Annotated in this window: 124 protein-coding genes and 1 tRNA gene (1 of these 125 cut by a window edge); 70 read left to right on the plus strand and 55 right to left on the minus strand. The window is 54.1% G+C overall.

Annotated elements, in window-relative coordinates; translation table 11 throughout:
• Positions 1 to 1,227, minus strand: partial view of a sulfatase family protein gene (locus RID21_RS24090; RefSeq protein WP_350193345.1) — the 5' portion only. 402 nt of this gene lie to the left of the window's left edge; only the first 1,227 of its 1,629 coding nucleotides appear in the window; its start codon is at positions 1,225 to 1,227; the stop codon falls past the left edge of the window.
• A gap of 413 nt (positions 1,228 to 1,640) precedes the next feature.
• Between RID21_RS24090 and RID21_RS24095 the strand changes: the two genes are divergently transcribed.
• The 5 genes from RID21_RS24095 (at position 1,641) to RID21_RS24115 (ending at position 7,088) form a co-directional block, all read left to right on the plus strand.
• Positions 1,641 to 2,102 (plus strand): tetratricopeptide repeat protein, encoded by a 462-nt coding sequence (locus RID21_RS24095; RefSeq protein ID WP_145181298.1) that lies wholly within the window; start codon positions 1,641 to 1,643, stop codon positions 2,100 to 2,102.
• A gap of 452 nt (positions 2,103 to 2,554) precedes the next feature.
• Positions 2,555 to 3,736: a DUF6655 family protein gene (locus RID21_RS24100; protein ID WP_350193347.1), complete on the plus strand. Its 1,182-nt coding sequence runs from the start codon at positions 2,555 to 2,557 to the stop codon at positions 3,734 to 3,736.
• A 420-nt stretch (positions 3,737 to 4,156) separates the two neighbouring features.
• Positions 4,157 to 4,675 (plus strand): hypothetical protein, encoded by a 519-nt coding sequence (locus RID21_RS24105; RefSeq protein WP_350193349.1) that lies wholly within the window; start codon positions 4,157 to 4,159, stop codon positions 4,673 to 4,675.
• Between the two features lie 171 nt (positions 4,676 to 4,846).
• Positions 4,847 to 6,313 (plus strand): sulfatase family protein, encoded by a 1,467-nt coding sequence (locus RID21_RS24110; protein ID WP_350193351.1) that lies wholly within the window; start codon positions 4,847 to 4,849, stop codon positions 6,311 to 6,313.
• A gap of 109 nt (positions 6,314 to 6,422) precedes the next feature.
• Positions 6,423 to 7,088, plus strand: coding sequence for a 3-keto-disaccharide hydrolase (locus RID21_RS24115; RefSeq protein WP_350193354.1), 666 nt, complete (start codon positions 6,423 to 6,425; stop codon positions 7,086 to 7,088).
• A gap of 88 nt (positions 7,089 to 7,176) precedes the next feature.
• Here the strand turns inward: RID21_RS24115 and RID21_RS24120 are convergent, their stop codons facing one another.
• Positions 7,177 to 8,931 carry a proline--tRNA ligase gene (locus RID21_RS24120; protein WP_350193356.1) on the minus strand — a complete coding sequence of 585 codons (1,755 nt, stop codon included), beginning with the start codon at positions 8,929 to 8,931 and terminating at the stop codon, positions 7,177 to 7,179.
• A 382-nt stretch (positions 8,932 to 9,313) separates the two neighbouring features.
• Between RID21_RS24120 and RID21_RS24125 the strand changes: the two genes are divergently transcribed.
• The 6 genes from RID21_RS24125 to gcvT all read left to right on the plus strand — a co-directional run bounded on the left by RID21_RS24125 (position 9,314) and on the right by gcvT (position 17,719).
• Positions 9,314 to 10,285, plus strand: coding sequence for a 3'-5' exoribonuclease YhaM family protein (locus tag RID21_RS24125; protein ID WP_145439397.1), 972 nt, complete (start codon positions 9,314 to 9,316; stop codon positions 10,283 to 10,285).
• A gap of 4 nt (positions 10,286 to 10,289) precedes the next feature.
• A complete protein-coding gene (gene rnr / locus RID21_RS24130) occupies positions 10,290 to 12,587 on the plus strand; it encodes a ribonuclease R (RefSeq protein ID WP_350193358.1) in 2,298 nt (765 codons plus the stop codon).
• Between the two features lie 310 nt (positions 12,588 to 12,897).
• Positions 12,898 to 13,641 carry a succinate dehydrogenase cytochrome b subunit gene (locus RID21_RS24135; RefSeq protein WP_350193360.1) on the plus strand — a complete coding sequence of 248 codons (744 nt, stop codon included), beginning with the start codon at positions 12,898 to 12,900 and terminating at the stop codon, positions 13,639 to 13,641.
• A gap of 77 nt (positions 13,642 to 13,718) precedes the next feature.
• Positions 13,719 to 15,650: a fumarate reductase/succinate dehydrogenase flavoprotein subunit gene (locus tag RID21_RS24140; protein ID WP_350193362.1), complete on the plus strand. Its 1,932-nt coding sequence runs from the start codon at positions 13,719 to 13,721 to the stop codon at positions 15,648 to 15,650.
• Positions 15,650 to 16,411 carry a succinate dehydrogenase/fumarate reductase iron-sulfur subunit gene (locus tag RID21_RS24145; protein WP_145037546.1) on the plus strand — a complete coding sequence of 254 codons (762 nt, stop codon included), beginning with the start codon at positions 15,650 to 15,652 and terminating at the stop codon, positions 16,409 to 16,411. Before RID21_RS24140 ends, RID21_RS24145 begins: the two co-directional genes overlap by 1 nt.
• 210 nt (positions 16,412 to 16,621) lie before the next feature.
• Entirely contained in the window at positions 16,622 to 17,719 is a 1,098-nt protein-coding gene (gcvT, locus tag RID21_RS24150; RefSeq protein ID WP_350193364.1) for a glycine cleavage system aminomethyltransferase GcvT, read from the plus strand.
• A gap of 138 nt (positions 17,720 to 17,857) precedes the next feature.
• On the opposite strand, the gene RID21_RS24155 is transcribed toward gcvT, so the two are convergent.
• Positions 17,858 to 18,922, minus strand: a complete 1,065-nt coding sequence (locus RID21_RS24155; protein WP_350193366.1) for a fatty acid desaturase family protein — start codon at positions 18,920 to 18,922, stop codon at positions 17,858 to 17,860.
• Positions 18,923 to 19,456: 534 nt separating this feature from the next.
• Here RID21_RS24155 and RID21_RS24160 point away from each other — a divergent pair.
• Entirely contained in the window at positions 19,457 to 19,723 is a 267-nt protein-coding gene (locus tag RID21_RS24160) for a hypothetical protein (protein ID WP_350193368.1), read from the plus strand.
• A gap of 19 nt (positions 19,724 to 19,742) precedes the next feature.
• Here RID21_RS24160 and RID21_RS24165 read toward each other — a convergent pair whose 3' ends face one another.
• The 6 genes from RID21_RS24165 to RID21_RS24190 form a co-directional block, all read right to left on the minus strand.
• The gene (locus RID21_RS24165) at positions 19,743 to 20,999 is read right to left on the minus strand and encodes an MFS transporter (protein WP_350193370.1); all 1,257 of its coding nucleotides are present in this window, start codon (positions 20,997 to 20,999) and stop codon (positions 19,743 to 19,745) included.
• Between the two features lie 409 nt (positions 21,000 to 21,408).
• On the minus strand, positions 21,409 to 22,233 hold the full coding sequence (locus RID21_RS24170; protein WP_350193372.1) for an ABC transporter permease: 825 nt from the start codon (positions 22,231 to 22,233) through the stop codon (positions 21,409 to 21,411).
• 48 nt (positions 22,234 to 22,281) lie between these two features.
• Positions 22,282 to 23,310: an ABC transporter ATP-binding protein gene (locus RID21_RS24175; RefSeq protein WP_350193378.1), complete on the minus strand. Its 1,029-nt coding sequence runs from the start codon at positions 23,308 to 23,310 to the stop codon at positions 22,282 to 22,284.
• Between the two features lie 98 nt (positions 23,311 to 23,408).
• On the minus strand, positions 23,409 to 24,476 hold the full coding sequence (locus RID21_RS24180) for a beta/alpha barrel domain-containing protein (RefSeq protein ID WP_350193380.1): 1,068 nt from the start codon (positions 24,474 to 24,476) through the stop codon (positions 23,409 to 23,411).
• 92 nt (positions 24,477 to 24,568) lie between these two features.
• Positions 24,569 to 26,617, minus strand: a complete 2,049-nt coding sequence (locus tag RID21_RS24185; protein ID WP_350193382.1) for a carboxy terminal-processing peptidase — start codon at positions 26,615 to 26,617, stop codon at positions 24,569 to 24,571.
• 390 nt (positions 26,618 to 27,007) lie between these two features.
• Positions 27,008 to 27,637, minus strand: coding sequence for a TetR/AcrR family transcriptional regulator (locus RID21_RS24190; RefSeq protein ID WP_350193384.1), 630 nt, complete (start codon positions 27,635 to 27,637; stop codon positions 27,008 to 27,010).
• 553 nt (positions 27,638 to 28,190) lie between these two features.
• On the opposite strand from RID21_RS24190, the gene RID21_RS24195 reads away from it, so the two are divergent.
• The 3 genes from RID21_RS24195 to RID21_RS24205 all read left to right on the plus strand — a co-directional run bounded on the left by RID21_RS24195 (position 28,191) and on the right by RID21_RS24205 (position 33,306).
• Positions 28,191 to 29,198, plus strand: a complete 1,008-nt coding sequence (locus RID21_RS24195; RefSeq protein WP_350193386.1) for a DUF1559 domain-containing protein — start codon at positions 28,191 to 28,193, stop codon at positions 29,196 to 29,198.
• Positions 29,199 to 29,262: 64 nt separating this feature from the next.
• Positions 29,263 to 30,939, plus strand: coding sequence for an aldehyde dehydrogenase family protein (locus RID21_RS24200; protein WP_350193388.1), 1,677 nt, complete (start codon positions 29,263 to 29,265; stop codon positions 30,937 to 30,939).
• Between the two features lie 33 nt (positions 30,940 to 30,972).
• Positions 30,973 to 33,306, plus strand: a complete 2,334-nt coding sequence (locus RID21_RS24205) for a parallel beta-helix domain-containing protein (RefSeq protein WP_350193390.1) — start codon at positions 30,973 to 30,975, stop codon at positions 33,304 to 33,306.
• Positions 33,307 to 33,315: 9 nt separating this feature from the next.
• Here the strand turns inward: RID21_RS24205 and RID21_RS24210 are convergent, their stop codons facing one another.
• The 5 genes from RID21_RS24210 to RID21_RS24230 form a co-directional block, all read right to left on the minus strand.
• Positions 33,316 to 34,251: a GGDEF domain-containing protein gene (locus tag RID21_RS24210; protein ID WP_350193392.1), complete on the minus strand. Its 936-nt coding sequence runs from the start codon at positions 34,249 to 34,251 to the stop codon at positions 33,316 to 33,318.
• Positions 34,252 to 34,495: 244 nt separating this feature from the next.
• Positions 34,496 to 35,902 carry a hypothetical protein gene (locus RID21_RS24215; RefSeq protein ID WP_350193394.1) on the minus strand — a complete coding sequence of 469 codons (1,407 nt, stop codon included), beginning with the start codon at positions 35,900 to 35,902 and terminating at the stop codon, positions 34,496 to 34,498.
• A gap of 57 nt (positions 35,903 to 35,959) precedes the next feature.
• A complete protein-coding gene (gene dxs / locus RID21_RS24220) occupies positions 35,960 to 37,873 on the minus strand; it encodes a 1-deoxy-D-xylulose-5-phosphate synthase (RefSeq protein WP_350193396.1) in 1,914 nt (637 codons plus the stop codon).
• The gene (locus tag RID21_RS24225) at positions 37,873 to 38,766 is read right to left on the minus strand and encodes a polyprenyl synthetase family protein (protein ID WP_350193398.1); all 894 of its coding nucleotides are present in this window, start codon (positions 38,764 to 38,766) and stop codon (positions 37,873 to 37,875) included. Before RID21_RS24225 ends, dxs begins: the two co-directional genes overlap by 1 nt.
• 46 nt (positions 38,767 to 38,812) lie before the next feature.
• Entirely contained in the window at positions 38,813 to 40,018 is a 1,206-nt protein-coding gene (locus RID21_RS24230; protein WP_350193400.1) for a M20/M25/M40 family metallo-hydrolase, read from the minus strand.
• A 264-nt stretch (positions 40,019 to 40,282) separates the two neighbouring features.
• Between RID21_RS24230 and RID21_RS24235 the strand changes: the two genes are divergently transcribed.
• The 8 genes from RID21_RS24235 to RID21_RS24270 all read left to right on the plus strand — a co-directional run bounded on the left by RID21_RS24235 (position 40,283) and on the right by RID21_RS24270 (position 48,076).
• Complete coding sequence (locus RID21_RS24235) at positions 40,283 to 41,500, plus strand: SGNH/GDSL hydrolase family protein (protein WP_350193402.1); 1,218 nt, start codon at positions 40,283 to 40,285, stop codon at positions 41,498 to 41,500.
• A 341-nt stretch (positions 41,501 to 41,841) separates the two neighbouring features.
• On the plus strand, positions 41,842 to 43,071 hold the full coding sequence (locus tag RID21_RS24240; RefSeq protein ID WP_350193404.1) for a Glu/Leu/Phe/Val family dehydrogenase: 1,230 nt from the start codon (positions 41,842 to 41,844) through the stop codon (positions 43,069 to 43,071).
• Positions 43,072 to 43,162: 91 nt separating this feature from the next.
• Complete coding sequence (locus RID21_RS24245) at positions 43,163 to 43,687, plus strand: Crp/Fnr family transcriptional regulator (RefSeq protein ID WP_145439411.1); 525 nt, start codon at positions 43,163 to 43,165, stop codon at positions 43,685 to 43,687.
• A gap of 289 nt (positions 43,688 to 43,976) precedes the next feature.
• Complete coding sequence (locus RID21_RS24250; protein WP_350193406.1) at positions 43,977 to 45,251, plus strand: glutamate-5-semialdehyde dehydrogenase; 1,275 nt, start codon at positions 43,977 to 43,979, stop codon at positions 45,249 to 45,251.
• Positions 45,252 to 45,326: 75 nt separating this feature from the next.
• Positions 45,327 to 46,376, plus strand: a complete 1,050-nt coding sequence (gene fliM, locus RID21_RS24255) for a flagellar motor switch protein FliM (RefSeq protein ID WP_350193408.1) — start codon at positions 45,327 to 45,329, stop codon at positions 46,374 to 46,376.
• Between the two features lie 410 nt (positions 46,377 to 46,786).
• The gene (rpmI, locus tag RID21_RS24260; protein WP_145037587.1) at positions 46,787 to 46,987 is read left to right on the plus strand and encodes a 50S ribosomal protein L35; all 201 of its coding nucleotides are present in this window, start codon (positions 46,787 to 46,789) and stop codon (positions 46,985 to 46,987) included.
• Positions 46,988 to 47,070: 83 nt separating this feature from the next.
• Positions 47,071 to 47,427, plus strand: coding sequence for a 50S ribosomal protein L20 (gene rplT, locus RID21_RS24265; RefSeq protein ID WP_350193410.1), 357 nt, complete (start codon positions 47,071 to 47,073; stop codon positions 47,425 to 47,427).
• A gap of 202 nt (positions 47,428 to 47,629) precedes the next feature.
• The gene (locus RID21_RS24270) at positions 47,630 to 48,076 is read left to right on the plus strand and encodes a hypothetical protein (RefSeq protein ID WP_350193412.1); all 447 of its coding nucleotides are present in this window, start codon (positions 47,630 to 47,632) and stop codon (positions 48,074 to 48,076) included.
• Positions 48,077 to 48,094: 18 nt separating this feature from the next.
• Here the strand turns inward: RID21_RS24270 and RID21_RS24275 are convergent, their stop codons facing one another.
• On the minus strand, positions 48,095 to 48,544 hold the full coding sequence (locus RID21_RS24275; protein ID WP_350193414.1) for a hypothetical protein: 450 nt from the start codon (positions 48,542 to 48,544) through the stop codon (positions 48,095 to 48,097).
• A gap of 213 nt (positions 48,545 to 48,757) precedes the next feature.
• Entirely contained in the window at positions 48,758 to 50,023 is a 1,266-nt protein-coding gene (locus RID21_RS24280) for an outer membrane protein assembly factor BamB family protein (RefSeq protein WP_350193416.1), read from the minus strand.
• A 238-nt stretch (positions 50,024 to 50,261) separates the two neighbouring features.
• On the opposite strand from RID21_RS24280, the gene RID21_RS24285 reads away from it, so the two are divergent.
• From RID21_RS24285 to RID21_RS24310, 6 genes are all read left to right on the plus strand, one after another.
• Positions 50,262 to 52,295, plus strand: a complete 2,034-nt coding sequence (locus RID21_RS24285; RefSeq protein ID WP_350193418.1) for a sigma 54-interacting transcriptional regulator — start codon at positions 50,262 to 50,264, stop codon at positions 52,293 to 52,295.
• 514 nt (positions 52,296 to 52,809) lie between these two features.
• The gene (locus RID21_RS24290; protein ID WP_145181331.1) at positions 52,810 to 53,139 is read left to right on the plus strand and encodes a hypothetical protein; all 330 of its coding nucleotides are present in this window, start codon (positions 52,810 to 52,812) and stop codon (positions 53,137 to 53,139) included.
• Positions 53,140 to 53,663: 524 nt separating this feature from the next.
• Entirely contained in the window at positions 53,664 to 54,611 is a 948-nt protein-coding gene (locus RID21_RS24295; protein ID WP_350193420.1) for a DUF1559 domain-containing protein, read from the plus strand.
• A gap of 108 nt (positions 54,612 to 54,719) precedes the next feature.
• Positions 54,720 to 55,166 (plus strand): hypothetical protein, encoded by a 447-nt coding sequence (locus RID21_RS24300; protein WP_145439416.1) that lies wholly within the window; start codon positions 54,720 to 54,722, stop codon positions 55,164 to 55,166.
• Between the two features lie 107 nt (positions 55,167 to 55,273).
• Positions 55,274 to 56,617 (plus strand): alpha/beta hydrolase, encoded by a 1,344-nt coding sequence (locus RID21_RS24305; RefSeq protein WP_350193422.1) that lies wholly within the window; start codon positions 55,274 to 55,276, stop codon positions 56,615 to 56,617.
• Between the two features lie 313 nt (positions 56,618 to 56,930).
• Positions 56,931 to 57,275 (plus strand): hypothetical protein, encoded by a 345-nt coding sequence (locus RID21_RS24310; RefSeq protein ID WP_145181335.1) that lies wholly within the window; start codon positions 56,931 to 56,933, stop codon positions 57,273 to 57,275.
• Positions 57,276 to 57,387: 112 nt separating this feature from the next.
• Here the strand turns inward: RID21_RS24310 and RID21_RS24315 are convergent, their stop codons facing one another.
• The 4 genes from RID21_RS24315 to RID21_RS24330 all read right to left on the minus strand — a co-directional run bounded on the left by RID21_RS24315 (position 57,388) and on the right by RID21_RS24330 (position 61,589).
• Positions 57,388 to 57,876: a GreA/GreB family elongation factor gene (locus tag RID21_RS24315; RefSeq protein ID WP_187782036.1), complete on the minus strand. Its 489-nt coding sequence runs from the start codon at positions 57,874 to 57,876 to the stop codon at positions 57,388 to 57,390.
• Between the two features lie 127 nt (positions 57,877 to 58,003).
• Entirely contained in the window at positions 58,004 to 59,161 is a 1,158-nt protein-coding gene (locus RID21_RS24320; RefSeq protein WP_350193424.1) for a Gfo/Idh/MocA family protein, read from the minus strand.
• A gap of 66 nt (positions 59,162 to 59,227) precedes the next feature.
• Entirely contained in the window at positions 59,228 to 60,280 is a 1,053-nt protein-coding gene (locus tag RID21_RS24325; protein ID WP_350193426.1) for a sugar phosphate isomerase/epimerase family protein, read from the minus strand.
• A gap of 85 nt (positions 60,281 to 60,365) precedes the next feature.
• Entirely contained in the window at positions 60,366 to 61,589 is a 1,224-nt protein-coding gene (locus RID21_RS24330) for a hypothetical protein (RefSeq protein WP_350193428.1), read from the minus strand.
• 498 nt (positions 61,590 to 62,087) lie between these two features.
• Between RID21_RS24330 and argC the strand changes: the two genes are divergently transcribed.
• Positions 62,088 to 63,101 carry an N-acetyl-gamma-glutamyl-phosphate reductase gene (argC, locus tag RID21_RS24335; RefSeq protein WP_350193430.1) on the plus strand — a complete coding sequence of 338 codons (1,014 nt, stop codon included), beginning with the start codon at positions 62,088 to 62,090 and terminating at the stop codon, positions 63,099 to 63,101.
• Between the two features lie 28 nt (positions 63,102 to 63,129).
• A complete protein-coding gene (argJ, locus tag RID21_RS24340) occupies positions 63,130 to 64,329 on the plus strand; it encodes a bifunctional glutamate N-acetyltransferase/amino-acid acetyltransferase ArgJ (protein ID WP_350193432.1) in 1,200 nt (399 codons plus the stop codon).
• A gap of 132 nt (positions 64,330 to 64,461) precedes the next feature.
• On the opposite strand, the gene RID21_RS24345 is transcribed toward argJ, so the two are convergent.
• From RID21_RS24345 to RID21_RS24355, 3 genes are all read right to left on the minus strand, one after another.
• Positions 64,462 to 64,896 (minus strand): hypothetical protein, encoded by a 435-nt coding sequence (locus tag RID21_RS24345; RefSeq protein ID WP_350193434.1) that lies wholly within the window; start codon positions 64,894 to 64,896, stop codon positions 64,462 to 64,464.
• 184 nt (positions 64,897 to 65,080) lie between these two features.
• Positions 65,081 to 65,542: a hypothetical protein gene (locus RID21_RS24350; protein WP_350193436.1), complete on the minus strand. Its 462-nt coding sequence runs from the start codon at positions 65,540 to 65,542 to the stop codon at positions 65,081 to 65,083.
• Positions 65,543 to 65,638: 96 nt separating this feature from the next.
• The gene (locus RID21_RS24355; RefSeq protein ID WP_350193438.1) at positions 65,639 to 70,396 is read right to left on the minus strand and encodes an outer membrane protein assembly factor BamB family protein; all 4,758 of its coding nucleotides are present in this window, start codon (positions 70,394 to 70,396) and stop codon (positions 65,639 to 65,641) included.
• Between the two features lie 630 nt (positions 70,397 to 71,026).
• Here RID21_RS24355 and RID21_RS24360 point away from each other — a divergent pair.
• From RID21_RS24360 to RID21_RS24390, 7 genes are all read left to right on the plus strand, one after another.
• Positions 71,027 to 71,674, plus strand: a complete 648-nt coding sequence (locus RID21_RS24360) for a 50S ribosomal protein L25 (RefSeq protein ID WP_350193440.1) — start codon at positions 71,027 to 71,029, stop codon at positions 71,672 to 71,674.
• 59 nt (positions 71,675 to 71,733) lie between these two features.
• Positions 71,734 to 72,300, plus strand: coding sequence for an aminoacyl-tRNA hydrolase (gene pth / locus RID21_RS24365; RefSeq protein WP_145037626.1), 567 nt, complete (start codon positions 71,734 to 71,736; stop codon positions 72,298 to 72,300).
• A 125-nt stretch (positions 72,301 to 72,425) separates the two neighbouring features.
• Positions 72,426 to 72,848 carry a 30S ribosomal protein S6 gene (rpsF, locus tag RID21_RS24370; protein ID WP_350193442.1) on the plus strand — a complete coding sequence of 141 codons (423 nt, stop codon included), beginning with the start codon at positions 72,426 to 72,428 and terminating at the stop codon, positions 72,846 to 72,848.
• An 84-nt stretch (positions 72,849 to 72,932) separates the two neighbouring features.
• On the plus strand, positions 72,933 to 73,430 hold the full coding sequence (gene ssb, locus RID21_RS24375) for a single-stranded DNA-binding protein (RefSeq protein WP_350193444.1): 498 nt from the start codon (positions 72,933 to 72,935) through the stop codon (positions 73,428 to 73,430).
• Positions 73,431 to 73,517: 87 nt separating this feature from the next.
• On the plus strand, positions 73,518 to 74,024 hold the full coding sequence (gene rplI, locus RID21_RS24380) for a 50S ribosomal protein L9 (protein ID WP_350193446.1): 507 nt from the start codon (positions 73,518 to 73,520) through the stop codon (positions 74,022 to 74,024).
• 180 nt (positions 74,025 to 74,204) lie between these two features.
• Positions 74,205 to 75,635 (plus strand): replicative DNA helicase, encoded by a 1,431-nt coding sequence (dnaB, locus tag RID21_RS24385; protein WP_350193448.1) that lies wholly within the window; start codon positions 74,205 to 74,207, stop codon positions 75,633 to 75,635.
• A gap of 48 nt (positions 75,636 to 75,683) precedes the next feature.
• Positions 75,684 to 77,660: a hypothetical protein gene (locus RID21_RS24390; RefSeq protein WP_350193450.1), complete on the plus strand. Its 1,977-nt coding sequence runs from the start codon at positions 75,684 to 75,686 to the stop codon at positions 77,658 to 77,660.
• Positions 77,661 to 77,671: 11 nt separating this feature from the next.
• Here RID21_RS24390 and pruA read toward each other — a convergent pair whose 3' ends face one another.
• The gene (gene pruA / locus RID21_RS24395; protein WP_350193452.1) at positions 77,672 to 80,680 is read right to left on the minus strand and encodes an L-glutamate gamma-semialdehyde dehydrogenase; all 3,009 of its coding nucleotides are present in this window, start codon (positions 80,678 to 80,680) and stop codon (positions 77,672 to 77,674) included.
• A gap of 460 nt (positions 80,681 to 81,140) precedes the next feature.
• Here pruA and RID21_RS24400 point away from each other — a divergent pair, with 460 nt between their 5' ends.
• The 4 genes from RID21_RS24400 to RID21_RS24415 all read left to right on the plus strand — a co-directional run bounded on the left by RID21_RS24400 (position 81,141) and on the right by RID21_RS24415 (position 85,162).
• On the plus strand, positions 81,141 to 82,010 hold the full coding sequence (locus RID21_RS24400) for an FAD binding domain-containing protein (RefSeq protein WP_350193454.1): 870 nt from the start codon (positions 81,141 to 81,143) through the stop codon (positions 82,008 to 82,010).
• A gap of 71 nt (positions 82,011 to 82,081) precedes the next feature.
• Positions 82,082 to 82,588 carry a (2Fe-2S)-binding protein gene (locus RID21_RS24405; RefSeq protein ID WP_350193456.1) on the plus strand — a complete coding sequence of 169 codons (507 nt, stop codon included), beginning with the start codon at positions 82,082 to 82,084 and terminating at the stop codon, positions 82,586 to 82,588.
• Entirely contained in the window at positions 82,588 to 84,882 is a 2,295-nt protein-coding gene (locus RID21_RS24410) for a xanthine dehydrogenase family protein molybdopterin-binding subunit (RefSeq protein WP_350193458.1), read from the plus strand. Before RID21_RS24405 ends, RID21_RS24410 begins: the two co-directional genes overlap by 1 nt.
• 16 nt (positions 84,883 to 84,898) lie before the next feature.
• Positions 84,899 to 85,162, plus strand: coding sequence for a MoaD/ThiS family protein (locus RID21_RS24415; protein WP_145037646.1), 264 nt, complete (start codon positions 84,899 to 84,901; stop codon positions 85,160 to 85,162).
• Between the two features lie 232 nt (positions 85,163 to 85,394).
• Here RID21_RS24415 and RID21_RS24420 read toward each other — a convergent pair whose 3' ends face one another.
• Positions 85,395 to 86,414: a glycoside hydrolase family 43 protein gene (locus tag RID21_RS24420; RefSeq protein WP_350193460.1), complete on the minus strand. Its 1,020-nt coding sequence runs from the start codon at positions 86,412 to 86,414 to the stop codon at positions 85,395 to 85,397.
• Positions 86,415 to 86,569: 155 nt separating this feature from the next.
• Between RID21_RS24420 and RID21_RS24425 the strand changes: the two genes are divergently transcribed.
• Positions 86,570 to 87,193: a hypothetical protein gene (locus tag RID21_RS24425; protein ID WP_350193462.1), complete on the plus strand. Its 624-nt coding sequence runs from the start codon at positions 86,570 to 86,572 to the stop codon at positions 87,191 to 87,193.
• 253 nt (positions 87,194 to 87,446) lie between these two features.
• Here RID21_RS24425 and RID21_RS24430 read toward each other — a convergent pair whose 3' ends face one another.
• Positions 87,447 to 87,827 (minus strand): response regulator transcription factor, encoded by a 381-nt coding sequence (locus RID21_RS24430; protein WP_350193464.1) that lies wholly within the window; start codon positions 87,825 to 87,827, stop codon positions 87,447 to 87,449.
• Positions 87,828 to 88,064: 237 nt separating this feature from the next.
• Between RID21_RS24430 and RID21_RS24435 the strand changes: the two genes are divergently transcribed.
• Positions 88,065 to 89,351 carry an adenylosuccinate synthase gene (locus RID21_RS24435; protein WP_350193466.1) on the plus strand — a complete coding sequence of 429 codons (1,287 nt, stop codon included), beginning with the start codon at positions 88,065 to 88,067 and terminating at the stop codon, positions 89,349 to 89,351.
• 838 nt (positions 89,352 to 90,189) lie between these two features.
• On the opposite strand, the gene RID21_RS24440 is transcribed toward RID21_RS24435, so the two are convergent.
• Positions 90,190 to 90,621: an RbsD/FucU family protein gene (locus RID21_RS24440; RefSeq protein WP_145037657.1), complete on the minus strand. Its 432-nt coding sequence runs from the start codon at positions 90,619 to 90,621 to the stop codon at positions 90,190 to 90,192.
• A gap of 259 nt (positions 90,622 to 90,880) precedes the next feature.
• On the opposite strand from RID21_RS24440, the gene sucC reads away from it, so the two are divergent.
• Complete coding sequence (sucC, locus tag RID21_RS24445) at positions 90,881 to 92,068, plus strand: ADP-forming succinate--CoA ligase subunit beta (protein ID WP_350193468.1); 1,188 nt, start codon at positions 90,881 to 90,883, stop codon at positions 92,066 to 92,068.
• Positions 92,069 to 92,180: 112 nt separating this feature from the next.
• Positions 92,181 to 93,059, plus strand: coding sequence for a succinate--CoA ligase subunit alpha (gene sucD / locus RID21_RS24450; RefSeq protein WP_350193470.1), 879 nt, complete (start codon positions 92,181 to 92,183; stop codon positions 93,057 to 93,059).
• A gap of 93 nt (positions 93,060 to 93,152) precedes the next feature.
• Here the strand turns inward: sucD and ndk are convergent, their stop codons facing one another.
• The 3 genes from ndk to RID21_RS24465 all read right to left on the minus strand — a co-directional run bounded on the left by ndk (position 93,153) and on the right by RID21_RS24465 (position 95,545).
• Positions 93,153 to 93,620: a nucleoside-diphosphate kinase gene (gene ndk / locus RID21_RS24455; protein ID WP_145037663.1), complete on the minus strand. Its 468-nt coding sequence runs from the start codon at positions 93,618 to 93,620 to the stop codon at positions 93,153 to 93,155.
• Between the two features lie 205 nt (positions 93,621 to 93,825).
• On the minus strand, positions 93,826 to 95,004 hold the full coding sequence (gene carA / locus RID21_RS24460) for a glutamine-hydrolyzing carbamoyl-phosphate synthase small subunit (protein WP_350193472.1): 1,179 nt from the start codon (positions 95,002 to 95,004) through the stop codon (positions 93,826 to 93,828).
• A gap of 145 nt (positions 95,005 to 95,149) precedes the next feature.
• Positions 95,150 to 95,545, minus strand: coding sequence for an ArsR/SmtB family transcription factor (locus RID21_RS24465; RefSeq protein ID WP_350193474.1), 396 nt, complete (start codon positions 95,543 to 95,545; stop codon positions 95,150 to 95,152).
• 438 nt (positions 95,546 to 95,983) lie between these two features.
• Here RID21_RS24465 and RID21_RS24470 point away from each other — a divergent pair, with 438 nt between their 5' ends.
• Positions 95,984 to 96,754 (plus strand): SDR family NAD(P)-dependent oxidoreductase, encoded by a 771-nt coding sequence (locus RID21_RS24470; protein WP_350193476.1) that lies wholly within the window; start codon positions 95,984 to 95,986, stop codon positions 96,752 to 96,754.
• A 7-nt stretch (positions 96,755 to 96,761) separates the two neighbouring features.
• Here RID21_RS24470 and RID21_RS24475 read toward each other — a convergent pair whose 3' ends face one another.
• Positions 96,762 to 99,725, minus strand: a complete 2,964-nt coding sequence (locus tag RID21_RS24475; protein ID WP_350193478.1) for a PVC-type heme-binding CxxCH protein — start codon at positions 99,723 to 99,725, stop codon at positions 96,762 to 96,764.
• A gap of 56 nt (positions 99,726 to 99,781) precedes the next feature.
• Positions 99,782 to 100,705 carry an alpha/beta hydrolase gene (locus RID21_RS24480; protein ID WP_350193480.1) on the minus strand — a complete coding sequence of 308 codons (924 nt, stop codon included), beginning with the start codon at positions 100,703 to 100,705 and terminating at the stop codon, positions 99,782 to 99,784.
• Positions 100,706 to 100,826: 121 nt separating this feature from the next.
• Between RID21_RS24480 and RID21_RS24485 the strand changes: the two genes are divergently transcribed.
• Positions 100,827 to 101,624, plus strand: coding sequence for a sialate O-acetylesterase (locus tag RID21_RS24485; protein ID WP_350193482.1), 798 nt, complete (start codon positions 100,827 to 100,829; stop codon positions 101,622 to 101,624).
• 77 nt (positions 101,625 to 101,701) lie between these two features.
• On the opposite strand, the gene RID21_RS24490 is transcribed toward RID21_RS24485, so the two are convergent.
• Together RID21_RS24490 and RID21_RS24495 are read right to left on the minus strand one after the other, a co-directional pair.
• Positions 101,702 to 103,177 carry a DUF1501 domain-containing protein gene (locus tag RID21_RS24490; protein WP_350193484.1) on the minus strand — a complete coding sequence of 492 codons (1,476 nt, stop codon included), beginning with the start codon at positions 103,175 to 103,177 and terminating at the stop codon, positions 101,702 to 101,704.
• A gap of 87 nt (positions 103,178 to 103,264) precedes the next feature.
• Positions 103,265 to 106,474, minus strand: a complete 3,210-nt coding sequence (locus tag RID21_RS24495) for a DUF1553 domain-containing protein (protein WP_350193486.1) — start codon at positions 106,472 to 106,474, stop codon at positions 103,265 to 103,267.
• 665 nt (positions 106,475 to 107,139) lie between these two features.
• On the opposite strand from RID21_RS24495, the gene RID21_RS24500 reads away from it, so the two are divergent.
• Entirely contained in the window at positions 107,140 to 108,531 is a 1,392-nt protein-coding gene (locus RID21_RS24500; RefSeq protein WP_350193488.1) for an RtcB family protein, read from the plus strand.
• 70 nt (positions 108,532 to 108,601) lie between these two features.
• Here the strand turns inward: RID21_RS24500 and RID21_RS24505 are convergent, their stop codons facing one another.
• Entirely contained in the window at positions 108,602 to 111,043 is a 2,442-nt protein-coding gene (locus RID21_RS24505; protein WP_350193490.1) for a glycoside hydrolase family 10-like protein, read from the minus strand.
• Positions 111,044 to 111,166: 123 nt separating this feature from the next.
• On the opposite strand from RID21_RS24505, the gene RID21_RS24510 reads away from it, so the two are divergent.
• Positions 111,167 to 112,831 carry an aspartate:alanine exchanger family transporter gene (locus tag RID21_RS24510; protein ID WP_350193492.1) on the plus strand — a complete coding sequence of 555 codons (1,665 nt, stop codon included), beginning with the start codon at positions 111,167 to 111,169 and terminating at the stop codon, positions 112,829 to 112,831.
• 90 nt (positions 112,832 to 112,921) lie between these two features.
• Here the strand turns inward: RID21_RS24510 and RID21_RS24515 are convergent, their stop codons facing one another.
• Genes RID21_RS24515 through RID21_RS24525 form a run of 3 tightly spaced genes read right to left on the minus strand, consistent with a single transcriptional unit; the run spans position 112,922 to position 116,832 of the window.
• A complete protein-coding gene (locus RID21_RS24515) occupies positions 112,922 to 113,923 on the minus strand; it encodes a sialidase family protein (RefSeq protein ID WP_350193494.1) in 1,002 nt (333 codons plus the stop codon).
• A 30-nt stretch (positions 113,924 to 113,953) separates the two neighbouring features.
• Entirely contained in the window at positions 113,954 to 115,636 is a 1,683-nt protein-coding gene (locus RID21_RS24520; RefSeq protein ID WP_350193496.1) for a M14 family zinc carboxypeptidase, read from the minus strand.
• A gap of 35 nt (positions 115,637 to 115,671) precedes the next feature.
• The gene (locus RID21_RS24525; protein ID WP_350193498.1) at positions 115,672 to 116,832 is read right to left on the minus strand and encodes a GntR family transcriptional regulator; all 1,161 of its coding nucleotides are present in this window, start codon (positions 116,830 to 116,832) and stop codon (positions 115,672 to 115,674) included.
• A 190-nt stretch (positions 116,833 to 117,022) separates the two neighbouring features.
• Between RID21_RS24525 and RID21_RS24530 the strand changes: the two genes are divergently transcribed.
• The 4 genes from RID21_RS24530 to RID21_RS24545 all read left to right on the plus strand — a co-directional run bounded on the left by RID21_RS24530 (position 117,023) and on the right by RID21_RS24545 (position 122,360).
• Complete coding sequence (locus RID21_RS24530; RefSeq protein ID WP_350193500.1) at positions 117,023 to 118,495, plus strand: glycoside hydrolase family protein; 1,473 nt, start codon at positions 117,023 to 117,025, stop codon at positions 118,493 to 118,495.
• Positions 118,496 to 118,686: 191 nt separating this feature from the next.
• On the plus strand, positions 118,687 to 119,700 hold the full coding sequence (locus RID21_RS24535; protein WP_145181371.1) for a Gfo/Idh/MocA family protein: 1,014 nt from the start codon (positions 118,687 to 118,689) through the stop codon (positions 119,698 to 119,700).
• A gap of 28 nt (positions 119,701 to 119,728) precedes the next feature.
• The gene (locus RID21_RS24540; protein WP_350193502.1) at positions 119,729 to 120,532 is read left to right on the plus strand and encodes an SDR family NAD(P)-dependent oxidoreductase; all 804 of its coding nucleotides are present in this window, start codon (positions 119,729 to 119,731) and stop codon (positions 120,530 to 120,532) included.
• A 112-nt stretch (positions 120,533 to 120,644) separates the two neighbouring features.
• The gene (locus RID21_RS24545; RefSeq protein ID WP_350193504.1) at positions 120,645 to 122,360 is read left to right on the plus strand and encodes a Na/Pi cotransporter family protein; all 1,716 of its coding nucleotides are present in this window, start codon (positions 120,645 to 120,647) and stop codon (positions 122,358 to 122,360) included.
• Positions 122,361 to 122,377: 17 nt separating this feature from the next.
• Here RID21_RS24545 and RID21_RS24550 read toward each other — a convergent pair whose 3' ends face one another.
• The 4 genes from RID21_RS24550 to RID21_RS24565 form a co-directional block, all read right to left on the minus strand.
• Complete coding sequence (locus tag RID21_RS24550) at positions 122,378 to 122,842, minus strand: Ig-like domain-containing protein (RefSeq protein ID WP_350193506.1); 465 nt, start codon at positions 122,840 to 122,842, stop codon at positions 122,378 to 122,380.
• Between the two features lie 98 nt (positions 122,843 to 122,940).
• Complete coding sequence (locus RID21_RS24555; protein WP_350193508.1) at positions 122,941 to 123,966, minus strand: DUF1559 domain-containing protein; 1,026 nt, start codon at positions 123,964 to 123,966, stop codon at positions 122,941 to 122,943.
• A gap of 57 nt (positions 123,967 to 124,023) precedes the next feature.
• Positions 124,024 to 125,652 carry a FecR domain-containing protein gene (locus RID21_RS24560; RefSeq protein ID WP_350193510.1) on the minus strand — a complete coding sequence of 543 codons (1,629 nt, stop codon included), beginning with the start codon at positions 125,650 to 125,652 and terminating at the stop codon, positions 124,024 to 124,026.
• Positions 125,652 to 126,182 (minus strand): sigma-70 family RNA polymerase sigma factor, encoded by a 531-nt coding sequence (locus tag RID21_RS24565; protein ID WP_350193512.1) that lies wholly within the window; start codon positions 126,180 to 126,182, stop codon positions 125,652 to 125,654. The genes RID21_RS24560 and RID21_RS24565 overlap by 1 nt, the downstream gene beginning before the upstream one ends.
• A 215-nt stretch (positions 126,183 to 126,397) precedes the next feature.
• Between RID21_RS24565 and RID21_RS24570 the strand changes: the two genes are divergently transcribed.
• Positions 126,398 to 126,835: a GNAT family N-acetyltransferase gene (locus RID21_RS24570; protein ID WP_350193514.1), complete on the plus strand. Its 438-nt coding sequence runs from the start codon at positions 126,398 to 126,400 to the stop codon at positions 126,833 to 126,835.
• A 9-nt stretch (positions 126,836 to 126,844) separates the two neighbouring features.
• Here the strand turns inward: RID21_RS24570 and RID21_RS24575 are convergent, their stop codons facing one another.
• Positions 126,845 to 128,266 carry a DUF1501 domain-containing protein gene (locus tag RID21_RS24575; protein ID WP_350193516.1) on the minus strand — a complete coding sequence of 474 codons (1,422 nt, stop codon included), beginning with the start codon at positions 128,264 to 128,266 and terminating at the stop codon, positions 126,845 to 126,847.
• A 7-nt stretch (positions 128,267 to 128,273) separates the two neighbouring features.
• Complete coding sequence (locus RID21_RS24580) at positions 128,274 to 131,087, minus strand: PSD1 and planctomycete cytochrome C domain-containing protein (RefSeq protein WP_350193518.1); 2,814 nt, start codon at positions 131,085 to 131,087, stop codon at positions 128,274 to 128,276.
• 269 nt (positions 131,088 to 131,356) lie between these two features.
• On the opposite strand from RID21_RS24580, the gene RID21_RS24585 reads away from it, so the two are divergent.
• The 3 genes from RID21_RS24585 to RID21_RS24595 all read left to right on the plus strand — a co-directional run bounded on the left by RID21_RS24585 (position 131,357) and on the right by RID21_RS24595 (position 137,961).
• Complete coding sequence (locus tag RID21_RS24585; protein ID WP_350193520.1) at positions 131,357 to 132,208, plus strand: 3-keto-disaccharide hydrolase; 852 nt, start codon at positions 131,357 to 131,359, stop codon at positions 132,206 to 132,208.
• Between the two features lie 110 nt (positions 132,209 to 132,318).
• Positions 132,319 to 135,834 (plus strand): PVC-type heme-binding CxxCH protein, encoded by a 3,516-nt coding sequence (locus RID21_RS24590; RefSeq protein ID WP_350193522.1) that lies wholly within the window; start codon positions 132,319 to 132,321, stop codon positions 135,832 to 135,834.
• Between the two features lie 57 nt (positions 135,835 to 135,891).
• On the plus strand, positions 135,892 to 137,961 hold the full coding sequence (locus RID21_RS24595; RefSeq protein ID WP_350193524.1) for a CehA/McbA family metallohydrolase: 2,070 nt from the start codon (positions 135,892 to 135,894) through the stop codon (positions 137,959 to 137,961).
• Here RID21_RS24595 and RID21_RS24600 read toward each other — a convergent pair.
• On the minus strand, positions 137,958 to 139,043 hold the full coding sequence (locus tag RID21_RS24600; RefSeq protein WP_350193526.1) for a sialidase family protein: 1,086 nt from the start codon (positions 139,041 to 139,043) through the stop codon (positions 137,958 to 137,960). The two genes, RID21_RS24595 and RID21_RS24600, sit on opposite strands and share 4 nt — an antisense overlap.
• A 272-nt stretch (positions 139,044 to 139,315) precedes the next feature.
• Between RID21_RS24600 and RID21_RS24605 the strand changes: the two genes are divergently transcribed.
• The 3 genes from RID21_RS24605 (at position 139,316) to RID21_RS24615 (ending at position 141,407) form a co-directional block, all read left to right on the plus strand.
• Positions 139,316 to 139,389 (plus strand) — tRNA-Ile (locus RID21_RS24605).
• A gap of 91 nt (positions 139,390 to 139,480) precedes the next feature.
• The gene (locus tag RID21_RS24610; protein WP_145181383.1) at positions 139,481 to 139,684 is read left to right on the plus strand and encodes a YqaE/Pmp3 family membrane protein; all 204 of its coding nucleotides are present in this window, start codon (positions 139,481 to 139,483) and stop codon (positions 139,682 to 139,684) included.
• Between the two features lie 496 nt (positions 139,685 to 140,180).
• Entirely contained in the window at positions 140,181 to 141,407 is a 1,227-nt protein-coding gene (locus tag RID21_RS24615) for a GNAT family N-acetyltransferase (RefSeq protein ID WP_350193528.1), read from the plus strand.
• Positions 141,408 to 141,437: 30 nt separating this feature from the next.
• Here the strand turns inward: RID21_RS24615 and msrA are convergent, their stop codons facing one another.
• Both msrA and RID21_RS24625 read right to left on the minus strand, forming a co-directional pair.
• Positions 141,438 to 142,169, minus strand: coding sequence for a peptide-methionine (S)-S-oxide reductase MsrA (gene msrA / locus RID21_RS24620; RefSeq protein WP_350193530.1), 732 nt, complete (start codon positions 142,167 to 142,169; stop codon positions 141,438 to 141,440).
• Positions 142,170 to 142,280: 111 nt separating this feature from the next.
• Positions 142,281 to 143,486 carry an acyltransferase family protein gene (locus RID21_RS24625; RefSeq protein WP_350193532.1) on the minus strand — a complete coding sequence of 402 codons (1,206 nt, stop codon included), beginning with the start codon at positions 143,484 to 143,486 and terminating at the stop codon, positions 142,281 to 142,283.
• A 451-nt stretch (positions 143,487 to 143,937) separates the two neighbouring features.
• On the opposite strand from RID21_RS24625, the gene RID21_RS24630 reads away from it, so the two are divergent.
• The gene (locus RID21_RS24630) at positions 143,938 to 144,960 is read left to right on the plus strand and encodes a ferrochelatase (protein ID WP_350193534.1); all 1,023 of its coding nucleotides are present in this window, start codon (positions 143,938 to 143,940) and stop codon (positions 144,958 to 144,960) included.
• A gap of 257 nt (positions 144,961 to 145,217) precedes the next feature.
• Positions 145,218 to 146,147 (plus strand): DUF1559 domain-containing protein, encoded by a 930-nt coding sequence (locus RID21_RS24635; protein WP_350193536.1) that lies wholly within the window; start codon positions 145,218 to 145,220, stop codon positions 146,145 to 146,147.
• 119 nt (positions 146,148 to 146,266) lie between these two features.
• Here RID21_RS24635 and RID21_RS24640 read toward each other — a convergent pair whose 3' ends face one another.
• The 4 genes from RID21_RS24640 to RID21_RS24655 all read right to left on the minus strand — a co-directional run bounded on the left by RID21_RS24640 (position 146,267) and on the right by RID21_RS24655 (position 151,564).
• The gene (locus RID21_RS24640; protein ID WP_145181389.1) at positions 146,267 to 146,464 is read right to left on the minus strand and encodes a cold-shock protein; all 198 of its coding nucleotides are present in this window, start codon (positions 146,462 to 146,464) and stop codon (positions 146,267 to 146,269) included.
• Between the two features lie 344 nt (positions 146,465 to 146,808).
• On the minus strand, positions 146,809 to 148,155 hold the full coding sequence (locus RID21_RS24645) for a DEAD/DEAH box helicase (protein ID WP_350193538.1): 1,347 nt from the start codon (positions 148,153 to 148,155) through the stop codon (positions 146,809 to 146,811).
• Positions 148,156 to 148,829: 674 nt separating this feature from the next.
• Positions 148,830 to 149,678, minus strand: coding sequence for a sterol desaturase family protein (locus RID21_RS24650; protein ID WP_350193540.1), 849 nt, complete (start codon positions 149,676 to 149,678; stop codon positions 148,830 to 148,832).
• Between the two features lie 119 nt (positions 149,679 to 149,797).
• The gene (locus tag RID21_RS24655) at positions 149,798 to 151,564 is read right to left on the minus strand and encodes a flagellar basal body P-ring protein FlgI (protein WP_350193542.1); all 1,767 of its coding nucleotides are present in this window, start codon (positions 151,562 to 151,564) and stop codon (positions 149,798 to 149,800) included.
• 443 nt (positions 151,565 to 152,007) lie between these two features.
• Here RID21_RS24655 and RID21_RS24660 point away from each other — a divergent pair, with 443 nt between their 5' ends.
• The gene (locus RID21_RS24660) at positions 152,008 to 153,144 is read left to right on the plus strand and encodes an ArnT family glycosyltransferase (RefSeq protein ID WP_350193544.1); all 1,137 of its coding nucleotides are present in this window, start codon (positions 152,008 to 152,010) and stop codon (positions 153,142 to 153,144) included.
• Positions 153,145 to 153,176: 32 nt separating this feature from the next.
• A complete protein-coding gene (locus RID21_RS24665) occupies positions 153,177 to 156,500 on the plus strand; it encodes a hypothetical protein (RefSeq protein ID WP_350193546.1) in 3,324 nt (1,107 codons plus the stop codon).
• A gap of 11 nt (positions 156,501 to 156,511) precedes the next feature.
• On the opposite strand, the gene RID21_RS24670 is transcribed toward RID21_RS24665, so the two are convergent.
• On the minus strand, positions 156,512 to 156,688 hold the full coding sequence (locus RID21_RS24670; protein WP_197993850.1) for a hypothetical protein: 177 nt from the start codon (positions 156,686 to 156,688) through the stop codon (positions 156,512 to 156,514).
• Positions 156,689 to 156,766: 78 nt separating this feature from the next.
• Positions 156,767 to 157,243, minus strand: a complete 477-nt coding sequence (locus tag RID21_RS24675; protein WP_197993851.1) for a TadE/TadG family type IV pilus assembly protein — start codon at positions 157,241 to 157,243, stop codon at positions 156,767 to 156,769.
• A gap of 360 nt (positions 157,244 to 157,603) precedes the next feature.
• Here RID21_RS24675 and RID21_RS24680 point away from each other — a divergent pair, with 360 nt between their 5' ends.
• Both RID21_RS24680 and RID21_RS24685 read left to right on the plus strand, forming a co-directional pair.
• Positions 157,604 to 158,158, plus strand: a complete 555-nt coding sequence (locus RID21_RS24680; protein WP_145037748.1) for a TadE/TadG family type IV pilus assembly protein — start codon at positions 157,604 to 157,606, stop codon at positions 158,156 to 158,158.
• A 52-nt stretch (positions 158,159 to 158,210) separates the two neighbouring features.
• A complete protein-coding gene (locus tag RID21_RS24685; RefSeq protein WP_350193548.1) occupies positions 158,211 to 159,392 on the plus strand; it encodes a pilus assembly protein TadG-related protein in 1,182 nt (393 codons plus the stop codon).
• Between the two features lie 357 nt (positions 159,393 to 159,749).
• Here RID21_RS24685 and RID21_RS24690 read toward each other — a convergent pair whose 3' ends face one another.
• Positions 159,750 to 161,231: an arylsulfatase gene (locus RID21_RS24690; protein WP_350193550.1), complete on the minus strand. Its 1,482-nt coding sequence runs from the start codon at positions 161,229 to 161,231 to the stop codon at positions 159,750 to 159,752.
• Between the two features lie 311 nt (positions 161,232 to 161,542).
• Here RID21_RS24690 and RID21_RS24695 point away from each other — a divergent pair, with 311 nt between their 5' ends.
• Positions 161,543 to 162,319: a M90 family metallopeptidase gene (locus tag RID21_RS24695; protein WP_350193552.1), complete on the plus strand. Its 777-nt coding sequence runs from the start codon at positions 161,543 to 161,545 to the stop codon at positions 162,317 to 162,319.
• A 514-nt stretch (positions 162,320 to 162,833) separates the two neighbouring features.
• A complete protein-coding gene (locus RID21_RS24700; protein WP_350193554.1) occupies positions 162,834 to 163,703 on the plus strand; it encodes a tetratricopeptide repeat protein in 870 nt (289 codons plus the stop codon).
• Positions 163,704 to 163,837: 134 nt separating this feature from the next.
• Here the strand turns inward: RID21_RS24700 and RID21_RS24705 are convergent, their stop codons facing one another.
• Positions 163,838 to 164,284, minus strand: a complete 447-nt coding sequence (locus RID21_RS24705; protein ID WP_350193556.1) for a hypothetical protein — start codon at positions 164,282 to 164,284, stop codon at positions 163,838 to 163,840.
• 536 nt (positions 164,285 to 164,820) lie between these two features.
• On the opposite strand from RID21_RS24705, the gene RID21_RS24710 reads away from it, so the two are divergent.
• Positions 164,821 to 174,555: LamG-like jellyroll fold domain-containing protein (locus tag RID21_RS24710; protein ID WP_350193558.1), on the plus strand; the 9,735-nt coding region annotated here is incomplete at its 3' end.

A 174,555-nucleotide genomic window follows, 5' to 3' on the forward strand; every position in this document is an offset into this window, starting at 1 on the left:
CTGCATGTCGGAGGGGATGGGGGCACCGGCAATGTTCAGGAAGGTTTCTGCAAAGTCGAGGTTGGAGACGAGGTCTGTGTTGACACTGCCCGGTTTGATGACGCCAGGCCAGCGGGCCAGCAGTGGCATACGGTAGGATTCTTCATACATGAACCGCTTGTCGAACCAGCCGTGATCGCCGAGATAAAACCCCTGGTCTGAGGAATACATGACGACGGTGTTTTCAGCCAGTCCGGACTGTTCCAGATAGTCGAGCATACGGCCCACGTTATCATCGACTGAGGCGACACAGCGTATATAGTCTTTCATATAACGCTGATATTTCCAGCGGACCAGATCTTTGCCTTTGAGATTGGCTTTGCGAAAGGCCTCGTTTTTCGGCTCGTAAGCGGCATTCCAGACCTTCAGCTGTTCCGGAGTCAGATTTTTGGGAGGCGTGAGTTTCAGGTCGAAATCGGTCATCGTCTTAGCGATGGTCATGTCCTGTTGTCTGGCTGCGGTGCCGCGACCTTCGTAGTTGTCAAACAGGTTTTCCGGTTCGGGGATGGTGACGTCGTCGTACATGTGCAGGTGTTTCGGGCCGGGCTGCCAGTTGCGGTGCGGGGCCTTGTGCTGGAACATCAGCATGAAAGGCTTGTTGGGATCTCGCTGGTTCTTGAGGTAGTCAAGTGCCAGGTCCGTGATGATGTCAGTGGTGTAGCCTTCGTGTTTAACACGTTCCCCATTGCGAATCATAGGAGGATTGTAGTAAGGCCCCTGGCCGATCAGGATCTCGGAGTAATCGAAGCCGGTGGGATCGGAGGCGAGGTGCCATTTCCCGACGATGGCGGTCTGGTAACCCTGCTTGCGGAGCAGTTTGGGGAAGGTCTGTTGCGAACCGTCGAATTTGTTGCCGTTCTGTTTGAAGCCGTTGAGATGGCTATGTTTTCCGGTAAGAATCACAGCACGGCTGGGGCCACAGATGCTGTTGGTGCAGAAGCAGTTATCAAACCGCATGCCTTCGCGGGCAATCCGGTCGAGGTTGGGAGTCTCGTTGACCTTGGAGCCGTAGCAGCTCATCGCGTGTGAGGCGTGATCGTCAGTAAAAATGAACAGGATGTTGGGGCGCTGTTTGGAAGCTGCAGCGAGTTTCTGCAGACCGTGGCCTGTGAGCAGCAACTGGCTCAAACAGAAAGCGGCGAGCAGAGTGAATGTGAAACGGAAAAGGTGTTCTAAGCGCGGCTGCATCGGGTTCGTCCTCAAGCTGGTGTAGAAATGAGTGTGCATGCAAATCGTATCTGAGTCTCTGGATTGATTTCTATCATGCAGTTTAGAGAGAGGAAGTGCAAGTTTTCGCATCTTCTGAGAGGTCTGCGAAAACGAGATATCAAATTCTGATGATGTATAAATTACAGTGTTTTTCAGAGTAGAAAGTGCAGAAACATCGGTCCTTCGTATACGAAGTGAAAAATCTTCAGCCTGAAAACTGTTGTCTGAGCGGGAGATAGGAGAATTGCAATACTGAAGGATCGCCTTTGGTATGCGGCTTGCATTTGAACTTTCTCATCGTGATTTGTGTCTCAGAGGATTGAGGCCTGTAAAGAAACTGACTGCAGCCGGGCAATGGATTGCTTGCCCCACCGGTTAAAAAGGAATTGATAATGTTAGAAAACGTTTCTCCCAAAGTTGTACACAAACTGATGGCCGCTGAAGGATACCTGGAACTGGGAATGCCGATTCAGGCTCTGGAAGCGCTCTCGACGGTTGAAGAAGCCGGCCCACTGGAAGCGATGCGGCTGTTTCTGATTGGCGAATCGTATCTGCGTCAGGAACGCTACCATGAAGCGATCGAGCCACTGCATCAGGCTGCCCGCCTGTTTCCCGTAATGGAAAGTCGTAAGGCCTGGAGTTCCCTGAGTGAATGCTTCCGACTGGGGGGCTATCACGAGCTGGCGGAAGTCGCACTGCTGACTGCTGAGGCGGTCGAGGAAATCGAATCGTCGTGCGAAGTTCTGCGGGCTCCGCGCGAAGAATTTCCGCGCTGGGAATGGATGCAGGTCTCTTCCCGGATGAGCGGATCGGTGGGGAGTAACTGGCGTGATCTGCCCCGAATTCCCCGCTGATTTGCTGAGAAAAACTCAGAAATTATTTCTGAGTGTCAGATTTAGAATTCTTGTAAGTGATTGTCTTAGAATGAATTATGTGATTTGAACGGATTGCAGAATCATATTTGAGTTTCGCGATGTGTCAGCTATACTGCCGCTCCTAGGCGGGTTTCTTAATCACTCTCAATTAAGGTCGCCCGCTGACTGATACCGGGTTTTGGTCGGTTCTACAACCGATGGGCTCTGTATCTCCTCCTGGTCTTGATTCCGTCCTGGAATTGGCCTGCATTTCCCACATTACAATTTAGTATACCTGCCTTTGTTTTTTCATGTGCGCATGAAGGAACAGAGATTGCGTACTGATGTGCCTTTCACACAGTCTTCCGGGCTACTGTCTCTCGGTGTTGACCGAATTGCCAGTGGAAACCGTGTGGATCTACTCTGTGCTGAACTCACGATCGCTGAAACTCATGTTTGATAAAATTCGGTTCTTCAACAACAGGATTTCGATCTGGTTGCTGGTGCTGCTGCTCCCGTGTTTATGTGGGTGCGGTAAGATGATCAGCAACAGCGCGACCGAACAGCTGCTGACATCTGATGCAGTTGATCAGACGATTTCACATCTCGACTTCAGCACGCTTTCGAATAAAAAAGTCTTCTTTGATACCTCTTATATCAAGAATATCAAAGGGGTCGGGTTCGTGAATGGCGACTATATCATCAGTTCCCTCAGGCAGCAGATCGTCGCTGCGAACTGTCTGATTCAGGAAAAGAAGGAAGACGCGGATTACATTATTGAAGCCCGCGTGGGAACCCTGGCCACGAACGGCCATGAAGTGAATTATGGGATCCCGGCCAGTAATATGCTTTCCTCAGCTGCTTCGCTGGTCCCCACTGCTCCCGCGATTCCGACGATTCCGGAAATCTCGCTGGCAAAAAAGAACAATCAGATCGCGGCTGCGAAAATCAGTGTGTTTGCCTATAACCAGAAGACGAAGGAGCGTGTCTGGCAGTCTGGTGTGCTGCAGGCGAAGAGCACGGCCCGTGATACCTGGATTCTGGGAGCAGGACCATTCCAACGAGGATCGATCTATAAAGATGGAGCTCAGTTTGCGGGGGCCAGGATTGAAATCCCCATTGGCTCAGGTGATGAGTTCAATAATGAGAGCACGGTGGATTATCTCGAGCCTGCGAAGTTCGTTGAGACTTCAGATGCCGCCAATGAAATTCCTGCTGAAATCAAGGACCGAAAAGTAAAGACGCTGGCCGAGTGGATCCAGGAAGAGTCGACGGCAAAAGACAAGCCGAAAGAAAAGCCACAGAGCAAACAGGACGCGACAGCCAAGCCGAAGCAAGAGGCCCCTGCAGAGGCAGAGAAACAGGGCGGGAAGCAGGTCACCAAGGCTGATAATGTACCAAAGGTCAGTGAGAAACAACAAGTCGCGCTGGAGCCGGAAAAGTTTAAAACCGTGCTCTTCCTGAAACCAGAAGAAGCGAACGGCCATAAAGACTGGTTGCAGGGCGACACCTCACGCCTCTCCACTGTCTGGCCGAACAGTCCTCAGGCAGAGTCCGATGCTGCCTCTCCGAAAACGGACACTGAAGAAAAACAGGATTTAGAACAGATGTTTCGGAAAATTCCTGCTGAATAGTTGTCCGTTTTTACGTAGTAGGTACACAGGCCTGGCAAAGGGCAGCAGAGGGTGCTGACTTCGATTTCCATCCCGGAAGTGAACCGGTTCCGTTTCTCGCTTGTCTTAAGAAAAGCCTTGTGGTTGTGCAGTTTTGATTCGATCTGCCACCAGATTGATACCTGAGCGACCGCCAAATTGGCACTGTCTATGCCGATTGCAAGGCTGCCATGATGTGTTAAGTGATAGTTATTTATGGGTTTAGGGATTGCTTTTGTTGCAGGGATGCAGATTTGGCACATTCTATGCAATAAAATTAAACCAGCAGACCCGTCGAGACGTTTCAAAATGATGGGAGACGGTAAGCGGGTCGAGAGGTTTTAATTTCCCCTGAAATTCAACCAGCGTCTTCACCTGCTGATGGTGATATGGGAGGTAATGATGATGATTCCTCGAATTCCTCAAAAAACAGTTCGCAGACTGATTGCTGCAGAGGGGTACCTGGAACTGGGCATGCCCCATCAGGCACTCAGAGAATTGGATAAAGTGACTGATCCAGGATCCCTGACGGCGTCCTTTTCTTTCCTGCGAGGGGAATCTTTAAAACGGATCGGTCGTTTCTCGGAGGCGATCAAACCGTTACAGTACGCGGCAGATTTGCTGCCGATCCCGCACAGTCAACTTCCCTGGAAATCACTGGGAGCCTGTTATCGGGAAAGTGGCCAGAGTGATCTGGCGGAAACAGCCGAGCAGACGGCGGATGAAATCGCCTCAGAAGCGAATATCCATCTGCGTTTTGAACCACTGGGCTCGCAATACAATCCCGTCGTCCACCATGAAGTGCATCTCACCATCAACTTTGAACCGATGCCTGAAGAAGAACAGGCCCAGTCAGACAAAGATATTCTGCTCGAAAATGAAGAGACTGAAGACTTCGGAATTGACCCTGAAATTGAATGAAGCTGATTTACTAACCTTTGTTTATGAAATGACTTGCTGAGAATCTTCTCCGTAGAATTACCACCTCAAGATTGTGAAGTCCGACCTGTTGTAGTACCGTAGAGTCTGCGGTCTGGTGACAGGTCGTTTTTTATTGATCCTGCAATCTTTCTCAACGAGGTGACGTGCCCGATGCATGTTCTGATACGTTCTCGAAACGGGCTGCTCTGCCTGTTTACATTCTGTCTGCTCTCCCTGCTGTGTGTCTCTGTTTCCTCGGCTGCCGAAACGCGCCCGAATATCGTGATGATCCTGGCAGACGATGTCTCCTGGAATGATCTGGGCTGTTATGGTCATCCCTCGATCCGTACTCCTAATCTGGATCGGCTGGCGAAAGAGGGTCTGCGTTTTGATAACGCTTATCTAACCATCAGCAGTTGCAGCCCCAGTCGCTGCAGTGTGATCACCAGTCGTTATCCACACAATACAGGAGCCCCGGAACTGCATACGCCGCTGCCGGAAGGACAGGTGTTGTTTCCCCAGTTACTGCGCGATGCTGGTTATTACACGGTCATCTCTGGTAAACAGCATATGGGCCCGTATGCATTGACCTCCTTCGACCATGTTTCGAAGGGAAAAGGACCGGGGCGCGAGGAAGACTGGGTACCGATTCTCAAAAAACGGCCTAAGGATCAGCCCTTCTTCTGCTGGTTCGCTTCCACCGATGCACACCGTGCCTGGCAGAAATCCAAACAGACTCAGCCGCATCAACCCGAAGATGTGGTTGTGCCTCCGTATCTGATTGACAGTCCGGAAACGCGGAAAGACCTCGCCCAGTATTACGATGAGATCAGCCGCCTGGATTACTTCACCGGTCAGATTCTGGATGAACTGGATGCCCAGGGAATCGCGGACAATACGCTGGTGCTGTTCTTCGCTGATAACGGGCGTCCCTTTCCCCGTTGTAAAACCAGACTCTACGATAGTGGTATCAAAACGCCGATGATGGTTCGCTGGCCCAAAGTGATTCCGTCGGGAACCGTGACGAACAGCCTGGTCAGCACAATTGACCTCGGGCCGACATTTCTGCAGGTTGCGGGAGTCAAAGCGGATCCACGAATGCAGGGTGTCAGCTTTGAGAAGCTGTTTACAGATCCGAAGGCGAAAGTCCGCGACTACGCATTTGCCGAACACAACTGGCACGTTTTCAAAGCCCACGAACGTATGGTTCGTACCGGCGACTGGCTCTATATCAGAAACGCGTTGCCGGGGCAGCGCAATCTGTGCGTGGAATCAATCGACTTCCCCTCGGGCGAAGCATTATGGGAACGTTTCGAAGCTGGCAAGTTGAATAAAAATCAGAAGGATGTGTTTCTCAAGCCCCGTCCACGGGAAGAGTTATACAAGGTCAGCAAAGACCCTCACCAGTTTGAGAATCTGGCGGAACAGCCTGAATATGCGAGTGAACTGGCTCGTCTTCGCACCGTGCTGGATCAGTGGGCTGAGCAGACCGGGGATACGATTCCCGACAATCCGACTCCAGACCGGAACCAGCGTCCCGGGGAGCCGAAACCGGGTGAGTTTGAACATCGTGAGATGCCCGGCGATGCCCGTGATGCGCAGAAGGTCAATCAGCCCGGCCCTGTATTGGCAGACTGATCTCGGGTGCGTTTAAGACTTCAAGCCTGTCGGCACGGTAGGTGCCGGCGATTCAATAACCCGCTATCAATCAATTGACAACTTTGAGACTTTATTTTGGAGAGAAAGTATGAAACGCAATCAAGTATGGGGCTTAACCCTGGCGTTCCTGGCAAGCCTCTGTCTGGCAGGTTCTGTGCAGGCTGGAGAATCTGGCTGGGTCGAGCTGTTCAACGGCAAAAATCTCGAAGGCTGGACACAGCATAACGGAACAGCGACCTACAAGGTTGAAGATGGGACGATCGTGGGAACGACCTCTGAAGGCAGCCCCAACTCGTTCATGTGCACCAAAAAGAACTACGGCGATTTCGAGCTGGAGTTCGAAGTTAAGGTGGCAGATGAACTGAACTCCGGTTGTCAGATTCGCAGCCAGCAGAAAGACGGCAATGGTCGCGTGAATGGTCCCCAGGTTGAGATCGAAGCCAGTGGTAAGAACGGAGCCGAAGCCGGTTATGTGTATGGCGAAGCTACCGGTCGGGGCTGGTTGACTCCCGAGGATCGTCTGAAGCCACATAAAAACATGAAAGATGGCGAGTGGAACAAGTTTCGGATCGTTGCCAAAGGTCCCCGGATCCAGACCTGGATCAATGGTAAGCAGATCGAAGATCTGACGGACGAAGCGATCTATAAGACGCATCCTACGGGCTTCATTGGCCTGCAGGTACACGGCATCAAGAAGGGGACCGGTCCTTATTCGGTTGCCTGGAAAAACATTCGGATCAAAGAACTCGACTAGTTCTGAAGACCGAAACTGAAATAAAAAAACAGGCCGGCAGGATAGATTTCCTGCCGGCCTGTTTTGTTTTGCGAGTACTGAATTCGTTCTATTCAGGTACGTTTGCGGCTTTATATTCTTCCGCTTTGCGGGCAGCGAGAGCATCCAGAATGGGGGTGATGCCAGCATCGAGGGCGATCATTTCTGCATCGTCTGCGGTCCGCCATTTGGTTTCGATTTCGCCGTTCTTGAGTCCCTTGCCGCCGATGACGACGCGATAGGGAATCCCAATCAGGTCGGCGTCATTGAATTTGACACCTGGCCGGGCGTTACGGTCATCAAAGAGGACGTCGACGCCGGCTGCTTTAAGCTCTTCATAGTAGCGTTCAGCAGTCTGCATGACTTCGTCATCCTTGGTATTCAGCGGAATGACAAGCACTTCGTAGGGGGCAATTGAAAGCGGCCAGATCAGGCCTTTGTCATCATGCTTTGTCTCAGCGAGGCCTGCGATGATGCGGTTTATCCCGATGCCGTAGCAACCCATGATAATCGGATGCCGTTTCTCTTTCTCATCCAGAAAGTCGGCGTCGAGGGCTTCCGTATATTTAGTGCCCAGTTTGAAGACGTGACCGACTTCGATGCCATGTACGATCGCCAGAGGTTCCCCACTTTTGGGGCAGGGATCGCCGGCAGCAGCGTTACGCAGGTCGTAGGTGGTTTCCAGTTCGTAATCCCGGCCCACGTTCACATTGACTAAATGGGCGTCGGCTTCGTTCGCACCAGTGATGGCATTGGTGATCAGGGGGATGTCATGATCGGCGATGATCTTACATTTGATGCCCACAGGACCGGCGAAACCGGTGGGGGCGGCTGTGACTTCCCGGATGGTCTTGTCATCGGCCAGTTCGACAGTGGTCGCACCCAGGGCACGGCGAATCTTGCCTTCGTTGGCTTCATGGTCGCCGCGAATCAGGACAGCCACCGGTTCGTCATCAGCCTGGTAGATCAGCGTTTTGATCATCTGTGAAGGTTCACAGCCCAGCATCTGGCTGACCTGCTCAATGCTGGTTGCCTCAGGAGTGGCTTGTTTTTCCATAGTCCCAGCATCAGCGGGGGTTTTGATTTCAGGGGTGGGACGACCGGTGTCGGCCCGTTCCATGTTGGCTGCGTATCCAGAGGCTTCGCAGTATACGATCGAGTCTTCGCCGTTTTCAGCGGGGATCATGAATTCGTGCGAGGCATCGCCGCCGATGGGGCCACTTTCTGCTTCCACGGGCAGGTACTTCAGGCCGCAGCGGGCAAAGATGCGGCAGTAAGCGCGGTACATGCGGTCGTAGATTTCATCCAGCTGTTCTACCGAAGAGCTGAAGCTGTAGGCGTCTTTCATCAGGAACTCACTGGTCCGCAGCACGCCGAAGCGGGGGCGTTCTTCGTTGCGGAACTTGGTCTGGATCTGATAGACGGTCAGCGGCAGCTGTTTGTAACTGCTGATGCAGTGACTGATGAGGTCGGTGACGACCTCTTCGTGTGTGGGACCGAGTGCCATGGGGATCTGACGATTTCCACGGGGGACGTTGAACTGAATCAGTACGGAGCCAAATGCGTCTTTCCGCTGAGTGCGTTCAAACAGACCCAGGGGTTGCAGAGCGGGCATGTGGAGTTCAGCGGCGCCGGCGGCGTCCATCTCTTCCCGCACAATCTGGGCTGCTTTCTGGATCGATTTCCAGCCCAGAGGGAGGTAGGTGTAAGCGCCTGCCATCAACTGTCGGATCAGTCCGGCGCGGAGCATCAGCTGATGGCTGGGAATTTCCGCATCGGAGGGGACTTCTTTAATCGTGGGGATCAGCGTATTTGACCAGCGCACTTGAATTCCTTAAGTGATTGAAGAGTAGGTGTTTATGTTACTAGTGAATCGGCCGGATGGAGTCTCGCTTTTTCAGCCGACTGATGGCCGCGTATTCTAGCAGAACGGGTTCAACTCCAAAAGGTTCGCCTGAGTGGGGGACAAAAATATTCGGATGAGATAAATGCCTGTCGGACAATAGCTTGTCGAGACAAGTAGCCCAGATTGGGCTGACCGGGGCTGTTCTTCACAATCGGAGAGCAAATAGGAGAGAGTTTCAGATCAGACAGGTGTCGGACTTGTTGAGCAGGATGGATCGGCTTAAGATCGTTCTATTGTGTTTCTTAGCGAAACTGTAGATCGACCGCTGCGTTTGAATTGAGATTCTGAAAGCCGATTCGAGATGTCTCGACAAAATATAAATCAACTGAAGGACGGGGATACTGTAAACGAGGTTTATCTGTTAGTTGACAAGCAGTTACGAGCGAATCGGAATGCAAGTCTGTTTCTGTCTGCTGATTTGAGAGATGCTTCGGGTGTCGTCAATGCGCGGATGTGGAATGTTGTTGAAGATCGGATGCAGCATTTTCAATCGGGCAACTACGTTCAGGTGAAAGGCAAAGTGCATCTCTTTCAGGGCGCATTGCAGATCATTCTGACCTACATCGAACCGGTCTCCGCGGAGAATCTGGACCCGGCTGAGTTTCAACCCCAGGCGTCACATGATGTGCAGGCACTGCTGGCGCGATTACGTGAGATGCTGCTGGGAATTGAAAATAACGAGGTCCGCACCCTGATGGAGTGCTTCCTGGTTGATGAATCACTGATGGAAGAGTTCTGTCGGGCACCGGCGGGTGTGAAGACGCATCATGCCTACCATGGCGGGCTGATCGAGCATGTGGTCAACCTGATGGAGACCGCGCATCGGATCGCGGATCTGTATCCCAAAGCGGATATGAGTCTACTGCTGGCAGGTGTGTTCCTGCACGATATCGGCAAGGTCCGCGAACTGGGCTACGAGAACGAATTTATCTATACCGACGAAGGCCAACTGCTGGGGCACCTGATTATTGGCGTAGAAATGCTGACCGAGAAGATTCGCGCTTACCAGGAAATGACGGGAGAATCCTTCCCCAAGGAAGCGGAATTACGGCTGAAACACATGATTGTAAGCCATCATGGCACGTATGAATTTGGCAGCCCCCGCCTGCCGATGACTCCGGAAGCAGTCGCCCTGCATCATCTGGATAACCTGGATGCGAAAGTCAATGAGTTCGCGCGGTTCATTGACGATGATCTCAATTCCACATCCAGCTGGACTCCCTATTCGCCTCGCCTGCAGCGAAAACTGTTTAAGGGAATGACTGAGGACTGAGTGAATGCCCGATTTTGAGAAGAAGATTCTCGAGTACGTAGCCCGCCCCGGTTACACACCGATTCGGGAAAAAGCGCTGCTGAAAAAAGTGGGAGGCTCCAAGTCAACTTCTTCTGAATTCGAGCAGGCCATGCAGAGCCTCCAGTCCCGCAAAGAGATTCTCGTCTCCGATTCGGGACTGATTCGGCCCGTGAAGAAAGAGGGTTGGATTGCCGGGATTATCAAGAAAATCAATTCCGGGGCCGGGTATCTGATTCCCCATCACAAGCCGGATGACATTGCCCACGACCAGCGTCATGCCGGCGATCTGTATATTTCCGAGCGGGATATAGGGGATGCCCAGACCGGCGATGAAGTTTATGCCACCGTGATCAATCGCCGCCGCAGCGGAGGCCAGATCTGCGGTCGTGTTGTGGAGATCATCGAGCGGGCATCGACGACATTTGTCGGCACTTACTTCGAAACACAGGGCGAAGGCTATGTGCACGTGGATGGCAAGATATTCAACTCGCCGATTCATGTGGGCGATCCCGGGGCGAAAGGTGTCGCACCCGAAGATAAGGTCGTCATCGACATTCTGCATTTCCCTTCAAAGAGCTACCTAGGGCAGGGAGTGATTTCCAAAGTTCTGGGGCCGCATGGGAAGCCGGGCGTCGATCTGCTGTCCATTGTCTACGAATTCGGCATCCCGATGGACTTTCCCGAAGAGGTCCTTGAGGCGGCCCGTGAGCAGGCAAGCCTGTTTGATGAGACAAAACTGGGGAATCGACGCGACCTGACCAAAGAGACAATCGTGACGATTGACCCTGCGGATGCCCGGGACTTCGATGATGCGATTTCGCTGACTCAGAACGAGCGCGGGCACTGGGTGCTGGGCGTGCATATTGCCGATGTAGCGCACTTTGTTAAAGAGGGATCCCTACTGGACCGTGAGGCCCGCCGGCGAGGGACCAGTGTGTATCTGCCCGGCCAGGTAATTCCGATGCTGCCCGAGATCATTTCAAATGGTCTGGCCAGTCTGCAACAGGACCAGGTGCGGTTTACCAAATCTGCGTTTATCGAATTTACCTCGGATGGCGTGCCGGTCCATACCGAGTTCGTCAATTCCGCGATTCGGGTCAAGAAGCGGTTCGCCTATGAGCAGGTACTGCCCATCATTCAGGAGTGCGACGAGGAAGGGGACCGGATTCCCCGGGACGTCCGCGAACTGCTGAAAAACATGCATCATCTGGCAATGATGCTGCGAAAACGCCGCTTTGCCGCCGGTGCACTGGAGTTGCACCTCTCCGAAGTGCGGCTCACCTTTGATGACAAACATCGTGTCAGTGGCGCCGTTGAGCGCGAGCATGACGAAAGCCACCAGATCATCGAAGAGTTCATGCTGGCGGCGAATATCGCTGTGGCAGAAGGACTCAATGACCGGGGACTGCGGTTTCTGCGCCGCGTCCATCCGTCGCCCGACTACCAGCGGCAGGTGGAATTCGCCGAGTTTGTGAGTGCACTGGGTTATACACTCAAAAAGGCCCAGAGTCGTAAGGACCTGCAACGTCTGATCGAGCAAGTGCATGGAACCGCCGTCGAGCAGGCGATCAATTATTCCATGTTGCGCAGTCTCAAGCAGGCGGAATATACCGATGAAGAGCTCGGGCACTATGCTCTGGCCGTCGAGCATTACTGTCACTTCACCAGCCCGATTCGACGATACCCGGACCTGACGATTCATCGCATGATTGATGAAATTCTGGAGCGTCCCGACAAAGGGAAAGGGCAGAGCCCCCAGGGGCTGCGCCAGTTGGGCCACGACCTCTCATTGCGTGAGCGTCGTGCCGAGTCGGCAGAACGGGAACTGACCAAGGTCAAACTGCTGACCTGGATGGTCGAGAATAAAATCACCACGCTGAAAACCATGATCACGGGAGTAGAGTCGTTCGGGCTGTTCTGTAGGGGTGTGGATGTGCCTGTCGAAGGGTTGTTGCACATCAGCCGACTGGGCAAAAATGATTACTTTCACCAGGATCCAGCCAAATTCAGTATCGTCGGGGAGCGGACAGGTCAGGAGTTCCGTATTGGCGATTTTCTGGAGGTGGAAGTCGAAAAGATCGATCTGGATCGTCGGGAGCTGGACTTTCGAATGCCCCGATCGGAAAAATCAGCCAAATCGAAGTCAAAATCAGATAAGGGCAGCTCGAAGCGATCAGGTACGAAGTCGTCTCGGGCCTCTTCCAAGGGGAAGGCCGCTGTGAAAAAGAATAAGAACCGTTCGGGAAAGTCCCAGCGGAGCAAAAAGAAGAAACGCAAGTAGGCCGGGTTCCTTTACGAAGTGTCTGCAGGGTACGGATGTTTTACTTGAAACCGGGCAAGCTGGAGCTAAAAACAAGCTAGAGTAACGGAAATTTGAAAAAGGACTCCAGTTTATAATTCTGTGAAGATTGATGTACGAAGGCGAAGAAATATAATAACTTAAGCTCTATAACGAATATGCATCGTTCGGCGCCGGCAGATTCAATCAGATCATACTGAGTGACCGCCACGCTGGTTGCTTTGTTTATAGATTTCACTATCACAATATTATTCACGGGATCTCAAGCAGATCACCGGGTGAGTGCTTGATTATGGTGACGAAATTGGCTGAGAAACAGCAATCCTCTCCGTCAGCAGGCGGAAAATCAGCGACGAAGTGGATTATGACCCTGCTTTCCTCTTCCATTGGCCAGAAGTTCGTGATGGGCATCACGGGTCTTCTCTTGTGCGGCTTCCTGGTCGTGCATCTGGCGGGGAACCTGCTCGTGTACGTCGGGGCAGACGCCTACAACAAGTACGCAAAAGAGCTGCACAGCATGATGCTGCTGCCGGTAGCGGAGACGGGACTGTTCCTGCTGCTGTTCGCCCACATTGCACTGGCATTCAAGCTGACCAGCGATAACCGCAAGGCACGCCAGATCACTTATCATGAGAAGCAGAGCAAGATTCAGGAGCCGCCTTCCATTTTCGGACGTACTCCGATGGGGCGGACCAGTTCCTGGATGTTCATTTCGGGATCCATCATTCTGATCTTCCTGATCATGCACATGATCGACATGAAACTGCATCTGAATCCGACGGTCGATTACAAAGACCAGTCACCCTATGGCATCATCGTGCAGGTTCTGGGCAGTGGTTTGAGTGCCCCGATTTATATTGTGGGAACGCTTGTCCTCGGATTTCACCTGTCCCACGGTTTCTGGAGTGCGTTCCAGTCGCTGGGACTGAATCATCCCAAATACACGCCCCTGATTAAGAAGCTGGCGATTCTATTTGCGATCGTCATTGCGGCTGGCTTTGTCAGTCTGCCACTCTGGGGCTTTTTTATCCGCTAACCCTCCGCCAGTCATTTGCGTCTGTTTAGCACCATCCAATAGATAGTTTCACACGTTCCGTTTTGAAGGTAGATATCATGGCCGAGTCGGCTACGACGGTTTTGAATTCTCGAGTTCCTGAAGGTCCCATGGCCGAAAAATGGGATCGTTGTAAACAGGAGATGAAGCTGGTTAACCCGGCGAATAAACGGAAGAAAAAGATTATTGTGGTGGGAACCGGTCTGGCAGGTGCTTCTGCTGCTGCCTCGCTGGCTGAACTGGGCTACCAGGTACAATCGTTCTGTTTTCAGGACTCTCCCCGTCGGGCTCACAGTATTGCTGCCCAGGGGGGGATTAACGCCGCCAAGAACTATCCCAATGACGGCGACAGCGTGTGGCGTCTGTTCTACGATACAGTGAAGGGGGGCGACTTCCGAAGTCGCGAGGCTAACGTTCACCGCCTGGCCCAGGTCAGTAACAATATTATCGACCAGTGTGCTGCCCAGGGTGTGCCTTTCGCCCGTGATTACGGCGGATTGCTGGCCAACCGGTCCTTTGGTGGGGCCCAGGTTTCCCGTACTTTTTATGCCCGTGGGCAGACCGGACAGCAGTTGCTGCTGGGGGCTTACAGCGCTTTGATGCGGCAGGTGGGCACCGGACGTATCAAACTGTTCCCGCGACGTGAAATGCTGGACCTGGTTGTGGTCGACGGCGTTGCCCGGGGGATTATCGTCCGCAATCTGATTACCGGTGAATTCGAAACCTATTCCGCGGACTGTGTGCTGCTGGCAACCGGTGGTTACGGAAACGCCTTCTATCTTTCAACCAACGCGAAGGGCTCGAATGTGACCGCCGCCTGGCGGTGCCATAAACGGGGGGCGTTCTTCGCGAATCCCTGTTACACACAAATCCACCCGACATGTATCCCCGTGAGTGGCGATTACCAGTCCAAGCTGACTTTGATGAGTGAAAGTTTGCGAAACGACGGCCGGGTCTGGGTTCCCAAATCAGCCGATGACAAACGTCGCGGTAATGAGATTCCAGATGCAGAACGGGACTATTACCTGGAACGACGTTACCCTGCATTCGGTAACCTGGTACCTCGTGACGTGGCATCTCGTGCTGCCAAGGAGCGCTGCGATGCCGGTTACGGTGTCGGTTCGACCGGACAGGCGGTCTTCCTGGATTTCCGGGATGCGATTATCCGCGACGGAAGACACGCCATCGAGACGAAGTACGGCAACCTGTTCCACATGTATCAGAAGATTACCGGCGAAAACCCTTACGAAGTACCGATGCGGATTTATCCTGCTGTGCACTATACGATGGGCGGGCTGTGGGTGGACTATCATCTGCAGAGTACGATTCCCGGTCTGTTCGTGCTGGGCGAAGCAAACTTCTCGGACCATGGTGCCAACCGGCTGGGGGCTTCCGCTTTGATGCAGGGACTCGCAGACGGTTACTTCGTCGCTCCTTACACAACCGGTCACTTCCTGGCTGCGAACAGTCTGCCTGAAGTATCAATTGAGGATGAGGCGTTCAAGGAAGCGATGGCCAATGCCCAGGACAGGAACTCTAAGATTCTGGGAGTCAACGGAACCCGTTCGTCTGACAGCATACATCGCGAGCTGGGACATATTCTCTGGGAATACTGTGGGATGTCCCGCGAACGCCAGGGGCTGGAAACCGCTATCGGCAAGATTCGCGAACTGCGGGATGAGTTCTGGTCGAGCGTCAAAGTGCTGGGTGAAGGCGAACAGTTGAACCAGAACCTGGAACATGCTGGTCGTCTGGCAGACTTCCTGGAATTCGGTGAATTGATGGTGCGAGATGCCCTCGTGCGTGAAGAATCCTGCGGTGGTCACTTCCGTGAAGAACATCAGACTCCGGAAAATGAAGCGTTGCGTGACGATGAGAATTTCTGTCACGTGGCTGCCTGGGAATTCACAGGGGTCGGCAATGAGCCGGTCGAACACCGAGAACAATTAGAATTTACTGAAGTACCTCTGGCTACGAGGAGTTATAAATAATGAGCGAGACTCTGGATCTGACGCTCAGAATCTGGCGCCAGCCTGGCCCCGATGCCGTCGGGCGTTACGTCGATTACAAACTTACCGACATCTCCACGCATATGTCCTTCCTGGAAATGCTGGACGTGTTGAACGAGCAACTGCTGCAGCAGGGCGAAGAGATGGTTGCCTTCGACCATGACTGTCGCGAAGGGATCTGCGGGATGTGCAGCCTGATGATCAACGGACAGGCACATGGTCCGGATTCAGGCACAACCACCTGTCAGCTGCATATGCGGCGGTTCAAGAATGGCGACACGATTGTGATTGAACCCTGGCGCTCGCAGGCGTTTCCTGTGGTTCGCGACCTGGTCGTTGATCGCAGTGCATTTGACCGGATCATCGAGAAGGGGGGCTTTATCTCGGTCAACACCGGGAATGCTCCCGATGCGAACAATATTCCCGTTCCTCTGCCGGTTCAGGAGACAGCCATGGATGCCGCAGCCTGTATTGGCTGTGGTGCCTGTGTGGCCGCCTGTAAGAATGCTTCGGCCATGCTGTTTGTTTCTGCGAAGGTGTCACATCTTTCGACACTGCCTCAGGGGGCTCCCGAGCGTGCGAGCCGTGTGCAGAACATGGTTGCCCAGATGGACGAAGAAGGCTTTGGAAACTGTACGAATACGGAAGAGTGTTCGGCTGCGTGTCCCGCTGAGATTTCGGTCTCCAACATTGCCCGTCTGAACCGCGAATACCTGCGTGCAAAGCTGTGTGCAAAAGACTAAGCACACTACGGAATGATCATCTACAGAGCGAGGGGACCTGCGGGGCCCTCGCTTTTTTTATTGGGATTCGGCGGTTGGTTTTGATTAAATTAGGATTTTTAAGATTCGCAGAGTCTGTTGATTGCGAGATAGTCCTGGAAGTTCCACAATAGTCGACAGCGCCTGAATTCCCCTTTATCAGTCCCCATTTTAAAGTCAGAAGAGAGAGCTGTGTCTGAATCTTTACTCACTACTGCCTGCCACCAGTGGCACGTTGATCATGGCGGCCGAATGGTCGATTTCGCGGGCTGGGAAATGCCTCTGCTGTATTCGAATATCACCGATGAGCATCATGCGGTACGCCAGGCGGCAGGTTTGTTTGACATCGCCCACATGGGGCGGCTCTTTTTCAGTGGTCCGGGTGCATGCCGCTTCCTCGATCATCTGCTGACGAATAACGTTGAATCACTGAAGCCGGGACAGATCCGCTATTCACTTGTAACCAATGAATCCGGGGGGATCCTGGATGACGTGCTGGTCTATCGATTTTCCGATTTCTATCTGCTGGTGGTGAATGCATCCAATCGACTGAAAATCGTTGACTGGATCGAACAGCAGCGGGAAGGCTTCGATGTGCAGATCGATGACAAGACCTGCGAGAAGTTCATGCTGGCCCTGCAGGGACCTGCTTCGTTGGGAATTTTGAATCCGCTGGCTGAGGCGGAGTTGAGCGAAATTAAATATTATTACGGCGTGGAAACCAAAGTGCTGGGCGTGGATGCTCTCGTGAGCCGGACTGGATATACGGGGGAAGACGGCTTCGAGGTCGTCGTTGATCAGGCTGAAGGTCTGGCGCTGTGGGAGCGACTGATGGCCGACGGTCAGAGTGCAGGACTGGTTCCTGCGGGGTTGGGATGTCGCGATACACTCCGTCTGGAGGCCGCAATGCCCCTGTATGGACATGAACTGGATGAAGAGACCGATCCCTTTACAGCGGGGCTCAACTTCGCTGTGAAGCTGCAGGCGGCTGATTTCGTCGGTAAAGAGGCATTGATCGCCGCCAAGGCTCGTGAAGATCGTAAAGTACGCATCGGTTTTAGCCTGGAAGGGAAACGGGCGGCACGCGAAGGTGCTGAGCTGTACGATGGCGATCAGCAGGTGGGCGTCGTGACGTCTGGGTCCTTCTCACCAACGTTGGATCTGCCGCTCGGCATGGCTTATGTCGAAGCCGCCTATGCAGAGCCGGGACAGGTGCTGGAAGCAGATATTCGCGGCAAGCGATTTCCGGTAAAAGTGACCGCACTGCCATTCTACAAACGCGACACTTAGAGAACCACAGGCGAGGCGTAGCCGGGAAGGTGTATCGGCTACGCTTAAGCTGAATTTCTTCCGGTCTGATTCCTTAACAGCGTGTCAAACCGACAATGCCACAGAATGAACGCAAGACTGTAAACGCTTCAGGCAAGCTTAAGAACCGGAAGCGTTCGTCTTCTGTTCTTTTTTGGAAACATAGTCGGTGTCTGCCAGAACTTCCTGGGCAACGTCGCCGACGAAGTTGTCGATCTGTTTCTTCTCTTTGCCAGGCTCTGGTGCGCCCGCATTCATGCCAACACCCGGTTGTTTTAAGAAGGAGGGGGCCATGTCGATGATGGCACTCCAGTAGGTCGTGAAGACCGGGTATTTGACATCGGGATTCTGTTCTTTGTAATCGTCCATTTTCTGCAGAAGCAGGTTGTGGGCGATTTTCGGATGGCGGTGATGCGGTCCGTGTACAAAGATGTCAAAGTTGAAGTAGGTGCAGAGCTTCGTGATGATATTATTTCCCACGACCGTACGGGTTCCCAGCATGGGATCGTAACTGCTCATTCCGAGATGTTCTGTGAACTTACGGGTGTTCTGGTAGATCCCTGCGAGATAGTGGGGCAGAACCCAGACACGCAGCAGACCGATGAGTGCACCGTAGTAGCCGCAGAGAGCGATTACGGAACCCCAGAAGATTACAATCGCCGCGTATTCGTAGCGAATGGTTCTGCGGAGTTTAGGGTCGGTCAGGGGGGAATCTTTGTGCCAGAAAATGCGACCGTAAATGAACGGAGCCATGAATAGCCCCAGGGCCAGGTCGAACCAGACAAACACTCTGCGAAAGCGGAGTGAAGTGTTCGGGTCTGAATAGGGCCAGAGTTCCCAGTCGCTGGGTTTATTCAGGTAAGCGTGGTGGCGAATATGACTCTCACGGTAAACCGTATAGGGGACAAACATCGCCGTTCCCAGGATTCGCCCCAGCCAGATGCTCGCATTCTTGGAGCCGGAGAGCGTATGGTGAGAACATTCGTGGAAGCAGCTGGTCCAGCAGAAAAGACAGTATGAAATAAACAGTGTCAGAAAGATCTGCCAGCTGATGGCATCAGTGGGCCAGTAAACGGCAAGACACCAGATTGCGACCAATCCGACAGGCAGGAACAAAAAACGAGGGATGGTCGTTTTTTCTTCTAGTGCTTTTAATTCCTGTTCGGTGAATTGTGTTACGGACACGTTGAGCTCCGGTCTAATAAACTACCAGCACGTTTCTAATATTTTATTTAACCAGTTGTGAGTAACGGCGCTGCGTTACAATGAAATCAAGTTAAACCAGTTAAAATGTTACTCACAGCAAAACTGTGAGTCAACTTATCAGAAATTTCGGCCATTCTCTTTATTTACTACATCATGTCTTGTGATCTCGCGCTCATGATGCAATTATTTTTTTTAAGTCGGACTATTCGGGAGTAATATTTATAATGGGAGTGTTAAGACAGTTAGGTTGATTTTGGGGAAATGCGGGTTCTACCGCAAATCTCTAGCCCCTAATGTCGGAAATTCATTATTATAACTGGTTTATGGAACTTGCACTTGAAAAAAGTGCGGAAATCCCAATTTTTCAAAACCTGCAGGCTGAGTAGAAATTGTAGTCAGACCTGCGATAATTCAAACCGATATAAGTCTTCAATCACCCTGCCCGGGACAGATTGTCTTCCCGTTTTGCGTTATATTTTTTGGGAAAAAGATCTCAGGAGTTAAGTCTTTCCGATGCCAGAATATTCAAATTATCAAAAGGATGTGATCAAACGTTACTATGACAATCGGGAATCGATTGATCAGCAACGATTGTCTGAGCTCTGCACCAATCTGTTTTTGACGGAAGGTAAAAAGAAACAGAAGCTGTGGGACAAAGCTCAGGAGATCATGGAACGCCTGAATGTTCCGCCGACCCGCATTGATCATGTTCTGAAATCCGCCGATCCGGCCATCCTGGCAGAAGTCGTCAAGGATCTGGAATCCGGGGCGATTCGCTAGCGAACTCTGGCAGGGGAACTCAATCGCCGGAATCGTCCATTACGGTGCAGAGTTCCTGCTTCTGTGCGGGGACCGCGCTATCCTTGCTGATGCTGTGATTCGTCGTCAGCGTATAGACCAGGGCCGTGCACGTCATGACTGAGGCAGACGTGTAGAACATGGGGTAGAAGCCCCAGTTATCGATGATGCCCCCCAGGATAGGAGCGAAGATAATCGCACCTGCGTCGAAGAAACCCAATACGATAGTCGTCCCCGTGCCGCGGTAATGAGGCGGAAAGGATTCGGTTCCCAGTGAGACTACCGCCGGAAAGAGCAGGGCGTGTCCGAAGCCACAGAGGATCGCGGGGCCAATCAACTGCCATTCCTGAGTGATGGATGGCAGGATTGTATGCCCGATCGCGTGCCCCATCAGGCCCATGGTGATCATTTTGGTCCGACCTACCGTCGTTCCCCAGCGGCGGGTGTAGATGCGAATGAAGAAGGCTGAAATCGCATAACCCAGGAAGAATGTCCCGATCCCGCCCAGGCCACGTTGAGAGACGAAGCGGGTTAAAAAGACGCTGATCACGGTAAAGCTGAGGCCCATCATGATCGCGACCACCATCACCTGCCCCGGCCAGTAGCGAAACAGGAGCTGGTGTGCAGCAGGGGTGACCTGTGGTCTGCGGTGAACATCGTTGTGGGTGACGTATAAGACGATCAGGAAGTAGCTGAAGCCCAGGAATGCAGGGATACCGAACAGGGCGTAAAACTGGGCATTGCCGGCGGGAAGCCAGCGCATCATCAGGTCACTGACCTGGGTTCCCAGGATCATACCGACGAATCCGCTGCTACCCAGGCTGCCAATGACTTCGGTCCGCCTGTGATGTGGGACTTTCTGCTGGATATGTACGACGGAGCAGGTAAACATGCCTGCGATACCGGTCGCAAAGCACATTCGCAAGGCGAAGATTTCCCAGCCCAGGCTACGACAAAGTGTCATGCCGCCGGTTCCGACGACGAAAATTGCGGCAGACAGAGCCCAGAGTTTTCTCACACCATAGCGATCGATACCCTGACCAAGGAAGAAGCGGCCGATTAAGGCGACGAAGACACCGCAACTGACAATATCACCGACGCGCTCTTCAGTCCCCCCCAGGTAGGTGACCAGATCCGCGAAGCGGAAGGTGATTGCATTTGCGGTTACCAGTAGCACATTAGCCAGGTAACAGAACCAGAACAGCCGGTTGTATATAGGTTCCTCTTCATCTGAGGGAATTACAGGAGTGATAGACATTCGTTTTTATTCAGGTTAGGACAGATTGCCGGACGTAGTACCAGTCTTTCGTTCGGAAACAGAAACGGTTTCCGCTCACAATTCAGGATCAGCATGTCTGATTCGGCGGGATCAGTCCGTGTCCTGCAAGCGTCTTGTGAGGCTCTCTGGCGGGTTCACAACGGGGAGACACAGCGGGGTGTCTTCGAGTTCGTGATTTCGAGGGATGTCGCGACTCACTTTCTGACGAGGTGTCGCAGATGTCGGAAGTACACCACATCCATGCCAGTATTCTAGCAGAGTGGGGCCGATCCGTCTAAGGGGGAAATGTTAAAGTTTCACTCAGACGGCGTGGAAACCGGTGATTCCATGCCGTTGAAAGGGCAGCGGGGCGGTTTCAAGGCGTGCCACGGGGCGGCGATTACTGCCTTTAACCACCGAAGGCACTATATCGACGGATGCCCCGCTGGAAAGCGATGCGATTTAGAGAAAACAGGACGACAATCCAGACAATTTCTATGGACAATTCGATGATCAGTTCCTGATGGGTATATTTCCCCAGAATGACAGTCCCGGGAAAGTAGGCCAGGTATTTGAATGGCAGCAGTTGCATCCACTGACTCAGCGGTTCCGGAAAGAGGTCCAATGGAATCATGTGGCCCGAAAGGAAGTAGTTGAGCATCATATAGATAAAGATTAACGAGCTGACTTCCAGGAACCAGAACGCGATCAGGCCGATGAGTGACTCAATCAGGAAACCGACGAGAAAGGCCATCAGCAGGGAGAGGATCCAGGCGAAAATCGTAAAGGCATCCGGCCAGCCCGAGAAGTAATCCCGACAGAGGTAGAAGAGCAGGATAAACGGACCGAGGGCGACCATGTAGTACACCAGCTTATGCGCCATGCGGGCCCAGAAGAGGTAGCCCAGCATATCGATCGGCTGAATCAGATACTTTTTAATGGTGCCATCCCGCACATCGTTGGCGATGCCATTGGCCAGACCGGGCATGCTGGAAAAGGCACGTGCGACCATTACCAGCAGGTAGTAAGCGACCATTTCCTTGTAGTTGTAACCTTTGATATTACTGATCGGCTTGGTTGTGTGGATGCCGTAAATGGCACCCCACAGAAAGATCTGAGTGACGATTGGCAGGAAGCGGACAAAGGTCGCGAAGACAAAATCTCCCCGGTACACCAGTCGTTCTTCGATTGATGTTTTGAGGATGATCCAGTTAGTCCGCAGGCAGGCGATCATGGTTCTCTATAGAAATGCTAAGAATACGTTTACTGGTGGCAGACAGAGTTACTCGGTTGTTGTCGGCTCCAGGCTCTGGGCCTGCTGGTAGTCCGACGTCTCTTTGTGTTCGGTAAAGACTTCCGCGATCACCTCTTCGAGGGGGCGTTCCTGGACGCCGACATCGAGGATCCGGTATTTCGCGAGCAGGCTGGAGAGGATCTCGGGAATTTTATTCCGAGGGACTTTGAGTTTCACGCGTGGCGCTTCATTTTCGAGGACCTCACCCCATTGAGAGAAGTCGCGGGGCATGTCATCGCCGTCAAACTGGACGTCCATAATTTTGTAATTGCTGAAGCGGTCGAGGATGTCGCTCAGAGGCCCGTCGTGTTTGATACTCCCCTGGTTGATGATGATGGCCCGTTTACAGAGGGCTTCCACATCTTTCATATAATGACTGGTGAGTACGACCGTCGTCTTCTGTTCGTTCTGGTAGTATTTCAGAAATTCCTGCACGCGGCGTTGTGAAACGACATCCAGGCCGATCGTGGGTTCGTCGAGCAGCAGAACATCAGGGCGGTGCAGCAGAGCGGCGATGAGTTCCATGCGCATCCGCTCCCCGAGCGAAAGTTCGCGGACCGGCTGGCCGATCAGATGTTTAACTTCGAGCAGGCTGGTGAGTTCATCGATCCGCCGATCATACTGCTGCGGGTCGATGCGGTAGATCTCTTTGTGCAGCCGGAAGGATTCCTGGGCCGGAAGGTCCCACCAGAGCTGGTTCTTCTGTCCCATGACCAGCGAAAAGCGACGACGGTATTCGTTCTCGCGTTTCCAGGGAACATGTCCTAAAACGGTGGCTTCGCCTGCAGAAGGGAAAATCAGGCCTGAAAGGAGTTTCAGGGTTGTGGTTTTGCCTGCGCCATTCGGGCCGAGGAAAGCGACGATTTCCCCCTGTTCGATGGTGAAACTGACATCGGTCACCGCGTGAACGGTTTTATGATCGCGCTTCCAGAGGCCTTTCAAAGAGGCAAAAACCCCTTCGTTTTTCTGGTAGACTTTGTACGTTTTCTCAAGATTTCGGACGACAATGGCATTCATGCCATCATCTTACGGTACCTGCTGCGATGGGTCGAGCGACAAAACCAGCGATTCAGAAAAAACAGACAGGCGGGGGACTTTGCTCTAACCCGGGGCTCTCAAGGCGCTTTTTGTGCGAGTTCTGTACGGATCTGCCGGGCAATCAGCGGGTCGATCATCGCCGCCGTCGCCAGATGAGTGGCCTGGGCGCCGGCGTTCAGGAACTCTCTGACATCCTCTGCTGTACTGATGCCGCCACAGGAGACCAACTCCGGCCGGTTTACATTTTGAGGTAAATCTGCGATCAGCCGGGCAAAGCATTTTAGCTGGTGCAGAGAGGCTTCACGGGTAGCGACACCGCAGATTCCCCGCTGCTCGCCGTTGAATAAGGGAGTGCCCCGGGCATCGGTGACTGTAGTGGCGACACTGTTGGTCATCACGATTGCTGTCGCGAAGGGAGCAACCGCCTGCAGGAACTCACGGGCGGTCTCTTCCTGAGTTAGATGTCCGATTTTGATCAGGTAAGGAGTGTCGCCGATCGCCTCTCGGACGCGACTGGCGACCAGGGTGGCGGCCTCTGGTTGCTGGTATAACTGTCCGTCGCGGGTGCAGACATTGGGGCAGGAGAAGTTCGTTTCAATACAGTCGGCACCGCTCTCACGGGCCCAGCGGGCACAGAGCGCGTAATCTTCGGCGAGGTCTTCCAGGGACCAGCCGGGCTGCAGACTGCCGACCACGGAGACCGACAGGATTTTTTCCGCAGGCAGTAACTCGCGGGTGCGGGTGATATCATCGCGCCAGATTTCCGGGGCGGCGGAAGGCATTCCGAAAGAGACGGCCCAGCTTCCCTGCATCTGATCGGTGAGGGTGACTTGTGATTCACGACCTGTCATGGAAGCTGCGGTTACCGGCTGCAGGTTGGGAAGCGGGTAGCATTCCCGTGCGGTCGAGCGAACTGTTTTGTAGGTTAAAACATCGAATCCCAGGCTGGCGTAGTACAGGACCCATTTCCCATTGAGCAGCGGGCCGGCGGGGATGCCCAGTGGGGAAGGGACCGGGAGGCCACAGAATGTCCAGTCGCCGGGGACGGCTGGAATATCGAGTTCCTGTGGTTCGGGCGCATGCGTGTAGTTCCACTGGTAAGTCTGCAGGCGATCGTAGCGGGGTAGGGAGGCAGGGTTCTGCATCTCGGATCCTGAAGAAATCAATCAGCGAATGAAAAAAGCTCCGGCCCTCAATTGAGAGCCGGAGCTACCGGGGGGAATCATATCCTTTGAGACTAGCGTTGGACTGTGTTCATGTTTTTGAGCACGTTCATGTAGTCGACAGTGATATTCAGGATCTCATCGTTGTAGTGATCCTTCTTGAAGATGTCTTTGTCGGCTGCTTCGTCCTTCTTCTCGTCTTCTTTTTTCTTATCCTCTTTGTCGTTCGACAGCTCTTTACGCCGTTCGGCTTCGACCAGAGAGATGGTTTTCTGATTTTTCTTTTTCAGATACTTGTTGATTTCATCCTGGGTTTCTTTGAAGTCTTTGTCAGCCACAATACGTTTGGTGCTGGCCTGCTTCAGGTAATCCAGGATTTTCGGACTGACCATTCCCAGTGATTCGTGTGGAGCGATTTCGGTTTTGTCGAACTCCATCGCATCATCCAGGAAGGATTCACCCAGGTCCATATTGTCGATCAGTGAAGGCAGAACGATGTCGGAACGGACGCCCCGGTTCTGAGTACTGTCGCCGTTGACGCGGTAGAACTGGTTGATGGTCAGTTTCAGAGCACCCAGGTCCTGGCCTTTGAGGAAGGAGAACATCTGGTTGCTGACCGGCATTACGTTCTGTACCGTTCCTTTACCGTGGGTGGTGGTATCACCGATGATGATGCCACGCTTGTAGTCTTTGATGACGCCGGCAAAGATCTCGGAAGCAGAAGCGGAGAGGCGGTTACAAACCACAACCAGCGGGCCGGTGTAAACTGCACCCGGTTCAACGTCGCTGTGGATTTTGCGTTCGCCGTCCATCTGCTTGACCTGTACAACAGGACCTTCGTCAACAAACAGACCGGAAACTTCGATGGCTTCGCTGAGTGCACCACCACCGTTGAAACGCAGATCGATAACAACACTATCGACGCCACCCTGATCACGGAAGTCGTAAAGTACCTGACGGACATCGCGAGCGGTACTCTTGAAGTTCTCATCACCCCGTTGTGCTCCACGGAAATCCCGATAGAACGAAGGGATGCTGATCACGCCGATGCGTCCGGTCTTACCGGGGAGACGTTCTCCGGTGTCGATGATTTTTCCTTTAACCTCGGAAGTGCTCAGTTCGATCTTCTTCCGGGTCAGTTTGTAAACTTCCATGGCATTGTTTTTCTCTTTTTTTACCCGCAGTTGAACTACGGTGCCTCGTTTGCCACGGATGTAACGTACAACTTTGCTGAGTTTCATTTCGACAACATCGACGAACTCGCCATCTTCCTGGGCGACGCCGACGATTTTGTCACCTGCTTTGAGGCGACCGTCTGCATCGGCTGCACCACCGGGGACGATTTCAGCAACAACGGTGTAACCTTCTTCGGAACGCAGAGCGGCACCGATCCCATCGAGACTGAGTTCCATGCTGATCCGGAAATCTTCCAGTGTCTGGGGAGACATATAGCTGGAGTGGGGATCGAAGCAGTGAGTCAGGGCGCTGAGGTACATCTCCAGTTTCTCAGGTTTTTCGGTCTGAGCCATGGTGCGGAGATTGTTGCGATATCGTTTGTGTAACTGCTCGCGGGCTTTTGCGAGTTCGGTGTCATCCAGAATCAGGTTGAGCAGATCGTATTTGACCCGTTTTCTCCAGCGTTCGTTCATCTCGTTCTGATCTTTGGCAAAATCGAGATCTTTGGCATCGACGATGATCGATTCATCGACGGTGAAGTCGTGATCGACATCGACGAGCTGCTGCGCGTAGTCCATCCGCTCCTGCAGACGCTGGAGGTAGAGGTCAAAGGCATTGTAAGCAAAGCTGACATCGCCGACGGCCAGTTTGTCGTCCAACTGGTCTTTTTCCGCCTCAAATTGCTCGATGTCGGATTTGTAGAAGTAGAGCTTCTGTGGATCGAGCTGCTTGATGAAACGTTTCATCAGTTTCGCCGAGATCTCGTCATTGATGGGTTTGCCGCTGATGTGGAACCGACTGACCATGGCACAGACGCGTTTGGCGGTGACAGAGTCATTAGGAGAGTCCGAGACAGAGGCCTGCTGAGCGAAGATTGCGGTTCCCAGCAAGAGGACCATGCAGAGACTGAGAGCAGAGGCTGCTTTTGAGGGAGGATTTAACTTCATAAGTTTCGTCCGTTATCTGAAATTCATGTGAAAGAGAAAGCATCAGTGAAGCCGACGTGACACCGGGAATTCACTTATGTAAGCCATTTGATATTATAGGATCTCGGAAAAGAGGACAAGATGACATTTTCCAGTACAGCGTCTCCGATCTGCCTGACAGCGGCGGATTTAATGAATTACTGCTGTCAGAACGAAGGTTCTTTTCAGACAGCAGTTCCGTAGGTCTTATTACGCATCTGGGTGTAGATCTGTTGGTCAAACCTGAGGAAATTCTATCGCTCTGTGTTCTCAGAAGGCGCAGCAGGTTTTGTCCGGTTCCGACCGGCTGGTTCCTGAGAGAATTTCAAGGGGGCAGGTTTGTTCTAAGTGTTTGTTAAGAAACAGATTGCGTTATTGTTTATCGTCTGATTGCTGTGGTTGAAACAGCTTTCCGAAGATTGACAGGCAGTTCTTCCAGTGTTCCTGAAATTCATCGGAATCGACCGGGTGTCCGGAAATCAGTTGCGCGAGTTGAGGCAGCGTGGCGGGAAAAAAGACCAGGGCGGTAAAAATCAGCATCAGGCAGACCGGATCGAACTCATCGGAGATGATCCCCGCTTCCTGCGATTTTTTTAGACGGTTAATGTGATTCTGATAGTATTCGCGCCGCCAGGGCTCATCGATGAGGGGAGCCCCTTCATTCTGCTGGGCTTCATTGAGCAGAACGCGAACATAGTTCTGGTCGCGCAGGTTCTCTTCAAAGTAGTACTGCAGAATTTCGGTGATATCGATGGGGATCTTTTCGACGGTGTCGCTGCGTTCCTGGAGTTTGTTTTGCAGGGCGGCTTCGAACAGGCCCCGTTTATCATTGAAATAGCGATAGATCAGTGATTTATTAAAGTTGGCCTGCCGGGCGATTGCTTCGATCCGGGCTCCTTCGACGCCCCGTTCGGCGAACTCTTCAATCGCCGCCTTCAGGATGGCTTCCTGGGAAGAGACTTCTTTTTTCGGGGAAATTGCACTGGTATCAGTTGACGACATTTTCGCTCCATTCCTGGCGGTTTGAAAGAGTATACCTGTCACACCTCTGGTTGTGAAGATTCCCAGAATGGGGGGAACGGATCAGCGGCTGATTCCGTAGAGAAATTCCTGAAGAATTATGTTGAAATCAAAAAACCGAGTCGCTAGCATAAGCATTGTAACGGTAACGTTACCGATGATCTATTGGTTTTTTAAACAAAATCGATCTAATTTTGGTTCACATTTTGGGTGAACAAGAGGTTAATCACTTTAGAGAACGACACGTCTAATACCTGATACAGGTCTGTATCAGACTAAATAGCTGAGATGCGCAGCGGCTTCCCGAATGGGGATATCTGCTGCAGCCACTACTTCAATTCTGTTTGAAAAGAATGTTCCGAGAGCACGCGACTTTGTAGCCCACAGTCTGTTTGAAAGACGGGAGCGTCAGCAAGGTATGCACTCTCATACTGTGTTCGCGTCATGATATTACCAGAACCGGTTCTGAGAATCGGTGTTCGATAATTTGATCAGGCACTTTTCATACTTTTACGGAACTACGAGGAGTAACGCTATGGTTTGTCGTCAACGTCTGAAGCGAGGCTTCACCCTCATTGAGTTGCTGGTCGTGATTGCCATCATTGCAATTCTGATCGCACTGTTACTCCCTGCAGTTCAGCAGGCGCGGGAAGCGGCCCGCCGCACGCAGTGTAAGAACAACATGAAACAGTTCGGTCTGGCGATGCACAACTATCACGAAGCGCACAGCACGTTTCCGCTGGGGACGAGCGTGAATTTCAGCACTTCTTCCGGGGGGGGTAACTTTATCTCCAACGGGATCGTGATGATGCTACCCTATTTCGATCAGACCAACCTTTCGAATCTTTATAATCAGACGATCGCCTGGGAAAACCAGTCCGCTGCTGCAGCCCGGACCGTGGTGCCTACGTTTGTCTGTCCTTCGAATGTCGGACAGAACCCGATTACCGACTCTGCTTTGGGAGCCTTGGGTCTGCCTGTGGGCAACACATTTGGTATCACCACCTATGCGCTCTGTCGCGGATCAAATATCGGCTGGTGCAGTTCCAGTAATCATCCCAGTACTGTCAGGGGGATGTTTGACCTGAACCGCGGTGCCAAGATGCGGGATATCATCGACGGTTCCAGTAATACCATCGCGATGGGAGAAGCCGGGACCGGCCCCCAGTTCAGGTTATGCGAAGGACAGGGGTGTACTACAGCAGCCTCACCGGTGGTTGAAGCTTCTCAAGCCTGGATTGTCGCACAGCCACCCAATACTGACTTCAAACCTGTACTCGGGGCCCGGGCCAGTATTTTCGGAAGTACGGCAGATCGAATTAATAAGAATGTTACTACAGAGACGCTGATTGATCTGGCAGGTTATTCCACCTGTTCCTTGAGTGGCGCGGACGCGACCAGTAACTTCCGCAGTCAGCACATTGGTGGCTGTCATTTCCTGTATGCCGACGGTTCCGTGCATTTCATCAGTGAAAACGTTGACCTGGGAACGTACCAGGCGCTGTCTACGATCGGCGGAGGCGAAGTCGTCGAGACTCCGTAAGTAACAGGAACCGTTTGAGTAAAATGAATCGGTCACTGATACTCAGCGCTCTGTCAGGGAGATTATGATTCAGCAACAACCTCACGTCTCTGAAGCAGCAGCGCCTGCGGTTGCGCAGGCACTGCTGGATCTGACGACAGACGATTCCCCACGCTCGCTCCCGCTGGAGGAGCGGATGCGGTTGACACGTGAATGCCTCTCCTGCCTGTCAACGGTAGCGCAGGAGTGGGTAGAACTCTCCTGCCAAGCCAAACGGATTCCTGAAGGGAGCCTGGTTCGTGCAGAGGAGGTGCTGGCGGGACCGGTCTCAGTAGCCCGTTACCTGCAGGTTCTGCTTTTGAGCTTCGAGTCCATCGCACAAAAGGGAGCACCCCCACTGCCGGGAACACCGGTAGAGTCGACGACGGGGCTGACACGCGTCCCCGTGTTTCCTGCGTCTGGCATTTATGATTCCCTGGTCTTTTACGGACTGAAAGCGGAGGCCTGGTTAAATCGTTCTGACGGTAAGCGTGGGCTGTTCGACCTGTCTGTTTTGGAGAATCATGCTCTGCCTTTGACCCTGGTGCTGGGGGCGGGAAATGTTTCCGCGATTCCTGCGACGGATGTGTTAACGAAGATCCTGCAGGATGGAGAACGGGTTCTACTGAAAATGAATCCGGTCAATGAATATTTACAGTCGGTGTTTGAGCAGGCCTTTCAACCGTTGATCGCTGCGGGGCTCTTGCGGATTGTCTGTGGTGACAGCAGCACCGGCGCATCACTGGTCGAGCAGCCGGTGTTCGAGCGAATCCATATTACCGGCTCGACGCAGACGCACGATGCGATCGTCTGGGGCGCGACTGCTGACGAACGCAGTACGCGAAAGGAAGAGAATCAGCCGCGTCTGCAGGTGCCGATTACCAGTGAACTGGGAAATGTCTCTCCGTGGATTGTGGTTCCTGGCGAGTATTCTGAAAAGCAGCTGCGATTCCAGGCGGAAAATGTGGTTGCCTCGATTGTGAATAATGCTTCGTTCAACTGCCTGGCCACCAAGCTGATTGTCACTGCGGCTCATTGGAAACAGCGCGACCGTTTTCTGGCACTAGTTGAAGAACGGCTGTCACGGATACCGCCCCGCTATGCTTATTATCCGGGAGCAGCAGATCGCTGGGCACGCTTTGCCGGTGAGTTGCCTCCTGATGAAGATTATCTGCCGTGGAAACTCATGCGCGATGCGGATCCCCGTGAATCGCCTCACCTGTTTCAGGAAGAGTCGTTTGTCTGCGTCTGTGCGGAGACGGCACTCGGGGGAGATTCAGCGGTTGAGTTTCTGGAACGCGCCGTTTCGTTTGTGAACGAGGAGGTCTGGGGGACACTCTGTGCCACAATCACGGTCCCGGACCGGTTTCGCAAGCAGCAGGCAGATCAACTGGAGCAGGCGATTGCCCGGTTGAATTATGGTGCGGTTGCGATCAACCACTGGCCGGCATTGAATTATGCGTTCATGACAACCCCCTGGGGTGGGGCTCCTGGGGCCGATCTGCGGGATGTCGCCAGCGGGATCGGAAATGTGCACAATACCTACTTCCTGGCCGATGTGGATAAAACGGTTCTGTTCGGGCCGCTGACTTTGATCCCGCATCCGGTCTGGTTTGCTTCGCATCCCCAGCCGGAAGCGGTGGGCTGGCGATTGTTTGATTTGTATACCCGACCTTCGCTGGGTAGTTTGATGAAGGTCGGGCTCTCTGTGGTGAAGCCTTAGTTCTATTTTTCTCTTCGATGCAGGTTGATTTCCATGAATATGCTTTCTCGCCCGGGCACTCGAGTTCACTTCGTTTTGTTGTTGTGTCTGTGGACCGGTCTGGTCTGCCTGACCACTGTCTCTTCCACATATGCGGCCGCGCCGAGAGAACTGAAGCCGGCCATATACACGTTCAGTCCGGGGCCTGAGTTTCAGTTTGAATTCCAGGAACGACTGATCGAAGCGGTGCCGGGAGATATCCTGGAACTGAAAGCGGGGACTTACCATCTACATTCGGGGCTGAACCTGGTGACGGATAATGTCACGATCCGGGGGGCGGGCCAGGATAAGACGATTCTCTCTTTTAAAAACCAGCGGGACGGGAGTTTTGGTTTACTGGCCAGTGGCGATAACCTGGTGCTGGAAAATTTTGCTGTCGAAGATACGAGCCATAATGCGATCAAAGTCCTGGGGGCGGAGAACGTAACCTTTCGCGGGGTGCGTACCGAGTGGACCGACGGACCGAAAACAACCAATGGCGCGTATGGCCTCTACCCGGTTCAGTGCAGGAACGTGTTAATTGAGAACTGTATCGCGATTGGAGCCGCGGATGCGGGGATCTATGTGGGGCAGTCGACTGATGTGGTCGTACGCGGTTCCCGCGCGGAAGCGAATGTGGCGGGGATTGAAATCGAGAATACGATTAACGCCGACGTATATGACAATGTCGTCACGAACAATACGGGTGGTCTGCTGGTGTTCGATCTGCCGGGACTGCCTCAGAAGAACGGACGTCATGTGCGGGCGTTTCGGAATCATATTTTCAAGAATAATCTGGCCAACTTCGCCCCGAAAGGGAACATGGTGGCTTCCGTGCCCGCGGGGTCGGGGGTGCTGATCATGGCGACCGACGAGGTCGAAGTGTTTGAGAATCGGATCGAGGACAATCGCTCCTTCAGCGTGTCAGTCGTCAGTTTTCTGATCTATGGCAAGAAGCTGAAAGATCCGCATTACGATCCATTTCCGGAGCAGGTTTACATTCACGACAACACGATCAAAGGGGGAGGCACCGATCCGGACGGCGAACTGGGACTGCTGCTGAAATCGATCGTGGGGACGCCTCTGCCCGCGATTGTCTATGACGGCGTGACAGCTCCCTCTCAACAGAAGGGGGAGCAGGCAGCGAAAACAAGAAGCCTCACACTGGCTAACAACGGAGAGGTTGGATTTCTGAATATCGATTTCAGTAATCTGACGCCTGCGAATATTGCGACAGGCAAATACCGTCCGAGTGGGGATCTGGCACCGTTTGAAGGCACGCAAGAGTCACTGAAGCCGGTCAAACTCAAGCCACATGGGGCTCCCGAGCTTTCGCAGAACACTACCTTGAACGTGTATTACGATGCACCCCGCAAACTCTCTGAATTGAAACTGTTCAAGGGAAACGGAGCTGATCAGCAGCCGGCTGCCGGTGTGATTCCTTATGACTTAATCACGACTTTGTTTACTGATTATACTTCCAAGCACCGGTTCATTCGACTCCCGCCGGGGAAGCAGATCAGTTATCAGAAGTCGGGTGTGCTTGAGTTTCCGGTGGGCACGATGCTGATCAAAACGTTTGCCTATCCCAAAGATATGCGCGACCCGCAGGCGGGGGAACGACTGCTGGAAACGCGAGTCGAATTTCTGGAATCGACCGGCTGGTATGGTTACTCCTATATCTGGAATGATGCGCAGACTGACGCCGAGTTAAGTCTGGGAGGGGGTGAAGTCGAAGTCGACTGGATTCATGCAGACGGCCAGCCACGTTCGACGCAGCATCTGGTGCCGAATGCAAATCAGTGTCTGAGTTGTCACAGTCATCACGATAAGTACGTCCCCATCGGACCAACGGCCGCGAATCTGAACCGGATGTTTGATTATGCTCACGGAACTGAGAATCAGCTGGCCTATCTAAAACGGAATGATCTGATCAAGGATTGCCCAGAGCCTGCTGCGATTGAGCGACTGCCGGCTTTTGCTGATGCCCGCTCGGGTAATGTCAACGAGCGGGTGCGGGCATATCTCTCGGTGAATTGCGGACACTGTCACAGTCCCGGTGGGAACGCACGAACCACGGGGCTTGATCTGCGGTACCTGCAACAGGATCCTGCGAAGATTGGTGTCTGGAAAACACCTGTGGCGGCAGGACGGGGTTCCGGTGGACGGAGCTACGACATCGTTCCCGGTGCGCCGGAGAAATCGATTCTGATGCATCGTCTGCAGTCAAACGATCTGGCTGCACGAATGCCCAACATTGGAAACCGGATTGTGCATCAGGAAGCGGTTAAGCTGATTCGGCAGTGGATCAGTGAAATGGAAGCGACGAACGACGAAGCTGCGCAGTAGCGAAGTGGGTCACATGGCCCGCTTGTGTTCGTACGAGTGACTGTCCTGAATGATCAGCTGGTTGCGCCCCTGTTTCTGAGATTGAGTCAGAGCATGGGCGCCCCGTTCGAGGGCCAGTTCTGCTGAATCGCCGGGTACGCAGGTGATGTAAGCCAGACTGGCAGTGACCACGACTTCCGGGCTGCTGGAATCCAGGCGGAAGTGGTGATGCCGGATGGCATCGCGGATGAGTTCGGAACAGGCCTGTCCTTCTGAGACTGTCAGTCCCGGAAAGAGGATCGCCAGGGTATCTGATTTCCAGACGCAGATCACATCCTCGTCCCGGATTTTATGCAGGACCAGTCGGGAGAGTGTCTTCATGAATTTGGCAGGAGCCATCAGGCCGAAACGGTCTTTGAGCTGTTCGTGTTGATTCATCTGTACCAGCAGCAGGCCGCTGTTTTGTTCGGTTTCCGTTCCCGCGAGCAGCATCATTTCCAGGTTCGCTTCGAAGGCGGACGCGTCCGGAAGCTTGATGTGAGTCTGTTCGGGCAGGAGTGACCATTGCATCGCAGGAAATTCCTGCAGCTTTTTCTTGTCTGTTTTGGGAGACGCTGATTCTGCTGCCGGATCGGGTGTTTTGCGTTCGACGAGGCGACCGATCAGGTCGAGCAGTCTGGAACGCTTCTGGTTCAGTTCGGCAGACTGTTCGCGAGTCAGGATGGGACCTGGATATTTCTCAAGCAGGGCACAGGCTGCGTAGGCGGTTTCCAAAGACTTTTGTACGTGCTGGTAGCAGTTCTGAAGATGTTTTTTCGCGCGACGGAAGTCGCGGTCGGTGCTGCCTTTGCCCAGCAGATAGCCGGCGACGAAACCCAGACTGACGGCAATCAATAGACCGACGCCGAAGCAAATCAGGATATCTGACGACAGAGAGAACAGGCTGGCTAAAGGGATTGCGGTCATGCTTCACTTCTTGATCAGGAAGGAAAACAGAGTTTCAAAGGATGAGAATCAACGTACTCACGCGTGCGGCGAACCGGCCCGGTTGATCGTCGTACATCTGAAGCTTACCGCGCAGAATGGAGGGATGTTGCCGACAAAGCTTACCCGATCCGAAATCCCGCGGTGGGGTGGCGCGGGTTGTGCCGGTTATCGGGCGATTCGTGCAGCGGGAGCTGGAATAACGACGCTCCCGTTCTCCGCGATACTATTTGATTTCGCTGTTTTCTTCAGCGGGGCCTGCCTGTCGGGGGGCCGCCTGGGGATCGAAGAACTGGAGGCTCAGGACGATATCCGCATCCCGGTCTTTGAGTTCTCCCAGCAGTTTCTGATCGACGGTGAAGACGAATGAAATCTGACGTCCCGAGGGATCTGCACAGAGGTAGTAGATCCAGTGCACAGGGACGTTATTGGCTTTACCGGCGACTGTGACACGATGAATGTAGCGACCATCGTCGGTCTTCAGGTTTTCTGCTTTGAGGATTTCGATCAGTTTATCGCCCAGCGAAGTGCGGATGTCCTGATGGAACTGTTGCTCCGAAGTATGTTCGCCTGCTTTGACGGACGGGATCTTGGAGATGTTGGCCTGTGCGATCAGGCTGCCTTTGTCGAGCAGTCGCAGAACGGCGACCTGTCCGGTCTGGTGAAACACGTACCAGTCGCGGGGGAGCAGCAGTCGTACGTTCCAGGGCGTTTCAAAACTCAGGTATTTGGATTCGGGACTGGTTTCCAGAGGAATCGAGGCCACGACTTCTTCGGTGAGTTCTCCCGGACTGGCCGCCAGGCTGCGGTCCCAGTTGACGTTCGCGGTGACTTTCATACCCGGGCTGACGGAACCAACCGAGCGTTTTTCCGTCTGTTCCAGTTCCAGATGGCTGATGAATTTTTCGTCAGTGCGGAACTGCAATTTTCCTTTCACGTCTATCTCAGTCTGGGCACCTACGGTCGCCCCTTCGATCTTGCCTTTGAAGGTGATCGTGGCGATATCGTCGGCGACGGAATCGAGCTGGCAGGTGAGTTCTGATTTCAAGACGGCTTCCAGCCCGGTCAGTGACTGCAGAACCCAGCGATCGGGAGTCCAGACTTCACCGACTTCCACTTCCGACTGAGGCAGCAGGGCGAGGACGGGCAGGGAGTCGCCGGGGGAATTGAGCAGTTCCACTTCTGAGGGGAGCAGGTTGCTGTTCGGTGAATGCAGGGAGAGGCCTTCGGTTTGTCCCTCAGCGACAATCAGGCGATGCCGATCGCTGCCGCGGGCGAAGGTTTTCTGTCCCTGAACGTCGATGGTGGCTGTCGCGGTTTCGTAGAAGCGAACCGAGCGGAAGGCTTCGGCATCCCGACCGGTGCCGGGTAGACGTTGTTCGAGGTATTCGAGCTTTCCATCCACATCCAGTTCGAGTGAACGGGCCTTGGCAGCGTTGACTGCGGTTTCCAGCTGACCTTTGACTTTGATCGTGGAGTTGACTTTGAAGGTCCGCGGAGTCTGGGCTGGCTCCTGGAGCTCATAGGTTTCCGCTGAGAGCATCTGGGCCGAGAACAGCAGGCAGGCTGTTGTCAGACCGAGGCAGAAGAACTTCACGATGGATGAGGGCAGGGCTGCATTCAATGACGACATGCGGAAGGCTCCGTAAATCAAGCGTCCATACTGATTGGAGAAGGAAAGCCGATTTGTTTACTCGTTGATCAATAATCTGGACTGCTGAGCCATCTCACGCGCTGCGGCAGAAATGCCTGCCACATCCAGTCCCAAATCGGCCAGGAGTTCCCCACGATGACCGTGTTCGATAAATCGATCGGGAATACCCATGCGTCTGAGGTGCTGCGTGTTGATGCCGGCTTCGTTAGCCGATTCCAGCACAGCGGATCCAAAACCGCCACAGAGTGTACCTTCTTCAACGGTAATCACAAAGCCCGATTCCTGCAGGGCCTGATGGATGACCTCGGTATCCAGGGGTTTGGCGAAGCGGGCGTTGATCACACCGACATCGAGCCCCTCTTCCCGCAGTTGTTCGGCGGCGCGAACACAGTCGGTAAACAGGGATCCGAAGGCAACAAGCATGCCATCTTTGCCCCAGACATAGACTTCGGACTTGCCCAGTTCGACAGAGGCAACCTGACGTTCCACCGCATCAGCGGCTGCTTTGGGGTAGCGAATGGCTGTCGGGCCATCAAAGGTCAGCGAGAATTCCAGCATATGTTCGACGTCCTGGGCATCCCCGGGGGACATCAGCACCATGTTGGGGAAGCACCGCATGTAGGAGTTGTCGAAGGCACCATGGTGGGTCGGACCATCTTCGCCGGCAATCCCGGCGCGGTCCAGACAGAAGGTGACGGGCAGATTCTGCAGGGCCACTTCCTGGAAGATGTGGTCGAAGCTCCGCTGCAGGAAGGTGCTGTAGATATCGACGATCGGTCGCAGACCGGCTTTGGCCATCCCGCCGGCGAATGCGACCGCGTGAGCTTCACAAATGCCGGTATCGAAGAAGCGATCGGGGAAGGCGTCACGAATTTTGCCCAGTTTATTACCGGCACACATGGCTGCGGTGAGCACAACAACGCGTTCGTTGTCGGTCATGGCCTGGAGGATCGAATTGCTGACGACGTCGGTATAAGCCTTGGATTTAGCAGCCCCCGGCTTTTCGATGGGAACGATTTCGTTGTCTTCATTCCGCTGAAACGGAGCTGGGGCGTGGAAGGAGACCGGATCGTTGGTGGCCGGTTCGAAGCCATGTCCTTTTTCCGTCAGTACGTGCAGCAGAACCGGGCCTTTGATGTTCTTGATCATCTGCAGGTAACCGGACAGTGATTCAATATCGTGTCCGTCTACCGGGCCGATGTAGCGGAAGCCCATTTCCTCGAAGAGCATCCCGCCGTGCAGGAAGCCTTTGACGGCTTCTTTGAAGCTGCCCAGTGTGTTTTCCATCGACTCGCCGACGACGGGCAGCTTATTCAGCAGCCAGGAGACATCGCGCTTCAGACCGTTGTAGAAGGGAGCGACACGTGCTTTATCCAGGTACTTTGCGAGTCCGCCGACACGGGGGCAGATTCCCATTTTATTGTCGTTCAGGATGACGAGGACATCCTGGTTGAGGCCGGCGGCGTTGTTCATCGCTTCGAAGACGACGCCCGAGGGGAGTGCGCCATCGCCGATGACGGCCACCGATTTGCGTCCCGGTTCTCCAGCGAGATCGTCGCCTGCTTTGAGGCCCATGACGGTCGAGACACTCGCGCCGGCATGCCCGGTCATGAAGAGGTCGTAGTCACTCTCTTCCGGGTTGGGGTAGCCCATCAGGCCCCCTTTGCGGCGGATGCTGGAGATCTCTTCGTAGCGGCCGGTGATCAGTTTGTGTGGGTAGATTTGATGCCCGGTGTCCCAGATGAGACGATCCTTGCGGAAGTCGTACGCAAGGTGCAGGGCAATACAGAGTTCAACAACTCCCAGGTTACTGGCAAAGTGAGCCGACCGGTCTTCCACCACGGTACACAAAACTTCACGTATTTCATCTGCCAGTGTTTCGAGTTCAGACCCGGAAAGCGTTCTCAAATCCACGGGGGATTTGATCCGGGGAAGAATTTCGATTTTCATCAGTGATCTCGTTCTAATATAAAGTGGGCCAGTTCTTCCAATCTTTGGCCGTGGCTCCCAAGTGGGGCGATCGAGAGGCACGCTTCCTCAACTAAATTTTGGGCGCGTTGGCGACTATCTTCAACGCCAATCAGCGAGGGGTAAGTTAATTTACCGTGATCGGCGTCTTTTCGCACGCCTTTTCCCATTTTTTCTTCATCACCTGTTAAATCAAGCAGGTCGTCAGTTATTTGGAATGCCAATCCTATGCAAGTCCCGTATCTCTCCAGGTTTCGCAGCAGTTCGGGGTCGGCGCCTCCGATGCGGGCCCCCATGGTGAGGGCACTGCAGATCAGTCGACCGGTTTTGCGACGATGGATGGCTTCCAGCTGTTCGAGTGTGGCTTCTGTCAGGTGTTCGGACTCGAGATCCGCGACCTGTCCACCGACCATGCCGACTGCACCGGCGGCATTGGCCAGGTCGACACAACAGTCTGCTGCAATTGACTTTACTTCGATTTCTCTGGCCAGCAGTTCAAACGCCCGCGTGAGCAGGGCATCGCCGGCGAGAATCGCGTTGGCTTCTCCGAACTTGATATGACTGGTGGGCATGCCCCGACGGAGTGCGTCATCATCCATGGCGGGGAGGTCGTCATGGATCAGCGAATAGGTGTGCACCATCTCGATCGCACAGGCAGCGGGTAGGGCGGATTCCGGATCTCCACCGCAGGCTTCACAGCTGAGCAGTACGAGGATGGGACGGAGCCGTTTTCCCCCGGCAGAGAGGCTGTAAGACATTGCCTCTTTGAGAATGGGTGGGCAGTCGGTTGAGGGATCCAGGGCCGCGTCCAGACGCTGGTTGACCTGTTCCTGCAGACTGCTCCACATGGCTTTGAAGGACGGGGGCTGACTCATAACGTTACGTTCTTTGAATTGGCTTTGTGTTGAAGAGAGGGCCTGTTTATGTATCTGATTCGGTTGCCGTCGCGAGGTCCAGGCCGATCTGGCAGGCTTTGAGATATTCATCGATCATCAGCGTCTCGCTGGTGGTATGAATATCCTGCTGGCCGCAACCGAGGGTGACGGTGGGGAAGCCGTGGGCGGTCATCCAGTTAGCATCCAGTCCGCCATTTCCGATGGAGAGGTCGGGAGTCCCGCCCCGTTTCCGGATCGCCTGGCTGGCGGTCTGGACGGCAGGTTCGTCTGCGGAGAGCCGGAAGGAGTCGTATTTTAAGTAGGACTCAAACGAAACACGGCCTTTTTGTCCGGCACTGTTTTTCGTGGATTTGGCTGCTTTTTCAAAGGCTTTTTTGAATTCCTTGAGGATGCGTTCGCGGAAGCGGGGGTTATGGCTGCGGGCTTCTGCTTTAATCGTGAGTTCCGGCATGACGACGTTGGTGGCTGCTCCGCCGGACAGGACGCCGATATTGCTGGAGCCTGAGTCTTTGCCTTTGACAACCAGTCCGTGCCAGCCGTTGGTAGCGAGATCGTCGATGGCTCTCCCCGCGATGACGGCGGCACTGACGCCGAGTTCGGGATGGGCACCCGCGTGGCTGGCGAGTCCATTGATGTGAATCAGCATACCCGAATCACCGGTGGCACCGATGCAGACCATGTCGGCCAGTTTGCCGTCCCAGTTGAAGCACATGGCAGGTTTGCCCAGCTTGCTTGTGGTCAAATGCCGCACGCCGACCAGGCCGATCTCTTCCTGCACCATCCAGACAAAGGTGAGAGGGGGGTGGGGGAGATCCTGTTCGAGGATGGTGATCAGGGTGTTGAGAATCACACTGCAGCCCCCGCGGTCGTCAGCTCCCAGAGCGGTGAGCGGGCTCTTTGAATGGATCAGCTTCCCTTTTTTGACCGGTTCCGCTCCGACACAGAGGGGGACTGTGTCCATGTGGGCCATCAGGAGCCGCCGCGGTCCTTTCACCGTACCGGGCAGTTTGACGATCATGTTCCCACATTCACCACCAATGCTGCTCTTCTTATGGGCGGTGTCGAAGGTGATCTGTTTCTCGGAGAGACCGGCGGCGATGAGTCTGCGCTGGATCTCGGCGGCGATCTGGCCTTCCTCTCCGCTTTTTCCGGGGATGGCCATCAGCTCGGTGACAAGTTGTAATGCCCTCTTGTCATTGACTTTAGGTGTGTTGTTTTTGGGTTGGCTCATGGGGCTCTCGTCCGGATCGAAGGTGAAATGGTCGTCTTCTGAAGCGTCAGAAACGAACCAAAGGATGATGCAAGGTACGTACTCGGCTCTGTTTTTTCAATGCGGAGCTGTAGCCGTTTTCACGTGCGAAGTGGCTCTGACAGACTCATATTGCTGTATTTACCGATGAAACTTAGAATCCCGCCTTCTTGATTCGCCGAAATTCCGTAACGGGGCACGGACGCCTCGGACAGAATCTTAGCAGCGGTATTCTGATAATTGAAAATGATTCGTTCACGCCTGCGCTGGCTCAAGCATTTAACGCTGGCACTGCTGACTCTCGTCCTCCTTGCGGTCGGGAGTGAGGTCGCGTTACGTATCGAGGAATACCGGCAGCAGGAGAGTGTCAGCAGCTATGACGCTGACGGATTTCTGATTCCCTCAGATGTCAGCTATCACCGCATCCGTCCCCTGCAGCAGGTCACGCGTAAGCACCCGGATACCGAAGAGGTCGTTCAGTTTTCGATTAACAGCATGGGGCTGCGGGGCAAAGAATATGCGATTCCCAAGCCGACAGGCGTGTACCGGATCCTCTGCCTGGGCGGGGAGACCGTCCTGGCCCCTGAAATGGCAGACGAGGATACGTTCTGCGTCAGGCTGGAACAACTGCTGCAGAAACAGACTCAGCTCAAGGTGGAAGTGATCAACGCGGGCGTGCCCGATGCCTGTCCGCTGATGTCTTATCTGCACCTGCGGCATTCGCTGTCAGGGCTGCAGCCGGATCTGATCCTGTTTAATTTTGATATGTCCGATGTTGCCAATGATCACGCTTTACGCCGCTTCACACAGATTGGAGATACGGGGGTGCCGCTGTGTGCGATGCATCCGCTGTTTGAAGAGATGAATGCTCCCGAGAAACTGGAGAGCCATTTCCTGGTCTACCGGTATCTGCTGAGATGGTTAGGAGATTACTGGGTTCAGAACCAGCCTGCGGGACTGGACCGTGATATCGATACTCCTCAGGGAACCTATCTCTGGCTGGAGGATCATCCCCCCGACTGGTCGGTGTATGTGCGTCAGACGCTGGAGCCGATACAGAATATTCAACAGATCTCACAGGGAACCTATGCACGGTTCATCCTGGCGACTTATCCGAAGCCCTGGCAGGTTTCCGAGTCCGCGATGAGTGGAAAAAACGCGCGGGCTGCGGTGGGGGTTCGCGAAGGGGTGAAGTACGGCAGCCGGTTTCCGTTCGAGCTGCTGGAGACATACTCCAAACAGTTGAATGTGCCCTATTGTGATACTTCGCCTGTGTTTCAGGCGATTCAGAACCCGGATCGTTATTTTCTGGAAAACGTTCCCCAGTTCTCGCGTGAAGGGCATGCGTTGTATGCCCGCGAGCTGGCACTTTATATTTTAAAGGAGGTCCCCGGCATCTGGTCTGATCCGGTTCCCTCGCCTTCCGAGCAGGCGCCACAACAGGCGCTGGCTCCGCTGCGCTGAGAAAACCGGTGAGAAAGATGAATAAACGGACTATAACAACTATCGTAAATGTAGAGGCAGTTCCGAGGCCGTCTGTTTCATCATCAGGTTGCCTGGGAACAAAGAAACAGCGTCTGGTTTGAGGGGCTTCCCTCAACCCGGTCTAGAATGGCAAATTCTTTGATTTTCAAAGGGTTTAAGACAAAACTACGACCTACCTTTTACTTATGTGGAGTCCGCTTCACAGGGCAGCTGGTAGCGAAAAATATTCATCGGTCGCTGCAATGCGGAAATTTGATCTGCAGAGGTCTCTGAGCCGTTACTGCGGGACCGGTTTTGAAATTGATTGAGGAAAGACTTTCATGAGTTCATACGAGACCGCATGCCGTTATTTCGACCAGGCTTCCCGTCAGGTGGGGCTTTCGCGGAACATGCAGGAGCTGCTCAGGACGCCGGAGCGCGAGGTCAAGGTAGAAGTTGCGATCGAACGCGACAACGGGGAAATTGCCACTTACATCGGTTACCGGGTGCAGCACGACAGCTCCCGCGGGCCCATGAAAGGGGGACTGCGTTTTCACCCCGAAGTGAACGGCGATGAAGTGCTGGCCCTGGCATCCCTGATGACCTGGAAAACCGCACTAGTCAACATTCCTTACGGAGGAGCGAAAGGGGGCATCTCGGTCGATGTGTCCAAGCTGTCCCAGGGAGAACTGGAACGAGTGACCCGCAAGTTTATCGATAAGATCTACGATGTGATTGGTCCCCTTAAGGATATTCCGGCTCCGGACATGGGAACAAACGCCCAGGTAATGGCCTGGATTATGAACCAGTATGAAAAGTATTGTGGCTTCAACCCGGCCTGTGTGACCGGTAAACCGCTGGAACTGCATGGCGCAGATGGACGTGAAGAAGCGACGGGTCGTGGCGTGGCGATGGTCACGCGGCAGACGCTGGATCATATGAAAATCGATCTGGCCGGTGCGACGGTGGCGATTCAGGGATTCGGCAACGTAGGGAGCTTTGCCGCACAATTTCTGGATGAGTTCGGAGCCAAGATTGTCGCGGTTTCCGATGCCAGCGGGGGCATTTACTGTGCGGACGGGATCAACATTCCCAAGCTGATGGAATACTGCAAAGATACCAAAGCCGTGCGCGGGTTTCCGGAGACGGAAGCGATTTCGAACGATGAAGTTCTGGCTTCCAATGTGACCGTGCTGATTCCGGCAGCCCTGGGGGGCGTGCTGACGAAAGAGAACGCCAAAGAGGTCCGGGCGCGGTGCATCATTGAAGCCGCTAACAACCCGACTGACCCGGATGCGGATGAAATTTTCTCGAAAAATGAGATCGTGGTGGTGCCCGATATTCTAGCGAATGCCGGCGGAGTAACCGTCAGTTACTTCGAATGGGTTCAGAACAGACAGCACTTCAGCTGGGAAAAAGCTCGCGTTCGTTCCGAGTTAGACCGTATTATGGATGACAGCTTTGAGCTTGTCTGGAAGATTGCCACTGATAAAAAAGTCTCGCTCCGCATTGCCGCCTATATTCTGGGCATAGGTCGTGTGGGGCGGGCCACCGTGATGGGAGGCATCTGATCGCGGTTTTTAAAGGGATCACAGCCATGATCTGGCAGTGATCAAAAGCTAACTTAATTTTACACCAGGCGCTATAGAAGAGGTGATATAAATGGTTTCCACAGAGCAGCTGATCAATGACTGCGTGTTGTTTCAGTCAGTTACGCCGGAGGAAATGGACGAATTGCTCGACCAGGCTGAGACAGAGGATTTTCCGGAAGGAGTCCGCATTCTGGATGAAGGCAATTCGACACGTTATCTCTGGATCATTCAGCGCGGTACCTGCGAGGTTCGCAAGCAGCTTTCCAACGGAGATGAACAGACATTGACCGAGTTGGGGCCCCTGTCCATTTTTGGTGAAATGTCCTTTTTCAAACCGGCTCCGCATTCGGCGAGCGTGGTGGCGACTTCCGATGTGTCCATCGTGCGGATTCCCTGGAAGAACTTCGATCAACTGCTGAAAGCGGGAGTCAGCGGGGCGCAGAAAGTCGTTTATAATACCGTGAGAATCATGTCTGACCGGTTAAGGACTATGGATAAATGGTCAGCAGAAATGGTTGAAAGCTGTGGAACCAAGACCAAGAATGCGGAATGGCACGAGTTTCGTTCCAAACTGTATTCCGACTGGCAATTCTGAGCACAGGTCTCTCCGGGAACTCAAATTCTTCTGGAGAGTGTTTAAAATAGATAAAATTAGAAGGTTATCAGCGCGAAAAGTGATCCCGCGTTGACACATTTCCGCTGATTGCTGATACTTCGGAATGCGGAACCCGGTTCGTCTGGACTGCGGTGGGCGATACAGAAGCGCACCGGCCGGGGAAAGTCTGTGTCAATATTTTAGAGAATCCACATTCCACAGCTGTTGTCTGTTTCAGATTAACCCGGTGGCAGGGGCCGGTGAATCCCTGCTTAGATCGCTTGAAGCTATGAGTAGTACGACCGAATTAGACCTGGCGCAATACACCGAACAACTGGCTCAGCAGGCCCGCGCAGCGTCGCGTAAACTGGTTTCCGCTAATGGGAATCAGAAGAATGCCTGGCTCCGCCGGATGACCGAACTGATTCGGGAACGGACTCCTGATTTACTGGCTGCGAACGAACGCGATATCGAGCAGGCTCCCGAATACGGTTTGTCGGAAGCGTCGATTGACCGTTTGCGATTGACCGCAGCGCGGCTCGAGGGCATCATCACGGCGCTGGAAGAGATCATGGCTTTGCCTAATCCGGTTGGCGAAGTGATTGACAGTAACATGCGTCCCAACGGTCTGCTGGTAACCCGCGTGCGGGTGCCTCTGGGCGTGGTGTTCTTCATTTATGAGTCGCGTCCGAACGTGACCATTGATGCGGCAGCATTATGCGTCAAGAGTGGCAATGCGGTGATTTTACGCGGCGGAAAAGAAGCCTTTCACAGCAATATGGCCTTTTATCAGCTGCTGCAGGAAGGGCTCCGCGACGTGGGGCTGCCTGAGCAGGCCGTCCAACTGGTAGAGACCACTGACCGCGAAGCGGTGGGGCATTTTCTGAAGTTGAACAAATACATTGATGTGACCATTCCCCGTGGCGGTAAGGGGCTGATCGAGCGTGTGGCCCGCGATGCCACGATGCCAGTGATCAAGCATTTCGATGGAATCTGCCACGTCTACCTCGATAAGACGGCGGATCCGGAACTGGCTAAGCGGATTACGGTCAACAGTAAGTGTCAGCGGCCCGGCGTGTGTAATGCCGCCGAGTGTCTGCTGGTGCATGCGGACGTCGCAGAGACGTTATTGCCCGAAGTTGCGAAAGCACTGCTGGATGCGGGAGTTGAGCTGCGGTGTTGTCCCCGGTCACTGGAACTGGTGGGAACCGGGGTGCCTGCGACCGAGGAAGATTATGGGACCGAATACGGGGCGAAGATCCTCTCGGTTAAGGTCGTTGAGGATATGGATGCTGCGATTCAGCACATTCATCAGTACGGTTCGGGGCATACCGAATCCATCATTACGACCGAACTGGCGGCAGCGGAGAAGTTCACGACCGAGGTCGATTCAGCGGCTGTGATTGTGAATGCCAGCACACGTTTCAATGACGGAGGCGAGTTCGGCCTGGGAGCGGAAATCGGTATCAGTACAGATAAATTTCATGCACGTGGGCCCTGCGGGCTCAACGAATTGACGAGCTATAAATACGTGGCCCATGGAGCTGGGCAGATCAGAGAATAGAGGGGATACAAGTTTTTGCGACCCGGCCGGTGAGCCTCATATCCCGGCGGGCTGTGAATTACAGGGAGGCCAGGGATGGCAGACGTACTCAGTCAAAATGAAGTGGAATCGTTATTATCGGCGTTGGATCCTTCTGCCGGCTCTACCGGGGGAGGAAGTCGACCAGCGGCCCGGAATACCGATTTCAATTCCCAGATCAGCATCTACGACTTCAAGCGTCCGGAACGCGTCAGTAAAGAGCAGATGCGGGCGTTTCGCGCTTTGCATGAAAGCTTCAGCCGGGAGTTCGGTGCGGCACTCAGCGGGATGCTGCGGTCGATTATTGAAGTCAAACTGATCAGTGTGGACCAGCTGACGTATTCTGAATTCGTCTTCAGTCTGGAGAACCCGACCTGTTTCAACCTGCTCGAATCCGAGACGCTGGACGGGCATATTATTCTGGATATCAGCCCTTCAATTATCTTCCCGATCATCGACCGGCTGCTGGGTGGGGATGGCCACACGCACGGTGCCTACCCCAACCGGGCTCTTACCGAGATCGAAATCCGCCTGGTGTCGCGTATTACCGGCCTGGCGATTGAGGGGATCGAATCTGCCTGGAGCAACCTCTGCGACTGGAAGCTGCGGGTTTCCCAGGTGGAAAGTAATCCCCAGCTGGTTCAGATCGTGCCGCCGAACGAAGTGATCGTGCTGATCTCTTTCGAAGTGACGATGGGGGAGACCCGGGGAATTATCAACCTCTGTATTCCCTTTAATACGATTGAGCCGCTGTCGAACAAGCTGACTTCAGATACCTGGTCGGCTTATAAGAAGAAAACGCCTGACATGCGTCAGCAGTTGAATCTGGAAGCGAGTGTCTCCAAGTCCAAGATCGAGATGAAGGTAGAGCTGGATCACAGTCGGCTGACTGCAGGTGAGGTAATGAATCTGGCGGTCGGTGATGTGATCATGTGTAACAAGGGGAGTGCCCAGAGCCTGACGGTGGAAATCGAAGGGGCGCCGGTCTTCACAGCTTATCCCGGAGTTTATAAGGGGCATAAGGCGATCAGCATTGAAAAAATGCTGGCGGTACCCAAGGATATCATCGAGCAGCGAATCAAGCAGGTGGAAGCAGGCCAGGCCTGAAGCGGGCGAGCGCGCAGATGGTGTGGTCGTATGTTTATTGTTTCCTGGTTAAGCCACTGCTGAATGACTTGCAGCGGGCGTCATCGCCTGCGAGAGTGATGGATTCCGAGCGTTCACCTCGACTGAAGAATGCGAGTTTTCGGGAAATCGGTTTTTTTCTCTGGAGGAATACGGAATTTACTCCCGTTTCGGTGGAAAACCAGAGGGGAGGCTGATTATACTGCCCGATCAATCTACAGCGCTACCGTTGTGGTTTCTGTTTTTATGAACAGTATTCTTTGCTGTTGACCGGGTGAAATCTGGTCCGGTAGAGAGATATATAGATAGTGTCATTCAGGACTTACGCCTTGAAACTCTGTTGTGTCAGAGGGCCGGCGAAGGCTGAAGTCATTTACGAAGATTGAAGAACAATGCCCAAGCAAAAGACTCACAAAGGATTGAAGAAGCGTTTTAAGATTACCGCTTCAGGAAAAGCCAAGCACCGCAAAGCATTTCGGGGCCACATTCTGAGCAAGAAGAGCCCCAAGCGGAAAATCGGTCTGCGTAGCGATGGCGTCGTGACCGGAACGGAAGCGAAGCTGATCGTGGAAGCCCTGCGTCCCGGTTCTTAAACCGTTCCCGATTCCCCAGACGACGGCACGCGGGGAAACGATCCTGACAGAATCCAGATTACACATTCAGTTGGAAAGTAATAATGCGAGTTAGCAAAGGTTCAGCTCGACGTCGAGCCAAGAAAAGACTGTTTAAAGAAGCCCGTGGTAATTACGGTGGCCGCAGCAAGTTGTTGCGTACCGTAAAAGAAACAATCATTCGGTCTCGTGCTTACGCCTACCGTGACCGTCGGGTTCGCAAACGTGAATTCCGTGCTCTGTGGATTACCCGTATCACCGCTGCCTGTCGTGCACGGGGTACGAACTATTCGCAGTTCATTAACGGTCTGTCCAAAGCGGGCATCACGCTGAACCGGAAGTCTCTCAGCGAACTGGCGATTTCTCAGCCTCAGGTCTTCGATGAGATCGTCAAAGCAGCACAGGCAGCTCTGGCAGCATAATCTGCCTTTCTGCTGAAATAAGCCAAATTCCAGCCGGATCTGTTTTTAACAGGTCCGGCTGTTTGCGTTGGTATCCGGCTGCGGGGAGAGCGAAAATTGCCATACGCAAAACGGGAAGGATCTGGTAAATTCAGTCATCGTTCCCGCCTGTGGGCTTAGGCAGGCCTGGGTTTCTCGTTTTATTGCAGGGAGGCAGGAGAGTATGACTCACTTAAAGCGAGTATCGTACCGACCGCAGCAGCTCCGAAAATTGCTGCTGGCGTGGGCGCTGGGCGTGTCGTTCGTCTGTCTCCTGGCTGGTTGTACCGGCGTGCGTCGCGTAGTGCCTGCCCCGCTGGTGTTTGAAGAGCAGTCTCAGAAGATCCTGGCGATTGCTCCTTTGGGCACGCCGAAAACCGAGGCGATTCAAAAGCTGACGGACGCCGGAATCAGCGGGGAATTTGCTTCCAGTCCGTCCATATATTACTGCGATCTGTGGGAGCAGGAGGACGGAAACCGCTGGCACATGAATGTCGCGTTGCTGTTTAATGAGCAGGGCGAGCTCTATAAGACGCGGCCCGCTCAGGCGGATGTCACCTGGCAGAGTGCGGAAGAGGCGGCTGACAGTCAGCAGGTGACCGGACAGGCGACCGAGCAGATGCTTCAGTGAGTTTGGGAGTCTGAGGCTTCAACTGTCGACGGGGTCGGCAGGTTTTTCCAGCAGCTGAATATGGCCCTTGCAGAACTTGCAGGCGGCGACAGAGCCCAGGTATTTGCGGGCGATACGCAGTTCTTCTTTGCAGTGGGGGCACCCGGTGTAGAACGCGGACGCGACATGGCTGCGGGATTCGTCCGGGAGCTGGATTGTGGACTGACAGAAGTTGCAGCTGACCTGTTTGCCCAGATACTTTTTGTGGACCCGGAGTTCTTTACGGCAGTCGGGGCACTGGAAGTAGAAACCGATTGGAAAGGCGTCTATGCGGACGGCGAGTTCCTTGAGCGGGTGAAAAGCCGGGATCTCGACGGTGTCGTGTTCGAGGTCTTCATTCAGCAACTCACGACAGGTCTGGCAGTGAACGAGGTTCGCAGGCATGTCCTCCCCACAGCGTGGACAGGGGCCGCCGGGCCAAGCGGGCATGGTCAGTCCTTCTTTTTCAAAAGTATAATCAGAGTCACTGACAGATTTGAGATGGCCCGGTATCTCGTCTGGAGAGTCTGTCAAAAGGAAATGGAACGGGCTTCCAGAGAACACGGAAGCCCGTCATACCGTTGTAACTGAATTATAACAGAACCCGTGATTGATATGAATCAGTTTTTTCTAATTCTAAATCCTTCACGGCTGTGTCTGTAATTACTTTTTGGCTTCGAGGCAGTAGAGATGCTTGAAGGTTCGCAGGAACATGCGTCCGTTGGCGACGACCACGGTAGCGTGGCTCTGGTCTCCAAGCTTGATTTTTTCGTAAGCTTTGAATTTGGGTGAGGCGTCGACCATGGCGACTTCGCCATTTTCGTCGATGCAGTACAGGACGCCGTTAATGCAGACGGGAGAGCTGCTGTAGTCACCAGCGATACGTTCGGTCCAGACGTTCTTCTGGGTGGCGAGATCAACACAGCTGATTACGCCGGCATCGCCCCAGAGGTAGAGGTGTCCTTCGTAGACAACGGGGGTCGGCACATAAGGCAGTTTGGTGGACCGTTCGTATTTGATATGGGTTTCCTTGATGTTGCCGGATCCGGTGGGATCGACGCCGTAGAGCAGCTTGCCGCGACCTCCGCCGCCACAGGTGGCGAAAATGAGTCCTTCGCCGTAGACGGGTGAGGAAACAGTTCGCATGGGAAATTCACCGGTGGTCCAGTTAACTTTTCCATTTTCCGGATCGAGGCTGCTGATGCCGGTTGCGCCACTGACGCAGATCAGCTGAGGTCCTGTGTTGGGGTGTTCGATGATAATCGGAGTCGCATAGGAGGTTCTCCGGACGGCCCGGTCGGCTTTCCAGACGATTTCTCCGTTGAGCTTGTTGAAGGCGGTGACCGAGCTGGGCCCCTGCTGATCGTTGGTGGCGATGACCAGGTTCTTGTAGATCATGGGAGAACTGCCGTGACCGTGCTGGCTGGTGAAAGAGCCCAGGTCGCGTTCCCAGATCTTATTGCCTTTGAAGTCGTAGCAGATGAGCATGTAAGATTCTTCGTCGGCGAATTCGACGTATACGTGCTCGCCGTCGGTGGCCGGCGTGCTGGAGGCCCAGCTGCCTTTGCGGTGCTTGTGGCTCTTTTTCAGTTTGGTTTCCCGTTTCCACTTTTCTTCCCCGGTTTTGGGATCGAGGCAAAACAGGTAGCGTGTTTCGCCTTCACCCAGGGCGGCGGTGACGAACAGGTTGTCTCCCCAGATGGAGGGAGACGAGTGTCCGAGGCCCGGGAGTTCCTTGTGCCAGGCGTAGTCCTTTTCGGTCCAGCTTTGGGGAAAGCCCTTCTCACTGGAGAGGCCGGAGCCGTCAATCCCCCGGAAACGAGGCCAGTTTTCGGCCTGAATGGTGGAAAACGCCAGCAGACAGAAACAGAAGGCTGCTGTGAACTTCAGGGCAGGAGAGAACGCACGGGAAGGCAGTAGATCTTTCATGGGAGATTCTCTAAATGCGGAATTACAGGCAGGATGTTATTGAGATTTCACAGGATTAGCTTGACGAATTTTATGTTCTGGTGCAAGTTAATTGAATATAATATTTGATAGGGCTATCGTAAGTAAACAGGGCGTACGGGTTTCGGCAATGTTTGCGAAACGCATGCCTGTCAGTTCTTTCATGAGGCATCAGGTGCACGGGCCGGAGGTCTGTGTGTTCTTTCCTGCGTAATTATCTATGCATAATTCTGAAAAACAAAATTCCAAGACCGCCTCAACGGTGGCCTACCTGATCGTGCAGGAAGTGGACGAACGGGGCAAGGTCTACCGTCTGGTGGACCGCCAGGTGACGACCATCGGGCGTGCTCCGACCAATCGAATCGTACTGGATGACGAAGTCTGCAGCCGCAGCCACTGTGAGATCTTCTACAGCGATGGTGGCTGGTACATTCGGGATCTGGGAAGCCGTAACGGCACATTGGTGCAGGGGCTCGCGATTGCGCAGGACCATCGACTGCAGGAAGGGGATGTGGTCGAGATTGGTGACAGCGAAGCGATCTTCACTTTCGATGTTTCGCGATTCTCTTCGCGTCCGACTTCGGACGGCTCGAGTGCGGTGATCGATAGTGAGACGATGGGAGTCGGGCAGCAGTCGAGCTGGGATGAGCTGAATATGCCCGAGATTATTCAGCGCAAAAGCCATACCCGTTTTCATACGCCGCCCCCCGCGTCGCAGATCGACCGTGATCGCGCCAGCCGGGAACTGGGGCGTCTGTATCGACTGGCCCTGGAGATGGGCAATGCCCAGTCCGAACAGGAGTTGTGTCAGATTGTGCTCAACGGTTTGTTTGAAGGGACGAGTGCCGACATCGGCGCGATTCTGAACCTCGATCCGAGTAAAAGCCTGCCCCGCAAGCCGGAAAATCTGAGGGTGATCGCATTTCAGTCCGTGGATGAGCTGCCTTATCGGAAGCCGTCCGACTACCTTTCCAAGATGGTCTTCGACGAGGGGGATGCGCTGCTGGCGCACAACATCGCCGATGACAGCAAGCTCTCGACACGCGACAGCCTGGGGAAGATTCATGCCCAGAGTGTGATCTGTGCTCCTCTACGTAACAAGAACGGAGTGTCGGGGCTGATTCACCTTTATTCGACCAACCCCGATAATCCGCTGGATTCAGAGGATCTGGAATTCACGCTGGCGCTCGCCGATCAACTGGCGGTATCACTGCAGAACCTGAGTGAGAAACTGCAGCTCTCAGACGGTCTGGCTCGGATGGAGGGGGAGAACAAGGCACTCCGCGAACAGCTGGAACTGGAGAGCGAGCTGGTGGGGCAGAGCCCGAGCATGGTGGCATTGAAGGAACAGATTCTCCGCATCGCCCCGACGGATGCGAGCGTATTGATCCGGGGGGAGAGTGGGGTCGGGAAAGAACTGGTGGCCCGGGCGATTCACTTCAACAGTCATCGGAAGAAGCAGCCGTTCGTCTGTATGAACTGTGCGGCGTTGAGTGAGGGGCTGCTGGAAAGCGAGCTGTTCGGCCACGAGAAGGGGGCCTTCACCGGCGCGACGAGTCAGAAACCCGGGAAATTCGAACAGGCGCACCGTGGGTCGCTGTTTCTGGATGAAGTCGGGGAGATGTCCCTGGCGGTCCAGGCGAAGTTTCTCCGCGTGCTGGAAGGACACTCCTTCGAGCGAGTCGGGGGGAGTGCCTCAATTGACGTCGATGTTCGCGTCGTGGCGGCGACGAACCGCGATATGGAGAAGGCGGTTGCCAAGGGGACGTTTCGGCAGGACCTCTATTTCCGGCTGCATGTGGTAGAGGTGAGTGTTGATCCGTTGCGGGTGCGTGCGGATGATATTCTGTTGCTGGCGAACTACTTCCTCAACCGGTTCGTGACGAAAACGGGGCGTCCGATACGCGGGTTCACTGACCAGGCCGAGGCTCTGCTGGAATCGTATCACTGGCCGGGCAATGTCCGCGAACTGCAGAATACGATCGAGCGGGCTTTTATCCTGTGTACGAGTGATGTGGTGGATGCGGAGGACATTCAGCTCTCCGCGGTGGGGATGGAGAGTGATCCTCAAAGTGTGCTGCCGGCTGTGCACAGAGGCTTCCGGGAGATCTCTCTGGAAGAGGTGGAGCAGGAACATATCCTGTCGGTGTTAAATAACACCAACTGGAACAAGTCCCGATCCGCTCAGATCCTCGGTATCGAGCGGTCGACTCTGGATCGTAAGTTGAAGCGATATGGGATCAGCCGGCCTTGAGCGGGCTCTGAGGGGCTCTCAGATGGGATCTGGTAAGCCAGGGCCCGGTTTTGAGTGGTCGAAAAAATCAACATCGATCGGCTGCTGATCGGCAGGAATTGCCAGCGTTGGGAGACTTGGGTCTATGGGCGATTCGATTTCAGAGTAGTTTGCAAAAATGTCAAAAATCTTGTTGACATTTTAGCATAAAAACTCAAGAATTGTCCTGTAAACAGGGGATATCAATTGGGTGTCCTCTCTTGCGGCGCCTAGCTGCAACCTTGAACTTTCGGGATGTTTTTTCAACACCAGAACTAGAAGAGTTTCCCGCCTGATAAAAACTTCCCACACCCTTGGAGGGTGTTGCTTTCAATCTCCCAAATAACGCAATGGAAGCGTACGCTACGAGCGATTGAATTTCTCGGTTTGGTAGAGATGACTGAATTTTATTGTTCCACGTAGAGGGTTTGTCTGCTCATATGGTATGGGCTGAAAGCCTGGGCTTATTAATTGTTGTTGGAGAAAGAAGAAGAGAATGTCGGCATTTTTGATGGGTACAGATGACGTTGAGAATCTTTCATACGAACTTGAAGATGATCAGTCACTGGTCAGCTACGAAGATGGTGATTACCAGGATGAGTTCTCGGAAGATGGCTACGAGCCTAATTTTGATGCTCTGTTTGGTGAAGAAGAGTACCGTCAAATGGGCATCAACCCGGACGAAGCTACTCAGGCCAAACCTGGATCAGAACAGAAAGTTCTGATGCTTGCCGCTCGCTATGCTGCTGGCCTGCCTCTCTGGAATCACAGTGATTGCTATGATCACGGACCAGGGGAAAACCTGCTGCAGGGTCTGCTTGCTTAAAGCGATCGATCTGTTCAGTCAACAGATCGTGATATTTACATAGAAAAGGGCCTTCAGAACTTTCTGAAGGCCCTTTCTCTGCGCCTGGGGGTCGCTCCTGAACCTCTGTGGCGGTCATTTCGTTCCGGAAACATCCGGTATAGATTGCCGGGTTTTTGCAGACAGACTGAGTTCCTGCTTGGAATTGGGTCTTTGGTCTGCTATCATCGACTACTGAACACTGCTTTCGGTATGGAAGTGTCGTGTTCGCATCCCGTGCTCTCCCTTCGCTACGAAATCCGTGGTGAACCTGCCTGAGAGTCTCAAGTTGAAATGATACCTGCCTGAGAAGACTTACCTGAAAACATCCAACCTGATTTTTCACACCGTAGCTGAACCCGGCTTACGTAACCCGCATTTAAATTTGTGCTGTTCACTCATCCAGAGAGGCTGCAGACCACGGTCTGCTCAGGGGCACATTCCCGCTTCTGCCCGGGTGATTGATGTTTGTATTTATTGATTTGAACCTGATTCTGGAGTTACCCATGAGCGCTCGCAAACGAGGATTCACTCTGATCGAACTACTGGTGGTGATTGCCATCATTGCCATTCTGATCGCTTTACTGCTACCCGCCGTCCAACAGGCGCGGGAAGCCGCCCGTCGCAGTACCTGTAAGAACAATCTGAAGCAGATTGGTGTGGCACTGCATAACTATCTGGAAACACATTCCACATTTCCCCCCGGGATTACCCGGGCACAGGGGCATCCTTATGGACCGGTCGAAGGCTGGAACACTGGTAAAGTGCTCTGGTCGGCATTTATTCTGCCCTTCATGGATCAGGGACCTTTGTATAACAAAATCAACTTTCAGGTTGCCGACCCGGGGCGGAATTCGGTGAACGCTGAAGCACGCAACGCGATTCTGCCCATTTATCGTTGCCCCAGTGATCCGGGCGGAAAGAATCTGACCAACTCCAGTGCCGGCCCGAGCAACTACACGGGATGTGTCGGAAACAGCCCCCTGGGAGCGGTTTCCGGCGGAGGCAGCTCTTACCAGAACAACGGGACCTCGGTGTTCTTCACCGACAGTAAAACGAAGATCCGGGATATCACCGACGGAACTTCGAACACAATGATGGTCTCCGAACTGCTGGTCGGGTCGGAATACCGGAACTACGGTAACGTGAGTGGTGGTGGCCTGCTGGATGACTGCAGCACCACTGCCAGCACCAACCGTTATCGGGGTGAATCCTGGTTCAAAGGGGATGCATCCATTCGCTGGGCATACCTGACGGTCTTCCCGCCGAATCATGATCTGGCCTGCCGAACCTTCCAGGAATATGCGAACGCACCCGCAGCCAGTAAGCATGTGGGCGGCGTACATATCCTGCTCTGCGATGGCTCTGTCCGTTTTGTCTCTGACAACATTCACCTGGGGACCTGGCAGAATCTGGGGAATAAGTCGGATGACAATGTGCTGGGCGAATTTTAATTCCAGCCGTCTCCGATCATTCTGATCGAATTGAGTTCAACTTCTGCAACCGGCTTTGTGTTTTCAAAGCCGGTTGCTTCATCTGATTACAGTTACAGGAAATCAAAAATGGATGGGATGCGCCCGACCAGTCTCTGTTTTTTTGCGTTGTTGTTGATGTTAGTGCCGGGATGTAGTGGGAGTTCCGAACTGCAGTTCTCCACTGCCTCGGTGGGAGGAAGCGTCAGCTTCCGGGGAAAACCCCTGGAGACGGGTAAAATCCGTTTCATTCCCGATGGGGAAGTCATTGATGGCAAAGTCGCGGGTAAGGCCGTGTTTGCTGACATCAAGGATGGGAAATACTCGGTTCCCGCTGAGAAGGGAGTGACGGTAGGCAAGAACCGTGTCGAGATTAAAAGCTATCGCGGGACCGGCAAGAAGATGGTCAGTTCCGCCGGTGATGGCGAAAAAATTGAGGTCGAAGAACAGTTCATTCCCGCGGACTACAATTCCAAATCCACACTTTCTGCCCAGATTCAGGAAGGGGAGAACACGGTTGACTTCGAGTTGAAATAACGGCTCTTTTGTTGCTGATGATTTGACCACGCCCTGTCGGCCTGAGAGAATTCAGGCTGGCAGGGCGTTTTTCATTTCCGGGTCACCACAAGCAACGGGCATTGTTGATGTCGCATTTCCTCAGAACGATCTATTTCCTGGCGATTTGTTGTCTGTTGATGCTGCCTGTCCAAGGGGCGGAGCAGGGAAGCGGGGGACGCGTTGTGCAGGCCCGGACATTCATCGAGCAATTAGACCGGGGGGAAGCATCCCAGGCCGTCCGGGAATTTGATGCGGTGATGGCCAAAGCACTCTCAGCCGAACGGTTGCAGGCCCTCTGGGTGTCTCTGGAGCAGCAGCAGGGACCGTTCCAGAAGATTCAAAGCACACGCGTTGAAATCAAAGCGCCTTACGAGATTGTGCTGGTGAGCTGCCAGTTTGAAAAAAAACGTGTGATGGCGCGGGTTGTCTATGCGAAAAACAACTTGATCAGCGGGCTCTTTTTTAAGCCGGATGGGGAGTATCAAAGACCGGGCTATGTGGATCCTCGGAAATTCACCGAAGAACCGCTGGTGATCGGCAAAGGGCTCTGGGAACTGCCGGGAACCTTGTCGCTGCCGGTCGGGGAGGGGCCCTTTCCCGCGGTGATCCTGGTGCATGGTTCCGGTCCCCAGGACCGCAATGAGACGGTTGGCCCTAATCAGCCGTTCAAGGATCTGGCGCAAGGGCTCGCTTCGCGGGGGCTTGCCGTGCTTCGCTACGACAAGCGGGCCTACCACCATCGCCTGAAAATGGCCCTGCTTTCACAGAGGATCACAGTCAGGGAAGAGACTGTGGAGGACGCGGCCCTTGCCGTCCAGCAGCTTGCCGGGGATCCGCGCATTGATGCGAAGCGAATTGTGGTGCTGGGACACAGCCTGGGCGGCTATCTGCTGCCCAGGATTGCAGCGGAGAGCAAGCAGGTTGCTGGTCTGATCAGCCTGGCTGGATCGGTCAGGCCGCTGGAGGATCTGATTCTTGATCAGACACAGTACCTGTCCCAGCTGGACGGGAAGGTGACGCGTGAGGAGCAGGCGCAGCTCGATGCCCTGGCGGTCCAGGTGGAGCGAGTCAGGTCGACGGAATTGAGCGAGTCGGTTTCGGCTGTGGATTTACCTCTGAGCGTGCCGGCCAGCTACTGGCTGGACCTGCAGGGGTATCAGCCCGCCCAGGCTGCCAGAACGCTCTCACAGCCCCTGTTGATCCTGCAGGGGGAACGGGACTATCAGGTCACTATGGAAGACTTCAGGCTCTGGAAAGAGGCACTGGCTGAACGGAAAGATGTCCGCCTGCTTTCGTATCCCGGACTGAACCATCTCCTGATGGCAGGGGAGGGAAAGAGCCTCCCTGCGGAGTACCTGGTTCCAGGGCATGTCTCTGAAAATGTGATCCAGGACATTGCGGATTGGGTAAAAGCGCTCAGGCCGTTGTGATAGCCAGGTTACAGGGACAGGTCCCGGTGCTCCTGCCTGAGTCTTGTGCAGTTTTTCGGCAGACGCGAATAAAGGTTGCACACGGAATCTTAATTGAGGGGTAGCGTAGATGTGGAGCGGGTTAAGATTGGGTTCAAAGTTGAATTAACTAAGTGTATGCCGTTGCTTTGGATATGGCTTTTTTATATTACAGTGGACATACCGTTTGATCAGTTTTTTTGAGACTGTTCCCGTTTCGGCACATGATTCGCCATTGCTGTTAAATCAGTATGAATCCCAGCCGACCCTCATTTATTTTAGTTGGATAATGGCTATGTCTTTGCAGATCTTACAAAAGCCCCGTCGTGCCTTTGCAGAAGAAACAACAATCCTGGACGGTCTCCGCAAAAGCCTGAAACCTGTCGTTGAACAGTCCGCATCTGTGTCGGCGGCTGCCAGCCAGTGGGAATCATGTCCGGAAGCAGAAGAACTGGAAACAGAGATCGTTTCCGGGACGCATCAGCAAGTTCGTAATATCAAAGTCCGCTGTGATCATGCGGGAATCACCGTTTATGGTGTCAGCTCCAGCTACTACCTGAAACAACTGGTGACCACAATCGTACAGACCTTCGCCCCTTCGGTTCCTCTGATGAACCGGGTGATGGTGAAAGTGAAATAAGCCCGGGTTCTCTGACGCTGCCTGACTGGACCCCCAGGCAGTCTCTGACCCAATAAAAAAGCGACGTGAAACAGGTTTCACGTCGCTTTTTTTATTTTCAGACGAGCGGTGCTCAGTCTTCCATATCTTCGATTTCCAGGACTTCAAAGTGGAGTTTTCCAGAGGGAACATCGACTTCCACCTTATCTCCGACTTTTTTGTTCAGCAGTCCCTGGGCCAGCGGGCTGGAGGTCAGGATCTTCATGACTTCGCCCATGTAGTCCTCTTCACCCGGGCCGACGAATTCGTACTTTTCGTCCAGTCCATCGTCGAGGTTTTTTACGGTGACGACAGAGCCATAGGTGACCTGCCCTTTAGGCATGGACGATTTATCAGCAATATAGCAGCTGGCAAGTTTTGATTTCAGCTTGCTGATTTTCAGGTTCGTCATCCCCTGTGCTTCTCGCTGGGCATGGTATTCTGCGTTTTCTTTCAAGTCCCCTTCGGCCCGGGCATCGGCGATTCTCTGAGCGATATCAGGCAGGACTTCGTTTTCGAGATGGCGGATCTCTTCACGCAGTTTATCATAACCTTCTTGTGAGATTGGATGACGGTCCACTATTTTGACTCCCAATTTTCTAACGTCTATTTTTGATTCTACCTATAACAAAAACGGGCGACGCGGAGTGCCACCCGTTTTTGTAAATTCTGATTGAGTAAGCATTATAGCAGAAAACCTGACTGCAATGCTATGCTATTTCGACCCATTGCTTTTCTTTTGCACTTTGCAGGACCGCGTCGCAGACTTTCTGGGTCTCGAGGGCGGAACGGAAGTCGGGCTGAGTCGGTTTGCCGGTATCCAGTCCCTGGAAGAAGTCGGCCAGGGCATTGGTGAAGGTGTGCTCGTAACCGATGGTACAGCCGGGAACCCACCATTTATCCATGTAGGGATGCTCGAAGTTGGTGACGTGAATCCGCCGCCAGCCGGTAACGTGGTCTTCGACCTTTTTGCCGGTGGTGGGGTTGGCGTATTCGAAGAACTGCAGAATCTGCGGATCTTCCAGATCGAAGTAGACCGAGCCGGCTTCACCGTTGAGTTCGAACGTATTGAAGTTCTTACGACCGCGGGCATAGCGGGAGCTTTCGAAGGTTCCCATGGAGCCGTTGGCGAAGCGGGCGAGGAACATGCAGGCATCGTCGATTTCGACCTTGGTCTTTTCGCCGGTTTCCTGGTGTACGCGTTCTTTGATGAACGTTTCGGTGGCTGCGGAGACCGAGGTGATCGGGCCGTTAAGCCAGATAGCCGAATCGATGGAGTGGGCCAGCAGGTCGCCGGTCACGCCGCTACCAGCGACTTTGGCATCCAGACGCCAGAGTGTCGCACCCCCCTGGGGAACGTCTTCGGCGATGGTCCAGTCCTGCAGGTACTGGGCGCGGTAGTGGAAAGGCCGTCCGATGCGGTTTTCGTCCACCAGCTGTTTAGCGAGGGTGATCGAAGGGACACGGCGGTAGTTGAACCAGACCATGTTGGCGACACCCGCTTTTTCGATCGCTTCGGTCATGGCGACGGCTTCAGCGACATTCATGGCCAGCGGTTTTTCGCAGAGGACCATTTTACCGGCTTCCGCAGCAGCGATAGCGATATCGTGGTGCGAATTGTTGGGGGTGGTGATGTCGATCAGGTCGATATCGTCCCGTTCAATCAGTTTTCGCCAGTCGGTTTCGTAGGACTCCCAGCCCCAGTTGTCTGCGAAGTCTTTGATTTTGTCTTCGCTACGGGCACAGCAGGCCTGCAGAACGGGGGTGTGATCGATATCGAAAAACTTGCCGACCTGACGATAAGCATTGGAGTGGGTACGTCCCATGAATCCGTAGCCGATGAGGCCGACGCGAACTGGTTTGGTCATTGGTGTGACTCCTTGTCGTTTAAAATTAAAAATGCAGGTTTAAGTCAGTTGATCAGCGGTGAGAAATCAGGACCATCCGTGAGCGTTTCTAACGCTGATCATGGCTGCCAGGATGTCGTTCCAGGTCTGTGGGTTCATCATGACTTCGTTGGAGAACATACAGCCGTCCCAGCAGATATGCTCGAATTTCTTTGTCAGCTCACCCTTGCCGTCACGCAGCCAGTAGCCGGCCCGTTTGGTGATGTCGAGCTTGCCGTTGGGATCGTTGGGCAGACAGTGCCGACCGGTTTTGTCGTGTGAACCGGTGCCGTGTACGGTGCCGTCGTTCTGGGCGACGTGGAAGTCGATGGTCCAGGGACGCAGGGCATCGGTCAGAGTGGTGTAAGCGGAATCGAAGGTGGCTTCGTCATTCCAGTCGAAGTCTTCGGGGAGCAGACGGTCTTCGGGGGCGTTGTAACCCATCAGGTAGAGCAGGGTGTGAGACATGTCTGCCTGGAAGCCGACCACGTCGGGACGATCGACCATTTCCAGCAACTGGACCATGCGTCTCCAGCTGTGCATGCCGCCCCAGCAGATTTCCCCTTCAGCGGCGAGTCGTTCGCCATGATCGGCGGCGATGTCTGCTGCCTGTTTGAAGGTGGCAGCGATTTTCGCCTGGTTGCCATCGGGGTCGGCGACCCAGTCGCCAGGTCCGGCAGCGGAGTCGATGCGCACGACGCCATAGGGACGCACGCCGAGTTCCCGCAGTTTCTTCGCGATACCACAGCCTTTACGAACCTGTTCCAGGAACTGACCGCGTTCTTCGTCGCTGCCCATCGCGGATCCACCACCGGTGGGAGGCCAGACGGGAGCCACGACCGAGCCAATGACCAGATTCCGTGACTGAACTTTTTCAGCCAGCTGTTTGAGGTCATCGTCGGTGGAGTCGATGCTGACATGGGGATCAAACAGGAACAGGTCTGTTCCGTCGAATTTGACGCCGTCCACTTCGGCAGCGGCGGTGAGGTCGAGCATGGTATCCAGATCGATGGGGGGCTCGGAATCAGGGCCTTTTCCGACGACACCCGGCCAGGAGGCATTGTGAAGTTTGGGGAGGGTGTTGGCTGCGTTATTACTCATGAGAGGGTCCTTCATGTCTGCAGGAGGTATCAGATCGAAATAAAAACTGCCCGAGAGGTCGGGCAGTTGCGTGTGACGGTTCAGTTTACTTGTGGTGGTCGCCGACGTTCGGAGCGTCGGGGCAGGCGTCGGGACCGAAGTAACGGAGCGAGACGAGAGGCTCACTGCCGGTGTTTTCGATGGTAACGCCTTCTTTCGCGGTTTTTTCTGTGACGAAGACTTCGTCTTCCGTCATTTCGCCGAAGCGGATCATGGCGGGCGTCTGCAGTCGCAGGTTGCCGATTTTGCCTTCACCCTGGACGGTGATCCAGCTATAGGCGCCGGTATCCTTGAGGGTGAGTTTTGCGCCCGGATCGACGGTCAGTTCCTTGGCGGTGAAGAGCTGCTCGCCATTGACTTTCCCGTAGACAACCCAGCGATCAACGTAACCTGCGGCGGCGGTATCGCCAATGGTGATCGGCTCGAGGTAATTGTTATCTTTGAAGTTCGGATCGACGTTGGCTTCCCAGTCGAGGGCTTCGACGAGGTAGGCATTGTCGTCGTGTTTGTCTTCGGGAAAGTCCTTGGTCAGCAGGGAGCGGTGTACGGCCCGACCTTCGACCATTGACTGGTACATGCCAAAGACATCGCTGCCCCACTGAGGTTCGTAGGTCAGGAGACTTCCAGGAGCGTGCAGGACGCAGGGAGGAATCAGCCAGCCGGTACCCGGTTTGAGGCGATAGGCTTTGGAGAGGTCCAGAATGCCGTTATCGCCGTTATTCCAGCGATCCAGGCAATCGATGACGTCCTGTTTGGTTGTTCCGGGTTCCAGCCCCATGAACGTGTAGGGAAAGTTATTCCCGATGGCATTCAGCTGGGGAGGAAAATAGTAGGATTCCGGTTTCCCTTCCTGACCGACTTTGGCAGCCTGTTCGGAATTCTGGTGCATGTGGTGCGGAATCGGACCCATGTTATCGAAGAATTTAGAGTAGACGGGCCAGCGGTTGTACTTGCCCCAGATGGCGTCGCCGATGATTTCGCCGCCCAGTTCGCTGATGGCGTCTTTCAGGGTGAATTTTTCACCGCCGAAGACACAGTAGCTGAGGCCTTCGTCATCCGGTGCTCCTTCGTTGGTAGCGACCGTTGTCGAACCAAACCAGCGTTCATCGATCCCGCCACGGTGTGTTCCCAGGGCATAGTAGTCATTGGGGTGCAGTTTGAGACGACGACCAGGCTGCAGGAACGCACGGGGAACCCAGGTAGGAGACAGTCGAAAAATTCCACCACCTTCAGACAGCGCATCGGCGGCTAGTTTGGCAACGTTAGACATTCTAATCTATTCTTTATCAGTATTGAGCTGGCATGCGAGTCGGCGCGACCCCTGACAAAGACCTACCGTCCTGGCCATTTGAGAAAGAAACGCCGAGCACCAGCGAATTGAATTGTCGTCGGTAGAAACTACCGGAATCGATCAATTTATTGTGATGTTTCAGGTACTTTTTGAAAAGGAAACAGAATTGATTTTGCCGCTTAATTTGAAAGAATCGGGGGCATTTGATGTGAGAGAGTTGACTTTGTTAATTCTAAAGAACCATTATAAATCAAGGGCTGCAGAGAACGCTGGTTCGCTTCCGACAGTGGTCGAGTTCGCTTGATCCTGTCTCGTGTGAAGCCCGCGTTACTGCAAAATCTGGAGAAAGCGGGCGATCCCCGGGGCAGGCAACCTTGTCGTCCCCATATAGCTGCTTAGAATGTACGTTTTGATTTTGTTCAGCGGGGCTCGCTCCGATCTGAACGTTTTTTGAGAACAGACCTGGAACGGGGAACAATGACCAAAGTTGCCATCATGGGAGCCACGGGGTACGCGGCTCTGGAACTGATCAAAATTCTGCTGCGAAATCCCGAAGTCGAGATCGTCGCGCTGACCACACGCTCAGATGAAGCACCGCATATCAGTGAGATTCACCACTCTCTCGAGGGGCGTCTGGATCTGCGTTGTGAGAATCTGTCCGCGGCAGAAATTGCAGAGCGGGCCGACTTTGTTTTCTGCGCTCTCCCACACGTGGCCAGTATGGAAGTGATCCCGGATCTGCTTGCCGACGGCTGTCGCGTGGTCGATTTGAGTGCCGACTACCGGTTGAGTGATCCTGCGGTGTACGAGCAGTGGTATCATCATGTGCACATCGATCCGACCCGACTGGGGAGCACGATTTATGGTCTGCCTGAGCTCGGTGCGGATAAAATTCCCAGTGCCGATCTGATCGCCAATCCCGGCTGTTATACCAGCGCCTCGATTCTGGGACTGGCTCCCCTGATTGCCAACTCCCTGATTGAACCGACGGGGATTATCATCGACGCGAAAAGTGGCGTCAGTGGTGCGGGGCGGAAACCGAAGCTGGGAACGCTTTACCCGGAATGCAACGAGAGCATCACCGCTTATGGTGTGGGAACGCATCGGCATACGCCGGAAATCGAAGAAGTCCTGACGACACTGGGCGGAACAGACGTGAAAGTGACTTTCACGCCGCACCTGACCCCGATGAACCGGGGTATTCTGGCGACCATGTATCCCCGCCTGAAAGAAGATACGAGCCTGGATCATCTGAAAGAAGTTTACCATACCTTCTATGCAGATAAGCCGTTCGTGCGCATCATCGACCGACTGCCCGCGACCCGGGAAGTGGCGGGGACCAATTATTGTGATATTTCGCTGCAGTCCGCGGGGAACCAGCTGATTGTCTTTTCGGCAATCGATAACCTGATTAAAGGGGCTGCAGGCGTGGCGGTGCAGAATTTCAATCTGATGGCCGGTTATCCGGAAACGACAGGCTTAATTGTCTGAACCATGATTTCTTTCCGAGGAGAAGCAGTTGACTGCTGACATGATTTTACCCCAGGGGTTCCGGTCTGCCGGTCTGGCCTGCGGGATTAAGGAAAACAAATCGACCTTCGATTTGTCGCTGTTTGTGTCTGATGAGCCTTGTGTGGGGGCAGGCGTTTATACCACGAACCAGGTCTGCGGGGCTCCCGTGAAGGTATCCCGCGAACGCGTGCCCGGCGATTCGGTGCGGGCGGTGATCATCAACTCGGGAAATGCGAACGCCTGCACGGGCGAACGCGGAATCGAAGATGCCCGCTGGATGACCAGCCAGGTCGCAGAAAGACTCGGACTGGAAAGCGAAGAAGTTCTGGTCTGCTCGACCGGAATCATCGGACACTTCCTGCCACGAACACCGATTGAGTCGGGAATTCCCAAGGTGATCTCTGAGCTGGGGGCGGACGCGGATTCCTTTCTGAATGCCGCCCGGGGCATGATGACCACGGATACCGTTCCCAAGCAGGCGACCCGTGAATTGTCGATTGGCGAGAGAACCGTCCGTGTCAGTGGCGTGGCGAAGGGGGCGGCGATGATTGCTCCCAACATGGCAACAATGCTGTCGGTGATTATGACTGATGCTCCGTTAGATGCCAGTCAGGCCGATGCACTGCTCAGGGAAGCAGTAGATTACAGTTTCAACTGCGTGTCGGTCGAAGGGCATACGAGTACCAGCGACTCGGTCATTCTGCTCGCCAATGGTGCCTCGGGAGCGGAAGCACTTTCAACAGACGACCTGACACATCTGCAGACGGCGATTATGGAAGTGGCGATGGAACTGGGGCAGGCGATCATCCGCGATGCAGAAGGCGCCGATCATTTCGTCACGATTGAAGTCTCCGGGACGAATACGCAGGCGGAAGCGAAAGAAATTGCCCGCACGATTGCCAACGATGCGCTGGTGAAGACGGCGATTGCCGGTTCGGATCCGAACTGGGGTCGAATTGTATCCGCGACTGGTCGGACGAGTGTGAAGCTGACCGAGCAGGACATCGAGCTGCACATCAACGGGATGCTGATCTACGAAAAGGGAATGCCGGCTGACTTCGATGAAGAGGTGGTCTCCCGCTCGATTCGTGAAAACCGGGACGTTTCGATTCAGCTGCAGCTGCCTTTCGGGGCGGAGTCGATTGTGTTCTGGACCAGTGACCTGACCCAGGAATACGTGCGGCTGAATTCTGAATACACGACCTGATTGACACTGTTCGATCAGATCCAGGCATGAAAAAAGAGCGGGTGTTTCTCGAAAGAAACGCCCGCTCTCTGTTTAAAATCTCAGCACGCTGGCCCGCGAATGCATGCTGAAAGATTTCGCTGACGAATCAGCTTATTTTTCAGTGACTTTGAAACCTTTTTCGAAGGCTTTGTCATTGAAGATCAGTTTGATCTGCTCATCGCCGGAAGCTTTAGCGGCTTTGCCTTTGCATCCACCACAGCAGAATTTGACTTCAGTTCCGGATACTTTCACGGACTGAGCAGGATTGACAGGCTTGCCAGCGAAGGGGCATTTGACCTGCTTGGCTTTGCCGGTAGCAACCAGCTGCAGGTTGGCTTTAGCGGCAAACTTCTTGGGGTTTGCTTCGAAAGCTTTTTTGCAGTTGCCACAGCAGAGAGCAACGGTGGTGCCTTTGTAGTCAGCGGTGACGCTGTCTTTGGCGGGCTTACCGGCGACGGGGCAGATAGCTTTAGCATCTGCGGCGAATGCCTGACCTGCAAAAGCGACAACAGCCAGTACGGCGGCGATTGATAATACTTGACGCATGGTTTTCTCCTTAAGGGTAAAAAACAGTTTTGGTTTTTCTTGCTTGAAACGTGACGTATCTTAAAGCGGTGTGCGTTCGGGACTCCTGCAGAAAGCCGTGGGGCCGGTCAGGAGCGCACATCATCAGCATTTACGATGAAATGCGGGGAACGGCACGGGTTGATCCGGCCGGAAACGGGGCGAACTAGATCAACCAGAGGCAGAAATGCGCGCAATGTTCCTCTGCGGAGCAGGGAACTTCGGTAGAGTACAGCTCACGAGATTGAGAAGCGGCCGGGCGTGTCGCCGGGCACAGGGGAGCTGTCAGGTCAATCAGGTCCCAGTTACAACGGAGTTGCTGTGCCAGCTCAACCGATTTGACCGAAGTCGTGGTTGCGGGCTGTGATAAGCTGTGCTGACACTGGCAGCCATTCTGCTGGCAGTTTAGCTGCTTCTGCTCCGCAGGGGCCTGTTTTTCATCGGTTTTCGCAGTTTTACAGCAACAGGATTTGGGCTGCGGCTGTTTTGACTGCTTGTCTGCCTGAGTGCAACAGCAGCAGGAACTGGATTGAGATGTCTGTTTTTCGCCACATTCGCAACCTGAGACTGGGACGGCTGGCAGAGCCAGGGAGCCAATCAAAATCAGAACAAACAGGCGGTGAAACATAGACATTCTCAAACGGTGTTAAATCAGGCAAGGTAATTTCAGGTGTGAAACTACTTCATTTTATTTTTATGAGTTTTATTTCGCAAGTAGAATTTTTCAATTCTTTTTTTCGCTCTTTTCCTGAGATGGCTTTTCAGCGGCTTTCGCGGGATCATTTTCCGGCGCAGCGGGGGCGGTGCGGCCTAAAGCGAGCACATCAGCGTCGTAGAGATGGATTTTGGCGTTGTACATTAATATTTCCATCATTTTCTGTTCGTAGTCGACGCGGATGTCCCGGATATTGGATTCCAGCGGTGCTTTCCAGTCGAGCAGCGTCTTGCCGGTCTGTTTGTCCAGTGCTTTGAGATGAATAATACTGGTGGATCGATTGCCAGTTCGCAGGTAATCGCGCGAGACGAGGAGCGTTATCGGCAGTAGATTCTGTTCGTCGAGGACCAGGTGTTTCTTCTCGAAGTCCTCAGTCCAGATTTGTTTTCCAGTCTGGCGATCAAAGACGGTCAGAGAACCATTCGTGGGAACTGAAGGCACGCTGACTGAGATTGTATTGCGTGCCTGGGAATTGCCGATCAGATAGACGCGGGCACGATCTGCAACAACGTAAAAGTCGTCGTGATTCCCTGTCTGATCCTTGTTGATGGTACCCAGGTCTCGCACCTGACCGTTTCTGAGGTCGACAATTTTCAGCTCCCCTGCGGGAGTGAGTGCTGCGAGGAAATGTTGGCTGCACATGGCGAATTTGGTTTCGCGGTCAAATTCCCGCGTCCAGGGCAGATGTGTTACACCCGGCTGGAAGGCGAAGATCGAAGTCAGGCGGGCATCGCGGATAGGATGCTTAATGTCGCCGGTAGGGATGATGCCGACGAAGTTGGAGCCCCCCTGGTAAATGGCGTGACTCATCAGGCGAATGTTGGCTGGTAGTTCGCGCTCCTGTCCGTCGCTGACGCGGAGGATCTTTTTCACTTCACGATTCCGCGAGACGAGATAGATCTGCCGGTCATCCCCGAGGACCCGGGTATCCTGATCCACGTTTTCATGGGTCCAGCGGATCTGGCCGGTGCGGGTGTCGACAAGAATGATGTTGCGACGACTGTAATAGCAGGTGTAATCGGCGTTCGCAGCGGCAATCATGCCGACGTTGCGAATCACGATTGATGGGTGATGGCGATGAATCAGCGACGATTCGGTTCCCAGCGGGGCGGGCGTCCGGTTGAACATGCTGTTGTAGTGGCGATTGGTCTGTTCCCGTTCGAGCTTCTGGCTCCAGATCAGCTTCCGGTCGACCAGATCGTAGAGGTGGAGCATATCGCGGTGCTGCAGTACCAGGTTGTGGCCCACCAGTTCGCTTTCATTGAAGCTGGAAGAACGGGCCTGCTGCATGGACCGGAGGGGCGTTGACCAGATCATTCGCTTGCTGAAGGTTTCGGTCATAGCCAGCCGATTCTCGCGGGGATCAACGGTCAGGCTATGTGTGCGGAAGAAGGGGAGTGGCGAGTCGAGTATGTCGAGCGTCTGCTCGCGGGTTGAGATATAGCGGCCTGAACCGCCGACAATCAGCTTGAGTTTTTCCGGACGCCAGTTGCTGGACTGCGGTCGCCGTTGTTCGTTGTCACGCAGCGTCTGTAAGGTGGCGACCATGAACTGTTCTACGCTCTGGCGATTGGGTAGACGGAGCTGGGAATCGAGGCCGGCAAGTTCTTCCAGGTAATGCTGTGCGTCGGCGTAGAGTTCGTGTTTCAGGCAGAGTCGAACCATGCCTGCCAGGCCTTCTGCGGTGAGTTCCGGCTGCTGTTGCTGGATCAGGCGAGAGAGCCAGAGTTCAGCGGTGAAGAATTCTTCCGAAGCCAGGGCGCCATCGATGAGCTGTCTCAAAACCGGAATCGAGGCGGCATGAAAACCGAACTGACGCAGGAAACGCTGCTGATCTTCGCTGTCGGCATTCGTGAGTTCCGCTGCACGCTGGCTTAAGTGTTGTGTGAACTGACCTTGTTCCAAATCACTGGCCTGGCTCCAGAGATCTTCCGCCTGCCCGGCGATCCAGCAGTCAATCTGGACTTCAGTATTTTCGTCCTGGAAGAAAGTCTCGGAGGGGGCCTGTCCCAGTTCCTTGAGTAGTGAGAGAGTGCGGGAGAATTCGTGCCGGGCCCGGGCCCGTTCGATGAGCAGACGCTGCAGTTCCAGTCGTTCGCTTTCGGAGCTGACCTGCTGCTGCAGTTCGGTGACCAGTTCATCGTGTTGCTGAAAGTCGGAGCGGATCTGTGCGGTCAGGCAGTGAACCAGCTGGCGATGGAATTTTTTCTGATCTGCGGCAGGGAGCTGGCTGCGGTCGATCTGCTGCAGACGGGACCAGGCGGCCTGGTAACGCTGATTCATGATCAGCGGTTCGGCTTCTTTGAAGAGTGCCAGCGGGCTGGTCGGGTTCTGCTGCTTGATTTTTTGGATCTGATTTTCAAAAGTCTGTTTCTGTTCGTAGCTGACCAGACCGCGGGGGCTCAGGGAAAGGAACTGACCACGATGCACGATCAGATTACCCAGAGGCTGGTGTGTGCTGGCGTTCGAGAGCCGGCTGACGACTTTGCCCGAAGCGACGTCGAAGGTCCAGACCTGTCCGCTCTGCAGGGGGACGTGCAGATGCTGGTCGGCAATCACGGCCTGTCCTGAAGGGGCACCCGCCTGTTTGTCGTAGAGTGTCTGCCAGGAGTTTTTACCTGTTTTGAGGTCGATGGCGGTCACACTGTTCATGCCCACCATCAGCACTTTGCCATCCGCGACGCCGGCCAGGGAGACCATCGCTTCTTTGGCCCGTTTGGTCCAGACCGGCAGGCCTGTGATCAGATCAAGGCAGATCACAGACTGATCATCGGGGGGCGTATAAACGACTTTGCTGTCGATGATAATCGGTGCAGAGGGGCTCCAGCGATGATTGAGGGGGTCGAAGCTGGTCTGTTCGAGGCGGTTGAAGTGCTGGCCGTTCTCATCCGAAGCGGATGAGGTGTAGCGGGTCGACCACAGAATGGAGTGGTTCAACTGTCCGATGGCGGTGACCAGGCCGATGGTGGTCGGGCAGATCAGGATTCCCTGGTCGACGGCAACCGGCGCGATCCACCAGCGGCGGACCATGTCCAGGGCAATGTCCTGTTCGGGGTTACCGATCTGCTGAGACCAGAGTTCTTCACCGGTCTGTGGATTAAGGGCGTAAACCCGAATCTCCCGATCGCGTTCGCCGATGATATAGAGTTCGTTGCCGGAAGGGGTGGGAGCACCGAAGAAGAAGGTTCCCGCGAGGGGCAGGTCGAACGGTTCATCGAATTTGACGCCTCCGACTTTCCAGAGAGGCTGACCGGTTTGCAGGTCGTAGGCGACCAGCTGATTGGACGACCAGAAGTCTTCCTCGAAATCGCCTCGCCGACGGCGGAAGCGGTTCAGATTCCGCGAAGTGCCGCTGGCGCTGAGGTTCAGACGCATGCTTTCCAGAATAAACAGCCGCTCGCCATCGCTGCTTTGGCTGCCCCAGTTGGCGTTGCGGTAGATCAGACTGGTCAGCGGGTGCGCATCGGGATCGGTCCCATTATAAATAGAGAACGGACGCACTTCCGGTGCGGGATCAAAGAGCCGCCGGGCCTCGGGTTCCTGTTGTCCCTTGAGCTGTGCCTTGATGAAGGACTCTTCCGGAGAGTTTTCCAGAGCCGTCTGCCAGAGCGGAGCCCCCGTCGCTGAGTCGAGGACCTGCACTCCTTTCAGGGTGCGAAAGACAATTTTCCCGTCGATGGCCAGGGGGGGCAGTGCTGGTACGGTGGCATGCTCGGAGCTGGCCAGGTCTTCCTGTATCAGATCGAGCTGAGACTGGATTGAATGATTGGAAGTCAGCGGGTAAGACCAGCGGGGAATCAGCAGCGGATCGGCCTGTTGAGCGCGGGCGGCATGACTGGGGGAGCCAAACAGCATGGGCCATTCGTCCAGGGGCTGATTTCCGGTCGAGCCGAGGATCTGTTGTTTTTCGAGCCAGGTCAGCGGTTTTTCGGTGCTGCCTCCGATTTGAATCGGCTGGCTGAGGTCGCTCGCACCGCTGGAAGATGCCATCAGTTGCCGGGCCAGTTCAGAATTGCCCGTCTGTTTCAGAATGTAAGCGGCCTTGGTCTTCCATTGGGGAGATCGGGTCAGGGGGGGCTGGTATTTCAGAAGTCGTTGAACGTATTGCTCAGCCAGTCCGAACTCTTTGCGTTCCATATGATAGGAGATCAGGTAGTTCATCGCCTGGGCCCCGGCAGCGGTGCTGGAGAAGCGGGTGGCGATTTCGGCGAGCTGTTCGGGGGGCGCATTGTTCTGCTGCGCGTCGTTGAACATTTTTTCCGCGAGGGCCGCATATTGGCGTTCGAATTTCGCTTGCTGTTCCTCGGGTAACAGCTCCAGGAGTTCGTAGATCAGTTCCCGGTCGGTGATCAGCCCCCGTTCCCCGGCAATGTGGACCGGCAGATTCAGGCTGTTTTCCAGCATCAGCTGCAGTTTTTCGCGTGCGGCCTCCCACTGCTCGTCCTGCAGTAACTGTTGTACACTTTTGAAGCGGCGTTCCTGTTCGAGGTCCTGCGGGTAACGGTAGTAGTCTGGAGTGCGTTTTTTGTCGGTTTCTTCCTCCTGCATATCTGCAGGCTGCATATCTGCAGGTTTTTTCTTACCAAAGATTCCCTGCAGGATCTGCTTGAGCTGATTCAGAGGTGGATTGGGTTTGGCCTGCTGCGGATCGTTGGGCTGGAAGGGCTGTTCTGCTTTGTCGTCTGCCTGGAGAGCAGGGGCCGATACCAGGAGGAGGCTGGTGATAATGGAAAAAACGATTGTCCGGGTGAGATGGATAAAATGCATGCAGACTGCCTTTGGGGATATCGAGCGAAAGCCCCCTGATTCTGAGATACAGAAGTTACGGGGCAGCTTGAGTTTTCACGCTAATTCCATTCTACAGTCAGATCAGGTTGAGCCAATACGGAATCTCTCCGATTCGAACATGAGTAGCTGAGTTTTTCTGGTGAATCAGGGGAATTCCGGGGTGGTCTGGTTGATCTTTTGTGGTGGTGTTGTGTATACTTTCGGGCAATCCTGAAGCAGGTCGTGATGTCAGGCCGGGCGTTTCCCGTCAATCAATTCCTGAAAATCAGGCTGTCTTGTGACTTTCAACCAAGATAGAGGGGGTGTTCGGTTGCAGATTTGTAAGCGGGAAGTTATTTTTGCACGCTTCAACTATAACGATCTGGTGAGAGACCAGCTGATGTAGTCGGCTGGACCCGCTGATTTTGTCTCCGGGGAGACCGGTTGGAATTGTCCTTTTCGGCCTGTTTTGAGGCCGATTTCGATCTCCGGTTCCACTGCGGAAGCCCTTTGAGACAACGATAATATTACTGTATTCACGATATCGTGTCGGATTTATCGATTCAAAGTCTTTAATGGACGAGTGGTTCGACGAGATGTGTCGAGTCACTCTTCGAGGAATGTTGGGAAATGTCAGACGATTTTGTATTGCAGCGAATCAGTGCCTCCAAACGGGAAAAACTGGGATCCATTGAAAGCCGTCGCATCCGTCGTGCAGGGCGTATTCCTGCTGTCGTGTACGGACATGAGCTGGAGCCTGCCCATATCAGTGTCGACGATCACGATCTGCGTGATCTGATCAAGAACCGGGAACGGGTTTTTGAAATCGACGTGGATGGTAAAGTCGAAGAGACGATTCTGCGTGATCTGCAGTGGGACACCTTTGGCACCTATATTCTGCATGTCGACCTGGTGCGGATCAACGCATCCGAGCGGGTGACTGTCGAAGTTCCTGTCACCCTGCGTGGTACTTCCCCTGGTGCCCTCGATGGTGGCGTGCTGGAACAGCCTCTGCACACACTGGAACTGGACTGCCTGGCTCACAGCATCCCGGACAGCATTCCTGTGCGAATCAACTCGCTGGAAATTGGCGATGCGATTCACGTCAGCGATATCGAAGTCCCTCGTGGAGCCAAGATCCACAACGAAGCAGAACAGGTTGTGGTTCACGTTCTGCCTCCGCAGGGCGTTCCTGAACCCGGGGCGCAAGAAGACGAAGGTCCTGACGCTCCTGAAGTTATTGGGGAATCCGAATCAGAAGAAGCAACCGAAGAATAGTTGTCCCTGGTTCAATCGCGATCAAGTAATCAGTTGTTAAGAACCTGACGGGTGGCGTTGTGAAAGTGGTCGTAGGACTGGGGAATCCCGGTAGACAATACGAGCGAACACGTCACAATATCGGGTTTGACGTTTTGTCTCAGCTGGCAGACTGGCACGGTGTTGCCGGGTTCAAAAGTCAGTTTGAGGCGCTCGTCGGTGAGTTTTCGCTGGGGGGTGACAAGGTGTTACTCGTTGCCCCGCAGACATTTATGAATTTAAGTGGTCGCAGCGTTGCTGCTGTGACGAAGTTTTACAAACTGCCTGCCAGTGATGTCATGGTGGTTTGTGATGATATGAACCTGCCTCTGGGGCGGCTCCGATTACGGGGATCCGGCTCGGCGGGAGGCCAAAAAGGTTTACAGGACATTCTCCAGAAACTGGGGACCCAGGATGTGCCACGCCTGAGAATGGGAGTGGGACGACCTCCGGCCGGGTTTGCGGTAGCGGATTATGTTTTAAGTCGATTTCGGGATCACGAATCCGATTCGGTTTCGCAGGCGGTACAAAACGCGGCCCGCGGGGTTGAATGCTGGGTCGAACAGGGCCTGGAAATCGCCATGAATCAGGTGAATGCACCTGAATGAATCACGGACCCTGGTTTTTGTGAAAACCGGTGGTCAAAACAAAATAGAGTCTGATCGTCAATCTGGCCTTGGGGCCAAATTATTCCGGGAGAACAGTCTTGTCTGTAGCAGAGAAAAAAGCGGTTATGGTTAATTACGAAGGTATGTTCCTGCTGGACAGCAGCAAATTTGCTGCAGATCACGAAGGAACCATTGCACACGTTCTGGAAATTCTGTCAAAAGCCGGTGCCGAAGTCGTAGCCCACCGTCCCTGGCAGGATGGTAAGCTGGCTTACGAAATCGACGGCCACATGAAAGGTCTGCACTACCTGGTGTATTTCACCATGCCTGGTAGCGGAATGGATGTGATTACCCGTTCCTGTCACCTGAGCGACATTGTGATTCGCCAGATGGTCATCAAGCAGCCTCAGACACTGTTTGATGCCATGGTATCAGCCATCGATCCATCGGCTGCACCAGATGCCGTTGGCGAAGGTAGTAGTGATGACAGTGTCGACTACGATGCACTCAACGACGACGATGACGACGATAGCGACAGCGACAGCTAAGACGTCTGCATCTGGAGCCTGGAGCTGAAGAGCGTTTCAGGAAAGTTACCCGAATTAAGTCATTCAAATTCACGGAGGCCGTTGATGGCCAGTTTCAACAAAGTCATCCTGGTAGGAAATCTGACTCGCGATCCGCAGGTGCGATACACGCCCGGAGGAAGTGCGGTTGCGGAAATTGGTCTGGCAGTGAACCGAAGCTGGTTTGATAAGAATTCCAATTCCCGGAAGGAAGAAACAACGTTTGTGGATGTGACCCTGTGGGGACGCACTGCAGAAGTTGCGAGCGAATATCTGACCAAGGGGCGTTCGGTACTGATCGAAGGGCGTTTACAGCTGGATCAGTGGGATGACAAAGAATCGGGCCAGAAACGCAGCAAGCTGAAAGTGGTTGGCGAAAACATGACCATGCTCGGCGGACGAGGCGATGGCCCCGGAGGCGGTGGCGGTCCCAGCGGTGGCGGCGGTGGCGGTGGCAGTTATGGCAGCCGTGGCGGTTCCTCGCAGGGTGGTGGTTCATCCAGCCCGGCAGATTCCTTTTACGATTCACCAGGTGGAATGCCCGATGACGACGTGCCTTTCTAGGTGAAGGCCGTTTCAACGGAGCAGCACAACGAGTCAATTTTTATTCAAAACGATAGTAAAAACTGAAAATTACGGAAGTGATTGATAATGGTTCGCAAACAACGTAGCACCTCTGTGGTCGGTAGTTCCAAGTCATCTATCGAGGTTTTGCTGGCAGAAAATGTCGATAACCTCGGTGTGCAGGGTGACATTGTGCGGGTCAAGCCCGGCTATGCCCGTAACTTCCTGCTGCCTTACGGCATGGCCACCATTGCCACTGAGCACAACAAGCGGATGGTGACACAGCACCAGAAGAAAGTGGCCGAGCTGGAAAAAGAGTATCTCAAATCGCTCAAGGGACTGGCAGACAAAGTCAGCAAGCACAGCGTCACCATGGAAGCCAACGCCAACGAAGAAGGTCACCTGTATGGTTCGATCGTGGCTGTTGACATCAGCAAGTCCCTCAAGGAGAGCGGCTTCGAAGTCGATGCCGAAGCGATTCGCCTGGAAGGTCCGCTGAAAGAGCTGGGTATGTATACCGTTAAGCTGCAGCTGCACGAAAAGGTGAAGACCGAAGTCAAAGTCTGGGTCGTACCGACTGCAGAAAAAGGCTAACCCGCTCTGGCAGCTGGGCTGTCGAACAGTGTCATAAAAAACGAAGAGGTCCGGTTATTGCCGGACCTCTTTTGTTGTTATATGATGACGCCTGCAACACGACGTGCATGCACCCGGAGCTGAGTGGGGGCTGCGTCGTGTGTTTTCATTTCATTGAGTCAAACGTTCCAGGGGATGGTCATGTCAGTTGCGGGCAAGGGAAATTTTCGCCGTCCAAAACAGGAGTCTGTGGAAGAGCTGTTCGGTAAAGTGCCGCCACAGAACCTGGATGCAGAGAAAGCCGTGCTGGGCAGTATTCTGCTCGACAACGTGGTCATCGATGACCTCGTGCAGATTGTCAAAACCAACCATTTCTATAGCGATAAAAACGCGCGGATCTTTGCTGCGATCCTGCGTTTGCACGATGCCGGCGTCCGCGGGATTGACGCGGTGACGGTAGCCGAAGAGCTCGACTCCAAGGGAGAACTGGACGAGGCCGGCAATGTGATGTACCTGCACGAGATCCTGGAGAGCGTCCCTCACGCGGCGCATGCGGAATACTATGCGAACATCGTGCGGGACAAGTCGGTCCAGCGGGAACTGATTCACTCGTGTACCGAAATCATTCGGGAAAGCTATTCGCCGCAGGGCGACACTCTGGAAGTGTTAAACAAGGCCGAGCAGAGTATCTTCAGTATTCTCGAATCGCAGGGAGAAGGGGATAAGATCGACATCAAGGACATCCTGATGGATGCCTTCGACCGGATCCATGAGCGAACCCAGAAAGAGGGATCGCTGACCGGAACCACGACCGGGTTCGTCGATCTGGACGAACAGATCAACGGTTTTCAGCCTTCCGAATTGATTGTCCTGGCGGCCCGTCCTTCGATGGGGAAGACCGCGCTGGTCTGTAACTTCGCGGAAGCCGCCGCCGACGAGGGGGGCGTGGCGACGATCATCTTCTCTCTGGAACAGTCAAAGCTGGAACTGGCAGAGCGTCTGTTGTGTATCCGCTCGGGCGTGAACGGTCACTCGCTGCGTGCCGGGGACCTGGAAGAAGACGAGCGGCACCGGTTGCTGGAGGCTTCTTCCCAGATCAGCGAGATGCCTCTGTTTATCGATGACAAGCCGGGGCGTACGATTCAGGAAATCAGTGCGATTTGCCGGCGTTTGAAGCGGTTGAGCAACCTGGGGCTGATCATCATCGATTACCTGCAGCTGATTGAACCGGAAGACAAGACGATGCCCCGTGAGCAGCAGATCGCGGGGATCACGCGACGACTGAAGGGGCTGTGTAAGGAATTGAATGTGCCGACGATCGCCCTGGCCCAGTTGAACCGCGGTGTGGAGTTGCGTGAAGACAAGCGTCCGCGTCTGGCTGACTTGCGAGAAAGTGGAGCGATCGAACAGGACGCCGACCTGATCATGTTCCTGCACCGTCCGGACGCTTATGATCCGGAAGACCATCCGGGGCTGGCAGAGGTGGTTGTGGCCAAGCACCGTAGTGGTCCGACCGGGATTGTAAACCTGACGTGGCTCCGTGAATCGATGCGGTTCGGCAACTACACGAACCTGGATATCCCTGAAGGGGGCTACATGGGAGATGATGGCGGAGGCGGCGGATTCGGTTAAACGCGCCTGGCTGCCACCGGTAATTCTGAAAACTGGGGAGGAGATGAAATGCGATCGACCTCTGAGTTGAAGTTGCGTGGCGTGGTGAAGTTTCTGGTGCTGTTGACGATCAGCGTTGCTGCTGTTTCCAGGATGCAGCCTGCTTTCCCGGCAGAAGAGTCTGATACGCAGGCGCTGCCCGGAAAGATTGAGCCGCCGTTTGCCTGGAACCGGACCGATAAGTATGTGCCTCCCGATTTCGAAGCGTTTTTCCCGGATGACAAGGCAGCGGGCGCGCAGCTGGATCAGCTGGTCGACGGCAAGTTGAAGATCAACAGTATCGATGAGCGTCTGGCTTTGATTCGGCGTGGGCTACGGAACTGTTCGCGACATCGGACCACACTGCTGGGGCAGGTGGGGAACCAGTATATCTGGAATCGGAAAGCGCAAGATCCCCGGGCGATCGAACTCATGTATCACGCGAGTGTCAGTGACCTTCCCGGTGTTGCGCACTCTGCACTCTATCACGGCCCAATGGTGGTGTCGGATCGTTCGGCAAATCTGGTACGGATGCTGATGGAGCAATATCCTCAGCTGCCCTGGCATGTGAAGCACCGCATTGCCTGGGGGATGCAGACCTATGGCGACAAGGAGCAGACGCGAAAGCTGCTGTCAGGGCTACTGGATGATCACAGTCAGTTGAACGATCTGACGGTGGGAGCGACACTGGAGACCTGGCAGGCGGTGTTTGAGACCGATCCGCCTGGGTTAGAGCGGTTTGATGATCTGGGCCTGTGGATCATTGCTTTTCATCGGCCTGATGTTTCCGCGACACATCCCCGGGCTGCGGAGATTTTGCGGAAAATGGTGATGAAACCATTCGGGGCTCGGCAGGATGCGGTACTGGCCTTTCTCACCCGGGTCGATGAGGGATACGAGACAGCCATCGTGCTGGTGAAGGGGTTGAAGAACCGTCGACTGCTGGAAAATATCATTTCGAAGCGAATGCACCTTGAGCTGGACTGCAATGAGCTGTTCACGGCGTTGGTGTTACAGACGCGACGGCTGAATGAACTGGCTCACTTCCTGCCTGAGGGAAGTCGCCGGAGTTATCTGCCTGACTACACGCGTCCGCCCGTGGATGCGAATTATGCGTATGCGGCGTCGGAATATGTGGCCCCTGATTATGAGGTCTATTTCGCGGATGATCCGGCAGCAGGCAAGCAGCTGGATGATGTCTATGCGAAACGGGATCAGTTGAAAATGACTGATGCGGAACTGCTGGAACTGTTTCGTCAGGGGCTGCGGCATTCGAAGCATTCACCCAATGTCATGATTGGCTGGTTTTCTCAGTCAATGGGTTGGCCGCGCGATCCTCGATTGACGGAGATCTTATATCAGACGCTCGATCCGAAAGGACCGCCGGGAGTGCGCAAAGCAGCACTCTATTATGGCTTTGGCCTGGGGACGAAGAAGACGAAGAATGTGCTGCGGGCGTTGTATCACGTCTATATGGCGCCCCCCTTTGATGCCACGACCAATCACAATATGCGCACGCGGATTCTATGGGGGGTGCGTGATCATGAGGATGATAAGTATTACCTGTCGACACTGTTCGCCGAGGCATTAAGAGAACACGAGCAGTTGACGGAAGTTGCATTGGAGCAGGCAGTCAGTGCTTACCGTCAGTTGACTGGTGGAGAGCCTCCGAATCTGGAGGAATATGCAAAGCGTGGGGTTTATGTTGTGATGTTCGGCAACGAGGCAGCGAGTACCATAGCTGCCTCTAAAGCATACGTGGCCGAGAGACTGGGGGATTCAGAGCGTATACTCGAGGCGAAACATCTGGATGAAGACAGTAACATCAGTGTGATCATGCTGGTGCGCGGGAGCGCAGGGATGGACTGGCTGATTAAAAAGCTGCAGGCTCCGCCAAAGCTGCCGATCTACTTTGCGGGGCTGTTAACGCCGCAACTCATTGAGCAGAGCAAGCCTCTTAAAGGCTTTGAAAAATATCTTCCCGCGGAGGGACCACGGGAAGAGTAGCCTGAAGGCGGTTATTCTTCTTCGTCTTCCGCTGCAGCATCGGGGGCGAAGCCGCGACGCATGGTGTTTTCGGTGACGTTGACCGGGACGAGGAACTGCAGCAGATAGTCGGGGCCGCCAGTCTTGCTGCCGATGCCGGACATCTTGAAGCCGCCGAACGGGTGGCGTTCGACCATGGCGCCGGTGATGTTCCGGTTGAGGTAGATGTTGCCGGCTACGATTTCCATGCGTGCCTTGTTCAAGTGGGCGGGGCTGCGACTGAAGACGCCTGCCGTGAGGGCATAGGGTGTATCGTTGGCGATGGTGATCGCTTCGTCAAAGTCGTCTGCCTTGATGACGGCGAGGACGGGGCCGAAGATTTCTTCCTGGGCGATCTGGCAGGTGGAATCGACGTCAGTGAAGATGTGCGGGCCTACATAGTAACCTTCGTCTTCCAGGTCGGAGGTGTCACAGGCCAGGGCCAGGGTGGCTTCTTCTTTGCCGATTTCGATGTATTCCAGAATCCGCTGATGGGCTTCTTCATCGATAACGGGACCAACGACGGTGCCGGGATCTTCGGCGGGGCCAATCTTGAGGGCCCTGGTGGCTTCGACCAGGCGGCTGACGAAGGTGTCGTGAATCGATTCGAGTACGATGACGCGGGAGCAGGCCGAGCATTTCTGGCCGGCGTAGTTGAAGGCGGAGTGGATTACACCCAGTACCGCTTCATCGAGGTCGGCATCGTCGTCGACGATGATGGCGTTCTTGCCGCCCATTTCCGCGATGACCCGTTTGACCATCTTCTGGCGGGTGTCGGTATCGGAGGCAGATTCGTTGATCGCCAGGCCGACATCGCGTGAGCCGGTGAAGGTAATCATTTCCACGTCGGGGCTGCCGACGAGTTCGGGGCCGACTTCTTCACCGATGCCGGGCAGGAAGTTGACAACGCCATCGGGGATGCCTGATTCGTGGATCACGTCCATCAGTTTGGCGGCGACGATCGACGATTGTTCGGCCGGTTTCATGACGACCGTGTTGCCTGTGACCAGCGAAGCGACAGTCATGCCGGTCAGAATCGCGAGTGGGAAGTTCCAGGGGGCGATGACAGCCACGGTGCCGCGGGGACGATAGAAGTAGACGTTCTCTTCACCGGGGACATCACAGTGCAGCGGATGAGCCAGGCGGCGCATCTGGTTGGCGTAGTACATGCAGAAGTCGATGGCTTCGACGACATCACCGTCGGCTTCTTCCCAGGGTTTACCGCATTCAAAGACGATCCAGGCGGCCAGCTCAAAACGGCGGCGACGCATGTTGGCGGCGATCAGTTCCAGGTATTCGGCGCGGTACTGGGGTTCGGTACGCGACCAGGCAGGGAAGGCACGCCGGGCGGCATCGATGGCGTCGATGGCGTCGTCCGCAGAGGCGGAGGAGACGGTTCCCAGTGAGTCGGATTTGTGAGAAGGGTTCCGCGAAGTGATCGTGGCTTTGGTGTCGATCGCGCGGCCGTTGATCAGCAGCGGGTATTCTTTACCGAACTGGTCTTCGACTTCTTCCAGGGCCGCCTGCATTTTCGTGCGGGATTCTTCGAGGCTGAAATCGGTGAGCGGTTCATTCTGGAAGCCGTCGTCTTCTGCCTGTTTCTGTTGGGTGGCGGTTTTCGCATGTTCGGACGGGTTCATCATCAGGGTCTCCAGGTTGACGTGCTCGGTAAAGCTTTGTCGAAGGAATGAATCGTTAGAGGTGTTTTCCAGCAGGCGGCGGACGAGGTAAGCCATGCCGGGAATCAGTTCGCCGAACGGCGTGTAAATGCGGACGCGATGCCCCATCTCCGCAAAGACCTGGGCCTGTTCCTTGCCCATGCCATACAGCATCTGAATTTCATAAGCGGAAGGGGGAATGTCCAGTTCGTGGGCCGCGGCGATGGCGTGCGCCAGGCTGCGGAGGTTATGACTGCCAAAGGCAGGTCGGAGCCACTGATGGTTTTCCAGCAGGACCTTGGTCAGTTTTTCGAAGTTGGCGTCCGATTCCCATTTCTGCTGGAACACGGGGATCGGCCAGTTGCGGTAGCCGGAAACAATGGTTTCGTAGTCCCAGTAGGCGCCTTTGACGAGGCGGATCCAGATCGGTGTTTTGCGTTTCTTAGTCCACTTGAGCAGGTCCTGCAGATCCTGTTCGGCGGCCGGCTGGTAAGCCTGAATCACGATGCCGACGTTGTCGAAATCGCGGAATTCTTTTTCCATCAGCGTCTGTTTGAAAATTTCCAGCGTCAGTGGTTTGTAGGAGTTCTGCTCCATGTCGACGTGCAGGTAGGCATCGTACTTCATCGCGTGTCGGAGTAGTTTCCGCAGGCGGGGCTGGACGACGGCCATCGTGCCGACCGGATCGGTGGGCTTGAACTGGCTGCACAGGGCAGAGAGCTTGATGGACACATTGGTGCGGGGCAGGTGTCCCTGGCTGTCCCAGTCGATCTGAACATTTTCGGACCATTTCCGCACGCGGGGGGCGAGTCCAGAGATCAGATCCAGGTAGGACTGCAGATATGCTTCGGCTTCGACTTCGCTGATGACCGCTTCGCCCAGCAGGTCGAGGGTGAAGGCGAAGTTCTCGCTGCGGAGGCGGTCGACGGTGTAGTGGATTTCTTCGACAGAGGAACCCGCGATGAAGCGGCTGGCCATGCGGCGGGCATTGGAGCGGGCGTTCAGGGCCAGGGCACGTCCGAGGACGGAATTCGGTTGCGAAAGTTCCAGACCGATGCGGGCTGCCCAGGGGAGATGCTTGCGGACATCTTCAAAATATTCCTGCAGGTGCCGGACGATAGACTCGTGCGAGCGGAGCATGGGAAGCACGTCGACAAAGCGGAACATCTGCACTTTGACGGATTCGTCGGCCATCGCCCAGGAGAGGATGCGATCGTCCCACCAGCGTTTTTCGAACATGGTCGGCTCGCGCCGTTCCAGGTGCCCCCAGATCTGCTCACCGAGATCCCGGGTGCGCTGTTCGATTTGTTGATTCAGATCGGAAGACGATTTTTTACGTGCCACTATAAATAACCTGCCTCTGAGTGCTCGAGGCACTATCTCTGGTAGATGGAATTTGTTTCAGAGACCATTGGCTGAGGGTGTTTTTCCGGATTGCGGGTCCAGATTGATGACATCCTGTCAGCAATACTCTTACGTCAACGGTGCCTGCGACGTTGGAGCCGCCGGAACTGTTCACTGCGAAGCAGGTTAACAAATCCGCAAAGGCGTGGTAAGTGTGTCGGGTCGCTCAATCGGAACTTTTCTCTGCTGGCGGACGGGAATCGGGCTTGTCAGACCGGCCTGAGACTTTATTCTAAAGGAAATTATAAAAATGGGAAATCGGGCGGCTGTTCGTCTTTGGTTGCATTGATGTTAAATGACCTGTGACTGATAATAGACGCTAAGACGAACTGACTCAGCGAGTCGAGTGCGGCTGCGAATTGAGCAAGATCAAGACAATTTGGAGAGGGACCAACCTGCGATGCGTGATTTTGAATACGAAGCACCTGTTTCCCTGGCTGATGCCGTCGGGTTATTAGCCAAAAGCAATGGAAATGCCCGCCCGCTGGCAGGAGGAACCGACCTGATCGACCATGTCCGCACCGGCCGGTTGACGACCGATCTGATTGTCGATTTGAAGAAGATTCCGGAACTGATGGCGCTGGAGCTCAACGACAACGGGCTCCGCCTGGGAGCCGCGGTTCCCTGTTATCAGATCTACGGCCACCAGGGGATCGTCGATAACTATTCCGCGATCACTGACAGCAGTCATATTATCGGCGGCATGCAGATTCAGAACCGGGCCAGCGTCGGGGGAAACTTGGCGAATGCCGGTGCAGCCGCGGATTCAACACCCGCGTTAATCGCTCTGGAAGCGACCGTCGTGATTGCCGGTCCCGATGGGACCCGCGAAGTCGCGGTTGAAGATTTCTGCACCGGGCCTGGTCAGAATGTGCTGGAACCGGGGGAGATCATTGTGGAACTCCACTTCCCGCCTCGTCCCGCTCACAGCGGTTCACATTACCGGCGATTCATTCCCCGGAATGAAATGGATATTGCCGTCGTGGGAGTCGGGGCCTCCGTGGTTCTGGATGAGAGTGGCGAAAACTTCGTTTCGGCCCGCATCGGACTGGGAGCTGTCGCTGCCAAACCGTTCCTGTGCCAGGAAGCGTGTGACGCACTGGCAGGTCAGCCGGTGAATGATGAGACCATCAAAAAAGCAGCGGACGCAGCGAAGTCGGTCGTGCATCCGATTACCGACATGCGGGGCACCGAAGAATTCCGTATTCATGTGACCGGCGTGTTGACCGAACGTGTCATCAAACAGGCGGTGGAACGTGCTCGGGGATGATTCGTTTCAGCGAAGCGAAAACTCTCTCTTACAACTGAATCCCAACTGAAATTTTTAATAAGGACACTTCGATGGCGAAGAAACGGATCGTAACCGCGACTATCAATGGCCGTGAAGAGGAGTTCCTCTGTCAGCCTCGACAGACCTTGCTCGAAGTCTTACGCAATACACTCAACCTGACCGGTGCCAAGGAAGGTTGCTCCAACGGCAACTGTGGTGCCTGCTCGGTCGTGATGGACGGGAAAGCCGTCAATACCTGTATGGTTCTGGCGGTCGAAGCCGAAGGGACCGAGATCGAAACCATTGAAGGGCTCGCTCCCGGCGATGGTCTGGATCCGCTGCAGGAAGCTTTTCTGGAAAATGCAGCGCTGCAGTGCGGCATCTGCACCCCGGGCTACATCATGTCTGCCAAAGCGTTCCTGGATAAGAATCCTAACCCGACCGAAGAGGAAATTCGCTTCTCGATGGCGGGTAATCTGTGTCGCTGCACCGGATACGACAAGATCGTGCGTGCGATTCAGCAGGCTGCGGAAGTACGATGTGGAAAAACTGCCTCATGTGAAAAGGAGACGGTCTAATGGCGACAATCGATGAAACCAAAACAGATGCAGGCAGTGGTGATGCTCCCAAGTACAAAGTGATCGGCACGCGTCCGATTCGTCACGACGGAGCCGACAAGGTTACCGGTCGTGCGTTGTACGGTGCGGACATCAAGGTCAAAGGGATGATCTACGGTGCGATTCATCGCAGCCCACACGCTCATGCCGTGATCAAGTCGATCGATATTTCCAAAGCGGAAGCACTGCCCGGCGTTCGCGCTGTGGCGACGAGTGCCGACATGCCCGAGCCCGGTGATAAAATTGCAGAACTCGGCGAAGGGGCCGTGAATCTGAATCACCTCAGCAGCAACAACCTGGCCCGCACCAAGGTGCTCTACAAGGGACACCCGATTGCCGCGGTCGCTGCCGACAATATTCACATCGCACAGGAAGCAGCCAGTCTGATTGAGGTCGAGTACGAAGTGCTGCCTCCGGTGATGGACGTGCTGAAGGCGATGGAAGACGATGCTCCGGTTCTCAACCCGGATGTGCATACCGAAGAAGCCGTTTCGGGAGAAATGGGCGACAAACCTTCAAACATCGCCAAGCATCTCGTCTATGAGAAAGGGGATATCGCCCAGGGTTTCGCAGATGCGAAATACGTCGTGGAAAAAGAATTCCGTACCGCGACCGTGCACCAGGGTTACATCGAACCGCACGTGGCGACCTCACTCTGGAACAATGACGGACAGATTACCGTCTGGACATCGACCCAGGGAACGTTCTCTGTTCGTCAACAAGTCGCTGAATTGCTGGATGTGCCGCTGGCCCGTGTGAAAGTCGTGCCGATGGAAATCGGTGGTGGCTTTGGTGGTAAGATTTCGGTCTACCTCGCACCGGTGGCCGCCGTGCTGTCCCGCAAGTCGGGAGCTCCGGTGCAACTGGTGATGGACCGGGCTGACGTACTGCAGGCAACCGGCCCGACACCCGGTTCCTACATTAAAGTCAAAATGGGAGCCGATGCTGACGGCCGCATTACCGCCGCTGAAGCTTGGATGGCTTACGAAGCGGGCGGTTATCCCGGTTCGCCGATCGGGGCCGGCTGTATGTGCGTCTTCTCCTGCTACGATGTGCCCAACGGCCGCGTGGAAGGCTACGACGTCTGCGTCAACAAGCCACGGACGAATGCCTACCGGGCTCCCGGGGCGACCAATGCTGCATTTGCGACAGAAACGGTTGTCGACGAACTGTGCGAACAACTGGGTATGGCACCGATTGATTTCCGTCTGCTGAATGCCTCGAAAGAGGGAACCCGGCGGATCGATGGCGTGACTTATCCCCGCATCGGTCTGGTGGAAACACTGGAAGCGATCAAAAACAGCGAGCACTTTAATTCAGCCCTGGAAGGGGATAACAAAGGCCGCGGCATTGCCTGTGGTTTCTGGTTCAACGCCGGACTGAAGTCAGCTGTGACTGCGACCGTGAACTCAGATGGTTCGGTTGGTCTACTCGAAGGTTCGACCGACATCGGCGGTTCGCGTACCGCGATCGCGATGCAGTTTGCCGAAACCCTGGGGATCGCCGCGGAAGACATCAAGCCGGCTGTGGTTGATACCGACAGCGTGGGTTACACCGACGTGACGGGCGGCAGCCGCGTGACTTATGCGACCGGTTGGGCCGCTTATGAAGCGGGAAAAGACCTGCAGCGTCAGATCGTGGCCCGCGCCGCTGAGCTGTGGGAAGTCGATCCGTCTGCTGTCTCTTATGATGATGGTTGTGTGGTCGGTCCCGACAAGCGAGTGCCGTTCAAAGAGATCGCCATCGAACTGAGTCTGACCGGCGAACCGCTGGTCGGGCGGGGCGTTTCGAATCACAACGAGCCCGGTGGTGCCTTTGGTGCCCACGTGGTCGATGTGGAAGTCGATCCGGATACGGGTAAAGTCGATATCCTGCGTTACACGGCTGCCCAGGACTGCGGAACGGCGATCCATCCCGCTTATGTCGAAGGACAGATTCAGGGTGGTGCTGTGCAGGGGATTGGCTGGGGGTTGAACGAAGAATACTGGTATGACACGGAAGGCAGCATGCGAAATGCGAACTTCCTCGATTACCGGATTCCCACCTGTTACGACCTGCCCATGATCGAAACGATCATCGTGGAAGTGCCGAACCCCGGTCATCCGTTTGGTGTGCGTGGCGTTGGGGAAGTTCCCATCGTACCGCCGCCGGCCGCGCTGGGAGCCGCGATTCACGAAGCAGTCGACGTGCGGATGTACGAGCTGCCGATGTCGCCGCCACGCGTACTGCACGAACTGTTGCAGAAACAGTCCTGAAGTAAAGGAGGCCCTGATGCCTCGCCTGTTTGTTCCTCCCCTGCTCAGACCGTTCTGTGAGGGGGAGGAAGAAGTGGTTGTCGACGGGAGCACCGTGCTGGAAGCGGTGCAGTCCCTCGATGCTCAATATCCGGGAACGCTGGAGCGGCTCTGTCCTGACGGGAAGCTGCGGCCCGGAATCGCGGTGACCGTCGATCAGAACGTAACTCCCCGGGGGCTGGCGCAGAAGGTGTCACCCGAGAGTGAGATTCATTTCCTGCCCGCGATTGGTGGCGGGTGAGATTGGCGTGCTTTCTGTAGGACTGCGTGGCCTCGGATGTAATCCGGGGTTGTCGGAGACAACAGGAGGTTGCGGGGGACGCGTTCTGTTGCGGGAGGGCGTGCCTCAAGTACTGAATGTTGAGGTGGGTGGCTTTGCTCTGAACTGATCGCATTCACTGAGACCTCCTGCTCGCTGCGCTCGGCTCGGATTGTATCCGAGCCCACCCATGCTTCAGTTCTTGCCAGGTGAATTACATATTCTTCAGCGGAAAGCCGATGGCGTTTTTCGGGGCGAGGAAGACGGTGCCGTGGCGCATCTGTCTGGCGGGGAGCTTCATTTCCGGCGTGCGGTTGGTCCAGGTCTGCAGGTCGGGGCTCGTGGCCAGGCAGTAAGAGAAGTGGCTGCCGGGGGCGTCCCAGTAGAGGTACCAGAGTCCGTCGTGTTTGAACAGAGACGGGCCTTCGCCCATCGTGTTGACTATTGAGGTACCTGCGCCGGCGATCGGCGGTCCGAGCGTGGTCTCGTAAGGTCCCTGCATGTGTTTGCTGAAGACGAGCCTTAAGTTTTTGCCTCCCTGGTCGGCTGGCATTTCGTTTTTGATGACCATGATCCAGCGGTCGTCTGTCGGTGTTTTCGTATTCTGATCATCGTGGGCGATAAAAGGATCGATGACGCTGAGTTCCGGCTGCGGGCTATAGAAGAGTTTGGGCTTCGTGAAGGTTTTGAAATCGCGGGTGCGGATGGCGTAGGGCCGGTGGTCGTGGCCGTGCTGGTCCCGGCTCTGGTCCTGATCGTTGAGTTCTGTTTCCAGCGTGGTGCTCCAGAGGATCAGGTATTCCTGCTGCTCCGGATCCCAGTGGATTTCGGGGGCCCAGGTGTTTTTCGCGCCGTCGCTTTCCTGCCAGACGACGATTTTGCGGGGCGTGCTCCAGTGCCGCAGGTCTTTCGAAGAGGCATAGCCGATGCTGCGCGACTTCCAGCTGGTGGTCCAGACCATGTGGAACTTACCGTCGTGGTAGACGATGGAGGGATCGCGGGTCAGGCTTTCTTCACCCCACTTCGGGGCGGGCATAACGACCTTGCCCTCGTTGAGCCAGTCGAAGTGCAGGCCATCGGTGCTAAAGGCGAGGTAGACGCCGGTTTCACCGTTTCCGAGGAAGTAGGGGAGCAGAAAGATCTGGTTGGTGTTTTCTGGTTTTTCTGCTGCGGGGAGCGGGGTGAGGAAAGAGCAAAGCAGGAGAAACAGGATGCAGGGCGCTTGCGGTTTCATTATAGTGCCATTCTGAGGGATGCGTTTGATGTCAGGGGCTCAATCCCATGTTAGCGGGGGACTGATCCTGGGGCTACCATCACAAGGGTGATGCGTTGTCCCGGATAGAATCCAGGATCAACTTCTACGAATTAAATGAGAAAAGGAATTAATAGATGGGATTGGATTTATGTTTACAGGCAATTCCTGAGAAGTGCAAATTATTAGATCTGGTCAGTACGGGTAAAATTAAAGTCTATCTATTAGGGTTTATCAATTACCACTATGAGCACGAAGGACACGGAAAAGGTGAGCTGACTCTCAATCCCAATAATGAATGGGAGAATAATGAAGGCAAGTGCTTTATTGAGTCGCTGTATGATCTGGAAAAAACATCGCCGGGTGTTTTAGATCGGAGTATGTATCTGGGGCGTGCCCATTCCTCGTTTTGCAGATTACTCGAGCTTCAGGCAAGAACTGAGGAAGAGGAAAAGATTGCACGAAAATCTGTTTATGGGAATGATTTTCTGCCTGCATATCTGGGGGAACAAGAGGAGCCCAAGCTCAGGTGGAACTCTGCAGAATATTCTGAATTGATCTATCTCTGGCTATCTGAGAGGTCTCCTGCAGAAATTGGAGATCAATATGAGCGGGCTGGATTTGGCAGAGAAACTGTTCGTCTGACGGATGAAGAGTACGAACAACAAAAAATACAAGTTTCACAGTTGTTCAAAGAATTTCAGGATCTTTACAAAGGGGCCGTTGAGAATCAGGAAGCGATGATTGTGAAACTGTCCTGAGTTGGCGGGGTTGTCGGTAGACAACAGGAAACTGTCAAGGTGATGGTTCGATTCAGAGCAAAGCTGAAAACCATAATGATCTGGTAGGAACCGGTTTTTTTAACTGTGAGATTTTACAGTCAGTCTCCTGCTCGCTACGCTCGGCCCGGATTACATCCGAGCCCACCCGGTTTTCTTGAGTTGGGACGGTTCCTCGATCACTGTCGGACAAGCCGACAGATGGCACCCAGTGCTGGTCTTTCTTTTAAACCGATTACTCTGTCGTGAGCAGTTCTTTGACTGTCTGTACGAGGTCTTCGATGTGGTAGGGTTTGGGGATGAAGCGGTCGACGCCGCGGTCGAGGGCGAGTTCGCGGTATTTGGGTTCGCTGTTGCCGGTGACCATGACGATTTTGGGGGCCCGCTGCTTGTTGTTGATGATGCTGTCGAGGACAGCAAATCCGCTGCGGCGGGGCATGACCAGGTCGAGGAGGACCAGGTCGGGGGCGTCGCGTTCGATTTTCATCAGGCCTTCGTTGCCATCGTGGGCGGTGAGCACCTCATACCCTTCTGCTTCGATGGCCAGCTGTAAAGGCTCTGTAAGACCCTCGTCATCGTCGATGATGAGGACACGTTTTTGAGGAGAAGTGTTCATTAGCCTGGCGTTTAAATCCTGGTGTGGCCCGCGCTGGGGAAGTGTGCAGAAAGTATTATATCACCCCTGCTGGCGAAAATCCAATTATTAAGATCCAACGGACGTGTGGCGCTCCCCAAACCGGTGCCGGTTCGATAAAATGGGCCGGTGCGCGCGTGGCGTGCGCCAGTTTCGGGACGGTCCGGGATCAATATGTCTTTATCTGTTTATTCTTAAATCACGCAATGGGATAGTTTTGTGTCAGCGACGTCGGTAATCGGGTTACAGTGGGGCGATGAAGCCAAGGGCAAAATTGTAGACTTACTCTCCGAGCAACACGAGATCGTGGTGCGTTACCTGGGGGGCAATAATGCAGGCCACACAGTCAAATTTGACGGCAAGACCTATAAACTCTCCCTGCTGCCGGCAGGGGTGCTGAATCCGAATGTCACCTCCGTCATTACCGGCGGGGTGGTGATCAATCCCAAGGCGTTTCTGCAGGAAGTCGCCTCTATCGTTGAACAGAACGGTCCGATTGATCCCAGCCGGCTGTTGATCAGTGACCGGGCCCACGTGATCTTCCCGTATCATATGCAGGAAGAGAGTATTTTCGAAAAGAGCCGCAAAGAGAACGCGATCGGCACGACCATGCGGGGCATCGGGACCTGCTATCGTGATAAAGCGAGTCGGACCCACGCCATTCGGATGGGCGATCTGATGCGTCCTGACTTTTTCCGGGCCCGTCTGGAAGAAATCGTGGCTTATAAAAGTAAGATTTTCCAGGCCCTCGATCCCGAAGCAGAACCGTTGAACGTCGATGCGATCTTTGAAGAGTATTGCGGTTACGCCGAGACGCTGAAACCGCATGTCGTTGATACCAGTGCTTATCTGCTGAAAGCGGTTGCCGAGCAGAAGAAGATTCTGTTCGAAGGGGCCCAGGGGAGCCTGCTGGATATTGACCACGGGACCTTTCCGTACGTGACTTCTTCCAACAGTTCCGGCTGCGGGATTCACAACGGCAGTGGCGTTTCCGAGCGTTACATCAGCAAGATGATCGGCGTGGTGAAAGCCTATACAACACGCGTGGGCGGTGGTCCGTTCGTGACGGAACTGCACGATGAGATCGGGCAGCGGATTCGCGACGTGGGAAATGAATACGGAACTGTCACCGGACGTCCGCGGCGGTGCGGGTGGTTTGACGCTGTCGCAACCCGTTACGGGGCGAATATCAGTGGCGTCGACTGCATTGCCGTCATGCTGCTGGACGTACTGAGTGGTCTGGATGAGCTCAAGGTCTGCGAAGCTTACGACGTGAACGGCACGCACGTCACCGACTTCCCGAGCCACATTCTGGATCTGGAGCAGGCCAAGCCCGTGTATCGCACGATTCCCGGCTGGAAAGAAGATATCACCGGCATCCGCAAGATGGAGGATCTGCCCGAGAATGCGATCGCGTACATCAAGGCGATCGAAGATATCATCGGCAAGCCGGTTGAGATTGTCTCTGTCGGACCCGACCGGGAACAGACGATTCTGCTGAAGTAGGCGGCTGGTTCGAGTTCTGTTGAGGAGGGGCAACTCACTTTCTGTATGGGAAGTAGGAATCTTTGCCCTGAATTGCAGGCTTAAACTGGGACCTCCTGCTCGCTGCGCTCGGCTCGGATAGCATCCGAGCCCACCCCTTTTCTTGGGGATTGGTTGTGAATGTTCACGGGTAAAGAAAGCGTTCTGACCAGGCTCATTGTATTCGTCAGAGTGATTCTCTGTCGTGAGATCCCACTGTCAGTTTCCTGTTGTCTATGACAACCCCGGATTGCATCCGGGGCTACCCGGTCTGTTCTGGTTGGGAAGTGGTGCAGGTCCTTGATGTTTACCTTTCCTCGGTTGTGCCTGCGCGTATCATTCCTGCTCCTGTCTTGTTTGTACCGGTGGCTACTGCCATTCCGCTCAGGGGTGGTGGCGGTCTGTGGTTCCCTTGGAAGGTGAAACGAATGGAAAATTTCCAGGCGGGCAGGCACGCAGGCTCTGCCCCTACATGGTCTGTTGAGTGCAGTTCGTATTTTCGAAAAGGGCGTGTGGGGGTCAAGACAGAATTTTGTCCCGATGTGGCCGGATTTTGTCCTGGTCTGTGCGGGATTTTGTCCCTGTGTGACCTGTGTTTGTCCCGATTGGACCGGCTGGAAAGGGGAGAACATTGAGAACTGATGCGCGATTGACAGGTGGAAAACGGGTGAAAATCAACGGGAATTCAGGTGTTGTTGTGTCAGTGGTGGGGGCTGTTCCGGTGCACGATCACCTGTCTCGCGCGCGAGCCAGAGGGGACCAGCATATGCAGCGGCGGGGGCGGTTCAAGTTCAGTTTGTGCAGTGAAAAACGGGAAGTGTTATTCGACGACGACGCCTTTTTTCAGAATCAGATTGGCGTACAGGGCGGTTTCGCTGGTGGCGATGATGGCATAGGCCTGGCGGGCGCGTTCGTAGAATTCGAAGCGTTCGATTTTTTCCAGCTCTGGAGCGCGGTCATCGTACTGATGAATCAGTTCGCGGTAGGTCTGCCAGATGGGAGGCTCGGCTGCCTGGTCGTCGACGGGGTTCATCAGGCCGGCGGGCTGATCGACGAACGTATCGAGGGGGAAGAACGGGAGCAGGGCGGAGAGGATTTCAGGGACGCCGTGACCATCGAGGCGGATGATACGCTGGGCGTGGGAGTCGGCGGGGAAGTTACCGTCAGCGAGGACGATGTCGTCGCCATGTCCCATTTTCATCAGAACGTACATCAGGTCGGGGGAGATGATGGGAGGAATTCCATTGAGCATGCGGTTCACCCTGGCTGTGGTTATGTGACTGGTGTTGTGTGTGCTGAAACTGATTTTGACAACTCAAAAAGCAGAATCAAAGGGGCTCGTGAGAGTGATTACCATTATGCAGAAATTTTACGTCGAAGGCGAGGATGGCTTGCTGGATATGCTGCTGTGATCCCGTTATGATGGCTTGAGTTCAAGCTGTGGGCTCGACAGAGTGAACACCGCTTTTTCTCACCGGTAGCAAGTTTTCAGGAGAAAGTCTGAAAAATCAATGAAAATTCACGAATATCAGGCCAAACAGTTGTTTCGCGAAGTCGGGATTCCCGTACCTGAGGGAATCGTAGCGAAGACCGTCGATGAAGCGGTGGCCGCATTTGAAAAACTGGATCGTCCGCTGGTGGTTGTGAAGTCACAAATCCACGCAGGGGGCCGCGGAAAAGGTCGTTTCAAGGAACATCCGGAGCAGGCTGGTGTGGTACTGGCTCGTTCTGCGGATGAAGTTCGCGAGAACGCGGAACGCATGCTGGGATCGACCCTCGTGACCGTGCAGACCGGGGAAGAAGGCAAACAGGTCAACACACTGTTCATCGAGCAGGGACTGGACATTGCCAAAGAGCTTTACCTGGGATGCGTGATTGACCGCGAAGCAGGCGGCCCGGTGATGATTCTCTCAACCGAAGGTGGTATGGAGATCGAAGTCGTCGCCGAAGAGTCTCCGGAAAAAATCCTGAGCGAGCCGTTCTCGATTCACACCGGACTGCTCGGTTTCCAGGCCCGCAAACTGGCATTCAAGCTGGGAATGGAAGGCAAAACGGTTCGTCATGCAGAGAAGTTCCTCTGCCAGATGAGCCGTTTTTTCATTGATAACGACTGCAGCATGACCGAAATCAACCCGCTGGTGATCACCGGCGAAGGTGAACTGGTTGCACTGGACGCGAAGGTGACGTTCGACGAGAACGCGATCTTCCGTCACAAACCATTCGACGAACTGCGGGACCTGACCGAAGAAGATCCTGCGGAAGTACAGGCGGGTGATGCCGGTCTGAGCTACGTCAAGCTGGACGGCAACATCGGCTGTCTGGTGAACGGGGCTGGTCTGGCGATGAGCACCATGGACCTGATTAAGCATCATGGTGGTGAGCCGGCTAACTTCCTGGACGTGGGCGGCGGAGCGAACGTCGACCAGGTCACCGAAGCCTTCCGGATCATTCTGGCTGATGACAATGTGAAAGCGGTTCTGGTGAATATTTTCGGCGGGATCATGAAGTGTGATACGATCGTGACCGCGTTACTGGAAGCTTATGAAAAGGTTGGTTTCACGGTACCCCTGGTGGTACGACTGGAAGGGACCAACGTGGATACCGCCCGGAAGATGCTGGCAGAGAGTGGTCGGGATATTATTTCCGCAAACGACCTGACCGACGCCGCTCAGAAGGTTGTGGCCACTTTGAGTTCTTAGGACAGGCGGGCGACCTGTCTGTCAGGTCGCCGCTCGTGTGACGTGGTTGTTTTGCAAAAAGCGATCTTAGCCATCTTTTAATAAAACACATTTCCCGCAAGGGTGACAGATTATGAGTATTTTAGTTACTGAAAAGACACGCGTCATTTGCCAGGGGATCACCGGTAAATCCGGGCTGTTCCACAGCCAGCAGTGCCGGGAATATGGCACACCTCTGCTGGGGGGCGTGACTCCCGGCAAAGGGGGAACCGAGGTTGATGGTTTCCCGGTATTCAACACCGTGGAAGAAGCGGTTGAAAAGACCGGTGCCAACACCAGCCTGATTTTCGTGCCGCCTCCGTTCTGTGGCGAAGCGATCATGGAAGCCGCTGATGCGGGTATCGAACTGATCATCGCGATCACCGAAGGTGTGCCTGTCACCGATATGGTACGGGTGATGGAATACCTGAAAGACAAGCCGAGCCGCCTGATTGGTCCCAACTGCCCGGGTGTGATTACTCCCGGGATCGCCAAGATCGGCATTATGCCCGGTTACATTCATACGCCCGGTTCTGTTGGCCTGATCAGCAAGAGTGGTACGCTGACTTACGAAGCGGCCTGGCAGCTGGGTAACATTGGTCTGGGACAGAGCACGGCGATCGGTATTGGTGGTGACCCGATTATCGGGACGACCTTCATCGATCTTTTGGAGATGTTCCAGAATGATCCTGCGACCGAGTCGATCATGCTGATCGGTGAGATCGGGGGAACCGCTGAAATCGAAGCAGCGGAATACATCAAAGAGCATGTGACCAAGCCGGTTGCCGGTTTCATCGCCGGTAAAACCGCTCCTCCCGGAAAACGGATGGGGCACGCTGGTGCGATTATCAGCGGCGGTAGCGGTACAGCGGATGAGAAGATTGCCGCTCTGGAAGCAGCCGGTGTTGTTGTGGCGGAAAGCCCGGCAGACATGGGTGCTGCGGTCAAGCGGGCGATTGAGAAAGCCTCTTAATCGTCTTTACCAGACAGCCAAAAACAACAGGGCCGCCGGATTTAACCGGTGGCCCTGTTGTCGTTATATCAACTTGAACGGAGCGGCGGACGACTATTTTTCGTCGTCAGCACAGACCCAGGCGCTCAGTGAGGATTCGTAATCGACCAGTTCTTCAGGTTTGAAGTAGATCGGAATTTCGCGGGCGGCGGCTTCGGGGCCGTCGCTACCGTGGACGAGGTTCATCTGGCGACTGACGCCAAAGTCACCCCGGATGGTGCCTGGAGCGGATTCGCGACCGTTGGTGGATCCCATCATGGAGCGGACGACGGAAATGGCTTCCGGTCCTTCAGCGGCGATGGCGATAACCGGGCCAGAGGTGATGAATTCTTCGAGCAGCGGGTAGAACGGCTTTTCCACATGTTCGGCGTAATGTTCGGCGGAGAGTTCTTTGGTGACCTGCATCAGTTTGAGGCCGACAATTTTGAGGCCTTTGTTTTCGAAGCGGGACAGGATGGTGCCGGCGAGCCGGCGTTGAACCGCATCGGGTTTAATCAGGATCAGGGTGCGTTCGAGAGCCATGTGGAGTTCTTTCTATCAAGTCGATGGTCTGTATGAAACGGAGGGATCGGAATTCCCTCGCTGTACTCACTGGAATTTTGTATTGGGAAACTTAACTTATTGGCGGGGGATGCCTGGCTGGTACGGAATTTCCACGCCAGCCGGTTGAATTGAAATGAAAAATGCGATTCATTTCAACCCTGATATAGAGGATAAAATGCGGCGATCAGGAAGAAACCCGTGTTTGACAGATGCTGTCAAAAAACTGTTTGAACAGGTAATGGCTGTCGTGGGGGCCGGCCGAGGCTTCAGGGTGGTATTGCACGCTGAAGGCAGCATGAGTTTTATGGCGGAGCCCGGCGACAGTGTCGTCGTTCATGTTGGTGTGGGTGACTTCAACATCGTCTGGCATGGTTTCAGGATCGATGGCAAAACCGTGGTTCTGCGAGGTGATTTCAACCTGTTTCGTGTCATGATTGAGAACCGGCTGATTCGCGCCCCGGTGTCCGAACTTGAGCTTGAAGGTCTTGCAACCGCAGGCGAGTCCGAGCAACTGGTGTCCGAGGCAGATCCCGAAGATGGGAACTTTGCCCAAGAGGTTACGAATCGTCTCAATGGCGTAAGTCAATGGTTCCGGGTCTCCAGGGCCGTTGGAGAGGAAGACGCCGTCCGGGTTGAGGGCGAGAACGTCTTCCGCGGTGCAGTTTCCGGGGAGAATCGTTACGCGGCAGCCGAGCTGTTTCAGGTGACGGGGGATGTTCCACTTCATGCCGTAATCGATGGCGACGATGTGGTAATTGCTTTCCGCCTGATCTTCCCCTTCGGCCATGTTGGTGATGGATTTTCCGGAGAGGGAGTGAGTCGAACTGCTGTGGGCCAGCGGATGCAGGCCTTCATCCCATTCGCGGGCTTCTGCAGGCAGAACTTTGCTGACCAGATCCTGGCCGACGAGTTGCGGGCTGCTCTGGGCTTTTTTGACCAGCGATTCATCATCCAGATCGACCGTGGAGAGGACGCCGGTCATGGCGCCGGAGGTTCGAATCTTCCGCACCAGGGCGCGGGTATCGATTCCCTGCAGGCCGATAACGCCTGCGGCTTTGAGGTATTCATCGAGAGTCTGTGTCGAGCGATAGTTGCTGGGAATTTCGCAGAGCTCACGAACGATGAAGCCCTGCAGAGCGATTCCGCCGGACTCAATATCTTCGGGGGCGATGCCGTAGTTCCCGATCTGCGGATAGGTCATGGTGACGATCTGTCCGCAGTAAGAAGGGTCGGTCAGGATTTCCTGGTACCCGGTCATGCTCGTGTTGAACACAACTTCACCGTGGACTTCTCCGTCCGCACCAAAAGCCGTCCCTGTGAATACGCTGCCATCGGCAAGGGCTAACTTCGCTGTTTTCTGCATTGTCTACACTGATCTCAAGGGATTGAAGAAATTCGGGTCAAATCTGATATGTTCTATCAAAGATTGGCGCAAATAAAAAGAGACCGGCGCTGATGGCCGGCCTCTTCGGTCGTTTTTTTCAAATTTGAATTGATTCGAAAGGGAATCAGCTCAGGTCCTGGGTGAGGACGAAATTATCGATGCGGATAATGTTCTCATTCGGATCATTAAAACTGTTGAACAGTTCAGCCATGATCGCGTGAAAATGGGTCCGGCAGATCGAATAGAAGTTGTGTTTGCCGTCGCGGCGTGCTTCAATTAAGCCTGCGTCGCGAAGGAGTGCGAGGTGGTGGCTCACAGCCGGCTGGCTCTGATTCAGCTTTTCACACAAGGCAGTTACGAATAATTCTTCTTCCTGGGCCAGATAAAGCATAATCCGCAGTCGCGTTTCGTCGGACAGCAGTTTGAAGACTTTAACGAGGTTTTTCTCCAGATGATCTGGCAGCGTCGGAAAACGCTGGGTCGTTCCTTCCTGGGGCGGATCCACAAGATTTGTGGCCATATCACTAGTTTCCTTTTTTAAATTCATGCAATAGAGCTCGTTTAAAACCGGTCACTTTATATACGTGACCAGCCTGTGGGGCAAATTTGTTCGTTCCACTCACGTCAGCGTGGGGAAGTTAAATCATGAAAAACAAGCAGCCAACCGCTGGCCATACCAATTGTTCAAAACATTGTGGCCCTAAATCGCCTGTATTACTTGGCGCGCAGATCTCAGCTGAAATATTCAACTACTACTTGTAATGTTGCCAGACAGGCGAAAGATGTGACGTAGGAGAGTCGCTTCAGTTCAGAAATTGAAGACCGCTCCCTTATTTCGTTGGCAATTATGGTAGTGCTCTGCCCAATCGTCAACTAGTATTTATCCAGTTTATCTAATTATTCGCGAAATAAGACTTGTTTTATGTGATTAAGTCTCTTGTTAGTAAGGGGTTATGTGGTGTCTGTCTCTGCGTTCTGCGATTTGACCGGTAAGAAAGCAATGGTGACCGGGTCCTCTTCCGGCATCGGAAAAGCGATTGCGCTGGAGCTGGCTGAGGCGGGGGCGGACGTGCTGATCCATTATCGGAATTCGTCCCAGGCAGCCGAGGCGGTGGTGGAAGAGATCCGGAGTCGCGGACGGGAGTCCGAGATGCTCTCCCTCGATCTGGCTCACCAGGAAAAGTATAAGGATTTTATTAATCATGCTTTTCAGAAATGGGGAACATTGGACATTTGGGTGAATAACGCGGGCGTCGATCTGCTGACGGGAGACCAGGCCAAACTGGGGTATGATGCGAAACTCGAAAAACTATTCGATATCGATGTGCGGGGAACCGTTCTGCTGTCGCGTGAAGTGGGACGTCGCATGAGCGAGCAGGGGTGTGGTTGTATACTGAATATCGGCTGGGATCAATCGGATCGGGGAATGGAAGGGGCCAGTGGTGAGCTGTTTGCGACCAGCAAGAATGCCATCATGGGTTTCAGTCGTTCGCTTGCGGTCTCGCTGGCACCGAAGGTTCGCGTGAACTGCATTGCCCCGGGTTGGATTCTGACGGCCTGGGGGGAATCGGCGAGTGAAGTCTGGCAGGAGCGGGTCAAACAGGAAACCCCGCTGGACTGCTGGGGAACTCCCCAGGACATCGCCAACATGGCGCGGTTTCTCTGCAGTCGGGAAGCGGCTTACATTACCGGTCAGGTCATCAATGTGAATGGGGGCGCCGTTCGCTGAGCTTCGATTACTCGGAGCCGGAATTCGGCTTCGAATTCGATTCCGGCAGCAGGTAGGCAAGCAGGTCACGAAATTCCTGGAGGGTCATCTGGTCCACCAGGCCGTTCGGCATGATCGAGGTTTTGGAAGGGACCATTTCTTCTATCTCGTCGATTTTGAACGAACGGATTTTCCCGTTGGAGTCGTAAATCGAACGTTCTTTGTTGTTGTGTTTATGATAAATGCCCGAGGCACTCTGACCATCGATGGTGACGATCGTCAGCGGGAGAAAGCCCGGGTCAATATCTTTACTGGGATTGATGATCGCCTCGACCAGGCGTTCCCGGTTCAAAGCGATACGACCGTTGGTGCGAATCAGGCCGGGGCCCACCTGTTGTCCGCGACCGTCGATCTGATGGCAACGGAAGCAACCGGGGCCCTGGGGATGAAAGAAGAGACGCTGACCGGCGCGGGGGTCTGCGGGACCGGCGAGGGTTTGCATCCACGCAGGTAGTTCGTCCCGGTTTGGTTTTGTTTCTGCAGGACTTTGATTCAGAACCCGCTGAACGAGAGCGTTGGTCGCGTTGTTCTCTGTAGCCAGCTGTTTCAGCGCTGTCTGTTGTGATGGGTTGAGTGAAGCGCCTCTCAGGGTTCGCAGGGCTTCGTTGGCGACGGTAGGGTTGGTGTCGGTGGCCAGCTTGAGCAGAGGTTTGACATTCTCAGGTTGAGTGGCAGAGAGGCCGATGATGGCTTCCGCGCGGAGGTTGGCGTCGACTTTTGCATTTGTGGCGAGCTGCAGCAGTTGCTGACGGGTCGTTTTCGTTTTGAGTTCACGAAGACTGCGGATCGCTTCGGTACGGACTCCCGCGTCAGCGGATTGTGCCAGAGTGGTCAGTTTGGCTTCACTTAACGCGGGATGATTCGCGGGTAGGAAGAGCAGAATCTGTTTTAACACTTCGGGAGACGTTTCGGGAAGATCCAGCAGGCGGGCGGCCAACTGCTGTGCCTGGGATTTGGTGACCCACCAGTCGCCTGTCGTGCCCCGCGTCCAGTCTTTCATCACGCCATCCAGCTGCGCGATGGAAGCCAGGTAGGCTTTGAGTAAATCGGGGGTCGTAGCCTGACTGGTGAGGTCAGCGACCAGTGTTTCGCGGAACTGTTTAAGCTGATCGCGGCCGATCCATTCGACGGCGACGAAACGCACATCAGGATTTTTATCTTTGAGGGCCTGTTTGAGCAGGCTTTCATCGGCTGATGTATTGCTCTCTTTGAGCAGGAAGATCGCTGCCAGGCGGACGGCGGGATCGTCGTTCTGGGAGAACAACTCAGCGAGCTCTGCGTTGGTTAGTGTCTGTCGGAGCCCTTCTCGGGCGGCCTGCTGCATGAACGGGGCACTATTGTGAAGACGCTCGCAGAGCAGGGGCAGGCTCTGTTTGTCTGTGATGCGTCTGAGGGCTGCAGCCTGGACGGCGAGGGACTGATCTTCCCGGGCGACCTGTGCGAAGTCGACCTGGTCGGCGGGAAGAATCGTAACCGCCTGTTCGCGGATGCCGGGTTCTTTGTCTTTGAGCAGGCCGGCGATGTAAGCGGGCGTTAGTTTGTTAACGCTGGCCAGGGCATTCAAGGCGACCGCCCGGACGCGAGGATCTGAATTGCCGAGGGCAGGCTGGAGTTTCTCGATACCAGACTTCTTCTGCGCGAGTAAGTTGCGCGCCGCGTTCTGGCGTTGCTGCCAGTCGGGGGAAGTCAGTTGGTTGTCGCGGGGGGAGAGTTCCGGTTTCACGGCACTGATTTTCCAGACGCGTCCTTTGCCGTGGAGCGGATAGGAACGATCGGCCCAGTCACCGATATACAAGCTGCCGTCAGGGCCAACGGCGATGCCCGCGGGACGGAAGTGTTCTTCGCCGGCGATGACCGGTTGCGTGGTGGTTTTGAACGAAGCACCGTCGGGTGTGAGGTGGTAGCGGTCGATGCGGTGTTCACCCCAACTGGCCACGAGCAGATCACCACGATAATCGGCGGGGAGCTGGTCGGATTCGTAGGAGATGACCCCCGTAGGAGATTCGCCGGTAGAAGAGGTCATGGGCAGAGTACCCGGGGTTTCGGCGTTGACTGCGATAAAGGGTTCGAGTGTGCGACGCCGGTAGCCGTAATCGCCCCCCTGAACGATGGTCAGCAGGCGACAGGGGGGACGATTACCGGGATCATTATCGCCAACAAACATGCGGCCGTAGACATCGAAGCAGAGATGGAAGGGGTTCCAGAAGCCGGTGGCAATGCGTTCGAGGCGGCTGCCATCAGTGCGACAGCGGAAGACGCCTCCTTCACCGCGCAGAGCGGGGATGCGGATGCTGCCTTTGCCGACGAGCGTTGCATCGTCTCCGTAATTCTGGCCGAGGGTGAAATAGATATTGCCGAAGTCGCCCACGAGTTCGGCGTCGGCTCCTTCGTTTTCTCCCATGCCGAAATAGATGTTGTTAAAGAAGTCGAATGCAAAGCCTGAGAAGCCGTTGTGCGGATAGGTGGCGGTGGTTTCCAGTTGAACCAGGTTCTGGCGGAGGTCCGCTGTGCCGTCGTCGTCTTTGTCTCGCAGTCGGAAAATGGAGCTGCGAGTAGCAACGTAGATCCAGCCATCCGGATGAGCGGCGACGTTCATGGTTTCGGTCGAGCCTTCGTAGAACGTCTGAATCCGGTCGGCACGACCATCGCCCGTGGTGTCCTCCAGTAATCGAATACGGTCGGTTTTGGGACCCTTGTAATTTTCGGGTCGGAAGTGAGTGTGACTTTCGACGACAAAGACGCGCCCCCGCTGGTCAACGGTGAGGCCGGTGACAGTGACGATATCCGGTTCGGCAGCAAAAAGTTCGATCTTGATCCGCGGATCGAGCGAGCGGGGCGGTTTGATCTCCGCTGTTGCCAGGGAAGAGAGGCAGCAGACAGCGGAGAACGATAGAACGGAAGCCAACAGTCGGGCTGGGGAAAGACCGGTCATGTCGTCAGATCCTGGTTGGGATTGAGGGAGGATGTTTCAGGATGTCGTCAGCGGACTTATTTCTGAGGAGGCAGGTAGCCCAGCGAGGTCAGAAACGCATCCAGTTTTACGATGGTATCTTCGTAGTTCTTTTTGTTACGACTCAGATTGAAGAAACCGTGCGGTTGATCCGGATAAGCGATAAGCTCACAGCGATTGCCCTTATGCTTCATCTGATCAGTAAAGCGTTCGACGTTTTCGAAAAGCACTGTTGTGTCGCCGGTGCCGTGGAAAATAATCGTAGGTGGAGTTCCCTTCCGCACGAAATGGATGGGAGAGATTTCCTTACAACGTTCTCCCAGCTGTTTCGGTCCCCCTTTCCAGCCGGATTCGGTGGTGTCAACGACCGGGTTGAACAGGGCCATCGCATTGGGGATGGAAGAAATCTTTTTATTTTCGTTCGGTTCATTGAAGCCGGTCACTGTTCCCGTGCAGGCCGCTACATGACCGCCGGCCGAACCGCCTCCGGCAACGATGCGATTGGGGTCGATACCCAGTTCTGCAGCGTGTTTGCGAATCCAGCGGACGGCTGATTTTCCATCGGCGACGCATTCGAAGGGGGTGGTGTCGTGCTTGGATTTGATACGGTATTCGGCAGCGCAGGAGACCATGCCACGCGAGGCGAGGTAACGACAGTGAGGTTCAAACTGGCTGGGGTTGCCATTCCGCCAGCCACCTCCAAAGAAGAAAACAGCTGCAGGTCGGGAGTCGCTCGGTTTCCAGTCTGCGGGTTTGAAAATATTCAGGTGCAGATCGCCTTGATCCGTTTTTTTATAGACTTTGAATTCCGCGTCCTTGAGCGGTTTCCAGCCGGGCTTGGGGGAGTTGGCTTTCTTCTTCTGTTCTGCCGCACGGAGGGGGGAAGAGGACTCGAAGCCGGCGAATTGAGTTGTGGCTGCGAGGGTACAAGCGATGAGCGCGATTGTGAAACGGAAATTCATGCTGCAGAGATTCCTTCTGTAAAACTTGAAACCGGTTGCTTGATATCCCATTGGATGACCTTCTATAGTAAATGAAAGTATGATCGAATTGTCTTTTCTTTTCAGGCTGGAATCCCAAAAAATGAAAATTAAACTGCTATTGAGTGTGGCCCTGTTCATGGGGCTGTTTACGGTTCTGAGTACAACCCGGGCGGAAGAGAACGCGTCCCAGTTACCTCCCAAAGAGAAATTTGAAATCTATCTGCTGATCGGACAGTCAAATATGGCAGGTCGGGGGAAAGTCGATCCCGCGACTAACAAGGCGCATCCCCGGGTGTTGAAACTCGATAAGCAGGGAAAATGGGTGCCGGCCACCGATCCTTTGCACTTCGATAAACCCAAGATTGCCGGCGTGGGTCCCGGTTCCGGCTTTGGTCCCGTGATTGCGGAAGCAAAGCCGGGCGTGACGATTGGCCTGATTCCCGCAGCCGTGGGGGGAACGCCCCTCAGTCGCTGGGTCAAAGGGGGCGATCTGTATGAGCGTGCCGTCAAGCTGGCGAAGGAGAATCAGAAGTACGGCGAGATCAAAGGTGCGATCTGGCACCAGGGGGAAGGGGATTCTTCCAATCCCAAGCTGTATAACTCATACCAGAAGCGACTCTCGGGCATGATCGCGGATCTGCGCAAAGATCTGAACGAACCGGACATGCCGTTCGTCATGGGGGAACTGGGTGAGTTTTTCACACGCCCCGGTGCTGAGACCGTCAACAAGTCGCTACACGGAATTGCAGAGACGGTGCCTGCCACCGCGGTGGCCTCTTCAAAAGGTCTGCCTGCGAAAAGCGATCAGGTGCACTTCAATGCGGAAGCAGAGCGCGAGTTCGGCAAACGTTATGCGGCACAGATGCTGAAACTGCAGAAGCAGGCTGCTGAGAAGTAAGCGATTCTGTAAAGCTGTGAATACGAAAAGAGGCAGTCTTTGTTGACTGCCTCTTTTTTGGTATGTAGCACTGGAGATCAGGCGAGGATGTCTTTGACCGGGTGGTGTTCTTCGACGCCGGTGAGCCGCTGATCGAGACCCTGGAATTTGTAGGTCAGTTTGCGATGATCGATGCCCAGACACTGCAGGATCGTTGCGTTGAAATCATGGATGTGGACTGGCTTGTCAACGATGTTGTAACTGAAGTCGTCGGTCGATCCGTAGACCTGTCCTTTTTTAATCCCGCCGCCAGCCATCCAGACGGAGAAGCAGCGGGGATGGTGGTCACGTCCATAGTTCTCACGGCTGAGTTTCCCCTGGCAGTAGACCGTACGGCCGAATTCACCGCCCCAGATGACGAGGGTGTCATCGAGCATGCCACGCTGTTTGAGGTCTTTGACCAGCGCGGCTGCCGGCTGGTCGATGTCCTTACATTGTTTGGGCAGGTCACCTGCAATATTTGCGTGCTGGTCCCAGCCACGGTGGAAGATCTGCGAGAAGCGGACTCCCCGTTCAGCCATGCGACGGGCGAGCAGACAGTGATAGGCGAATGTGCCCGGCTTATGTACCTCGGGGCCATACATGTCGAGTGTGGCTTTGGTTTCCTTGGTGATGTCGGTCAGTTCAGGAACCGAAGTCTGCATGCGGAAAGCCATCTCGTATTGTGAGATGCGGGTCTGGATTTCCGGATCGCCGATACTTTCGTATTCGTTCTGGTTGACCTGCGAGAGTGTGTCCAGCATGCGGCGGCGCAGTTTGGCCGAGACGCCCGGTGGGTTGGAGAGGAACAGCACCGGATCGCCTTTGGAACGCAGTGAAACGCCCGAGTATTTACTGGGCAGAAATCCGCTGCCCCAGAGACGGTTGTAAAGCGCCTGAGCCTGTTGCCGACCTGACCAAGTGGAGGTAAGCACAACGAAGGCGGGCAGGTTTTCATTCATTGAACCCAGCCCGTAGCTCAGCCAGGAACCGAGGCTGGCGCGACCGGGCAACTGGTTACCGGTGCAGATATAGGTGATTGCCGGGTCGTGATTGATGGCCTCCGTCCAGAGGGAGCGGACGATGGAAATATCTTTGACGATGCCTGCGGTGTGAGGCAGCAGTTCGCTGACCCAGGCACCATCGCCACCGTTGTCGTGTTTCGCAAATTTGAATTTCGACGGAGCCAGCGGAAAGCGGGACTGGCCTGAGGTCATCGTTGTCAGTCGCTGTCCCTGCCGGACGGATTCAGGCAGGTCTTTGTCGAAAAGTTTGTCGAGTTCCGGTTTGTAGTCGAGCGTGTCGATCTGGGAAGGGGAACCCGCCATGAACAGATAGATGGCCCGCTTCGCTTTGGGAGCGAAGTGAGGAATATCGGGGAGTCCGCCGATTGTCTGTGATTCGGGATTCGCTGCCTGCAAGGGCTGACGATTGGCTTCAAGAGAGGCCAATGCTGCGGTTCCCAGTCCGAGGCCACCCGCTTTGAAAAAATGACGTCGCGTGATCTGTGAGAGATGTTCCTGCATGGGATTCATGACGATACCTGTTTATTTCTGTTGAGTTCTAAGCCGCAGCTGTTGCTATCCGGCGTGGATGCTGTGGAATGATGAAGAACAACGTCGTCAATTTTTATTGAGCACTTCATCCAGGTTGAGGATGAGGTTGCCCACCATGGTCCAGGCGGCCAGTTCCTGCGGATTCAGTTTCTCGTCAGGTTTGGACTCGCCAACAGCAATCAGTTCTTTGGCAGCTTCTGGAGCTTTCTGGTATTCGGCCAGCATGTCCTCAAAAGTCTGTTTAATCAGGGTCAGGTTTTCCGTTGAGATCGGATGACCGGTGGCCATTGTGTAAGCAAACTTGATCCGCTCTTCGGGAGACGAACCGCCTTCTTTCATCATGCGTTCGCCAAAGGCACGAGCGGCTTCCATATACTGTGGATCGTTCAACAGCAGCAGGGCCTGCAGTGGCGTGTTGGTCCGTTCGCGACGCATGGTGCAGGCTTCCCGGCTGGGGGCATCGAAGGTCGACATTTCCGGCGGGGGTGAGGTCCGTTTCCAGAAGGTATACAGGCCGCGACGGAAGACTTTCTCAGGGCCCGTATCCTGTTTGAACCGCACGGTATTCGAGCCGGAATAACCGACGGCGTACCAGAGTCCATCAGGTTGAGGCGGTTTGACACTGGGGCCACCTACCTTGGGAACGAGCAGACCACTGACGGCGAGCGCCTGGTCACGCAGCATTTCCGCATCCAGACGGAAACGGGGGCCACGGGCCAATAAACGGTTCTCGGGATCCTGCTGATACAGTTCCGGAGTGACACTGGAGTTTTGACGATAAGTGGCGGACATCACGAGCTGTTTCATCAGCCGTTTGACGTCCCACTGGTGTTCCTGGAAATCGACGGAGAGCCAGTCCAGCAGTTCGGGATGGCTGGGGACCGCTCCCTGGTTGCCGAAGTCTTCACTGGTTTCGACGATACCGGTGCCGAACAACTGCTGCCAGAACCGGTTGACGGCAACGCGGGATGTCAGCGGATGACTGGAGTCGACGAGCCATTTCGCCAGACCCAGCCGGTTGACGGGCCATTCGGCTGCCATGGCAGGGAACTGTGCCGGAGTTTTTCGATCGACTTTATCCCCTTTCTGATCGTATTGTCCCCGCTTGAGATCAAAGGCCTCTTTAATGGTTTTGCGTTCGCGGAAGACCAGCGTGGTGGGGAGCGACGCAATCAGTTTTTCTTCCTGTGCTTTGACTTTGACCTTCTCGGCCAGCAGCTTGCGATATTCGGAATCGAACTGATTCAGATAGTACTGTCTCAGCAGTTCAGTCTGCTGGGGAGTACGTTTATCGGCAGCCAGCTTCAGGACCGGTTCAATCTGATGATCGAAGTAGACCTGATTAACTTCGGTTTCTGAGAGTTCGTGATCGTAGATACGAAACTCGTCAACGAAGCCGTTTGTCAGGTGCTGCTTGGTTGGTGAATGACCCAGCAGAATCGTAGCCGAGTTCAGAGGGGTCGTGTTTTTGAAGGAGTCGGAGGAGATGGTCAGTTCGGACTCTTTACCGTCGACATAGATGGTCACACCATGGGCTTTCGCGGAACCATCGTAGGTCACGCAGACGTGGTGCCATTGGTTGGGCGTGATTTCATTATTCTTGGTCTGCACCTGGACGGCATAGCCGGGCCAGCGATCAATCAGACGCACACTGAGGGTCTGGTTGGTGATCTGCAGATCGTAGCCCCGTTCGCGCGAATTAGGATTGATGCTGGAGATGATCGGCCCCGAAGTTTTACCATTGGTTTTGACCCAGATGGCGTAACTGAAAGGGGTTGCTTTCGCAAACTGTCCGGTTTTTCCCAGGTCGAGATAGCTGCCGGGGGCGAACTGGAATCCGTTATTGAATTTACCGGCGACCCATTTTGGAGCCCCTTTGACAGACGCTTTGTTTTTGGCGTTCGTTTTGTCTGCAGCGGCATCGCCTTCTTTCTCGTCGAGCGAGTAAGCAGCCAGCAGACCGCCCGGTTGCGGAATGGAGAGATCGGGATTGCTGCCCGTCTTCTGAATCTGCTGCTTCCACTGGAGCCAGGACTGAAACGCGGGTTCGTTCACCTTGGTACGGTCGGCTCCCCGTTTTTCAATGGCTGCAATCTGATCTTTATAAGCCTGGAGTTGCTTGGACTGGGCATCATCGGGGACACGGACGGAAGGGGGGGAGTCTTTGATGTTCCCGTCCATCGCGGGGCCGTCGAGGTTATTGAAGAATGCAAACAGCTGATAGAATTCGGTTTTCGTAAAGGGATCGAACTTGTGGTCGTGACAGACGGCACAGCCGAGGGTGAGCCCCATAAAGGCCTGGCCTGTCGTTTCCACCCGGTCGATGACGTTGCGAACATAGACTTCTTCGGCGATCGAACCCCCTTCGTTGGTGGTCACGTGACAGCGGTTGAAGCCAGTGGCGATCTGCTGGTCGAGTGTCGCATTCGGGAGCAGGTCACCGGCCAGCTGTTCAATCACAAACTGATCGTAGTGTTTGTTGGTATTGAAGGCATTAATGACCCAGTCGCGGTAAGGCCACATCTCGCGGTAGTTATCGAGGTGCAGACCGTGAGTATCGCCGTAACGGGCGATGTCCAGCCAGTAGCGGGCCATGTGCTCGCCGTACCGGGGAGACTGCAGCAGTCGGTCCACGACCTTTTCATACGCGTTGGGACTTTTGTCATTTTCAAACGATTCCACTTCCTGCGGGGTGGGAGGTAACCCGGTGAGGTCCAGGGTGACTCGTCGAATGAGAGTACGACGATCAGCCTCGGCAGTGGGTTTGAGACCTTCTTCATCGAGCCGCGCCAGGATGAACTGATCGACGGGACTATTTACCCAGCCCGGTTGTGAGACGGAAGGCAGTGGTGCTTTCTGAGGTTTTACGAAGGCCCAGTGATCCTGCCAGGGAGCACCCTGTTCGATCCAGAGTTTGAGTTGTTCGATTTCTTCCGGCTTCAGCTTCTTCCCGCTGTCGGCCGGCGGCATGAGGAGGTCGCCGGCATCTGTTGTGATGCGGGCGATAAGTTCGCTTTCCTTCAGGTTGCCGGGCACAATGGCTTTGTGACCGCCCAGATCGGCAAAGGCGCCATCACGTGTATCGAAGCGGAGGTCGGCAGCGCGTTTCTTGGCATCCGGTCCGTGACACTGGAAACAGTTTTCCGAAAGGATGGAACGTATTCTGGCTGGAGAGACTTTCGTTGTCTTTTCAGCGCTCACCTGGGTGAGTGAAGTCCACAGGAAAGTGAGAACGAGAGCAGGGACAATGCGCTTGCTCGAACACAGAAGAAGCATGACATTCACCTTCTGGATAGTAATTTTCAAGTGGATGATCGGCCGCCGGGGACGGGGCTTTTCAAACTTAACTTGTCAATGAATCTCTGGTGATGCCTGTCCGACCGACAATCCATATCAGTTTGCAACGGCGGTAGCTGAACCCCATGGTTCAGCAGGCGGGATGGCAGATGTTCCGGGAACGGGGGAGCAATGCTGGTGTTCCCGAATTCAGGTTCAATGGTTTATTCTAATCCTCGTTCCGGGCCTTTGCAAGACGCGGATCGGGATAAAGTGACGTATCTCGTTACAGTATCGACAGTTCCGTGTGCGTAGTCTAACAGGCGTTTCTGCCTGAGCTTACAGGATTATTCTGTTTCGTTTACTGTCAGGAATCGTTTACGGGTTACGTCTGTTGCAACGTGCCGGTGCGATCACCCGTTGTTAGTTTTACGCGAGTGCCTGATTGAGTGTTGGCAGAGATGAGACGTTTTTAGGTAGATCCAGAGAAAGAATGGTGAAGCGCGTCATGCGCGAAGTAACTTTTCGGTTTTTCTCCAGGCGAAGTCGGAAACCGGGAACCTTATTACTACTCCGGTGTCCAGTGAGAACAAATTGGAATAGAATGATATGTGACCCGAGCGGAAATCGGGGCTGAATGTTTTTTATGTATGAGGAGAAGAGAGATGAACTCTCGACAGTTACTGAAACTGGGTGTTCCACAGTATTGTCTGAAGACGGCCATGACGGCGATTCAGCAGGCCGTCGCGAATGAAAATATTCGCGGTAAGGAAGTCAAAGCGCGCATGCAGCAGGTCATCGCTGCGCCTGATGACTTCCTGGAAGATGAGGCATTCGGAGCCCTGGCTGCAGAACTGGTTGAAGATAACTCGGAAGAAGTTGTTGAGCCAATCGATTACCAGATCTGGGGTAAGGAGGGCATCGATGAAGGTGCGTTCTCCCAGATGGAACTGGCGTGCCATGTTCCATCGGCTTACGGTGCTGCGCTGATGCCCGATGCACACATCGGTTATGGTCTGCCTATCGGCGGCGTACTGGCACTGGAAAACGCAGTGATTCCTTACGCAGTCGGTGTGGATATTGCCTGCCGTATGAAGCTGTCGGTTCTGGATACGGCCGTTGATGCACTGGATGACAAACGTCATCAGTTCATTGATGCGCTGAATCGAGGAACCGTATTCGGCGTGGGTATGGCTCACGAGAAGAAGCAGCATCATGCCGTGATGGATCAGGACTGGACGGTGACGAAAGTGACTCGTCAGAACAAAGACAAGGCATGGAAACAGCTGGGATCTTCGGGTTCGGGCAACCACTTTGTTGAGTTCGGTGTCCTGACGATTTCGGAAGATGATGCAGAGCTGGGCCTGTCTGCAGGTGAATACGTGGCATTGTTGAGCCATAGCGGTAGCCGGGGAACCGGTGCGTCGGTATGCAGCACGTATTCGTCGATTGCCCAGTCGCAACTGCGAAAGCGTCATCAGCACCTGGGACGACTGGCATGGCTGGACATGGATTCGGAAGCCGGCCAGGAATACTGGGCAGCGATGAATCTGATGGGTGACTATGCTGCAGCCAACCATGCTGTGATCCATAAGAACGTGGCGGCTCTACTGGGAAGCAAGGTGATCTCCGGCGTGGAGAACCACCACAACTTCGCCTGGAAGGAAGAGCACGGCGGCCGGGAGGTCTACGTGCACCGTAAGGGGGCAACTCCAGCGGCAGCAGGCGAGATGGGTGTGATTCCCGGTTCAATGGCCGATCCGGCGTTCGTGGTTCGTGGAAAAGGAAATCCAGCGAGCCTGAACTCGGCATCGCATGGTGCTGGACGCTGCATGTCTCGTAACAAAGCGAAGGATAAGTACCGCTGGAAGGCGGTGAAAAACGACCTGGAGAAGCGAGGCATCACCGTGATCTCAGCGGGGGCTGACGAAGTTCCCGGTGTTTACAAAAACATCAATGAGGTTATGGCCGAGCAGCAGGACCTGGTGGAAATCGTAGCACGCTTCAACCCAAAAGTGGTGAAGATGTGCGGCGACGGAAGCCGGGCCGAAGATTGACTCGCTGTAAAGCAGGAACACAGGCAGGTTGGGGTTTCTCTCTGACCTGCCTGTGTTTGTTTCATCAGGCTTAACGCTTTTTCTGTGCGCGGTGCGGGGGAGTCGCCTTCACTTTCCCCGCACTTCGTTTGAAATCGGGGACGACGCTGGAGAGTGTCTGCGGATTGAGGCTGAAGACAGTAAACCCACCTGTATTGAGGTGACGGGTTACATCAACCTGTCCCAGGACGCGGTCACTACTGAGGGTTGCCTCTGATGAGAGTGCACCGATGCCCGGGTAGATGGGAATGCTGCCAGCCAGGAGTTTCTGCTGTTCTTCAATCCAGAGGCGGAACTGTTCGTCGCTGGCGGTGTAATCCATGGGGCAGATGAAATCGAGATAACCTCGTTTGGCCCAGAGAGGCCAGTCCTGGGCGACCCATTCCCGGCAGTTCGGATATTCGCGGAAGACGGCGGCGGAGAGTTTGACACCGGGGCGGATCTTGCGTGCCTCGCGCGATACGGTTTCGACGAGCCGGGTGATCTGGTCGGCACGCCAGTCGCGGTACTGGCTTTTGAGTTGTCCCTTGTAACAGTCGGTAGGCCAGTTGCTGACTTTGATGCCGGTGTCGGCCTCAAACTTTTGACGGCTATAGTCACTGTAGTCATGGCGATCATTGGGATAGCGGATGTAATCGAAGTGAATACCATCCACGGGGTACTTTTTAACGACTTCCAGCATGCTGTCGACTTCGAGCTGAAAGTTTTCGGGATGAGCCGGATTGAGCCAGTCGCTGGCTTCGCCGGTCACACTGACCTGGGTCCGGCCCGCGTCGCGGAGCTGTTTGACGAAGGACGGCGGTGCGGTTGTGAGGTTATGATTGGCTTTCCATACGTGGAGTTCGAGCCCATGTTTGTGAGCCGCCTGGAGGCACTGTTCGATCTGGTCCCCGTAAACTTCAAAAGAATTGCTGCGGGGGAGGACATCGCTGGGGTAATGGGCCAGACCGCCCCAGAGCATGTTGACGATGAGCATGTTAAAGCCGGCGTCGGCAAGCTCTTTACAGGTACGGTCCCAGTCGCCGGGGTAGGGGCCGGTAGGACTGTGATCCCAGAAGGCACGGGCTTCGCGTGGCGGACTGGCGCGGGTCAGCAGGTAGATTTTGACCCGCTCTTCACGACAGCGCCGGGCAAAGGCGATGGCCTGGAACGCTTCTTTTTTCTGCAGGAGCTGTTTCGCTCGTACAAGTAACGCGGACGTACGATCCAGATCGCGGGCCGCCAGTACTTTGCTCTGTTGTGGAGTGACGGTGGACACAATGCTGCGGCGGAGTTCATCAAACGAGTGAAAGGGGCCCACCTGTTCCGCCTGCCGAATCGTACCGGCGGCGATCGCATCCCAGAGCCGGGGTTGGAAATGAGCCATGAGGGCGGTCAGCAAGGCCTGTTTCTGGACCGGATCATCTCCCAGGATCAGATGGCTGAAGTAGGCCCCCCGGTCACTGACGATCAGGGCTGGCTTCCCCGTTGGTTTGCCTGTATCATCGAACCACTCGCCCACGATCCGGGCGTTGTGTCCGGTTGGGGTGGCAGTCACCAGGTTCCAGGAAGCCTGTTTGACCTCCGCAGGGAGCCCCAGGATACCGGCGTCCTGCAGATGGATCGAGGCCAGTCCACCCGGACTGTCCGGTTTGAAATAACTGCCTTTTTTGATGCCCAGATTCTTTTCCAGAGCGGTCGGAATGTTGAAGTTCAGATAAACCTTGCCGCCCCGTTCCATAAACTGATTCAGTACCCCGCAGGCCTGGGATGAAATTCGGGGATTAAACGGCAGAATTGCGATGGAGCGTGAGCCGAGTGTGTTCAGCGAGAGTTCGCTTTCACTGATACGGTCACAACCGATTCCAGAAGTCTCGAGAAAAGCTTCGATACGGTCGGCAGCTGCGAAGGTGTCCCTCTCTTTCTGTTTCTGGCTGAGGTCGGGGACGACAATCGTCACGTCGCCGGTGATGGCTTTCAGGTTACGGAACTGAAAGTGCGTGTCGGGTTCGCTGTCGGATTCCCGCCAGACTACCAGTCGGACGGTTTCAATTTTATCCCAGCCGCGCGGCTTGTCTTCACCGCGAAAATCACCTTTGGGAAAACGGAGTGTTTGCCAGTCAGATCCCTTGATACGGGCAGTAGTCGAATACCAGCCGGGGCCACTTTTGAAATAGAGGCTGACCTGGTGATTGCTGTCGGGTGAAGCAGGTTTAACGTCAATCGTAAACAGCCCGGGGGCGGTCAGGCTCTGGTTGAGTTGTTTGTCGATCCCGGCCCGGGGAATGTCGCGGTTGGATTGAAAGGGGGCCGAGAGGAGCAGGACATTCTGGCTGCCTGTTTTCTGCATCGCCAGGGGGAGCGTTCCCTTGAGTTCGGTCCACGCCTGTCTGGCCGCGGACGACGTTGTATAGTTGAAGTCGTCCAGCACGGTTTCTGTGCCGGTGGTGAAGCTGAGAGCTAGAGACAGGATGTAAGGCAACTGATAGATCATAGCAAATCAATAGATGGGTATAAGTGAGTGATCGAGAACGCAAAATTCTGTTTAAGTTGTATCGGGTTCGGGAAATGCTGACAAGATTTCCTCTGGAAACGGGGGAGATCGTGGTATTTATCAGTGATATTTAATGAATACGTAGAACTGAGCTTGTCTGTTGACTATAGTGCGGGCATTCAAATTAGCGCTCCGGGAGCCAGGGAAAGGTGCAGAGCCATCGAAGAGCTTGTCGTTTTATTTGCTGTAATCGGTATCGGTCTGATACTGGGAAAAATTTCGATCCGTGGGATATCACTGGGGAGTTCAGGCGTGATCTTCGCCGGTCTGCTGGCGGGGCACTGGGGATACCAGGTTTCGCCGGAGAAGGGTCTGGCTGGAGTGGTCCTGTTTATCTACTGCCTGGGCATCGGCGCGGGGCCCAGTTTTCTGCAGATGTTTCTGAATCGTGGCAAAGCGCTGGCGCTGCTGGCCGGAGTCATGCTGAGTTCGGCTCTGCTGGCCGTCTGGCTCATGGGGCGTCTCTTCAAGTTGAGTCCCGATCTGGCGAGCGGCCTGTTTGCGGGAGCCCTGACGAGTACGCCGGCGCTCGCTGCGGCGACAGAGAAGCTACCCGCCGGTTCGGATGTCGCGGTTGGATTCGGAATCGCCTACCCCTTTGGTGTGATCGGGGTGATTCTCTTCATTCAGATTCTACCCCGCTGGTTTCCCGGTGGAATTGAACGCGCCTTGAACGAATCGACTGCGGCCCGCGGCGATATCATTCGCGAAGTGGTCGAAGTCCAGAACAGAAATCTGGTGGGGAAGCGACTTCGGGACGTGACCATTTTGGCGAAATCCAACTGCCAGGTCTCACGCTTGATCGTGGAGGGGCAACCGCGACCGATTCCGAAAGAATTTCAACTGGAACTGGGACAGCTCTTGCTGGTCATCGGCCGGACGGGGCAGATCGAGACTGTGATTGAAGCGTTGGGAACCCGCTGTCCCGACGCGCAATACGTACTCGATGTGGAGCGGCAGCGTCGTAATATTGTGATTACGTGTAAAGAGGTAGTGGGACGCACGCTCAAGGATCTGCATTTTCGGTCACGCTTTGGTGTGACGATAGCGCGTATTACCCGTCAGAATATCGAGTTCGTTCCCGGTTCAGAACAGACTCTGCATTACGGAGATATTCTGCGTGCGGTGGGAGAGCCGGAGGATCTGGAACGTTTTGCGACGGCCGTTGGTCACCGGGCTCGCACTGCGGATGAAACGGACCTCATCATCCTGGCGGGAGGACTGATTCTAGGAATGATCCTGGGGCGGTTGAGTCTTTCGCTGGGAGGTCAGTCGTTTTCCCTCGGTATGGCAGGAGGACCGTTGCTGGTGGGGTTACTGCTGGGGCACTTCGGTCAGTTTGGTGGATTGTCAGTTCGCATGCCGCGTGCAGGCCGGTTGTTGCTGGGTGAACTCGGGCTGACGGTCTTTCTCGCACAGGCGGGCTGTCAGGCGGGAGGGAATTTCGTGGAAGTGGTCCGCGCAAATGGATTGACGATGTGCCTGGCTGCAGCGGTGGTGGTTGTGATGCCGCTCTTGTCCGGGTTTCTCGCGGCGCGGTACTGGCTGCGTCTGAATCTGCTGGAGACAGCCGGGGGCCTGTGTGGCGCGATGACATCCACACCCGGTCTGGGAGCGGTTACGTCTGCCATTGATTCGAGTGTGCCGGCGACGAGTTATGCAACCGTCTATCCGGTGGCCCTGGTATTGGTGACACTGTTGGCACCGATTTTGATTGCGTTGTTGTAGTAACGCCTGGTAAGTACAAATAAAAACGGGAGCAGTGAATCTGGTTCACGCTCCCGCTTCGTTTGCAGGCCACAGTCATGCTAACTGCATTTATTTATAACTGACTTTGGCAAAATAGATGGATGTTTTGCCTTCGTGGCTGGAATAGTAGCTCACGTTCAGCAGGCCATCATGCAGGACCATGTTCGCGTAGCTGGTGTCACCGCCACTGGGGAGCGCGAGCAGTTCGGTGAGCTTGCCGTTTTCCACGTCGAGCTGGCAAATTGATGTCCGCACTTTGGGGGAGTAGAGGCGCACGGTGGCCAGAAAGCGACCGTCGGGCAACTGGAACAGTTCCGGTCCGCCGATTTTGATGCCCAGGTCCTTCCATTCCCATTTGGTGTAGGGGGGCTTTGAAATACCGAGCAGGCCGGTGGCACCTTTTCCGTCCCGTCTGAGCAGGCAGTAGCAGGTATTATCTTTGGTAAAGACCAGGGAGCTTTCGTTGGAGTATCCCTCGTCAATCAGCTTGTCGACAACCGTTTCAAAATTCTTGCCATCACTGCTCTTGTAAAGACGAGTGAAGCGAGGGCCTTCCTTACCGGTATGATAACCGATGCTGTAGACGTCTCCATCGTGCCACTTATTGCCCCAGAGCCAGAGGTTGGGATCGCCGATGGTATGAGCTTTGGACCAGTGCTTGCCGTCATCGGAGAACCAGGACATCGACTGATGCCGACAGGGGGCAGGCTGGTGCAGAGCCCCGGCACCACTGAGCATGAGCTGCCCCTCGGGCGTGACGCTGATTTTCGCATCGCGGAGGTCAGCGGTCTCGGACGTAATACGGGCGACCGGTTTCCAGTCTTTACCATCTTTGGATTCGAGGACCTGCAGGGCACCGTCGGGGGAGACATGTGCTTTCCCGGTACGGAACACGCAGTACCATTTGTCTTTGAAGCGGGTCAGTCCGGTGAAAGCGTTGTGAGGATCTTTGTCCCAGATTTTCTGGACACTTTCCAGCTTCAACTGAACCGGTTTGTCGTTGGCCTGTAGTGGCGCTGCCAGACAGAGCAGGACCAGGCAGGCGACGCAGAGGAGCGAGGCGTTTTTCATGAGGTCTTCCTTTGAGTTGTGAAGGTCGAGTTATTTTTCCGATTGAATGCGGTCCAGGACCGGGGCAGGAGGCTTCCAGCCATAGGTTCTGGTTTCCCGCGGATGATACAGGCAGGTGACAAGATACAGTTCAGTTTTACTGGATTTTTCCGGAGGCACATTGATCTGCACATGCGTGAAACCGGCCCCGGGCCAGGAGACATAGCCGTCTGTTTCGCTTTTTTCCAGCAGGTGTCCGTTGAGTCTGATGTCGACGAGTTCCGGGCGTTGATAAGGGAGACGGAGTTGAAACGAAATGCCCTGCTGAATGGATGGTTCTTCCGGTTCTGGCGCACGTCCTTTGCTGACGGCGATTTTGATTTCCGGTCCCGCGTTGATGATTGACTTGAGTGAGCTCTGGTCGATGCCAGGTACGTCCTTGATATTTTCGAGGAGTTCGGTGATGTCGGCAGAGAGTAGCTCAGCTGCTTTCTGGGATGTGGCGACGAAGTAGGTTTCCCGGCCGGCGGTCTGCGGATAGAGAACGGCCTGGGAGAAGCGGGGCTGTTGTTTCCAGAGTTCGACCCGGCTCTGACGACGAGCCTGGGCGGTGGGACCCCAGGCACTGACGAAGTGGCCGATATAACTGTTGACGCGATTGACGGGGTAGCCGGGATGGTAATCTTCATCCCAACGCTGGTTGCCAATCTGCATCAGGCCTTTCAGCCGCGCCAGTCCGCTTTGTTCCCAGCCGACTTCAAAAGCCATCAGCATGGTATGATAGTGGGCATAGCCGTAATGCGCGGTGTAGAACTGGGGGCGTCCCAGCCAGAGTCGATTGGAGATTGCCGTCAGGGAAGTGCCCCAGAAGAGACGCTGGGCGTCCGCTTCGAAGCGATCGTAACCGTAACCCGCTGCTTCTCCCGCCTGGTTGATGGCTTCGGTGATCCGCCAGTCCCAGGGACGGAGCGACATGTTCGAATAAGCGGAACCGGTGACTTCAAACATCGTCTGACCGCGGTAGCGTTCTCGGGAGCCCAGTTGTTCGGGGCTGTATTCCTGCAGGCCGGTCCCGTGCACATCGACATGGACGTCAGGCTTGAACTGATCGACGACGGACAGGACCGCCATGACTTCCGGCGATTTTTCCGGCAGCTTGAACTGCAGGGTTTTGAGATCCCAGTTGGCAGTCCCGCCTCCGGTGTAGGGGTCAATCTTCTGGGAATTGCCAAAGCGATCCGTTTCGAAGTAAGCATACGGGTTGATGATCGGGATGATCAGCAGCAGTTGGTTTTGTCTGGTGCGTACGGCCTCTGGATCATCGCTGAGCAGCCATTCAACAAAGTGCAGCACTGTGGTTGTGCCACTGCGTTCGGGACCGCCATGCAGGGCTGTGACCAGACAGATCTGTTTCAGTTTCAGGTCGGTTTTGGAGTCGGTGATTTTCAGCATGGGGAGCGGAATGCCTTCGAGCGTCACGCCGATTCGGTCGACCTGAACCAGGTCGGGATGCGTTTCCTCCCAATATTTCAGCGTTTCCGTGTATTCCTTGAGTGTCAGCCGATGCAGCTTTTCCTGCCAGGGTTGTGGGAGCCCGGCGAGTTTCTGCTCCAGTGTTGGGGCTTCCTGGGCTGCCAGTTGAGGTGGTTGCCAGGTAAGCAAGCAGAGCAGACAGAGTGCCAACCACAGGGGAGTTTTCAATGGGATACGCGGGGAGAACAGTCTGGCAGGCATGGTTGAGGCCTCGTCGGGGCGAAGTTGGGGAATCGTTATTGAGCTGGGGGTGGTCCCAGTGTCTGTCCGGCGCTGGTGTTAATGGGCATGGGAAATACTTCCGCAGAATCGATGGGAAGTTCTCCCTGTTTCATCTGGGTCAGCAGCTCAGCTGCTTTTCTGCCAATGGCGACTTCATCGACAGTGATTGAAGAGAGTCGGCTCTGGATTGCGCCGTGACGGACCGTGCCACCGAATCCGAGCAGGGAGACATCTTCCGGAACGCGCTTTCCCAGTTTGCCCAGCAGCAGGTAAATCAGCTCGGCCAGTGAGTCGAAGGTGGCGAAGATCGCCGTGGGGGGATCAGGGCGCTGGAACATGGTTTCCAGGGTGTTGAGCAGATCCGGTTCATAGTCAATCGGATGCAGCTGCGAACTGGGGCCGTGAAAGATGAACGGTTCCAGACAAGAGTCGGGGCTGGCAGCCAGGGCTTCGCGGAGTCCGGTTTCGTATTCAATCGAAGCGGTGGCGCGGTGGGGGGAAAACAGGGCGATCGAACGGTGTCCCTGTTCCAGCAGTGTCTGTCCGGCGAGCAGGCCGACTTCACGGAAGGGGATGGAAAGCAGGGGGGCCTGGATGCCTTCGACATCCCGGTGGCAGAAGACAACGGGAATGCCATGCTGTTGCAGCTGCCTTACCTGGTATGCGGGGGTCGGGGGGACGGTCGCGGGGACCAGGGCCACGCCGGCGACGTGTTTGTCGATGAGTTGCAGGATCGTATTGCCCTGCATGTCGACTTTGTTTTCCGTGCAGCAGACGAGCACCTGGTTCTGGGTCAGGGCAGCTGCCTGTTCGAAGCTCCGCTGCAACGACGGATAGAAGCCGGTGCGGACTTCCGGGAGCACGAATGCGAAAATATCGAGCTGTTGTTTTATGGGGATCGGCGGTTTCGTACTGACAAACGAACCTTTGCCGTGAATGCGGTTGATCCAGCCCTGTTCTTCAAGCAGTTGCATCGCATTACGGACGGTGGTCCGTGCCAGCTGATGGGTTTCACAGAGCTGGTGCTCCGAGGGCAGGGCGGCTCCGGGCTTGAATTCGCCCTGTGTAATCTGCTCCATGAGCTGTTCCACCAGCTGCAGGTATTTCGGGCGCTGCTTGCCGGGGAGCGAGGTCGCAGGGCTGGTCTGTTGTGAATCCGGGGCACGTGCTGTCATGGCCGCGAGAATTTCTCAGATCAGGGTTGAAAAAAGCAGGGGTTGACGTTACTTGTATTTAAATATGATACAAGTTGTTTGTGTGGTGTCAACAATGCATTCGCTGAGAATGTCGATAATCTGAATTGGTACCAGACAGAAATGCTTTTCTAAAGATACAAGATGTCTTTTCAGGAGACGGGAGATTCACATGAGACCACTGCTGCTGTTCATGCTGTTTTTTGTGGGAAGTCTGAATGTTGTCGGCCTGCAGGCAGGCGAGCCAAAGCCGCTCCCGATCGGGGATCACCGCGAGCTGTTTGTGGATGACTATCTGATCGGCAAAATGAAAAACGTGAGTCTGCGACTGCATCAGCCTGTTGATGAAGGCGTCGTTCTGAAATTCGATAAGCCATGGGAAGGGCTGTTCTGCGGATACTGCACGATCATCAAAGATGGCGACCTGTATCGCGCTTACTATCGGGGACGACCCCAGGCGGGAGCCGACGGCGACACCGGAGAAGTCTACTGCTATGCGGAATCGAAGGATGGGATTCACTGGACCAAGCCCGAGTTTTCTCTGTTCGAAAAGCAGGGTTTCAAAAAGAACAACATCATCCTGGCAGACGCGGCCCCGATGACGCATAACCTCAGCCCGTTCCTGGATACACGCCCGGGAGTTCCGAAGTCGGAACGCTACAAGGCGCTCGGCGGGACGATGAAAAGCGGCCTGGTCGCGTTCACTTCGCCAGACGGGATTCACTGGAAACAGCATCCTGCGGGGACCGTGATCTCCAAAGAGATGGTGCCGTTTCCTTATATGTTTGATTCTCAGAATGTCGCGTTCTGGTCCCCGGTTGAGAAAAAATACATCAGCTACTTCCGGGTGTTCAAGGATAAACTCCGTCGGATTGCCCGGACTGAGAGTGATGATTTCATTCACTGGTCCGAACCGGTGCTGATGGAATACACGCATCGGGGTGACAAATCACCGATCGAACATCTCTATACCAACCAGACCCACCCCTATTTCCGGGCGCCTCATATTTATCTGGCTGTCGCAGCTCGCTTCATGCCCGGGCGTCAGGTGCTGACCGATGAGCAGGCAGAAAAAATCGGCGTGCATCCCCGCTACTTCAAAGATACGTCCGATGCGATTCTGATGACGACCCGCGGCGGTAACACGTATGATCGCACTTTTCTGAGTGGATTCATCACCGGGGGAATCGGCGCGCAGAACTGGGTGTCGCGAACGAACTATCCTGCATTGAACGTGGTTCAGACCGGACCGGCGGAAATGTCGGTGTACGTGAATCAGGATTATGCGCAGCCTACCGCCCATTTGCGTCGCTATTCGCTGCGTCTGGACGGATTTGCTTCCGTACGGGCCGACTATGCCGGCGGGGAATTAGTGACGAAGCCGCTGATCTTTGATGGTTCTGAGCTGTCGATCAACTTTTCGACATCTGCTGCGGGGGGCATCAAAGTCGAGATACAGGATGAAAACGGTAAGCCGATTCCCGGTTTCACTCTCGCTGATGCACGTGAGCAGATCGGAAACGAAATCAATCGGATCGTTACCTGGAAAGGGGGCTCCGATGTCTCTGCACTCAGTGGCAAACCGGTACGCCTGAAGTTTGTGATGAAAGATGCCGATCTGTATTCACTGCAGTTCGTGAAATAATGTAACTTCACTTGCGATTCGCTCAGGAAAGTCGATCGGGTTCTCTCGTCGACTTTTCTGATTTTTCACTTGAGATTCATTGCCCGGTTCGCTGACTGTCTTATGATACAGGTAGAGCTGCCCCCAAATCGAAATCTGAGTTTCTGCGAAAAGCGCTTGCTCCCACCCCTCTGGTTCCTGAGAAGTAAATCATGAAAGAGCGTAGACGATTACTGGTAGTCGGAGTCGGTTCAATTGGAGAAAGGCATCTGCGCTGTTTCCAGGCGACGGACCGTGTCGATATCTCGATTTGTGAACTGAATGCCGACCTGCGTCAGCAGGTCGCCGAGCGATACTCTGTGAAAACTCAGTATGCGGATCTGGACTCGGCACTGGCGGAGCCACATGACTTTGCTGTCATCGCGACTCCAGCACACCTGCATATTCAAATGGCGCAACGGGTCGTTGAAGCGGGTTTGGACGTGTTCATCGAAAAGCCCCTGAGCACGTCGGTGGACGGTGTGGCCGATCTGCAGAAGCTGCTGAAAGAGAAACAGAAAAAAGCGGGAATCGCGTATGTCTATCGCGCTCATCCCGCGCTGGCAGCGATGAAAGCGGATCTGGATACGGGCCGCTATGGCAAACCGGTAGAACTGGTTGTCGTTTCCGGTCAGAACTTTCCCACCTATCGGCCCGCGTATCGCGACATCTATTACAAGTCGCGCGCGACCGGTGGAGGGGCGGTGCAGGATGCGTTGACGCATTCGATGAATGCTGGCGAATACCTGGTGGGACCGGTGAAAGCCCTGGTGGCGGACTACGCACATCAGGTGTTGGAAGGTGTGGACGTGGAAGACACCGTGCACGTGATTACCCGTCAGGGAAGTGTGCTGGGTAACTTCAGTCTGAATCAGCATCAACCGGCGAATGAATCGAGTATTACCGTGATCTGCGAACGGGGCATGCTCCGATTTGAGTATCAGAAAAGCTGGTACCGTCATGTCACCGAGCCGGAGGGGGAGTGGGTCGTCGGTTACCAGGAAACGCTGGAACGGGATACACTCTTTTCGCGACAGGCGAGTGCCTTTCTCGATTATCTCGATGATTTCTGTCCGCCGCTCTGTTCGCTGGAAGAAGGACTGCAGACGCTGGCGGTCAATCTTTCAATTCTGGAATCTGTCGAACAGCGTGCCTGGGTCGAACCGGCGCACTACCTTACCCATTGAGTTTTTCTACCTGAAAACAGGATTCGTTATGCAACCAAGTGATGAACCCACGATACAGCAGCTGTTTGATCTTACCGGTAAGACGATTTTAATCTCCGGTGCGAGTGGTTACCTGGGCGGTGCGATGTCGCGGGGACTGGCCGAAGCCGGGGCACGGCTGGTGGTCAGCAGCCGCAGCCAGGAGCGGGCTGAACAGACGGCTTTGGAACTGCCGGATCCTAACGGCGTGGGGCACCTGGGAGTCGCCCTGGATCATATGGAAGCCGACTCGATTGAAGAGGGGTTTGCTGCAGCACTCGATGCCGCCGGCCAGATCGACGTGTTGGTGAATAACGGCAATGATCCAGTGGGGGAAGACTGGCGGAATGTCACCGCAGACGCGTTCAACCGTCACCTGCAGAATGCGACTGGCTATTTTCTGCTGGCCCGCAAACTGCGTGATCACCTCGTCGCGCGAGAAGCCCGGGGAAGCGTGATCATGATCGGTTCGATGTACGGCGTGGTCGGCTCTTATCCCGAAGCGTACGAGGGAATCTGTGCAGCCAGTCCCGTGGCCTATCACACGATGAAGGGAGGGCTGATTCATCAGACGCGGCACCTGTCGGTCTACTGGGCCAAGGATGGCGTGCGGGTTAACTGCCTGAGCCCCGGGCCGTTTCCTTCCGAGAAAGCACCCGCAGGCTTGGCGGAACGATTGAGCGAGCACAGTCCGATGGGCCGCATGGGATCACCGGCCGAACTCAAGGGAGCAGTCGTCTTCCTGGCGAGCGAGGCGAGCAGTTATATCACAGGCCAGAACCTGCTGGTCGATGGTGGCTGGACCGCGTGGTAGATGGAAAACAGCCTCGATCTGATCGTGTTTTCTGATACAATAGCTGATTCAAATGAACTGAAATCAGCTGAGTCTGAATTACGCGCTTTGATTGTACACCGCCGGACGATCTATGGGTTTAGAGATTCTCAACGCACTTGGAGGCCTGGGACTGTTCCTGCTGGGGATGGTCATCCTGACCAACGGCCTGAAGGAACTGGCGGGGGATACCATCCGCCGGTTGATCGCGAAATTCACAAAGAACATGCCCAGCGGAATCGCTACCGGAGCGATCGTCACGGCTGTGTTGCAATCCTCAAGTGCTACTACGGTGACCGCGGTGGGTTTCGCAAGTGCGGGGCTGCTTTCTTTATCACAGTCGCTGGGGATCATCTTTGGTGCCAACCTGGGGACAACGATGACGGGCTGGATCGTGGCGGTCTTTGGTTTCAAATTGAAGCTGGGACAGATCGCTTTTCCCCTGATTCTGGTCGGCACTCTGATGTACATGTTTGCCCGCAAGCGGGTGGGGATGATCGGTTTCGCACTGGCTGGCTTTGGTCTGATCTTTGTCGGCATTGATAACATGCAGGCCGGGATGTCGGGACTGACAGATACGGTGACGCCGAAATCGTTTCCCACAGATGACTGGCTGGGGCGCATCCTGTTGATTTTGATCGGCATGGGGGTCTCCATGGTCACGCAGTCGTCCAGCGCGGGAATGGCGATGGCAATTACCGCCGTGCATACCGGTACGATTTCGCTGACGCAGGGGGTCGCGATGGTGGTCGGTTTCGATATGGGGACGACCGTCACCGCGGTGATCGCCACACTGGGTGGTTCGGTGACGGCGCGGCGAACCGCATTTGCGCATGTTCTCTTTAATACAACGACCGCCTGCGTGGCTTACTTACTGATACCACTCTATATGTGGAGCTGGCAATCTTATGTGAATCAGGGGGATCGTTTCTCCCCGGAAATCGGACTGGCCCTGTTTCACAGCCTGTTTAATCTGCTGGGGATCCTGATGCTGGCTCCGTTATCCAGCCAGGTAATTCGCGTCCTCTGCTGGCTGGTGCCTGATGCGGTGAATGACCAGGTGGAACGTCTGGAAGAGTCATTCATCCAGACTCCTAACGTAGCGATTGAAGCGTCGCGCTCGACATTGACCGAAGTCTTTCAGGATGTCCTGCACCTGTTTCACGGGTTGTTTACAAATGAGGCAGACCGGGCTGATATTTCCTCGATGATGGAACAGACGCATGAGACCTTGACAATTACCGAAGATTATCTGAGGCGGGTCAACGTGTCGAAATCGGATCCGCAGACCTTGCGTTGTTACCAGGAAGTCGTGCTGGCACTGGACCACATCAGGCGCCTGACAAGACGCTTCAAGGAAATCGAGCGTCTGGATGCGGCTGCTGATGTGGAAGATCTGCAAAAGGTCGTAACACGGTTGACGAAACTGTTAGATGACACAGAAATCGCCTTCGAGGATCGTAGCGAACTGATGGACGAGCAGCCGCTGGAAGACTGTGCGCGCGAACTGGATCAGGACCAGGAATCGGTCCGACGCCGGTTTACCGAGGCCGCGTCCCGATCGGGGGATGATTTTGAATATGTACTCAATCAGTTGGACGCTTATCGCTGGCTGTATCGCATCAGTTACCATCTCTGGCGAACGGTGCATCACCTGCAGAGTGCGCGGATCATCAATGGTCAGTCGGACATAGAACCTGCAGAAATTAATAATACGAAAGCCGTAGATTCCCGATCTGAGGATGAGGAGCAAGGAAGCGAAGATAAAAAAACGTCCCTGCAAATCGACAGCAGGGACGAAGTGGAATGATGGCTTAGTGACCGGAATCATTCCTTATCGAGATGAAATGTGAATTTATTTTCCTGCCCGGGAGTGACACTGGCGGTCAGTCCTGATTTGGCTGGATCCGCATATCTATCGGGAATCAATGAGACTTCCTGGATGACCACATTGGCCTCATCCAGATTGGCTCCCTCCGGTGGACCTTCGGTTCTGGAGCAAATCACAGTGACCTTGTGTTCGCCAGCGATGGCACCGTCACCGTCTGTGAAAGTGCGCAGCTGGAATTCGCCATTTTCATCAGTGCGACCTACTGCAGCTTGTGGTTCGCCCCCCGTGGATTGGAAAACAACGGTTGCTTCGGGCAGTGGTTTACCATCGAAGGTGACGATACCGGACGCGGGAAATGTGTCGGGACGCTGCTCGGTCCATTTGTCTTCACTGGACCCAGAGCAGGACATCATCAAAACGGGCATGGAAAGTAACAGGAGCGGCATAGCAGAGTAACGCATTGAGTATTTATCCTTCAGACCAGAATTGATTCGAAGCAGGAGGGGGAGAAACCGGAGCAGGTTCCTCCCCTGTTAACAGTTCGACAAAAGTAGAGTTATTAGAATTCCCCTACCGTTTCTCCTCCGTTCTTGGAGCCCAGTGCGCCCCAGATACCATAGGGGCTTTTACCTGAAGTGACCTGCGATGCAGCTATATTACCAGTATCGATGTTCTCACTGATAAAGCGGACCGCGCCATCTCCCATCAATAAGTGGACGCCCCCTACATGTCTGCTGGAGGGAGGTAAGATTCCCGATGTTGTCTGTCCATTACAGACCGGCGAATTGGGAGGCAGGATGGTATTAAAGTTGATATAGCCTGCGCGTCCATCGGTCCAACGCGTTCCCAGTGAGCGGTTCCGGTCCAGCAGCCCAGTGGTAAAAGCACCGTTCACAAAACTGGCCCGGCAGGCAGATGGGTTTGTGGTGTTGCTGGTGGAGTTGGTGCCGAACGTGTTGGCCGGTGTCAGGGAGCCCGCTCCGGGGGGACGCACACATTCTGAGACCATTGCCGTGTTGCTGGTGCCGTCGATAATATCCCGCATGCGGACACTGGTCCGGAAACCAAATACGCCCCGCAGAGCACCGGATGAATTCGTTTCGAGATTGCTGTACTGGTCGCCTACCGAGAACAGGTAATTATGTTGACCTAATGTGGTGATGTCACCTGTGTCGACGTCGGACGGGCACATGATAATAGCCAGTTTGGTTTTGTAAGCTGAAAACCCTGTGTTCCAGACATAGGACGTCGATCCCAGGTTACCTGTGATCTGTTCGTAGAGGGGGGCCTGGTCCAGGTAGGGGAGTAAAGGGACGTAAGTGCTGAAGCGGGAGTCCGGCCCACAGGTCGTGCAGGTGCTTTCATAGGGACCGATTCGGCTGGCGGGAAACATTCCGTGGGTGGAATGGTAATTGTGCAACGCCAGTCCCATCTGCTTGAGATTGTTTTTACAGGTGCTGCGTCGGGCAGCCTCACGCGCCTGCTGGACTGCGGGCAGGAGTAGTGCGATTAAAATGGCAATAATGGCGATGACGACCAACAGCTCAATGAGCGTAAAGCCGCGTCGGGATTTTGATGGTTTCATTGGATTCCTGTTTCGATAAAAAAAATATAAAGGCCAGGCGAGAACCGTTCTCGACCGTTATGGATCTGCGATCAACGCTGGTTGTGCCTGCGAATCTGAGAAGCGGTCGGGGATGCCTCGAATAAACCGTACGTCGGCAATCTCGCCTCCCCAGTGCCGGGAGATGTCGGTAAGCGTGGAGCCTCCCACCGCCAGAACTCCCCCCGGTGAGAGAGGCAGAATGTCTTGGATATTGGTAAATGTCTGCTGCAAATCGGGGGTAGCAGCAAATTCGGGGGTGCGTGTGTACGTCACAATACTGTCGTTCGGAGCTGGGGTGTTGGCATCGTAAGTGAAGACAATCCGGTACCAGCGATCTTGATCCCAGCGAATATTCTGATTGGTTTGCCAGGAATGATATTGGTTCGCCGCATCCAGAAAACCGAAGCCCAGTCTGCCTGAGTTGCTGTCGGAGTACAGGTTCAATTGAGAGGTGCTGTGCAGTCGGGTATTACGATAATGAAACAGTGTGTCGGAGTCCCCCTGGCGATCACGGCTGGGGTTGCGTGCCCAGAGCGTGATTGTGAATCGCTTGAGATCGAATAGTTCTGCTTCGGTGGTATTCAGCGTCCGAAACAGTTTATGTAACTGTGATCGAAACGGTCCGGCTGCAGTTGAAGAATTATGTGGCGCCGGTTTGCCTGTAAAGGGAGAATGTCCTGTTTCAGCCATGACATTCAGATCCAGTTGGTGATCTCCCGAGTCGCGTGCCGTGACGGATGATTCTGGTTCGTTGAGTTTCCAGTGGGCAACGATCCGGGGTTCGTTTCTGGCCAGGTTCTGTACGAAGATTTCGGGTGAAGCTTCAATTCGGGTGATCGTTTCCGATTCAGGTTGTACCCGAACAGCTGTGTTTTCGGTCAGATCCTGCGTCTCTGTGATTTCACGAGCTGTGTCAAGCAGATTAAACCGGACAAGTCCCTGGATAACATGCACCTCGGTTTCATGGGACGGATTGACGACCAGGCCGAAACGTGTTCCCAGGTCAATGACGCGCGAAGTGGGAGTTTCGATGGTGAGGCCTCGGGCAGCGGGAGGTACATGTGCAAACAGATGGCCCTGGTTTAAACGGAACTGATCAGGGCCGATTGCATTCAGTCGGGCAGGTCCTTTAAGAACGATCCGGGCGCCGGAAACCGTTTCCAGTTCGACAAGACCTTGCTCCAGGTGGAGCTGATCTCCGGTGCGCAGGCGTTGATTTTGTAGCCAGTTTCGCTTGCCTGTCGCCCAGTGTGCCTCCTGGAGCCGGATGATTTGTGCCTGATAGGCAGGAGGATTCTGGCGATTCGCTTGGGAATAAACCAGGTAGCCAACTCCCAGCAGGCAAAATGCGAAGAGCGTGGCTGAGCTGAGCAGGAGTGCCCATCTCCGGTTTCCCTGTTTTTCCGGGAGGTAGTCGGGGATCGTGCGCAATTCTCCAGAGGGGAGAGGATCGTAGGTAGTCGATCGTCCCAGCGGACCGGGATCGACAATGCCTTCCCATTCCAGGTTGGCGCACATGCCAGCATACTGCACGAAGAGGTCGCGGGCGGCGTCATGGCTGAGTACCATTTTTTCCAGTCGTGCGGCCTGTCGCGGATTGAGTGAACCGTACTGGTATTCCCAGCAGAGGTGCATCAATTCTTCCTGTTCCTGAGGAGACAGCATCAGAATAGATCCCCTGAATTCAGGCGACGCTGAATGCAGCTCAAAAGCAGTTCATGCGCGCGACGCATTATTTTATAAATGGCATTAGGGGTGCGTTTCAGTTCCCGGGCCACCGAGATGGGGCTGGCATCGGGTTCGTAGATTTTCTCCAGCACTTCCCGCTGCCGATCGGTCAATAGTTCAAAGCAGACTGATAATGCTGCCTGCTGCTGATCCAGTTCATCAATAGAGACCATGGCATTTTCCGCGACCCGGTTATAGAATTCGTCAGAGAAAATATGTCGTTCCAGATTTTGACGCCGACGATAATTCAGGACTTCATATCGAACGATCTGACAACTCCAGGCCCAGAAATTGGATCCGGTTTCGAACGTATCAAACCTGGCCCAGAGTACGGTGCACGTATTCTGATAGATCTCTTCGGCATCAGTTCGATTATCTACCAGCGATCTGATGAACCGGTAGATTCTCTGGCTGTGCCGGGAGAACAGCATGATGAATTCAGTTGTGCGGTCGGTTGCTACCGCCATAAAAAGTACCTCTCACTGGAACGCGACGAGAGAAGTTTTGGGGAACCCCATAGTGAATACAGCGTGAGGGGGCCAAAATTAGCCGCGGAAAATCGAGTTTTTTGTGGTTTTCTGTCAATTTGATCGTCAACGGTACATTGATTTCGAGCATTTTTAATAAGTGTATTATCTATCCTAAGTAATTGCAGTAACTTACGAACAGCAGAGGTAGCGACATGCAATTTAGAGAAATCTCCTGGCAGTCCGACGAATATCAACAGGCTTGCGAACTCAGGAATACCATTTTACGGCGCCCTCTCGGGATGAATCTGTTACAGGAAGATCTCTCCGGTGAAGCGGAATATTTGCATTTCGGAATGTTTGAATCGGATCGGCTGGTGGCATATGTTCTCGCTGTGCCTCTGAAAACAGGGTGGGCTAAACTGAGGCAGATGGCGGTGTCGAATGAGTGTCAGGGGCAGGGGATTGGCAGGCGTTTGATTGAGTCGGTAGAAGATTGTCTGGTAAAGCAAGGGTTCCAGGTTGTGGAGCTTGATGCCCGGCGGGAAGCGGTCGGCTTTTATGAGAAGCTGGGCTACACCCCGGAGGGGGATGAGTTCATTTCGGTGACGATTCCACATCAACGCATGACGAAAGTGATTGCTGCTGACTGATGCGATCGCTCAGCCGAGCAGCTCTTTAATCACAGCGCCCCCGGTCTGGCTGAGGACTTTAAACCGGCCTTCGTGGAAGTAGGTCAGCTGGTTGTCGTCGAGCCCCATGATGTGTTCGAGTGTGACATGTAGATTACGAATCGGGTTGACGACTTCGACGGCATGGTCGCCGATTTCGTCGGTGGCCCCGATGCGATGACCGGCTTTGACGCCCCCCCCCGCCAGCCACATGGCCATGCCTTTCGCATTATGGTCCCGACCGGCGGCCTGTCTGCCACTGCGGATGCCATTGTCGGGCGAGCGACCGAATTCCCCAGTCCAGACGACGAGCGTTTCATCCAGCAGCCCGCGTGCTTTGAGGTCTTTCAGCAGGGCCGCAATCGGCTGATCGACGGCCTGCATGCGGGCTTTGTGAGAACGTTCCAGAAAGTCATGCGAATCCCAGCCGGCGGCGTAGATCTGCACGAAACGCACTCCCGATTCGACGAGTTTCCGCGCCAGCAGGCAGCGGCGACCGAAGCTGTCGGTCTCTTTCTGTCCCAGACCGTACATGTCCTGAGTCTGCTGGGTTTCTGATTCGAGGTTGATGATATCCGGAACCTGGGTCTGCATCCGGAATGCAAGTTCGTATGATTCCATGCGGGCTGCGAGAACCTCTTCGTGCGGATGCCGCTGCTGATCCTGCTGATTTAATTTCGCCAGCAGATCAAGATTTTTTCGCTGAGTCGCGCGGGTAACATTCGGGGGCGGATTCAGGTCGAGAATTGGTGAGCCCGTTGAACGGAGTGCGGTTCCCTGGAAGTAAGCGGGCAGAAACCCGTTGGACCAGTTAGCAGCGCCTCCCTGCGGGTAGGCCACTTCGGGGAGGACGATGAACGCGGGCAGGTTTTGATTTTCGGTGCCCAGACCATAGGTCATCCAGGAGCCGATCGCGGGATCACCGCCGAATCGGTTGCCGGTATTCATGTGGTAGCAGGCGGTCGGGTGGTTGATCGATTCGGCCTGAAGACCGTGATAGACGCAGAGGTCATCGGCAACTTCCGAGAGGTGCGAGAAATGCTCGCTGAGTGAAATGCCCGATTCGCCTGCCTGGTGATGCTGAAACGGACTTTTAATATAGTAACGTTTGCCACTGGCCATCGCGGAGACCTGTTTGTCTTCGCGAACGAATTCTTTGAGGTGCAGCTTTTCCAGGGCCGGCTTGGGATCGAAGGTGTCGATGTGGCTGGGACCACCTTCCATAAACAGAAAGATACAGGCTTTGGCTCGCGGTTTCAGATGCGGATCGCGGGGGGCGAGCGGCGGTCCGTCGATCAGGTTCTGCTGCTTCGGCTCTGTTTTCTGTTCGGCCTGCAGCAGCGCATTGAAAGCGACGGTGCCCAGACTGGCGCTCATGCCATAGAGAAAATCGCGTCGTTGTAATCGGTGCATATTTGTGTTACCGCAGATAAATGAATTCGTTGGAGTTCATCAGGACCAGGCAGAGTTCGGCCAGCGCCCGGGTTTCGGCGTCGACATCCCAGGGTTTGAGATCCTGAATATAGTTTTCAGTCAGATCCAGCTTTTCGGTCCAGGTAAAAGACTCACCTGTCAATTCTTCGATCATCGACCGCTTGACTTCCCGCGGAAGCGGAATTGGTTTCGTGGGACGGGCGGTGTGGTAGTCCTGCATTTCTTTGACATGCGTCAACGCCAGTTGCAGTTCCTCTGGAGTAGGCGCACGGAGCGTCACCTGCTGGAAGGCCTGCGAAACGGCCTCAGGCAGTGCCAGGTTTTTCTCACTGATTTCATGAGCCAGAGCGATGGCACGATCATGGGTGAACTGCCCATTAAACAGAGCAAAGACCTGGGGAGTGACAGTGGTTTCGTCACGACGTTCGCAGGAAATTTCACTTCCGGGGCGATTGAAAACGTCGAGCATCGGATCGGACAGCGTTCGGTAGCGGAAGGCGTATAGAGTCCGGCGATTGCGCTGTTTCGGTTCAGGCATGGGCTGATACGCGGGAGCGACCGAACCCATGATGTGCCGAGGCTGGAGCGCGACTTCCCAGTTGATTTCCGGGAAGACACCGGGACCGCCCATTTCCGGATTCAGTTCACCCGTGATTGTCAGCAACGAGTCGCGAATCTGTTCGGCAGTCAGGCGACGTGTCGGAAAGTGGGAGAGCCATTGGTTGCTGGAATCAAGGCTCGAGACCAGCTCCGCATCGATAGGTCGACTGCTCTGCTGATAAGTGTTGGAAGTCATGATCAGGTGATGCAGCTGTTTGATTGACCAGCCGTGATCCATGAACCAGGTCGCCAGCCAGTCCAGCAGTTCGGGATGAGAGGGCTTAGCGCCCTTTTGGCCGAAGTTGTTGGGGGTGGCGACCAGACCGGTGCCGAAATGCATCTGCCAGATGCGGTTGACGATGACACGGGCGGTGAGTGTGTTGTTCGAACTGGCAATCCAGCGGGCCAGTGCGAGTCGTCGTCCATCGGCTGTATTGGGAATGGTATTCCAGGCGTTGGGGCTCTGACGGTCATTGGAACCCGCCATAGCGCTGAGTACGCCGGGAGTGACTTTATCCGTAGGAGCGGTGATGGCACCACCGGCGAGAATGAAAATCTCTTCGACATTACCTTTACGTTGTTTGGGGCCGGGGATCAGGTTAACCGCTTTGGTGGAGCGGAAGTTATTCGACGGACCGTTATAGACGCTGAAGCAGTACGGTTCGTAGCGTTTGAGTTCCCGCTCGAAGTAGTCAATGCGTTTGTTGTTGATTTTGAACAGACTCTTTTCGAGCTCGGTTAAGCCAAACCAGCGAAGGGGTGGCCGTTTGTCGGCGGCAACCTGCTTCAGGTTTTTGTAGCCGTTCTCTTTCAGCCAGGCTGCGATTGCAGCGTCGGTCTTCTGCTTGAACTGTTCCTGCTGTGCTTTGGTCTCGGCAAGCAGTTTTTCCGTGCGAACCTTCATATGGTCGAAGCCGGAGATGTTTTCAAATGGCTGGTAGGCGACTTTACGGTCGGCGAACTGCACGGGGGCAAAGACGGCCTGAATGCGATAGTAGTCGCGGGTGGGGACGGGGTCGAATTTGTGGTCATGGCATTTGGCACAGCGAAAACTGTGTGCCAGGAAACTGACGCCAACACTTTGTGTAATGTCATCCAGAAACAGCTGGCGGGTCACCGCGGCGACGCTCATGCCGGTATGTTCCCAGGGGCCGCTCCGCAGGAAGCCGGTGGCGATCAGCATTTCAGGATCGGTGGGATCGAGTTCATCACCGGCGAGCTGTTCAATGATAAAACGATTATAAGGCTTGTCAGCATTGAAACTGCGTACCAGGTAATCGCGATAACGCCAGGCATTGGGACGTTCGTAGTCGTTGGCAAAACCGCTGGTGTCGGCGTAGCGGACGATGTCGATCCACATCTGGGTCATCTGTTCGCCGTAGTGTGGGCTGTCCAGCAGACGTTGAATGGTCTGCGACCAGGCTTCGGAGGATTTCTGATTCGTGAAGGAATCGATTTTGTCACGTGAAGGAGGAAGTCCGGTCAGATCATAACTGGCCCGTCGGAGTAGCGTTTTGCGGTCAGCGGGGGGAGAGGAAGTTAACTTCTTTTCCTGGAGCTTACGCTGAATAAAGGCGTCGATTGGATGCCGTTGGGAAGCAGGCGTTTTCGTCAGGGCCTGCCAGGGGACGTCCGGTCGTTGGATTGGTTGATAGGCCCATACCTCTTCCGGTTCGTAAGTCCGATTCGTCCAGGTGGGAGACTGACCGCCGGAAGTAGACATGACGATTTCCCGGGTAGAACTGGCGTCACTCGAACTTGGGGCAGGCAGGCTCTTGTCAGTCCAGACGGCACCGTCTGTGATCCATTGTTTGATAACATCGATTTCCGTATCACTCAGGCGGTTTCGTTCCTGTGGCGGCATCTGGATGCTGTCATCTTTCCAGGTGACGGCGTTCCAGAAGGGACTTTCTTCCGGTTTGCCGATGATCACCGCGGGTTCATCCGATTCGCCCCCTTTGATCAGTGCCGCGCGGGTAAGCATGTTATATTCCCCCTTGATGTCGTCGGGGGTAGCACCATGACAGCCCAGACATTTTAGTTCGAGCAGGGGGCGGACTTTGCGGAGGAAGAATGTTTCCTGCGGCGTGAGCTTTGTTTCTTCTGCGTCCGTTGATTCCGGCGACAGGAAGCTGCAGAGCAGACCAGACCCCAGAAGGAACAAAAGCCTCAAGGTATCATGAAGTGTGAGCGCACGCATGAATCAGTCTCTTTCAGGTTCGGGTGATTTCCAGAGAACAGAAAGCACAGACATTGATGTCTACAGATTACTTGCTCAGCAGAGAGAAATCAATTTCTGTTGATCTATGACTTTGTCTGGCGCCGACAAAGTTACACTGTCTTTCTCTAAACAAAGTTACGAATTTGGGTGGGAAGGCGCACAGGCATGCGATAGGATAGCAGGAGAGAATCATCCCGGCAGTGCGTGAAGCCTGCTGTGTCCCGCCCAACAACAGGAAAAGGAAAAACATGAATATCCGGCTCAATAAGTCGTTAATAATTCTGAGTGCATGCACTGCTTTGAGTCTGTTCTCTCAGGGAAGTCTCCCCGCACAGAACAAAGTCAAGAAGCAGGTGAAAGAACAGTTGGAAGTAAAGCCTGGTTCGGTTACAGATGGTGCCATTGTCGAGATTCCACCCGAAGACAAACTGCATCCGGGGTACACTTCTCTGTTCAATGGAAAAGATCTGAGCGGCTGGAAAGTGCCGGAAGGGGATAACGGGCACTGGAAAGTTGAAGATGGTGTCATCGACTATGACGCTCAGAGTGAATCCAAGGGAGATAAAAATCTCTGGACCGAGAAAGAATACGGCGATTTCATTTTAAGTATGGAATGGCGGATCAAAGAGACGACCGGTCTGTATAAGGTTCCGATCGTGCTGTCAGATGGATCGGAACTGAAAGACGCGGACGGCAAAGTCATCACCGTTGAACTGCCAAATGCTGATTCAGGTATTTACCTGCGAGGAACTCCCAAAGCCCAGGTCAATATCTGGTGCTGGCCGATCGGATCTGGAGAAGTTTACTCGTACCGCCGCAATCAGTCGGTTGCTCCGGAAGTCCGGGCCGGTGTGACTCCCAAAGTGAACGCCGATAATCCTGTAGGAGAATGGAACAAGTTCATCATCATCATGGTCAAGGATCGTCTGACCGTGATTCTGAATAACAAGATGGTCCTCGAGAATGCCCAACTGCCCGACGTGCCCGAGAAAGGTCCGATTGCGCTGCAGCATCATGGAGGAAAACTGAAAGATGGTACTTTCAGCCCGGCCAGCAGTCTGATGCAGTTCCGTAATATTTACATCAAGGAACTTGATTAGCTACAGATTGATTCTGCTTTATGTATCATTTAGGATTGAACCCGTCGGCTGTCTCGTTAAATGAGATGGCAGGCGGGTATTTTCATTGATCCAGCGCAGGTGATACAACAATGATGCAGACGCTCCGCACTTCCTGGCTGTGCCTGTTTGGGGCTTTCAGTCTCTGGCTGCCTTGTAACCTTATGGCCCAGGAACATAAAGATCCCTTTCGAGAATTCATTCGCCCCACCGACCCTTTGACGCCTCAGGCAGAGTTGAAGAGTTTCACCGTTCCACCCGGGTTCGAAGTGCAACTGGTCGCCTCGGAACCGGAGATACAGAAACCGCTGAATATGGCGTTTGATATTCGCGGCCGATTGTGGGTCACCGATTCTTCGGAGTATCCGTATCCGGTTAAGGATGGGAAACCGGGTAAGGATACGATCAAAGTTCTGGAAGACACGAATGGTGACGGCCGCTACGACAAGGTGACCACGTTCGCGGAAGGGCTGAATATTCCCATCGGTCTGTATCCCTGCAAGAATGGCGTGATTGCATTCAGCATTCCGGATATATCGTATTATGAAGACACCGATGGCGACGACAAAGCAGATCGGGTGACAAAGCTGTTCGGGCCGATGGGTTTCGAACGGGATACGCACGGCATGAACAATTCCTTTCGACGGGGTTTTGACGGCTGGCTGTATGCGAATCACGGGTTTAACAATCAAACCCGTGTCAGTGGTAGCGATGGACACACGATTGAAATGCAGTCCGGGAATACCTATCGGATGCGGCTGGACGGTTCCCGCATTGAGCATTTCACGCACGGGCAGGTGAACCCCTTTGGCTCCACATTTGATGAGATGGGGAACCTGTTTACAGCGGACTGTCACTCCAAACCCATCTATCAGATTCTGCGGGGCGGTTACTATCCGAGCTTCGGGAAGCCGCACGACGGACTTGGTTTTGTCAAACCGATGATGGAACACCTGCATGGTTCCACTGCAATTGCGGGGCTGGCTGTTGTTTCTGGAGATCAGTTTCCTGCGGAATATCAGGGTAACTTTCTGAGCGGTAATGTGATGACGAGCCGATTGAATCGAAATACTCCCGTCTACCACGGATCGACCATTATTGCGCAGGAAGAACCCGATTTTCTGTCGACCACCGACCCCTGGTTTCGACCAGTGGACGTTCAACTTGGTCCGGACGGCGCTATTTATGTCGCTGATTTTTATAACAAGATCATCGGTCATTACGAAGTCCCTCTGGATCATCCGGGACGCGATCGTCATCGAGGACGGATCTGGCGGATCGTCGCCACCGGCAAGGAGCACCTGCTCGAAGATTATACGAAGTTGAGTATTCCCGATCTGATCGCAGAGTTGGGATCAACCAACCTTACGACACGGATGCTGATTACCGATTATCTGACCGATCAGTTCGGCGTCGAAGTGATCGCGCCGCTGCAGCAGGCTGTCGTGGATGCCAGACGACCGACGATTGTCGTGCATGCGATGTGGATTCTGTTCCGCCGCGATGCTTTGATTGATGAACTGCTGCAACTGGGACTACAGAGCAAGGACGACCTGGTTCGCATTCATGCAGCCAGGATGCTGGCCGAGAAACAGTCGTGGCAAGAACAGCAGCGCCTGCTGGCGGTGCACGCCTTGCAGGATGAGAATGCCTTCGTCCAGCGTGCGACTGCGGAGGGGCTGGGTTTGCATCCGAATCTGAATAACCTGTCGCCATTGTTTGCACTCAAAGCCCGGGTACCGGCGGAAGACAATCATCTGGACTATGTTGTGCGCCGCGCGCTGATGTTGCAGATCCGCGAACCGGCCCTGCTGGAGAAGCTGGACTGGGATGCGCTGAGTCCGTCGCAGAGGGAAACACTGGCCGAACTCTCGCTGGCGGTTCCGACCGAACAGGCGGCCTTGTATCTGGTCCGTTTTCTGCAGGATGAACCGGTGGCATCCGGCGATCTGCCGGCTTATTTTCGTCACATTGTCCGTTATCTACCAGCCGAGAAACTGTCGGCACTGATTCAACTGGCACGGACAAAACTGGCTGGTCAGCCCGATCTGCAGGTGGAAATTATCAAAGCAGTGCTGCAGGGATATCAGCAGAAAGGGCTGGCGTTTGATCAGTCACTCCAGGAATGGGGAGCGGTGCTGGCAGCCCAACTGCTGGACTCTGTCAAAGACCAGCCACTGCAATGGGTGAATGTGCCTGTGTCAGAGAAATACTCCGAAACTCCCTGGGTGACACAACAGCGTGATTCTGCTGATGGTGTCAAAGCAGCTTCTTTTTTCAGTAGTCTGCCCACAGGAGAACGTACTACCGGCCGACTGGTTTCTACGGACTTCAATATTCCTGACCAACTCGAGTTTTATATTGCCGGGCATTCCGGTTTCCCGAAGCAACCCCATAACGGTTTGAATCACGTGCAACTCCGTCGATTAACTGATGGGAGTGTGCTCAGGAAGGCCTTGGCACCGCGCAATGACATGGCACAAAAAGTGAACTGGGATTTGAAAGATGTGTCGGGAGAGCAGGGTTTTCTGGAAATCGTCGATGGGGACACAGGGAGAGCATATGCCTGGCTGGCGGTGGGACGATTTGAGCCTGCTGTGGTCTCCGTACCTCACGAAGGTCTGCAACAGCAGATTAAACGGATGTCGGCAGCCGCTTTGCTGGTCAAGACGTTTCAATTGCACGACGAGCGTGAGAATCTGGCGGCCTGGCTCTCACGTGAGCGTCTGGATCCCCAACTGAAGGATGAACTGGCTCAGGCCCTGATCAAACTGGATGGGACAGAAGCGTTTCAGCCCCTGTTCCCACTCCCGGTCGAATCGGTTCCGTCAACGGATTCGTTTCAGAACAGCGTGATTCGAGCCGTGATTCAAAAAAATGAAACGCAACTGGAACCTCTGTTACAGCAGGCTTTCAAGACTTATCCAGGTCGACTACAAACCCGACTGGCCGAAGCACTCTGTCAACGGGCCGGGGGGAGTGAGCTGTTACTCACCCTCGCGGAAAAAGGGATCGCTGCGCCGCGACTGTTGAGCAGCCCCACTATCAGGAATCAGATCGAACAGTCGCACAGTACTGAGCTCAAACAGCGGTTAGAGAAGCTGATCAACGGATTGCCTCCCCGAGGCAAAGAGACGCAGCAGCAGATCGCTAAACATTTTCAATCGCACGGCAGTTTTAAACTGTCGCTGGAAAACGGGAAGGCGGTTTTTGAGAAGAACTGTGCGGTCTGTCATCAACTGAACGGTAAAGGAGCTCTGGTCGGGCCGCAACTGGATGGGATCGGCAACCGGGGGCTGGAACGGCTGCTGGAAGACGTGCTCGATCCGAATCGAGCGGTCGATCTTAATTTCCGCACGAGCACCGTGATCACGGATGCGGGGCGTGTCTTTACAGGCCTCAAGCGACGGGAAGAGGGAGCGGTGATCGTATTTGTCGATAACCAGGGAAAAGAATTTCAGATCGCGAAGGATGAGATCGAGGAACAGAAACAGTCGCCCCTGTCGCTGATGCCGGCCAACCTGTTGGAGATCCTCACCCCACAGCAACTGCATGACCTGCTGGCCTACCTGCTGCAGAGTACAAAGAAAGCAACCGCCCATCGCTGATGTTCTTCCGGTTGCTCCACATACAACTTCATTCTCTTTTTCGAAGCGTTTTCAACGATGAAATGGAAAATCCTGACTCTGTGCTGCTGGCTGGCGGGCACCGGCCTGGTCTCGGCCAATGATGCGATAGTGATTTCTTCGAAGCTGGTGCATCTGCGGCACTCAGGCGAACGGGAATGGACGACCTTCCCGGAAGGGACACCCAAGACGGAACTGTCGGTCCCATTCAAGGCGGAAGCAGTTCAGGGGAAATCCACTCTGCAGTTGCGACAGCAGGATGTAAAGCAGGGCTGGAATGTCGAATTGAACGGCGTCGTGCTGGGCAAGCTGACGCGGGATGAGAACGATCAACAGCTCCTGCTGCCGGTACCTGAGGGACTGGTAAAAGCGGGAGAAAACCGGTTGCGGATATTTCAGGCGGGGAAACTGACTCCGGATGATATTCGCGTGGGCGAGATTGTGCTGTTTCCTGAAGACCGATCCAGGGTGCTGGCAGGGGCGACAGTCTCTGTGAGTGTCGTTGAGGGGGACAGTAAAAAACCGGTGCCCTGTCGGCTGACGATTGTTGACCCAGCAGGAACGCTGGTGGCGACGTCGGCAGAGTCGAATGCGGAACACGCGGTGCGGACCGGCGTGATTTATACCAGTACGGGGAAGGCACAGTTCCAGCTGCCGGCGGGCACCTATACGATTTATGCCGGCCGCGGATTTGAATATGGTGTGGCGGAGCAGCAAATCAGACTCAAGGCGGGGGAGACAAAACAGGTTCAGCTCAAGATCGATCGCGAAGTCGATACGAGCGGCTATGTCAGCTGTGATACGCACATCCATACGTTTACCCATTCCGGGCATGGCGACTGTTCGATGGAAGAGCGAATGATCACGCTGGCGGGAGAGCAGATTGAGTTTCCCATCGCCACCGATCATAACAAGCAGATCAACTACGATCCGCTGGCCCGCAAGCTGCACGTCCGGAAATATTTTACGCCAGTCATCGGCAATGAGGTGACGACCAAGCTGGGGCACTTCAATGTCTTTTCCGTGCAGGAGGGGGGACCAATCCCTGATTATAAGCTGATGAGCTGGGAGGCGATTTTCAAGAGCATCTATGGTACGCCGAACGTGAAGGCGGTAATTCTGAATCATGCTCGTGACATTCATTCGAATTACCGACCTTTCGGACCGCAGAACCATATTGGTCTGACGGGGGAAAGTCTGAAGAACTGGCAACTCCGGGCGAATGCGATGGAGATCATCAACTCGGGAGCAACTCAGACCGATGTGCTGCAGCTGTATCGCGACTGGTTCGGCGAACTGAACCGGGGTGTGATGTTGACGCCCGTGGGGTGCAGCGATTCGCACGATGTGAGCCGATATATTGTGGGGCAGTCGCGGACTTACATTCAAGCGGACGATCAGGATCCGGGGAAAATTGATGCCGCCCGGACGATTCAGAATTTCGTGGATGGTAAGGTACTGTTGTCCTATGGGCTGTTCACGCGGATCAAGGTCAATGGCCACTATGGCCCCGGGGAACTGGTGCCTGCGTTGAATGATCTGGAAGTCTCGCTGACAGTCTCCGGTCCGGCGTGGGTGAGTGCGGAGCGAATCGACCTGTATGCGAACGGAGAGCTCATCCGCAGCGAAGAGATTAAATCAAAGCCAGGGGGAGGCGTGAAGTGGCAGGGGACCTGGAAGCTGGAACCGCGTTCCGAGGACTGTCACCTGGTGGCGATAGCGACGGGGCCGGGTGTGTCTGCCCCTTTCTGGCCGATGGCGCAGCCTTATCAGCCGGAATCTCCGGAGTTTAAGTCACAGGTTGTGGGTTCGACCGGGGCGGTCTGGATTGACGCGGACGGTGACGGTCAGCGTACGCCGGCAGTCGTGTCTGCCGAACGACTGGTGAAACAGCAGGGAGAGAATTTGCCCGAGTTACTTAAGGGCCTGGCAAAATACGATTGGGCGGTGATTCTGCAGGCCGCGAGTTTGTTGCGGCAGCGTGGTGTTTCTCCCTTTGATCCAGAGTTGACTGCGGCACTTAGACAGGCGGCGGAACCGGTGCAGCTGGGCTTTGCCCTGTATGGTGCTGCCTGGCGGAAGAGTCAGATCGCGCTTCAAAGCAACTAGTGTTTGTCTGACTTTAGAGCCGACAGGGGCGTGCGCATGAAGAAGACGCCGGGACCATCCGGTTGCCTGGGATCGAGGTCATAAAACAGCGTACCCAGCGTCTGGTCGTCGATCTGCACGGTACGAGGCCAGCCGCGACCTTTGATGGGGCGTCCCGGGTTATAAATGATGACGGAGTTCACGGTGTCCCAGGATTTTCCCTCATCGTGAGAGAGCGTCAGTTCGTAGGCCCATTCGTCATCGCGGCCAACGCCGTACAGAATGGAAGTGAGTACGACGTCACCCGATTTCAGAACATTCAGGTCGTAGCCGGCGACACCGAAATAGGGGAGGTTATGCATTGCCTGCCAGCTTTGTCCCTGATCGGTCGAGCGGAGGCCGTAAACCATCTGGCCCGGCTTGCCCACCGGTACGGGGGCTTCGCTTTGTGGAGCACCACTGATGAGGGTACCTGTCGCGGTTCTTACCAGGGGGACCATGCCATGGTTTCGTCCATCGCCGAAGGGAGTGACGGAATTGGAGGTCCGGTTGTAGATCACGGTTCGATCATAGAAGGGGCAGACCCAGTGGTTGCTGTCGAGTTCGAGGATCGGATGCCGCAGGCAGGTATAGTTGGTATGGTCGTTCAGAGGAATTTCGGTGACGGGGGACCAGGTGACGCCATGATCGCGTGAGGTGCAGAATTGAGGCACCCGCCAGCGGCGTTTCCCATCGATGCGATAGCAGGACCAGTGCAGAACGATTTCGCCACTGCGGAGAGTGGTCAGAGAGCCGGGATAGATGGAGCAGTCTTTAATGAAAGGGATCGGTCGACTCGTAGACCAGGTCACCCCTCCATCGGTCGAGCGGGAGAGGAGTAGTTCTTTTCCCCCGCCGCCATCTTCGTTATAGACGGCGAGCAGATCCCCGTTCGCAGCCCGGCAGAGGGCAGGGTGGACGTGTCCTCCTTTGACCGTACCGACGCGGGTGGGAGCAGACGGAGTCGCTTTTTCCGCCCGGGTGGTCGTGAGACCGAGGGACAGCAGAAGCAGGCCAGGCAGCAGGTAGAGACTCAAAACAGGGATCAAAGAGCGTTGAACCATTCGAATCGTGCCTCCCGGAAGTGGCTGAGGAAATCTCAAAAAAGTCGATTGTGCTACGATCCTGTTTACCCGCTCTGGTGTCAGAGATCAACAGAGAGGCTCATTTGACCGAAAGTGAGACAGGATCGTGTGTTTCGCAGCCTGTTGCTTTGACACTCATTGGAGTCTCCAGTAAGCTATCAGCCACCCGGTTCACAGATATGCATCGGCCGATTTCAGGTTTGATGTCCCTACTGAACTGCACGATCCAATCTAAGTCAGAAACCAAATTCGGGGCCGTAGCTCAATCGGTTAGAGCAGCAAACTCATAATTTGTTGGTTACAGGTTCGAGTCCTGTCGGCCCTATTTTTCTCGCTTTCTGGTGAGAAGGTTGTGTCTCTAAAATTTCGTGAATCAGGAGTCTGTCCATCGGGCACTCGTGAGACTGGAGAGTGAGATGTATTTTCTGGCAGTTGTGATTCCACCCCTCGCCGTCCTGCTGGCGGGGAAGCCTTTCCAGTTTATCTTGAACGTCATTCTGACCCTGCTGTTCTGGCTGCCGGGAATGATTCATGCCATCATGGTGGTCAATGAATATAAAGCAGACCAGCGAAATCGACTGCTGGTCGAAGCGATGTCGGCAGACAAGAAGAAGGAGTAAGGCTGGTAACGACTCGCCTTCATTTCTTGAACTGCGCACCAATGTTGACGATCTGGGGTGAGTCGACTGTGTTCTAACAGGCTTGCTTTCCTGAATCAGCAGCTGAATCCCTCTTGATCAATGATGTGTGTCAATCTCTCTGCAGTGTTTTCCCGCACATTTCATGCACGTCAGGAAGCGTACATTCCATCTGTGCTAACTTGATCAGAATGTCTTTAAAGTGTCGCATGACCTGTTCATTCACAAAACTGTTATAACCCGACTCCCTCTTTCGACACCTCTTTGGTTTCTGGTTGATTGAGCTTATTTTCTTTTCGTCGGACACTGTACGTGGGCTAAGTTCATAGCGTGTGTGGAGACTGTTTGCTGCTCGGAATGGTGGACGGTTTCTGCAGATTAAACTGAGGTATTTACCGCACTTAACTGCGATCAGGGAAGTGGGCTGAATTGCCTGTGCAGAGAAAAAGCGGAGAGCAGATACAAGGGCCGAAAATTAATGTCGGATGTGATCGAACTGAATGAGGTAGATGCGTTACTGGACTATCATCAGGACTGGACTCGATTATTGGCGATGACGCCGGGCGGTTCCTTTTATCGTTCGCTGGAATGGCTGCGGGACTACTGGACCCACTTTGCCGAAGATCAGAAATTACGCGTGCTCGTGATTCGGGACGACGGAGAAGTAACAGGCATTGTGCCGTTGTGTATCCGCCGGATCAAATCCAAATTCGGAACCTGTCGCATCGTGACATATCCTTTTGATGACTGGGGTAGCATTTACGGTCCTTCTACCGCCTGTCCTGAGCAGACAATGACCACAGCTTTACAATACCTGCTCGAGTCGCGGCGTGACTGGGACATGATTGATCTGCGTTGTGTGGATAGTGACAGTTTCGATCGGGGAGCGACGGAACGGGCACTGGCAACCAATGGTCTGGTATTTGAAAAGTTCCTCTGGAACCAGACGATGTTCATCGATCTGAATCAGAGCTGGGATGACTACCTCAAGTCACGTCCCAAGAAGGCGCGACAGACCTATCTGCGTGCTGAGCGTAAGGTGCCCGAGGATGGAGATATCGAATTTTTTCGTTACCGTCCGGGGGGAGAAGCCCGGGGGGAGGCTGATCCGCGCTGGGACTTGTACGAGCAGTGCGAACAGATCGCGCTTAAGAGCTGGCAGGGTTCCTCTACCAGCGGAACGACGATCACCCATGAAAAGGTGTCGCAGTTCTTTCGCGATTCGTATGCGAGTGCGATCCGGGCGGGAGCAGTCGATTTGAATCTGATTTACCTCTCAGGTAAACCTGCTGCGTTCTGTTATAATTATCATCTCAACGGGTATCTTGATGGAATTCGGATGGGTTACGATTCCGAACTTTCCAGCAACGGCCTGGGGCGTCTGCTGATCGGGCGCCTGTTGCACGACAGCATGGACCGCGGCGACCAGGTGATGGATATGGGTTACGGGGCAGTCGGTGCCAAGAAGTACTGGTACACCTCGATGGACAATGTCTATCGCTACGTGTACTACTCGCCCACTTCGCCGATTGCGAATGTTCTCAAACTGAGCCATCAGGTGGCCGGCTGGTTTCGTGACCGGTTCTCCAGTGGAGAAGCTCCGGATCCCGAATTCCAGGACAATCCGTCCCTGCCCACTCCGGGCAAGCGGGAAGCGCTGGCAGGAACCACCTCTGATCGTGTGAAGAGTGGATTAAAGGGTTGAGACGTCAAGTTGTCTCATTATCAGAGTAGATTATTCTGACTTCTCTTTGGTGTTCTCTTCGGACTTCAGCTTTTCGCTGAACTTGCTGCGGAACTTTTCCAGTTTGGGGCGGATCACGAACTGGCAGTACTGCTGGTTCGGATTCAGTTTGAAATAGTCCTGATGATAGTCTTCGGCGGGATAGAATTTCTGGAACTCGGTGATTTCAGTGACGATGGGACTTTTGAATTGTCCTGATTCATCGAGTTGTTTCTTGTAAGCGGTCGCTTCTTCTCTCTGCTTCTCATTGTGATAGAAGACAGCGGAGCGATACTGTGTTCCCACGTCTGCTCCCTGGCGGTTAAGCGTGGTCGGGTCGTGTGTTTCCCAGAAGACTTTGAGGATATCAGTGAAGGGGATCACTTTAGGATCAAAGGTGACCTGAATCACCTCTGCGTGACCGGTGGTGCCGGTACAGACGGCTTTGTAGGTCGGGTTGGGGACTGCGCCTCCCGAATAGCCGGAGACAGCAGACTTGACCCCTTTGAGTTCACGGAAAACCGCTTCCGTACACCAGAAGCAGCCTGAGCCGAGGGTAACGACTTCCAGACCGTCATCTGCTTCGTGGGCAACCATTTTCACTTCCGATTGGGGCTGTTCTTCGGCGATCGCGACAGGGCGATCTTCCCTGGAGATGGAATTTTCACAAGCCGTGAGCAGTGTGAAGAGGGTAGCGATCGATAAGACAACGAGAGCCAGTTGAGGCAGTTGTGAAAACGTCATTGGAGTAAAATCCCTTTACGAAAGTGCCTGAATGTAAGCAGTCTGTCATATTCTAAGCGACTGATTTCATTTTAGGCAATCCGACCGGACAGGGACAGGGTGAAACCTGTTTCAGCAGCGAACAGTCCTTTTTCCGTTAAACAGGAACCGCAGAAGCGGGACCTTTAAAATCAGAAAATGGTGCAGAGAGAGCGTGACCGCGAACGTGGCGATCTCGACTGCCAGAAATTTATAACCGATGGCGATTGTGGAACTGAGCAGCAGATAGCCAAAGATCACCACACAGATATGGTGGAGCAGGTAAATCGAATAGGAAGCATCTGAGAGATAGCGGAAAACACGCGAGTCCCGGTTCATGAACCGATAAAACAGAACGTAGCAGATATGACTGGCGAGGGCACAAATGACGCCGAAGGAATAGATGCGGAGCAGACTTTCTGTATTAAAACCATGGGCATTCTCTTCCAGGTAATACACGAGGACCGCCAGAGGCAGCATGCCCCACTCCCAGCGGGCGATGCGATGGAACTCGTCCTGGAGTGTCTTGTCCTTGAATAACCAGAGTCCCAGCAGAAAGTAGGGGAGGAAGGTGATGAAATCTTCCAGATTCAACAGCCCACAGCAGAGGGAGCCGTGAAAGAGATTCGGAGCGATTTTGGCAGCGACGTTCCACAGGAGATCGGCACAGGGGATCAGCAGCAGGAAATAACAGTTTTTACGAATACCTGCGACCAGAGGACGCATCTGCGTCCATTTCGGCAGATAGCTGGCGAGCAGAAACAAGCTGATCCCAACGGCGAAGAACTGGAGGAGCGTCAGCAGGAACCAGAGGTGTGAGACCCACTGCCCACTCAACCAGAGTTGGGGCAGGACCCGGGTCAGGAAGTGCCCCAACGACATCGGCTCGTGGTGCAGTACGGTCGTGCGGAAATAAAGCTCCAGCGTGTTAACGAACAGTGCTGTGCTCAACAGCGGGACGACAATGCGAACAAGCCGGACCTGGGTAAAGACTTTAATGCCGTATTTCTGCAGGCTCATCATCGAGAACAAGCCGGCAATAATGAAGAACGTCGGCATCCGGAATACGTGTATGACTGAATCGAGCAGCGAAAAGAAGATCGAGTTATGGGAATCGGAGACGATCCAGTGATCTGTGGCAGAGTAAATCAATGCCCCATGCAGGACGACTCCCAGCAGCATCAGGATGGATCGCATGGAGTCCATGTAGTAAAAACGGGGGGCTGAGGACCGCGACGAATCAGATGCCGTGCATACTTCGACCGGTTCCACCGCGCTGAGAACGGAGGGTGAGTTCATCCAGGAGTGCCTGTAATGGTTGTGGACAGTTTGTGAAACGCGGCGGGTATGCTTATATATATCCATCGAAGTTGATTTAGAGCGGGTAATTTTCAGTGGCAGCAGGTAAATACTCAGGCTGCTACCCACAGTTGATCAACTATCCGGCAGAATCAAAACAATGGGCAGACCGCTCCTGAGTAATGCGCAATTTTGTTGCCAAAAAACAACAGGGAATTCAGCAGGATAAAAATCGGGAAGAGGTATGCTGGGGACAGCGGAATGGACTGGAAAACGGGCGAAAGCATGGAGCAGCGAGACAATTCTGGTGGGAACGGGAGTAGTCATCTGATGCAGGCTGACTACAACTAAGAGAAGTTGCTATGATGAGATTGATAGCAGGAAAGACAGGCCATTGGTTCAGCAGCAACCGATGAGTGATTTGCCAACCAGACCAGTAGAGACATCCTGAATGAATAATGAATATGACGCGATTCTGGTAGTTTCCTTCGGAGGGCCTGAAGGGCCTGACGATGTGATTCCCTTTCTGGAAAATGTGCTCAGGGGCAAGAATGTCCCCCGGGAGCGGATGCTGGAGGTCGCGGAGCATTACCAGCAGTTCGGTGGAGTGAGTCCGATCAACGGGCAGAATCGGGCCCTGATCGCGGCACTTGAACAGGAACTGGCTGCTAACGGGCCGCAACTCCCCATCTACTGGGGAAACCGGAACTGGGATCCCCTGCTGACGGATACGCTGGAACAGATGAAACAGGATGGCATTCAGCGGGCACTGGGCTTCTTTACATCGGCATTCAGCTCGTATTCGGGTTGTCGCCAGTACCGGGAAGACATTCAGCGGGCTCAGGAAGCGGTTGGAGCAGGGGCGCCCGAAGTCGATAAGCTGCGGATGTTCTTTAATCATCCCGGATTTATTGAGGCCACCGTTGATCGTGCCCGAGAGGCTCTGGTCGAGATTCCCGAGGAACGCCGGGAACAGGCGACAATTCTCTTTTCCGCTCACAGTATCCCTCTGGCGATGGCCGCGGGTTGTCGCTACGAAACCCAGCTGAACGACGCTGCTCAGCTGGTGAGTGAACGATTGGGAACGCACCCCTGGCATCTGGTATACCAGAGCCGCAGTGGTCCGCCTCATCAACCCTGGCTGGAACCCGATATCTGTGATTTTATCACCGAACTGGGGCAGCAGGGAGAGGTTCAGGATGTCGTCATTATTCCGATCGGCTTCGTTTCCGACCACATGGAAGTGCTGTTCGATCTGGACACAGAGGCGAAACAGGTCGGCAGTGAAGTCGGCATCCATGTCGCCCGGGCTAAAACAGTGGGAGTCCATCCCCGCTTTATCACCATGATTCGGGAATTGATCGAGGAACGCATCAGCGGTACTGATGAGCGACCCGCTTTGGGACCATTGGGGCCGAACCATGATGTCTGTCCGGTGGACTGTTGTCTCAGGGTTACCGAAATCAAACGGTGATCTCAGACAAGAAGTGATGTAGAGTCACCATTCTCTAGAGATGTGTACAGAAGATTTTTGAATTCCGGCAGCATCCATGCCGGACTAAGCTTGTCAAAGCTTCATTAGTGAGAAATACTTAACAAATGTAAGTTTTGAGTAAGAGCGCCCACCCTGCCCAGGTCTATTCCAGACATCCTGCCAGGCAGACTCACTTACCGATTTATCAATCCAGTAGTTATTGAACTGTCTTGTCCTACCGAGTTACAGGAGTTGGAATGTCTGCGTCTACCAAGCGAGGATTTACCCTCATTGAGTTGTTGGTTGTGATTGCTATTATTGCGATCCTTATCGCACTGCTGTTGCCTGCTGTGCAACAGGCACGTGAAGCGGCCCGTCGGTCGACCTGTAAGAATAACCTGAAGCAGATGGGTATCGCACTGCACAACTATCACGATACACATCGCCTGTTTCCTTACGGTCATATGGAAGTCAGGTCCGGAAACTATAATTCATCTGCTCCTTACGGCACTTATCACTGGCGTGATACCTGGGCACATCAGATTCTGCCCTTTGTAGACCAGGCCCCGTTATACAATAAGTACTCCGCCAATACGGCAAGCCACGTGCATCTGGTCACGGACCCGGAAATTTACAAAGCCGTCGTTCCAATCTATATGTGTCCCTCTGATCCTTCGACTCCGGGAAATGCTGATTCATCGGGGCGTTCGCAGGGGAGTTACATTGGCTGTGCGGGGAATGAAGCAACGACAACTGGTGCCAACCTGAATGGTATTTTCTCAGAAAACTCGAATACCAAAATTCGTGACCTGAAGGATGGTTCTTCGAATACGATCATGGTCTCAGAGATCATCATTCGTGGAAACACTGCTTCCACGACCTACTGGGGCTGTCCGGGCTGTTACGGAATCGGTGGTGCTCATGGTGAAATGACTTTCACAACCCGCGAGACCCCCAATACACCGGTTGCCGACCAGAACTATGCCTGTAAGTCAACCACCTTCCCGCATTCGCCTTGCGTCGTGAATACCGGGACCAAGTATAACTTTGCCCGCAGCTATCATGTGGGAGGCGTGCACGCTCTGCTGGCCGATGGTGCCGTGCGGTTCATCTCTTCCAACATTGACCGCGGGACCTTCCAGAACCTCGGAAATAAAAAGGATGGTCAGGTATTAGGCGAGTTTTAAGCTCTTTAATTCTGAACATTCACTGACAATCGCGACAAAAAAAAACAGCACCGCCGGCGAAATGCCTGCGGTGCTGTTTGTCATTTGAATGAGGCTTTCGCCTCAGTCTTCAGACTGTTTTAGAGTACACGCACGTTTTCAGCGCGTGGTCCCTTGGGGCCCTGTCCAATATTGAACGAGACCTTTTGACCTTCTGAGAGCTCATCATAGTTGGTGTCTGACAGTGAAGAGCTGTGAAAGAAAACATCTTTCCCTGTGCCGTCTTCAATGAAGCCAAAACCTTTGTCTGTGAGTCGTTTGATGGTTCCTTCTGACATGATATTCATCCAGTACTTTTAAAAAATGTTACAATCCGGGAGAGGTGAAACATTCGCGTCCCCAGACTGCAAGAGTGTTCGAGTTGATTCAGGCTGTCATCGTCTAGTCGACGGGCCTGGAGTTATTCTGAATCATTCAGGAATTCAGATTCGTTATCCGGTGGGAGAACCGGAGAACTTAACGGACCACTTTGCTTCAATTGATTCCGGCGTACCCGTTTGGCTTCTGCTTTCGCTTTTTTTTCTGCTTCTCGTTGACGCTTGGCATAAGTGTTCCTGTTTTTAGCGATAATGAATCTCCTTGAAATTGAAAATGAAACGCTGTACCTGCAAGAGGCAAGTGACTAACTTGATTGACTGGCACGCGGCTTCAGGCGACGCCATTTTGTGCGTTTAGGTTCCTGTTGTAGTTTACTCGCGGCTGTCTTCGCTGTTTTCTTGCGTCGAAAGCGGTTTCGCGAAGTCGTTTCTGTTCCTTCCACAGTGTGTCCGTTTTTACCATTGCTCCGCTGTCGGGGCGTAGGGTCTGGCAGGGCATCAGCTTTATTCTTCTGAGCACGAGGAGCCCGGTGTTCTTTGGAGACGGGAACTTTGTGGCCGATCAGTTTTTCGATGGCCCGCAGTTCGCCTCGTTCGTTATCACTGCAGAAGGAGATGGCGATTCCCTCTGCCCCTGCGCGTCCGGTGCGGCCGATGCGATGCACGTAGGCTTCCGGTTCAACCGGTAGATCGAAGTTGATCACGTGAGTGATGCCTTCGATATCGATGCCACGGGCCGCGACATCGGTAGCAACGAGCACCTGGATTTTGCGGCTGCGGAAAGCCTCGAGTGCCTGCTGGCGGGCCGACTGTGATTTATTGCCATGGATGGCAGATGAGCGGATGCCGATTTGCGTGAGACGTTTTGACAGCATGTTGGCAGTACGCTTGGTTCGCATGAAGACCAGGGCTCGATCCACAGCGGAGTCGGCCAGGATATTTTGCAGCAGAGACTGCTTTCCATTCCGTTCCACGTAGATCAGTTGTTGCTGGATTTTTTTGACACTGGTCTTTTGAGGAGTGACATTCACACTGACTGGATTTTTCAGCAGGCGTTGAGCCAACTCCTTAATTTTGGGAGCCAGGGTGGCTGAGAAGAACAGTGACTGACGTTTTTCAGGCAGTTGACTGATAATCTTCTTCAGGTCCGGCAGAAAGCCCATGTCGAGCATGCGGTCGGCTTCGTCCAGGACGAAAAGTTCCAGCTGGTCCAGATGGATTTCTCCCTGGTTCATTAAGTCCAGCAGACGTCCTGGCGTAGCGACTACGATGTGAGCGCCACGACTCAGGCCTTTGACCTGGTTTTTCTGGCTGACACCACCATAAATCAGCAGGTGGCGCAGTTTGAGGTGTCTGCCGTATGCGGCAAAACTGTCACCGATCTGAATGGCCAGCTCCCGGGTGGGGGCCAGTACCAGAGCCTGTGGACGAGAGGGCCTGGCTTTGCGATTCTCTTTTCCCAGATGATTGAGTATGGGTAAGGCCAGAGCGGCTGTTTTTCCCGTTCCTGTCTGCGCACATCCCAGAATATCGTGTCCTTCGAGTGCGGAGGGAATGGTTTGCGCCTGGATAGGCGTCGGGGTTTCATAATTTTCTTCGACCAGTGCTCTTTGGACTGGGGCGATCAATTCAATCTCTTTGAATGTTTTCAATGGTTTTCCTTAGGGAAATGTTGCAGGCCCGTCGGTGTGTTGTGCAAGTGAATCTGTGGTTGGCAGTATTCATTCAAGGGCAGGGCCTGTTTTAGTCTAATGTTAGACCGAATGTATTTTAAAGGGGCTGCAGGTGATGTTCCGTGGGAGGAGATCAGCTGAACCGGTCGGCGACAGTGCAAATCGACGGGACTTGCTGGAGAGCGGAGGAAAATACCTGGCTCTTCCAGTTTCGCTCAGGTTAGGCGGGTTGGGACCAGCGGTACCAAAAGCAAACGTCGCTTCTGTGGGAACTCCGGACAAACAAGAAAATCACGGAATTCAATGCGTCCACAACGACGCGGCAGCTTTCGACAGCGGTCAACACAACCGAGGTTGGCAGCAGGAGTGTGCGACGAATAAGCTCGCACAGTAAAGAGGGTTACGAGAGGTTCCAGCTCTGTATTAAGACCCTCACAGGTCAGAAAACGAATCTATTTCTATAGATCGTTACTCGCTTTGTTCTGACCAGGGTGACATGGTTGTTCCCTCAGTTCATTCGAGAGAAGCACCTTGAAGTCACGCAGAAGTATACCCTGTCTGGATCTCTTTGCCTAGAGGGATTCTTGAAAATCCCAGAATCAAGTAAAACTAAATGCGTGGGGAAACAGGCAAGTTGACACCGAATATACCGATCAGTCAATCGCTTTTGCCTGCTGATCCTGTTCGCCGGGCAGAACCGGCGGTCTGCTGAAAGGTGTCTTCCACATGCCGAGCAGAGTCTGCCACTGGGGCGCATCATAGTGGGGTAAGCCGAAGTCGATGGTCTTCAGGTCCAGACGCATGCGGTAGGTGCGGGCCAGTCGATCCCAGAGGGAGAAGATCGTGGAATAATTCGAGTTTGTTTCCTGCGGCAGTCGCGAGTGATGAATTTTGTGCATGTCCGGAGAGACAAACAGCCAGCGGTAGAAACGGTCTGCCCGACCCAGCGAGATGTTTGCATGATGCAGTTGCGTGGAGAGGAAAACCAGAATGCCATATAGAACGAGTTGCCAGGATTGCAGGCCCAGCAGTGGAATCAACAGCAGACGCAGGAGAGTGGAAATTCCCAGTTCACCCCAGTGGAAGCGGGTGGCAGTGGAGACGTCCATGTCAGGATCGCTGTGGTGCATGCGATGAAACCGCCAGAGAACCGGGATGCGGTGGTTCATCCAGTGCCAGCAGAACATCCAGGCATCCAGGAGCAGAATGGCGCACAAGGTCCGCCAGAATAGAGAGAGTGGCACCTGGTGCAGCAGCCCCCATTGATGCTGCAGCGTCCAGGCGGAGGTTGCCTCTACGATCGAGCCAAACAGCAGTCCGAGCAGCAGGGAATTCAATACTGCCAGGGAGAGGTTGTAAAAGGCGTGCCGATAACGGCTCTCTCCCCGGAATGGTTTGAAGGCAGCCCAGCTTTCCCAGCTCCAGAACAATGCCAGCAGCACAATCGGGGTGCTGAAATAGAACAGGGAGAGTAGTTCGGACGCTGAGAGGTTGGCAAGCATGAGGGCTGAGGTTCATTTCTGAATGACGGCCGGATCTGAACCGGGGCGTGCAGACCAGCCCCGCTGGTGGTCTACTCCCTCTATTTTCTCAGTACGAACCAGTAGAGACAAGGGACTTCTTATTGCTCGTGATAGTTCGCCTGGATTTTTGCCTGTTGCTGAAGTGTTCTCACCAGGGATACCTGTTGCTGACGTGGTAACTGTAACTGCTGACAGAGTGCCAGTAGATCATCCAGACGAGTGGCGCCGCCTCGGGAGTCCCGAGAAATCTCCAGCATCAGGTCCGGAAACTGAAGTCGTGCCGGTTGCAGGAGGACCGTACCGCGTGTTTCGATACGAGCTGATCCCGTATCAATGATGACTTCCGGCCGCTGGTCAGCACTGTTGGGGGACTGCTGTGGGATCTCGACATTTAACAACTGTGTTGCCAGCTGCTGAGCATAGTTGGGATTCGCATCAGGCAGTGAGATCATGACGAGTCCGGAGGACTGCAGCATGGCTTTCGAGGTATTGACCATATTGGCAGCCAGGAAGCGATTGATCTGTTGCACAACCAGCCGACCGGTCTGGGGATCATATAACGACGCGTTCAGGAAGAATTTCAGATGCGGAATGCCCTGTCCGGTAACCAGACGGGGAGCGATGGCTGAACGGATCTGGGCTCCATTTTCAATTAATCCCTGTGCCTGGTTCCGGCTGCGATCGGTACGGACCGGACCGACGATGAGTGCGTCGACTTTTTTCTGATTTGAACCTTCTACAGCGACCGCTGTCGGCAGCAGGTAGCCGCCGGTTAAATTGACTTCCGACTGGTTCGCGTTGACATAACATTCCACCTGTTGTCCCGGCTGGACGCCCTGGCTGGGGATGTAAACCGTGATGGTGACATTAGCGATATTGCCAGCCTGCAGGGGGGATTTAATATCCTGCAGGTTAATCTTCATCGCAGCAATCGATGATTTTAAAGCCCGGATGGCTTCGGGGGGAATGTTCTGATCGCCGGTTCCATTCAATCCGACCACCAGTCCAGCGCCCGTGAGCTTAATGATTTCTGCTGGTTGAAATTCTCCCATCTGGGCCAGTTTGATTACTGGTGTGGCGGCGCTGGTTTCGGGCGGGGGAAGTTCAGCCGGTAGATCCAGGGCAACCAGGTTTTGACTTAAGACTGTTGAGGAGAACAGTAGATTTGCATGCTGGGGGACGACCTGAATTTTCTGATGGAGTCTGCCGCTCTGGAGTGGTTTTCCCTGGGTTTTCAGAGTGACGCCACGATAGCTGGCAATGATCTGTGTGGGGGTGTCTTTTTGAATGAGTACCGCGGAATCCATTGGTGGCGTCTGTTGCCCCGGTTGGGCAAAGTCAGCAGAGACGGCATTTGTGGTGGCAGGGCCGGTCATCGCGACCTGCTGGACAGTCCTGATATTGGCCTGGGGCGGTTGCTGGGAATTGCTGTTCTGGACGACCTGCTGTACCAGATCGGCGTCGAGCTTCAAGAGTTCTTCAAGTAGCCGGGTGCGCTGTTCTCGTGTGGTCTGGGTCAGCATCAGAATATTCAATCCGGGAAAGATTTCCTGATTCGACTCCGAGGCTCCGGGGAGTTGGTCCTCGGTCGGAGCTGCTTTTGCCTGAGCTGTTGCGAGAGGTGCAGGTGGGGCGGCAGCCTGTTTGTCGCTGTCTATGTCGGGGAGTTCGCCGGCTGGAAAATCGAGATTCAGGTCAGGGAAGGGCGCTGATTCGGAGAGCGTTGCTTCCAGTTCCAATTCACTGGCGACCTGTTCCGCAGAGTCATCAGAACCCAGGAAACCCTGAATGGTTTGTGAAAGGAAAAACATACCGACTGCGAACAGTGCGATTCCTGAGAGTACGGAGAATTTTAAATAGCGCATAGTTTCCCTCAGCCGAGGTTAGACAGGCTTAGTGATAGGAGTGGAATATGTGCAAAACTGCAAGATTTGAGAGAGAGGAGCAGGGACCTTAAGAGAAAACCAGATCTGAGTCAAGCTGGGAAGTATGGATGAGAGGAATTCCATTTTACGGGTTCCTTTCATTACGGAATTTGTACAGTGCTCGGCTCCGAAATATGTGATTTCACTAATGGGAAAATGAGATGAATCCCCCCCGCGATAGCAGGGCGGCTATATTGGAATTGACCCTGATAGACGTGTAATCGTACTATTCCCACATTTCACAAGTGGCAGGGAAAAAGATGCCGGAATCAAAACGGCCTAAGTATATATTGATATTGATTTTACTGATATCCGCTCTGATAAGGTGCGGACTGGCGGTTTACGTTCAGCGCCAATTAGATCAACAACCTGAACGAACATACGTGATCGAAGGGGATGCAGACGGTTACTGGAGACTGGCGCAAACGATCGTGCATGGTGAGGAGTATTCGATTTATACCCCTCCGCGACGTGTACTGCGGATGCCCGGGTTTCCGCTGGTTCTGGCCGGTGCGATGTCTGTCGCAGGCGAAGATCATTTTCGCGTGCGGCTGTTCCTGGCGCTGACCGGAGTGGCTGCCTGTTATCTCGTTTATTTACTGGGAAAAGAACTCACCAATGAAACAACAGGACTCATCGCCGCCGGGCTGACAGCCGTCTCTCCGGTTATGGCCGGGTTCAGTGTTTTGTTTTTAAGCGAAACGGTCTTCGCAGTTACGATGCTGTTTTCGCTGTGGGTCCTGGTCAAATTAGAAAACGTGAAATGGGGAGACCATGATCGTTTGCAGGGCTGTCTCTTGTCTGCGCTGGCGGGAGCTTCCCTGGCAGCGGCTTTTTATGTCCGACCAGGCTGGCTGTTAACTCTGCCGATCATCGTCGCCCTGATGATCTGGAGAGCGAAAGGGCATCGGGCCCGTGCCCTGGAACGGGCCGCCATATTGATACTGGGCTTTACTGTGATGCTGGTGCCCTGGGTATACCGTAACTATCAGGTCACGGGACACTTTGTGCTGACATCACTCTGGTCGGGACCCAGCCTGTACGATGGTTTAAATCCGCAGGCGACCGGCGACAGTGATATGACTTTTTTCGATCGAGATCGAGTGATGCTGAAAATGAGTGAGTACGAAATGAATCGCTACTACACACAACAGGCGGTGGAATATGCGCGCCAGCATCCCGGTCATGTGATTCAACTGATGGGAGCCAAGCTGCTGCGTTACTGGAAACCGTGGCCCAACGCATCACAGTTTCGTTCATGGTGGATGATGGCTGCCGTCTCAGTGGTCTTCCTGCCGGTGTTACTGCTGGCTGGCTACGGTATCTGGATCTCTCGCCAGCAGGGGCTGCTGTTACTGATAACGTTAGGGCCGATTCTATATTTTTCACTGATTCACATGGTGTTTGTCAGTTCGCTGCGGTATCGGCTGCCTGCGGAATACAGTCTGTATATCCTGTCTGCCATCGGGGTAACTGCCCTGGTGGGAGACAGATTAAACAAGGAGAAAATCAAATCATGATCCGCGAGGATCTGATCCGGTTTTGAAGTGTCATGGTTGTTCGTAAAACCTTTCAATGGTGTCTGCTGATCCTGATCTCGCTGGTAATTACCGGTGGGAGTTACGGGTATTACTGGTGGATGCGCAGTGACGACATTATCAAAGCCGGGATTCTGGAGAAAATCGAGAAGCACGTGCCGGGACTGATGATTGATATCGACCGGGCCCAGTTTGATTTTCGTCGACGAGTGCGAATTGAAGGTTGCCGTGTGCAGACGGTCAATCATCAGGATACGATCATTGATCTGCCTGAAGTGGTCGTGACGCTGAACCAGGAGAAAATGGCCAGGCATCAACTGATAGACGTGCAAAAGATTGTGCTCAATCGTCCACAACTGGTTCTGGTACGCATGGCGGATGGGACCTGGAACTGGGAAGGCCTGCCGGAACCGATAAAGAGTGACAACCCGCTGCCCGAGTTGATCATTGAGCGGGGGAGCCTGTCACTCAAGTTTGAGCACGGGCCAGAGAATGTTCCCACAGTCATCACGCTGCAGAATCTGGACCTGCGTCTGATTCCTTCCGGCGCGAGTCGCTATGAAATCGAGGGCCATACTTCGATTCCCCAGGCGGGGAAACTGGAGATTGCCGGTTACTGGGATCTGGATTCGAAACTGGGTTCGGTCTCCGGAAAGTGGAGTCAGCTGGAATTTGGTCCAGACCTGGTAAGGTTGGCGACCGGGATTTCTCCAGAGCTGGAATCACGACTGAAGAAAGCTTTTCCGTCATTGCAGCTGCAGCCCAATCAGTCGACGGGGATGTACGATCTGGGAATCAGCGCGCAGATGGATATCCAGTTCAGCCTGTCCCGTTTGCGCAGAGAAGAGGCGCCGCAGTTTCAGGTACTCACGCATTTGCGCGAGGGCAAATTCAAGCATCCGCTGCTCCCGTTTCCTTTACGTAATATTGTGGGTAAAGTCCTGATTGATAACGAGAGTCTGCAGGTTCAGAATTTACAGGCCCACAACGGAGAAACCAGCTTTGCCCTCGGGGGAGACTATTACTTCCGCAAGCGATTTTCGCAGAAGGGGGCTCCTTTAAATCAGAGTATGTTCTCTTTTCAGACACGTCAGCTTCCCCTGGACGAACGTCTGCGAAGCCGCCTGACGGGAGGGCTGGCCCGAACCTACGACACCCTGCGTCCCAGCGGGAATGTTAACCTGGATGTCGATCTGAGTTATCCGGGAAACGGGAAATGGCGCATACAGAACCTGAAGGTTACCGTCCATGATGGTGCGATCGTCCCGGTGCATTTTCCGTATCGAGTCGACCACATCAAGGGAGAGATGAGGCAGTTGGAGCCGGATATACTCAATCTGGATTTCAGTGGCATGGCCGGGGATCGTTCCGTAACAGCCAAGGGATTTGTGCAGCATCCCGGCCCGGCATCGAAAATGGATATTGATGTGATATCTTATGGTGTCCCCATTGATGCCTCGCTGCAGGCAGCCTGTCCTGATGGAATCAAGACTGTCTTAGATGAACTCGAACTGCAGGGGAAACTCAATGCCCATGTCAAGCTGACGCGAGCACCCGCTCTGAATCAGCCGATTCAGGTGGATCTGCGGGCCAAAATGGAAGAGGGCGGAGCGCTCCAGTATCGGATGTTTCCCTATCGCGTGACCGATTTGAAAGGCGAGGTCTCTTATTCCAGCAATACTGGACGGGTTTACTTTTCACAGTTACAGGGGAGGCACGGCAATGCACAACTCTCGGCCCAGGGAACTTATGACCGCTTTGACAGTGATGGGAAGCTGAAGCTGAAGGTTGCTGCACAGAATGCGAGCTGTGATTCCAATTTGCGTCTGGCACTGCCCGATTCACTGCAGAAGCTATGGGGCGATCTGTCTCCGACTGGTAAGCTGAATCTGACGACCGATATCTCCTGGCAACGGGGACTGCCGGCACAGATCAGCATTCCTCAGGCCAAATGGTGGAATGGTAGTCTGAATCTCAAAGACTTCCCCTATCCGATCGACAACCTCAATGCGCAATGGAGTTACGAAGTCGATCCCGAGACCGGCAATAATGTTGTGGTTATGAAGTCGATTTCCGGAAAGCATGATGAAACCAAGATTGGGATCGGAGATGCGTTTGCCGAGATTACGCCGCAGGGGGACTGGCGTTTTAAGATGGAGAAAATGAACATCGATGATATCTCCGCAGATCGGTCTTTTCAGTCTGCTTTGCCGGAAGCGATGGGATCTGCGTTGAATACCCTGAATATTCAACGACCGATTTCAGCGAGCGGCTGGATCGAGTTTCGGGGTTCTCAGCAGCCGGGAACTGCGGTCACCGCAGCCTGGGGGATGGATACTTACCTCGCTGAGAACAGTGTGACGGCGGGTGTCGATGTAACCAAGGTTTACGGTAAGGTCCATTCCAAAGGGACCTGGGACGGAACTCATCTGCAACTGACCGGTGATCTGGATATCGATTCGGCTTTCATCCTGGGCTATCATCTAACCGAGATCAAAGGGCCGTTCGAGATTAACGATACCCAGCTGACCGTCGGCTCACGGCAGATCCGTCGCGAGCAGATGCAGTCGGTCAGTCTGCCCCAGATCAATGCCAAGCAACCGATTACCGCCAAGGCGATTCGCGGGGTGATTACCTGCATGGGGGACATTGAGCTGACTGCAGTGCCGACTTACAACATGCAGATCGAACTGAATCGGGGGTTGCTGGAAGAGTACGCGGCCCGTTATATGCCGGGGCAATCCCAGTTGCGGGGCGTCATGAACGGCTGGATCCAGCTCTGGGGACGCGGTTCTAATAAATCCGATCTGAAAGGGCAGGGACAGTTACAGATCAGTCCGGCGGCCATTTATGAACTGCCGCCGATTGCCCAGATCTTCAAGGTGGTGCGTCTGGCACAACCCGACAAGACGGCCTTTGATTCCGCGTTTTGTGACTTCACCGTTTCGAACCAGACGTTTCATCTGAAGTACATCGAGTTGAAAGGGAATGCGATCAGCCTGTACGGCCAGGCGGGAGAAGCCCATTTCGATGGTCGACTGAAAGTCGATCTGTTTTCTCAGCTGACCCGCAGACAGCTGCCTCTACCGGCGATCACCCAGCTGATCGGACATGCCACCAGTGGTTGGATCCGGGTGGAACTGCGGGGCACGACCTCGAATCCGATTGTGGATATCAAGTCGAATCCGCTGCTCGATGGCTCCCTGAAGACGTTCCTGAATAACGTGATGAGAGGCGGGCCGACGAATAATAATAACGCGACGAATCGCTGGCCCCGTGCGTCTCAGGGCGGTGTGGGTTCGATCCGGCAAAATTTCCCCTTGCCGTTTGCTCAATAGATTCGCTTTGACTACCTGCGGTCCGAGCGATTCCAGCGTTTTTTAGCTTCCTCTTCGAGCTCTTCTGCTTTCTGCCTGGAACGTTTCTTCCAGTTTTTCAGAATAAGAGTCAGCACAATCATCACTGCGAGATATGCTCCCAGGATTTTGAGCAGCCAGATGAGTAATCCGGTGGCGATCTCATTCATGTTGGGGAAGACTCGCGAATTTGACTGCCGAACTCGTCCAGCAGAAACAGTGAGAGAGTGTACAAGACGTTTTGTCTTTTACTCTAAACTGGTCATCGCGCTGATTTCAAGCTGTTTTCCGGATAAGGAAAAGCCAAAAGAAGACAATAGGTCCGGGAGTGGGAATTTACCATTCGTATTGGTTAAATTGACACAAACCGTAACCTTGATCTGATCGGCATTAGGAGCTGGTCCGACCGGAGAGCAGGGGATGTCTGAATTGCCAATAGTCTCTGTCAGGACGGCACTTCCGTCCTCTATGGAGACCAGTACATCGCCCTGATTGGGAGCAGCTGGCTGCGATCCGACAGCCAGTGTTAATGAGTTGAGGGCGACATAGTCCTGAATCAGATTTCCGACAGCCGTGGTTGTCGCTCCAACCTGCGCTGCCTTTCGGGCTCCCTCGATCGTGGCAGCAGTGATGGTTTGCTGCAACATGGCATAAAAGCCGAACTCGAGAATTGCCAGTGAGAGGATCAGGATGATTGGAAATGCGAGTATGAACTCCAGCAGCACTGATCCCCTGCGGTGTTTAGGGTTTTGAGGCCGGTTTGCTCGATCTGTTTTCCAGGTTATTGGCCCACTGTGTTTCATCTGGCGTACTTTGTATCAAGCAGAGTGTTAACGAATGGAGACACTCGTTTAACGCTTGCTAAGTATGGTTATCAATGGATCTGTCGGTTATCGCTGAACTGACAATTGTTTTTGGTTTAAAGAGCTCGAATTCTGCAAGCTCCGCTGTTTCTAGGGTGAAACCAGGGAGATGTGCAATCACCAAGATCAAGGGAACGCAAATTGCTTGCCAAACTGATATTGCAACGTAAAGTTTGCTGACAGATCTTACTGATGTATATGAAATGATATTGGTGTCGCACTGTGTATAAGAACAGTAAACAAACAAAGGTCCGCGGGAATCAACGTTCCGGCGCTGTCGTGCTGGAACTGATCCTGACTGCTCCTGCGTTTATGATCATTATGCTGTCAATCGTGCAAATCTCATTGATTTATACAGCGATTGAGCAAACCGCATTTGCCAGTCGGTATGCGGCGAAGATTGCCTCTGAAACGGCTTCGGGTTCGCTGACTGCATTAAATACGGGACCTAATGGTCCTTTGAAGACAGGCGTTGACAGTATCCTCTATACCGGTGGACTTCCCGATGGGAGTTGCCGGGTGATTTTGGAACACAATGTAGATACGGGGGGCGTCGAAGAGACCATCGCAGATCCTACTCCCCCTGCAGCAAACTGCAACTGTGATCCGCCATCCACGGCGTTACCCGATGTTGTGGGGACTTCACTGGACGAGTCGGTCAGAACAACGGTCTGTGTTCGTCTGGGAAATAACATTCCCGATTTCCTGTCCAGTCTGGGGTTTTCTGTGCAGGATTATATCGTCGAAGAATCCACGACTTACATGCATGAACTTTAATTGTCGGCACTGACAGTAGAGCAACATCGTAAAATAAACTGATTGAAATTCCATGCAGCAATTACAGACTCATCCACAAACTCGAAGAAATCGAAGGGGGATCGCGGTACTCTGGCTGATTCTCTGGGGATCCATGTTCCTGACATTCTTTTGTGTTACCCTGGAATTTGCTTCACTGTGGCAAGCCCAGGTTGAACTGAATAATACTATGGATGCCGCTGCTCTTGCAGCAGCCCGTGAATGGGGAGCCAGTGGGAGTGCTACAACGGAGGTGGCTCGGGATGTTGGGGTGGCTTACGCTAATGCGAATCCGGTTCTGGGGGCGACTGTGCCATTTGCCACCAATTACAATGCTGGAAATACACCAAATCAAAATGCTTCCAACAATGGGAATCTGGTATTTGGGGCTCTGGATTCGACGGTCTCTCCAATCACTTTCAGTTCCGGGGCACAAGGAGGGTGTGCAGCCGGCGATGTGACAATCACGATCACAAAGCCATCGGCAGGCGCTGACGTAACTCCCGATGAGATAGAGGTCATCTTTAATGATGGCGCTGCGAACCTGGAGATTCAGTCAATAGAACTGACCTTACCTACCGCGGCTGTTGGTAATGTGAGCCAGTTACCTTTTTTTGATGCCACCAAGAACCCCGCGGTTTCTCAAACTGCAGGAGACTTCCAGGGGTTAAATGTATTACCAGATGGGATGTCTGGGAACTGGAACTGCCCGAATGGAACAGGCGATATCTGTTTCGAGTTCGATAATCTGGTCGCAGGGCAACCAGGCAGGTACCAGACAGTACGGATGAACTTTGCCCCAGGATCTTTTACTTCAACAGGTGTGCCTGCTACGACCGATTACTTTCATTTCGGGGTTTCGACAAATAATCTTAATCCTCCTGCTTTTCCCGGGAATAATGACGGAGATGCCTGGGGGGATGATGGAGTATCTGCGACGATCACCTTTTATAATTCTGTGACCATGACTACCACCACCGCGACCTCCGTTTTTACTAATACCGGTGGTAACGATGGCGTCTCGCAGGCCTTTTTCACCGGTGCGGGTGGCGGTCTACCAGCAGTGATTGCTCAGACAACGGCACCCGTTCAGGGTTTCTGCAGTTCACTGTTTGGCGTCTCTTTTTTCAACGTGTCTGCATCTTCGACTGCTTACTATGACTGTAGTGCAGGGCAGTCGGCACTGGTGCACGTTACGAATTATGTCTTTCCCTGATCGAAAGATTAAAATCGCATGGCAGAGCGGATTTTCGGGAGTTCTCGAAAATTGTGTGGCTTGATGCGTCAATCGGTTCTTGGCTGGCAGCTGTCCGCTGTGTTTGTTCTGGCACTTCAACCTGATCGATGGTAAAGCACATCATCGCTTCCTTTCCAACTGGGATCTGGCGGACGACTTTCCCTGTCTGAATTCTTTCCTGTCTGCAATAACTACGTTCTGATTGTGAGTCTGCTGGATGGAATCTGGAATAATCTCAGATGACTGTTCAGCGCTGAGAGAAGAATGATGCAGGCATAAAAAAAGCAGACTGTGTGCACAGTCTGCTTATATTTATGCCTGTTGCTTGCGGTGGTATTAGAACCGCTGCTTACCGTCGCCGGGGGCTGGTTGCTTCTTGGCTGGTTTGCCACTCGGTTTCCAGAGCGGATCAGAGGTGTGAGCGGAGTCCATCATGGCTTCCAGCTTCTTGACGAGATCCGGATGTTTTACTGCCAGATCAGTGCCTTCACCCAGGTCTTCCTCGAGGTTGAACAGTTGGGTTTTGCCTTTGAAGATGGGCATGCGAACGGCTTTCCATTCGCCCCACCGGACTGCCTGCTTACCACCCCGTTCGTAGAATTCCCAGTACAGGAAATCGTGTTCTTTCTGCTGGTCAGGTTTGCCTTCCAGGGTGGGGGCAATACTCACGCTGTCCAGGCCCTCAGGGCAGGGGACGTCGGCCAGATCGGCCGCGGTGGCCATCAGGTCGCCGAAGTAGCCGATGTGGTCTGAAACGCTGCCTGCGGGCGTCGTACCGGGCCAGTAAGCGATGAAGGGCACCCGGACACCGCCCTCATACAGATCGCGTTTCATGCCGCGAAGCGGTCCGTTGGCGTCGAAGAATTCCGGATCGTTGCCCCCCTCACGGTGGTGACCATTATCCGAGGTGAAGATGACCAGCGTATTCTGGTCGATATTCAATGCCTTCAGGCGATCCAGGATCTGACCCACGCCAGTGTCCATGCGGGTGATCATGGCTGCCTGACCTTTGTTCTGTTTGGTCCAGTCTTTCTCGTTATAGATGCCATAGTCGGGGACTTCCTGGCCATCGCCGACTTTTCTGCCTGCTTCGTTGTTGGCATGGGGAATTGTAAGTGCAACGTAGAGAAAGAAGGGGTTTTGTGCGCTGCGGTCGATGAACCCCAGGGCTTCCTCCAGGATCAGGTCGTGCGAATAGTCCACTTTTTTCGTGGCCACGCCGCCCAGTCGGTCTTTGCCGGTCGGGCCTTTGGAAATGGTGCTCGGATCAACGACGTTTCGCAGAGCGACTTTCTTGTCATTCTTCCAGAGGAACTCAGGATAGTAGTTGTGGGCGTTGTGCTGGTTCAGGTAGCCATAGAAAAAATCAAAGCCCTGCTTGTTGGGAACTCCCTGTGTGCCTTCCTCACCGATGCCCCATTTCCCCGTCAGTGCCGTCGTGTAACCTGCTTTTTTCAGTAGTTCGGCGACTGTGAAGTCCTTGTCCTTCAGCGACTGGTTTTCCTTGACCCAGGTATTGCCGCGCACACGGGTGTGTCCCATGTGCCGACCGGTCATCAGAACACAACGCGAAGGGGCACACACGGTACTGCCGGCATACATTTGGGTGAATTTCATGCCGTCCGCTGCCATCTGGTCGATGCGGGGCGTCTGGATCTTCTTCTGTCCGTAGCAGCCCAGATCGCCGTAGCCCAGATCGTCGGCCATAATGAAGATGATGTTTGGCTTTTCAGGGGCAGCCGCGAAAGAACGGACCGGCGCGGAACTCAAAAAGCAGAGTGCAGCAGTGATGAGTAACAGGCGAGCGAGTGTTTGCATAACTGGTTTCAATTCATGTTGAAGGTCTTAAATGATTGCGGGCAGCGCTAACTTCTGCACTGACAATTCTGCCACGTTTGGCGTACGTATTCAATATTGAGGCCGGGAACCGGGAATTCCGGGCACTGAACAGAGCCTGTTTCGGCTTTTTTCTGATTTTTTCCAATCTCTGCGGTGTTTACTCGAATCAGGTCCTCTCGGAAATCGATAAAAGTCACAGGAACAGCAGGGGCTGAGTACTATAATGCTTACAGATGTGCCTGTCGTCGAACAGCGGTGGTATTGGAATCAGCGAGTGAGGAGCTGGAAATATGTTACTGACGTGGTGGCGTAATCGTCGACGTCGCAAGATTCTGGCCTCACCGATGCCTGAGCACTGGAAAACCTTTCTGGACCAGCATGTGTCGCAGTTGTCTCGACTTTCCCCCGAACAGCGAGAGCTGCACTATCAGCGTGTGCAGATTTTTATCCAGGAGAAGTACTGGGAGGGCTGCAACGGCTTCGAGATTACTGAAGAAGTTCAGTTACTGATTGCAGGCCAGGCCTGTCTGTTGACGGTTGGTTTTGCCAGCGACTGTTTTGATCGACTGGCGACAGTGCTGGTGTACCCCGATACCTATGTCGCGAAAGAGACACTGGTGAACTCAATTGGTGTCATGACGGAAGGCACTTCTTTCCGGCTGGGTGAGGCCTGGAATCAGGGGCCGATTGTTCTTTCCTGGGCGAATGTGCTTGAGGGGGCTGAGATCCCTGATGACGGCGAAAACGTCGTCTTTCATGAATTCGCCCACTACTATGATGCCATCGATCGTGAAATGAATGGCACCCCTCCTTTAAACAGTGAAGAAGCCTACCAGCACTGGGGCGAGGTGATGACGCGGGAATATGACGACCTGGTGGATCAACTCAGGCACGGACATTCCCGCTTCATAAATCCCTACGCGGCCACCAATCCGGCCGAATTTTTTGCGGTCTGCTCGGAACACTTCTTTGAGCAACCCCTTCAGATGCAAGAGTACTCACCAGAATTATATGAAACGCTGAAACTGTTCTATAGACAGGATCCCGCCGCCGCCGACCGGGGCTGAAATTCCGCTGGGAATTGTCGTGCTGTGTCTGATGCACCACATTGTCGCTTTGAGGCCCAGTGTCTGTATAAGCCGCTCTCAACCGGCAGAATCTGCCGATCGGGAGGGCGTTGTTAAGATATAGGCTTTGATCCAGATAGGAATCCAAGAAGAGTCTAGGGATTCTTTGAGTTCTTTCATCTTGCTGTAACTGTTAGTCGATACTTGAGAGTAAGTCCTTCTCTTGAGCTGAGAAATCTGTTCAGTGGAGAGGGCATCGAATGGATTCACCTTCGAGCAACTTTCAGGTCAAAATAACCTTTGACGTTTTTTTGTTTCTGCCCAGGGATGGTCTGAGTGTTTCTCACAATGGATCGTGAAAAATCACAATAGAATTTTGTGAGGTAATGGAATGCGAAACTCAACAACGTGGTCTCTGGTCATCCTTTCAGGAATGGCCACTCTCTTCTCAGCAGGATGTTCCCACACCGGTAAAATGGCGGGAATGAATCTTCCTCTGGAAGAATCACCACAAATGATATTGGCAAGAACGGCCGAGGAAAAAGGTCAGTTTGTCAAAGCAGAACAGACATATCGTGTCATGTTGCAGCGGAATCCTAAGAATGTAACCGCTTTGCACCGCATGGGCATTGTCAGCTCCAAAATGGGTAAGCACGACATGGCAACCCGTCATCTGATGGAAGCTGTCAAGATCCAGCCGGATAATTCCAAGCTGCTGACCGATCTGGGTTACGCCCTGTATCTGCAGAACGATCTGCCCGCTGCAGAAATCGCACTGGAAGAAGCGATCAAGCGTGATGGCAGTTCCAAGCGGTCATTCAATAACCTGAGCCTGGTTCTGGGGCATCAGGGACGGATGGATGAAGCCTACCAGGTTGCCCGGACTGTTCTGAGTGCAGAAGAAGCCCATGCCAATATTGGCTATATCTGCCTGCAGCGGGGAATGCTGGAAGATGCTTCGCGGCACTACAGCCAGGCTCTGGAAATCAATCCCGAGCTGGACTCTGTTAAGGAAGCGATTGTGCAGATCGCAGAGCTGCAGAAAAAGCAGATGGAGCAGGCCGAACCACAACCTGAGGTCATGGTGGCTGAGACTGCACCTGCAGCTGAAAATGTGGAAGCTGTCATGACTGAAACTGCAGCTGCTCCCGAATCTGAGTTCCGGGTGATTACGGATTCCGACGCCGATGTCATCAATCCTGAGATGATCCCTGCCAGCGAAACTCCAGTTGCCCAGATTTCTGCTGTGCAGGAACTGCCGATTCAGGGATTTGAGCCTCCGCTCAACATCAGCAATGATGATTACATTCCTTCGGACGACGGGGCTTTCTTCGAAACCGTCGAAAGTGCCGAGTCGGTTACAAACGTACGCAGTGCCGAGTAAATTATCAGCCCGACATCAAGTCAAAATAAAAAAGCAGAGGTCTTAAGGCCTCTGCTTTTTTTTTCGTATCATCAACCTGATTTGTAGAGTGAGTCCGTTGTGGAGCCTCCCTCTACATCTGAAAAGGGATTCTCTCAGGGCGCCCGTTGTGGCGTTGTGGTGATCTTGAACTGAGACTGGCTCGCTTGGGACTCCTGTGGATCCAGTTTCTGGAACAACAGCTTGCGATCGAGTTCAGCACGCTCTTTTTTCTCTCCGGTTCGCTGCACATAGGTCGGGGTTAACTGGAAGTGCTTCGGGGAAAACGCCTCATAATCGAACCACAGTACGGCGTTAATCTCCGACCCTCGCATGTCCATGATCATGGTTGCCGGATTTGACTCCTGGTCCAGGTAATAGCGTCCCTTTCTCCGTGGTCCACGGTTAATGCTGTAGACCGTACCATCCTTCTCAAAAATCATGTTGGGACCGCCAGAACTGTGCCAGCGCCCGACCAGAAACTCTTCATCTGATTGCTGGCAGCCAGATAACAGGCTGATGGTTGCCAGTAAGATCCATGGTTTGAGTTGGTTGGTGTGCATCGATTTCCTCAACACTTTGTATTGTCGTGATTCATTAACGTCATTCTTAAGCCTGTACTGAATACAGTTGGACCTGCTCAGTTCCGAGGCCGACTCCATTGTGTGCTGGTTGATTATGACAAGTAAAGAAGGGGGTGTGCAATATCTAAGTAAAAAGGATGAAATGTGGCATATGGGTGGATATGTGGCAGATGGATAGGCTGAAATCCCTCAAAGTGGACAAATAGGTCGGTGTTGTTAACTGTGTACGTTCAGGTAAATTTATTAAAATTGGAATTATAGGGGTTATTTTTGTGGAAATTTCCTGATGGTTACGATACTGATGGTTAGGAATATTAAGATGGAACGTCTGCGCAAAATTTGAATAACAGGCGCAATTATGTGACTACAGGGTCAACGTGATTTGCATTATGGGGCATTTGACTGCCTCAAATGATAGTAATGTCTGCCCTTTGGTTCACTGTCCGCAGGCTACGAAGATACAAACGCACCCAACGATAAGCTGAAAAAAACTTAATCACTCAGGAGTTTCCAGGATGCTGCTTACCAATTGGCTTACCACTTTGACCTCACGCATCAAAAAACGCCCCACCTTCCGCTCGCGTGACCGCCGTGCAATTCGACGTCGCTGGCAGACCGCCACTCAAAACCAGATTACCACGGCTGAAGTGCTGGAAGACAGGACATTGCTGACCACATTTTTTGTGGATGACAATTACACGGGCGCGTCCGACTTCACAGGAACTGATACTGATCCCGTCACAGGCGGTGATCAGAATGCGGTATTTGGTTTCACTGCTTTCGCCACGATTCAGGAAGCAATTAATGCTGCCGCTGCTTCAGGTGACATCATCAACGTTGCCGCTGGCACTTACGCCGAAGATGTGATCGTGGATAAATCCGTGATTCTTCAGGGAGCCAATGCCGGGATTGCAGGTCATGGTGTTCGCGGGGCGGAGAGTCTGATCGATCCGAGTTCACCCTTTGGGATTGAAGTCCGTGCTGATGACGTCACGATTGACGGGTTTGAAATCACGGGACTCAATCGGGATGGGATCAACGTGCGCCCGACAAATTCCGGGCCGGGGTTGTCTACACGCGAAAACATTGTGATCCAAAACAATTACATCCATGAAACACTCGTCCCTGGTAGCCAGGTTAACGGAATTGTGTTTGGGGAAAAAGTTGGCGGCGGACCTGATTCAACTGATGCGGCGACGATCAGCTTTGTCACTATCGCGGACAACTTGATCGATGTAACCGATGATAACACCGCACGCGGCATGGTGATGACTGGGCAGTTCGCGAGCATCCACTACGACAATTTCGACATTACGGGTAATGTCATTCAGGCAAAAAACAACGGGCTCTTTTTTGCGGAAAACCCTGCCATCTATACTGCAGCAGGGATTGAAATCCTGGACAACACTTTCGAATCACCCGGTAGTACGGGGATTAACGCCGGAAACCTCGATTCCACTTCGAAAGTGAACGGGAACACATTCATCAATAATGCCAGTGGGGCGGCCCTCAATTTCGCTGAACCGGGTGGTGAGGTGTTGAACAACATTTTTGAAAACAACACCAACGTGGGATTGTTCTTCTTTGATGATACTTACTTCCCGCAGTCCTCGGAAAATCCCACGGTTACCGGAAACTCCTTCACCAATAATGGTCGTCAGGTGGGGGGAGAAGCACCTGACGTGGATCTGGATGCCATCCTGAACAACAACACCCTGGATGGTGTTGTGGAGGTTTCCAGCAACAGTAATCTCTACGGGAGCATTCAAGAAGCCATTGACAACGCGTTGCCTGGTGATGATGTGACCGTGGTGATCAATGCGACCTACACCGAAAATGTGGATGTCAACAAAGCCGTCACATTGATGGGAGAAGCAACGGTGGACGGCAGTGTCACGGCATCCGTAGCCGGAGCAACCATCGCCCCCGGTTTCAGTCCCGGCACCTTTACCAGTACCGATTTGAATCTGACTGCCGGTTCCTCATTGAGTGTGGAAATCGATGGAACCTCTGGGGGCGGGGTAGTGGGCGGACATGATCAGTACGTGGCAACCGGCAATGTAAATCTGGGTGGTGCCACACTGGACACCACGGGCAGCGACATCATCGGTGCCGTGTTGGGCGATACGTTCGAAATTATCGATGTGGGCGGTACTCTCACGGGCACCTTTACCGGTCTTGACAACGGGGATTCTGTGCTGGTCAACGGTCAGAACTTCCGCATCTATTACAATGGTGGTGACGGGAATGATGTGGTCCTCACCTTCATGCCTCCTGTTCCTGTAACCTATGTGGACACCACTTTCACCGGCGTGAACGGCACCTTCATCACCGACGCCGATCCCAATGAAGGAGGTGATCAAAATGCAGTGATTGGAGTCAATGCGTTCGCCACGATCCAGGGAGCGATTGACAGTGTGGATGCTGGGGGAACGGTCAACATTCTGGCTGGTACTTACAATGAAAATGTGAATGTCGATAAATCAGTGACCCTGGACGGTGTCGGCACTGGCAGCACAATTATTGATAATGCAGGTACTTTGTTTACTGTGACAGCAGACAATGTTCGTTTCCAGGACATGACACTGCAGAATGCTTCGCAGGGGATCCGCGTTGACTTATTTGCAACCAGCGGAACTGCCGACCACCTGCAGGTAGACAATGTGCACTTTATCGACATGAGTTCGCGTGGGATTGAAGTTCACAATAATACTACAGTAACCAATATGAGTGTTGCCAACAGCCTGTTTCAAAATACAGGTACCGGTATTCGGCTCGCCTCTTCGGCTGTTGGAGACGGCATTGATATCACTAACACAGTCTTCGATGGGGGCTCCTTAGGCTTTTATCAGGCCAATGATGGCAGCACAGGTAACGTACGCGACTTGCAGGTGGCTGGTTCGACATTCCGGAACTTTACCGATACCGCAATCTTTGCTGAAGAAATTCGCGACTCTGCCATTGATGGCAACGACTTCGAAGACAACCGCCGTGACTTCACCCTCTTCAAGAATTACACCGGTGCAGGCACCGACGTAGAAAATCTGCAGTTCATTAACAACAACTCAACTGATTCAACGAATTCATCGGTTCTGATCTACGTTGCCAACAGTGGTCTGGCCGGCACCATTGATATTAACGGTAACACTATTAACAGTGATGTCGGAGTATTAGAAGCGAACTGGGCCAAGATCGATGTCCGTCTGGAAGCAGGCTTCACTCATGCTCCGATCAACATCAATGAGAACGAGATCACGTTATCCGGAACCTTCGGAGCCGCGACCGCAGCCTATGGGATTCAGGTGCGAGGGGCCTCGAACAACATCAATATTGAGCGCAATACGCTTGATGGCGGAAGCGTTGGCAGTGCCGGTGGGGATCCAGCGACTTCGGGGATTTTTGTTCGAACTGACGATTCATCAATGGGAGCCGTAGACGCAGCTGCCGTGATCAACGTGCGGAATAACTCGCTCACAGGGTTCGACAATGCCGTCAGTGTTTATGATTCAGTTGCTGCTGGATTCGGTGGTTTGACAGCAGGAGCCCAGTTGAATGTCAACAATAACTCGATCACCGGCAATACGCTGGGGATCGCCAGTGGCGCAGGAGCAACCGTCAATGCCTCAGACAACTGGTGGGGCGGTATCGATGATACAACGATCGCAGGACTGTTAACCGGGCCCGTTGATTTCTCTGCCTACCTCAACGATGGAACCGACACTGACGGTGGTACAGCCGGGTTCCAGGGGGACTATTCTATCTTGAATGTCACTTCACTGGGTGAGCAGACCGGTCCATCCGGACGCATCCAGGAAGCCGTTGAGAAGATCACCCCCGGTGGAACGATCAATGTCAAAAGCGGCACCTATGCCGGGAACGTCGATGCGACGATTACCGGTGTCGATAAATCTGTCACACTGGTGCCGGGGAACAGCCCGGGGCAGGTTGTCATCAATGGCGATCTGAAACTGGACAGCAACGATCAACTGGATATCGAAGTTAATGGGACTGTCGCCGGAACCGAGCATGATCAACTGGTTGTCAATGGTGCCGTCTCTCTGGGAGATGCGACCCTCAACCTGATTCCCGGCTTCACTCCGGCTGATACGCAATCATTTGTCCTGCTGGAAAATGATGATACAGATGGAATCGTGGGCTCTTTCAATGGCTTTCCCGAAGGCTTTGAATTCATCGATTTCTTTGGAGTCACCGGGCTCAGTGCTTACCTGACCTATTCCGGCGGTGATGGCAATGATGTTGCCATCTACACCGAGATCCCGACACCTGTTGTGACAATTCCTGCCGATGGTAATCCGGATGAGTATTCTCTGCAGATTGTCGGTGGCAATGTGATTCTGACCGACGTGAATTCGGGAGATGTGATCTGGAATACTCCCCTGGCTGCCCTCGAGGATACGCTGGTGATCAACGGTGAGGATGGTCAGGATGATACCTTGTCGATCGACATGACCGGTATCGATGATACAACTCCTCTGCAGATTGAGTTCAACGGCGGAACCGGCGGCAATGACGCCATCGCGTTGGTCGGTGGCAGCCTGGTTTCCATGGAATATTTCTTCTTCAATGCCAGTGATGGCAGTATTCAGCTGAATGGTTCCGGAACCGACTTTATTACCTACACCGGGCTGGAGCCGATCTCGTCAACGGTCAATGCCACGAATGTGACTCTGAACTATAGTGGTGTCGATGAAACCATTACTGTCACAGATGCAGGCGCAGGGCAGACAACCGTTGATTCTACGGCTGCTGAGGTAGTCACTTTCAATAATCCTACCGGCACTCTGACCATCAACGCAGGTGATGGAACCGATGTCATAGATATTGACTCACTGGCGCCAAATTTCAGCGGTAACCTGATTATCAATGGGGAAGCAGGCGGTGATGATGTTGTAAGTGTTAATTCAGCAATTTCATTAAATGCCGGGCGATCGCTGACTGTGAATGCCGAAAGGTCGACAGTGAGCAATGGCGTCACTGTGACTGCTACAGGTATTGCATTGAATTCGGAGGTCGTTGACCTGGACGGTGATCTGATTGGTGCTGTTTCCGGTGATGCTAATGTCGTAGTTGTCTTCGGTTCTGCAGGCGGTGCCGATCTTCAGGATGCCGTTGATGTCGCCGGTAATGGTGGTGTCATCAACGTCTCCGCAGGTAACTACCTGGTCTCTTCGACCCTGGACGTTGACGAATCTGTGTCAATCGTTGGTGCCGGGAGCGATGTCGTACAGATCCGCAAAGCAGGGGCACCATCAACTTTCGATATCGTGGTCGATATCTCAGCAGATAACGTTTCCTTAAGTGGCGCACAACTCGGCTGGCAGACACATACGTCCGCCACCGATTACCGTGGTTATGTCGTCTACACCAACGCAGATTATACCACTCTGAATGGCCTGCTCTTCGGTGACAATTACCGTAGTGCCGTGGTCTTCGAAGGGGCTGATTATCTGGAAGTCTCTGACTCCGTTTTCGAAGGAAAATTCGGACGGGCTGCGATTCGTGACGGGGATAGCGGCAGTGGAGAGCACTTCCTGATTACCCGCAACGAATTCCGTGAAGATCATTACCGCTGGGGACCCATCTCCATTGGTCCTCAGGGAACCTTCAACGATCCGAACAATCAGGCTTTCAGTGGTGAGATCTCCTTCAACTATTTCAATAATGGACTCGAAGCAGGGGCCTTCCAGGAAGAGGGCGACCAGAACTATACCATTATTGTCACCAACCAGGGGATGACCGCCGATGGTCTGGATATCATTCATAACACGTTCGTCTGGGAAGACGCCGCGACGGTTAACCAGCTGGGTAATTACGCTCAGGCCGGTGGCGTTTACTTTGATCCCGCTCTTCCGGTTGCTCCCGGTGAAGTCAACATCACCGACAATATTTTCGATGGGTATACCTACCAGGGACCACAGCCTTCAACCGATCCACTCTGGCAGACAGCCGGTGGTGTGTTCGGCGGTGCTCTGGAATTTGACGGAACGGACGATTATGCCTTCTTCCAGGATCCTGCTTTTGATGTGGGTACAGCGGGCACGCTCAGCTTCTGGATTAACATGCATGACACCAGCCGACGCAACATGTTCTTTGAAGGGTTGAACGGTGTTGGTTTTGAATTCCAGTATCGTGAAGACAGTGGTGGGCAGTTCTACGGCAGCCCGGAACGTGATGTCAGTTCGGATAACTATGTCATTCAGGATGGTGGCGCTGCCAACCCCAATGTCTGGCAGAACATTCAATATACGTGGGACTTCAACGCCGCTGGTGGCCCCAAGATGTTCATCTATATTGATGGCACTGAGGTTGGCTACCTGAGCTCTACCTACGATTCTGATCTTTCGCAGTGGGCCGCGACGGTCAATACCGTCAGCGAACTGATTACTGTCGGTAAAGACGCCGGCGGCGGTCGCCACTTTGATGGTCTCATGGATGATGTTGGCTGGTTCAATTCAGTTCTGAATCAGACCGATCGTGATAATATCCGCAACAGCGGCGTAGCAACACTTGCCGCTGATCCACGCCTCGTAGCACACTGGGACTTCGATCAGGCTGCCGGCGATATTGCCATCGACAACAAAAACGGCATCGAAATGTATATCGTTGCCAACGGAATCTCTCCGTTGGGTCCTGTATTCCAGCCTGGATTGGGACAGTTTGGGGGCGCACTTGAATTCGATGGTATCGATGACTTCGCAACCTTCCAGGATCCTTCATTCGACGTAGGTGCACAAGGCACGTTAAACTTCTGGGTGAATATGGATGATGCCGGCAGACGGAATCAGTTCTTTGAAGGGCCGGGAGATGCCGGTCTGGAATTCCAGTATCGTACTAACAGCGGAGGCCAGTTCTTCGGTCGCGCTCAGGATGACGGTGAATATGTCATTTCCAGTGGTGGCGATAGCGCCTATCAAGGAGTCTGGACCAACATCCAATATACCTGGGATGCCTCAACTGGCGAGATGCGGATCTACGTCAACGGTAGCGAACAGAGCTATCTGGGCGGATATGATCAGAACCTGACCGGCTTCGATCTGGCTCACTTTACCGATACGATCAACGGGCTGATGAATGTCGGCCGCGATCCTGGCGACCCTGCTCGTTTCTTCGACGGTATGATGGACGACATTGCCTGGTTTGATACGGTTTTAAGCTCTGTTCTGCTGGATGATATCCGGCTCAACAGCGTTGGCGGTTCTGCTCTGAATGGCGATCCCAGCCTGATTGCCTACTGGAACCTGGATGATGCTCCAGGAACGGATGTCGTTCCCGGCGACGGAGGGACCGGCATCGATCTGATGATTCAGGCTGAACCTCCACAGCCCCCGATTGAAGGCTTTGGTGTCATCGCTCCCTCGAATGCCAACGTGACCTACAACGCATTCAACGACAACGATGTGGATTCCAACGTCGTGCTGGATCCCACAAATCAGTTCGGTGATCCGCTGTTTGCTTATGAAAATGATGTGCTCTACACGCCATCACCTTCACTGGAAGATAAGTTTGCGATCGGCTTCGGTTCCACAGCCGCTTATGGCTCATCTGAGTTTGCCGTAGATACTGCAACCGATACACCTCACATCGGTGCTTTCCAGGACAGCACTCTCTTCGGTAGTGGCGATATCGTCGTCTACGGTACCGGGGAAGACGATCTGCTGGACATCACATTTACTGACGCTAACACCGCCGTCTTTATTCTGACAACCGATGTAGGCGGGGTTGGAGAAACCACGCTTGGGCCAGTTATTCTGACCGGCATCACCTCACTGACCTTTAATGGCCTCGATGGCGATGACATCTTCCGCATCAACAACCCGGTCACCGGTTACGCAGATCCGGTCGGGGGAATTTTCTTCAATGGCGGAACCGGCGGTGAAGATGGTGACGGCGATGTGCTCCAGATTCTGGGCGGAACCGCTACCACCGTTGAACACCAGTTTGCGAATGCCAACGACGGTTCAATCTTCTTCGATGGCGAAGTCACTTCCACGATTACCTACACTGGTCTGGAACCAATCATTGACACGATCACCGCCACCGATCGTATCTTCAGTTACACCGGTGCCGCCGAAACCATCACACTCGCTGATGATGGGGATGTGGGTGACGGAGAATCTCAGATCAATTCGACCTTGGGCGAAATCGTTGTCTTCGCACATCCGACAGGTACATTGACCATCAATACCGAAGTCGCAGGTGGATCGGGCGCTGATACAGTGATTGTCAACGCCGTCGACTCCACTTTCACTGCAAACCTGACAGTGAATGCCGGAAATGATGATACGCTTACCATTGCCGGACCTACCAATATCGGTTCCGGAAACGCCGACCTGAGTGCAGGTCAGGTCAACGTCAATGGCACATTTACAACCAGTGGAACCGTGGACGTCGATGCCAATGATCAGATCACCTTTGCTGCCGCAGGTATCATCGACGCAACTGCGAATACCATCGATCTGACCGCGGGTAACAATATCCAGCTGGGACAGATCACGACCTCCGGCGATGTGACCGTCACCGCGACTGCAGGTGCCATCAGCGATGCGAATGCCGGTAATAACATTACCGCGAACCAGGCAACTCTGACTGCAGGAGCTGGTGCTGGTGTAGGGGATGCTCTGGAAACGGCCCTTGGTTTTCTGGAAGGGAATATCAGCGGCGGTCTGGAACTGGCTGAGCTTAATGGGATTGTCATCGGTAATGCCGGTGGCATCAACGGGCTCACAGTCAGCGGCAATACCACGATTACAGCTGGGGCTGGCCTTGTTGTGAATGAAAACCTCGCTGTCACCGGCGGGGCACTGCAACTGTCAAATGCGTCAGGCAACTTCGACGTCGGTTTTGGAGCTGTCATTTCCAATGATGGAAGTAATCTGATTCAGATTAACTCCGCTGGTCTGATCGTCATGACCGATACCGGCACTCAGATCACCAGCAGTGGTGACGGTACGATTGACCTCGATGCAGCCGTTCATATTCTGCTCACGAATGTGAATACAAGTGGGGAAGTTCAGGTTACAGCAGCCGGCGGTCAGATTTTTGATAATACCGCAGGCGAATCACCTGTCATCACCGCGAATACAGCCGCTCTGCGTGCCGCGACCGGCATCGGTGATGTGGGAGCAGGGGATTTTGATCTGGCCATTAACACGATGGCTGCCGACACGACTAACGGCGATATTTTTATTCAGGAGCCTTCCGCAGCAACGATTGGTACTGTGGATAGTCTCGATGGTATTACCGCTGCCGGCAACATTTCTCTGTCGATTGGCGGCACACTCAATATCAACCAGAAGGTCGAAACAACCGGTGCGGCGTCTATTATTCAGGCAAACGTCCAAGGGGATATCAACGTCAACAGCACCGTGCAGACCAACGGTGGTGGGATCAACCTTTACGCTGACGATAATCTGGCACTGGGAGCGACTTCTCTGGTGGATACCACCACGGCTGAATTGGTAAGACTCTTCGCTGATTTCAACAATGACAGCAGCGGTGGGTTCACACAGGATCAGGGGAGTCTGGTCAATGCACGAGGCGGTGATCTGGTTGCACGGGCTTATGGAGACGTCGAGATTGCCGATCTGCAGAGTGCAGGTGGTCGAGTCGTGGTGACTAGTATTGGGGGGGACGTTGTGGATAATACGACCAGCCCGAGTGAAGCACCATTGATTACCGCAAGTGGAGTTGCATTCCAGGCCGCGGGTAGTGTTGGCGGTGCGGGAGATGCGGATATCGACACCGCAGTGAGTACCCTGTCTGCCAGTGCCACCTCGGGCGACGTTGTTGTCAGCAATACCGGCGCTTTGATCATCGGCGATGTGATTCCCTTGTCTGGCGTATTGGCCACGAATGGTTCAGTAACCGTTTCCGCCTCCAGCCCACTGACCGTTGCCAGCAACGTTTCGGCTTCGGGTACCGTCACGCTGACCTCTACTGATACTGCAGGCCCCGGTGATGATCTGACGATCAACGCCGGAGTGACCGTTGAGTCAACGGGCGCTGATGTGGTTCTGAACTCCGGTGATGACTTCCTGCTGTCACTGACAGGCGAAGTGATTGCCGCGACCACGATCACGATCAATATCGATCCGATTACTGATGGGGCCGGAGCTATCGTTGATCTGCTGGGCAATGTCAATGCGACGCAGACCACCATCAACGGTGGAGACGACAGCGATATCTTTAACATCCTGCCGACCGTTGATTCACCGATCACCGTGAATGGC

The sequence above is a fragment of the Gimesia sp. genome, assembly GCF_040219335.1.
Lineage (GTDB): Bacteria > Planctomycetota > Planctomycetia > Planctomycetales > Planctomycetaceae > Gimesia.

Bases quoted from the DNA above. Each gene is read 5' to 3' on its own strand.
- RID21_RS24500 (WP_350193488.1), top strand. From the start codon at position 107,140: ATGAACTCTCGACAGTTACTGAAACTGGGTGTTCCACAGTATTGTCTG.
- RID21_RS24430 (WP_350193464.1), bottom strand. From the start codon at position 87,827: ATGAACACTTCTCCTCAAAAACGTGTCCTCATCATCGACGATGACGAG.
- RID21_RS24690 (WP_350193550.1), bottom strand. From the start codon at position 161,231: ATGCAAACACTCGCTCGCCTGTTACTCATCACTGCTGCACTCTGCTTT.
- RID21_RS24295 (WP_350193420.1), top strand. From the start codon at position 53,664: ATGAGCGCTCGCAAACGAGGATTCACTCTGATCGAACTACTGGTGGTG.
- RID21_RS24695 (WP_350193552.1), top strand. From the start codon at position 161,543: ATGTTACTGACGTGGTGGCGTAATCGTCGACGTCGCAAGATTCTGGCC.
- msrA (WP_350193530.1), bottom strand. From the start codon at position 142,169: ATGACGTTTTCACAACTGCCTCAACTGGCTCTCGTTGTCTTATCGATC.
- RID21_RS24305 (WP_350193422.1), top strand. From the start codon at position 55,274: ATGTCGCATTTCCTCAGAACGATCTATTTCCTGGCGATTTGTTGTCTG.
- sucC (WP_350193468.1), top strand. From the start codon at position 90,881: ATGAAAATTCACGAATATCAGGCCAAACAGTTGTTTCGCGAAGTCGGG.
- RID21_RS24600 (WP_350193526.1), bottom strand. From the start codon at position 139,043: ATGGTTCAACGCTCTTTGATCCCTGTTTTGAGTCTCTACCTGCTGCCT.
- RID21_RS24400 (WP_350193454.1), top strand. From the start codon at position 81,141: ATGCGTGATTTTGAATACGAAGCACCTGTTTCCCTGGCTGATGCCGTC.
- RID21_RS24390 (WP_350193450.1), top strand. From the start codon at position 75,684: ATGCGATCGACCTCTGAGTTGAAGTTGCGTGGCGTGGTGAAGTTTCTG.
- RID21_RS24670 (WP_197993850.1), bottom strand. From the start codon at position 156,688: ATGAATGAGATCGCCACCGGATTACTCATCTGGCTGCTCAAAATCCTG.
- RID21_RS24165 (WP_350193370.1), bottom strand. From the start codon at position 20,999: ATGTCTATCACTCCTGTAATTCCCTCAGATGAAGAGGAACCTATATAC.
- RID21_RS24145 (WP_145037546.1), top strand. From the start codon at position 15,650: ATGAGCGAGACTCTGGATCTGACGCTCAGAATCTGGCGCCAGCCTGGC.
- RID21_RS24360 (WP_350193440.1), top strand. From the start codon at position 71,027: ATGTCAGACGATTTTGTATTGCAGCGAATCAGTGCCTCCAAACGGGAA.
- carA (WP_350193472.1), bottom strand. From the start codon at position 95,004: ATGCAGAAAACAGCGAAGTTAGCCCTTGCCGATGGCAGCGTATTCACA.
- RID21_RS24570 (WP_350193514.1), top strand. From the start codon at position 126,398: ATGCAATTTAGAGAAATCTCCTGGCAGTCCGACGAATATCAACAGGCT.
- RID21_RS24555 (WP_350193508.1), bottom strand. From the start codon at position 123,966: ATGAAACCATCAAAATCCCGACGCGGCTTTACGCTCATTGAGCTGTTG.
- RID21_RS24125 (WP_145439397.1), top strand. From the start codon at position 9,314: ATGTCTCGACAAAATATAAATCAACTGAAGGACGGGGATACTGTAAAC.
- rplT (WP_350193410.1), top strand. From the start codon at position 47,071: ATGCGAGTTAGCAAAGGTTCAGCTCGACGTCGAGCCAAGAAAAGACTG.
- ssb (WP_350193444.1), top strand. From the start codon at position 72,933: ATGGCCAGTTTCAACAAAGTCATCCTGGTAGGAAATCTGACTCGCGAT.
- RID21_RS24635 (WP_350193536.1), top strand. From the start codon at position 145,218: ATGTCTGCGTCTACCAAGCGAGGATTTACCCTCATTGAGTTGTTGGTT.
- RID21_RS24485 (WP_350193482.1), top strand. From the start codon at position 100,827: ATGAAAATTAAACTGCTATTGAGTGTGGCCCTGTTCATGGGGCTGTTT.
- RID21_RS24355 (WP_350193438.1), bottom strand. From the start codon at position 70,396: ATGCATTTTATCCATCTCACCCGGACAATCGTTTTTTCCATTATCACC.
- RID21_RS24195 (WP_350193386.1), top strand. From the start codon at position 28,191: ATGGTTTGTCGTCAACGTCTGAAGCGAGGCTTCACCCTCATTGAGTTG.
- RID21_RS24560 (WP_350193510.1), bottom strand. From the start codon at position 125,652: ATGCTGTCTCCTCAGGAACAGGAAGAATTGATGCACCTCTGCTGGGAA.
- RID21_RS24345 (WP_350193434.1), bottom strand. From the start codon at position 64,896: ATGCGTCAAGTATTATCAATCGCCGCCGTACTGGCTGTTGTCGCTTTT.
- RID21_RS24185 (WP_350193382.1), bottom strand. From the start codon at position 26,617: ATGAAGTTAAATCCTCCCTCAAAAGCAGCCTCTGCTCTCAGTCTCTGC.
- RID21_RS24175 (WP_350193378.1), bottom strand. From the start codon at position 23,310: ATGAATGCCATTGTCGTCCGAAATCTTGAGAAAACGTACAAAGTCTAC.
- sucD (WP_350193470.1), top strand. From the start codon at position 92,181: ATGAGTATTTTAGTTACTGAAAAGACACGCGTCATTTGCCAGGGGATC.
- RID21_RS24610 (WP_145181383.1), top strand. From the start codon at position 139,481: ATGTATTTTCTGGCAGTTGTGATTCCACCCCTCGCCGTCCTGCTGGCG.
- RID21_RS24705 (WP_350193556.1), bottom strand. From the start codon at position 164,284: ATGCACACCAACCAACTCAAACCATGGATCTTACTGGCAACCATCAGC.
- RID21_RS24290 (WP_145181331.1), top strand. From the start codon at position 52,810: ATGTCGGCATTTTTGATGGGTACAGATGACGTTGAGAATCTTTCATAC.
- RID21_RS24480 (WP_350193480.1), bottom strand. From the start codon at position 100,705: ATGAATTTCCGTTTCACAATCGCGCTCATCGCTTGTACCCTCGCAGCC.
- RID21_RS24115 (WP_350193354.1), top strand. From the start codon at position 6,423: ATGAAACGCAATCAAGTATGGGGCTTAACCCTGGCGTTCCTGGCAAGC.
- RID21_RS24190 (WP_350193384.1), bottom strand. From the start codon at position 27,637: ATGTCGTCAACTGATACCAGTGCAATTTCCCCGAAAAAAGAAGTCTCT.
- RID21_RS24410 (WP_350193458.1), top strand. From the start codon at position 82,588: ATGGCGACAATCGATGAAACCAAAACAGATGCAGGCAGTGGTGATGCT.
- RID21_RS24285 (WP_350193418.1), top strand. From the start codon at position 50,262: ATGCATAATTCTGAAAAACAAAATTCCAAGACCGCCTCAACGGTGGCC.
- fliM (WP_350193408.1), top strand. From the start codon at position 45,327: ATGGCAGACGTACTCAGTCAAAATGAAGTGGAATCGTTATTATCGGCG.
- RID21_RS24135 (WP_350193360.1), top strand. From the start codon at position 12,898: ATGGTGACGAAATTGGCTGAGAAACAGCAATCCTCTCCGTCAGCAGGC.
- RID21_RS24475 (WP_350193478.1), bottom strand. From the start codon at position 99,725: ATGACCGGTCTTTCCCCAGCCCGACTGTTGGCTTCCGTTCTATCGTTC.
- RID21_RS24640 (WP_145181389.1), bottom strand. From the start codon at position 146,464: ATGTCAGAAGGAACCATCAAACGACTCACAGACAAAGGTTTTGGCTTC.
- RID21_RS24105 (WP_350193349.1), top strand. From the start codon at position 4,157: ATGATGATTCCTCGAATTCCTCAAAAAACAGTTCGCAGACTGATTGCT.
- RID21_RS24240 (WP_350193404.1), top strand. From the start codon at position 41,842: ATGAGTTCATACGAGACCGCATGCCGTTATTTCGACCAGGCTTCCCGT.
- RID21_RS24095 (WP_145181298.1), top strand. From the start codon at position 1,641: ATGTTAGAAAACGTTTCTCCCAAAGTTGTACACAAACTGATGGCCGCT.
- rnr (WP_350193358.1), top strand. From the start codon at position 10,290: ATGCCCGATTTTGAGAAGAAGATTCTCGAGTACGTAGCCCGCCCCGGT.
- RID21_RS24160 (WP_350193368.1), top strand. From the start codon at position 19,457: ATGCCAGAATATTCAAATTATCAAAAGGATGTGATCAAACGTTACTAT.
- RID21_RS24245 (WP_145439411.1), top strand. From the start codon at position 43,163: ATGGTTTCCACAGAGCAGCTGATCAATGACTGCGTGTTGTTTCAGTCA.
- RID21_RS24235 (WP_350193402.1), top strand. From the start codon at position 40,283: ATGATTCGTTCACGCCTGCGCTGGCTCAAGCATTTAACGCTGGCACTG.
- rplI (WP_350193446.1), top strand. From the start codon at position 73,518: ATGGTTCGCAAACAACGTAGCACCTCTGTGGTCGGTAGTTCCAAGTCA.
- argC (WP_350193430.1), top strand. From the start codon at position 62,088: ATGACCAAAGTTGCCATCATGGGAGCCACGGGGTACGCGGCTCTGGAA.
- RID21_RS24535 (WP_145181371.1), top strand. From the start codon at position 118,687: ATGAAAGAGCGTAGACGATTACTGGTAGTCGGAGTCGGTTCAATTGGA.
- RID21_RS24280 (WP_350193416.1), bottom strand. From the start codon at position 50,023: ATGAAAGATCTACTGCCTTCCCGTGCGTTCTCTCCTGCCCTGAAGTTC.
- RID21_RS24215 (WP_350193394.1), bottom strand. From the start codon at position 35,902: ATGTCGTCATTGAATGCAGCCCTGCCCTCATCCATCGTGAAGTTCTTC.
- RID21_RS24650 (WP_350193540.1), bottom strand. From the start codon at position 149,678: ATGCTTGCCAACCTCTCAGCGTCCGAACTACTCTCCCTGTTCTATTTC.
- RID21_RS24180 (WP_350193380.1), bottom strand. From the start codon at position 24,476: ATGCAGAACCCTGCCTCCCTACCCCGCTACGATCGCCTGCAGACTTAC.
- RID21_RS24300 (WP_145439416.1), top strand. From the start codon at position 54,720: ATGGATGGGATGCGCCCGACCAGTCTCTGTTTTTTTGCGTTGTTGTTG.
- RID21_RS24225 (WP_350193398.1), bottom strand. From the start codon at position 38,766: ATGAGTCAGCCCCCGTCCTTCAAAGCCATGTGGAGCAGTCTGCAGGAA.
- RID21_RS24515 (WP_350193494.1), bottom strand. From the start codon at position 113,923: ATGAAAAACGCCTCGCTCCTCTGCGTCGCCTGCCTGGTCCTGCTCTGT.
- RID21_RS24545 (WP_350193504.1), top strand. From the start codon at position 120,645: ATGGGTTTAGAGATTCTCAACGCACTTGGAGGCCTGGGACTGTTCCTG.
- RID21_RS24590 (WP_350193522.1), top strand. From the start codon at position 132,319: ATGATGCAGACGCTCCGCACTTCCTGGCTGTGCCTGTTTGGGGCTTTC.
- RID21_RS24310 (WP_145181335.1), top strand. From the start codon at position 56,931: ATGTCTTTGCAGATCTTACAAAAGCCCCGTCGTGCCTTTGCAGAAGAA.
- RID21_RS24210 (WP_350193392.1), bottom strand. From the start codon at position 34,251: ATGACCGCAATCCCTTTAGCCAGCCTGTTCTCTCTGTCGTCAGATATC.
- RID21_RS24520 (WP_350193496.1), bottom strand. From the start codon at position 115,636: ATGCCTGCCAGACTGTTCTCCCCGCGTATCCCATTGAAAACTCCCCTG.
- RID21_RS24440 (WP_145037657.1), bottom strand. From the start codon at position 90,621: ATGCTCAATGGAATTCCTCCCATCATCTCCCCCGACCTGATGTACGTT.
- RID21_RS24655 (WP_350193542.1), bottom strand. From the start codon at position 151,564: ATGCGCTATTTAAAATTCTCCGTACTCTCAGGAATCGCACTGTTCGCA.
- RID21_RS24505 (WP_350193490.1), bottom strand. From the start codon at position 111,043: ATGATCTATCAGTTGCCTTACATCCTGTCTCTAGCTCTCAGCTTCACC.
- RID21_RS24490 (WP_350193484.1), bottom strand. From the start codon at position 103,177: ATGAATCCCATGCAGGAACATCTCTCACAGATCACGCGACGTCATTTT.
- RID21_RS24495 (WP_350193486.1), bottom strand. From the start codon at position 106,474: ATGCTTCTTCTGTGTTCGAGCAAGCGCATTGTCCCTGCTCTCGTTCTC.
- RID21_RS24465 (WP_350193474.1), bottom strand. From the start codon at position 95,545: ATGGCCACAAATCTTGTGGATCCGCCCCAGGAAGGAACGACCCAGCGT.
- RID21_RS24405 (WP_350193456.1), top strand. From the start codon at position 82,082: ATGGCGAAGAAACGGATCGTAACCGCGACTATCAATGGCCGTGAAGAG.
- RID21_RS24320 (WP_350193424.1), bottom strand. From the start codon at position 59,161: ATGACCAAACCAGTTCGCGTCGGCCTCATCGGCTACGGATTCATGGGA.
- RID21_RS24170 (WP_350193372.1), bottom strand. From the start codon at position 22,233: ATGATCGCCTGCCTGCGGACTAACTGGATCATCCTCAAAACATCAATC.
- RID21_RS24585 (WP_350193520.1), top strand. From the start codon at position 131,357: ATGAATATCCGGCTCAATAAGTCGTTAATAATTCTGAGTGCATGCACT.
- RID21_RS24540 (WP_350193502.1), top strand. From the start codon at position 119,729: ATGCAACCAAGTGATGAACCCACGATACAGCAGCTGTTTGATCTTACC.
- RID21_RS24205 (WP_350193390.1), top strand. From the start codon at position 30,973: ATGAATATGCTTTCTCGCCCGGGCACTCGAGTTCACTTCGTTTTGTTG.
- dnaB (WP_350193448.1), top strand. From the start codon at position 74,205: ATGTCAGTTGCGGGCAAGGGAAATTTTCGCCGTCCAAAACAGGAGTCT.
- rpsF (WP_350193442.1), top strand. From the start codon at position 72,426: ATGGTTAATTACGAAGGTATGTTCCTGCTGGACAGCAGCAAATTTGCT.
- RID21_RS24110 (WP_350193351.1), top strand. From the start codon at position 4,847: ATGCATGTTCTGATACGTTCTCGAAACGGGCTGCTCTGCCTGTTTACA.
- RID21_RS24325 (WP_350193426.1), bottom strand. From the start codon at position 60,280: ATGAGTAATAACGCAGCCAACACCCTCCCCAAACTTCACAATGCCTCC.
- dxs (WP_350193396.1), bottom strand. From the start codon at position 37,873: ATGAAAATCGAAATTCTTCCCCGGATCAAATCCCCCGTGGATTTGAGA.
- RID21_RS24550 (WP_350193506.1), bottom strand. From the start codon at position 122,842: ATGCGTTACTCTGCTATGCCGCTCCTGTTACTTTCCATGCCCGTTTTG.
- RID21_RS24685 (WP_350193548.1), top strand. From the start codon at position 158,211: ATGCAGCAATTACAGACTCATCCACAAACTCGAAGAAATCGAAGGGGG.
- RID21_RS24200 (WP_350193388.1), top strand. From the start codon at position 29,263: ATGATTCAGCAACAACCTCACGTCTCTGAAGCAGCAGCGCCTGCGGTT.
- RID21_RS24595 (WP_350193524.1), top strand. From the start codon at position 135,892: ATGAAATGGAAAATCCTGACTCTGTGCTGCTGGCTGGCGGGCACCGGC.
- RID21_RS24230 (WP_350193400.1), bottom strand. From the start codon at position 40,018: ATGAGCCAACCCAAAAACAACACACCTAAAGTCAATGACAAGAGGGCA.
- RID21_RS24425 (WP_350193462.1), top strand. From the start codon at position 86,570: ATGGGATTGGATTTATGTTTACAGGCAATTCCTGAGAAGTGCAAATTA.
- RID21_RS24530 (WP_350193500.1), top strand. From the start codon at position 117,023: ATGAGACCACTGCTGCTGTTCATGCTGTTTTTTGTGGGAAGTCTGAAT.
- RID21_RS24700 (WP_350193554.1), top strand. From the start codon at position 162,834: ATGATATTGGCAAGAACGGCCGAGGAAAAAGGTCAGTTTGTCAAAGCA.
- RID21_RS24625 (WP_350193532.1), bottom strand. From the start codon at position 143,486: ATGAACTCACCCTCCGTTCTCAGCGCGGTGGAACCGGTCGAAGTATGC.
- RID21_RS24575 (WP_350193516.1), bottom strand. From the start codon at position 128,266: ATGCACCGATTACAACGACGCGATTTTCTCTATGGCATGAGCGCCAGT.
- RID21_RS24525 (WP_350193498.1), bottom strand. From the start codon at position 116,832: ATGACAGCACGTGCCCCGGATTCACAACAGACCAGCCCTGCGACCTCG.
- RID21_RS24330 (WP_350193428.1), bottom strand. From the start codon at position 61,589: ATGTCTAACGTTGCCAAACTAGCCGCCGATGCGCTGTCTGAAGGTGGT.
- RID21_RS24270 (WP_350193412.1), top strand. From the start codon at position 47,630: ATGACTCACTTAAAGCGAGTATCGTACCGACCGCAGCAGCTCCGAAAA.
- RID21_RS24665 (WP_350193546.1), top strand. From the start codon at position 153,177: ATGGTTGTTCGTAAAACCTTTCAATGGTGTCTGCTGATCCTGATCTCG.
- RID21_RS24420 (WP_350193460.1), bottom strand. From the start codon at position 86,414: ATGAAACCGCAAGCGCCCTGCATCCTGTTTCTCCTGCTTTGCTCTTTC.
- RID21_RS24415 (WP_145037646.1), top strand. From the start codon at position 84,899: ATGCCTCGCCTGTTTGTTCCTCCCCTGCTCAGACCGTTCTGTGAGGGG.
- RID21_RS24350 (WP_350193436.1), bottom strand. From the start codon at position 65,542: ATGTTTCACCGCCTGTTTGTTCTGATTTTGATTGGCTCCCTGGCTCTG.
- RID21_RS24580 (WP_350193518.1), bottom strand. From the start codon at position 131,087: ATGCGTGCGCTCACACTTCATGATACCTTGAGGCTTTTGTTCCTTCTG.
- RID21_RS24250 (WP_350193406.1), top strand. From the start codon at position 43,977: ATGAGTAGTACGACCGAATTAGACCTGGCGCAATACACCGAACAACTG.
- ndk (WP_145037663.1), bottom strand. From the start codon at position 93,620: ATGGCTCTCGAACGCACCCTGATCCTGATTAAACCCGATGCGGTTCAA.
- rpmI (WP_145037587.1), top strand. From the start codon at position 46,787: ATGCCCAAGCAAAAGACTCACAAAGGATTGAAGAAGCGTTTTAAGATT.
- RID21_RS24615 (WP_350193528.1), top strand. From the start codon at position 140,181: ATGTCGGATGTGATCGAACTGAATGAGGTAGATGCGTTACTGGACTAT.
- RID21_RS24275 (WP_350193414.1), bottom strand. From the start codon at position 48,544: ATGCCCGCTTGGCCCGGCGGCCCCTGTCCACGCTGTGGGGAGGACATG.
- RID21_RS24140 (WP_350193362.1), top strand. From the start codon at position 13,719: ATGGCCGAGTCGGCTACGACGGTTTTGAATTCTCGAGTTCCTGAAGGT.
- RID21_RS24565 (WP_350193512.1), bottom strand. From the start codon at position 126,182: ATGGCGGTAGCAACCGACCGCACAACTGAATTCATCATGCTGTTCTCC.
- RID21_RS24630 (WP_350193534.1), top strand. From the start codon at position 143,938: ATGAATAATGAATATGACGCGATTCTGGTAGTTTCCTTCGGAGGGCCT.
- RID21_RS24100 (WP_350193347.1), top strand. From the start codon at position 2,555: ATGTTTGATAAAATTCGGTTCTTCAACAACAGGATTTCGATCTGGTTG.